The organism is Pseudonocardia nematodicida (genome assembly GCF_040105385.1).
In the GTDB taxonomy this organism is placed as follows: Bacteria; Actinomycetota; Actinomycetes; order Mycobacteriales; family Pseudonocardiaceae; genus Pseudonocardia; species Pseudonocardia nematodicida.
The window spans coordinates 339053-542193 of record NZ_JBEDNQ010000004.1 but is presented as its reverse complement, the minus strand read 5'-3'; the positions used below and the strand labels follow the sequence as shown (position 1 = coordinate 542193).

185 protein-coding genes, 3 tRNA genes and 1 pseudogene (1 of these 189 cut by a window edge) are annotated in these 203141 nt (G+C 73.5%); 97 read left to right on the top strand and 92 right to left on the bottom strand.

Annotated features, from left to right (window positions below; translation table 11 throughout):
* Positions 1 to 179: 179 nt before the first annotated feature.
* Together WIS52_RS12935 and WIS52_RS12930 are read right to left on the bottom strand one after the other, a co-directional pair.
* Complete coding sequence (locus tag WIS52_RS12935; RefSeq protein ID WP_349298435.1) at positions 180 to 776, bottom strand: YqgE/AlgH family protein; 597 nt, start codon at positions 774 to 776, stop codon at positions 180 to 182.
* 139 nt (positions 777 to 915) lie between these two features.
* A complete protein-coding gene (locus tag WIS52_RS12930; protein WP_379610481.1) occupies positions 916 to 2451 on the bottom strand; it encodes a CCA tRNA nucleotidyltransferase in 1536 nt (511 codons plus the stop codon).
* Positions 2452 to 2607: 156 nt separating this feature from the next.
* On the opposite strand from WIS52_RS12930, the gene WIS52_RS12925 reads away from it, so the two are divergent.
* From WIS52_RS12925 to WIS52_RS12890, 8 genes are all read left to right on the top strand, one after another.
* A complete protein-coding gene (locus WIS52_RS12925) occupies positions 2608 to 3141 on the top strand; it encodes an NUDIX hydrolase (RefSeq protein WP_349298434.1) in 534 nt (177 codons plus the stop codon).
* Positions 3138 to 5438, top strand: coding sequence for a DUF6049 family protein (locus tag WIS52_RS12920; RefSeq protein ID WP_349298433.1), 2301 nt, complete (start codon positions 3138 to 3140; stop codon positions 5436 to 5438). The genes WIS52_RS12925 and WIS52_RS12920 overlap by 4 nt, the downstream gene beginning before the upstream one ends.
* Before the next feature lie 306 nt (positions 5439 to 5744).
* Positions 5745 to 7364: a protein kinase family protein gene (locus WIS52_RS12915; RefSeq protein ID WP_349298432.1), complete on the top strand. Its 1620-nt coding sequence runs from the start codon at positions 5745 to 5747 to the stop codon at positions 7362 to 7364.
* Between the two features lie 90 nt (positions 7365 to 7454).
* A complete protein-coding gene (locus WIS52_RS12910) occupies positions 7455 to 7970 on the top strand; it encodes a sigma-70 family RNA polymerase sigma factor (protein WP_349298431.1) in 516 nt (171 codons plus the stop codon).
* A gap of 65 nt (positions 7971 to 8035) precedes the next feature.
* Positions 8036 to 8707 (top strand): hypothetical protein, encoded by a 672-nt coding sequence (locus tag WIS52_RS12905; RefSeq protein ID WP_349298430.1) that lies wholly within the window; start codon positions 8036 to 8038, stop codon positions 8705 to 8707.
* A 173-nt stretch (positions 8708 to 8880) separates the two neighbouring features.
* Positions 8881 to 9885 carry a thioredoxin-disulfide reductase gene (trxB, locus tag WIS52_RS12900; RefSeq protein ID WP_349298429.1) on the top strand — a complete coding sequence of 335 codons (1005 nt, stop codon included), beginning with the start codon at positions 8881 to 8883 and terminating at the stop codon, positions 9883 to 9885.
* A gap of 44 nt (positions 9886 to 9929) precedes the next feature.
* Positions 9930 to 10253, top strand: a complete 324-nt coding sequence (trxA, locus tag WIS52_RS12895) for a thioredoxin (protein ID WP_349298428.1) — start codon at positions 9930 to 9932, stop codon at positions 10251 to 10253.
* A 196-nt stretch (positions 10254 to 10449) separates the two neighbouring features.
* Positions 10450 to 11604: an N-acetylmuramoyl-L-alanine amidase gene (locus WIS52_RS12890; RefSeq protein ID WP_349298427.1), complete on the top strand. Its 1155-nt coding sequence runs from the start codon at positions 10450 to 10452 to the stop codon at positions 11602 to 11604.
* Positions 11605 to 11611: 7 nt separating this feature from the next.
* Here WIS52_RS12890 and WIS52_RS12885 read toward each other — a convergent pair whose 3' ends face one another.
* Complete coding sequence (locus WIS52_RS12885; RefSeq protein WP_349298426.1) at positions 11612 to 12304, bottom strand: GNAT family N-acetyltransferase; 693 nt, start codon at positions 12302 to 12304, stop codon at positions 11612 to 11614.
* A 268-nt stretch (positions 12305 to 12572) separates the two neighbouring features.
* Here WIS52_RS12885 and WIS52_RS12880 point away from each other — a divergent pair, with 268 nt between their 5' ends.
* Both WIS52_RS12880 and WIS52_RS12875 read left to right on the top strand, forming a co-directional pair.
* Positions 12573 to 13973, top strand: coding sequence for an aminotransferase-like domain-containing protein (locus tag WIS52_RS12880; RefSeq protein ID WP_349298425.1), 1401 nt, complete (start codon positions 12573 to 12575; stop codon positions 13971 to 13973).
* A gap of 78 nt (positions 13974 to 14051) precedes the next feature.
* A complete protein-coding gene (locus WIS52_RS12875) occupies positions 14052 to 15002 on the top strand; it encodes a D-alanine--D-alanine ligase family protein (RefSeq protein ID WP_349298424.1) in 951 nt (316 codons plus the stop codon).
* A gap of 2103 nt (positions 15003 to 17105) precedes the next feature.
* On the opposite strand, the gene WIS52_RS12870 is transcribed toward WIS52_RS12875, so the two are convergent.
* From WIS52_RS12870 to rpmH, 8 genes are all read right to left on the bottom strand, one after another.
* Entirely contained in the window at positions 17106 to 18077 is a 972-nt protein-coding gene (locus tag WIS52_RS12870; RefSeq protein ID WP_349298423.1) for a ParB/RepB/Spo0J family partition protein, read from the bottom strand.
* Position 18078: 1 nt separating this feature from the next.
* Positions 18079 to 18984, bottom strand: a complete 906-nt coding sequence (locus WIS52_RS12865; RefSeq protein WP_349298422.1) for a ParA family protein — start codon at positions 18982 to 18984, stop codon at positions 18079 to 18081.
* A gap of 86 nt (positions 18985 to 19070) precedes the next feature.
* The gene (gene rsmG, locus WIS52_RS12860) at positions 19071 to 19754 is read right to left on the bottom strand and encodes a 16S rRNA (guanine(527)-N(7))-methyltransferase RsmG (protein ID WP_349298421.1); all 684 of its coding nucleotides are present in this window, start codon (positions 19752 to 19754) and stop codon (positions 19071 to 19073) included.
* A complete protein-coding gene (locus WIS52_RS12855) occupies positions 19751 to 20281 on the bottom strand; it encodes a Jag family protein (RefSeq protein ID WP_349298420.1) in 531 nt (176 codons plus the stop codon). Before WIS52_RS12855 ends, rsmG begins: the two co-directional genes overlap by 4 nt.
* Positions 20282 to 20375: 94 nt before the next feature.
* The gene (yidC, locus tag WIS52_RS12850; protein ID WP_349298419.1) at positions 20376 to 21524 is read right to left on the bottom strand and encodes a membrane protein insertase YidC; all 1149 of its coding nucleotides are present in this window, start codon (positions 21522 to 21524) and stop codon (positions 20376 to 20378) included.
* Between the two features lie 72 nt (positions 21525 to 21596).
* On the bottom strand, positions 21597 to 21902 hold the full coding sequence (gene yidD, locus WIS52_RS12845) for a membrane protein insertion efficiency factor YidD (protein WP_379610489.1): 306 nt from the start codon (positions 21900 to 21902) through the stop codon (positions 21597 to 21599).
* 29 nt (positions 21903 to 21931) lie between these two features.
* Positions 21932 to 22318 (bottom strand): ribonuclease P protein component, encoded by a 387-nt coding sequence (rnpA, locus tag WIS52_RS12840; protein WP_349298418.1) that lies wholly within the window; start codon positions 22316 to 22318, stop codon positions 21932 to 21934.
* Positions 22319 to 22344: 26 nt separating this feature from the next.
* Positions 22345 to 22482, bottom strand: a complete 138-nt coding sequence (gene rpmH / locus WIS52_RS12835) for a 50S ribosomal protein L34 (protein ID WP_349298417.1) — start codon at positions 22480 to 22482, stop codon at positions 22345 to 22347.
* 545 nt (positions 22483 to 23027) lie between these two features.
* Here rpmH and dnaA point away from each other — a divergent pair.
* The 11 genes from dnaA (at position 23028) to WIS52_RS12780 (ending at position 38128) form a co-directional block, all read left to right on the top strand.
* Complete coding sequence (gene dnaA, locus WIS52_RS12830; RefSeq protein WP_349298416.1) at positions 23028 to 24722, top strand: chromosomal replication initiator protein DnaA; 1695 nt, start codon at positions 23028 to 23030, stop codon at positions 24720 to 24722.
* Between the two features lie 1407 nt (positions 24723 to 26129).
* Positions 26130 to 27284, top strand: a complete 1155-nt coding sequence (gene dnaN, locus WIS52_RS12825) for a DNA polymerase III subunit beta (RefSeq protein WP_349298415.1) — start codon at positions 26130 to 26132, stop codon at positions 27282 to 27284.
* 109 nt (positions 27285 to 27393) lie between these two features.
* Positions 27394 to 28344, top strand: a complete 951-nt coding sequence (gene gnd / locus WIS52_RS12820; protein WP_349298414.1) for a phosphogluconate dehydrogenase (NAD(+)-dependent, decarboxylating) — start codon at positions 27394 to 27396, stop codon at positions 28342 to 28344.
* An 8-nt stretch (positions 28345 to 28352) separates the two neighbouring features.
* On the top strand, positions 28353 to 29579 hold the full coding sequence (gene recF, locus WIS52_RS12815) for a DNA replication/repair protein RecF (protein ID WP_349298413.1): 1227 nt from the start codon (positions 28353 to 28355) through the stop codon (positions 29577 to 29579).
* 72 nt (positions 29580 to 29651) lie between these two features.
* Positions 29652 to 30371 (top strand): DciA family protein, encoded by a 720-nt coding sequence (locus WIS52_RS12810; RefSeq protein ID WP_379610493.1) that lies wholly within the window; start codon positions 29652 to 29654, stop codon positions 30369 to 30371.
* A gap of 486 nt (positions 30372 to 30857) precedes the next feature.
* Positions 30858 to 32933 (top strand): DNA topoisomerase (ATP-hydrolyzing) subunit B, encoded by a 2076-nt coding sequence (gene gyrB / locus WIS52_RS12805; protein WP_349298412.1) that lies wholly within the window; start codon positions 30858 to 30860, stop codon positions 32931 to 32933.
* Between the two features lie 55 nt (positions 32934 to 32988).
* Positions 32989 to 36759: an intein-containing DNA gyrase subunit A gene (gyrA, locus tag WIS52_RS12800; protein WP_349298411.1), complete on the top strand. Its 3771-nt coding sequence runs from the start codon at positions 32989 to 32991 to the stop codon at positions 36757 to 36759.
* Positions 36760 to 36880: 121 nt separating this feature from the next.
* Positions 36881 to 37669: a DUF3566 domain-containing protein gene (locus WIS52_RS12795; RefSeq protein ID WP_349298410.1), complete on the top strand. Its 789-nt coding sequence runs from the start codon at positions 36881 to 36883 to the stop codon at positions 37667 to 37669.
* Positions 37670 to 37796: 127 nt separating this feature from the next.
* Positions 37797 to 37870: transfer RNA gene (locus WIS52_RS12790), tRNA-Ile, on the top strand.
* Positions 37871 to 37907: 37 nt separating this feature from the next.
* Positions 37908 to 38018 (top strand): DLW-39 family protein, encoded by a 111-nt coding sequence (locus WIS52_RS12785; RefSeq protein WP_349298409.1) that lies wholly within the window; start codon positions 37908 to 37910, stop codon positions 38016 to 38018.
* A 34-nt stretch (positions 38019 to 38052) separates the two neighbouring features.
* Positions 38053 to 38128 (top strand) — tRNA-Ala (locus WIS52_RS12780).
* Positions 38129 to 38326: 198 nt separating this feature from the next.
* Here WIS52_RS12780 and WIS52_RS12775 read toward each other — a convergent pair.
* Both WIS52_RS12775 and WIS52_RS12770 read right to left on the bottom strand, forming a co-directional pair.
* Positions 38327 to 38734, bottom strand: coding sequence for a VOC family protein (locus WIS52_RS12775; protein ID WP_349298408.1), 408 nt, complete (start codon positions 38732 to 38734; stop codon positions 38327 to 38329).
* Between the two features lie 11 nt (positions 38735 to 38745).
* Entirely contained in the window at positions 38746 to 40122 is a 1377-nt protein-coding gene (locus tag WIS52_RS12770) for an NAD-dependent succinate-semialdehyde dehydrogenase (protein ID WP_349298407.1), read from the bottom strand.
* Here WIS52_RS12770 and WIS52_RS12765 point away from each other — a divergent pair.
* Both WIS52_RS12765 and WIS52_RS12760 read left to right on the top strand, forming a co-directional pair.
* Positions 40094 to 41038: an ester cyclase gene (locus tag WIS52_RS12765; protein ID WP_349298406.1), complete on the top strand. Its 945-nt coding sequence runs from the start codon at positions 40094 to 40096 to the stop codon at positions 41036 to 41038. The two genes, WIS52_RS12770 and WIS52_RS12765, sit on opposite strands and share 29 nt — an antisense overlap.
* 88 nt (positions 41039 to 41126) lie before the next feature.
* Positions 41127 to 41564, top strand: coding sequence for a TIGR03618 family F420-dependent PPOX class oxidoreductase (locus WIS52_RS12760; RefSeq protein ID WP_349298405.1), 438 nt, complete (start codon positions 41127 to 41129; stop codon positions 41562 to 41564).
* 108 nt (positions 41565 to 41672) lie between these two features.
* Here the strand turns inward: WIS52_RS12760 and WIS52_RS12755 are convergent, their stop codons facing one another.
* From WIS52_RS12755 to WIS52_RS12730, 6 genes are all read right to left on the bottom strand, one after another.
* Positions 41673 to 42398 carry a cation:proton antiporter domain-containing protein gene (locus WIS52_RS12755; protein WP_349298454.1) on the bottom strand — a complete coding sequence of 242 codons (726 nt, stop codon included), beginning with the start codon at positions 42396 to 42398 and terminating at the stop codon, positions 41673 to 41675.
* Between the two features lie 150 nt (positions 42399 to 42548).
* The gene (locus tag WIS52_RS12750; RefSeq protein WP_349298404.1) at positions 42549 to 42707 is read right to left on the bottom strand and encodes a hypothetical protein; all 159 of its coding nucleotides are present in this window, start codon (positions 42705 to 42707) and stop codon (positions 42549 to 42551) included.
* A gap of 273 nt (positions 42708 to 42980) precedes the next feature.
* The gene (locus tag WIS52_RS12745) at positions 42981 to 43574 is read right to left on the bottom strand and encodes a dihydrofolate reductase family protein (RefSeq protein ID WP_349298403.1); all 594 of its coding nucleotides are present in this window, start codon (positions 43572 to 43574) and stop codon (positions 42981 to 42983) included.
* A gap of 74 nt (positions 43575 to 43648) precedes the next feature.
* On the bottom strand, positions 43649 to 45157 hold the full coding sequence (locus WIS52_RS12740; protein ID WP_349298402.1) for a hypothetical protein: 1509 nt from the start codon (positions 45155 to 45157) through the stop codon (positions 43649 to 43651).
* Positions 45154 to 46101: a hypothetical protein gene (locus tag WIS52_RS12735; RefSeq protein WP_349298401.1), complete on the bottom strand. Its 948-nt coding sequence runs from the start codon at positions 46099 to 46101 to the stop codon at positions 45154 to 45156. The genes WIS52_RS12740 and WIS52_RS12735 overlap by 4 nt, the downstream gene beginning before the upstream one ends.
* A 465-nt stretch (positions 46102 to 46566) precedes the next feature.
* Complete coding sequence (locus WIS52_RS12730; RefSeq protein ID WP_349298400.1) at positions 46567 to 47043, bottom strand: hypothetical protein; 477 nt, start codon at positions 47041 to 47043, stop codon at positions 46567 to 46569.
* A gap of 153 nt (positions 47044 to 47196) precedes the next feature.
* Between WIS52_RS12730 and WIS52_RS12725 the strand changes: the two genes are divergently transcribed.
* Positions 47197 to 47595, top strand: a complete 399-nt coding sequence (locus WIS52_RS12725) for a cupin domain-containing protein (protein WP_349298399.1) — start codon at positions 47197 to 47199, stop codon at positions 47593 to 47595.
* Positions 47596 to 47646: 51 nt separating this feature from the next.
* Here the strand turns inward: WIS52_RS12725 and WIS52_RS12720 are convergent, their stop codons facing one another.
* On the bottom strand, positions 47647 to 48063 hold the full coding sequence (locus WIS52_RS12720; protein ID WP_349298398.1) for a (R)-mandelonitrile lyase: 417 nt from the start codon (positions 48061 to 48063) through the stop codon (positions 47647 to 47649).
* Positions 48064 to 48243: 180 nt separating this feature from the next.
* The gene (locus tag WIS52_RS12715) at positions 48244 to 48843 is read right to left on the bottom strand and encodes a superoxide dismutase (protein WP_349298397.1); all 600 of its coding nucleotides are present in this window, start codon (positions 48841 to 48843) and stop codon (positions 48244 to 48246) included.
* 352 nt (positions 48844 to 49195) lie between these two features.
* Between WIS52_RS12715 and WIS52_RS12710 the strand changes: the two genes are divergently transcribed.
* Positions 49196 to 49603 carry a YciI family protein gene (locus WIS52_RS12710; RefSeq protein WP_349298396.1) on the top strand — a complete coding sequence of 136 codons (408 nt, stop codon included), beginning with the start codon at positions 49196 to 49198 and terminating at the stop codon, positions 49601 to 49603.
* 1 nt (position 49604) lies between these two features.
* Entirely contained in the window at positions 49605 to 50750 is a 1146-nt protein-coding gene (locus WIS52_RS12705) for an RNA polymerase sigma factor (RefSeq protein ID WP_349298395.1), read from the top strand.
* A gap of 9 nt (positions 50751 to 50759) precedes the next feature.
* On the opposite strand, the gene WIS52_RS12700 is transcribed toward WIS52_RS12705, so the two are convergent.
* Positions 50760 to 51947 (bottom strand): FAD-dependent monooxygenase, encoded by a 1188-nt coding sequence (locus WIS52_RS12700; RefSeq protein WP_349298394.1) that lies wholly within the window; start codon positions 51945 to 51947, stop codon positions 50760 to 50762.
* 54 nt (positions 51948 to 52001) lie between these two features.
* Between WIS52_RS12700 and WIS52_RS12695 the strand changes: the two genes are divergently transcribed.
* Entirely contained in the window at positions 52002 to 52496 is a 495-nt protein-coding gene (locus WIS52_RS12695) for a MarR family winged helix-turn-helix transcriptional regulator (RefSeq protein WP_349298393.1), read from the top strand.
* Here the strand turns inward: WIS52_RS12695 and WIS52_RS12690 are convergent, their stop codons facing one another.
* From WIS52_RS12690 to solA, 6 genes are all read right to left on the bottom strand, one after another.
* Positions 52497 to 53723: an acyl-CoA dehydrogenase family protein gene (locus WIS52_RS12690; RefSeq protein ID WP_349298392.1), complete on the bottom strand. Its 1227-nt coding sequence runs from the start codon at positions 53721 to 53723 to the stop codon at positions 52497 to 52499.
* A 71-nt stretch (positions 53724 to 53794) separates the two neighbouring features.
* Positions 53795 to 54226: a cupin domain-containing protein gene (locus tag WIS52_RS12685; RefSeq protein ID WP_349298391.1), complete on the bottom strand. Its 432-nt coding sequence runs from the start codon at positions 54224 to 54226 to the stop codon at positions 53795 to 53797.
* Positions 54223 to 55146, bottom strand: a complete 924-nt coding sequence (locus WIS52_RS12680; protein WP_349298453.1) for a PDR/VanB family oxidoreductase — start codon at positions 55144 to 55146, stop codon at positions 54223 to 54225. The genes WIS52_RS12685 and WIS52_RS12680 overlap by 4 nt, the downstream gene beginning before the upstream one ends.
* The gene (locus tag WIS52_RS12675) at positions 55143 to 56561 is read right to left on the bottom strand and encodes an aldehyde dehydrogenase family protein (RefSeq protein ID WP_349298390.1); all 1419 of its coding nucleotides are present in this window, start codon (positions 56559 to 56561) and stop codon (positions 55143 to 55145) included. The genes WIS52_RS12680 and WIS52_RS12675 overlap by 4 nt, the downstream gene beginning before the upstream one ends.
* Complete coding sequence (locus WIS52_RS12670) at positions 56558 to 57868, bottom strand: aromatic ring-hydroxylating oxygenase subunit alpha (protein WP_349298389.1); 1311 nt, start codon at positions 57866 to 57868, stop codon at positions 56558 to 56560. Before WIS52_RS12670 ends, WIS52_RS12675 begins: the two co-directional genes overlap by 4 nt.
* 23 nt (positions 57869 to 57891) lie before the next feature.
* Positions 57892 to 59076: an N-methyl-L-tryptophan oxidase gene (gene solA / locus WIS52_RS12665; protein ID WP_349298388.1), complete on the bottom strand. Its 1185-nt coding sequence runs from the start codon at positions 59074 to 59076 to the stop codon at positions 57892 to 57894.
* A gap of 106 nt (positions 59077 to 59182) precedes the next feature.
* Between solA and WIS52_RS12660 the strand changes: the two genes are divergently transcribed.
* Positions 59183 to 60112 (top strand): LysR family transcriptional regulator, encoded by a 930-nt coding sequence (locus WIS52_RS12660; protein ID WP_349298387.1) that lies wholly within the window; start codon positions 59183 to 59185, stop codon positions 60110 to 60112.
* Between the two features lie 127 nt (positions 60113 to 60239).
* Here the strand turns inward: WIS52_RS12660 and WIS52_RS12655 are convergent, their stop codons facing one another.
* Positions 60240 to 60815, bottom strand: a complete 576-nt coding sequence (locus WIS52_RS12655) for a TetR/AcrR family transcriptional regulator (protein WP_349298386.1) — start codon at positions 60813 to 60815, stop codon at positions 60240 to 60242.
* Between the two features lie 92 nt (positions 60816 to 60907).
* Between WIS52_RS12655 and WIS52_RS12650 the strand changes: the two genes are divergently transcribed.
* Positions 60908 to 61951 carry a zinc-binding dehydrogenase gene (locus WIS52_RS12650; protein WP_349298385.1) on the top strand — a complete coding sequence of 348 codons (1044 nt, stop codon included), beginning with the start codon at positions 60908 to 60910 and terminating at the stop codon, positions 61949 to 61951.
* Here the strand turns inward: WIS52_RS12650 and WIS52_RS12645 are convergent.
* Both WIS52_RS12645 and WIS52_RS12640 read right to left on the bottom strand, forming a co-directional pair.
* A complete protein-coding gene (locus WIS52_RS12645) occupies positions 61938 to 64760 on the bottom strand; it encodes an FAD-binding and (Fe-S)-binding domain-containing protein (protein WP_349298384.1) in 2823 nt (940 codons plus the stop codon). The genes WIS52_RS12650 and WIS52_RS12645 overlap by 14 nt on opposite strands.
* On the bottom strand, positions 64757 to 66460 hold the full coding sequence (locus WIS52_RS12640; RefSeq protein ID WP_349298383.1) for an L-lactate permease: 1704 nt from the start codon (positions 66458 to 66460) through the stop codon (positions 64757 to 64759). The genes WIS52_RS12645 and WIS52_RS12640 overlap by 4 nt, the downstream gene beginning before the upstream one ends.
* Positions 66461 to 66612: 152 nt before the next feature.
* Between WIS52_RS12640 and WIS52_RS12635 the strand changes: the two genes are divergently transcribed.
* Positions 66613 to 67317 carry a GntR family transcriptional regulator gene (locus WIS52_RS12635; RefSeq protein WP_349298382.1) on the top strand — a complete coding sequence of 235 codons (705 nt, stop codon included), beginning with the start codon at positions 66613 to 66615 and terminating at the stop codon, positions 67315 to 67317.
* Positions 67318 to 67444: 127 nt separating this feature from the next.
* Positions 67445 to 68317, top strand: a complete 873-nt coding sequence (locus WIS52_RS12630; protein WP_349298381.1) for a DUF4394 domain-containing protein — start codon at positions 67445 to 67447, stop codon at positions 68315 to 68317.
* A gap of 75 nt (positions 68318 to 68392) precedes the next feature.
* Here the strand turns inward: WIS52_RS12630 and WIS52_RS12625 are convergent, their stop codons facing one another.
* A complete protein-coding gene (locus WIS52_RS12625) occupies positions 68393 to 68851 on the bottom strand; it encodes an STAS domain-containing protein (RefSeq protein WP_349298380.1) in 459 nt (152 codons plus the stop codon).
* 103 nt (positions 68852 to 68954) lie between these two features.
* Here WIS52_RS12625 and deoC point away from each other — a divergent pair, with 103 nt between their 5' ends.
* Complete coding sequence (gene deoC, locus WIS52_RS12620) at positions 68955 to 69677, top strand: deoxyribose-phosphate aldolase (protein ID WP_349298379.1); 723 nt, start codon at positions 68955 to 68957, stop codon at positions 69675 to 69677.
* A gap of 7 nt (positions 69678 to 69684) precedes the next feature.
* Here the strand turns inward: deoC and WIS52_RS12615 are convergent, their stop codons facing one another.
* From WIS52_RS12615 to WIS52_RS12605, 3 genes are all read right to left on the bottom strand, one after another.
* Entirely contained in the window at positions 69685 to 70479 is a 795-nt protein-coding gene (locus WIS52_RS12615; protein WP_349298378.1) for a hypothetical protein, read from the bottom strand.
* Positions 70480 to 70654: 175 nt separating this feature from the next.
* Positions 70655 to 71029, bottom strand: coding sequence for a hypothetical protein (locus WIS52_RS12610; protein ID WP_349298377.1), 375 nt, complete (start codon positions 71027 to 71029; stop codon positions 70655 to 70657).
* Between the two features lie 88 nt (positions 71030 to 71117).
* Positions 71118 to 71498, bottom strand: coding sequence for a hypothetical protein (locus WIS52_RS12605; protein WP_349298376.1), 381 nt, complete (start codon positions 71496 to 71498; stop codon positions 71118 to 71120).
* Between the two features lie 512 nt (positions 71499 to 72010).
* On the opposite strand from WIS52_RS12605, the gene folP reads away from it, so the two are divergent.
* The 3 genes from folP to WIS52_RS12590 all read left to right on the top strand — a co-directional run bounded on the left by folP (position 72011) and on the right by WIS52_RS12590 (position 74269).
* Positions 72011 to 72877, top strand: coding sequence for a dihydropteroate synthase (gene folP / locus WIS52_RS12600; protein ID WP_349298375.1), 867 nt, complete (start codon positions 72011 to 72013; stop codon positions 72875 to 72877).
* Positions 72874 to 73638: a dihydrofolate reductase family protein gene (locus WIS52_RS12595; protein ID WP_349298374.1), complete on the top strand. Its 765-nt coding sequence runs from the start codon at positions 72874 to 72876 to the stop codon at positions 73636 to 73638. The genes folP and WIS52_RS12595 overlap by 4 nt, the downstream gene beginning before the upstream one ends.
* A 64-nt stretch (positions 73639 to 73702) precedes the next feature.
* The gene (locus tag WIS52_RS12590) at positions 73703 to 74269 is read left to right on the top strand and encodes a GNAT family N-acetyltransferase (protein WP_349298373.1); all 567 of its coding nucleotides are present in this window, start codon (positions 73703 to 73705) and stop codon (positions 74267 to 74269) included.
* 148 nt (positions 74270 to 74417) lie between these two features.
* Here WIS52_RS12590 and WIS52_RS12585 read toward each other — a convergent pair whose 3' ends face one another.
* Complete coding sequence (locus WIS52_RS12585) at positions 74418 to 75017, bottom strand: hypothetical protein (protein WP_349298372.1); 600 nt, start codon at positions 75015 to 75017, stop codon at positions 74418 to 74420.
* A gap of 230 nt (positions 75018 to 75247) precedes the next feature.
* On the opposite strand from WIS52_RS12585, the gene WIS52_RS12580 reads away from it, so the two are divergent.
* Positions 75248 to 76390 (top strand): alpha/beta hydrolase family protein, encoded by a 1143-nt coding sequence (locus WIS52_RS12580; protein WP_349298371.1) that lies wholly within the window; start codon positions 75248 to 75250, stop codon positions 76388 to 76390.
* A 22-nt stretch (positions 76391 to 76412) separates the two neighbouring features.
* Here WIS52_RS12580 and WIS52_RS12575 read toward each other — a convergent pair whose 3' ends face one another.
* On the bottom strand, positions 76413 to 76802 hold the full coding sequence (locus WIS52_RS12575) for a hypothetical protein (protein ID WP_349298370.1): 390 nt from the start codon (positions 76800 to 76802) through the stop codon (positions 76413 to 76415).
* 44 nt (positions 76803 to 76846) lie between these two features.
* Between WIS52_RS12575 and WIS52_RS12570 the strand changes: the two genes are divergently transcribed.
* Positions 76847 to 77392, top strand: coding sequence for a peptidylprolyl isomerase (locus WIS52_RS12570; protein WP_349298369.1), 546 nt, complete (start codon positions 76847 to 76849; stop codon positions 77390 to 77392).
* A 127-nt stretch (positions 77393 to 77519) separates the two neighbouring features.
* A complete protein-coding gene (locus WIS52_RS12565) occupies positions 77520 to 78551 on the top strand; it encodes a rhomboid family intramembrane serine protease (protein WP_349298368.1) in 1032 nt (343 codons plus the stop codon).
* A 407-nt stretch (positions 78552 to 78958) separates the two neighbouring features.
* Here WIS52_RS12565 and WIS52_RS12560 read toward each other — a convergent pair whose 3' ends face one another.
* The 10 genes from WIS52_RS12560 to WIS52_RS12515 form a co-directional block, all read right to left on the bottom strand.
* Positions 78959 to 79411: a PH domain-containing protein gene (locus tag WIS52_RS12560; protein WP_349298367.1), complete on the bottom strand. Its 453-nt coding sequence runs from the start codon at positions 79409 to 79411 to the stop codon at positions 78959 to 78961.
* A gap of 71 nt (positions 79412 to 79482) precedes the next feature.
* The gene (crgA, locus tag WIS52_RS12555; protein ID WP_349298366.1) at positions 79483 to 79761 is read right to left on the bottom strand and encodes a cell division protein CrgA; all 279 of its coding nucleotides are present in this window, start codon (positions 79759 to 79761) and stop codon (positions 79483 to 79485) included.
* Positions 79762 to 79964: 203 nt separating this feature from the next.
* Positions 79965 to 80600: an aminodeoxychorismate/anthranilate synthase component II gene (locus WIS52_RS12550; protein WP_349298365.1), complete on the bottom strand. Its 636-nt coding sequence runs from the start codon at positions 80598 to 80600 to the stop codon at positions 79965 to 79967.
* Between the two features lie 16 nt (positions 80601 to 80616).
* The gene (gene pknB / locus WIS52_RS12545) at positions 80617 to 82590 is read right to left on the bottom strand and encodes a Stk1 family PASTA domain-containing Ser/Thr kinase (protein WP_349298364.1); all 1974 of its coding nucleotides are present in this window, start codon (positions 82588 to 82590) and stop codon (positions 80617 to 80619) included.
* A 103-nt stretch (positions 82591 to 82693) separates the two neighbouring features.
* Positions 82694 to 84298 (bottom strand): serine/threonine-protein kinase, encoded by a 1605-nt coding sequence (locus tag WIS52_RS31695; protein ID WP_379610508.1) that lies wholly within the window; start codon positions 84296 to 84298, stop codon positions 82694 to 82696.
* A gap of 34 nt (positions 84299 to 84332) precedes the next feature.
* Positions 84333 to 85802: a peptidoglycan D,D-transpeptidase FtsI family protein gene (locus WIS52_RS12535; protein WP_349298363.1), complete on the bottom strand. Its 1470-nt coding sequence runs from the start codon at positions 85800 to 85802 to the stop codon at positions 84333 to 84335.
* The gene (locus tag WIS52_RS12530) at positions 85799 to 87361 is read right to left on the bottom strand and encodes an FtsW/RodA/SpoVE family cell cycle protein (protein WP_349298362.1); all 1563 of its coding nucleotides are present in this window, start codon (positions 87359 to 87361) and stop codon (positions 85799 to 85801) included. The genes WIS52_RS12535 and WIS52_RS12530 overlap by 4 nt, the downstream gene beginning before the upstream one ends.
* Positions 87361 to 88707, bottom strand: a complete 1347-nt coding sequence (locus WIS52_RS12525) for a PP2C family protein-serine/threonine phosphatase (RefSeq protein ID WP_349298361.1) — start codon at positions 88705 to 88707, stop codon at positions 87361 to 87363. The genes WIS52_RS12530 and WIS52_RS12525 overlap by 1 nt, the downstream gene beginning before the upstream one ends.
* A gap of 164 nt (positions 88708 to 88871) precedes the next feature.
* Complete coding sequence (locus tag WIS52_RS12520) at positions 88872 to 89345, bottom strand: FHA domain-containing protein FhaB/FipA (RefSeq protein ID WP_349298360.1); 474 nt, start codon at positions 89343 to 89345, stop codon at positions 88872 to 88874.
* Between the two features lie 129 nt (positions 89346 to 89474).
* On the bottom strand, positions 89475 to 90764 hold the full coding sequence (locus WIS52_RS12515) for a DUF3662 and FHA domain-containing protein (protein WP_349298359.1): 1290 nt from the start codon (positions 90762 to 90764) through the stop codon (positions 89475 to 89477).
* A gap of 249 nt (positions 90765 to 91013) precedes the next feature.
* Between WIS52_RS12515 and WIS52_RS12510 the strand changes: the two genes are divergently transcribed.
* A tRNA-Leu gene (locus WIS52_RS12510) sits at positions 91014 to 91096 on the top strand.
* A gap of 142 nt (positions 91097 to 91238) precedes the next feature.
* Here the strand turns inward: WIS52_RS12510 and WIS52_RS12505 are convergent.
* The gene (locus WIS52_RS12505; protein ID WP_349298358.1) at positions 91239 to 91865 is read right to left on the bottom strand and encodes a nucleoside/nucleotide kinase family protein; all 627 of its coding nucleotides are present in this window, start codon (positions 91863 to 91865) and stop codon (positions 91239 to 91241) included.
* Positions 91866 to 91917: 52 nt separating this feature from the next.
* On the opposite strand from WIS52_RS12505, the gene WIS52_RS12500 reads away from it, so the two are divergent.
* The 5 genes from WIS52_RS12500 to WIS52_RS12480 all read left to right on the top strand — a co-directional run bounded on the left by WIS52_RS12500 (position 91918) and on the right by WIS52_RS12480 (position 95847).
* Entirely contained in the window at positions 91918 to 92709 is a 792-nt protein-coding gene (locus tag WIS52_RS12500; RefSeq protein WP_349298357.1) for an IclR family transcriptional regulator, read from the top strand.
* 31 nt (positions 92710 to 92740) lie between these two features.
* A complete protein-coding gene (locus tag WIS52_RS12495) occupies positions 92741 to 93529 on the top strand; it encodes an enoyl-CoA hydratase/isomerase family protein (protein WP_349298356.1) in 789 nt (262 codons plus the stop codon).
* A 61-nt stretch (positions 93530 to 93590) separates the two neighbouring features.
* Positions 93591 to 94730, top strand: a complete 1140-nt coding sequence (locus WIS52_RS12490; RefSeq protein ID WP_349298355.1) for a 5-methyltetrahydropteroyltriglutamate--homocysteine S-methyltransferase — start codon at positions 93591 to 93593, stop codon at positions 94728 to 94730.
* Between the two features lie 56 nt (positions 94731 to 94786).
* Complete coding sequence (locus tag WIS52_RS12485; RefSeq protein WP_349298354.1) at positions 94787 to 95131, top strand: TfoX/Sxy family protein; 345 nt, start codon at positions 94787 to 94789, stop codon at positions 95129 to 95131.
* The gene (locus WIS52_RS12480) at positions 95128 to 95847 is read left to right on the top strand and encodes a class I SAM-dependent methyltransferase (protein WP_349298353.1); all 720 of its coding nucleotides are present in this window, start codon (positions 95128 to 95130) and stop codon (positions 95845 to 95847) included. Before WIS52_RS12485 ends, WIS52_RS12480 begins: the two co-directional genes overlap by 4 nt.
* 120 nt (positions 95848 to 95967) lie before the next feature.
* On the opposite strand, the gene WIS52_RS12475 is transcribed toward WIS52_RS12480, so the two are convergent.
* From WIS52_RS12475 to WIS52_RS12465, 3 genes are all read right to left on the bottom strand, one after another.
* On the bottom strand, positions 95968 to 96699 hold the full coding sequence (locus tag WIS52_RS12475; protein ID WP_349298352.1) for an iron-sulfur cluster assembly protein: 732 nt from the start codon (positions 96697 to 96699) through the stop codon (positions 95968 to 95970).
* Positions 96696 to 97763, bottom strand: coding sequence for an amidohydrolase family protein (locus WIS52_RS12470; RefSeq protein WP_349298351.1), 1068 nt, complete (start codon positions 97761 to 97763; stop codon positions 96696 to 96698). The genes WIS52_RS12475 and WIS52_RS12470 overlap by 4 nt, the downstream gene beginning before the upstream one ends.
* An 82-nt stretch (positions 97764 to 97845) precedes the next feature.
* Positions 97846 to 98874 (bottom strand): NAD(P)-dependent alcohol dehydrogenase, encoded by a 1029-nt coding sequence (locus tag WIS52_RS12465; protein ID WP_349298350.1) that lies wholly within the window; start codon positions 98872 to 98874, stop codon positions 97846 to 97848.
* A gap of 223 nt (positions 98875 to 99097) precedes the next feature.
* Between WIS52_RS12465 and WIS52_RS12460 the strand changes: the two genes are divergently transcribed.
* Genes WIS52_RS12460 through WIS52_RS12450 form a run of 3 tightly spaced genes read left to right on the top strand, consistent with a single transcriptional unit; the run spans position 99098 to position 101698 of the window.
* A complete protein-coding gene (locus WIS52_RS12460; protein ID WP_349298349.1) occupies positions 99098 to 99571 on the top strand; it encodes a DUF4442 domain-containing protein in 474 nt (157 codons plus the stop codon).
* Positions 99572 to 99582: 11 nt separating this feature from the next.
* Positions 99583 to 100245, top strand: a complete 663-nt coding sequence (locus WIS52_RS12455; protein WP_349298348.1) for an SDR family oxidoreductase — start codon at positions 99583 to 99585, stop codon at positions 100243 to 100245.
* Between the two features lie 34 nt (positions 100246 to 100279).
* Positions 100280 to 101698: a dihydrolipoyl dehydrogenase family protein gene (locus tag WIS52_RS12450; protein ID WP_349298347.1), complete on the top strand. Its 1419-nt coding sequence runs from the start codon at positions 100280 to 100282 to the stop codon at positions 101696 to 101698.
* Positions 101699 to 101722: 24 nt separating this feature from the next.
* Here WIS52_RS12450 and WIS52_RS12445 read toward each other — a convergent pair whose 3' ends face one another.
* On the bottom strand, positions 101723 to 102610 hold the full coding sequence (locus WIS52_RS12445; protein WP_349298346.1) for a DUF6474 family protein: 888 nt from the start codon (positions 102608 to 102610) through the stop codon (positions 101723 to 101725).
* A gap of 187 nt (positions 102611 to 102797) precedes the next feature.
* Between WIS52_RS12445 and WIS52_RS12440 the strand changes: the two genes are divergently transcribed.
* Together WIS52_RS12440 and WIS52_RS12435 are read left to right on the top strand one after the other, a co-directional pair.
* Entirely contained in the window at positions 102798 to 104603 is a 1806-nt protein-coding gene (locus WIS52_RS12440; RefSeq protein ID WP_349298345.1) for a TM0106 family RecB-like putative nuclease, read from the top strand.
* A 28-nt stretch (positions 104604 to 104631) separates the two neighbouring features.
* Positions 104632 to 106446, top strand: a complete 1815-nt coding sequence (locus WIS52_RS12435; RefSeq protein WP_349298344.1) for a gamma-glutamyltransferase family protein — start codon at positions 104632 to 104634, stop codon at positions 106444 to 106446.
* 193 nt (positions 106447 to 106639) lie between these two features.
* On the opposite strand, the gene WIS52_RS12430 is transcribed toward WIS52_RS12435, so the two are convergent.
* A complete protein-coding gene (locus tag WIS52_RS12430) occupies positions 106640 to 109489 on the bottom strand; it encodes an MFS transporter (protein ID WP_349298343.1) in 2850 nt (949 codons plus the stop codon).
* 4 nt (positions 109490 to 109493) lie between these two features.
* Positions 109494 to 110036: a MarR family winged helix-turn-helix transcriptional regulator gene (locus WIS52_RS12425; RefSeq protein WP_349298342.1), complete on the bottom strand. Its 543-nt coding sequence runs from the start codon at positions 110034 to 110036 to the stop codon at positions 109494 to 109496.
* Between the two features lie 120 nt (positions 110037 to 110156).
* Between WIS52_RS12425 and WIS52_RS12420 the strand changes: the two genes are divergently transcribed.
* From WIS52_RS12420 to WIS52_RS12365, 12 genes and pseudogenes are all read left to right on the top strand, one after another.
* Positions 110157 to 110438 carry a DUF4326 domain-containing protein gene (locus WIS52_RS12420; protein ID WP_349298341.1) on the top strand — a complete coding sequence of 94 codons (282 nt, stop codon included), beginning with the start codon at positions 110157 to 110159 and terminating at the stop codon, positions 110436 to 110438.
* Positions 110439 to 110539: 101 nt separating this feature from the next.
* Positions 110540 to 110980, top strand: a complete 441-nt coding sequence (locus WIS52_RS12415) for a hypothetical protein (protein ID WP_349298340.1) — start codon at positions 110540 to 110542, stop codon at positions 110978 to 110980.
* A 10-nt stretch (positions 110981 to 110990) separates the two neighbouring features.
* Complete coding sequence (locus WIS52_RS12410) at positions 110991 to 111869, top strand: DNA-formamidopyrimidine glycosylase family protein (RefSeq protein WP_349298339.1); 879 nt, start codon at positions 110991 to 110993, stop codon at positions 111867 to 111869.
* Positions 111870 to 111878: 9 nt separating this feature from the next.
* Positions 111879 to 113117 (top strand): sensor histidine kinase, encoded by a 1239-nt coding sequence (locus WIS52_RS12405; protein WP_349298338.1) that lies wholly within the window; start codon positions 111879 to 111881, stop codon positions 113115 to 113117.
* 115 nt (positions 113118 to 113232) lie between these two features.
* Positions 113233 to 114105 carry a S49 family peptidase gene (locus WIS52_RS12400; protein WP_379610601.1) on the top strand — a complete coding sequence of 291 codons (873 nt, stop codon included), beginning with the start codon at positions 113233 to 113235 and terminating at the stop codon, positions 114103 to 114105.
* 171 nt (positions 114106 to 114276) lie between these two features.
* Positions 114277 to 115128, top strand: coding sequence for a LytR/AlgR family response regulator transcription factor (locus WIS52_RS12395; RefSeq protein WP_349298336.1), 852 nt, complete (start codon positions 114277 to 114279; stop codon positions 115126 to 115128).
* Complete coding sequence (locus WIS52_RS12390; protein ID WP_349298335.1) at positions 115125 to 117002, top strand: hypothetical protein; 1878 nt, start codon at positions 115125 to 115127, stop codon at positions 117000 to 117002. Before WIS52_RS12395 ends, WIS52_RS12390 begins: the two co-directional genes overlap by 4 nt.
* Complete coding sequence (locus WIS52_RS12385) at positions 116999 to 118756, top strand: sodium/solute symporter (protein ID WP_349298334.1); 1758 nt, start codon at positions 116999 to 117001, stop codon at positions 118754 to 118756. Before WIS52_RS12390 ends, WIS52_RS12385 begins: the two co-directional genes overlap by 4 nt.
* 127 nt (positions 118757 to 118883) lie before the next feature.
* A complete protein-coding gene (locus WIS52_RS12380) occupies positions 118884 to 119243 on the top strand; it encodes a DUF485 domain-containing protein (RefSeq protein WP_349298333.1) in 360 nt (119 codons plus the stop codon).
* A pseudogene (locus tag WIS52_RS12375) lies at positions 119240 to 120829 on the top strand (solute symporter family protein); the annotation flags it as partial. The gene WIS52_RS12380 and the pseudogene WIS52_RS12375, both read left to right, overlap by 4 nt.
* A gap of 409 nt (positions 120830 to 121238) precedes the next feature.
* On the top strand, positions 121239 to 121568 hold the full coding sequence (locus WIS52_RS12370) for a rhodanese-like domain-containing protein (RefSeq protein WP_349298332.1): 330 nt from the start codon (positions 121239 to 121241) through the stop codon (positions 121566 to 121568).
* Positions 121569 to 121571: 3 nt separating this feature from the next.
* A complete protein-coding gene (locus tag WIS52_RS12365; RefSeq protein ID WP_349298331.1) occupies positions 121572 to 122594 on the top strand; it encodes a DUF4328 domain-containing protein in 1023 nt (340 codons plus the stop codon).
* A 1017-nt stretch (positions 122595 to 123611) separates the two neighbouring features.
* Here the strand turns inward: WIS52_RS12365 and WIS52_RS12360 are convergent.
* The 3 genes from WIS52_RS12360 to WIS52_RS12350 form a co-directional block, all read right to left on the bottom strand.
* On the bottom strand, positions 123612 to 124037 hold the full coding sequence (locus WIS52_RS12360) for a hypothetical protein (protein ID WP_349298330.1): 426 nt from the start codon (positions 124035 to 124037) through the stop codon (positions 123612 to 123614).
* 167 nt (positions 124038 to 124204) lie between these two features.
* Positions 124205 to 124933, bottom strand: coding sequence for a hypothetical protein (locus tag WIS52_RS12355; protein ID WP_349298329.1), 729 nt, complete (start codon positions 124931 to 124933; stop codon positions 124205 to 124207).
* A gap of 165 nt (positions 124934 to 125098) precedes the next feature.
* Positions 125099 to 126361 (bottom strand): cytochrome P450, encoded by a 1263-nt coding sequence (locus WIS52_RS12350; RefSeq protein WP_349298328.1) that lies wholly within the window; start codon positions 126359 to 126361, stop codon positions 125099 to 125101.
* Between the two features lie 20 nt (positions 126362 to 126381).
* Between WIS52_RS12350 and WIS52_RS12345 the strand changes: the two genes are divergently transcribed.
* The gene (locus WIS52_RS12345) at positions 126382 to 127317 is read left to right on the top strand and encodes a DUF5926 family protein (RefSeq protein ID WP_349298327.1); all 936 of its coding nucleotides are present in this window, start codon (positions 126382 to 126384) and stop codon (positions 127315 to 127317) included.
* Positions 127318 to 127449: 132 nt separating this feature from the next.
* Here the strand turns inward: WIS52_RS12345 and WIS52_RS12340 are convergent, their stop codons facing one another.
* Together WIS52_RS12340 and WIS52_RS12335 are read right to left on the bottom strand one after the other, a co-directional pair.
* Positions 127450 to 127986 (bottom strand): ferritin, encoded by a 537-nt coding sequence (locus WIS52_RS12340; RefSeq protein ID WP_349298326.1) that lies wholly within the window; start codon positions 127984 to 127986, stop codon positions 127450 to 127452.
* A gap of 107 nt (positions 127987 to 128093) precedes the next feature.
* Positions 128094 to 128909 carry a CPBP family intramembrane glutamic endopeptidase gene (locus WIS52_RS12335; protein WP_349298325.1) on the bottom strand — a complete coding sequence of 272 codons (816 nt, stop codon included), beginning with the start codon at positions 128907 to 128909 and terminating at the stop codon, positions 128094 to 128096.
* A 70-nt stretch (positions 128910 to 128979) separates the two neighbouring features.
* Between WIS52_RS12335 and WIS52_RS12330 the strand changes: the two genes are divergently transcribed.
* A complete protein-coding gene (locus tag WIS52_RS12330; protein WP_349298324.1) occupies positions 128980 to 129558 on the top strand; it encodes a hypothetical protein in 579 nt (192 codons plus the stop codon).
* The gene (locus WIS52_RS12325; RefSeq protein ID WP_349298323.1) at positions 129555 to 129881 is read left to right on the top strand and encodes a DUF3817 domain-containing protein; all 327 of its coding nucleotides are present in this window, start codon (positions 129555 to 129557) and stop codon (positions 129879 to 129881) included. Before WIS52_RS12330 ends, WIS52_RS12325 begins: the two co-directional genes overlap by 4 nt.
* Here WIS52_RS12325 and WIS52_RS12320 read toward each other — a convergent pair.
* A complete protein-coding gene (locus WIS52_RS12320) occupies positions 129878 to 130690 on the bottom strand; it encodes a DUF2470 domain-containing protein (protein ID WP_349298322.1) in 813 nt (270 codons plus the stop codon). The genes WIS52_RS12325 and WIS52_RS12320 overlap by 4 nt on opposite strands.
* Before the next feature lie 137 nt (positions 130691 to 130827).
* Between WIS52_RS12320 and WIS52_RS12315 the strand changes: the two genes are divergently transcribed.
* The 4 genes from WIS52_RS12315 to WIS52_RS12300 are packed head-to-tail and all read left to right on the top strand — an operon-like array spanning position 130828 to position 134175.
* Entirely contained in the window at positions 130828 to 131736 is a 909-nt protein-coding gene (locus tag WIS52_RS12315; RefSeq protein ID WP_349298452.1) for a hypothetical protein, read from the top strand.
* A 3-nt stretch (positions 131737 to 131739) separates the two neighbouring features.
* Complete coding sequence (gene pheA, locus WIS52_RS12310) at positions 131740 to 132699, top strand: prephenate dehydratase (RefSeq protein ID WP_349298321.1); 960 nt, start codon at positions 131740 to 131742, stop codon at positions 132697 to 132699.
* Positions 132696 to 133427, top strand: a complete 732-nt coding sequence (locus WIS52_RS12305) for a histidine phosphatase family protein (protein WP_349298320.1) — start codon at positions 132696 to 132698, stop codon at positions 133425 to 133427. Before pheA ends, WIS52_RS12305 begins: the two co-directional genes overlap by 4 nt.
* A 7-nt stretch (positions 133428 to 133434) precedes the next feature.
* On the top strand, positions 133435 to 134175 hold the full coding sequence (locus tag WIS52_RS12300) for an alpha/beta fold hydrolase (protein WP_349298319.1): 741 nt from the start codon (positions 133435 to 133437) through the stop codon (positions 134173 to 134175).
* Here WIS52_RS12300 and WIS52_RS12295 read toward each other — a convergent pair.
* Positions 134172 to 134522, bottom strand: coding sequence for a metallopeptidase family protein (locus tag WIS52_RS12295; RefSeq protein ID WP_349298318.1), 351 nt, complete (start codon positions 134520 to 134522; stop codon positions 134172 to 134174). The genes WIS52_RS12300 and WIS52_RS12295 overlap by 4 nt on opposite strands.
* 8 nt (positions 134523 to 134530) lie before the next feature.
* A complete protein-coding gene (locus tag WIS52_RS12290) occupies positions 134531 to 135883 on the bottom strand; it encodes a septum formation family protein (protein WP_349298317.1) in 1353 nt (450 codons plus the stop codon).
* Between the two features lie 275 nt (positions 135884 to 136158).
* Here WIS52_RS12290 and WIS52_RS12285 point away from each other — a divergent pair, with 275 nt between their 5' ends.
* The 3 genes from WIS52_RS12285 to WIS52_RS12275 are packed head-to-tail and all read left to right on the top strand — an operon-like array spanning position 136159 to position 138446.
* The gene (locus tag WIS52_RS12285) at positions 136159 to 136788 is read left to right on the top strand and encodes a hypothetical protein (protein ID WP_349298316.1); all 630 of its coding nucleotides are present in this window, start codon (positions 136159 to 136161) and stop codon (positions 136786 to 136788) included.
* 5 nt (positions 136789 to 136793) lie between these two features.
* The gene (locus WIS52_RS12280) at positions 136794 to 137960 is read left to right on the top strand and encodes a glutathionylspermidine synthase family protein (RefSeq protein WP_349298315.1); all 1167 of its coding nucleotides are present in this window, start codon (positions 136794 to 136796) and stop codon (positions 137958 to 137960) included.
* A gap of 33 nt (positions 137961 to 137993) precedes the next feature.
* Positions 137994 to 138446: a DUF350 domain-containing protein gene (locus WIS52_RS12275; protein ID WP_349298314.1), complete on the top strand. Its 453-nt coding sequence runs from the start codon at positions 137994 to 137996 to the stop codon at positions 138444 to 138446.
* 161 nt (positions 138447 to 138607) lie between these two features.
* On the opposite strand, the gene WIS52_RS12270 is transcribed toward WIS52_RS12275, so the two are convergent.
* On the bottom strand, positions 138608 to 139714 hold the full coding sequence (locus tag WIS52_RS12270; protein ID WP_349298313.1) for a nucleotide disphospho-sugar-binding domain-containing protein: 1107 nt from the start codon (positions 139712 to 139714) through the stop codon (positions 138608 to 138610).
* A gap of 53 nt (positions 139715 to 139767) precedes the next feature.
* Between WIS52_RS12270 and WIS52_RS12265 the strand changes: the two genes are divergently transcribed.
* The 3 genes from WIS52_RS12265 to WIS52_RS12255 all read left to right on the top strand — a co-directional run bounded on the left by WIS52_RS12265 (position 139768) and on the right by WIS52_RS12255 (position 142551).
* On the top strand, positions 139768 to 140607 hold the full coding sequence (locus tag WIS52_RS12265; protein WP_349298312.1) for an HAD family hydrolase: 840 nt from the start codon (positions 139768 to 139770) through the stop codon (positions 140605 to 140607).
* Positions 140608 to 140788: 181 nt separating this feature from the next.
* Positions 140789 to 141382 carry a phosphatase PAP2 family protein gene (locus WIS52_RS12260; protein WP_379610603.1) on the top strand — a complete coding sequence of 198 codons (594 nt, stop codon included), beginning with the start codon at positions 140789 to 140791 and terminating at the stop codon, positions 141380 to 141382.
* Positions 141379 to 142551: a decaprenyl-phosphate phosphoribosyltransferase gene (locus tag WIS52_RS12255; RefSeq protein WP_349298311.1), complete on the top strand. Its 1173-nt coding sequence runs from the start codon at positions 141379 to 141381 to the stop codon at positions 142549 to 142551. The genes WIS52_RS12260 and WIS52_RS12255 overlap by 4 nt, the downstream gene beginning before the upstream one ends.
* 99 nt (positions 142552 to 142650) lie before the next feature.
* Here WIS52_RS12255 and WIS52_RS12250 read toward each other — a convergent pair whose 3' ends face one another.
* Positions 142651 to 143598 carry an NAD-dependent epimerase/dehydratase family protein gene (locus tag WIS52_RS12250; protein ID WP_349298310.1) on the bottom strand — a complete coding sequence of 316 codons (948 nt, stop codon included), beginning with the start codon at positions 143596 to 143598 and terminating at the stop codon, positions 142651 to 142653.
* A gap of 208 nt (positions 143599 to 143806) precedes the next feature.
* On the opposite strand from WIS52_RS12250, the gene WIS52_RS12245 reads away from it, so the two are divergent.
* Positions 143807 to 144043, top strand: a complete 237-nt coding sequence (locus WIS52_RS12245) for a hypothetical protein (RefSeq protein ID WP_349298309.1) — start codon at positions 143807 to 143809, stop codon at positions 144041 to 144043.
* 13 nt (positions 144044 to 144056) lie between these two features.
* Here the strand turns inward: WIS52_RS12245 and WIS52_RS12240 are convergent, their stop codons facing one another.
* Positions 144057 to 146063: a DUF6541 family protein gene (locus WIS52_RS12240; protein WP_349298308.1), complete on the bottom strand. Its 2007-nt coding sequence runs from the start codon at positions 146061 to 146063 to the stop codon at positions 144057 to 144059.
* Positions 146064 to 146246: 183 nt separating this feature from the next.
* On the opposite strand from WIS52_RS12240, the gene WIS52_RS12235 reads away from it, so the two are divergent.
* Both WIS52_RS12235 and WIS52_RS12230 read left to right on the top strand, forming a co-directional pair.
* On the top strand, positions 146247 to 147536 hold the full coding sequence (locus tag WIS52_RS12235; protein ID WP_349298307.1) for a nucleotide sugar dehydrogenase: 1290 nt from the start codon (positions 146247 to 146249) through the stop codon (positions 147534 to 147536).
* Entirely contained in the window at positions 147529 to 148137 is a 609-nt protein-coding gene (locus WIS52_RS12230) for an acyltransferase (RefSeq protein WP_349298306.1), read from the top strand. The genes WIS52_RS12235 and WIS52_RS12230 overlap by 8 nt, the downstream gene beginning before the upstream one ends.
* Here the strand turns inward: WIS52_RS12230 and WIS52_RS12225 are convergent.
* Entirely contained in the window at positions 148098 to 149294 is a 1197-nt protein-coding gene (locus WIS52_RS12225) for a glycosyltransferase (protein WP_349298305.1), read from the bottom strand. The two genes, WIS52_RS12230 and WIS52_RS12225, sit on opposite strands and share 40 nt — an antisense overlap.
* A gap of 70 nt (positions 149295 to 149364) precedes the next feature.
* On the opposite strand from WIS52_RS12225, the gene WIS52_RS12220 reads away from it, so the two are divergent.
* From WIS52_RS12220 to WIS52_RS12200, 5 genes are all read left to right on the top strand, one after another.
* Positions 149365 to 150345: a glycosyltransferase family protein gene (locus WIS52_RS12220; RefSeq protein WP_349298304.1), complete on the top strand. Its 981-nt coding sequence runs from the start codon at positions 149365 to 149367 to the stop codon at positions 150343 to 150345.
* Positions 150342 to 151820, top strand: coding sequence for a lipopolysaccharide biosynthesis protein (locus tag WIS52_RS12215; protein ID WP_349298303.1), 1479 nt, complete (start codon positions 150342 to 150344; stop codon positions 151818 to 151820). Before WIS52_RS12220 ends, WIS52_RS12215 begins: the two co-directional genes overlap by 4 nt.
* Positions 151821 to 151985: 165 nt before the next feature.
* Positions 151986 to 153077, top strand: a complete 1092-nt coding sequence (locus WIS52_RS12210; protein WP_349298302.1) for a DegT/DnrJ/EryC1/StrS family aminotransferase — start codon at positions 151986 to 151988, stop codon at positions 153075 to 153077.
* Positions 153077 to 154087, top strand: a complete 1011-nt coding sequence (locus WIS52_RS12205) for a Gfo/Idh/MocA family protein (RefSeq protein WP_349298301.1) — start codon at positions 153077 to 153079, stop codon at positions 154085 to 154087. Before WIS52_RS12210 ends, WIS52_RS12205 begins: the two co-directional genes overlap by 1 nt.
* Positions 154084 to 155307 carry a glycosyltransferase family 4 protein gene (locus WIS52_RS12200; RefSeq protein WP_349298300.1) on the top strand — a complete coding sequence of 408 codons (1224 nt, stop codon included), beginning with the start codon at positions 154084 to 154086 and terminating at the stop codon, positions 155305 to 155307. Before WIS52_RS12205 ends, WIS52_RS12200 begins: the two co-directional genes overlap by 4 nt.
* Before the next feature lie 137 nt (positions 155308 to 155444).
* On the opposite strand, the gene WIS52_RS12195 is transcribed toward WIS52_RS12200, so the two are convergent.
* Positions 155445 to 155867, bottom strand: a complete 423-nt coding sequence (locus tag WIS52_RS12195; protein ID WP_349298299.1) for a DUF2304 domain-containing protein — start codon at positions 155865 to 155867, stop codon at positions 155445 to 155447.
* Between the two features lie 4 nt (positions 155868 to 155871).
* On the bottom strand, positions 155872 to 156549 hold the full coding sequence (locus tag WIS52_RS12190; protein WP_349298298.1) for a glycosyltransferase family 2 protein: 678 nt from the start codon (positions 156547 to 156549) through the stop codon (positions 155872 to 155874).
* Between the two features lie 141 nt (positions 156550 to 156690).
* On the opposite strand from WIS52_RS12190, the gene WIS52_RS12185 reads away from it, so the two are divergent.
* Both WIS52_RS12185 and pseI read left to right on the top strand, forming a co-directional pair.
* The gene (locus WIS52_RS12185) at positions 156691 to 157695 is read left to right on the top strand and encodes a putative sugar O-methyltransferase (RefSeq protein WP_349298297.1); all 1005 of its coding nucleotides are present in this window, start codon (positions 156691 to 156693) and stop codon (positions 157693 to 157695) included.
* A gap of 28 nt (positions 157696 to 157723) precedes the next feature.
* A complete protein-coding gene (gene pseI / locus WIS52_RS12180) occupies positions 157724 to 158782 on the top strand; it encodes a pseudaminic acid synthase (protein ID WP_349298296.1) in 1059 nt (352 codons plus the stop codon).
* Here the strand turns inward: pseI and WIS52_RS12175 are convergent, their stop codons facing one another.
* The 9 genes from WIS52_RS12175 to WIS52_RS12135 all read right to left on the bottom strand — a co-directional run bounded on the left by WIS52_RS12175 (position 158783) and on the right by WIS52_RS12135 (position 167074).
* A complete protein-coding gene (locus WIS52_RS12175) occupies positions 158783 to 159637 on the bottom strand; it encodes an alpha/beta fold hydrolase (RefSeq protein ID WP_349298295.1) in 855 nt (284 codons plus the stop codon). It lies immediately after the preceding gene.
* Complete coding sequence (locus WIS52_RS12170; protein ID WP_349298294.1) at positions 159634 to 160110, bottom strand: GbsR/MarR family transcriptional regulator; 477 nt, start codon at positions 160108 to 160110, stop codon at positions 159634 to 159636. Before WIS52_RS12170 ends, WIS52_RS12175 begins: the two co-directional genes overlap by 4 nt.
* A 233-nt stretch (positions 160111 to 160343) precedes the next feature.
* Positions 160344 to 160988 (bottom strand): energy-coupling factor transporter transmembrane component T family protein, encoded by a 645-nt coding sequence (locus WIS52_RS12165; RefSeq protein ID WP_349298293.1) that lies wholly within the window; start codon positions 160986 to 160988, stop codon positions 160344 to 160346.
* Positions 160985 to 161662, bottom strand: a complete 678-nt coding sequence (locus tag WIS52_RS12160) for an energy-coupling factor ABC transporter ATP-binding protein (protein ID WP_349298292.1) — start codon at positions 161660 to 161662, stop codon at positions 160985 to 160987. Before WIS52_RS12160 ends, WIS52_RS12165 begins: the two co-directional genes overlap by 4 nt.
* Positions 161659 to 162762 carry a thiolase family protein gene (locus WIS52_RS12155; RefSeq protein ID WP_349298291.1) on the bottom strand — a complete coding sequence of 368 codons (1104 nt, stop codon included), beginning with the start codon at positions 162760 to 162762 and terminating at the stop codon, positions 161659 to 161661. The genes WIS52_RS12160 and WIS52_RS12155 overlap by 4 nt, the downstream gene beginning before the upstream one ends.
* Positions 162759 to 164135, bottom strand: coding sequence for a class I adenylate-forming enzyme family protein (locus WIS52_RS12150; protein ID WP_349298290.1), 1377 nt, complete (start codon positions 164133 to 164135; stop codon positions 162759 to 162761). The genes WIS52_RS12155 and WIS52_RS12150 overlap by 4 nt, the downstream gene beginning before the upstream one ends.
* A complete protein-coding gene (locus tag WIS52_RS12145) occupies positions 164132 to 164710 on the bottom strand; it encodes a biotin transporter BioY (RefSeq protein ID WP_349298289.1) in 579 nt (192 codons plus the stop codon). The genes WIS52_RS12150 and WIS52_RS12145 overlap by 4 nt, the downstream gene beginning before the upstream one ends.
* Before the next feature lie 121 nt (positions 164711 to 164831).
* Entirely contained in the window at positions 164832 to 166343 is a 1512-nt protein-coding gene (locus WIS52_RS12140) for a GNAT family N-acetyltransferase (RefSeq protein WP_349298288.1), read from the bottom strand.
* A gap of 5 nt (positions 166344 to 166348) precedes the next feature.
* Positions 166349 to 167074: a glycosyltransferase family protein gene (locus WIS52_RS12135; protein ID WP_349298287.1), complete on the bottom strand. Its 726-nt coding sequence runs from the start codon at positions 167072 to 167074 to the stop codon at positions 166349 to 166351.
* Between the two features lie 81 nt (positions 167075 to 167155).
* Here WIS52_RS12135 and pseB point away from each other — a divergent pair, with 81 nt between their 5' ends.
* From pseB to WIS52_RS12120, 3 genes are read left to right on the top strand one after another with little or no spacing between them, the layout of a single operon-like run.
* Positions 167156 to 168139 carry a UDP-N-acetylglucosamine 4,6-dehydratase (inverting) gene (gene pseB / locus WIS52_RS12130; RefSeq protein WP_349298286.1) on the top strand — a complete coding sequence of 328 codons (984 nt, stop codon included), beginning with the start codon at positions 167156 to 167158 and terminating at the stop codon, positions 168137 to 168139.
* Positions 168139 to 169272, top strand: coding sequence for a DegT/DnrJ/EryC1/StrS family aminotransferase (locus tag WIS52_RS12125; protein ID WP_349298285.1), 1134 nt, complete (start codon positions 168139 to 168141; stop codon positions 169270 to 169272). The genes pseB and WIS52_RS12125 overlap by 1 nt, the downstream gene beginning before the upstream one ends.
* Before the next feature lie 7 nt (positions 169273 to 169279).
* A complete protein-coding gene (locus WIS52_RS12120) occupies positions 169280 to 170686 on the top strand; it encodes a lipopolysaccharide biosynthesis protein (protein ID WP_349298284.1) in 1407 nt (468 codons plus the stop codon).
* A 51-nt stretch (positions 170687 to 170737) separates the two neighbouring features.
* Here WIS52_RS12120 and WIS52_RS12115 read toward each other — a convergent pair whose 3' ends face one another.
* The gene (locus WIS52_RS12115) at positions 170738 to 171820 is read right to left on the bottom strand and encodes a hypothetical protein (protein WP_349298283.1); all 1083 of its coding nucleotides are present in this window, start codon (positions 171818 to 171820) and stop codon (positions 170738 to 170740) included.
* Between the two features lie 73 nt (positions 171821 to 171893).
* Between WIS52_RS12115 and WIS52_RS12110 the strand changes: the two genes are divergently transcribed.
* Positions 171894 to 172784 (top strand): glycosyltransferase family 2 protein, encoded by an 891-nt coding sequence (locus WIS52_RS12110; RefSeq protein ID WP_349298282.1) that lies wholly within the window; start codon positions 171894 to 171896, stop codon positions 172782 to 172784.
* 207 nt (positions 172785 to 172991) lie between these two features.
* Here the strand turns inward: WIS52_RS12110 and WIS52_RS12105 are convergent, their stop codons facing one another.
* Positions 172992 to 174563: a hypothetical protein gene (locus tag WIS52_RS12105; protein WP_349298281.1), complete on the bottom strand. Its 1572-nt coding sequence runs from the start codon at positions 174561 to 174563 to the stop codon at positions 172992 to 172994.
* A 55-nt stretch (positions 174564 to 174618) separates the two neighbouring features.
* On the opposite strand from WIS52_RS12105, the gene WIS52_RS12100 reads away from it, so the two are divergent.
* Positions 174619 to 175005 carry a VOC family protein gene (locus WIS52_RS12100; RefSeq protein WP_349298280.1) on the top strand — a complete coding sequence of 129 codons (387 nt, stop codon included), beginning with the start codon at positions 174619 to 174621 and terminating at the stop codon, positions 175003 to 175005.
* Between the two features lie 6 nt (positions 175006 to 175011).
* Here the strand turns inward: WIS52_RS12100 and WIS52_RS12095 are convergent, their stop codons facing one another.
* The 4 genes from WIS52_RS12095 to WIS52_RS12080 all read right to left on the bottom strand — a co-directional run bounded on the left by WIS52_RS12095 (position 175012) and on the right by WIS52_RS12080 (position 182534).
* Complete coding sequence (locus WIS52_RS12095; protein WP_349298279.1) at positions 175012 to 177165, bottom strand: arabinofuranosyltransferase; 2154 nt, start codon at positions 177163 to 177165, stop codon at positions 175012 to 175014.
* 33 nt (positions 177166 to 177198) lie between these two features.
* On the bottom strand, positions 177199 to 178017 hold the full coding sequence (locus WIS52_RS12090) for a class I SAM-dependent methyltransferase (protein WP_349298278.1): 819 nt from the start codon (positions 178015 to 178017) through the stop codon (positions 177199 to 177201).
* Between the two features lie 10 nt (positions 178018 to 178027).
* Entirely contained in the window at positions 178028 to 180220 is a 2193-nt protein-coding gene (locus WIS52_RS12085) for a DUF6541 family protein (RefSeq protein ID WP_349298277.1), read from the bottom strand.
* A gap of 250 nt (positions 180221 to 180470) precedes the next feature.
* Positions 180471 to 182534, bottom strand: coding sequence for a DUF6541 family protein (locus WIS52_RS12080; protein ID WP_349298276.1), 2064 nt, complete (start codon positions 182532 to 182534; stop codon positions 180471 to 180473).
* 162 nt (positions 182535 to 182696) lie between these two features.
* Here WIS52_RS12080 and glf point away from each other — a divergent pair, with 162 nt between their 5' ends.
* Positions 182697 to 183902: a UDP-galactopyranose mutase gene (gene glf, locus WIS52_RS12075; RefSeq protein ID WP_349298275.1), complete on the top strand. Its 1206-nt coding sequence runs from the start codon at positions 182697 to 182699 to the stop codon at positions 183900 to 183902.
* Between the two features lie 46 nt (positions 183903 to 183948).
* Here the strand turns inward: glf and WIS52_RS12070 are convergent, their stop codons facing one another.
* The 5 genes from WIS52_RS12070 to WIS52_RS12050 all read right to left on the bottom strand — a co-directional run bounded on the left by WIS52_RS12070 (position 183949) and on the right by WIS52_RS12050 (position 190055).
* Entirely contained in the window at positions 183949 to 185568 is a 1620-nt protein-coding gene (locus tag WIS52_RS12070; RefSeq protein ID WP_349298274.1) for an AMP-binding protein, read from the bottom strand.
* A 40-nt stretch (positions 185569 to 185608) separates the two neighbouring features.
* Entirely contained in the window at positions 185609 to 186547 is a 939-nt protein-coding gene (locus WIS52_RS12065; protein ID WP_349298273.1) for a fumarylacetoacetate hydrolase family protein, read from the bottom strand.
* A 32-nt stretch (positions 186548 to 186579) separates the two neighbouring features.
* The gene (locus tag WIS52_RS12060; RefSeq protein ID WP_349298272.1) at positions 186580 to 187128 is read right to left on the bottom strand and encodes a cupin domain-containing protein; all 549 of its coding nucleotides are present in this window, start codon (positions 187126 to 187128) and stop codon (positions 186580 to 186582) included.
* 44 nt (positions 187129 to 187172) lie between these two features.
* Entirely contained in the window at positions 187173 to 188603 is a 1431-nt protein-coding gene (locus WIS52_RS12055; RefSeq protein ID WP_349298271.1) for an amidohydrolase family protein, read from the bottom strand.
* Between the two features lie 90 nt (positions 188604 to 188693).
* Positions 188694 to 190055, bottom strand: a complete 1362-nt coding sequence (locus WIS52_RS12050) for an MFS transporter (RefSeq protein WP_349298270.1) — start codon at positions 190053 to 190055, stop codon at positions 188694 to 188696.
* 335 nt (positions 190056 to 190390) lie between these two features.
* Here WIS52_RS12050 and WIS52_RS12045 point away from each other — a divergent pair, with 335 nt between their 5' ends.
* The gene (locus WIS52_RS12045; protein WP_349298269.1) at positions 190391 to 191305 is read left to right on the top strand and encodes a LysR family transcriptional regulator; all 915 of its coding nucleotides are present in this window, start codon (positions 190391 to 190393) and stop codon (positions 191303 to 191305) included.
* 27 nt (positions 191306 to 191332) lie between these two features.
* Here the strand turns inward: WIS52_RS12045 and WIS52_RS12040 are convergent, their stop codons facing one another.
* Both WIS52_RS12040 and WIS52_RS12035 read right to left on the bottom strand, forming a co-directional pair.
* On the bottom strand, positions 191333 to 192289 hold the full coding sequence (locus tag WIS52_RS12040) for a hypothetical protein (RefSeq protein ID WP_349298268.1): 957 nt from the start codon (positions 192287 to 192289) through the stop codon (positions 191333 to 191335).
* A gap of 22 nt (positions 192290 to 192311) precedes the next feature.
* On the bottom strand, positions 192312 to 193127 hold the full coding sequence (locus WIS52_RS12035) for an IclR family transcriptional regulator (protein WP_349298267.1): 816 nt from the start codon (positions 193125 to 193127) through the stop codon (positions 192312 to 192314).
* Between the two features lie 175 nt (positions 193128 to 193302).
* On the opposite strand from WIS52_RS12035, the gene WIS52_RS12030 reads away from it, so the two are divergent.
* The gene (locus WIS52_RS12030; RefSeq protein ID WP_349298266.1) at positions 193303 to 194415 is read left to right on the top strand and encodes a mandelate racemase/muconate lactonizing enzyme family protein; all 1113 of its coding nucleotides are present in this window, start codon (positions 193303 to 193305) and stop codon (positions 194413 to 194415) included.
* Positions 194416 to 194692: 277 nt separating this feature from the next.
* Positions 194693 to 195526 carry a hypothetical protein gene (locus WIS52_RS12025; RefSeq protein ID WP_349298265.1) on the top strand — a complete coding sequence of 278 codons (834 nt, stop codon included), beginning with the start codon at positions 194693 to 194695 and terminating at the stop codon, positions 195524 to 195526.
* A gap of 3 nt (positions 195527 to 195529) precedes the next feature.
* Here the strand turns inward: WIS52_RS12025 and hepT are convergent, their stop codons facing one another.
* Entirely contained in the window at positions 195530 to 195937 is a 408-nt protein-coding gene (gene hepT, locus WIS52_RS12020; RefSeq protein WP_349298264.1) for a type VII toxin-antitoxin system HepT family RNase toxin, read from the bottom strand.
* Positions 195927 to 196319, bottom strand: a complete 393-nt coding sequence (locus WIS52_RS12015; protein WP_349298263.1) for a nucleotidyltransferase domain-containing protein — start codon at positions 196317 to 196319, stop codon at positions 195927 to 195929. The genes hepT and WIS52_RS12015 overlap by 11 nt, the downstream gene beginning before the upstream one ends.
* 206 nt (positions 196320 to 196525) lie before the next feature.
* Here WIS52_RS12015 and WIS52_RS12010 point away from each other — a divergent pair, with 206 nt between their 5' ends.
* The 4 genes in view from WIS52_RS12010 to WIS52_RS11995 are tightly spaced (at most 26 nt apart) and all read left to right on the top strand, a layout consistent with a single transcriptional unit that may run on beyond the window.
* Positions 196526 to 198526, top strand: a complete 2001-nt coding sequence (locus WIS52_RS12010; protein ID WP_349298262.1) for a glycosyltransferase — start codon at positions 196526 to 196528, stop codon at positions 198524 to 198526.
* Positions 198523 to 201531 carry an arabinosyltransferase domain-containing protein gene (locus WIS52_RS12005; RefSeq protein WP_349298261.1) on the top strand — a complete coding sequence of 1003 codons (3009 nt, stop codon included), beginning with the start codon at positions 198523 to 198525 and terminating at the stop codon, positions 201529 to 201531. Before WIS52_RS12010 ends, WIS52_RS12005 begins: the two co-directional genes overlap by 4 nt.
* Before the next feature lie 26 nt (positions 201532 to 201557).
* Positions 201558 to 202472, top strand: a complete 915-nt coding sequence (locus tag WIS52_RS12000) for a HipA domain-containing protein (protein WP_349298260.1) — start codon at positions 201558 to 201560, stop codon at positions 202470 to 202472.
* Positions 202462 to 203141, top strand: partial view of a hypothetical protein gene (locus tag WIS52_RS11995; RefSeq protein ID WP_349298259.1) — the 5' portion only. The gene runs 136 nt beyond the window's last position; the window shows 680 of its 816 coding nt (coding positions 1-680); the start codon lies at positions 202462 to 202464; its stop codon lies beyond the right edge, outside the window. Before WIS52_RS12000 ends, WIS52_RS11995 begins: the two co-directional genes overlap by 11 nt.

The following is a 203141-nucleotide window of genomic DNA, read 5'->3' as shown; positions in this document are numbered from 1 at the left end:
AGAAGCAGCAGGTGGGCAAGTCGCTCGAAAGACACACAGGTCAGTCATGAGTCGGGCCACACCCGCCGCCTCTGTCACCAGCCCATCATCTTTGGACCGGCCCATCCACCCTCACAGTCATGAGTCGGCTTCGGGGGGGCACTGGCCCGCCGGGGCGTGGCGAGGGCTCCGGAGGGAGCTCAGTTGTGGGCCGGGTCGCGCGGGAAGGTGGCCAGCAGGGCCAGCGGGGTGCCCTGCCGCCGCAGCACCCGCTCCCAGAGCCGGTCGTGGGACGTGGTGAGCAGATCGTCCGGCAGCCCCGGCACCACGAACCAGTCACCCCGCGAGATCTCGCCGTGCAGCTGACCGGCGTCCCAGCCCGAGTACCCGGCGAAGATCCGCAGGCCACGCAGCCGCGGTCCGAGCGGTCCCGGGTCGGAGTCGAGGTCCACCAGCTGCACCGGCGGCCGGACCGGCATCAGTCCCGCGAGGCCGCGCCCGGACTCACCGGTGCGCAGCGCAGCCAGGCAGAGCGCGGTGCGGTTCTCCACCGGGCCGCCGACGAACATCGAGCCCGGGTCGCTGGTCAGCCCCGCCCAGCGCGGCAGGACGTCGCGGACCGCGGTCGCACCCGGCCGGTTCAGCACGACGCCGAGGCTGCCGTGCGGCCGGTGCTCGATCATGTAGACGACGGTGCGCGCGAAGTTCGGATCACCGAGCCCGGGGGCGGCGACCAGCAGGCTCCCCGGCGTGACCGGGGGAAGAGCGGCGCCTCGCACGGCGCGGTGTTCCCGCACGGGTCCATCGTCGCACCCGCCGCGCGGCGACGCCCCCGGCACCCGTCTGCAGTAGAGGCCGCGTTCCGCGGGAGCCGAACACCCGTCCACGTGCTGGAACGTCCGTCATAGACGTCCGTCCCAGACACACGTACACGATCTACGACAGGTGTTCCGCCGCCCAGGCCCGCAGCTCGGCCCCGGCGCGCTCCGCACCGAGCGGTCCGTGCTCCATCCGCAACGCCAGCAGGTGCTTGTACGCACGTCCGACCATCGGTCCCGCCGGGATCCCCAGCAGCTCCATGATCTGGTTGCCGTCGAGGTCGGGCCGGATCGCGTCGAGCTCCTCCTGCTCGCGCAGGTCGGTGATCCGCTGCTCCAGGCCGTCGTAGTTGCGCTGCAGCGCGGCGGCCCGGCGCCGGTTGCGGGTCGTGCAGTCCGACCGGACGAGCGCGTGCAGACGGTCGAGCAGCGGTCCGGCGTCGGTGACGTAGCGCCGGACCGCGGAGTCGGTCCACTCGCCCTTGCCGTAGCCGTGGAACCGCAGGTGCAGGTAGACGAGCTGGGAGACGTCGTCGATCAGGGCCTTCGGGTACTTCAGCGCGCGCAGCCGCTTGCGGGTCATCTTCGCGCCGACCACCTCGTGGTGGTGGAAGCTCACCCGCCCGTCCGGCTCCTTGCGCCGGGTCGCCGGCTTGCCGATGTCGTGCAACAGCGCGGCGAGGCGCAGCGTGAGGTCCGGGCCGTCGGTCTCCCGGTCGATGGCCTGCTCCAGCACGACCAGCGAGTGCGTGTAGACGTCCTTGTGCTGCATGTGCTCGTCGGTCTCGAGCTGCATCGCCGGCACCTCGGGCACGACGTACTGCGCCAGCCCGGTGTCGCACAGCAGCTCCAGCCCGCGCCGGGGGTGGGCGCCGAGGATCAGCTTGCTGAACTCGGCCTGGACCCGTTCCGCGGTGATCCGGGCGAGCTCGCCGGCCATCGCCGTCATCGCGGCGGTCACCCGCTCGGCCGGGGTGAATCCGAGCTGGGAGACGAACCGGGCGGCACGCAGCATCCGCAGCGGGTCGTCGGCGAACGAGCGCTCGGGGGCGTCGGGGGTGTCGAGCACGCCCTGCGCGAGCGCGGCCAGGCCGCCGTGCGGATCGACGAACGTGCGCCGCTCCCCGGTGAGCTCGACGGCCATCGCGTTGACGGTGAAGTCGCGGCGCACCAGGTCGCCGGTGATGTCGTCGCCGAAGCGGACCTCGGGGTTGCGGGAGGCGCCGTCGTAGGTGTCGGCCCGGAACGTCGTGACCTCGAGGGTGGCGTCCCCCCGGCGCAGTCCGACCGTGCCGAACGCGATCCCGGTGTCCCAGACCGCGTCCGCCCAGCCGCGGACGATCCCCAGGATCGCCTCCGGCCGCGCGTCGGTGGTGAAGTCGAGATCACTCCAGGGCCGGTCGGCCGCCCCGGACCCGCGCAGCAACGCGTCCCGGACGCTGCCGCCGACCAGGTACAGGCGATGGCCGCGGGCGGCGAACCGGGCGCCGAGCTCCTCGGCGACGGCCGGGATGTCGAGCATCTGCACCACGGCGTCCTCCTGGGCGCGTTGCAGCTCGTCCGGGTCCGAGCCCCTGTCGGCCGGTGGGCCCGGCGGTCGTCCCGACGAGGTCGGGCGCGGGGTCGTCTGGGAGGTCACGGACGGCGAGGACACGACCGGCCAGTGTAGGCAACGCGCCCGGGCCGGGCTCCGGTACCGGGTCCCCCGGCGATCTCCTCCGGCCTGATCACCCGCACCCGGGCGGGCGGGATCGGGCCACACACCGCTCGTCGGGAGACCGAGCGGCCGCCTCCTCGTTACCATCGCCACATGTCCCCGCACCGCGACCGCTCCGCCACGGGTCGTGCTGCCGGGAACGGCGGGCGGTCCGGCCGGGCCGGACAGACCGGGCGTTCCCCCGACCGCCGACGACGGCTGCGCACGGTGGACGAGACCTCGGCCGGCGGGCTCGTCGTCGACCCGCACAGCCACTGCGCGGCGTTGATCGGCCGTCTGGACCGGCGCGGACGGCTGCTGTGGTCGCTCCCGAAGGGGCACATCGAGAGCGGTGAGACCGCCGAGCAGGCGGCGGTGCGTGAGGTCGAGGAGGAGACCGGCATCATCGGACGCGTGCTGGCACCCCTGGGCACCATCGACTTCTGGTTCGTCGCCGAGGACCGACGCGTGCACAAGACCGTGCACCACTACCTCATGCGCGCGCTCGGCGGAGAGCTCTCCGACGCCGACATCGAGGTCTCCGAGGTGGCCTGGGTCCCGCTGGACGAGCTGGAGTCCCGGCTCGCCTACGCCGACGAGCGCCGGCTGATCCGGTACGCGTCCGACCTGCTGGAGGAAACGGCGTGAACCGGATCGCGGCCCTGGTCGCGATCGCCCTGGCAGCCCTCCTCGGAACCGTCGTCGCCGGACCGGTCGCCTCCGCGGCGCCGGCCCAGGTGCCGGACCCCGGGCCGGTCGCGCTGGCGGTGGACGCGATGTCCCCCCGCGTGGTCACCGCCGACGGCCCGGCGCAGCTGGTCGTCACCGGCTCGGTGACCAACACCGGCCCCGACCCGGTCGAGCAGCTCGCCGTCCGGGTGCAGCGCGGTGCGGCGGTCGTCGACGAGGCCGGGTTGCGCGGCGCGCTCGCCGGCGAGGACCCAGTGGACGGCGCCACCCCGCGGTTCACCGATCTCGGCCCGCTCGCACCGGGGGAGTCCCGGCCGTTCCGGTACGCGGTCGAGCTGACGGGCGCACCGGGCGAGACCCTCGCGCTGCCCGGACCGGGCACCTACCCGCTGCTGGTGAACGTCAACGGCACGATCGGCGGGACCCCGTCCCGGATCGCCTCGAGGCCCACCGTGCTGCCCGTGTCGGCGCTGCCCGGCAGCGTGCCCCCGCCCTCGCCGCCGGCGACCCCGGTCTCGATGCTGCTGCCGATCACCGACGCGCCACGGCGGATCCCGCCGGTACCCGGGCAGACGCCTGTGCTCACCGACGACGACCTGGCCACCTCGTTCGCCCCGGGTGGCCGGCTGCGCGAGCTGGTCGACGCCTACGCGACCGGTGCGCCCGCCGGCTCCCCGGTCCGTGGCGCGGTCTGCCTGGCCGTCGATCCCGAGCTGGTGGCGACCGCGGACGCGATGTCCGGCGGCTACGAGGTCGTCACCTCGGCGGACGGTACGACGGTTCCCGGCCGCGGTGCCGAGGCGGCCGGGGCATGGCTGACCGAGCTCCGGACGGCGGCCCGCGGTGCGTGCGTGGTGGCCCTGGCGCCGTCGGACGCGGACCTGGTCGCGCTGGTCCGCGGCGGCGGGTCCGACGTCGCCCGCACCGCGCTGGAGCAGGGCCGGGCGGCGCTCGCGGGCATCGGCGGCCTGGACACCCCGGTCCTCGACGACACGGTGTGGCCGGTCGACGGCGTGCTGGACGACGCCACACGGGACGCGCTCGGCGGCGGCAGCCGGCTGGTGCTGTCCGCGGACGGGGTGGACGGCACGGAGACCTCCGGCGTCGTCCGGCTCGGTGAGGCGAACGGACCGGACGCCGACCGGGCCGTCCTCGCCGACCCGCTCCTGTCCGAGGCCGTGGCCGGCCCGGCGGGGAGCGGCGGATCCCGGGAGGACGGGCTCGCGGGCCAGGACCTCGCCGGTGCGCTGGCGTTCCGCACCGAGAACGGGCCGCAGGCCGGCGGGGCACCGCTGCTCATCGCCCCACCGCACGACTGGTCGGCCGGCGGACCGGGCGCGGCGGGCACGCTGGCCACGCTCTCCGCGCTGATCGCCGAGGGCCGGGTCGCCCCCACCGGCCTGGCCGGCGTCGTCGCCTCGGAGCCGGCGGACACCGGACCGGCGGCGCTGGTCTACCCGGTGCAGGCGGGCGGCGTGGAGATCCCCGGCGCGGTGGTCGCCACGATCGGCGAGCAGGTCCGGTCGATCGAGGGCCTGCGCGGCGCGGCGGAGGGCCGCACCGGGGTGGGCACGACCCCGGCCGAGGTCTTCGACCCGCTCGTCCGCGGCACCCTGCGGGCCGCGTCGTCCTGGTGGCGCGGTGATCCCGACCGGGCCCGGCGGGAGGCCGACGTCGTCGCCGGCCGGATCGAGCAGGTCCGCGGTTCGGTGCGGGTGCTCCAGCCGCCGAGCCCGTACTCGCTGGGCACCAGCGACGCGCCGCTGCTGATCACCGTGGCGAACGGGCTGCCGGTGACCATGAACGTGCGGGTGGTCATGTCGAGCACCACCGGGCTGCGGGTCGCGCCCATCCCGGAGCAGGCGGTGCCGCCGCTGGGCCGGGTCCAGGTCCGGGTGAGCGCCCAGGTCACCCGCTCCGGCCAGTTCAGTGTCGACGCCGGTCTCCGGACACCGGACGGCGCCGCGCTCGGCCCGGACACCCGGCTGCGGGTCCGGTCCACGGTCTACGGGACGGTCACCGTCTGGCTGACCGGTGTGGCCGGCGCTGTGCTCGTGGTCCTCGTGGTGCGCCGCATCGTCCGTCGTGTCCGGTCGTCCGGGGGATACTCCGGTCCGGGTCCCGGGCGGACCGGCACCCCGGGTGACCCCGGTCCGCCGCCGTCGGACGCGGAGCCGGTGAGCGGCGGCAGCGCACCCGGAGCGGGCGGCGACGAGACCGCGCGAACGCGTCTCCCGCCTTACTCGTCATCATAACGATAATGTCGTTCGTCGCTCGAATACGACCACTCGTCCCTCCACAAGGACATGTGAGCGAATACACCCCCCTCGGGAGCCAACCGGACCCAGTCCGGTGCCGAACACATCACGGACGGGTCCCGAGAGGGGTTCTCGGCTCGTCCGCATGCGACGGAGTGACGTAGGCTGAGCGTCGACGCGACGTCGGGCGCCGGGGGGAGGGCGAAGCCGTTGAACGGGCAGACCGACCAGCGAGCTGCCCCTGACGACGTCCGGTCCGAACCGCGTCCCGAAGGACCCGGCTCGGCGGCGCGCGGGGCACCCGTGCAGCCCACCGAGGACCTTCCGACCGCGACGGTCCCGGCCCAGGCCCGCCCGACCGAGCGACTCCCGGTCTCCCGCGAGGCCCCCGCGACCGCCGCCGGATCGCAGCTCACCGATCGCTACGTCCTGCGCCAGCGCGTCGGCGTGGACCCGTCCGCCGGTGCCGAGTTCTGGCGCGCGGAGGACACCGTGCTGCGCCGGCCGGTCGGGATCACCCTGCTGCGCCGGCTGCCCGCCGACGACCGTTCCGACGACCCCGAGGGCACGGCACGCGCCGGCGAGATGATCGTGCGCGCGCTGCGCTCGGGCAGCTTCGAGCACCGTGGCAGCGCCCGGCTGCTCGACGTGCTCGCACCCGGCACCAACGGGCTGCCCGCCGACGTGCTCGGCGCGGCCGTCGCCGAGTGGGTGCCGGGACGCTCGCTGGCCGAGACGGTCGCCGACGGCCCGGTCCGCGCCGAGCGGGCCGCCCGCGCGGTCGAGGCGCTCGCCGCCGCGGCCACCGAGGCACACCAGCGGGGGCTGGTGCTCGGCTGCGACCACCCGCAACGGGTCCGGATCACCCCGGACGGCCGCGCGATGCTCGCCTTCCTGCTCCCGCGCCCGTCGGTGTCCGCCGCCGACGACGTCCGCGGGCTCGGCGGGATCCTCTACTGCCTGCTCACCCGGCGCTGGCCGCTCTCGGTCGCCGACGCCGCCCGGGCCGGGCTGGTCGCCGCGGACCGCACCCCGGCGGGGCGGCTGCGGTCGCCGGCGCAGCTGCGCCCGGGCGTCCCGCTGGAGCTCGACACCCTCTGCATGGGCGCACTCGGCCAGGCCGGCGACGGGCTCGGCCGCGTGCACACCGCCGCGGCCACCCACCGGATGCTGTCCGACGTCGTCGCCGAGGGCGCCGACCAGGCGTTCTTCCCGCCGGTGCACGACGGTGCCCCGGCCGAGGCGGACGACGTCTGGCAGAACGCCGACCGGCTCCCGGACACCCGCCGGGACCCGCAACGGCGTCGCAACCTGCGGATCGGACTGGCGGTGCTCGCCGTCGGCGTGCTGATCGTGCTCGGCTACCTGGCCGTACAGGTCGTGTCGCTGTTCGGGGCCGCGAGCGCGCCGCCGGTGGTCGTGTCGCCGCCCGTGGCGTCGGCGCCCCCGGCGGAGCCGCAGGGCCCGGCCGCGACCGCCACCGTGCAGAACGTGTCGGTGCAGGTCTTCGACCCGGAGGGCGACGGCGACAACGCCGGCACCGTGGACCGGGTCGTCGACGGCGACCCGGCGACGGCGTGGAACACCTCGCGGTACCGGCAGCCGTTCCCGGCGCTCAAGGACGGCGTGGGCATCATGGCCTCGTTCGACGCCGCGGTGCCGCTGGCCGGGGTGACCATCGACTCGAGCAGCCCGGGCACCGTCGTGGAGGTCCGCTCGGCGCCGTCCGCGGACTCCACGCTGGACGAGACCCGCAGGCTCGAGACGGTGACGCTGGACGACGGCGAGACCGTCGTGCCGCTGGACAGCTCGCAGCCGACCGAGCACGTGCTCCTGTGGATCACCACGCTCGGCGGCGGTGGCGGCTCGAACGTCAGCTCCATCGACGAGGTCTCGTTCGAGCGGGCCGCCGCCGCGGGCTGACGTCCACGAGGCCCCGGACCGGGTTCGCGATCGCGACCCGTGCTCCCCGACCGGCCCCGGGCGTGACTCCGGCGGACCTACCGTGCCGCGGTGACCACGCTCGACCCGCGGCCGACCGCCGCACCCGACCTGGACGAGGTGTTCCGGTTGCACGCCGACCGCCTCTGGTCGGTCGCGCTGCGGATGCTGGGCGACGCCGCGGAGGCCGAGGACGCCGTCCAGGAGGCGTTCCTGTCCGCCCTGCGGTCGCCGGGGTTCCGCGGTGACGCCGCGGCCGGGACCTGGCTGCACCGGATCGTCGTGAACGGGTGCGTCGACCGCATCCGCGCCACCGGACGGCGCCGCGGCGCGGTACTCCCGCCCACCGCGGTCGCGACGGCGGACCCGACCGGACCGGTGGCGACCCGGATGGCCGTCGACGATGCCCTCGCCGAGCTCCCGGTCGACCAGCGGGCCGCGGTGATCCTGGTCGATGGCCTCGGCTACCCGGTCGGGGAGGTCGCGGCGATCCTGCGAGTTCCCGTCGGAACGGTGAAAAGTCGGTGCGCGCGGGGCCGGGCCCGGCTGGCCGACCTGCTGGACCACCTGCGCGAGGGGCGACGATGAGCTCGCACGACTCCCATCATTCCCATCAGGACGACGACAACGCCTCCTCAGCTGGTGACTCCGCGGTGCGAATCGCTCTCGCGGCGGCCTGCGGGCCGGTCCGGATGCCCGACGACGTGGCCGCCCGGATCCGGGCCCGGCTCGCCCTCGCGGGCACCGCGACACCCACCGGGCCGCCGAGCCCGGCGATGCCGGCCACCGGATCCGACCGCGACGGGACCGTCCGCGGACCGGGAGCCGCACGGCGACGGACCTCCGGTGGACCTCACGGCACGAGACGGGACCGCACCTCCACCACCGGGCCCGGACGTGCGGCCCCGGAGCGCCGGGGGGCGGCCACCCCGGGACGGCAGCGGCTCCGCTCGACCCTGCGCGCCGGCGTCGCACTCGCGTCCCTGGCCGCCGCCGTCGCCCTGATCGCGCTCCCACTGCTGCTCCGCCCGCCGGCCGACCCGGTGCGGGCGGCGGCCACCGACGCGCTGCGCGCCGCGGCCGTCGGCGTCGGGAGCCCGGCCGGCGCCCTGGATCCGGCCCGGGTGCGGGCCTGTCTCGTCGCCACCGGAGTCGTCGACCCGGACGCCCCGCTGCTCGCCGCGCGCCCGCACCGGTTCGACGACGAGCCGGCGATCCTGCTGGTCCTGGGCACCCCGGAGCGTGGCCGTCACCGCATTGTCGTCGTACCGACGAGATGTGATCGGGGCGACGGCCGGGTGCTCGCGGACACCACCGTCCCCTGAACCGGCCCACCACGCGCCCCAGGTCGGGCGGGGACGTGCCGGGAATGCCCCTGTCTAGGATCGCGTTCGCAGGAGTGCGGCTTCGGCGAGGCGGGCCCGTCCCGCCGCGCAGGTTCCGCCAGAGGAATCATCGCGGGCCCACGGGGCCGCGGCACCAGGAGGGATCGGTACCGGTGACCACCGACGACACGGTGCACAACCTGATCATCATCGGGTCCGGCCCGGCCGGCTACACCGCCGCGGTGTACGCCGCGCGGGCCCAGCTCGCCCCACTCGTGTTCGAGGGCAGCCAGTTCGGCGGCGCGCTCATGACCACGACCGAGGTCGAGAACTACCCCGGCTTCACCGACGGGATCATGGGTCCCGAGCTCATGCAGCAGATGCGCGGGCAGGCCCAGCGCTTCGGCGCCGACCTGCGCCCGCAGGACGTCGACGAGGTGCACTTCGACGGTGACGTCAAGGAGGTCCGCGTCGGCAAGGAGACCTTCCGGGCCCGCGCGGTGATCCTCGCGATGGGCGCCGCGCCGCGCTACCTGCACGTCCCCGGCGAGCAGGAGCTCCTCGGCCGCGGCGTCAGCTCGTGTGCCACCTGTGACGGGTTCTTCTTCCGCGACCAGAACATCGCGGTGATCGGCGGCGGCGACTCGGCGATGGAGGAGGCCACCTTCCTCACCCGGTTCGCCGAGACCGTCACGGTGATCCACCGCCGGGACGAGTTCCGCGCCTCCAAGATCATGCTGGAGCGCGCGCAGAACGACCCGAAGATGCGCTGGCGGACCAACGCCGAGGTCACCGAGGTGACCGGCGAGGGTTCGGTGAAGCAGCTGCAGGTGCGCGACACCGTCACCGGCGAGACCGACACCCTCGACATCACCGGGATGTTCGTCGCGATCGGACACGACCCGCGCAGCGCGCTGGTCCGCGGCCAGGTCGAGCTGGACGACGAGGGCTACGTCAAGGTCGTCGACCGCAGCACCTACACCGACGTCCCCGGCGTCTTCGCCTGTGGTGACCTCGTCGACCACACCTACCGGCAGGCCATCACCGCCGCCGGCTCCGGTTGCTCGGCCGCGATCGACGCCGAGCGCTGGCTCGCCGGGCACGCCGTCACCGCCGAGATGGCGGGGGGCGGCTACGGCGACGCCCCCGCCGACGAGGTCGCCCGGGCCGCGCACTAGCGGCACCGCACCCGCCCCACAGACCCGACCTGAAGGAGAACGACATGGCCAACACGATCGACGTCACCTCCGGCTCGTTCGACAAGGACGTGCTGCAGAGCGACAAGGCCGTCCTGGTGGACTTCTGGGCCACCTGGTGCGGTCCCTGCAAGATGGTCGCCCCGGTGCTCGACGAGATCGCCGGCGAGAACTCCGAGAAGCTCACCGTCGCCAAGCTCGACATCGACGCCAACCCGGAGGTCGCCCGCGACTACCAGGTCATGTCGGTCCCGACGCTGATCCTCTTCAGCGGCGGCAAGCCGGTGAAGCAGATCGTCGGCGCCAAGCCGAAGGCGGCGCTGCTCGCCGACCTCGCCGACCACATCTGATCTCTCGCGGCACTACCGCACGAAGATCACGCTGCGTGTCCCGGTTGATCACAGCCGGGACACGCGCGTGTCCGCCCCGCTGCACTCCTTCGGGGACCGGGCAAGGCACAATGGTTCGCGGCCTGCCGCCCGGGTTACTCCGCGGCACCGACCGACCACGGCGCCACCGGCGCCCACGACTGCGAGCGAGGGGTGCATGCAGCTGCTCCGGCGCGGGGACTCGGGTCCTGCCGTGGAAGAGATCCGGACGACGCTGCGGCAACTCGGCCTTCTGTCCGACGTGCCGCCGGGGTCGCCCCAGGTTTTCGACGACCAGACCGATCACGCGGTCCGGGTGTTCCAGCAGGGGCGGGGGCTGATCACCGACGGGATCGTCGGCCCCGACACGGCCCGTGCACTGCGCGAGGCCGGCTGGGCGCTCGGGGACCGGATGCTGTCCTTCACGCTGTCCACCCCGACCACCGGCGACGACGTGTCGACGCTGCAGGAGCGGCTGCTCGAGCTCGGGTACAACCCGGGGCGGCCGAGCGGGCTGTTCGACCAGCAGACCGAGCAGGCCCTGATCCGCTTCCAGCGTGACTACGGGATGGTGCCGGACGGCGTGTGCGGCCCGGAGACGCTCCGCGCCCTGCGCCAGCTCGGCCGCAAGGTCACCGGTGGGCGCCCGCACCTGCTGCGCGAGCAGGAGCTGCTCCGGCGCGCCGGCCCGCGGATGCGGGGCAAGCGGATCGTCATCGACCCCGGCCACGGCGGACCCGACCGCGGGGTCGAGGTCGCCGGTGTCACCGAGGCCGACCTCATGTGGGACCTGGGCCGCCGCCTGGTCGGCCGGATGTCGGCCACCGGCATGGAGGCGCTGCTGTCCCGGCCGGAGAACGGCAACCCGCCGGAGGCGGAGCGCGCCGAGTTCGCCAACCGGGTCGGAGCCGACCTCGTCGTCTCACTGCACACCGACGCCAGCTTCAGCCCGCACGCCCAGGGCATGGCGACGTTCTTCTTCGGCAACGGGTCGGGCACCACGTCGAACGTGGGCGCGGAGTTCGCCGACCTGGTCCAGCGCGAGCTGCTGACCCGCACGTCCATGCTGGACTGCCGCAGCCAGCCGGTCACCTGGGAGCTGGTCCGCCGCACCCGGATGCCCGCGGTGCGGATCGAGACCGGCTACCTGACCCATCTCGGGGACCGGCGCAAGCTGCTCGACCCCGGGTTCCGGGACGTCGTCGCCGAGGGCATCCTGGTCGCCGTCAAGCGGCTCTACCTGCTCGGGCAGGACGACCAGCCGACCGGGACCTTCACCTTCAACGACGTGCTCGCCCGCGAGTACGGCCGGGACGAGATCCCGGCCGTCTGAGGCCCGTCTAGCAGCTCGCCCCGCCGGGCAGGAACGACACCTGGCACTGCCCGGCCCGGGCGGGCATCCGGGCCGGCACCGCCGGCGCGGGGGCCTGCATCGGGATCGTCACCGTGTTGAACAGCTCCGCCAGCGCGGCCTCGACATCGGACTTCCACTCCAGACCCGAGCGCAGCTCCATGCGCAGCCGCGGCCAGTGGTGGTGCGGCCGGACGGTCTTGAACCCGACGGAGCGGAGGAAGTCCGCGGGGACGACGCAGTCGGGCTCGGTCCCGGGGCGCGCGTCACCGAACGCCTCGACGGCCCGCACCCCGCGTCGGGTCAGCTCCTTGACCACGGCCTGGGCGAGCGCCCGCCCCAGTCCCTCGCCGGCGAACTCGGGGGAGACCTGCATCGTCGTCAGCAGGACCGCGTCCGCGCTGACCGGTCCGGTCGGCATGTCCGCGGCGCGGGGTACCGACGCCGGCGGGGCGAACAGCACGTACCCGGCGGGCACACCACCGACGTAGACGACCCGGCCGCAGGAGCCCCACTCGAGGAGCACCTCGGAGAGCCAGGCCTCCTTCTCCAGGTCGGTCGTGCCGTAGCCGTCGGCCTGCTCGGCGAGCTTCGGGGAGAGCTCCCAGTAGACGCAGTTCCGACAGCGCTTGGGCAGATCGCCCAGATTGTCCAGATTGAGCGCGGCCACGTGCCAGGACACGGAACAACCTCCGGCTGTCGTCGTCGCGCGGGTGCCGCGCTCGTCCGCGGAGCAGCCGGGCCTCGGGCGCCTCCGCAGGCCCGGCGTCGGGCTGCGCGGCGCTGCTCGGAGGTCCGGCAGACCGCCTGGACCGAGGGTAGGCGGATCCGGGCGTCCCCGTCACGTCGAACCGGCCCACCGGTACGTGTGTGACGACGAAGGGCAGGCCGATCACCCGTCGCGGTTACACTCGACCGACCATTTCAGCTCGTCGAAGGGGAGCACGCCGATGGCCTCGCCCGATCGCCCGCAGCAGCCCGACACCCGCCCGACGGCGGCTGCGGCAGCAGCGGCGGCAGGGGAGGACGCTCCTCCGGAGCAGGCCGTCTCCCGGTCGAGTGCGCCCACCTTCCCGGCGCAGCCACCCACGGAGCGCTTCGCGGCCCGGACGGCCGGGATGACCGCGTCGGAGATCCGGGCGCTGTTCGCGGTCGCGAGCCGGCCGGAGGTCGTCTCGCTGGCCGGCGGGATGCCGAACCTGGCCGCGCTGCCGCTGCAGTCGCTGGCGTCCGAGGTGGCCGACCTGGTCGACACCGACGGCCTGACGGCGCTGCAGTACGGCTCCGCCCAGGGCGTGCCGGTGCTGCGCGAGCAGATCTGCGAGGTGATGCGGGAGGAGGGGATCTCCGGCGACCCGAACGACGTCGTGGTGACGGTCGGCTCGCAGATGGCCCTCGACCTGCTCACCCGGATCTTCGTGGACCCCGGCGACGTCGTCCTCGCCGAGGGACCGTCCTATGTGGGCGCTCTGGGGAGCTTCGCGGCCTACCAGGCGCGCGTCGTGCACGTCGCGATGGACGACCACGGGCTGGTCCCCGAGCTGCTCCACTCCGCGCTCGACTCGCTGGCGAACGAGGGGATCACCCCCAAGTTCCTCTACACGATCCCGAACTTCCACAACCCCGCCGGTGTGACGCTCGCGGTCGAGCGGCGGCCGCAGATCCTCGACCTGTGCCGCCGGTACGGGGTGATGGTCATCGAGGACAACCCGTACGGGCTGCTCGGTTTCACCGGGGAGCAGTACCCGGCGCTGCGGTCCCTCGACCCGGACGTCATCTACCTCGGGTCGTTCTCGAAGACGTTCGCGTCCGGGCTGCGGGTGGGCTGGGCGCTCGTGCCGCCGCTGGTGCGGGACCGGCTCGTCCTGGCCGCCGAGTCGGCGACGCTGTGCCCGCCGAGCTTCACGCAGATGCTGGTGTCGCGATACCTGTCGCACCACGACTGGCGCTCGCAGGTGAAGACCTTCACGGAGAACTACCGGGAGCGGCGCGACGCGATGCTCTCCGCGCTGGAGACCTACCTGCCGGAGGGCTGCACCTGGAACGTCCCGGACGGCGGCTTCTTCGTCTGGCTGACGGTGCCCGACGGCGTCGACACCAAGGCGATGCTGCCGCGGGCGGTCACGGCCCGGGTGGCGTACGCGTCCGGGACCGGGTTCTACGCCGACGGGTTCGGCAGCCGGCAGCTGCGGCTGTCGTTCTGCTACCCGACGCCGGAGCGGATCACCGAGGGCGTGCGCCGGCTGGCCGCGGTGCTGGAGGCCGAGCTGGACGTCGTCCGGACGTTCGGGACGTCGGCCCGTACCGAGCTGTCCCGCGGGCCGCAGAGCCCGTCGCCGGACACGACCTGATCGGATGTTTCACGTGGAACGCCCCGGGCCGGACGGTCCGGGGCGTTCTGCGTATCCGGCATGGCGCAGAATGCCCGGGTGAGCGATCGAACGGTGGCCGTGCTGGCCGGAGGTTTGTCCCACGAGCGCGAGGTGTCCCTGCGGTCCGGGCGGCGGCTCGCCGGCGCGCTGCGGGCGAACCGCGTCGACGTCCGGGAGTGGGATGTCGACAGCGCGCTGCTGGAGCGGCTGCGGACCGACCGCCCCGACGTCGTCGCCGTCGCCCTGCACGGTGGGGAAGGGGAGAACGGCGCGGTCCAGCAGGTGCTGGAACTGCTCGACATCCCGTTCGTCGGCACGCCGTCCGGAGCGTGCCGGACCGCGTGGGACAAGCCGAGTGTGAAGGCCGAACTGGTGCGCGCCGGGCTGACGACGCCGGAGTGGGTGGCGCTGCCGCACTCCACGTTCCGCGAGCTGGGCGCGCAGGGTGTGCTGGACGCGATCGTGCGACGCCTGGGCCTGCCGCTGGTGCTGAAGCCGGATCAGGGCGGCTCGGCGCTGGGCGTCCAGGTGGTGCGCGCCGCCGAGGACCTCCCGGCCGCGATGGTGAGCTGCTTCGCCTACGCCGACACCGTGCTCGCCGAGCGCCACGTGGACGGCACCGAGGTCGCCGTCTCGGTGGTGCACGACGGCGAGGAGCCGCGCGCGCTGCCGCCGGTCGAGGTCGAGGTGCCGTCCGGGTTCTACGACTACACCTCCCGCTACACCCCCGGTGCCGCCGCCTTCCACTGCCCGGCCCGGTTGCCGGAGGACGTCCTCGCGACGCTCGCCGAGACCGCACTGGCAGCCCACCGTCTGCTCGGTCTGCGGGACGTGTCCCGGATGGACGCGATCGTCGACGCCGACGGTCGGGTGCACGTGCTCGAGATGAACGTGTCGCCGGGGCTGACCGACACCTCGCTCCTGCCGACCGCCGCCGCCGCGGCCGGCACGGATCTGGCCACCGTGTACGAGGCGCTCGTCGAGCGCGCGGCGACCCGGAAAGCCTGACCGCACGTTCCACGTGAAACCCGGCAGGCTCCACGCGGAACGGTGTCGCTACCGGATCGTCGGGACAGCAGTCCGGTGACGGACGGGCCCCGGCGCCCGCCGTGCCGATCACGTTCCGCGGGACGCGGTGCGAGACGGCGCCGCCCGCCGGCCGGTGACGTTGTGCGGCCCCACAGACGCCCGGGAAGGGCGACTGCGTTCCGTGGAGCGTGCGAACGACCGCGAGCACCGGATGTTGCGTCGCCGGAGAGGCCCCGCGGTGTCCGCGGGGCTCCGGCGGCGTCCGGCAGCAGTGCGCGCATCGCCGGTCGATCTCCAGAGCAGTCGGCCGGGCATCCCGCCGCAGGAGATGGCCACCGGCCCACCGGCGTTCCCTCCACCGAGCGCCGAGGCGGCGCTCCGGCAACCACGCGCTCCGGCGGCACCCTGGGCGCTCCACGACGGCCGACCGGGCGTCGTGCTCCGCGCAGCCGTGCCGCCGGAAGCCCCACACCCGACACAACGGCTGCGGAACACCGGCGTGGACGATCTGGCGGACGTTCCGGGCCGGGTTCCGCGGAACGCGACAGCGCACCCCGGACCGGTCGTCTCGGGTGCGTTGAGAGCCCGGGAAGGCACCGGCACCCGAACGCCGGGCCCGGAACGCGACGACCCGCGGAGCCAGGTTTCGGCGTACCGAGCCGGGACGCCCGGCGTGCGGAGCTCCCGGCCACGGCGACGGCGATCCGCGGAAGGCCGGCAGGGCGATCGCGGTCTACGGGCGCAGGTCTCGCGCACGACCCGTTCCGCCTCTCTTCGGCTGCGATCTCCGGTACCGCGTCGTGTGCCCGGCCGGCCGAACGACAGCGGAGGCGCGGACGACCGAGGAGTCCGTCGGGCCCGGATGTCGACGTCGCGCAGTCGACCGTCGGTCCCCTCTCGAGACGGCGCACACTCCGTGTGTTCGACCCGTGCTCACTCCGTGGCTGTCCATCGGCCGCGAGCAGGGTCGCCGTCTCCGGGACCGGAACGGAGGCATCAATAGACAGGATCCGTTCCGGTCGGCCGATCGCGCGGCGCGGAACACCGGGCCCCGAGGGCGACCACCGTCGCCCGCCCAGCCGGTCGCGGCGCCGCCCACTCCGCGCCCCTCGCTCGGCTCGACGATCGGCGAAGTCGGAGGAGTCGCCCCGGCCCCCGAGAGGAGAGCCGACTGCTCCTCGGTCGAGCACGTGGTGAGCGTCGTTGTTTCCCGTGAAACCTTCGGCGCGATCGGGCGCGGACATCGCGGCACCGTCCCGGCGACACGGTCATGGGCGACGCCGCGCACCCGATTTCTCCGACCGATCGAACGATGCCGGCCAGAGGATCATCGACGCGCACTTCCACCCCCGAGCGCCGAAGGAGCAGCGGCCCGCCCGTGGTGTTCGGGGGCGGACGGCGCGGACAACCCGCAAGCCGGGCCGACCTCGGCGACTGATCGGCCGGGCACGCGTCCACGTCGCGATCACCCGGATCATTGTGCGCTCGGTTCCAGGTTCCACGTGGAACACTCGCGCTGGAGCCTGGGGGCGGCACGTTCACAGGATCACGACGGCGAACGACGACCTCGCCGACCCGGGCACGGGAACGGCACAGCCACCTGACGCGCACCGAGCCGATGTCCGCCCCGACGCGCATCGGACAGCACGCACGGGCAGGCTCCACCGACACCGACACCGACACCGACACCTGCCGCACCACGATCCGGATCCGCCCCTCGGGCGCGACGCCACGGCGCCGGTCGAGCGGACTCGTGGCCCTCCGTCCCTTGACGAGACCCCGTCGGCAGCCGTCCGTCTCTTTGCGGACATCACGAGCAACCCGAACGAGCCTGAAGTGCCCTCCGTGGGCCGACTCAGATGTCCACACGGGGCTTTTGAGCCTTGAATCGTCCGCTGAGGGCTACGGAAGCGTGCCCGGCCTGGTCACCCGCACCGACCGGTGCGAGCGGCTCAGCGGCCAGATCAGGACGCCCTGAGATCGCCTCTACGGGCCGGGCCCCACAGGAGCGTTCCGATCCACACCGGACCCGAACCACATCGTTACGCGACACAGCACCAGAGTCGGGCCGGACTGCGCCGGTCAGTCCTGCTCGCGGATGCCCATCATCCCGGTGATCCGCTCGAGGTCCTCGACGGAACCGAACTCGACGACGATCCGGCCCTTCCGCTGTCCCATCTCGACCTTCACGCGGGTGTCGAAGGTGTCGGACAGCCGGTCCGCCATGTCGGTGAACTCCGGGCGCTGCGCGGTCCGGCGCCGGGTCGCCCGCTCCTTCGCCGGCCCCTCCTGCCGAGCGAGCACCACGGCCTCCTCGGTGGCCCGCACCGACATCCCCTCGGCGACGATCCGGGTCGCGAGATCCTCCTGCTGTCCCGCGTCCTCCAGACCGAGCAGGGCACGCGCGTGCCCCGCGGACAGCACGCCGGCGGCGACCCGCCGCTGCACCGTCACCGGCAGCTTCAGCAGCCGGATCATGTTGGTGATCACCGGGCGGCTGCGGCCGAGCCGGTCGGCGAGCTCGCCGTGGGTGACGCCGAACTCGGCGAGCAGCTGCTCGTAGGCGGCCGCCTCCTCCAGCGGGTTGAGCTGGACGCGGTGGATGTTCTCCAGCAGCGCGTCGCGCAGCATCACGTCGTCGGCCGTGTGCCGGACGATCGCGGGCAGGGTCTCCAGGCCGGCTCGCTGGGCCGCGCGCCAGCGGCGCTCTCCCATGATCAGCTCGTAGTCACGCCCGGCGCGCCGGACGACGACCGGCTGGAGCAGGCCGAACTCGCGGATCGAGTGCTCCAGCTCGGCGAGGTGCTCCTCGTCGAACTGGGTACGCGGCTGCTTCGGGTTGGGCACGATCCGGGCGAGCGGGATCTCGCGGTACTCCGCGCCACCGTCGACGACGGACGTGTCGTCCCGGGTGGACTCCGGGGAGCCGGCGGGGGAGTGCGGCCGGCGCAGCGGAGAACCCGCCGACGACGGCGAGGGTCCGCCCTGCTCGACGGGTGCCGTGGGGATCAGCGCGGCCAGACCGCGTCCGAGACCGCCCTTGCGCTCAGCCATCTCAGCGACCGCCCGCGGCGGCGTCACCACGGTAGGAGCCGCTCGCGCCGTGCTCGGCGATCTCCCGTGCCGCGTCCACATAGCTCAGGGCGCCGCGGGAACCGGGGTCGTAGGCCAGGACTGTCTGGCTGTATCCGGGGGCTTCGGAGACCTTCACGCTGCGCGGGATCACGGTCCGCAGCACGGTGGGGCCGAAGTGCTGACGCACCTCGGAGGTGACCTGGTCGGCCAGCTTGGTGCGGCCGTCGTACATGGTCAGCAGGATCGTCGACACGTGCAGCGACGTGTTCAGGTGCGACCGCACGAGGTCGATGTTGGACAGCAGCTGGCCCAGTCCCTCGAGCGCGTAGTACTCGCACTGGATCGGGATCAGCACCTCCGACGCCGCGACGAGCGCGTTCACCGTCAGCAGGCCCAGCGAGGGCGGGCAGTCGATGAGGACGTAGTCGACGTCGAGCCGGGACAGCGACTCCTCGTTCAGCGCCTGGGAGAGCCGGGACTCCCGGGCCACCATGCTGACGAGCTCGATCTCGGCGCCGGCGAGGTCGATCGTCGCCGGGACGCACAACAGGTTCGGCGACGCCGTGCTGACCACCGCCGCCTCTTCGAGGGGGATCTCACCGAGCATGACCTCGTACACCGACGGCGTGCCGGTGCGGTGCTCGACGCCCAGCGCGGTGCTGGCGTTGCCCTGCGGGTCGAGGTCGACGACCAGGACCCGGACACCGTGCACGGCCAGCGCCGCGGCGACGTTCACCGTGCTGGTCGTCTTCCCGACGCCGCCCTTCTGATTGGCCACGCCCATGACGCGACGTCCGACCGGCCGGGGCATGCCGTGCTTGTCCGGATGCAGGACACGGGCAGCACGCTCGGCCTCGTCCGCGATGGGGGTCCAACCCAGGCTCACGCGCGAACCTCTCTCCCTCGGTTCTCCCGACGACGTCTCCCGTGCGGATGTTTCACGTGGAACGGCCGAGGACGGTGTCCTCCTCATCATCGCCGTTCCTTCCTCCGGTTGCGTCGGGGCGCGCCGATGCGGGGGATCTCGACCACCGTGGTCAGCGGATCGACGACTCCGGCGCCGCACTCGTGGATCCGGGCGTCACCTCCGCCGAGGGCCCGGACGTCGTCGACGTCCCGGGCGATCTCGTCGGGAGCCGAGGCACCCTTCAGCACCAGCATCGCACCGCCGGGCCGGAGCAGGGGAAGGCAGAGTCCTGCGAGCCGGGCGAGTGGCCCGACGGCTCGTGCGGTGACCACGTCGGCGCCCTCCCATCGTCGCAGAACACCGCGCTCCTCGGCACGCCCCCGCTGGACCGCGATGTCCAGGCCCAGGTCCGGGATCACCTCGTTCAGCCAGTCGACCCGCCGGGCGAGCGGTTCCACCAGCACGATCTGCAGATCCGGCCGGGCCAGCGCCAACGGTATCCCGGGCAGACCCGCCCCGGATCCGACATCGACGACCTTCGCGTCGGGCGGTACCACCTCGGCGAGGACCGCACAGTTGAGCACGTGCCGGTCCCACAGACGGTCGAGCTCCCGCGGGCCGATCAGCCCACGCTCGATCCCCGAGGTCGCCAGGTGTGCGACGTACCGGGCGGCAGCCGGCAGCCGGTCACCGAACACGCGCGCCGCGACCTCCGGCGCCGGCGGGACTGCCTGCTGGATGTCACTCACTTCTTGTGCACGACCACCTGGCGACGCGGCTCCTCGCCCTCGCTCTCGGAGACGACGCCCTTGACGGTCGCGACGGCGTCGTGCACGACCTTGCGCTCGAAGGGGGTCATCGGGCGCAGCCGCGCGGGCTGCCCGGACTCCTTGACCTCCTTCGCGGTCTCCAGCCCCAGGTCGGTGAGCTCGTCCCGGCGACGCCGACGCCAGCCGGCGACGTCGAGCATCAGTCTGCTGCGGCTACCGATCTGCTGCTGCACCGCGAGACGGGCGAGCTCCTGGAGGCTCTCCAGCACGGCGCCCTTGTCCCCGACGAGCTTCTCGAGGTCGTTGTCGCCCTCGCCGCCGTCGATGCTGACGACGGCGCGTCCGCCCTCGACGTCGAGGTCGATGTCGCCGTCGAAGTCCAGGATGTCGAGCAGGCGCTCCAGGTAGTCGCCTGCGACGTCGCCCTCCTGGATCAGCAGGTCGTCGCCCGAGGGCTTGTCCTGCACGTTCGAGCCTTCGGCCGGTTCCTGTGCGGTGGTGGGCACGGGGTTCTCCTCTCGGAAAGGGTTCGCGGGGGCGCGGCGCCCGGGCCCACGCGGCGGTCGGGCACCGCCGGGGCCGTCGGGCACGCGGGGGTGGTCAACGGCGCTTGCCACGCTTGGACTTGGCGCCCCGGTTGACCGGCTTCGAGCCGGGCTTCTTCGTTCCGCCGCCGGAGCTCTTCTTGCCCGAGCCGTTGCTGCCGTTGCCGTTCGTCGCGGACGACGACGATCCGTTGGTCCCGGTCGCCGTGCCTTCGGCGGAGGCGCCGTCGGACCCCTTCGGGCTCGCGTCGGCGGCGTCGGCGGCCGCGACGTCCTCGGCGGACGGCGGCTCGTCGGCGATCTCCCGGATCTCCTCGGCGGCGGACCGGCCGTTGCGGCGGACCGGCTTCTGGCCGGGACGCGGGGCGAGCGCCTTCGCGCTCTCGGCGGCCTTCTCCTGCTTCACCGACTCCTCGGCGTCGATCTTCTTGTAGACCAGCCACTGCTGGCCGAGGGTCCACAGGTTGTTGGCGACCCAGTAGAAGAGGACCGCCAGCGGCAGGAACGGCGCACCGACCACGACGCCGATCGGGAACACGTAGAGCATCAGCTTCTGCATGATCTCGGCCTGCGGGTTCGCCGGCGCGGTCCCGGCGGCGATCTGCGCCTGCTGGCGGGCGACCGAGTGGCGGGCCGTGATGTGCGTGAAGACGCCGGCCATGATCATCAGCGGGACCATGACGATCCACTGGGAGACGTAGTTGCCGCCGATCTCCTCGACACCGGAGGTGTTCTGCAGCGGCCAGATCGCGGCACCGAGCTTGGACCCGAAGAAGTTGGACTCGACGAACGAGGCGTTCCCGGCGGCGTCGAAGAAGTAGTTCTCGGTCTTGCCGGGCTTGAACTCCCGCAGCACGTGGAACAGGCCGATGAACACCGGGATCTGCACCAGGATCGGCAGGCACCCCATGAGCGGGTTGGCGCCGTTCTGCTGCTGGAGCTTCTGCATCTCCGTCGCGAGCTTCTGCCGGTCGTTGGCGTACTTCTTCCGGAGCTTCTGCATCTCCGGCGCCATCTCCTGCATCTTGCGCATGGAGCGGACCTGCACGACGAACGGCTTGTAGAGGATCAACCGCAGCGTGAAGACCAGGAAGACCACCGAGAGCGCCCAGCCGATGCCGCTCGTATCGCCCAGCAGGAAGCCGAACACCTGGTGCCAGACCCACATGATGAAGCTGACGGGGTAGTAGATGAAGTCCAGCACGGGTGTGTTGCTCCTCGGGGTCTCGGGTCCGGCCGCTGCTCAGCGGTCCGCACCGCGTATGAGGCCTTCGGTTCAGGGCAGGTCGGTGGATGCCGGGTCCGCACCGGTGGATGCGGACCCGCGCCCTCGTCGCGGCGGCACCGGGTCCCACCCGCCAGGGTGCCACGGCGCGCAGCGCAGGAGTCGCCAGACGGTGAGCCCGAATCCGCGGATCAGGCCGTGCACCGAGAAGGCCTCGACGGCGTAGGCGCTGCAGCTGGGCTGGAACCGGCAGCTGGGCGGGAGAGCGGGGGAGATCCAGACCTGGTACCAGCGCACCGCCGCGACGGCGGCGCGCGCGCCCAGCGAGCCGCGTGTGCGTTCCGGCTGGTCGGTCACGACGTCCTCCTCGACCGCTCCGCGGACACTCACCCCGCACCACCCGTCGGGGCGCGGGGCCGGCGCGGACGGCGCGCCGACCGCAACGCCGAGTCCAGGTCGGCACCGAGCTCCGCCGACGACGCCCGCCCCGCCGGCGGCAGCGCCCGGACGACGAGTGCGGCTCCGGACGGCAGCCCGTCCAGCCGGTCGGCGACGAGGTGCCGCAGGCGCCGGGTCACCCGGTGCCGGACGACGGCGTTGCCGACGGCCTTGCTCACGACGAAACCCGCCCTCGGCGGGACGTGCTCGGGCACGCCGCCGGGGCGGGTCAGGTCGAGATGCACCACGAGGCTCGATCGACCGGCGCGGCGTCCGCGCCGGATCGTCGAGGCGAACTCGGGCCGGCGGGTGAGCCGGGCGTGTGCCGGCAGCACGGCGCGGGCCGGTCGGGTGCCGGCCGTCAGGCCGAGAGCTTGCCGCGCCCCTTGCGGCGGCGCCCGGCGAGGATCGCGCGGCCGGCGCGGGTGCGCATGCGGAGGCGGAAACCGTGCGTGCGGGCCCGGCGGCGGTTGTTCGGCTGGAAAGTACGCTTGCTCACGGGTCGGCTCTCCTGATCGGCTCGCAGGCGTCTGCGACGCCGATGTCTCTACGGTCACGGGGTACGCGGGTCACCGGCCGTCCTCGGGGTTCCGCGGAGGCCTCCTCGGCGGGTCGGCCCCACAGATCCGGTGGCGGACGGGCGCGAGACGCCCCTCCTGACCAGTGTCCGGTGGTCAAGGGTACGCAGCGCTTTTCAGGACGGTCAAACCGCCCCCGGGCGCCCCACGGGCAGGTCCGCGTCGGCCCTGCTGCTAGCGTCCGCAGCTCCCCGCCTGATGACCGGCGGGAGTCACGAAGGTCCGCACCTCGACCGCGCCCGTGTCGCAGCCCCGCTGCGTGACGGGCGCAGACGCCTGCGTACCTTTACGCACAAGTGTGGACAACTCTGGGGATGCGCCACAGGGGGATCCGTGGCGGAACGTCCACGCCGACGCTCGTGCGCGCGGCACGACCTCCTCGGGAACGTGACAGAGTGACCCGGGCACCAGGGGGTATCACCGAGCCGGACACCACGGACGTCGGCCGAAGCGAGGGGGAGACGCGATGACCGACCAGCCGGGCGATCTCGGCCGGGTCTGGAACCGGGTCATCGCCGACCTGTCGGGTTCCTCGGCCGAGTCCGGGGCCCCCGCCCTCTCCCCGCAGCAGCGCGCCTTCCTCCGGCTGACCCGTCCGCTCGGGCTGCTGGACGGCACCGCCCTGCTGGCCGCGCCGAGCGAGTTCGCCAAGGACGCCATCGAGCGCATCCTGCGGCGGCCGATCAGTGAGGCGCTCGGCCGGCACCTTGGTGTCTCGGTGAACCTCGCGGTCGTCGTCGACGCCTCCGCGGCGTCCGGCGGGACCGAGGTCCCGGACCCGCCCGGCTTCGGGCTGTCCCGCGGCCTGTCGGCCGGCGACAGCGCCCGCGACACCGGGACCGCCGAGGCGGACGTCGTGACGGTCACCCCGGCACCGGCCGTCGACGGGGTCGACGCGGACGGCGCCGCCGACGGTGCGGAGCCCCCCGGGAACGCCGCGGGTGCGGGAACCGACGCGGCGTCCGCCGCGGACGTCGAGCCCGCACACGCCGCCCCGCCGCCGTCGAGCGCCGGAGGCTGGGCCCCGCTGCCGGAGTCGCCGTCGCGCGAGTCGCGGGACGGCGGCGGCACGGCCTGGCCCGCCTACACCGCCCCGCAGGCCGGCGACCCGGTCGCGCCACGGTCGCAGACCCGGCTCAACGAGCGCTACACCTTCGACACCTTCGTCATCGGGGCGTCGAACCGGTTCAGCCACGCCGCCGCCGTCGCCGTGTCCGAGGCACCGGCGCGGGCCTACAACCCGCTGTTCATCTGGGGCGAGTCCGGGCTGGGCAAGACCCACCTGCTGCACGCCGTCGGGCACTACGCGCAGCGGCTGTTCCCCGGGATGCGGGTCCGGTACGTCAGTACCGAGGAGTTCACGAACGACTTCATCAACTCCCTGCGCGACGACCGCAAGGTCGCCTTCCAGCGCCGCTACCGGGACGTCGACGTGCTGCTGGTCGACGACATCCAGTTCCTGGAGGGCAAGGAGGGGACCCAGGAGGAGTTCTTCCACACCTTCAACACCCTCCACAACGCGAACAAGCAGATCGTCGTCTCCTCCGACCGGCCGCCGAAGCGCCTCGAGACCCTCGAGGACCGGATGCGCACCCGGTTCGAGTGGGGCCTGATCACCGACATCCAGCCGCCCGAGCTCGAGACCCGGATCGCGATCCTGCGGAAGAAGGCCGCGCAGGACCGGCTCGCCGTCCCCGGTGAGGTCCTGGAGTTCATCGCGGAGCGGATCGAGCGCAACATCCGCGAGCTGGAGGGCGCGCTGATCCGGGTCACCGCGTTCGCGTCGCTGAACCGGCAGGCCGTCGACACCCAGCTCGCCGAGATCGTGCTGCGCGACCTCATCCCGGACTCGGCCGCGTCCGAGATCACCGCCCCGACGATCATGGCGGTGACCGCCGAGTTCTTCGGCGTGACGCTCGAGGACCTGTCCGGGCCCGGCAAGACCAAGGCGCTCGCCCAGGCCCGGCAGATCTCCATGTATCTGTGCCGCGAGCTGACCGACCTCTCGCTGCCGCGGATCGGGCAGACCTTCGGCGGGCGCGACCACACCACGGTCATGCACGCCGACAAGAAGATCCGCAACGAGATCTCGCTCCGTCGGAAGACCTTCGAGCAGGTGCAGGAGCTGACCGCGCGGATCAAGCTGCGCGCCCGCCACTGACCGCGCCGCCGGCACCGGATCAGCGAACGTTCGCCACGTCGTCCGAGACACACCACGCGGCCGGCGGGATAGCCAGCCGCACGCCGCTCGAGCCCCCGGACGCCGGGCACGGGCGCGGATCCCGCGCAGGCGACGTGCGCCATGGGGCATCGAGACCGTCGGCGGATCCTCGCGCGCGGGCCCACGGCCCGCAAGCAACGAGCCGTCCCCCTCCCGCCACCACCGCTCGGCACCTCACCGCCGAGGGGTACAGGAGGGCTGTCGACGACGCCCGAGACGGCCCTGACGTACCCCTCGAACCGGCGCCTCCCGGGTGGGATCCGGCCGCAGAACCCGGCTGCGGGCGTCGGCGTCGACCCACAGCGGCGCGCCCGCCGGGCCGACACGCAGCCCCCGGGCGCCACCGGCCCGCCGCCCGGCGCCGGATCCGGGCGTCGTCCCGGTGTGCCCCGACGACCGGGCGCCGGCCCGCTCACGGCCCGCACCGGTACCGATCCCGCAGCACCCACACGGGCAACGGCGCTGAGAGCGATTCTCCGGGCCGATCCGGCCGATCCCGGAGTGATCGATACCCCGGAGAAGGGCCCTCCGGCCCCGCGACGCCCGTCGGCACGCGATCCCGATCGGGTCCGGCCCGCGGATCTCCGCGTGTCGCTCCCACACCGTCCGTTCGGCGTCGGGTAATGGGCGCTCGGCGCAACGCCGCTCGCCGAGGTGATCAAGTCCGGCCGGGCGCCGGTCACTCTCCGTCGAGCTCGGTGTGACGTGTGAGACGTATGTGGGGTTCGGACGCCCTGGCGAGGGGGCATCGCCCGCTGGTCGCACATCACCCTGGGTCCACGATCCACCACGTTTCCACCCACATCTGGGGACAACTCTGTGGATGGATCGCGCGGAGCCCGTGGACGGATCGCCGGAGATCGGTGGACAACTCCCGTCCGAACCCGGGATGGACGGGGGACGAACGGGGTCCGACGACGTCCGTCCACCGCCCGGCGAAGCTGTCAACGGGTGCCCCCACCGCCACGTCCCCACCTGACGCGGCCTGCTGACCAGCACGGACGTCGTCCATCCACACCGTGCACAGGACCTATGACTACTGGTGTTTGTCTCTCTCTAGAAGTTCTTCCTCAAAACACCTGTGTGGAAGGGACCCGGACGGGGTGCCTCGAACCGGGCACACCGCGTCGACCCCACCGACCCGGCGGTGGTCCGGGGCGGCGTGGAAACTGTCGGTCGGAGGCTCTACCGTGAGCGTCCCGGCGAACCCGGATCCCGACCTCGTCCCGGCCGCCGCCCCCAGGGCGGTGCCACGACAGGTCGGGCCCCGGGCCGCCGGATCCACCGCCGTCCCGCCGGCGGACCGGCCGACCGGCCGGGCACCGGCGCTACCGGGGAAGGTCCTTGATGAAGTTCCGGGTCGAACGCGACGTCCTCGCGGACGCGGCCGCCTGGGTGGCGCGCAGCCTTCCGGCGCGCCCGCCGGTGCCCGTGCTCGGCGGTGTGCTCATCCAGTCCGACAGCGACTCGGGGGAGCGGCTGACCGTCTCCGGTTTCGACTACGAGACCTCGGCCCGGGTCGAGCTGGACGCGACGGTGGGGGAGCCCGGCCGCACGCTGGTGTCCGGGCGGCTGCTGGCCGACATCACCCGGGCGCTGCCGTCCAAGCCGGTCGACCTCGTCGTCGACGGCTCGCGGGCCACGATCAACTGCGGGAACAGCCGGTTCAGCCTCCCGACGATGCCGGTCGAGGACTACCCCCAGCTGCCCGACATGCCGCAGAAGGCCGGCTCGGTCGCGGCGGACGCGCTGGCCGGTGCGGTCGCCCAGGTGGCGGTCGCCTCCGGCCGGGACGACACGCTGCCGATGCTCACCGGCATCCGGCTGGAGATCGAGGGCTCGCAGCTCACGCTCGCGGCGACCGACCGGTTCCGGCTCGCCGTCCGGGAGATCGAGTGGGTGCCGGAGGACCCGTCGATCTCGACCGCGGTGCTGATCCCGGCCAAGACCCTCGCCGAGGTCGCCAAGACGCTCTCCGGTGCCGGCACCGTCGAGATCGCGCTGTCCGCCGGGGACGGGATGCTCGGCCTGACCGGTGGCGGCCGGCGCTCCACCAGCCGCCTGCTCGACGCCGAGTTCCCCCGGTTCCGCCAGCTGATCCCGGCCGAGCACACGACCGCGGTCGAGCTCGACGTGGCGATGCTGGTCGAGGCGATCAAGCGGGTGTCCCTGGTGGCCGACCGGGTCGCCCAGATCCGGCTGGAGTTCGGTGAGGACGGTCTGCGCCTGGCCGCCGGCGGCGACGACGTCGGGTCCGCCGAGGAGGAGCTGCCCTGCGCGCTGGACGGCAACCCGCTGACCATCGCGTTCAACCCCGGCTACCTTCTCGACGCGCTCGGTGCGCTGCACACCGACCGCGCGCAGCTGACCTTCACCACCCCGAACCGGCCCGCACTGGTCCGTCCGGTGCCGAAGCCGGCGACCGACGACGAGACCGACGCGCCGTCGCCGGAGAAGTCCGGCTACCTGCACCTGCTGATGCCGGTCCGCCTGCCCGGCTGAGCCGACCCCGCCGCGCGTAGGGCGGCGGCGGGTACCAGACTCCCGGGTGGACTGATCGACGAGTTCCGCGCCACCGCGATCGCCGGCGTCGGACGAAGGGGGCTTCGCTGTGCAGATCGGCCTGATCGGGCTCGGCCGAATGGGCGGGAACATGCGGGAACGCTTGCGTGCCGCGGGCCACGAGGTGGTCGGCTACGACCCCCGGCCCGACGTCAGCGACGTCGGCTCGCTGGACGAGCTGGCCGGTGCGCTGCAGGCGCCGCGCACCGTGTGGGTCATGGTCCCTTCCGGTGAGCCGACCCGGAGCACGATCTCCGGGCTCGCCGGCGCCCTGGAGGCGGGCGACCTGGTGATCGAGGGCGGGAACTCGCGCTACACCGACGACGGCCCGAACGCCGAGCTGCTCGAGACGCACGGCATCGGCTACGTCGACTGCGGTGTCTCCGGTGGCGTCTGGGGCAAGGACAACGGCTACGGCCTCATGGCGGGCGGCTCGGACGAGCACATCGCCCGCGCCATGCCGATCTTCGACGCGCTCCGCCCGGAGGGCCCCCGCGAGGAGGGCTTCGCGCACGCGGGCCCGGTCGGCGCCGGCCACTTCTCGAAGATGGTCCACAACGGCATCGAGTACGGGCTGATGCAGGCCTACGCCGAGGGCTTCGAGCTGATGCAGGCCAGCGAGCTCGTGACCGACGTGCCGGCGGTGGTCCAGGCCTGGTCGCGGGGCACCGTCGTCCGTTCGTGGCTGCTGGACCTGCTGGTCAACGCGCTGCGCGAGGACCCGGACCTGGCCGAGCTCGAGGGCTGGGTCGACGACTCGGGCGAGGGGCGGTGGACCATCGAGGAGGCGATCAGCCACGCGGTGCCGTTGCCGGTGATCTCCGCGGCGCTGTTCGCCCGGTTCTCCTCGCGACAGGACGAGTCGCCGGCGATGAAGGCGGTCGCCGCGCTGCGCCAGCAGTTCGGCGGGCACGCGGTGAAGGCCGCCGGGCCCGCCGGGGCGCCGGGCGACAAGGCGGGACCGACCTCGGGCACCGGGGCGGCCCGGCCGGGAGGCTGACTCAGACGGTGTACCTGCGGCGGTTCTCGGTCACCGACTTCCGTTCCTGGCCGGAGGCCGAGCTCGAACTCGATCCCGGGGTCACGGTGCTCGTCGGGTCCAACGGGGCCGGGAAGACGAACCTCGTGGAGGGGATCGGCTATCTCGCGACCCTCGGCTCGCACCGGGTGTCGTCGGACGCCCCGCTGATCCGGCGCGGTGCGGAGCAGGCACTGCTGCGCGGCGAGGTCCACCATCAGGGCCGCAAGCTCGGCGTCGAACTGGAGATCAACTCGGGCCGGCCGAACCGCGCCCGGGTGAACCGGTCGCCGGTGTCCCGGCCGCGCGACGTGCTCGGGATCCTGCGGAGCGTGCTGTTCGCCCCCGAGGACCTGTCGCTGGTCCGGGGTGACCCCTCCGAACGACGGCGGTTCCTCGACGAGCTGCTGGTCGCCCGCTTCCCCCGGTTCGCCGGGGTGCGGGCGGACTACGACAAGGTGCTCCGCCAGCGGTCGGCGCTGCTCAAGTCGGCGAAGCCCGCCCTGCGGGCCGGTTCGCGGGGGCGTGTCCGGCGGGCCGAGCCGGCCACGTCCTCCTCGGACGACCTGCCCGACGACCTGACCACCCTGGAGATCTGGGACGGCCACCTCGCCCGTACCGGTGCCGCGTTGCTGGCCGGCCGGCGCGAGCTGGTCGTCGCGCTCGCCCCGTACGCGCGCGAGGCGTTCGCCGAGATCGCGCCGTCGTCGGACGAGATCGGGCTGGACTACCGGTCCAGCCTCGGTACCGCGGGGGTGGCGGAGCTGCCGGCGACCACGGCCGAGCTGGAGGAGCGGCTGCTGACCCGGCTCGCCGAGGTCCGCGGCCAGGAGATCGAGCGCGGTGTCTGCCTGGTCGGGCCACATCGCGACGAGCTCGACCTCGCGCTCGGCGAGGGTCCCGCCAAGGGCTACGCCAGCCACGGCGAGTCGTGGGCGTTCGCGCTGGCGCTGCGGCTGGCGTCCTACCGTCTGCTGCACGCCGACGACGTCGAGCCGGTCCTGGTGCTCGACGACGTGTTCGCCGAGCTGGACGCGGCCCGGCGGCGCGCGCTCGCCGGGCTGGTCGCCGGGGCCGAGCAGGTCCTGGTCACCGCGGCGGTGGCCGAGGACGTGCCGCGCGAACTGGACGGGGTCCGGTTCGACGTCGCGGACCGCACCGTCCGGCGCGCCGGACGGGTCGCCGAGCCCGTGCCGGGCTCGGAGGAGGCACGATGAGCGATCGGACCGTCGGGACCGAGGTGGTGCCGGCGGGTATCGCGCGCATCACGGACACCTGGGGACAAGCCTGTGGATTCTGTGGATAACCCGGCATCGTCGGGGAACGGCCGCTCCCGCGCGACCGGTAACCGCCGGACAGGGCGCCGGGGCGCTGCGCAGGGGCGACCGGCGCCTGGGGACAGCCGGGCAGGCGACCGCGACGGGCCCGATCACGACCCGATCACGACGGGGGGAACGGCCGGCGGTCAGGGAGACCTCCTGGACGGTGAGCGCGCCGGCCTGCGTGGTGCCGACCTCGCCCGGGACGCGCTGAAGGCGGCCCGGGAGAAGACCGCGCGCCGGGCCGAGGAGCAGTCCCGGCAGGACCGCCCGAAGCTGCGGGTGGTGTCCGGGAAGGGCCGACGCCGGCGCTGGTCGGGGGCCGGGCCGGACGACCGCGACCCGCAGCCGTTCGGCCGAGTGGTGTCCCGGGTGTCGATGGACCGTGGCTGGTCGTCCCGGCTGACCGACGCGACGGTGCTGGGCCGGTGGCCGCAGCTCGTCGGGCCGGACGTCGCCGATCACTGCACCCCGGTGTCGCTGCGGGACGGCGAGCTGACACTGCAGGCCGAGTCGACGGCGTGGGCCACCCAGTTGCGTACCCTGCAACGCCAGCTGCTCACCCGGCTGGCCGCCGCAGTTGGCCCGGACGTGGTACGCCGCATCCGGGTGGTCGGGCCGAGCGGACCCAGCTGGCGGCACGGCCCGCGGCACGTCCGCGGACGCGGACCGCGCGACACCTACGGCTGAGCACGTCCCGCGTCCCGGCTCGTCCCACGAGCGGACCCTTCGTAGCAGCACGTGCCACGAAAGGTCCGTTCGTGACACGGGGAGGCGCGCCATGCGCTAGTCCGAACGGAGCAACTGGGTAGGAAATGGCGTGCTGCGACGTCGTGCCGCGCAGGAGGGCGCCGATCGGGTGGAGAGCCGAGCCTGGTGGCCCGGACGGCTCTACGTGGCGGTGAGCGCCGGATGACACGGCCATCGGACCGTTCGACCCCGCCGCCGCACGTTCGGTCCCACCTGGGAGGCCGTTCGCCCGTCTCCGACGATCCTGGGCGGGTCCTGACCGGCTTTCTGTCGGTGCCGCCAGGTAGAATCGTGGAGTGTTCCCGGGTGGCTCCCCCGCAATGACTGAGCCCCCGGTCGGTGGAACCGGATCCGTGTCCGCCGCGCTACTACGAGGCGCGCGCGTGAACGGGGTCCGGTTCACGTGGCGAGGAGAACCAGCAACCCGTGGCTCAGGACAAGGCAGCGCAGAAGAACGCCTACGGCGCGTCCTCCATCACGGTCCTCAAGGGCCTGGAGGCGGTCCGCAAGCGGCCCGGTATGTACATCGGTTCGACCGGTGAGCGAGGGCTGCACCACCTGATCTGGGAGGTGGTGGACAACGCCGTCGACGAGGCCATGGCCGGTCACGCGACCCGGGTCGAGGTGACCCTGCAGGCCGACGGCGGCATCCGGGTCGTCGACGACGGCCGCGGCATCCCGGTCGAGATGCACCCGGTGGAGAAGAAGCCGACCCTCGAGGTCGTCCTCACCAGCCTGCACGCCGGCGGCAAGTTCGACGACAAGTCGTACGCGGTCTCCGGTGGTCTGCACGGCGTCGGCGTCTCGGTGGTCAACGCGCTGTCCACCGCGCTCGAGGTCGAGGTGCACCGGGACGGCAAGGTCTGGCAGCAGCGCTACGAGTACGCCAAGCCCGGCGAGCTCGTCGAGGCCGGCTCCTCCAAGAAGCGCGGCACCACGATCACCTACTGGGCCGACCCGTCGATCTTCGAGACGACCAGCTACACGCTGGAGACGATCCGGCGCCGGCTGCAGGAGCAGACGTTCCTGAACAAGGGCCTGACCATGGTCCTGCGCGACGAGCGCCGGCCCGAGCGGCCGGCCGAGCTCCCGGCCACGGACGGGATCGACGCCGACGCCGACGAGGTGGACGGCGAGCAGATCGCGGCGGCCCCGGTCGCCGACGCCGACGAGGAGCCGGACGCCGAGGGCTTCGTCGGGAAGGTCAAGGAGTACGTCTTCCACTACCCGAACGGGCTGGAGGACTTCGTCGCGCACCTGAACAAGTCCAAGGACCCGATCCACCGCAAGATCGTCAGCTACGGGGGCGAGGGCCCCGGCCACCAGCTCGAGGTGGCGATGCAGTGGAACTCCGGCTACTCCGAGTCGGTCTACACCTTCGCGAACACGATCAACACGCACGAGGGCGGCACCCACGAGGAGGGCTTCCGGCACGCGCTGACCGCCACGGTCAACCGGTACGCCCGCGACAAGAAGCTGATCAAGGAGAAGGACCCGGCGCTGTCCGGGGACGACATCCGCGAGGGCCTGGCCGCGATCGTCTCGGTGAAGATCGCGGAGCCGCAGTTCGAGGGCCAGACCAAGACCAAGCTCGGCAACACCGAGGTCAAGTCGTTCGTCCAGCGCGTCTCCAACGAGTGGCTGGCCGACTGGTTCGAGCGCAACCCCACCGAGGCCAAGACGATCGTCAACAAGGCGGTCTCGTCGGCCCAGGCCCGGCTCGCCGCGCGTCGCGCCCGTGAGCTGGTCCGGCGCAAGAGCGCCGGTGACATCGGTGGCCTGCCCGGCAAGCTCTCGGACTGCCGGTCGCGCGACCCGGAGAGCTGCGAGCTCTACATCGTCGAGGGCGACTCGGCCGGCGGCTCGGCGAAGGCCGGCCGTGACTCGATGCACCAGGCGATCCTGCCGATCCGCGGCAAGATCATCAACGTCGAGAAGGCCCGGATCGACCGCGTCCTCAAGAACACCGAGGTCCAGTCGATCATCACCGCGATGGGCACCGGCATCCACGACGACTTCGACCTGGCCAAGCTGCGCTACCACAAGCTGGTGCTGATGGCCGACGCGGACGTCGACGGCCAGCACATCCGCACGCTGCTGCTCACGCTGCTGTTCCGGTTCATGCGCCCGCTGATCGAGCACGGGCACGTGTTCCTCGCCGCGCCGCCGCTCTACAAGCTCAAGTGGGGCGGCCGCGGGGCCGAGCCGGAGTACGCCTACTCCGACCGCGAGCGGGACGGCCTGATCGAGGCCGGCCGCGCGGCGGGCAAGAAGCTGCCCAAGGAAGAGGGCGTGCAGCGCTACAAGGGTCTCGGCGAGATGAACGCCAAGGAACTGTGGGAGACCACGATGGACCCGTCGCACCGGCTGCTCTACCAGGTGACCCTGGACGACGCGGCCACCGCCGACGAGCTGTTCTCCGTGCTCATGGGCGAGGACGTCGAGTCCCGCCGGTCCTTCATCACCCGCAACGCCAAGGACGTGCGTTTCCTGGACGTGTGATCCACACATCTGATCCAGACGGACGTATGACTGTGCTAGCGCACGAGGAGATTTCGTGACGGACACGATCGACCCGGCCGTCCCCACGGCCGGTGGCGGAGAGGGTGGCGGCCGGGTCGAACCGGTCGACATCCAGCAGGAGATGCAGCGCTCCTACATCGACTACGCGATGAGCGTCATCGTCGGGCGGGCGCTGCCGCTGGTGGAGGACGGTCTCAAGCCGGTCCACCGGCGCGTCCTGCACTCGATGGGGGAGAACGGCTTCCGGCCGGACCGGTCGTACGTGAAGTGCGCCCGCGTCGTCGGCGACGTGATGGGTAACTACCACCCGCACGGCGACTCGGCGATCTACGACGCCCTGGTCCGGCTCGCCCAGCCCTGGTCGATGCGCTACCCGCTGATCGACGGGCAGGGCAACTTCGGCTCGCGCGGCAACGACCCGGCCGCCGCGATGCGGTACTGCGTCACCGGGGACACCCGGATCCGGCTGTCCGACGGTGCGTCGCCGCGGATCGACGCGATCGTCCCGGACGCGCGTCCGCACTCGGACAACCCGATCGATCTCAAGGTCGCCGACCGCAGCGGTGACCCGGTGCGTGCGGAGATGTTGTTCCATTCGGGTACGCACCCGACACTGAAGGCGCGCACCGCCGAGGGCTTCGAACTGACCGGGACGCACAACCACCCGGTTCTCTGCCTCGTCGACGTCGCCGGAATCCCCACCCTGCTGTGGAAGCTCCTCGACGAGGTCCGGCCGGGTGACCGGGTCGCGCTGCAGCGCGTGCCCCACACCGAGACCGGCTGCTGGGACACCACCGAGGCGATGGAGTCCTTCCTGCTCGGGGCCTTCGTCAGCGAAGGGTTCGTCTCGGGGAGCCGCGCCGGCTTCAACAACATCGACCGCGAGTTCTTCGACCTGGTCGTGGACGCGTTCGACCACGTCGTCGGCGGACCGCGGTACGTCTCGTCGCGGACCATCGCGTCCGGGTCGGAGCTGCACGAGCTGGACATCCACGACCTGTCCGCGCTGCGGGCGAGTGCCCTGGGACAGGTGACGGGGCGCTCCGCGGCGAAGCACGTGCCGGAGAAGATCTGGTCGGGGAACCCGGCGGCCAAGCGCTTTTTCCTGCAGGCGCTGTTCGCCGGCGACGGATCGTGCTCGGCGCTACCGCGCAGCACGGTCCAGCTGTCCTACTCGACCCGCAGTGACCGGCTCGCCCGCGAGGTCCAGCAGCTGCTGCTGGAGTTCGGCGTGATCTCCCGGCGCTACCGGCACGCCACCGGTGAGCACAAGGTCGTCGTCACCAACCGGCGGGACGCCCGGCTGTTCCGGGACCGGATCGGCTTCCTCGGCGCCAAGCAGCAGAAGCTGGCCGCGATCCTCGGCGACGACGATGCGCGCAGCTCCGCGATGAGCAGCGACCACGTGCCCGGCCTCGCCGCCTTCCTGCGAACCCACGGCGCCACCTCTGCGGCCGACCGGGACTGGCTGAAGCGGCACAACATCGACCGGATCGAGCGATGGGAGCAGCGGGCCGAGGAGATCCTGGCCCACGTCGCCGATCCGGACGCGCGTGCGATCGCCGCCGAGCTGGCCGGCGGCCGCTTCTACTTCGCTCCGGTCGAGTCGGTCGTCGATGCCGGCGAGCAGGACGTCTACAGCGTGCGGGTCGACACGCTCGACCACTCGTTCATCACCGACGGCTTCGTCAGCCACAACACCGAATGCCGGCTCTCGCCGCTCGCCATGGCGATGCTGCAGGAGATCGACGAAGACACCGTCGACATGATCGACAACTACGACGGCAAGACCACCGAGCCGGTGGTCCTGCCGTCGCGGGTGCCGAACCTGCTGATCAACGGCAGCTCCGGCATCGCGGTCGGCATGGCGACGAACATCCCGCCGCACAACCTGCGGGAGGTCGGCGCCGGCATCGCCTGGGCCCTGGACAACCACGAGGCGACCGACGACGAGCTCCTCGACGCGCTCATGGAGCGCATCAAGGGCCCGGACTTCCCGACCAGCGGCCTGATCGTCGGCCGGGACGGCATCGAGTCCGCCTACCGGACCGGGCGCGGCTCGATCCGGATGCGTTCGGTCGTCGAGGTCGAGGACGACGCCAAGGGCCGGACCACCCTGGTGGTCACCGAGCTGCCCTACCTGGTCAACCCGGACAACCTCATCGAGTCGATCGCGGCCATGGTGCGCGACGGCAAGCTCGCCGGGATCTCCGAGATCGTCGACGAGTCGAGCGACCGGATCGGCATGCGGATCGTCGTCACGCTGAAGCGGGACGCGGTCGCCAAGGTCGTGCTGAACAACCTGTACAAGCACACCCAGCTGCAGCACAGCTTCGGCGTGAACATGCTGTCGATCGTCGACGGCGTGCCGCGCACGCTGCGCCTCGACCAGGTCGTGCGGCACTACGTCCGCCACCAGATCGAGGTCATCGTCCGGCGGACCCGCTACCGGCTGCGCAAGGCCGAGGAGCGGGCCCACATCCTGCGTGGTCTGGTCAAGGCGCTCGACGCGCTCGACGAGGTCATCGCCCTGATCCGGGGGTCGCAGACCGTCGAGATCGCCCGCACCGGCCTGATCCAGCTGCTCGACGTCGACGAGGAGCAGGCCCAGGCGATCCTGGACATGCAGCTCCGGCGGCTCGCCGCGCTGGAGCGGCAGAAGATCGTCGACCAGCTGGCCGAGATCGAGCTCGAGATCGCCGACTACCAGGACATCCTGGCCAAGCCCGAGCGGCAGCGGGCGATCGTCCGCGACGAGCTCGCCGAGATCGTCGAGCAGCACGGCGACGACCGTCGCACCCGGATCGTCGGCTACGACGGTGACGTCACCGACGAGGACCTCATCGCGGTCGAGGACGTCGTCGTCACGATCACCCGCACCGGCTACGCGAAGCGCACGAAGACCGACCTGTACCGGGCGCAGAAGCGCGGCGGGAAGGGCGTGCAGGGCGCGCAGCTGAAGCAGGACGACATCGTCAACCACTTCTTCGTGTGCTCCACGCACGACTGGATGCTGTTCTTCACCAACCGCGGGCGGGTCTACCGGCTCAAGGCCTACGAGCTGCCCGAGGCGAACCGGACGGCCCGGGGGCAGCACCTGGCGAACCTCCTGGCGCTGCAGCCGGACGAGGAGATCGCCCAGGTCATGCAGATCAAGGACTACCAGGCGCGGCCCTATCTCGTCCTCGCGACGCAGAAGGGGCTGGTGAAGAAGTCGCGGCTGTCGGACTTCGACTCCAACCGCTCCGGTGGCCTGATCGGCATCAACCTGCGGGACGACGACGAGCTCGTCGGCGCCGTCCTCTGCTCGGGCGACGACGACCTGCTGCTGGTCTCGGCCGAGGGACAGTCGATCCGGTTCACCGCGACCGACGACGCGCTGCGCCCGATGGGCCGCGCCACCTCGGGTGTGCTGGGGATGCGGTTCAACGAGGGCGACAAGCTGCTCGCGCTCGGTGTCATCCGGCCGGACACCTTCCTGCTCGTGGCGACCGCCGGGGGCTACGCGAAGCGCACCCCGATCGAGGACTACCCGGTCCAGGGTCGTGGCGGCAAGGGAGTGTTGACCCTCCAGTACGACCGCCGGCGTGGCACGCTGGTCGGTGCACTCATCGTCGGGATCGACGACGAGCTGTACGCGATCACCTCCAACGGCGGGGTCATCCGGACCTCGGCCCGCGAGGTGCGGAAGGCCGGCCGGCAGACGAAGGGGGTCCGCCTGATGAACCTGGGCGAGAACTCCACGCTGCTGGCGGTCGCCCGCAACGCGGAGGAGACCGAGGAGGACCCGGGCCAGCAGGCGTAGGTCGTCACCGGGCGGCCGGCCCTCATGGGCCGGCCGCCCGTGGCACACCTCGCGGCCCGGATCGTCCGCAGCCACAGGGTCAGGGTCCACACAGCGTCGAGAAGCGAGGAGAGCTCCGCCCGTGAGCACCGACGACCGCACCCCGTCGCCGGGCGACGGCCGCACCGTCGCCACCGATGCCGACCAGCCGGACGCCCCACCGGCCGCGCCGTCGTCGCCCGAGGTTCCGCCCAGCCCGACGCCCCGGAACTCCGAGCCGGCCACCGAGTTCGTGACCGCCCCCGTCGCCGAGGAGCCGGTCGCGGACCCGGCAGGGGCCTCTCCGCCGCCGTGGCGCCGGGTCCCGGAGGGTCGTGACGAGCTCGCCGACGAGCCGCCGGTGGACCACGACCCCCGCCCCACGGTCGCGGACTCGCTGCTGAGCGAGGCCCCGACGGCGTTCCTCACCGCCCCCGGCGCCGGTGCCGCGGCGTCCGCGACGGCGGTGCGCGAGCCCGAGCAGCGCGGGGGCGCCGCCGAGACCCCACGGGCCTCGGTCCGCAACCGCCCGCCCCGCCAGGCGCTGCTGCAGCTCAAGCGGCTGGACCCCTGGTCGGTGCTGAAGATGGCGCTGGCCCTGGCGGTCGTGCTCTGGCTGGTCTGGATGGTCGCGGCCGGCGTGCTGTACGGCGTGCTCGGCGGTATGGGCGTCTGGGACCGGCTGAACGGCACCTACGCCGACCTGGTCACCGGCCAGCAGGAGGGCGGCGGTGCGCTGATCAGCGCCGGCCGGGTCTTCGGCCTGGCCGCGGTCGTCGGCGCGGTCAACAGCCTGCTGTTCGCCGTCGCCATCACGATCGTCGCCTTCGTCTACAACGTCGCCGCGGACCTCGTCGGCGGCGTCGAGGTGACCCTCTCCGAGCGCGACTAGGCGCTGCGCACCCGTGAGTACTTTTCGTGGTCCTGACCCCGAAAACCACTCACGGGTGGCGCAGCCGCCGGGACCCCCCCCGGGGTCGGGGCCGCCGACCCGTGGGGTAGTGTTCTCCCTGTTGCCCGGGCCTATAGCTCAGTTGGTTAGAGCGCATCGCTGATAACGATGAGGTCGCTGGTTCAAATCCAGCTAGGCCCACCCTTCCCCCTCCGAAGTCCTCGTGAGGAGATCATTCGTGAAGAAGCTGTTCGTCCTGGCGCTCGTGGCCGGTGCCGCTTACGTCGGCTGGTCGCGACTGCGTGGCGTCGGCTCCGACGACCTCTGGCACGAGGCCACCACCCGCTGACGCCGTTCGCCCGGGTACCGTGACCGGTGCCGACGGGGACGTAGCTCAATTGGCAGAGCACCGCCTTTGCAAGGCGGGGGTTAGGGGTTCGATTCCCCTCGTCTCCACCATCGCTGACGTGTACGGCCGAACAGCGGCGAGCCGAGACTCGAGTTGATCGGCTGCTCGGTCATGGCTCGTCGACTACCCGGGTCGGGCCGGCCCAACCGCGCCGACCACGCCGCCGGGCGGCCGTGAGGAGACGCGGCCGTGAGGAGACATCGACGTCGAGCTGACTGCCGCGCTGGGCCGACCCGGCGCCGGATGGCTCATGGTGTGGGCAGCCAGATCTCCCACGCGATGTCGTCCGGGTCGCCGAACGACACGAACTCGGCGTATCCCGCGTCGCGCACCGGGGAGTGCTCGACGCCATGCGCGTCGAGGTGGGTCACCCACGCGTCCAGCATCGCCCGGTCGACCACCGCGACCGCGAGGTGGTCGAGCCCGGTGCGCTGCGGGTCGAACCGGTCGTTCGAGCGCTCGTAGGGCTCGTGGATCCCGAGAACGAGTCCGGAGTCCGGGTGGCGGATGAGCTGGCGCGGGTGCCGTGCCTCGGGCGGCCCCTCGTGTCGCTCGCTCGCCTGCTCGAACCCCAGGACACGCTCGTAGAACGCCACGCTCGCCGCCATGTCGCGCACGACGAGCGCGACGTGGGCGACCTGCGTGAAGGTGGGCATACCGATCCCGGTCACTGGATCCACACCGTCTTGGCGTTCACGAACGTCCGCGTGCCGAAGCTCGCGAGCTCGCGGCCATAGCCCGAGTTCTTGGCCCCGCCGAAGGGGACCTCGGGTGTCGAGGCGGTGATCTTGTTGATGTTCATCATGCCGGTCTCGACCTCGTCGACCAGGCGCTCCGCCTCGCTCGCGTCCTGGGTCCAGGCGCTCCCGCCGAGGCCGAAGCTCGAGTCGTTGGCGATCGCGATCGCCTCGTCGATGTCCGTCGCCCGGAACAGGAGCGCGACTGGGCCGAAGAGCTCCTCGTAGTAGGCCGGCGCCTCCTTCGGGATGTCCGCGAGCACCGATGGCGGGTAGAAGTTGCCTGTGCCGCCCAGGGGCGTGCCTCCGGTCAGCAGCGTCGCGCCCGCGGCCACCGATTCCCTTACCTGCCGATCGAGCTCGTCGAGGCCCTGCGGTCCCGACAGCGGCCCGAGATCGGTGTCCTCGGCCATCGGGTCGCCGACCTTCAGCGCCTCCATCTTCTCCACGAGGAGTCGCTGGAACTCGTCGGCGACCTGTTCGTGGACGATGATCCGCTTGGCGTTGATGCAGGACTGGCCGTTGTTGAGGGTGCGCGACGCGACGGCCTGGTCGGCGGTGGCGTCCAGGTCGGCCGAGGGCATCACGATGAAGGCGTCGCTCCCGCCGAGCTCGAGCACGCTCGTCTTGACGTTCTTCCCGGCGCGGGCGCCGACCTCGCGTCCGGCGGGCTCGCTGCCGGTGAGGGTGACGGCACGCACGCGGTCGTCGTCGACCATGGACTCGATCATCGAGGAACCGATGAGCAGCGTCTGGAACACGTCGCGCGGGAAACCGGCACGCATCAGCACCTCCTCGATGGCCAGCCCGACCTGGGGCACGTTCGAGGCGTGCTTGAGCAGGCCGACGTTGCCGGCCATCAGGGCCGGGCACAGGAAGCGGAACACCTGCCAGTAGGGGAAGTTCCACGGCATGATCGCCAGAACCGGACCCAGCGGCTGGTACCGGGTGAAGACCCGGGCGTTCGACGGCGCGTCCGCGGGATCCCACGGGTGGTCGGCGAGGTGCTCGGCGGCGTGGTCGGCGTACCAGCGGCACCCGAGCGCGCACTTGGCGACCTCCGCCTTCGCCGCGGCAAGGGTCTTGCCCATCTCCAGGGTCGCGAGCTCGGCCAGGCGGTCGGTCTCGGCGTCGAGGATGTCGGCGGCGGTGCGCATCCACCCGGACCGCTGCTCGAACGTCGTGGCACGGTAGTTCTGGAACGCGTCCCAGGACCGCTGCATCCTGTCCTCCAGCTCCTGCCGGGTGAGGGAGTCGAACTCCTGGACGGTCTCCCCGGTGGCGGGATTCGTCGTCGCGATGGCCATACCGCCCGGCCTACCCTCCCCACCGAACCGCACACGCCAACGACAGCTGGACGGGCCTCGCGACCATCCCGTCGAGGTCATCACCACCCTGCAGTGCGCGGGCAACCGCCGCGCCGGGCTGATGGCCCACCGCGACATCCCCGGCCAGCACCCCTGGGGGCCGGGCGCAACCTCCACCGCCCGCCGGCGCGGGGTGCGTCCGGCCGACGTCCTCGCCGCCGTCGGGATCGCCCTCGGCGCTGTTGCGCTCACGCCCGGACGGATCCACATCACCGCTCGCGCCTGGGACAACACCGCCGCCGTGCAACCCGAGTACCCCGCCACCGTGTGGAACCCCAAGGGCTACGTCAAGAACTCCTGGCCGACGATCACCGTCACCGCAGGCCACGACCCCGAGCTCCCCGAAACGGCCATGTTTCACGACGTGCGCTGCGGGCATTCGCCGATCATGTCCAAAGAACAGAACATCGCCACGCAGGAAAGGGCCGCAGCCCATATCAACGCCGGAGAGATCGATGCCGCCATGGATACGCTGTTCGCCGTCGACGCGGTGGACCATGACCCGGCCCCCGGCCAGGGCCCGGGCCGGGAGGGCTTCCGTGGCTTCTTCCGGACACTGACGACGGCGTTCCCGGACGCGCACCTCGAGCCGCAGACGATGGTCGTCGACGACGAGAACGTCGCTTTCGCCTACACCCTCACGGGCACCCACAACGGTGAGTTCAACGGGGTGTCGGCCACAGGCAGACGCATCGAGGTACGCGGTCTGCAGATCGGCCGCTTCGAGAACGGGCAGATCGTCGAGCGTTGGGTCGCCACCGACGAAGCCACCATCATGTCGCAGATCGGAGCGGGCCCCGACGACCAGCGCCGTGAGCCCGGCCCGGTCGACAAGGTGAAGAACGCCCTGAGCTGATCGCCCGAATCGTCCGGCGACCCCACGGCGAGCCTGTCGCGGGGTCGTCGTCATCACACGGTTCCCACCACCTGCCGAAGGAGACTTCATGCCGGCCGAGACGACCGACGGGCCCGACCTCCACCCGATGACCGAGAAGCTGGCGACGGCTGCGAACTTCGCCTCGGTCGCCACGGTGCTGCCGAGCGGCCGTATCCAGAACCAGACCATCTGGGTACACGTGCAGGACGGCAAGATCGTCCTGAACACCGAGACGCACCGCGTGAAGCACCACAACATCACCCGCGACCAGCGGGTCACGGTGCTGATCCGCGACGAGGCCGACCCCTACCGCTATGCGGAGGTCCGGGGACGGATCACCGACACGACGACCGGGCAGCGGGCCCGCGACCACGTGGACCAGCTCGCGCAGAAGTACACCGGGAAGGACTACCCGCCGGAGGCGATCAAGTCCGAGCGTGTGATCTGGTGGATCACGCCGGAGCGCCAGACCGTGATCGACCAGACCAACGGTGTCGCCGACTGATCCGAGGTTCAGCGACATCAGGCCGGTGCGGCGCCCGCGAACTCGGTCCAGCAGAGGCGGTGGGGTCGGGGTACGACAGCCGGGGCAGTGGCTTGGTCAGTCGTTACTTCACCGTTCCGGTTCATCCGGCAGGCTCGGCCATCGGGCCGCGATGTAGCCCGCGGTCAACCCGTGCAGGACGACGCTCAAGCTCACGGTCACCACGACGACCTCACCGACGAGGTCGGCGGCCTCGGTCAGCCCGTGCGCGTGCAGTTCCTCGATAGCGATCAGTCCGAACAGGATCGAGGCCAGGCCACGCGGTCCGATCCAGCCCAGGAACAGCACTTCGCGGGTGCCGAGTCCGGAGCCTGCCAGTGCCAGCACCACCGGGACAACGCGGACGACCGTCAGCGCGAGCACCCCGTACGCCGGAACGCTCCAGGACATCCCCCGCTCGACGACGGCCGGGACCAGCGATCCGAACACGAACCACACCGCGGCGGACACCACCGTGCCGACGTCGTTCGTCAGCTGCAGCCGTTCTTCGGCGACCTCCTCCCGACCCATCGTGCCCGCGGCGATACCTGCCACGAATGCGGCGATGAACCCGTTGCCGCCCAGCGCCGTCGCGGTCAGGTAGGTGAGCACCGGCAGGACCAGGACGGCGAGCCGTTCGCCCGCGGCGCCACTCCATCGGGTGCGCCTCGCAAGTACGAGCAGCAGTGCTCCGTCGCCGCCGAGCACCACGCGCACAGCCACGCCGACGGCAATCTCGACCAGTGCATGGACCAGCGGTGCCCCGTAGCCGGTCGGCGCCCCGCCGGCCACCGCGCCGACGATGAAGAAGAGCACCAACTGGCGGCCACTGACGCAAGCAAAGGTGTGGGTGGTCAGCGAACGGGAGCACGAATCGTGACTGACGCGGTCAGTGCAGATGTCGCGATCAAGAGCATCCCGTGTGTGAGGCCGCCCACCCGCATGCGCGCGGCTCTCTGAACCTGGCTACGCGCGGACCGCGCTGGTCATGTGGCATCTGGCCGCGAGCATGGGACCGCAGAGGAAGCCGTCGGTCCGATCGGCGGCGGACAGTACCGGAGCGCCGTGGCGCAGCAGCCGGTGCAGAAGGTCGTTGTGCACCGTGCTGGACGCGACGCTGCTCACCTGTGCCTACTGCTGCCCGTAGCGGTCGTGCTGTTCGGCCTCGCGCTGCCCCGCGACCTGAGTCCCGTGCTGCTGCGCCGGGGCGTCGTCACCGTCGGCAGTGCGGGCATCGCCGGTGCCGGTGTCGCCGCGACAACGGTGCCGTCCGCCCTCGTCGCGGTCGGCATCCTCGGCACGCTGCCTTTCACCTGGTTACCGGGGTCCGCTGGTTCCGACTGTCTCGAAGCAGAACACCGTCGTCGGGGCCGCGACGGGCCGCCGGGGTATACCGCCTCAGTGCCGGCTGACGTGCCGCGTGGGGCGGTAGACCAGCTCCTGGATGTCGCGGTCGAGCGTCCGGTGCTCGAGCAGTTCGAGGTCGAAGTCGTCCGCGCCGCCGAGGACCCGGTCCGTCCCGGTCTTTCCGGTGATCACCGGGAAGACCGTCATCTGGATGCGGTCGACGAGGCCGGCCGCCATGAGCGCCCAGTTCAGCGACAGGCTGCCGTGCGAGCGCAGCGGCACCGGGGACTCCTCCTTGAGCCGGGCGACGATCTCCACGGCGTCGCCGGTCACGACGGTCGCGTCCGGCCAGTCGAGCGGACCCTCCAACGTGGACGACACCACCGTCGCGGGCATGGAGCGCATCCGGGTCACCCAGGGATCGCGGACGTCGGAGTCCTCGGTGCTCGCGGCGAGCATGTCCACGAACTGGCGGAACGTGGTGGCTCCGAAGACCATCCGGTGCTCGGTGTCGAACGAGGCGAGGCGATGGTCGAGGAGCTCGGGCCCCTGTTTGCCCCAGTAGCCACCCCAGTCCCCGGGCTCGTCGTAGGAGCCGTAGCCGTCGAGGCTGGCGAAGACGTCGAAGGTGTACGTGGCGGTCATGGCGACCTCCCGGTGCTGGCCGACCGGCCCGATGCCGGTCTCGTGGCCAGGAAGACCCGGTCAGCCGCGGGGACTCATCGGTCCGGCGCCGGTCCGGAGTTCACCGGGCGCGCCTTCACCGGGGAGAGCGGGACCCAGTTCGCCGACAGGGACAGCGACGTCAGGGGATCCGCCATCCAGGCGTCGAACTCGTCGACGCGGACGAACAGCGGCATGCCGTCGGTCTGCCTGGCGAGGTTCACGAGCTCGGCGAGTCCCGTCGCCGGGTCGTCGACGATGCCGGTCCAGAGCGCGTGGTCGACCAGGGGGACGACGGTCGTGCCCACAGAGGCGTCGATCTGTTCGCTGAGTTCCGCTCCTGTCGCGCTCAGGAGCAGCGCCGTCTCCAGGGCTGCGCCGGCCTCGGCCTCCAGCAGTTCGAGTGCGACGCCGTCCGAGTCGTCCGAGCGCAGCGCCTCGATGGCGAGCTGGAGCCCCTGCACGATCAGCGTGGCGGAGAGCTGCCCGACGAAGCCGCCGACGAGGGCTCCGAGCGCCGGGACCGGGAGAACGGTCTGTCCGACCGCCCCGCCGGCCCAGGCCATGCCTGCCTGGAACGTGACCTCGCCGCCGGCCGCGGCGAACTCCGCGGAGTCGATGTCGCCGCGGGCCAGGGAGATCGCGGCCTCGGACACACCGAGGACCGCGGAGGCGACCGCGCCGGGAAGGCCCCCGCCGGTGAGCGGGGCGGGAACCCTCGCCGTTCGCAGCGCGACCCGCGCCGCGGTTCCCAGGCCCGCGAGGGTTCCGGAACGTACGGCGCTGCGCGCGGCGGCGCCGGCGGCCGTACACGCGGCTTCCGCCGCCGTCGTCTCGCCGGCGCGCACGCGCGCGGTCTCCCGGACGAGAGCCACGGCGCCGGTCAGCCCGCCGCCCAGCGCGGCGCCGGTGGCCGCGGCGGCGAGGATCTCCCCGCCGGCCGCGCGGGCCGCCAGTCGGTCGCCCCACCGTGCGACGTCCCCGGCCGCCCGGTGGACCTCACTCGTCGAGACCCGGGCGCTGCGGACGTCACCGTGCGAGACGGTGTCCGAGAGATGGGTCCGGACGTCGGCGTAGTCGGCCTGGTAGATGCCGTCGGGATCACGAGGCAGTGCCTTGTCCAGGACCCGCTCGATCTGCTCGCGCCGGTCCTCGGCGACCAGCCGTCCCATGCCGCGGTACTTCGGCCGCGCCAGTGCGCGTGTGGCGGCGACCGCGCAGCCGTAGAGCTTGGCCTGGACCTCGTCCAGGACACGACCCTGATCGACGATGCGCAGGTCCGCGGCCGCGGTCGGCTCACCGCACGCCGCGGTGACCTCGACGCGGACGGACGCGCCCTTGCGGATGGCGTCGACGTTGAAGGAGTGCTTGTGCCACAGCTCGAAGAGGTGCCCGGCCCGGTGCTCGAGACGATGACGCCCGAACCTCGTGGCGATCGCCGCCGCGAGGTCACGGGTGTCGAAGGCCTCGGTCGTCCGGGCCGCCAGCGGACGTGTGACGGCGTCGACGACGACCCGAACGGCTGCGTCCGAGCCCGCCCGTGACCGCCGGCCCCGCGTACTCATGCCGCGGATCCCACGCCATCGGTCTCGTAGGTGACGGTGAGATCGGCGATCACCTGACGAGCCTCGTCGACGGTGCGACGAGAGCAGGTGCTGACGGAACCGGACCCGTCCGCGGGGGAAGTGGCCATGACGGTCGTCGCGGTCGACACGAGCCGGACGAGCTCCATCACGGACTCCCGGTCCGTGCTCGGGTAGGTGGCGAAGTCCCGGTCGCGGGCGACGAGCGCGGCGAAGCCGTCGAGTCTGCGCGTGACGTGGTCCTGGAGCTCGGCCAGCACCGTCCGCAGGAGCATGCTGCGCTCCACGACGGCCTCGCACCGCTGTTCCTCACGGGACAGCTCCGACTCCTGCTCGGTGAGTCGCGCGGCGGCGGCGCGTTGGTCGCGGACGTCGCGCCGGCCCTTCCACGCCACGTATCCCGTCCCGGCGAGGACGGCGGGCGCGGCGACCAGTCCGGTGAGGACCATCGTGCCGGCCGCGATCCCGCCGCCACCGGCGGCGAGCGTTCCGCCACCGAGCCAGGCGAGCGTCGCGTTCGACGCGGCCGCGCCGGACAACGAGGCGATCGGGGTACCCGTCGAAGCGGCGGCGAAGGCCCCGACGCCGGCGTAGGCGGCGGACCCCGCACCGGCTCCGAAGGCTGCCCCACTCGCGGTCGCCGCCAGTCCGTGGAGTCCGGAGACACGGGCGCCGGGCGAGCCCGCCACCGCAGTGGTCCGGACCGGGCCCGGCAGGCTGATCCGATCGAGGTCGCTCAGCTCGACGTTCTTGAGCTGGAGGAAGACCTCGCAGAACGGCACGAGAGCGGAGTAGTAGATGTTCATCCGCCGGAGGTCGTGCGCGTCGGTCTCGAGATCGACCCGTGCAGCGAGAGCCGTGTAGCGTGCGTCGAGCCGCAGCGCCCGGGCCCGGTTCTCCCTGCTCAACCGGGCCGCTTCGATCATCGATATCCGCACCGCTCATGCCTCCGCTCGACCTACTGATCACCAGATCGTGGGTACGAACGGGGGTGTTGCAGACACTCGCCGGTCGTACCCAGGAGTGATGAGGTGGCGCGTCACGACACCGTGAGCGCCGCCAGGTCGAACGCGCGGGGCGGACCGGTGAGGGCGGTCTTCGCCGCTCTGCCGGTCGAGGATCTCGACCTCCCCGGCCTCGATGCCGTCCAGCGCGAGCCGTGTGAGCTCGGTGGCCGGCCAGCTCCAGCCGGACGCCGTTCGTCAGGCCCCATTCGGCGGACTTGGCCGCGGCCAGCGCAGTGTCGGACTCGATGCTGGTCCACGCCGTGAGCGACAGGACCCTCTCACACGGCGCAGCCAGGATCGGCTGCGAATCGGTCCACCACTTCGAGAGAAGCGATCCGGCGAGGTCCCGGATGCGATCAATCGCGGGCCCGGCCCGCGGTTCGCTCAGTGCGAGTGAACGGTGAGGTCGACGACCTTCTCGCGGCGCACGATCTCCTTGAGGACGGCCTTCTCGTACTTCGCCTCGGCGACCGCGGCGGCGCGGCGCGCGTCGTCGAGTGCGGTCCGAGCCTGCGTCTGCGCGGACCGCAGTTGCTTGTGCTGCTTGCTGCTGGTCTTCAGCGCCTTCTCCACGCCGGCCACCCGCTCCAACGCCGCGTCGAGGGCCTGCTCCTGCTGGCGCGACGCGATCGCGTTGTTGTGCAGGTCCTCCTGGGCCCGCTGGAGATCGCGCTCCGCATCCTCCACCGCGTGCGAGCGGGTCTGCAGTTCGTCGCGGCGCCGTTCCAGGACCGAGCGGCGGTCCTCGCCCGGCGGGACTGCCGGTTGTTCGTCCGGGGAGCCGGCCGACGTCGTCGCCGTGACAGCTCGTCCGGAATCGTTCCTGTTCTTCTTGTCTCGCTTGTCTTTCTTCTTCCCCATGCCGTGTCTCCGAAGAATGTCGACCCTTCAATCGCCTGACAATTCAGAGTGACCTCTGCCCGGAGGCGCGTCAATTGGCACACGGAGGTCGACCACGAGCTGTATCGGGAGTCGGCACAGCACACGAGCCGACAGCCGGAGCACTCTGGAGCCATGAAAGAGGAGCCTGTCGAGCCGACCACCGCAGCGTGGCCGCACGTCATCACCGATCCCGAGGGCATGGGCGTCGAGGAGATGTGGTCGACCTCGGCGGAGGGGCGTGACCACGGCGTCACGCTCTCCACCATCCACCTGGACACCGACAGGGTCGACGTCGGTCCGCCCCTGCATCAGCACCCCTACACCGAGGTGATCAAGGTGCTTCGGGGCCGTGCGACCTTCACGCTGGGCGCGGAGCGGGTCCCGATGCGGGCCGGGCAGACCGTGGTGATCCCGCCGCGGACCCCGCACGCGTTCCGCACCCTGGGCCCGGAGCGTTTCGAGAGCCTTGCGCTGCACCTGAGCGCGGCTTTCGTCACCGAGACGCTCGACCCCGACAGCGGGTCGGGGTGAGCTGCGGCCGGGCGCCTCCGGACGCCCGTTCGTCGAGCCGGACGACCGTCGTCATTCGACCGCAGCCGGCGAGGCGCTGTACTCCTCGTCGGTGACGTGCCGGCCCCAGGTGACGGGGTTGCCGTGCTCGTCGTTCTGCTGCATCGCGATGTGGACCATGAAGCGGTCCGGGGCCGCGCCGTGCCAGTGGTGTTCGCCGGGTTCGAAGAAGACCCGGTCACCGGCCCGGATGACCTCGACCGGCCCGCCGTCGCGCTGGCACAGGCCGACGCCTTCGGTCACGAAGATCGTCTGGCCGTGCGGGTGGGTGTGCCAGGCGGTGCGCGCACCGGGGGTGAAGTGCACCGCGGCCGCGGCGAAGGTCGAGCTGCCCGCGGGGACGGCGACGGGGTCGAGGTAGACGTCGCCGGTGAACGAGTCGGCAGGCCCCTTCCGGGTCTCGAGGCTCGTACTACGCGTGATCTGCACAGGTGTCCGCCCTTCGCCGGTTCTCCGCGGCCACCGTGGCACGCCGGTGCCTGGACGGCCAGGCGCCTGGACGGCGGGCGAATCTGCGCGGTCGTGGACCACACCATCGGCGTGTCGCGCCGACCGGTGGGCGCAGAACGCCCCGACGGCTGAACCGCCGGGGCGTTCGGGAGCGGGCGGTCAGGCGCGCGCGGCCGCGAAGCGCTCGGAGGCGTCGGCCCAGTTGACGACGTTCCACCAGGCCTTGACGTAGTCCGGCTTCACGTTCTTGTACTGCAGGTAGAAGGCGTGCTCCCACATGTCGAGCAGCACGATCGGGGTCTGGCCGGCGGGGAGCTGGGACTGCTGGTCGTAGAGCTGGTGGACCAGGAGCTTTCCGCCGAGCTGGTCCCATCCGAGGATCGCCCAGCCGGAGCCCTGGATGGTGGTGGCGGCGGCGGTGAAGTGGGCCCGGAAGGCGTCGAAGGAGCCGAAGTCGGCGTCGATGGCGGCGGCGAGCTCGCCGGTGGGCTCGTTGCCGCCGTCGGGGGAGAGGTTGGTCCAGAACGCGGAGTGGTTGACGTGGCCGCCGAGGTTGAACGCGAGGGTCTTCTCGAGTCCGACGATGGCGCCGAAGTCGTTCTTGTCGCGGGCCTCGGCGAGCTTGTCGAGGGTGGCGTTGAGGCCCTGGACGTAGGTGTTGTGGTGCTTGGAGTGGTGCAGCTCCATGATCTCGGGCGCGATGTGCGGAGCGAGTGCGCCGTAGTCGTAGGGCAGGTCGGGAAGGGTGTAGTCGGCCATCTCGCAGCCTCCAGCTCGTACGGGATCGACACGTTGCCATCTGGTCGCAACAACCAGACGTCGGTACTGGTTCGACCCTAGCTGTGGACGGGTGGCACCGCTCAGCCGTAGGCTGTCGCCAGTGTCTTGCAACAGTCGGATGGGTCCGCCTGTTGCGGCACGGTGGGACGATCGTTCTGGCAGCTCGACGTCCTGACGAAGGGGGCTGGCCCGTGGTCGGCCCCCTTCGTCGTCATCGGCGCGCGGCACGGCGGGAAGAATTCTCCGGCGGGGTTGTCGAGAACGGGTGAGTGGCTCCGTCCCCGGGGTGAGAGCGGCCAGAATGGGCCGCCCCGCACCGAGGAGACCAACCATGGCCAAGTACCTGCTGCTCAAGCACTACCGCGGCGCCCCGGCGGCGGTGAACGACGTCCCGATGGACCGGTGGACGCCCGAGGAGATCTCGGACCACGTGAAGTACATGCACGACTTCGCGGCCCGGCTGGAGGGCACCGGTGAGTTCGTCGACGGCCAGGGCCTCGCGCCGGAGGGGACCTGGGTCCGGTATGACGGCGAGGGCCGCCCGCCGGTCACCGACGGCCCGTTCGCCGAGACCAAGGACCTCATCGCGGGCTGGATGGTGATCGACGTGGACAGCTACGACCGCGCGCTCGAACTCGCGGGGGAGCTCTCGGCCGCACCCGGCGCCGGCGGGAAGCCGATCCACGAGTGGCTGGAGCTGCGCCCGTTCATGGCGCCGCCGCCGACCGTCACCGACTGAGGTGGACGAGCAGCTGCTCCGGCGCCTCGTGCCGGAGGTGCTCGGGGTCCTCGTCCGCCGCGGAGCCGGCTTCGCGGCGGGCGAGGACGCCGTCCAGGACGCCCTGGTCGAGGCGCTGCGGGTGTGGCCGGCCGACCCGCCGCGGGACCCGAAGGGCTGGCTGGTCACCGTGTCCTGGCGCCGGTTCCTCGACGCGACCCGGGCCGACGACGCGCGACGCCGTCGGGAGGAGGTCGTCGACACCGAGCCGGAGCCCGGGCCGGCGTCCGGTGTGGACGACTCACTCCGGCTCTACTTCCTGTGCGCCCACCCGTCGTTGTCGCCGTCGTCGGCGGTCGCGCTCACGCTGCGCGCGGTCGGCGGGCTCACCACCCGCCAGATCGCGCAGGCCTACCTGGTGCCCGAGGCGACCATGGCGCAGCGGATCAGCCGGGCCAAGCGCACCGTGTCGGGCGTACGGCTCGACCGGCCCGGCGACGTCGGCACCGTGCTGCGCGTGCTCTACCTGGTCTTCAACGAGGGCTACTCCGGCGACGTCGACCTGGTCGCCGAGGCGATCCGGCTAACCCGCCGGCTCGCGGCCGCGATCGACCATCCGGAGGTGGCGGGGCTGCTCGCGCTGATGCTGCTGCACCACGCCCGGCGCCACGCCCGGACCGCACCCGACGGTGCCCTGGTGCCGCTCGACGAGCAGGACCGGAGCCGGTGGGACACCGCGGCGATCGCCGAGGGCGTCGCGATCCTGCAGGCGGCGCTGGCCCGGGACCGGCTGGGGGAGTACCAGGCTCAGGCCGCCGTCGCGGCCCTGCACGCCGACGCGCGGACGGCGGAGGAGACCGACTGGCCGCAGATCGTGGAGTGGTACGACGAGCTGGTGCGCCTGACCGGCAGCCCGGTCGTGCGGCTCAACCGCGCGGTCGCGGTCGGTGAGGCCGATGGGCCGCGGACCGGCCTGGCCGCGCTCGCCGAGCTGGACGACTCGCTTCCCCGGTACGCCGCGGTGGCGGCCCACCTGCACGAACGCGACGGGGACCCGGACACCGCGGCCCGGCTGTACGCCGAAGCCGCCCGCGTGGCGTCCGACCCGGCCGAGCGTGATCACTTGACACGGCGGGCCGCCCGGCTCAACACCCGGGCACGCCCGTGAGCCGGGGCGCTACGTCCGGGCTCCGGCGAGGGTGGGCAGGGGGCGCTCGGTGCCGGCGACCGCCGTCATCCGGGAGACGAGACCGCGCAACGGCGGCACCGTGATCGCGCGGTCCAGCAGCCGGCGGGTGCCGAGGCCGGCCCGGGTCCGGGGGAAGGCGATGCGGGTGAAGGCGCGTGGCAGGCGTGCGACACCGTCGACGAGGGGGCGCATCCAGTCCTCGTAGGCGACGAGCCCGGTCTCGATCCGGCCCTGCGACAGGGTGGCGGCCAGCACGTAGCCACCGGTGAGGGCGAACGAGGCACCGCCGCCACCGAGCGGGGTGACGCACCAGGCCGCGTCTCCGATGAGGCAGACCCGCCCCCGGTGCCAGGTCGGCACGTGGATCCGGGTGAGCTGGTCGATGTAGAGGTCGTCGGTGTCGGCGAAGCCGTCGAGGATGCGGGGCGTCTCCCAGCCGGCGTCGGCGTAGTGCGCGCGCAGCCGGGCCAGCACGTCGGCGCGGTCGAGCGTGGCCAGGTCGTCGGTCCCGGCGTGGGCCAGGATCGCGCGGGTGGTGCCGTGGTTGTCCGGCCGGAGGTGGGCCTGGCGGCCGCCGACGGTGTAGTACCACCGCCACCGGTCGTCGTCGCCGGCCGTGCGGGGGATCGTGCCGAACGCCATCGCGATGCCGAGCTGGTGGTGTTCGACCAGGTCGCCGAACAGGAGGTCGCGGGTGCGTGAACGGACTCCCTCCGCGACGACGAGCAGGTCGACGTGCAGCACACGCCCGGAGCGGGTGGTCGCCGTGACGCCGCCCTCGTCCTGGGTGACGTCGGCGATCGGGTCGCCGTAGCCGATCTCGACGCCCTCGGGCAGGTGGTCGAGGATCGTGCGGGCGAGATCGCCGCGCAGCACCTCGAGTTCCGCGGTCGCCCCGTCCGGGCCGTCCGAGGGCAGCTCGGCGATCACCGCCCCCGTCCGGTCGACGATCACCGTGCCGGTCTCGGTGGTGTTCTGCTCGCGCACCGCCGCGGTCAGGCCCATCTCCTCGAGTACCTCGCGGGCGACCCCCCGGACGTCGACGTTCTGGCCGCCGTCGCGGAACTCCGGCGCCCGCTCGAGGACGGTGACCTCCCACCCGGTACGGCGCAGCCAGTAGGCGGCCGACAGCCCGGCGATGCTGGCGCCGGAGATCAGCGCGCGACGTGTGACCATGGGGTGCCCCCTAGTAGCTTTGCAGCAAAGCTAACCCGGCGTCGTGGAGGTCGCATGTCGGATCCGTGGACGACGGACTGGTCGCCGGAGCAGGAGCAGGTCATGCACCGGCTGCGGGGCTGGGCCGTCGGCTACGCCGAGCTGAACCGGAACCTCGCCGACCACCTGGCTCTCCCGGGCTCGGACGCCGACGCGCTGGGGCACATCACCTGGGCCGCGGAGGCGGGTACCCCGCTCTCGCCGGCCCGGCTCTCCCGGCGGATTGGCATGACGAGCGGGGCCACCAGCATCCTGCTGAACAGGCTGGCGTCGGCCGGGTACGTCGAACGCGTCCGGCACGACACCGACCGTCGCCGCGTCGTCCTGTACCCGACCCCGCGGGCCCGGGAGCGCCACCGCGAGTTCCTCGCGCTCGCCGGGCAGGAGATCGCGGACACCCTGCTCGGCGCCTGCCACGACGAGCTGCGGACCGTGATCACCTTCCTGGAGCGAATGACCGCCGCGGCCGGGGCGGGAAACCGGCGCCTCGACGCGCGGCGCGGGCGCTGATCAGCGGACGAACGCGCTGCGCCCCGTCACGGCCTTCCCGACGATCAGGGTGTTCATCTCCCGGGTGCCCTCGAACGAGAACAGCGCCTCGGCGTCGGCGAAGTAGCGGGCGATGCCGTTGCCCAGCAGGATCCCGTTCCCGCCCACGAGCTGGCGGGCCAGCGCCACGGTCTCGCGCATCCGGCTCGCGCAGAACTCCTTGGCCAGCGCGGAGTGCGCGTCCGAGCCCTGCCCGTCGTCGATCAGCTGCGCGCAGCGCACGGCCATCCCGAGCGAGGCGGTGACGTTGCCGAGCATCTGCACGATCAGGTCCTGCATCATCTGGAACCCGGCGATCGGGCGCCCGAACTGCTCGCGCTGCGTCGCGTAGGACAGCGCCAGCTCGTAGGCCGCCATCTGGGTGCCGACCGCGCCCCAGCACGCGTTGGCGCGGGTCCGCTGCAGGACCGCGCCGGCGTCGGCGAACGTGCCGTGACCGCCGGACAGCCGGTGCGACTCCGGGACCCGGACGCCGTCGAGCACGATGTCGGCGTTCTGCACGATCCGCAGCGCCTGCTTGCCCTCGATCTTCTCCACGGTCATGCCGGGGGTCCCGCCCGGGACGACGAAGCCGCGGACCGCGCCGCCGGCGTCCGGGTCGGTGTCCCGGGCCCAGATCACGATCAGGTCGGCGAACGTGGCGTTGCCGATCCAGCGCTTCTCGCCGTCCAGCACCCACTTCGCGCCGTCGCGGGTCGCGGTCGTCTCCATCCCGCCCGCGACGTCGGACCCGCCGTGCGGCTCGGTCAGCCCGAACGCGCCGATCTGTTCCATCCGGGCCATCGCCGGCAGCCAGCGCTCCCGCTGCTCCGCGGTGCCGCAGGCCGAGATCGAGCCCATCGCCAGTCCGGTGTGGACACCGAAGAAGCTGTTCACCGACGGGTCGATGCGGGCGATCTCGGCGTGGGAGAAGCCGAGGAACACCCGGCGCGCCGGCGGGTCGGCATAGGCCGCTCCCGCCAGGTCCAGCCCGGCGAAGCCCTTGACCAGCTGCATCGGGAACTCGGCGGTCTCCCACGCCCGCTCGACGACCGGGGCGACCTCGGCCGCCAGGAACGCGCGCAGCCGGCGCAGGGCCGCGCTCTCGTCGTCGGTGAGGAGGTCGCCGTAGCGGTAGAAGTCGGCGACGTGCGGGGTGTCGGGATCCAGGTCGAGCGTCGGGACGGGCAGCTCGGAACGCAGCGGCATCGGATGCTCCAGTTCGGTCGCCGTCGCACCTGACGCTAGCGGCGATCCCCGGGACCGGCACGTCGGCTCCGCTACTCGTCCCAGACGATGCCCACCGCGTCCAGACGGGGCTTGTCGAACCCCCACAGGAACTCCAGCGGCTCCGACCCGTCGTTGTGGATGCGGTGCGGCACCGATCTCGGGATCCACAGCGTCGAGCCAGGCTCGCCCCGGACGATCTCGTCGCCGACCGTGAACTCCGCCGCCCCGCCGATGACGTAGTACCACTCGTCGGCGTGCGGGTGGTGGTGCAGCAGATGCACCTCACCGGGGCTGAGCCAGGCCAGCCCGACCATCAGTCGCTCCGACCCCACGAGCTGCTCGGAGACGAGCTCGACCAGGCGCCCCCGGTCCCGCGGATCCCCGCCGGCGTCGCGCCAGGCCTCGTTCCCGGCGTCGCTCTGGTCGACGACCGGCTGGTCCTGCGCGCGGACGTGGAACCTGCTCGTCCGGTGCGGCGTCACAGGTCGAGTTCCAGCAGCGGGCAGCCGCGCTCGGCGCGGGACACGCAGATCATCAGGCAGTCCTGGGCCGCCTGCTCCTCGCCCGACAGCACCGAGTCCCGGTGCTCGGCGCGCCCGCCGACCAGCGGGGTCTCGCACGACCCGCAGGTGCCCTCCCGGCAGGACCAGTCCGCGACGACGCCGGCCTCCTCGGCGACGTCGAGGATGCTGCGGTCCGGCGGCACCGTCGCGGTCACGCCGCTGGCCCGGAACATGACGGAGAACGAGGCGGAGTCCGATGTGGTCTCGCGGGGGGTGAAGCGCTCGACGTGCAGGCTGCCCGCCGGCCGGTCGCCCATCCGGTCGGCGACGGCGTCGAGCAGCGGCTCCGGGCCGCAGGCGTAGACACCGGTGTCCGGTTCGAGGTCGTCGAGGACCGAGGCGAGGTCCAGCAGCCCGGCCTCGTCCTGCGGTACGACCGTGACCCGGTCGCCGTACCGGGCGAGCTCGTCGAGGAAGGCCATCGAGGACCGGCTGCGCCCGCCGTAGAGCAGCGTCCACTGTGCACCGGAGCGCGACGCGTGCGCGATCATCGGCAGGATCGGAGTGATCCCGATGCCGCCGGCGACGAACACGTAGCGCGCCGCGGGCTGCAGTCCGAAGTGGTTGCGCGGCTCGCCGACCTCGACGATGTCGCTTCCGTGCAGCTTGTCGAACACCCATTCCGACCCGCCACGTCCGTCCGGTACGCGCAGGATCCCGAGCCGCCACCGGCGGTCGTCGTCCGGGTCGGAACACAGCGAGTACTGCCGGACGAGCCCCTCGTCGAGGACGACGTCGACGTGCGCCCCCGGTTCCCAGGCCGGCAACGCGCCGCCGTCGGGCCGTTCCAGCACCAGGGACAGCACGCCGTCGGACTCGTCGCGGCGTTCGGTGATCATGAGTTCCACTGCTGGCCTCCGGCGATCCGGGTGACGACGGTCTTGAGCGTCAGGTAGGAGTCGAGGGCGACGAGGCCCCGCTCGCGGCCGGTGCCGCTGAGCTTGGTCCCGCCGAACGGGACCGCGGTCGTGCCGCCGAAGTATTCGTTGATCATCACGTAGCCGGCGTCGACCCGGTCCGCCACGCGCAGCGCGCGGTCGATGTCGCGGGTGTGGATGCCGGTGCCGAGGCCGTAGTCGGTGGCGTCGGCGAGCCGGACGGCCTCGTCCTCGTCGTCGAACCCGAGCACCGCGAGAACCGGTCCGAAGATCTCCTCGGTCGCGATCCGCATCTCCGGGCGCACGCCGGTGAATATCGTCGGAGCGACGAAGTATCCGCGTTCGGGCAGCTCACGAGGGGTGCCGACCGGGACCGCCCCCTCGGCCGTCCCGATCGAGGTGTAGTCGAGCACGCGGGCGCGGTGCTCGGCAGACACCAGCGGACCGAGGTCGGGGTCGTCGGTCCCCGGGCCGAGGGTGAGCGCGTCGGTCCGGGCCACGATCCGGGCCACGAGCTCGTCGGCGACCGACCGCTCGACGAGCAGCCGGGAGCCGGCGTCGCAGTACTGGCCGGTGTTGGCGGTGAACCCGGTGACCACCTGGGCGGCGACGTCGTCCAGGTCGGCGTCGGCGAACACGATCTGCGGGGACTTCCCGCCGAGCTCGGTGACCACCGGGGTGATGTGCTCGGCTGCCGCGCGCAGCACCGCCCGCCCGGTGGCCACCGACCCGGTGAAGGTCAGCGACCCGATACCGGGGTGCGACGCCAGCGCGTGGCCGGCCTCGGCGCCCAGCCCGGTGACGACCTCGACCGTCCCGTCCGGGAACCCCGCGGCCGCGACGAGCTCGGCGAACCGCAGGGCGGTCAGCGGGGTCTGCTCGGCCGGCTTGACCACCGCGGCGTTCCCGGCGGCCAGGGCCGGGGCGACGCTGCGGCACAGCATCGACAGCGGCGCGTTCCACGGCACGATGTGCGCGGTCACCCCGACCGGCACGCGCTGCGTGTACGCCAGCGAGCCGGGTCCGACCGGGATGGTCTCGCCGTGCACCTTGTCCGCCGCGCCGGCGTAGTACTCCAGGTAGTCGACGCAGCCGCCGATCTCGGCGCGGGACAGCGAGAGCGGCTTGCCGGTGTCGGTGGTCTCCAGCCGGGCGAGCTCCTCGCGCGCCCCGTCGAGCTCTGTGGCGAGTGTCCGCAGGGCCCGTCCGCGGTCGGCCGGGGCGACGGCGCGCAGCCGCGGGGCGACGGCGGCCGCCGCCCGGACGGCGCGGTCCACATCGGACGCATCTCCGCGGGGGACGTGCGCGACGGTCTCCCCGGTGGAGGGGTCCTCCACCGCCAGACCGCGGTCCGTCGCCACCTCGAGCGTGGTCACGGGTCCGGGAACATCCGGGTCATGGTGTCCTCGTCACCCCCCGGCACCCGGTCGACGCCCACCATCTTGTCGATCACCATGTTCTGGAACCGGTGCAGCGGCTCCTCGAAGCGGAAGCACATCCGCCCGCCCCGGTAGGCGGGGTTCGCGATGCCCTCCTGGACCCGCTCGACGATCTCGATGTCCTGCCGGTTGACCAGGTCCCAGAACTTCGCCAGCTGCTCGGTCCCCGCCTCGGCGTCCGGGTCGTCGAGCGACTCGGGATGGGTCAGCAGCACCGCCGTCTCCACCGTGCGGTCCGCCGCGACCGGCCGGTTGAGCAGCACGAACGTGTGGTTCGGCAGCACGACCAGCGCGGTGTTCGGGAACAGCCACACGAACCGGCCGGCGTCGGCGTCCTGCGGACCCAGCGAGCTCAGCGGCGCCAGACCGTCCCAGCCGCCGGCCTCGGTGTTGCGCGACACCGGCGTGGTGCACATGCCCGTGTACTTCCCCGGTCCCTGCCAGCGGTAGTGGTCGGAGAACTTCGAGACCTGGTTCAGCTCCGGGTGCACCCAGGGCAGGTGGTAGTACTCCATGAAGTTCTCGCCGACGAGCTTGTAGTTCGCGGCGACGTCGTAGGTGCTGCGCCGCTGCGGCACCCACCCTTCCAGGCGGTAGTCGGCGAACCGTGCCGGAAGGTCGCCGAGGTCGGCGGCCAGCGGCGCCGGGTCGGGCGCGAGGTTCACGAACAGCAGGAAACCCCAGGTGTCGACGGCGACCGTGAGCAGCCCGTAGTCGGCCCGGTCGAAGCCGCGGGCCACCGACGTGTCGAAGATCGTCTCCTCGCCCGCGGGGACGTCGGAGTCCTCGAACAGCGGCGTACCCAGGCACGTTCCGTCGGTGTCGTAGGTCCAGTTGTGGTACGGGCAGCGGATCCGGCCGCGCTTGCCGACCTCGCGGGCGTCGGCGTCGAGCAGCTTCGTGGCGCGGTGCCGGCACAGGTTGTGGAAGCCGCGCAGCTCACCGTGCCGGTTCCGGGTGACGATGATCGACCGACCGGCCACCTCGACGACGGCGCAGGCGCCGGGACGGTCCACATCGGAGGCGAACCCGACCGCGACCCAGCCGCCGGCGAAGACCTTCTCCTGCTCCAGGGCGAAGAACTCCGGCGACGAGTAGGCGTCGGGCAGCAGCGTCGAGGCGAGGTCCACCGGAAGCCGGGTCGCGGCGTAGAGCGACTCGTCGGTGAAGCGGGCGGGATCGACGGGACGGGCCGGCAGCAGGGCGTGCGGATCGGTGCCGGTGTTCGTGAGCTCGGCGGTCATCGCGGTACTCCTCTCGGGCCTTCTCAGACGTGGAAGCTGCGCGGGAACGACGGGTCGGTCAGCGCCGGCCGGTCGATCGAGAACGCGTCGATCGGGTGCGCGGGCTCGCGGTCCAGCGCGAGGTCGGTGAGCAGCCCGCCGATCAGCGCGGCGAACTTGTAGGCGTGCCCGGCCCCGATGCCGACGACGATCTGCGGGTGCCCGGGCAGCCGGTCGAGGACGAAACCCTGGTCCGGCGGCACCGTGTAGAGGCAGGTCTTCGAGTAGAGCTCCGGCCCGCCGAAGCGGGGCAGGTGCGCCTTCACGAACGCGGAGTAGCGCTCGCGGCGCACCGGGTCCGGCTCGAACGACCGGTCGTCGGCGGTGGTCTCGTCGCCGCCCATGTGCTGGCCGATCTTCGTGGCGACCTCGCCGTAGACCGGGAAGCCGTAGAAGTTGTGGTGGCCGTGCCACATGAACACCGGGAACCGGGCCGGTGAGAACTCCGCGAGGTGCGGGGTGGAGTAGTAGGTGACCTGCTCGCGCAGCACCGTCAGCGGCAGCGACAGACCGGCCCCGGCGAGCACCTGGTTGGTCCAGGCGTCGGCGGTGACGACGACCCGGTCGGCCAGCACCGTGCCGGAGTCGGTGACCACCGCGACGCCCGCGCCGTCCGGCCGGATGTCCCGCACCGGGGTGTGTGTGCGGATCTCGGCGCCGTGCGCGCGGGCCAGCGCGATGTGCACGGCGTTGGCCCGCCCGGCGTCGACGATCCCGGATTCGGCCTGGTAAAGCGCCTGCTCGCTGCCGCCGACCCGGAACTGGGGCCACCGGGAGGTCAGCTCCTGGGCGTCGAGGAGCTCGTAGGCGACGCCGTACCGGTCGAACACCGCGGTGTAGCCCTCGATGTTGCGGCTGCCGGTGGCGATCGTGCGGCGCGCGTCCCGGTCCTCGATCACCAGGCCCCCGGTGCGGGTGACCAGCCGCTGCCCGGACTCGGCCTCCACCTCGTCCCACGCCTTGTAGGCCGGCGCGGCGATCGCGGCGTACGCGTCCTCGTGCTGGGCGAGCCGGATGATCCGGGAGTGGTCCTGCGAGGCACCCCGGTGGTGGCCGAGCTCGAACTGCTCGATACCGAGCACGTCCGGGCCGAGCTCGGTCGCCAGCCGGTGCAGCGCGGCGGATCCGAGACCCCCGAGCCCGACGACGACCGCGCGATACCTGGACATCTCTCCTCCTGCGTGGCTTCGGGTTCGGAGTGCACGCGCAGTGTGGGAGCCGGGAAACGTTCGCGTCCATCGAAGAATCAGACGCGTGATCTTGTACGCTGATTGCATGATCGATCGGCGGCTGCGGGTGCTGCGGGCCATCGAGCAGCACCGGACGGTGACGGCGGCCGCGGAGGTGTGCCGGCTGACCCCGTCCGCGGTCTCGCACCAGATGCAGGCGCTGAGCCGCGAGCTCGGCGTCGTCCTGCTCGAGCCGGTCGGCCGGGGGGTGCGGCTCACCGCGGCCGCGCGCTCGCTGCTCGAGCACGGCGACGTGCTCGCCGCCCAGTGGGAGCGCGCGCGGGCCGACCTGGCCGCGCACCGCAGCGGCGAGGTGCGCGGCACCCTGCGGTTCTGCGCGTTCTCCACCGCCGCCGCGGCCGTCGTCCCGCAGGCCCTGCAACGGCTGCGGCGCGAGCACCCGGCGCTGCGCCTGCACCTGCGCGAGAACGAGCCGGCCCGCTCGTTCGACCTGCTCGCCGCCGAGGACACCGACATCGCCGTGGTCGTCGCGACCCCGAGCATCCCGCCGGTGTCCGACGAGGCGTTCGAGCAGGAGGAGCTCTACTCCGAGCCGCTGGACCTGCTGGTGGGGCCGGAGCATCCGGCGGTCGGCCGGGACGACGTCGCGCTGAGCGAGCTGGCCGGGGAGCCCTGGATCGGCAGCACGCCCGGACGCGCCTACCACCAGCTCGTCGTGCTGGCCTGTACCAGCGCCGGCTTCGCGCCCCAGGTCGCGCACTACGCCGACGAGTGGGACACCGGAGCCGCGCTGGTCGCCCGGGGGTTCGGGGTGGCGCTGGTCCCGCGCCTGGCCGAGCTGCCGGCCCGCCACGACACCCGCCGGGTGCCGGTCGGCGCCCCGCCGGTGCCGATCCGCCGGGTCATCGCCGCGGTTCGGGCGGGCTCCCGGGAACAGCCCGCGATCGCGGCCGGCCTCGCCGCGGTGCGGGAGGTCTGCGCCGCGTTGTCGACGACGCTCGAGGGCCCCGGATAGCCGCCGGCGGGGCCTCGTGATCACGAACTCGGTCCCGGTCGGTGCCACATGTGGCACCGACCGGAACGGGACAGCGATCGCCCTACGCCCGCCCCGGACCATCGCCCGGATCCGGACCGGCGTCCCGTCAGCCCGGGGATCCGACGGCCTGGGCGCACACGGTGCCGGCCGCCCGTCGCGCGGCCCCGGGGGCGTCGTCCATCCCCGCCGCTCCGGCGGCGGCCAGCGCGCCCTCGTGCAGCAGCAGGAGGGTCAGTGCCGCCGGCCCGGGGTCCGGGGCGCCGGCCGCGGCGAGCTCGGTGCGGAAGAGCTCGCGCAGCCACTCCTTCTCTCCGACGACCACCGCGCGGGCCGGGTGCCCGGCGTCCGGGAGCTCGGCGGAGGCGTTCACGAACGCGCACCCCCGCGGGTTGTCCGGGACCCAGGTGACCAGCACGTCGAACGGCGCCAGTACCCGACGGGCCGGCTCGTCGAGCTCGTCCAGCCGGGCTCGCACGCGGTCCCGCCAGCGCTCGTCGCGCTCCTCCAGATAGGCCGTGACCAGGGCGTTCTTCGAGCCGAACCGGTCGTAGAGGGTGCGCTTGGTGACCCCGGACTCGGCCGCGATCAGGTCGACCCCGACCGCGTGCAGCCCGCGCTCGTAGAACAGCCGCGCGGCGACGTCGAGGACCCGGCGGGCGCCGGGGGTCAGCGATCGGGGCACGGTGTCTCCTCGGGCGGACTTCACAGATCTGTGTAGTATCGCACGGACTCGACTTCACAGATCGGTGAAGTCCTCGCGAGGAGGGTGACGACGTGGCGGAGACGATGCGGGCGTGGGTGCTCACCGGGCACGGCGGGCCGGAGGTGCTCGAGTACCGGGAGGTGCCGGTGCCCGAGCCCGGTCCGGGGCAGGTCCGGGTGCGGGTCACGGCGGCCGCGCTCAACAACACCGACGTGTGGACGCGCACCGGCGCCTACGGCCGTCCCGGCGACCCGGACGCACTCTCGGGCTGGCGCGGTCCGATCGACTTCCCGCGGATCCAGGGCGGCGACGCGGCCGGGGTCGTCGAGGCGACCGGGTCCGGTGTGGATGCAGGCCTGGCCGGGCGCCGGGTGCTCGTCGAACCGGCCCTCTACGACGGCGACGGGCCGGACGCCGGTCCGGTGGGGCTGCTGGGCAGTGAGGCCGACGGCGGGTTCGCCGGCTACGTCCTGGTCGACGCCCGGCGGGTGCACGACGTGACGACGTCGCCGCTGAGCGACGAGGAGCTGGCCGCGCTCCCGGTCGCCTACGGCACCGCGGCCGGGATGCTCGAACGCGCCGCGATCGGCGCGGGGGAGACGGTGCTGGTCACCGGAGCGTCCGGCGGCGTCGGTCTCGCCCTGGTGCAGCTCGCCGCCGCCCGCGGCGCGCAGGTGACCGCGGTGACCTCGGCGTCCAAGGCGGACGCGGTCCGTGCGGCCGGGGCGGAGCGGATCGTGGACCGCGCCGGCGGGCCGGACGCCGTCGCCGCGGCCGCGCCGGACGGGCTCGACGCCGTCGCCGACGTCGCCGGGGGCGAGCTCGTCGCGGCGCTGCTGCCCTCGATCCGCGACGGCGGCCGGTGGGTGATCGCGGGCGCGGTGGCCGGCCCGGTCGTGCCGTTCGACCTGCGCCGGCTCTACCTGCACAACGTGTCGCTGATCGGGTCCTCGATGCACACCCCGGCGCACTTCGACCGGTTGCTGGCCGACGCCCGCTCCGGCGCCGTGCGCCCGCGGATCGCCGCCCGGTACCCGCTCGCCGAGCTCCCGGCCGCGCAGGAGGAGTTCCTGCGCGGCGCGCACACCGGGAAGATCGTGCTCACCGCCCAGTAGCGCTGCCCACCAGGTCGGCCAGCAGCTCGAGCACGTGCTGATAGGACTTCCCGGTCGCCCGGGTCATCCCCAGCTCGCAGGTGCGGTTGCAGGACACGTGCGCCGCCGCGTCCCGCTCCCGCACCTCGGCCGCTTCGGCGGCGGTCGCCGACGCGGTGAGCTCGGGGTGCAGCATCCCCCGGTCGCCGGCGAACGCGCAGCAGCCCCAGGAGTCGGGGACGTGCACGTCGTCGGCCACCTCGGCGGCCAGCGCGAGAAGCGCCGGGTCCAGCCCGAGCTTCGCCGACGAGCAGGTCGGGTGCACCGACACCGACGCCACCTTCGCGTGCTCGCCGAGCCGGGGCAGCACCTCGTCGACGACGAAGGTCATCGCGTCCAGCACCCGGACACCCGAGTCGGCGAGCAGCGTGTGGAACCCCTCGGTGCACGACGACGCGTCGGTCACCACCGGCAGCTCGCCGCCGAGGGTGGCGGCCAGCACGGCCGGGACCACCCGGTCGCGCATCGTGTCGTAGCCGCCGGGCAGCCCCTTCGACGACCACGGCGTCCCGCAGCAGAACGAGTCGATCCCCTCCGGCACGACCAGCGTGATGCCGGCCTCCGCGCACAGTGCCTCGACGCTCGCCTGGGTGCCCGGTCCGCCGTCGGCCGCGCCGAACATGGTGTTCACGCAGGCCGGCAGGTAGACCGCCGCGGGGGCGCCGTCCGGCGCCGGACGGCGCCGTCGCGGACCGCCGCCGGGCAGGTCCCTGGTCCACAGGGGAACACGGTCCTCGCCGGCCACCGACCGGGCGCCGCGGGTCGCCGCGGTGACGGCCGGGGCGACCGCGGACGGGGCCTTCGACAGCGCGGTGAGCCCCAGCGACGCGCCCCGGGTGACCGTGCTCCAGTGCTTCGCGGCGGTCTTCCAGACCTTCGCGTCGGCCTTCGGCGCGTCGGCGCGGCGCAGCTTCTTGACCAGGTCCCCGGTGTTGATCAGGACCGGGCACGCGGTCTGGCACATGCCGTCGACCGCGCAGGTCTGCACCGACCGGTACTCCTGCGCCTCCTCCAGGCGCCCGGCCAGCGCGGTGTCCCCGGCGAGCTCGGCGTCGGCGATCGCCCGCCGGGCCGCGATCCGCTGCCGCGGGGTCAGGGTGAGGTCCTTGCTCGGGCAGACCGGCTCGCAGAAGCCGCAGGAGGTGCAGCGGTCCACCTCCTCGTCGACCACCGGTGAGAGCTTGATGTGCTTGAGGTGCAGGTCCGGATCCTCGCTGAGGATCACACCCGGGTTCAGTACCCCGTGCGGGTCGAACAGGCCCTTGATCTCCTGCATCACCTCGTAGAGCTCGTCGCCGTACTGGCGGCGTACGTAGGGCGCCATCACCCGGCCGGTGCCGTGCTCGGCCTTCAGCGAGCCGCCGTGGCCGAGGACCAGCTCGACCATGTCCTCGGTGAAGGCGTGGTAGCGGCCCAGCTGCTCGTCGGTCTCGAACCGGTCGGTCAGCATGAAGTGGATGTTGCCGTCCTTTGCGTGCCCGAACACCACGCTGTCGGTGTAGGCGTAGCGGTCGAACAGCACCGCCAGCTCCCGGCAGGTCCCGGCCAGCGCCGGGACCGGGACGACCACGTCCTCCAGCAGCGCGGTGCTGCCCTGCGGGCGCGCCCCGGCCACCGACGAGTACAGACCCTTGCGCAGCTTCCACAGTGGAGCCCGCACCGCCGGGTCGGTGCTCAGTGCCACCGGCTCGGAGGTGGGCAGGCCGGCCAGCACCGGCTCCGCGCCGGCGACGAGCCCGGCGAGCTCGTCCTCGGCCAGCCCCTGGTACTCGACCAGCAGCGCGGCGTGCTCGCGCACCGCGATCCGGGCCACCTCGGGCGGGCAGTCCGCGAAGGACTGCCCGACCCGCAGTGATGTCGCGTCCATCAGCTCCAGCGTTGCCGCCCCGGTGCCGACCAGCTCGGGCAGTGCCGCGCTGGCCGCGTAGAGGTCGTCGAACACCAGCAGCGCCGAGGAGATCCGGGTCCGCAGCGGGACGGTCCGGAACACGGCCGAGGCGACGAAGGCGAGCGTGCCCTCGCTGCCGACCAGCAGGTGGGTGAGGATCTCCGACGGGGTGTCGTGGTCGAGCAGCGCGTTCAGCCCGTAGCCCATGGTGTTCTTCATGGCGAACTGCGCGGTGATCGTCCCGACCGACGCCGCGTTCCCGGTGACCCGGTCCCGCAGCTCCAGGAGTCCCTTGTAGATGTCCGGTTCGAGTGCCCGCAGGCGCTCGTCGGCGTCCGGGGCGCCGGTGTCGACGACCGTGCCCGAGGGCAGGACGGCGACCACCGACTCCAGGGTGCGGTAGCTGTTCTCGGTCGTCCCGCAGACCATCCCGCTGGCGTTGTTGGCCAGCACCCCGCCGACGGTGCAGGCCGCCTCGCTCGCCGGGTCCGGCCCGAACCGGCGGCCGTACCGGGCCAGACGGGCGTTGAGCTGGCGCACGGTGACCCCCGGCTGGACGCGCACCCGCAGGCCGTCGTCGAGGATCTCGACGTCCCGGAAGTGCCGCCGGGTGTCGACGAGCAGCTGGTCGGTCACGCCCTGCCCGGACAGGCCGGTCCCACCGGAACGGAACGTCAGCGGGACGCCGCTGCGGTGGCTGAGCGCGAGCAGCCGGCCGACCTCCGCCGCACCCCGGGGGGTGACGACGGCGGTCGGGAGCAGCTGGAAGTGCGAGGCGTCGTGCGCCTGCGTGTACCGGGAGAACTCGTCCCCACGGACCTGGTCGGCGTGCGGCAGGCAGGCCCCCAGATCGGTCAGGAGCTCGCCGCGGGAATCCGTCATGCGGGCACCATCCACGACAACACGCTCGCCTGCAGCACGACGAGCAGGGTGAACAGGGCCAGCAGGCCCAGGCTCCACCAGATCAGCCGCCGGAAGATCTCGCCCTCCTGGCCGGCCATGCCGACCGCCGCCGCGGCGACCGCGAGGTTCTGCGGCGAGAGCATCTTGCCCATCACGCCGGCCGAGGAGTTGGTGGCCGCCATCAGGACCGGCGAGAGCCCGGTCTGGTTCGCCGCGGTGACCTGCAGCAGGCCGAACAGCGAGTTGGACGAGGTGTCCGAGCCGGTGATCGCCACGCCGATCCAGCCGATGACCGGGGAGAGCAGGACGAACAGCCCGCCGGTGGAGGCGAGGGCGAAGCCGAGGCTGGCGGTCTGGCCGGACAGGTTCATCACGAACGCCAGGGCGAGCACGGCGAGCACGGTGACGATCGTGAACTTCAGCTGGACCAGCGTGTCCTTGTAGGCCTTCACGGCCTTCGCGGGGCTGATCCGGTAGGCGGCCATGGTGATCAGGCCGGACAGCAGGAGCAGGGTGCCGGTGGCCTTGAGGTGGTCGAGCTTGAAGGTGGTGGCCGCGACCTCGTCGCCGGAGGCGTTGACGATGTCCAGGCCGGGCCATCCGAAGCTGACCGAGCCGTACTCGGTCAGCCACGCCTTCACGGCCGGGATCTGGCTGAGCGAGAAGATCGCGATGATGATCGCGTACGGGGCGACCGCGTTCCAGGTGCTGCCGGTGCGCGCCGGGGTCGTCTTCTCCGGCGCCGCGACGCCGGAGCCGCCGGTCGGGCCGGCCGGGCCGGCGGGGGTCCCGCCCTCGGTGCCGCCGGCGCCGTCGGTGTCGATCCCGTCGGACGCGGAGTCGGCCGGGGCCGGGGTCAGCGGGTTGGCCGGCTTCCAGATCCGGACCATGGCGAGCACGACCACGACGGTGGCGATCGCGGCGATGATGTCGGTGATCTCCACCGTCAGGTAGTTCGCGGTGACGAACTGGGCGAGGCCGAAGGTGGCACCGGCGACGAGCGCGACCGGCCAGGTCTGCCGGACTCCGCGGCGGCCGTCGACCATGAAGACCAGGATCAGGGGCACGACCAGGGCGATGAACGGGGTCTGCCGGCCGGTCATCTGCGACAGCAGGTGCAGGTCGATGTCGGTGACCCCGGCCAGGGTGATGACCGGGGTGCCCATCGCGCCGAACGCCACCGGCGCGGTGTTGGCCAGCAGGGACACGGTGGCGGCCTTGAGCGGCTTCATGCCCGCGGCCATCAGCATCGCGGCCGAGATCGCGACGGGGGCGCCGAACCCGGCGAGCGACTCCAGCAGCGCACCGAAGCAGAACGCGATCAGGATCGCCAGCACGCGCTGGTCGTCGGAGATCGCCCTGATCTTGTCGCCGAGCACGTCGAACCAGCCGGTCACCACGGACAACCGGTAGATCCACAGGGCGTTGACCAGGATCCAGAGGATGGGGAACGCGCCGTAGAAGGCGCCCTCGGCGGTGGCGCTCAGCGCCTGGCCGACCGGCATCCCCCAGCCGACCACGGCGAGCAGCACCGAGGCCGCCAGCCCGATCAGCGAGGCCCGGTAGGCCTTGAACCTGAAGATGCCGAGCAGCACGAACAGCAACACGAGCGGAGTGGCCGCGAGCAGCGCCGAGAGGGCGAGCGATCCACCGATCGGATCGAGCGTCTGTGGGAACACCGGAGGTCTCCTCGTCGAGAAGGTGTGTCAGTCCGACGGATTGTTCAGCAAGTTGACCAGATCGACAAGACTGCTGGCTCGACGAGATCGCTGGATCAACAACATTGCTGAATGAACCTTCGGAGTAAGCTGACCCTTATGGAGCTCACGCCGTGGTAGCCCGGATCACGGTCGCCTCCGTCGTGGACGCGATCGCCGACGATCTGCGCAGCGGCGTGCTGTCCGGTGAGCTGGGCCCCGGCGAGTCGCTGACCGAGGCCGAGGTCGCCGGCCGCTACGAGGTGGCCCGGGCGACGGCGAAGGCGGCCATCGAGCGGCTGGTCGCCGAGTCACTGCTGGAGCGCAGCACACACAAGACCGCCCGGGTCGTCCGGCTGGGGCCGGACGACGTGCGCGACATCTACCTGTCCCGCTCCCACCTCGAGGCCGAGGTGCTGCGCCGGCTGGCCCGGGCGCGCGTCGTCGTCCCCGAGGAGGCGCGGGAGGCGAACGCGGAGATCCGGCGGCGCTGGGACGGCTCGAGCTTCGACATCATCGAGCCGGACATGCGGTTCCACACCACGATGGTCGACGCCGCCGGGAACGCCCGGACCAGCCGGATGTACCGCTCGCTCGCCTCCGAGGTGAAGCTGTGCATGGCCCAGGTCCAGGGCCGCCAGCTGCTGAGCCCGGCGATCATCGCCGCCGAGCACGAGCGGCTGGTCGAGCTGGTCGAGTCCGGCGAGGGGGACGCCGCGGCCGTACTCCTGGAGGAACACCTCGCCCGGGCCCGGGAGCGGCTGGTGGGTGCGCTCGGGGGGACTCCGGGACCGGAGGCGGACCTGCCCTGCTCGGTGCTGGCCCTGAGTGATGACTGAGAGCGTCCGGGTGATGTCGAGATAGTCCGAACGGTGCAATGCACAACCGTATGTCCGGTTCGTAACTTCACCGCGTGACAGCCGTTGAGCCCGGAGAGATCGTTCCCCCGACATCCGAGGACTCCCCATGGCGCTCACTGTCCGACGCACTCTCATCACCGTCGCCGCGCTCACCGCGGCGGCCGCACTCGCTGCTCCGGCCGCGATGGCCGGCACCGACCACGGCGCCACCAAGGACTCCGGTCTCGGCGTGACCGGCCTGGCCGGTGACAAGCTCGTGTCCTTCGGTACCTCCGCTCCGGGTTCCGTCGACGTGATCGGCGCCGTCTCGGGCCTCGAGGGCGACAAGTACCTGGTCGGCATCGACTACCGGGTGCAGGACGGCCTGCTCTACGGCGTCGGCGACGGCGGCGGGATCTACGAGGTCGACGACTCCGACGCGTCCGCGAGCAAGATCGGCCGGTTGAGCGTCGACCTGGACGGCGAGTACTTCGGCGTCGACTTCAACCCGGCCGCGAACGCCCTGCGCGTGATCAGCGACAGCGGGCAGAACCTGCGCCAGCCGTTCGCGACCATGCCGCTGGCGGACACCGTGGAGGACACCGCGCTCACCAACCCGGCGACGGCCCCGGCCACCGGCACCGTCCCGGCGACCGGTGTCTCCGCGGCCGGCTACACGAACAACGACCTCGACGACTCCACCGCGACGACGCTGTTCGTGCTCGACACCGAGCTGGACCGGGTCTCGGTCCAGTCCCCGGCCAACGACGGCACCCTCGCCCCGACCGGCTCGCTGCCCGCCGAGATCGGTCCGGAGGCCGGTCTCGACGTCTACAGCACCGTGGTCGACGGCGTGACCGTGGCCAACGACGCCTTCGCCGCCGTCGAGGTGAACGGTGAGAAGCGGCTGTGGGCGGTCGACCTGCTCACCGGTGACGCCGACGACCTGGGCGGCCTGGGGGCGCCGGTCCGCGCGATCGCGGTCGGCCTCGACCAGTAACCGGTCGGCCCGTTCCCTCGACCGCCAGTGGGCCCCGTCCTTTCCGGACGGGGCCCACTGCTGCGCAGGTCGCTCTCAGTCGCGCGGACGGCCGTCCAGCCGCACGTCCGGGTCGGGCACCGCGAACACGGTGTTCGCGGACGGCCCCGGGTTCTCCGGGACCCGGTCGACGACGTCGAACATCTCCATCGCCCCGGTGACCTGCAACGCGCGGCGCGCGGCGCGGCTGCTGCCGCACATCACCCGCAGCCGCCCGCCCTCGGCGCCGATGACGTCGCGGGCCTCCAGCAGCGAGGTCAGCCCGGCGGTGCCGAGGAAGTCCACACCGGACAGGTCGAGGACCAGGTCGCGGTGGTCCTCCGACCACATCCCCAGCTCGACCCACAGGTCCGGGGACGTCTCGTCGTCCACGGCACCGATCGCGTGCACGACCATCGCGCCCGACGGGTGCCGGGACCGCTCGAACCGCAGCGCGGGCCCGAGCGCGGTGTCCCGGGTCTCGTACGCCGGGGCCGGCCGCTCGTCCTCCGGCATGATCGCCTCCTCGCGGTCACCGGTGTCTCCGGCAACGACGCGGCCAGCATCGCAGCGTGCGGGCCGCCCCGCATGTGCTGGCCGCGGCGTAACCTTCCCCGACGTGAACGCCCCGACCCTCACCGCGACCGAGATCGCCGGCATGATCGACCACGCGATCCTGAAGCCGGAGCTCACCCGCTCCGATGTGGACGCCCAGCTGGACGTCGCCGCCCGCTACCGGATCTTCAGCGTGTGCGTGCGGCCGAGCGACGTCGGCTACGCCGCGGCGCGGCTGGCCGGCACCGGGGTCGCGGTCGGCACCGTGATCGGCTTCCCGCACGGGACCACCAGCACGGCGGCGAAGGCCGCCGAGGCCGGGCAGGCGATCGCCGACGGCGCCGCCGAGCTGGACATGGTGATCAACGTCGGCCGGCTGCGCAGCGGGCTGCTCGACGACGTCGAGGCAGACGTCCGGGCCGTCGTCGAGGCGGCCGACGGCCGCGTGGTCAAGGTGATCCTGGAGACCGCGCTGCTCTCCGACGACGACATCGAGGCCGGCTGCCGGGCCGCCGAGCGGGCGGGCGCGGCGTTCGTGAAGACCTCCACCGGTTTCGCCGGCGGTGGCGCGACGCCGGAGCACATCGCGCTGATGCGCCGCACCGTCGGACCGTCGGTGCAGGTGAAGGCCTCCGGCGGGGTCCGGGACCTGGACACCGTCCTCGCCTTCCACGCCGCCGGGGTGACCCGGTTCGGCACCAGCGGGACGGCCACGATCCTGGACGACGCGGCCGCGCGCGAGACCGGTGGCGGTGCGGCGGCCCGGGTCGACGAGTCGTCCTACTGAGAAAGGGTCAGAGGAGGTCGCGCAGGGTGCGGGCGTGGCCCAGGATCGCGTCCGACCCGGCTGCGGCCAGTCCCGCGTCGGGGGCCGGCGGCATGGTCGCGACCGCGCGCTCCGGAGCGGCCGCGCGGGCGTCGAGCTCGCGGGCCAGCGCGGCGATCTCCCGGAGGTTGGTCTCGACCCGGTCCAGCTCGTCGCGGGCGGCGTCCAGGTCGGCGACGGTCGGGGCGAGGACACGCTCGTCGAGACCGCCCGCGCGGTCACCGGCGACCCGCTGCTCCTGGTCGTCCACGTGCCGGGCGAGCCGGACCGCGTGCCAGAGCGTCGCGGGCAGCAGCCGGTCGGGGTCCACCCGCCCGTCGCGCCAGGCGGTGGAGCCGGCGACCGCCGTCGCGAGATCGCAGAGCCGGCCGCCCCGCGAACCCTCCTCGACGTCCACGAACGGCTCGGTTCCCCGCTCCTTGCGGTAGGTACGGGCCGGGTCGGGGACCAGCGCGGCGTAGAGGATCATGCCGACGACGAACGCGACGGCCGCCCCGCCGAGGCCCCAGAGCAGCACGGACCAGAAGCCGTCGGCGTAGACGAGCGGGGTGGCGACACCGGCCGCCACGACGGCCAGCAGCACCAGCCCGATCGCGAGCCCGGATCCGGGCGCGTTGACGGTCGCGTACTCGTTGATCGTGTTGCGGTTCCCGTCGAGGACGGCGCCGTCGAAGACCCGCCGGGTGCTCCCCCGCTCGAGCAGCGTGGGCACGGCCGACCGCTGCCACCGGGAACCGGTCGAGGTGGGGGGTGTGGGGGACATCGGGTCCTTCCGCTGCCGGGCTGCCCGGCGGACACCGCGCCGGTCGTCGTCGCTCTGGTTATCGCCCGTCCGGCCGTTCCGTTATCGGCCGTGGACAGACGAACGGGCCGGCCCGCAGGTCGCGGACCGGCCCGTTCGCCGGAGAAACCGGGCTGTGCACCCCGGTGTCGTGGAATCAGCCCAGGCCGGTGACCTGGTCGAGCACGGTCCGCTGGGACTGCGCGATCTCGGCGGCGTTGGCCTGCTCGTTCGAGGAGTCGATCGAGTTGTCCTGGACGATCTCCTGGCTCGAGCCGTCGACGACGCCCTCGTTGGCGAAGTCGCTCAGGCCGGCGATGTCGCTGGCGTTCGCGGCCGGGTTCGCCTGGGTGACCGGGGCGACGGAGCCGTTGGCCTGACCGGTGGCGGCGTTCTGCAGGCCGGAGGCGGCACCGACGACGCCCTGGGTCTGGGTCTCGGTGACGTCGTCGGCGAACGCGACGCCCGCGGCACCGAGGGTCAGCGGCAGGGCCAGCGCGGAGGCGGCGGCGATGCGGAGGGTCTTGCGCATGGGGAGGGGTCCTCTCTGAGGGTCCGCGCCACCGGTGTCGTCATCGGACCGGCGCGGGGCTGGGGAGCGTGTCGGGGGAGGGGCTGGGTCAGCCCGCGAGGTCGGCGATCTGGTCGACGATCGTCTTCTGGGCCTGGTCGGTCGCGGCCGCGTTGCCCTGCTCGTTCGCCGAGTCGATCGAGTTGTCCTGGACGATCGACTGCCCGGAGCCGGAGCCCTCGTAGAAGTCCTCGTTGGCGAAGTTGCTGAAGCCCAGCACGTCGCTGACGTTGAGGGCCGGGTTCGCCTGGGTCACCGGGGCTCCGGAGACGTTGCCCTGGACCGTCTCCGCGGCCTGGGCGGCCGTCGCGGCGGCGCCCGTACCCTGGGTCTGGGTGGTCGTGTCGTCGGCGAAGGCCATCCCGGCGGCGCCGAGGCTCATCGGGACGGCGAGGGCCGCGGCGGCCACGGTGCGCACGGACTTACGCATCGAAACGCGTTCCTTTCCATCGTTCCTGCTCACGTGCGCGTGCCGGAATGGGGAGGGACACGCGCTGACGAAAAGGTAGCGGTAATGCGCCAGAAATGCGCTACTGAGTCGAGTGAAAGATCGACATCTCGCCCCGTCGAATGGTTGCGGAGCGTGAGGGGAACCGGGCCACATCTCGTGCGATCTGCCGACCAGCCGCTGCTCAGGAGGTGTTCGTGCCGCAACATCACAGATCAGCACGGGTGAAGGGCATGATCACCTTGTCGTGTGACATCCGCCGATGCTGTCACCGCCGAATGTTCCGGCTCGCCCGCCCGGCCCCCCACGACAATGGCGTGTGGATGCAGGAAATGGGTCGAGAAATTCTTCGTCCGGCTGACGAGAAAGACGTGGAACCGGTGGTCACGACGGGGGAGACGAGGTCCGGGTGGCCGCCGCCGCGGCCGGGCGGAGAGGATGGGAGCCGAGTCGGGGCCCACCAGCGGGTCCGGCCGCCCGCAGGAGGAGGCCCCGTGCCGAGGCTGTCGTTCCGCGACCGCACCTGGAACCGGGACCGGGCGATGGTCATGGCGATCGTCAACCGGACTCCCGACTCGTTCTACGACCACGGGGTCACCTTCGCCGAGCAGGCCGCCCGGGACCGGATCGCCGAGGTCGTGCGCGAGGGTGCCGACGTGATCGACATCGGCGGTGTCCCGGCCAGTCCCGGGGCCGAGGTCACCGAGCAGGAGGAGATCGACCGCGTCGTCCCCACCGTGGAGTGGGCGCGCCGGGAGTTCCCGGACGTCGTGATCAGCGTGGACACCTTCCGCGCCGGACCGGCGGAGGCCGTCTGCGCCGCCGGCGCCGACCTGGTCAACGACAACTGGTCGGCGGCCGACGCGGAGATCCTCGACGTCGCCGCCCGCTACCGGGCCGGCTACGTCAGCGCGCACACCGACCACGTCGACCCGCGGACCGAACCGCACCGCCCCCGCTACGCCGACGTCCTCGGCACGGTCGTCTCCCAGACCGTCGCCCTGGCCGAGAAGGCGGTCGCCGCCGGGGTCCCGCCGGAGGGGATCCTGATCGACCCGGCGATCGACTTCTCCAAGAACACCCTGCACAGCCTCGCGGTGCTGCGCGGCGTGGACGTGATGGTCGCGACCGGCTGGCCGGTGCTGCTGGCGATGTCGAACAAGACGGTCGTCGGTGAGTCGCTCGGCGTCCCGCTGGACGAGCGGCTCACCGGCACCCTGGCCGCCACCGCTCTCGCGGCCGACCGCGGGGTGGCGATGGTGCGGGCGCACCAGGTGCGGGCCACCCGGGAGACCTGCGAGATGGTCGCCACCGTGCGCGGCGAGCGGAATCCGACGCGCGCGGTGAGACTGCTCGCGTGAGCGAGATCCACCAGATCCTCCCCGCCGCGCACGCCGGACCGCTGTCGGACGCCGACCTCGAGACCCTCTACGCCTACCCCGACCCGGGCACCGCGCCGTACGTCGCGGTGAACTTCGTGTCCAGTGCGGACGGTGCGGTGGAGGTCGAGGGCCGCTCCGCCGGGCTGTCGACGGCCCCGGACCGCACGGTGCTCCGGCTCGGGACCGACCTCGCCGACGTCGTACTGGTCGCGGCCGGTACCGCGACCGCGGAGGGCTTCACCGGGGTGCACCCGGACGAGCGGATGGCCGACCGCCGGCGCCGGTCCGGCCTGGCCGAGGTGCCGGTGACGGCGGTCGTCACCTCGTCGGGGCGGTCGCTGGACCCCTCGTCACCGGTGCTGACCGACACGCTCGTGCCGACCGTCGTGCTCACCTGCGCCGCGGTCGACGACGACCTGCAGAAGCGGTGGACCGACGCCGGCGCGGACGTCGTGCTGACCGGCGACGCCGCCGTGGACCTGGACGCGGCGGTCGCCGAGCTCGGTCGCCGCGGGCTGCACCGGGTCAACTGCATGGGCGGGCCGGCTCTGTTCGGCGGTCTCGCCGGGGCCGGGCTCGTCGACGAGCTGCGGCTGACCGTCGCCCCGTTCCTGGTGTCCGGCGAGGCCGGCCGGATCGCCCGTGGCGCGACCCTCGACCCCGCCCGGCTGGAGCTGCTCAGCGTGGTCACCGGGGACGACACGCTGCTCGTCCGCTACCGGGTCGCCGCCGCGTCCTGAGCGATCTCCTGGCTCCCCCGCCCGGCGGACCGGTGTGGTTGGCCCGTGCTGCAAGATGGCTCCCGTGCCGCTGCCCTCCCACACCCTGGTGGACGGCGTGGTCGTACTCAGCCCGCTCGGCTGGGACGACGTGGGGCCCTATCTGGCGGGCGAGGACGGCGAGATCGTCCGGTGGCTGAGCGGCGGCCGCGGCACTCCGGCCACGGTCCGGGCGCACGTGCGCCGGGCGATCGAGCGCTGGGCCGACGGGGGGCCGAAGCTCTCGTTCGGGATCAGGGTGGACGGCGGCGCGGTGCTCGCCGGGACCATCGACGCGGACCTCGACCCGGCGGCGGGCGCGCGGCGGGCCGGGCTGTCCTACGGCATCTATCCCGCGTTCCGGCGCCGTGGCCTGGCCACCCGGGCGGTGCGGCTCGCGGCCCGCTACCTGGGCGAGCGCGGGGACGTCGACCGGATCTCGATCGACGTGCACCCGGCCAACCGGGCCTCGATCGGCGTCGCCCGCCGGGCCGGGTTCCGGTTCCTCCGGCACGTCGTCGACGCCGAGGGTGACTTCGACCGCTACGAACTGATCGTCCGGGCGCCGGTCGTGCCGGCGCCGCCGCCGCAGCCGCGGCACGGCCTGCGCTGACCGACCCGCTCCGAGAGCCCGGGAGCGGGTCGGGGCCTCCGACGACGACGGCCGCCCGCGCCGCACCCGGTCCACTCCACGCCGAGCGGGGCCGGGGGCGGCCACGGACGGCCGTGTCGGCGCAGAGGTCTGCGTCAGAGACGCTGCGTCAGAGGGAGAGCTCCGGCAGCTCGACGAACATGACGTCCGGGATCTCCAGCGTCGGGAGCGCGTCGGTGTCCAGCGCGTCGGTGTCGAGCGCGTCGGTGTCGAGCGCGTCCGCCGACGGCAGCGAGTCCAGCGACGGCAGCGCGTCGGTGGAGGGCAGGCCGTCGGTGGAGGGCAGCGCGGGGAGGCCGTCGGTCGGCAGCGCGTCCGCGGAGGGGAGTTCCAGGGCGTCGGTGGACACCCCGTCGAGCGGCAGCGCGTCGGTGGAGGGGAGCTCCGGCAGGCCGTCGGTCGACGGCAGCTCGAGGCCGTCCACGCCCGGCAGGCCCGGGAGCGCGTCGGTGTCGAGCAGGTCCGGCAGCCCGTCGGAGGAGGGCAGCTCGGGGGTCTCCAGGCCACCGAAGGTCACCGTGGCGTCGGCGTCCACGGTGGTCTCGTCCGAGAGGTCCGGCACCGCGTCGGTGAGGGCCGACGTGTCGGGCGCGCCGGGGATGTCCGGGAGCTCGACGGCGGAGGCCTGTCCGGCCACACCGGTACCGAGCACGGCGATTCCGGCGCCGGCCAGGGAGAACCGGAGCGCGTTACGGGCGAGCGAGTTCATCGCACGTCCTTTCGACTGATCGTGTGCGGGGAGCAGGAGGGGCCGGACCCCTCCGATGGGGCAACGATGCCCCTCGCAACCGGTTTCGCTCCGGAGTCGGATTGTCTCGATCTTCACCCGATCGGGTGGCAACCTCGGACGGACATAGCGCCATAGGTACGAGCCGGTCACTAACCGTGCACGTGACGGGGCCCGTGCGGGCACGGCCGTCCGGGGAGCAGGATGATCCGGTGTCCGCCGTGAGCCAGCCCGCCCGTCCGGTCCCCGGGATCGCCGCCGGAGTGCTCGCCGGGGCGCTCGGGGGTGCCGGGGGAGCGGTGGCCGTCTGCTGGCACTACTCGACGGTGCTGCTGCATCCCTCGGTCGACCCCGGTCTGCCCGAGCGGGTCCTCGGCACCGGCGACGGCACCGTCGAGCTGGCGCGTACCCGCCTGGCGGGTCAGCCCGGGGTCTGGGGGCTGCGTGGGCCGGCCGGTCTGTCCGTGGTCGGCCCGGTGCGGCACCGGGACCGCCGGCGGGTGGTGCGGGAGCTCCGTGCCGGGCCGTTCCCGGAGGACGGACCGGCCGTCCTCGACGCCGGGCCGTTCGACCCGGACCCGGGTGCGCGCGGCCTGCGGTTCGACGACGTGGTCGTCCCGACCGAGCTCGGCCCCGCGCCGGCGTGGCGGGTGCACCCCCCGGCGCCCGTGGCCGAGGGCCGTACCTGGGCGCTGTGCGTGCACGGTCGCGGCGGTACGCGGCGGGAGGCGCTGCGGATCCTGCCCGCGCTGCACGCCGCCGGGCTGACCTCGCTCGTCGTCAGCTATCGCGGGGACGGGGCCGCGCCGCCGTCGCCCGACGGCCGGTCCCACCTGGGGGACACCGAGTGGCGCGACGTCGAGGCCGCCGCGGCGTACGCCGCCGTGCACGGGGCGGAGCGGCTGGTCCTCGTCGGCTGGTCGATGGGGGCGGCCGTCGGCGGGGCCTTCCTCGACCGCTCGGCGCACGCCGGAGCGGTCGCCGCCGTGGTCTGGGACGCACCGTTGCTCGACTGGCGTCGCACCCTGCGGCGGCAGGCCCGCAACCGCGCGCTGCCGCCGTCGCTCGCCGGACTGGCCGGCCGGGTCACCGAGCGGCGGATCGGGATCGACCTCGAACGGTTCGACCTGCTGCGCAACCCGCCCGCGCACCGTCCGCCCACCCTGCTGCTGCACAGCGACGGCGACACGGCGGTCCCGGTCTCGCTCAGCCGGGACCTGGCGACGACGGCGCCCGGCGCGGGCTGGCCCGTCACCTACCGCGAGTTCGCCGGCACCGAGCACACCGGGAGCTGGAACGCCGATCCGGAGGGCTACGAGGCCGCGGTCACCGGGTTCCTGCGCGCTGCCCTGTGAGGCGGCCGGCCTGCTGACGGGCTCAGCGGTCGGCGTCGGCCGCCCCGCCCCCGACCGGCTTGCCGTGGATCTGCGACTCCGACGGCGGCGTCGTGGACACCGGGGTCCCCGGGTCGGCCGGCTTCTCCCGGCGCAGCAGCGACGACCAGGCGAACGCCGCGATCCCGGTCAGCACCAGCACGGCGATGATCCACGGCGCGCGGCGGACCGGCAGCGGGTCCGGGTCGATCGCCGACGCCAGGGCGCGGCGGGCGTCCGTGACCCCGCTCGCGACCGATCCGGACAGGTCGGACACCGTCTCGGACACCGACGTCACGGCCGTGCCGCCCGCGATGCGCCCGGCGTCGGCGAGGGTGTGGACGGCCTCGGCGGCGTCCTTGCGGGCGCGGGCCCGCTTCCGGTCGGCTCTCATCTTCGATGACCTGCTTCCCACGGATGCGGCTGCGTACTGGCACGATGGTAGCCGTGACGGAACCAGGAAACGCCAAGACGACGGCCGTCCTGCACACCTCGGAGGGGGACATCCGGGTCGAGCTGTTCGGCGACCAGGCCCCCAAGACGGTCGCGAACTTCGTCGGTCTCGCCGAGGGCAGCAAGGACTACCAGGGGCCGAACGCCAGCGGTGGCGACTCCGGGCCGTTCTACGACGGCTCGATCTTCCACCGGGTGATCAGCGGCTTCATGATCCAGGGCGGCGACCCGACCGGTACCGGTCGCGGTGGCCCGGGCTACCAGTTCGGCGACGAGTTCCACCCGGACCTCAAGTTCGACCGGCCCTACCTGCTGGCCATGGCCAACGCCGGCCCCGGCACCAACGGCTCGCAGTTCTTCATCACGGTGGGCCCGACCCCGCACCTGAACCGGCGGCACACCATCTTCGGTGAGGTGGCCGACGCCGAGTCCCGGGCCGTCGTCGACGCGGTCGCGCAGACGACCACCGGGCAGGCCGACCGCCCGCTGACCGACGTGGTCGTCGAGAAGGTCGAGATCGAGCGGAGCTGAGCCCCGCCCCGGGCGGAGCTCGTCGAGTGAACGGGTAGCGGTGACCGAACGACCTGAGTCCACGGGGACCGGCGGCTCCCCGGAACCGCGGTGGTCGCCCGGTCCGGACGGCACCGGTGGCCATCCCGTGTACCCGCCGACCGGTGGGTCGGCACCGCACGCCGGCGGGCCGGCGTCTCCGGACGGGGGTCCCGGATCCCCGTCCGGTGGACCGGGCCCGCAGTGGCCGGGCCCGTACCCGGGAGCCTCCGGCCAGGGCCCGCCGCCCCGGTACGGCGCTCCCGGCTCGGCGCCCCCACCCGGTGCGGCGCCGCCCGCCGGGCACGGTGGTGAGCAGGTCTGCGTCCGGCACCCGGACCGTGCGACGCGGCTGCAGTGCACCCGCTGCGACCGTCCGGCCTGCCCGGAGTGCCTGCAGCCGGCCTCGGTCGGCCAGCACTGCGTGGACTGCGTCGGCGCGGCGGCCCGGTCGGCCCCGCGCTGGCGCAACGTCGCCGGGGCCAGCAGCACCGGGAAGCCGGTGATCGTCCCGGCGTTGCTCGCCGTCAACGTCGCGATCTTCGTGCTCACGGTGGTGACCGCGGGCTCCCTGTTCGGGAACTTCGGCTCGCCGCTGTTCGCCGAGGGCGCGCTGGTCCCGGCGTTCGTCGCGCAGGGCGAGGTCTGGCGGATCGTCACCTCCGGCTTCCTGCACATCGGCCCGCTGCACCTGGCGTTCAACATGTTCGCCCTGTGGATCATCGGGCGCGAGGTCGAGATGGTGCTCGGACGGGCCCGCTTCTGCGCGGTCTACGGTGTCGCGCTGCTCGGCGGCTCCGCGGCGGTGATGCTGCTCAGCAACCCGCTCGGGCCCACGGCCGGCGCCTCCGGGGCGGTGTTCGGGCTGATGGGCGCGCTGTTCGTGTTGCTGCGCCGGCTCAGGCTGCCGGTGGGCAGCGTGATCGGCGTGATCGCGGTCAACGTCGTCATCAGCTTCAGCATCTCCGGGATCTCCTGGCAGGGGCACCTCGGTGGGCTGGTCTTCGGCGCCGCCACGACCGCCGCCCTGGTCTACCTCGGTGCCGGGTCCCGCAACCGTCGGCAGATCCAGATCGGTGCCGTCTCCGGCCTCGCGGTGCTGGGCCTCGCCCTCATCGGGGCCGGCGCCGTGATCCTCTGACCGTCCCCCCCCCGGACCGCGCACCCCGAAGAGGGGCGGCGCACCGGCTGCAGTCGGTGCGGGACCGGCGCCGGGGTGCGAGGTCGGCTCGAGGGTGCGAGATCGGCCGGCAGGTGCGACGGGACGCGATGTCGCTCCCGGCCCGTCCGGCGAGGTCGGACACGTCGCTCCCGGTGCCAAGCAGCGGCGCGAGCGGCCCGCCCGGTTTCTCGAGAGGTACAGGAGTGCTCTCGCGCGGCCCGTGGACAGCGCTGAGGTACCCCTCGCGGTCCAGGGCGTGCCCGCGCCGCGCCGCCCGGTGCCCCCCGGGGCTTGAGGGGTACGTCAGTGCTGTGGAGAGGCCGGTGCACAGCGCTCAGGTACTTCTCGCGCGGTGACGTGTGCGGCTGCATCCGGACCGCGTGAGCTCACGGGGTGTGGGGTGGGCGGAGGCCGGCGAGTGCGTCGGCGACGTCGTCGGGGTCCGCGCCCAGTTCCGGGCGGCCCAGGACGACCAGGCGCTCCGTGCCGTCGGCGTCGCGCAGGTCCAGTTCGAGCAGCGCCTGCTCCCGGCCGAGCCGCCGGGTGCGCAGCACCCGCACGTCGTCGACCCGGCTCCAGGGAACCTGCCGGGTCCAGGTCAGGCGGCGCACGGTGAGCCCGTCCGGCCCGGCCGCCAGCCGGGGACGCGCGCGGGTGCCCGAGGCGGCGGCCAGCCCGAGCCCGGCGGCAGCGACGCCCGCGATCAGCCGTCCGGCCGGGTCCGCCCCGGTGAGGACGAGCGCGACCAGCCAGCCGGCGGCGGCACCGGCGAGCACCCAGAGCAGCACGACGATCCCGGGCGGCGTGGCCCAGGAGTAGCTCCGCTGTTGATCACTCACCGTGCACGGGTGAAGTTGTCCACAGCGTCCATCCACAGTGAGGATAACTTACGCCGGTGTGTTTTCGCTGGTCAGCGCCACCGCATGGTCATCAACAGGCCGATTACGATGAGTGAGAACCCGACGAGGAAGTTCAGATTGCCCAGCTCGGCCATGAACGGGATGGACGGCCCGGCGAGGTAGTTCACGACCAGCCAGGCGAGTCCGAGCACCCACATCGCGATCATCACCGCGATGTACGCGGGGTGCGTCGGGCCGGCCACCTTCTGCGGTGTGCGACCGGCGGGGCTGCCGCCGCTCACCGGCGGAGGCGTGTACGCCGCCTTCTTGCGGACCTTCGACTTCGGCATTGTCGGACCTCATCGCCTACGGGGTCGGGCAGGTGGGACCCGCGCGACGACGGCGCACCCGGGGAGCGACCGGCGTGGTGCCCGCTGCGCGGGCTCCGGCGTGCGGATCCGCCGACCACGGTAGCGCGAACGACCGCGGAACTGCGTCACACGGGCGAAACGAACGGCTCACGTGCCACCCGGCACGTGCCGCCGGGGTGCGGTCAGACGCCGGCGACCAGCTCGGCCATCTCGTCGGTGAGCCGGCGGACGACCTCGTCGGGGACGGTGTGGCCGGCCTGGCCCAGCCAGTTGGCCAGCATCCGGTGCCCGGCCTCGGTGAGGACCGACTCGGGGTGGAACTGCACACCCTCGACGGGGAGCTCCCGGTGCCGAACGGCCATGATCAGGCCGGTCTCGGTGCGCCCGGTGACCTCCAGCTCGGCCGGCAGCCCGGACGGCGGGATGGTCAGCGAGTGGTAGCGGGTGGCGGTGAAGGGCGATGGCAGCCCGCTCAGCACGCCGACGCCGTCGTGGAAGACCTGCGAGGTCTTGCCGTGCAGCAGCTCCGGCGCCCGCTCGACGGTGCCGTTCCAGGCCGTCGACAGCGCCTGGTGACCGAGGCAGACCCCGAGCAGCGGAGTGCCGCCCCTCGCTGCCCGCCGGATCACCTCGACACTGCGGCCGGCGTGCTCCGGGCTGCCCGGGCCCGGGCTGACGAGGACCGCGCCGACCTCGTCGAGCTCGTCGAGCTCGACCTCGTCGTTGCGCCGGACCACCGGGTCCGCGCCGAGCTGGGCCAGGTACTGGACCAGGTTGTAGACGAAGCTGTCGTAGTTGTCGACGACCAGGACGCGCACGGCCCCTCCTCGCGGGTCAGTTGTTGCCGAACGGGAAGCCGCTTCCGGTGCCGCTCGGACTGTCGGTCTCGTCCTCACTGTCGGAGGACTGCCCCACGGTCAGGACGACCTGCTGGCCCGGAGATGCCTGCGAGCCCCCGGACGGGCTCTGCTGCAGCACGATGCCGTTCTGCGAGGAGTCCGACACGCTGGTGAGCCGGATGTCGAAGCCCAGACCGGCTTCCTGCAGCGTCTGCGCCGCGCTGTCGACCGGCTGGCCGACCACGTCCGGCACCTGGCTCTGGTTGCCCCGGCTGATCTGGATCGTGATCGTCTGGGTGCGGGCCACCTGCGTCCCGGCGGACGGGTCGGTGCCCACCACCGTTCCGGCATCGGCGTCGGCGTCGACCTGGCTGGTGTCCACCGCGCTGAACCCGGCCTGGTTCAGCGTGCTCCGCGCCTCCTCGGCGCTCCGCCCGGACACGTCCGGGACCGCGATCGTGGTCTGCTCGCGGCCGACCACGAGCGCGACCGACGTGTTCCCGGGCACGGTCTCCCCGGGGCCCGGGTCCGAGGAGATGACCCGGCCGATCTGGCTGGTGTCGGTGGTCTCCTGCTCGGTGGTCTCGCCGACCTGCAGGCCGGCCTCGCGCAGCAGGCCCTCGGCCTCCTGCGGGCTGCGGCCGGTCAGCGACGGCACGGTCACCTCCGCCGGGCCGGTCCCGACGAACACCGTCACCCGGCTGTTCTCGTCGACCAGGTTCCCGCCACCGGGGTCGGTGCGGACCACCTGACCGACCTGCTCGACGTCGGAGGGCTGGTTCTCCTGCGCGAACAGCAGGTTGGCGTCGGTGATGGTCTGCCGCGCCTGGTCGGGGGTCTGGCCGAGGACGTCCGGCACCGAGACCTGGTCCGGCGCGTTGCTGGAGAACATCTGGTAGCCGACGAATCCCAGCAGGCCGAGCACGGCGAGTAGCGCGACCCACAACGCGATCTTCCGGCCGCGGCCGCCGCGTGGCTCGTCGTCGTAGTCGCCGGGCGGCATCGTGTGCCGTCCGGTCGGCGAGCCGGCACCCATCCGGCGGGTCGCGATCGCCTGGGTGGCGCCGCCGTCGTCGTGCGCCATCATCTGGGTGCGCTCGTACTCGCTCATCACGAGCGGGGCGTGCACCGGCTCGCCGTTGCGCACCCGCACCAGGTCGGCCCGCATCTCGGCGGACGACTGGTAGCGGTTGGCGGGGTTCTTGCTCAGCGCCTTGAGGACCACGGCGTCCAGCGCCGGCGGCACCGAGGGGTTGACCTCCGACGGGGACTTCGGGTCCTCCCGGACGTGCTGGTAGGCGACCGCGACCGGGGTGTCCCCGGTGAACGGCGGCTCGCCGGTCAGCAGCTCGAAGAGCACGCAGCCGGCGGCGTAGACGTCGGAGCGGGCGTCCACGGACTCGCCGCGCGCCTGCTCCGGCGACAGGTACTGCGCGGTGCCGATCACCGCGGCGGTCTGCGTGACGTTCTGGCCCTCGCCCAGCGCCCGGGCGATGCCGAAGTCCATGACCTTCACGGCGCCGGCGCCGTTGATCATCACGTTCGCCGGTTTGACGTCCCGGTGGATGATGCCGTGCCGGTGCGAGAAGTCGAGCGCCGCGCAGACGTCGGCCATCACCTCGACGACCCGCTGCTGCGACAGCGGCCCCTGGGTCTTGACGATCTCGCGCAGGGTCTGCCCGTCGACGAACTCCATGACGATGTAGGGCAGCGGGCCGAAGTCGGACTCGATCTCGCCGGTGTCGTACACGGCGACGATCGCGGGGTGGTTCAGCGACGCCGAGTTCTGCGCCTCGCGGCGGAAGCGCAGCTGGAACTGCGGATCCCGGGCCAGGTCGGCGCGCAGCACCTTCACCGCCACGTCCCGGCCGAGCCGGGTGTCGAGGCCGTGGTGGACCTCGGACATGCCGCCGTAGCCGAGCGGGTCGCCCAGCTCGTAGCGCTCGGAGAGCAGTCGCGGTGTCGTCATCGGTTCAGGTTCCCGGGGTCGGAGGCGTACTCATCATGCCGGTCGGCGCAGACGATCATGCTTCGGAGGTCGTCGCGTGCGCCGGACCGCCGCTTCGGTGGGTTCACCGGACGACTTCCGGTCCGCCACGTGGCCAGGTCGCGGCGAGCGGCCGAAGATCGGCCGCCGGTCCCGTGACGTGAGCCTCCCACCCGGTGGCCACGGCCCCGGGCGTTCGAAGATCGGTACCCGCCCCGAGGAAGCCACCGTCCGACGACGCGTCCCGCAGGATCAGGACGGCGAGCACGATCGCCGCGACGGTCAGCAGCACGAACAGCACCGCCAGCCACGCCTTCGCCCGGCCGGACCGGCGCGGGGTCAGGTCCAGCGGGCCGGACGGGTGCTGCTCGGGCATCCGGTCGGCGGAGGCGTTCCGGCGGACCGGCGGACGGGGCGGTGCCGACGGGGCGCGCCCGGCCCCCGGATGTCCGGATGCCGGATGCGCGGCCCCGGGCGATCCGGCACGTCCGGGGTCGGCTCCACCGGGCCCGGCACCGTACGGCCGGTCGGGCGCGCCGTGCGGCGGCGGACCGGCCGGGTGCGCAGGGACCGGACCGGACACGGGGCGCGCGCCCGGGCCGGTCCACGGCCGGGCCACGGGGTCCCCGGTCGCGGGCATCCGGCCGGACGGCGGGCCCGCACCGGGCTCCGGGCGTGACCGGACGTCCGGGACGCGGCGGCTGCCGCCGGTACCGGGATACGGGTCGTCGGAGCGGTCCAGGCCGTGCCGCGGGGACCGTGGTCCGGGGTCGTGGCGCGGGGCTCCCGGACCGGGGTCGCGGAAACCGGGGGCGTCGCCGCCGGGGGCGGGTATCCCGGCGGGCGGCGGCCGGTGCCCGCGCCGGACGGCCGCGACGGCTTCGGCGAACTCGGCACCGTCGGCGTAGCGCTGGTCCGGGTCCTTGACCAGCACCGACGCGATCAGCTCGCGCACCCGCTCCGGGATCTCCCCGGGCAGCGACGGCGGCTCGTCGCGGACCTGCATCATCGCCACCGCGACCGCGCTCTCGGCGCGGAACGGGCGCACCCCGGCGAGGCACTCGTAGCCGACGATGCCCAGCGAGTAGACGTCGCCGGACGGGCCGGCCTCCTCGCCGGAGGCCTGCTCCGGCGCGATGTAGTGGGCCGTCCCCATGACCATGCCGGACCGGGTGACCGGGACCGCGTCGGCGGCCTTGGCGATGCCGAAGTCGGTCAGCTTCACGACGCCGTCGTTGCGCAGCAGGATGTTGCCCGGCTTGACGTCGCGGTGCACGAACCCGCGCTCGTGCGCGGCCTGCAGCGCGCGGCCGGCCTGCTCGAGGATGTCCAGCGCCTCGTCGGCCGGGATCGGCCCGCGACCGATCCGCGACGACAGCGGCTCGCCCCGGACCAGCTCCATCACCAGGTAGGCGGTCCGCCCGCCGCCGGCCGGGCCGTCGTCCTCGCCGTAGTCGTGCACCGAGGCGATGCCCGAGTGGTCCAGCGAGGCCACCGTGCGGGCCTCGATCCGGAACCGGTGCAGGAACTCCGGGTCGTCGGACAGATCGGCCTTGAGGACCTTGACCGCCACGCTGCGGCCCAGCCGGGTGTCGGAGGCCTCCCAGACCTCGCCCATCCCGCCGACCGCGATCCGCCGGTCCAGCTGGTAGCGCTCGGAGATCAGCTGCCCGGCCGCGAGGGTGCTCATGACACCGCCGGCGGGATGCGTGTCCGCGCCCGTGTCACGGGGCGTCCCGCAGCGCCTCGGCGATCACCGCGCGCCCGATCGGCGCCGCGACCGAGCCGCCGGTGGCCTCCAGGGCCCGGTTACCGCCGTCCTCGACCAGGACCGCGACCGCGACCTGCGGGTTCTCGGCCGGCGCGAACGCCACATACCAGGCGTGCGGCGGGGTGTTCTTCGGGTCGGTGCCGTGCTCGGCGGTACCGGTCTTCGACGCGATCTGGACGCCGGTGATCTTGCCGCCGCCCTGGGTGCGGTCCTCGGAGGCGATCATCATGTCGGTCAGCGTCGAGGCGACCGGGGCCGGCATCGAGCGGGTCAGCCGGTCCGGCTCGGTGGTGTCGACGACGTCCAGCGTCGGGCTCTGGATCTCCCGGACCAGGTGCGGGGCCATCGTCTGGCCGCCGTTGGCGATCGAGCCACCGATCATCGCCAGCTGCATCGGGGTCAGCCGGACGTCGCGCTGACCGATCGCGGACTGCTGGGTGGACGGGGTGTCGGCCATCGGGCCGACCTGCGAGGCGGTGACCGGCATCGGGATCTGCAGGTCGGTGCGCCCGATCCCGAACGACTCGGCCTGGGCCCGCAGCGTGTCGGGGCCCAGCTCCTCGCCGAGCTGGGCGAACGCGGTGTTGCAGGAGCGGGCCAGCGCCTCGGCCAGCGACGCCGTCGCCCCGCCGCCGCACGACGAGCCGTTGAAGTTCTCCAGCGTGGTGGTGGAGTCGGCGAGCTGGATGTTCCGCTCCGCGGTCAGCCGGCTGTCCGGGGTGTAGCCGTTCTGCAGCGCGGCCGCGGTGGTGACCAGCTTGAACGTCGACCCGGGCGGCTCGATCTCGTTGATCGCGCGGTTGACCAGCGGGTTCGGCTCGGCGTTGTTGTAGTCGCGCCAGGCGTCCTGCTGCTCCTGGGCGTCCGGGGACGCGAGCGGGCTCGGGTCGTAGGCCGGGGTGGACGCCATCGCGAGGATGTCGCCGGTCTGCGGCTCCAGCGCGACGACCGCGCCGGTGTAGCCCTCCTGGTTCATCCGGTCGTAGGCGACCTGCTGGACGTCCGGGTCGATCGTGGTCACCACGTTGCCGCCGGAGGGATCCCGGCCGGTGATCAGGTCCGACATCCGCCGGACGAAGAGCCGGTCGTCGGTGCCGTTGAGCACCTCGTTGGTCGAGCGCTCCAGCGCGCCGGTGCCGTACACGGTCGACAGGAAGCCGGTGATCGGCGCGAACGCCGGCCCGCCCGGGTACTCGCGGGCGTAGCGGAGCCGGCCGTCGGTCTCCACGCTCTGCGCCAGCACCTGCCCGCCCGCGACGATCTGTCCCCGCTGCCGCGAGTACTCGTCGATCTGCGAGCGCTGGTTGCGCGGGTCGTCGCGGTACTGGCCGGCCATCACGACCTGGACGTAGGTGAGGTTCCCGAGCAGCGCGACAACCATGATCATCACGGCGAGGGCGACGCGGCGTACCGGACGGTTCACGAGTCACTCCTCTCCGGGGTCGACCGCTGGTGGTTCGAGGACTGCTGCTGGTTCGACGGCTGCTGGTTCGACGGCTGCTGGTTCGACGGCTGCGGGCTCGACGGGGTGGGCGTGGTGCCACCCTTCGGGCGCTGGACGAGCTCGGTGCTCGCGTCGGCGATGGGCGCACGCTGCTGGGCCGGCTTGCGCGGCAACGGTGCGCGGGCGACGTGCGAGATCCGCAGCAGGATCGCCACGAGTGCGTAGTTGGCCAGCAGCGACGAACCACCGTACGACAGGAACGGCAACGTCAGCCCGGTCAGCGGGATCAGCTTCGTCACTCCACCGATGACGACGAAGATCTGCAGTGCCAGCGAGAACGACAGCCCGGTCGCGAGCAGCTTGCCGTAGGAGTCCCGGACCGCGAGTGCGGAGCGCAGCCCCCGGGTGATCAGCACCAGGTAGACGAGCAGGATGGCGGCCATCCCGATCAGCCCGAGCTCCTCGCCGAGCGAGGAGAAGATGAAGTCGGACTCCGCGAACGGCACCAGGTCCGGCCGGCCCGCGCCCAGACCGGTGCCGCCGACCCCGCCGGTGCCCAGCCCGAACAGCGCCTGGGCGAGCTGGAAGCCGCCGGCCTCGTAGTCCGCGAACGGATCGAGCCAGATCTGCACGCGGACCCGGACGTGGTTGAACAGCTCGTAGGCGACGACCGCGCCGACCGCGAAGGCGGACAGCCCGATCACCATCCAGGAGATCCGCTCGGTGGCCGTGTAGAGCAGGACCAGGACCAGGCCGAAGATCAGCAGTGAGCTGCCGAGGTCGCGCTGGAAGACCAGCACGCCGATCGACAGGCCCCAGGCCGCGAGCAGCGGGGCCAGGTCCCGGGCCCGGGGGAGCTCCATCCCCAGGAACCGGCGACCGGCCGTCGAGAGCAGGTTGCGCTTCTGGACCAGGTACGCCGCGAAGAAGATGATCAGCAGGATCTTGGAGAACTCGCCGGGCTGGATGCCCGGGCCGCCCGGGATGCGGATCCACAGCTTCGCGCCGTTGACCTCGGAGATCGACGACGGCAGGAAGCCCGGCAGCGCGAGGAACACCAGCCCGACGAAACCGGCGGTGTAGCCGTAGCGGGCCAGGGTCCGGTGGTCGCGCAGGAAGTACAGGACCAGCGCGAAGAAGCTCAGCCCGACCACGGTCCACAGGACCTGCATGTTCACCAGGTCCGACGGCGCGTCCCGGCCGAGCAGCGCGGCGCGCGCGGCCCGCGCCAGGTCCAGGCGGTGGATCATCACCAGCCCGATCCCGTTCAGCAGCGCGACGCACGGGAGGATCAGCGGGTCGGCGTACGGCGCGAGGCGGCGCACCGCGAGGTGCGCGAGCGCGAACAGCACCAGGTAGGCGAGCCCGAGGAACAGCAGGTCCGTGGTGAGGGTCTGCTCCTGGTTGGCCTCGACCAGCACCAGCGCCCCGGTCGTCAGGACCGCGGCGAGGCCCAGCATGACCAGCTCGATCCCACGGCCCGTGGGGGTCGTCGGCTCCGCCGTGCCGCTCGGTGCGGCGCCGCTGGGGGCAGCCATCAGCCGTCCTGCCGGCAGTTCCGGCCCGGGTCGGGGGTCACGGTCGGCAGCGGGGTGGTGGTCACCGGCGGCTGGCCCGGTTCGACCGGCGGGATCACGACCGGCTCGGCGGGCGGCGGGTTCAGCGTCGAGCACAGCGGCAGCATCTGCTCGCGCAGCCGTTCGACCGTGCCGCGGGCACCGGCCTCGCCGTCGTCGGAGACGATCCCGTCGACGACCTGGGTCCGCGCGCCCTCCGGCAGCGACTCGAGGTCGATGTCGGACCGTTCGGCCACCCGCTGCAGCGGCACGCCCAGCACGTTCCCGCGCACGCCCTGGTAGATCGTGACCCGCTCCTGGTCGGCGCCCACGAAGTACTGCTGGAGCACCAGCGCACGGGCGATGAAGATCCCGGCGACCAGCAGGACGAGCACGGTCAGGACGGCGAGCACCGAGCGCAGGCCGCGACGGCGGCGCGGCGGCTCGGGGCGCTCGGGCTCGACCCGGACCGGTTCGGTCCGGGGCAGCGTGGTGGCCGCCGCGCGCTGCGCCGATCCCGGCGCCCGGTCGTCGTGCCGGTAGTCGCCGTCGTCGCTGCGCGGGTTGCGCCCCGCGGAGCCGCCGATGATCGGGGCGTCGTCGGCGTAGTCGACGTCCACCACGTCGGCCACGATGCATGTGATGTTGTCCGGGCCGCCACCGCGCAGCGCGAGCTCGATCATGCGGTCGGCGCACTCGCGGGGGTCGAGGTAGTCCTCCAGCGTCTGCTGCAGGGTCTCGTCGCTGACCGGGCCGGACAGCCCGTCCGAACACAGCAGGAACCGGTCGCCGGCCCGGGCCTCGCGGATGGACAGCGAGGGGTCGACGTCCTGGCCGGTGATGGCGCGCAGCAGCAGCGAGCGCTGCGGGTGGGTGTGCGCCTCCTCCTCGGTGATCCGGCCCTCGTCGATCAGCGACTGGACGAACGTGTCGTCCTTGGTGATCTGGTGGAACTCGCCGCCGCGCAGCAGGTAGCAACGCGAGTCGCCGACGTGCACCATGCCCAGCCGCGACCCGGCGAACAGGATCGCGGTCAGCGTGGTGCCCATGCCCTCCAGGTCGGGGGCGTCGGCGACGTGCCGGCTGATCGCGTCGTTGCCCTCGTGGGTCGCGTCGCGCAGGTCGGCGAGCAGGTCGTCGCCGGGTACGTCGTCGTCGAGCGGGGCCAGTGCGGAGATCACCAGCGACGAGGCGACCTCGCCGGCGGCGTGGCCGCCCATGCCGTCGGCGAGGGCGAGCAGGCGGGGGCCCGCGTAGACGGCGTCCTGGTTGTTCTGCCGGACCAGTCCGCGGTCGCTGCGGGCCGAATAGCGCAGCACCAGTGTCACGGGGCGGCTCCGGCTTCGGTCGGGGCACGTCGGGGTGATCCCGCGCCGTGGGGCCGGTCGAGCGGCCGCGGCCTCGGGGGAGCGGGCGGTCGCGGCGGGTTCTTCATCGTCGTTCGCTCATGATCGTCGTTCGCTCATGCTTCGTACGACACCGTCCGAGCCCGTCACGATCGCAGCTCGATCACCGTCTTGCCGATGCGGACCGGCGTCCCCAGCGGGACCCGGGTGGGTCCGGAGACCTTAGCCCGTTCCAGATAGGTGCCGTTCGTCGACCCGAGATCCTCGACGTACCACTCGTCGCCCTGCTGGGAGATGCGGGCGTGACGGGTGGACGCGTAGTCGTCGTCGAGCTTGAGGGTCGAGTCGTCCGCACGGCCGATGAGGATCGGTCGCGAGTCCAGGGTGATCCGGCTGCCGGCCAGTGGTCCCTGGGTGACGAGAAGCTGGCGGGCGACCTTGCCACGGCCACCGCCGCGCGCACGGGACTGCCTCCCGCCGCCGGCCCGGCCCGTCACGGCGGCCCGGAGACCGGACGCCGCGTACAGGTCGGAGCGCACCACCTGCAGGGCGAGCAGGACGAACAGCCAGAGCAGGGCCAGTAAGCCACCTCTGGTCAGCTGGAGCACCAGTTCCGGCACTTCGCCCGTACGCCCTTCTCGTCATGTCCTTGCGCACCGTCCGCCCGGTGGCACCGGGCGGACGGGCCAGTGCTCGGCGAGCACCGTCACGTCTCTAGTCGATCAGTGTGACGGTGCCCGGCGGGCGCCTCAGCCCTGGGTCCGGAAGACCAGGCTGGAGTGACCCACGCGGATCACGTCGCCGTCGGTCAGCTGGCAGGACTGCACCGGGCTGTTGTTCACCGTGGTGCCGTTGGTGGAGCCGAGGTCGTTCAGCGTGCCGACCTGACCGTCCCAGGTCACCTCGAGGTGCCGGCGGGAGACGCCGGTGTCGGGCAGCCGGAAGTTCGAGTCCTGGCCGCGGCCGATGACGTGGGTGCCCTCGGAGAGCTGGTAGTTCCGGTTCGACCCGTCGTCGAGGATGAGCATCGCGGTCAGCTGCTGCGGAGCGCCCCAGCCGCCCTGGCCGCCGTAACCCTGGCCGTCGTAGCCCTGGTCGTAGCCGCCCTGCTGCTGGCCGTACCCCTGGGGCTGGCCGTACTGGTCGTACCCGCCCTGGTCGTAGCCCTGCTGGTAGCCCTGCTGGCCGTAGCCCTGCTGGGGCTGGCCGTAACCCTGCTGCGGCTGCCCGTAGCCCTGCGGCTGGCCGTAGCCGTCGTAGCCGCCCTGCTCGTAACCGCCCTGCTGGGGGTGACCGGGCTGCTGGCCGTAGCCACCCTGCTGGCCGTACCCGGGCTGCCCGTACTGGTCGTACCCGCCCTGCGGCTGGCCGTAGCCGCCCTGCTGGCCGTACTGGTCGTAGCCACCCTGCTGGTAGCCGCCCTGCTGGCCGTACTGGTCGTAGCCGCCCTGGGGCTGGCCGTAGCCGCCCTGCTGCTGGCCGTACTGGTCGTAGCCGCCCTGCTGGCCGCCGTAACCCTGCTCCGGGGCGTAGGTCTGCTGCTGGCCGTACCCGCCGGGTGCGCCCCGGTCGTATCCGTACTGCCCGTTCTCCTCGGGGTGGCCCGGTTGCTGGCTCATGGGTGCTTCTCCTGCGGTGCGTGCTCTGGTGGCGTCCCGACGGGAAGCATCGGGGTCGACAGCCGAGCGGGTGCGGAACTGTCCCGTGTGCAGCGCCTCGGAGCGCTCCAGGAAGACTACGACCTCACCGTAGGTATCCCATCCCTGGTCGGTGAGTTCTTTCGCCACGTGCGACGAGAGGGATCGGACGACCCCGTCCTCGTCACCCGCCATGCGGTCGGAATCGCTCGGGCTGAGCAGCACGGTGAACCGGTTGGGCGCCAGGAGGCGACCACCGGCGAGCTGCTCCACGTTGTCCTCGGCTTCCCTCAGCAGTGCCTGTGCGACTTCCTGTGGGACGACACTGCCTCCGAAGACCCGCGCGAACGCGTCGCCCACGAACCCCTGTAGACGGCGCTCGAAGCGATCCACGCGGCCCAAATGATCTCCTCCGTCCGCATCGGCGTGTCGATGACTTCGCCGATCGTATCTGTGCTAACCGCCGGGCCCGGCGGCGCCCGACCGATCGTTCCCCGGTGCGCCGCTGGGCGCCGCCCGGTCTCCTTCCGATGTACCCGTGCGTGCCCGTCCGCGCATCCCGTCGTTGTGCACTCCACGTCGGTCTTCCCGCCGACGGGTACCCCCCCGCCGGAGGCCGGCGGGCGGGGTGCTAACTTTCTCCCGTCGCTCGGGCGAGTGGCGGAATGGCAGACGCGCACGGTTCAGGTCCGTGTGTCCGAAAGGACGTGAGGGTTCAACTCCCTCCTCGCCCACACACTCTCTCACCTCCTGGTGAGGATCTTCCCTCCTCCAGGGACACCCCCGCCACACCGATCCGGGGTACTGATCATCACCCGATGTGGTCGCCGCACCGGGAACTCATACCGTCGGTGGTCGTCCCGCTGCGGCGCGTGGTCACCGATCACGCAGTGCCGGGCGGTCCGGGTGGTCCGCCATCACCAGCACGTCCGCGTGGGCGCCCGGGTCCCCCTCCGCCTCGTACCGGGCGAAGGCCACCGCCGTCCAGGCCTGGTCGGGGGCGAGCCGTCGCTCGAGTGCCGCACGGCCCATCCGCAGGTGCACGGTCAGCTCGGCGGGCAGGCCACGGCCGAGCAGCCGCCCACCCGCGAGCAGGACCACACCCTCCGGGCCGAGCGGCACCGGGCCGTCGCGGAAGGCGCGGTCCCGCACCGCGTCCCGCAGCCGCGGCAGCACCGAGCCGGATCCGTCCGGGCCGGCGGGCCCCAGCACCTCGCGGCGCAGCGCGGGCTCGTCCAGCCAGCCGTCGAGGAACATGCCGGCATCGGTGTGCCCGAACTCGAGCCGGACCGAGGCCGGGCGCAGGAAGTCGTCCGCGTCCACGGCGAGCGACCCGCGCCCGCGGTCACGCAGCAGCTCGGCCACCGAGCGGGCGAGCGTGACCGGCCCGGCCGGCGGGGCGCCGTCGACGAGCACCCGCACCCGTCCGGATCGGCCGGTGATCCGCTCCGTGAGATGAGCGGCGAGGCCCTCCCGGTCGATCGGCCGGAAACCACCCGCCACCCGCACTCGCCTCCTCTGGTGCGCCGCCCGGTACCGCCCCGACACTAGGAGCGTGCCGACGGCTGCCGCATCCGAGGGTTCCCCGAGCGCGCTGCGCCGCGCGCTCCGGGTCCTGGAGGCCGTCTCGGACGCCGGGGACGGGGTCACCGCCAAGGCGCTGGCCCGCCGGCTCGAGCTGCCCCTGCCGACCACCTACCGGATGCTGGGCACCCTGGTCGAGGAGGGCTACCTGGTCCGGCTGCACGCCGCGCGCGGGTACGGCCTGGGGTACCGGGTGGTCGACCTCTACCGCGGGATGACCGACCCCATCACGCCGCCGGCGCCCGCCCGCGAGCTGCTGGCCGAGCTGCACGTCCGGGTGGGGGCGGCCGCGGTGCTCGCGGTGCTGCGGTCCGACGACGTCGTCGTCGCCCACACCGACACCTGCGCCGCACACCCCGGCCCGGACGAGGCGGTGGGCGAGCCGCTGCCCGCGCACGCGACGGCGCCGGGGAAGGCGCTGCTGGCCGGCCTGGACGCGGGCCGGCTGGCGGGGGTCCTCGGCGTCGGCACCGGGGCGCTGCACCCGCTGACCCCGCACACCCTCACCGACCGCCGGCTGCTCGACCGCGACCTGCTGCGGGTCCGCTCGGCCGGGGTCGCGGTGGAGGTCGAGGAGCACGCCCGCGGCCGGGCCGGGCTGGCCGTCGCCGTGCCGGGCGGGGAGCGGGCGTCCGCGCTGGCCGTCGTCGTCAGCCGGGCGGACTTCGCCGAGCGGCGCTGGGAGCTGGAACGGGCGGTGCGGGAGACCGCCGGGTCGCTCGCCCGGCACCTCGGCGGCCCGGGCGTCGCGGCGTCCGGCTGACGGGGCCGGGAGATCCGGCCAGGATGGACGGATGGGCTCAGCAGGCACCGGCGTCCGCTACGAGCGGGACGGCCACGTCGTGACGATCACCTACGACCGCCCGGAGAAGCGCAACGCGATCGACGGCGACATGCGTCGCGCGATCAACGCAGCCTGGGACCGGTTCCGCGCCGACGACGAGGCCTGGGTGGCGATCGTGACCGGCGCCGGGTCGGCGTTCTGCGCGGGGGCCGACCTGCGGTCGGAGACCGGGAACCCGGCGGGCGACTTCCCCGGCAGCTTCTGGGAGAAGCCGACCGTGAACTCGCTGGAGAGCGGCTGGGAGATCTTCAAGCCGATCGTCGCCGCGGTGAACGGCCCGGCCGTCGGGTACGGCGTCACGCTGCTGACCTGGTGCGACTTCGTGATCGCCTCCGAGCGGGCGACGTTCACCTTCCCCGAGGTGCGCCTGGGCATGCCGACGATCGTCGGTGCGCTGCGGCTGCCCCGGATGATCGACCGCCAGCACGCGATGGAGCTGCTGATGACCGGGGACACGATCGACGCGCACCGGGCCCGCGAGATCGGGCTGGCCGGGTGGGTGGTCCCGCCGGAGTCGCTGATGGACACCGCGCGGTCGCTGGCGACCCGGCTCACCGCGGGCGCGCCGCTGGCCCAGCGGGCGATCAAGGAGATGGCCGTGCGCGGGCCGGAGATGGGCACGACCGAGGCGATCCGCTTCGGCGAGACGATGCGCAAGGTCGTCGGGGCGACCGACGACGCCGCGGAGGGCGTGGCCGCCGCCCGGGAGCGGCGTACCCCGGTCTGGCGGGCCCGCTGACCTTTCCGTTGGACGGGAAACGACCTGGGCGGCGCAGGGTCGTCGCCGCTACGTTCGCGCCATGACCGAGACGACGCAGTCCCGTGTCCGCACCGAGCCGCCGTTCCGCGCCGACCACGTCGGCAGCCTGCTCCGGCCGCCGGAGCTGCTCGCCGCCCGCGAGCGGCACGCGTCGGGAGCGCTGGACGATGCCGGCCTGCGCGCGGCCGAGGACGCGGCGATCGCCGACGTCGTCGCGCTGCAGGAGTCGGTCGGCCTGCGCTCGGCCACCGACGGCGAGTTCCGGCGCACGTCGTGGCACATGGACTTCATCTACCGGCTCGGCGGGGTCTCGAAGACCTCCGGGAAGGTCGAGGTGAAGATGCACAACGCGGCCGGCGAGAACAACTTCACCTCCGCCGGGATGGCGGTCGACGGCCCGGTCCGGCTCGACGAGCCGATCTTCGGCGAGGCGTTCGACTTCCTGGCCGCGCAGGTCGGCACCGCCATCCCGAAGCTGACGATCCCTTCGCCGAGCATGGTCTACGCCCGCGGCGGCCGCGCCGTCATCTCCACCGACGTGTACCCCGACATCGAGGAGTTCTGGACCGACCTCTCCGCCGCCTACGCCGACCAGCTCTCCGCGGTGTACGACCGCGGCTGCCGCTACCTGCAGCTCGACGACACCGCGCTGGCCTACCTCAACGACCCCGCGCACCGAGCGGAACTCGCGGAGAAGGGCGACGACCCGGACACCCAGCACCTGCGCTACATCCGCCAGATCAACGCGGCGATCTCCGGCCGCCCGGGGGACATGCGGGTCACCACGCACATGTGCCGCGGGAACTACCGGTCGTCCTGGGCCGCGGAGGGCGGCTACGACCACGTCGCCGAGGCGCTGTTCTCCGAGCTCGCCGTGGACGGGTTCTTCTGCGAGTTCGACGACGAGCGCTCCGGCACCTTCGCACCGCTGCGCTTCGTGCCACCGGGCAGGCAGGTCGTCCTGGGGCTGGTCACCACCAAGACCGGCGAGCTGGAGGACGCCGGCGCGCTGAAGCGGCGGATCGACGAGGCCGCGGCGTACGTGCCCTACGACCAGCTCTGCCTGTCCCCGCAGTGCGGATTCTCCTCGACCGTCGAGGGCAACGAGCTCACCGCCGACGACCAGCGGCGCAAGCTGGAGCTGATCGTGTCGGTCGCCGAGGACGTCTGGGGTCGGTGAGATCCGCCGCTCACCGGTGCCGCACCGGGTGAGCGGCGTGGGGCCATACTCGGCGCGTGGGGTACGACGAGGGGCTGGTCGCCCGGATCCGGAGCCTGCTGACCGGTGAGCCCGGGCTCACCGAGAAGCGGATGTTCGGCGGTCTGGCGTTCCTGCTCGACGGGCACATGGCCCTCGCCGCGAGCGGCAGCGGTGGGCTGATGGTGCGGGTCCCGCCGGACCGCGTCCCGGAGCTGCTCACCCGGCCCGGGGCCTCGCCGATGGTGATGCGGGGCCGCGAGCTGGCGGGCTGGCTGCGGGTGACCGGGGAGCCGGACGTCGACGATCTCGACGGGCCGGACCTGGCCGGCTGGGTGGCCGAGGGCGTCGCGTTCGTACACACGCTCCCACCGAAGAAGTGACCTCGCCGCTGCACGAGCGCGTGCTCGCCGGGGCCAGGCCGGGGGCGCGGCTGCTCGACGTCGGGTGCGGAGCCGGCGAGCTCCTGGCCCGCGCCGCCGCGGACGGCCTGGTGGTGTCCGGTGTGGACGTCGACCGTCGCGCCCTGGCGGCCGCGGAGCGGACCGTCCCCGGCGCCGTGCTGCGGGTCGCCGACGCCCACGAGCTGCCGTTCGACGACGACGCGTTCGACCTGGTCGACCTGGTCCAGGTGCTCGAGCACCTGACGAACCCGGTCGTCGCGCTGCGGGAGGCCGGCCGGGTCTGCTCCCCGGGCGGAGCGGTGCGCGCCACGGTCTGGGGCCGGCCCGACGAGTGCGACGCCTCGGTGATCGGCGCGGCGCTGCTCCCGCTGACCGGGGCCGCCCGGGCACCCGGGTCCGACCGCAGTGGCACGGGTGCGCCCCCGCTGACCGACCCGGACCGGCTGGCCCGGATCGCCGGGCTCGCCGGTCTCGAGGTGCGGGAGATCGCCGTCGTCCGGGTGCCGGTCGACCATCCCGATCCGGACGACCTCGTCGCCGGGGTGCTGGCGTCGGCCCCCGGCCGGCACGCGGCTCGCGCGGTCGGCCCCGCCGCCGTCCGGACAGCCCTGCTCGACGCCTTGGAGCCCTACCGCGACGGCCCCGGCCACCGCCTGACCGACACCGTCCGCGTCCTCGACGCCACCCCGGCCTGACCGCGCGCCGATCAGCAGGACGCGCGCCGGTCCGGCGTCCGCGCGCGGTAGGACACGCGCGAACGCCGGGTCGGCGCGCGAACAGTGGATCTGCGCGCGGACACGCGCCCGCCGGGCGGGTCAGGTGGCGGTGGCGGCGGGCGTCCGGTCGTAGCGGATCTTCAACAGGGACTTGCAGTACTCGCCGTTGGTCTCGATCCCGACCCGCTGCAGCCGGGCCCGGCGCAGGTGCAGCGGGACCTGCTCGACCGTCACCGGTGACCCGTCCGGGTGCACCAGCAGCGGCGCGTCGTCCCCGGCCGGCAGGCCGATCGCCTCCCGGCGGCGGCGCATCCGGACCAGCTCCTCGGTGTCGGCCGCGGTCCCGGTGAGCTCCCCGAGCGTGAGCGCGGCGAGCTCGTCCGGGCCGGTCCCGGCGTCGACCAGCGGTCGGGCCACCCGGTCCTGCCCGGCCAGCGCGGCCTTGGCCAGGAACGTGCGGCGCAGCTCGTCCAGCTCGGCCGCGGCCTCGCCGTTGATCGAGCCCTCGAACGAGCGCACGAACCCCGACTGCGCCGCGACCCCGCCGTTGATCTCGTCGGAGGCGTGGTGGTCGGCCAGCGTCACCTGCGCCCGGCTCACCCCGTCGACCGCCGACACCGCGTCGTAGGCGTCGGCGACCATCAGGAACGAGAAGTTCGGCGCGCAGAAGAACGTCGGCAGGCGCAGCCCTACCGTGACCTCACCGGCGGGGGAGACGGTGCACGTCTCGACGAAGTCGAGCTCGGTGATCGGCTCGTCCAGCTCGGGATCGAGCACCGTCCCCAACGCGGACCACACGGCCTGCCGCAGCTCGACAGGCCCGGCCGTCACGCCTTCGCCCCCGCGGTGTTGTCCACCAGCTCCTCACCCGGCGCCATCTCCTCGCCGGCCGTGGTGTCGGGCAGCCGCATCTCGGACGGCACCTCGATGTCGTAGAGCTTGGCGGCGTTCAGGCCGAGGATCTTCTTCTTCGACGCGGTGGTGAGCCGCGGGTAGTCGGCGAACTGGTCGTCGTCCGGCATCTGCCAGTCGACCAGGCCCTCGACCTGCCACTTCGGCGTCCAGATGTTGTAGTCGCCGCCGTAGAGCATCTTGTCCTCGCCGACCCAGAACAGCAGCTCGCCCATGACCTTCGCGAAGAACTTCGGGCGGGCGTGCATCAGGCCGCCGACGACCACCGACAGCCCGGCGTAGACGTTCGGCTCCTGCACCGCCATGAAGCAGAAGTCCTCGATCCGCGGCAGGCCGACGTGCTCGACGATGAAGTTGAGGCCCTGGAAGTCGGTGGCCGCGTGGTCGACGTCGGCGACGTCGAACGCGTCCTTGTCCAGCGGCCAGATCGTCGGGCCCTTGTGCACGTGGACGTTCTTGATGCCGAGGTCCTGGGCCTTCTGCAGGAAGTGGTAGGCCTCGGGGTCGGTGAGCTTGTAGCCGCGGGACTCGCCGTTCCACTCCGCGGTGTAGAGCTTCACGCCCTTGTGGTGGTACTTCTCGACGTCGGCCTCGAGCTGCTCCAGCCCGGCCTGCCCGTCGCGCGGGTCGAACCGCCCGTTGACGATCAGCCGGTCACCGAAGCGCTCCAGCAGCTCGGCGTTCTGGTCGACGGTGTTGAAGCCGTTCTTGTACCACTCCTTGAGGTACGTCGACTGGAAGATCGCGTGGTCGACGTGGCCCTCGATGAACATGTCCCGCTCGAAGTCGTCCGCCGAGACCTTGAGGTAGTGCTCCCAGTCCCAGTGGGTCTCGGGCGGGCCGAGCTGGTGGTAGCCGTAGAAGCAGTCGATCCAGCCCTTGGCGTACTGCTCGCGGCCCTCGACCCAGTTCTCCCGGGACGCGTCCCAGAAGTGACAGTGGGAGTCGACCACGAAGTACTTCTCGCCGTCCTTCTCGTACATGCGATTCCTCCTGCGCCGGCGTCGTCGCCGATCGGTGGTGGTCAGGAAAGACGTTCGTGTCAGACGTACGTATGAATTGCCTTCACGGGACGAGGATCGCCCGGCCGCGGACCTTGCCGGCGTCGAGGTCGTGCAGGGCGTCGAGCGCGCGGTCGAGCGGGTACTGGGCGGTGTGCAGGGTGACCTTGCCGTCCTGGGCGAGCACCATGAGCTCGGCGAGGTCGTTGTAGGTGCCGACGATGTTGCCGATGACGTTCTTCTCGCCCGCGACGAAGTCGAGCGTCGGCGCCCGGAACTCGCCGCCGTAGCCGAGGGTGAACAGGTAGCCGGCCGGGCCGACCATCTGCCAGGCCTCGAGCTCGACGCCCTGCTCGGCGACGAAGTCGAACACCACGGTGGCGCCGCCGCCGGTGATGTCCTGCACGGCCTGGATCTGCCGGCCGTCGGCCAGGACCGTCTCGTCCGCGCCGATCTGCTTGGCCAGGTCGAGGGCGGCCGGGTTCTTGTCGACGACGATGATCTTCGTGGCGGTCAGCGCGGACAGGCACTGGATCGCGATGTGGCCGAGCCCGCCGGCGCCGATCACGACGGCCGACGTGCCCGGGTAGAGCAGCGGGATCGACTTGCGCACCGCGTGGTAGGCGGTGATGCCGGCGTCGGCGAGTGCCGCGACGTCGGCCGGGTTGGTGTCCGGGTTCAGCTTCACGCAGGCCCGCGCGGTGGTGCGCAGGTACTCGGCCATGCCGCCGTCGTTGTTCGACAGGCCGGGGAAGAACGCGTCGCCGGTGCACTGCATGTCACGCCCGGACCGGCAGGACAGGCACAGCCCGCAGGACGGCTGCGGGTGCAGGATCACCGTGTCGCCGACGGCCACGTTCGTCACGGCGTCGCCGACCGCGTGCACCCAGCCCGCGTTCTCGTGGCCGATCACGTACGGCAGGTCGGGGTTCTGGATGTCGGCCCAGTCGCCGTTCACGATGTGCAGGTCGGTGCGGCACACCCCGGCGCCGCCGATCTTGACGATGACGTCGAGGGGACCCCGCAGCTCGGGCTCGGGGATGTCGTCGATCGTGGGATCCTGCTGGTACGCATGCACCCGCACGGCCTTCACGTCATGACCTCCTGGCGTCGGACGCGCCTCGCTGCGCGTCGGTCGTGGTGGGGACTCGCGGCGTTCGCGACAGCCGCACGGCCCCGCTGAGCTGTGCTACCCGTCACATCCGATCACAACCCCGTTGTGCACGACGGACAAGACGACAACTTCTCGCTGACCGAGAATCAGGATGAATCGGACACGGGTGTCGGATCGGGTTACCGGCCAGTAGCCTGCGGGCATGGCGGACGACGCGAGCTGGGTGGCCGGGGCGATGGCGCAGGCCGTGCCGTGGGTGGGCACGGCCGGGATCACCTTCGGTGAGATCACCACCGAACGTGCGGAGGCGTTCCTGCCCGACCGCGCGGACCAGCACAACCACGTCGGCGGCCCGCACGCCGCGGTGATGTTCGGTCTCGGTGAGACGGCGTCCGGCGCGGTCGGGCTGGCGGCCTTCGCCGCGACCGGGGACCGGGCGGTCCCGCTCGTCGTCCGCTCCGAGATCGGGTACCTGAAGCTCGCCCGCGGGGACCTGCGGGCCGAGGCGGTACTGACCCGTCCGGCCGGGGAGGTCATCGCCGCGCTCGACGCGGGGGAGCGCCCCGAGTTCACCGTCGACGTCGCGCTCGTCGACACCGCCGGGGTGCAGACGGGTGCGATGACCGTCGTGTGGACGCTCAAGCCACACCGCGCGCCGGAGCCGGCGTCGGCCTAGCGTCGCGTCCCATGGACGTGGTGATCGCCGGAGGCCACGGACAGATCGCGTTGCGACTGTCCACCCTGCTCGTCGGGCGGGGACACACCGTGCGATCGATCGTGCGCAACCCCGACCACACCGACGACGTGCGCGCGACCGGTGCGAGTGTGGTCGTCGCCGACCTCGAGTCGACGTCGGCCGCGGACCTCGCCGGGCACCTGACCGGCGCCGACGCGGTCGTGTTCGCGGCCGGTGCCGGTCCGGGCAGCGGGGTCGCCCGCAAGGAGACGGTCGACCGGGACGGCGCGACGCTGCTCGCCGACGCCGCCGCGCAGGCCGGGGTCCGCCGGTACCTGCTGGTCTCCTCGACCGGGGTGGATGCCGAGCCCGATCCGGAGCGCGGGGAGGTCTGGGCCGCCTACATCCGGGCGAAGAGGGCCGCCGAGGAGGCGATCCGCGACGACGACCGGCTCGACGCCACCATCCTGCGGCCCGGCCGGCTGACCGACGACCCCGGGACCGGGAAGGTCACCCTCGCGCCACCCCCGGTCGACCGCACCGACGTGACCCGGGACGACACCGCCGCGGTCCTCGCCGCCTTGCTCACCGCCCCGCACACGATCGGGGCGACGCTGGAGCTCCGGGAGGGTGACGTCGCACTACCCGAGGCGGTGGCGGCGCTCGACGGATAGGTGTGCCGTGCGCGGCACACGGTAAGACTGACCCATGACGGACCACGAGTACGACGTCGTCGTGATCGGCGGCGGCCCGGCCGGGGAGAACGCCGCCGGCTACGCGGTGCAGGCCGGGCTCTCCACGGCCCTGGTCGAGGACGAGCTGATCGGTGGCGAGTGCTCGTACTGGGCGTGCATCCCGTCCAAGGCGCTGCTGCGGACCCCGCAGGCGGTCGCCGACGCCCGGCGCCTGCCCGGTGTCACCGCCGACTTCGATCCGGGGGCGGTGCTGGAACGCCGGACCTCGTTCGTCTCGAACTGGGACGACTCCGGGCAGGTGGACTGGGCCGAGGGCGCCGGCGTGAGCGTGCTGCGCGGCCGCGGCCGGCTGACCGGTGAACGGACCGTGCAGGTGACCGGCGCCGACGACGCCCCGGTCACCGTGACCGCCCGGCGCGCGGTGGTGCTCGCGACCGGATCGGTGCCGCTCACCCCGCCGGTCCCGGGGATCGACTCGGTCTCGGTGTGGGGCTCGCGCGAGGCGACGTCGGCGAAGGAGATCCCGCGCCGGCTCGGGGTGCTCGGCGGCGGGGTCGTGGGCTGCGAGATGGCCCTGGCCTTCGCCCGGCTCGGGTCGGCGGTGACCCTGATCCACCGTGGTCCGCGGGTGCTGCCGCGGGCCGAGCCGGTGGCCTCCGAACGTGTCGCCGACGGGCTGCGCGGGGCCGGGGTCGACGTGCGGCTGGACACCGGGCTGGACGCCGTCGAGCCGGTCGACGGTGACGGCGCCGCCCGGCTGACGCTCGGGGGCGGGACGATCGAGGTCGACCGCCTGCTGGTCGCGACCGGCCGGCGCCCGGGCACCGACGGGCTCGGCCTGGACTCGGTCGGGGTGACCACGACCGGGCGGGGTGCCGTGCCGGTCGACGACACCGGGCTGGTCGAGGGCGGCGGGGACTGGCTCTACGCCGTCGGGGACGTCAACGGGCGCACCCCGATGACCCACCAGGGCAAGTACCAGGCCCGGATCGCCGCGCACGCGATCGCGGCGCGCGCCGCCGGACGCCCGCTCGACACCGCCCCGTGGGGCGAGGACGCGGCCACCGCCGACCACCTCGCCGTCCCCCAGGTGGTGTTCACCGACCCGGAGGCCGCGTGGGTGGGCCGCACCGCCGAGGCCGCGCGAGCCGCCGGCGTCGCGGTCCGGGTGGTCGAGATGGACATCGCCGTCGCCGGTTCCGGGCTCACCGCGGACGGCTGGTCGGGCCGGGTCGTCGCCGTCGTCGACACCGACCGGGAGGTACTCGTCGGCGTCACCTTCGTCGGGCCCGGCGTGGCCGAGCTGCTGCACGCGGCGACGATCGCGGTCGTCGGCGAGGTGCCGCTGCACCGGCTGTGGCACGCCGTCCCGGCGTTCCCGACGATCAGCGAGGTGTGGCTGCGCCTGCTGGAGGCCTACCGCCAGGAGTGAGACCCCGCCGGGCGTACGGCCTCCTCAGGACTGCACGCCCAGGTGGTCGAGCAGCTCGACCTCGATCCGGTCGAGGTCGCGGGAGACCGTCCGGAACGCGGACTTGCGCCGCGCGGCCGGCATGTTCTCCGCGGCCCGGACCGCCGCCGCCAGGTCGTGCAGGCGCGGCTCGGTCTCGTCGGCGAACCGCTTCGCCCGCGGGTCCCGGTCGGTGGTCCCGTCCTCGCGCAGCTCGGTGATCGTCCGCGCGATCCGGGACAGCCGGGCGTGCAGCCTGCCACCGGGGCCGGAGTAGCCGCCGAGCTCGTCCGGGGACACACCGAGCCGGCGGGACCGGTGGTCGTCCAGGCGGTGCCGCAGCGACCCGGCGGCGGCCATCGCGTACGGCGCCAGCAGCGGGGCCAGCAGCTTCAGGATCCCGAGGTAGCGCTGGACCCGCTTGGCGTTCCACTCGTGGGCCGCGCGCTCCCGCTCGGCCTCCTTGATCGCCAGGGCCTCGGTCTTCTGCCGCCCCTTCTCGGTGGCGCGGACCGTCTTGGCCTCGGCCTTGCGGGCGCCGGCGTCGGCACGGGCCGAGATCTTCGCGATCCTGCGGTCGGCGGAGCGGGCCTTGAGGTCCGCCTCGCTCATCAGGCTGTGCGCGGCGGCGGTCACCCGTTCGCCGCCGTCGCCGACGGCCTTGCGGGTGCGGCGGGCCGCCCGCAGTCCGGCCCTCTCGGCCCGGCGGCTCGCCGCCTCGGCCCGCTTGCGGGCCTTCACCGCACGGCGGTGCAGCTTCTCCGACGCCCGGTCGGCCGAGTCACGGGCGGACTCGGCCGCCCCCTGCACCCACTCCGACGCGTCGACCGCCGCCTCCCTGGTCGCCGTGGCGGCGCGCTCGGCCGCACTCGGCTTCCTGCGCAGCAGTCCCATGTCGTGTCCTCCCGGGCTCGGCTCGGCATGAGTTGATCGCTTGTATGGTCGCCGCAGCCTACGGGCGGCGCCACCGGACGCGCAGGTCCGACACCGGGGAGTGACCGGACGGGTGCGGGGTCGGTACCGGGCCGTGCCCGGGCCGCGTCGTCGGAACCGTCGGGGGTGGTCTCTACCCTCGGTTCCCGTGAGCACCTCGACCGGGCACCGGACCGCGCCGCGCGTCCTGCTGGACGCCGCCGCGCTGAGCGGGTGCCGCCGCCGGGTGCACCTCGACCACGACCCGGCCGCCACCGGGCGTCCGCGCGCGCTGCCCGACCCGGCGATCGAGCAGCGCCGGTCCGACGCGGCGGCGCACCGGCAGCGGATCGGCGAGCTGCTGGCCGGGACCGCCGGGGCGGACTGGGCGAGCACCTGGCCGGACGGCGCGGCCGGGCCGGTCGGGGACGTGCCGGCGTCCGACCCGCCGGAGGCGGTCGCAACCCCGCCGGAGGCGGCGGCCGCCGACGGTGAGGCCACCGGGCCGCCCGCCGGGTCCCGCGCGGAACGGGCCGCCCGCACCGCGGAGCTCGTCGCCGCCGGCGCCCCGATGATCTGGGGCGCGGTCCTCCCGCTCGACGGCGACCGCCGCGGCACCGCCGAGCTGCTGGTCCGGGCCCCGGGTGGTGGCTACGTGCCGCTGCTGGTGGTGCGCCGCCGGATCACCGACCCGGGCGAGGGGGCCCGGACCACCGCCGTCACCGATCCGTGGCCGCAGCGCGCCCGGCACGACCCGGACCGCAAGGTCCGCTCCCAGCCCCGGGACCTGCTCGCACTGGCCCAGCTCACCCGGCTGCTGGAGGCCGCGGGCTGGGCACCGCCGGAGGGCACCCCGCGGCGCGGTGGGGTGATCGGGCTGGACGCCGACGTCGTGGTCTGGCACGACCTGCACGCCGGGCACTGGCCGGGCGGCCGCACGACCCTGGAGGAGTACGACGCCCGGTTCGCCGACCGGTCCGCCGTCGCCCGGGCCGCGGCGACCGGCGGGCCCGCGCTCGCCGCACCCTCGCGGATCACCGAGTGCCGGCGCTGCCCGTGGTGGCCGACCTGCGAGGCGGAGCTCGAGCGGGCCGACGACGTCAGCCTGGTCGCGCACGGTGAGACGGCCCGGCTGCTGCGCGAGGCCGGTGTCGGCACGGTCGCCGCGCTCGCCGCCCTGGACCCGGCGACCCCGCCGGCCGCGCTGGAGGGGCCGATGCCCGGCCCGCCGTTCTCCGACGTCGTCGCGCTCGCCCGGGCCCGCCGGCACGGGCTGGCCGTCGCCCGCCGGGTGCCGCGGGTGCCGGTGCCGCGGGCCGACGTCGAGGTCGACGTCGACATGGAGAGCTTCGGCGAGTCCGGCGCCTACCTCTGGGGCGTGCTGCTGACGTTCCCGGGCGGGCGACGCGGCGGCGACCCGGAACCGGGCTACCGCGCGTTCGCGACCTGGGAGCCGCTGCCCACCCCGGACGAGGGCCGCTCGTTCGGCGAGTTCTGGACCTGGCTGTCCGGCGTCCGGGCCGCGGCGGCGCGCTCGGGCCGGACCTTCGCCGCCTACTGCTACAACGAGCAGGCGGAGAACCGCTGGATGCTGTCGTCGGCGCAGCGGTTCGCCGGGGTGCCCGGCGTCCCGACCGAGGAGCAGGTCCGCGAGTTCATCGACGACCCGGGCTGGGTCGACCTCTACGGCGTCGTCTCGACCTGGTTCCTGTGCGCGCACGGCAAGGGACTCAAGAAGATCGCTCCCGCCGCCGGGTTCGCCTGGCGGGACCCGGAGGCCGGCGGGGAGAACTCGATGCGCTGGTACCGCGACGCCGTCGCGCTCGAGGGCGGCGACCCCGACCCAGGCCAGCGCGAGCGGCTGCTCGGCTACAACACCGACGACGTGCTGGCCACCCATGCCCTGCGGGAGTGGATGTCGTCGGACCGGATCCTGGAGGTGCCCTTGGTGAGCGAGCTGCGCGACACCCCCTGATCGCGGGCGGCATGTGACGATGCCGGGCGTGGCTCCCCGTGGATACGACCGGATCGGACCGCGTGGCGCGGTCTCCAGCACCCATCACCTCGGCACCGCCGCCGCGGCGGCCGTGCTCGCCGACGGCGGCAACGCGTTCGACGCGGCGGTCGCCTGCGGGTTCGTCCTGCAGGTCGTCGAGCCGCACCTGTGCGGGCCCGGTGGCGAGCTTCCCGCGGTGTTCGTCACGGCCGGTGACCCGACCCCGAAGGTCCTCTGCGCCCAGGGCACCGCCCCGGCCGCGGCCACGATCGAGCGGCTGCGCGGCGAGGGATGCGAGATCGTGCCCGGCACCGGGCTGCTGCCCGCCACCGTCCCGGGTGCCTGGGACGGCTGGCTGACGCTGCTGCGCGACCACGGCACCCGCGAGCTCGCCGACGTCCTGGCCCCCGCGCTCGGCTACGCGGCCGGCGGGTTCCCGCTAGTGCCGCGTGTCCCGCTCGCGCTGGGCCAGGTCGCCGACCACTTCCGCACGCACTGGACGAGCTCGGCCGCGACCTGGCTGCCCGGCGGCCGGGTGCCCGCGCCGGGCGAGATCGTGCGGCTGCCGGCGCTGGCCGCGACCTGGCAGCGGCTGCTCGACGCCGCGACCGGCCCCACCCGCGAGGCGCGGATCGACGCCGCCCGCGACGCCTGGTACCGCGGCTTCGTCGCCGAGGAGATCGGGCGCTTCGCCGCGACCCCGGTCCGCGACGAGACCGGCCACGACCACGCCGGTCTGCTGACCGCCGACGACCTGGCCGGCTGGTCGGCGCACTACGAGGACGCGCTGGTCGCCGACGCGGGCGACGGCTGGAGCGTCGCCAAGTGCGGCCCGTGGTCGCAGGGCCCGGTGCTGCTGCAGCAGCTGCGGCTGCTGTCCGGTGTGGACGTCGAGATGCCCGGTGGGGTGGCGACCGCGGACACCGTGCACGCCGCCGCCGAGGCCGCGAAGCTGGCCTTCGCCGACCGGGAGGCCTGGTACGGCGATCCCTTCCCGGGTGAGCCCGTCCCGATGGCCGCGCTGCTCGCCGACGGCTACACCGACGCCCGGCGCGCGCTGATCGGGCCCACATCGGACGGCACGCTGCGGCCCGGATCGCCGGGCGGTGTGGCGCCCCGGCTCGGTGCGTACGCCTCGACCCCCGGCGCGGCCCGGAGCGGCGGGACGAGCGGGCCGGGCACGGGGGAGCCCACCGTCGGCCGGGACGGTGTCGTGCGGGGCGACACCGTGCACGTCGACGTCGTGGACGCGGCCGGGAACATGGTGTCGGTGACCCCGTCGGGCGGCTGGCTGCAGTCCTCGCCGACGATCCCGTCGCTCGGGTTCTGCCTGGGCACCCGCGGGCAGATGTTCTGGCTGGAGGCGGGACTGCCGTCGTCGCTCGCCCCGGGCCGGATGCCGCGGACGACGCTGAGCCCGTCGCTGGCGCTGCGCGACGGCGAACCGGCGGTCGCGTTCGGCACCCCCGGCGGCGACCAGCAGGACCAGTGGCAGCTGTGCTTCCTGCTGGCGATGATGCACGCCGGGCTGGACCTGCAGTCCGCGATCGACGCGCCGACCTGGCACTCGACCGCGTTCCCGGGGTCGTTCGCGCCGCGCGGCTGGGAGCCGCACGGCCTGGTCGTCGAGTCCCGGCTCGGCGCGGACACGCTCGCCGAGCTGGCCCGGCGCGGGCACGAGATCGACGACGCCGGCGCCTGGGCACTGGGCCGGATGTGCGCCGTCGGCAACGGTGTCGCGGTCCCCGGCGGTGGCGGGCCGGGTGCGTTCCACGCCGCCGCCGACCCGCGTTCGGGCGTCGCCGCGGCCGTCGCGCTCTAGCCGCCGGCCCGGGTTCCACGTGGAACGGGTGACGTGGAACGGGTGACGTGCACTGTGCCCGGAGGTACGGCATGGAGTTCAGGCTCGAGACGATCGGGGTCCCCGTCCCCGCCCTGGACGCCGCGCCGGCCTTCTACGGCTGAACGCCGACCGGCGGCCCGACACCCCCCAGGGCCGGGTCACCGGTCGGCCGTCATCGGGGGCGGGAGCCGTGCTCGTCGTCCCGCACGTGCCGTCCGTTGCCGGGCCGCGCGTCGTGCAACGGGTGCGGGAACTCGACGTCGGAGTGGGTCACCCGGCCCGCCTCCAGCTCCACCACGTCCGCGACGGGCGGGTAGCCGCTGGTCGCCAGCGTGTAGGTCCCGGCGGGCAGCTCGTCGAAGCTGAAGGTCCCGTCCGCCCCGGACACCCGCGTCCCGACGACCTCGCCGTCGGCGTCGATCAGGGTGGCCACCGCCTGCGCGACCGGGCCGCCGTCCGGGGCCGCGGTGACCCGCCCGGTGAGCCGGGACCGCTGCGGCAGCTGCAGGTCCTGCTCCACGGACCCGGTCGCGGGCACCCGCACGCCGACCGCCACCGGGTCCACGTCCTCGCCCGCGGCGGTGAGCGTGTAGTGGCCCGGCGGGACGCCGGGCAGGTCGTAGCGGCCGTCGGCACCGGAGCGGCCGGTCCCGGCGACCTCGCCCCGCCCGTCGATCAGGGCGACGGTCACGCCGGACGCGGGCCGTCCGGCGGCGTCGAGCACGGTGCCGCGGACGGCGCTGCCGTCACCGAGACGCACCTCGTGGGCGACCGGTCCGGCACCGATCGACACGGTGGCCGCGTGCGGTGGCCGCGCCCCGGCGGCGACGACGACCAGGTACCTGCCCGGCTCGTCGAGCGCGATCCGGTAGTGGCCGTCGTCGCCGGTCGTGACGTGGCCGGCCGGAACACCGGACAGCCGGGTGACGGTCACCGTCGCGCCGGACAGTCCGGCACCCGAACCCGAACGCACCCGGCCGAGCACCGCCCGGTCCCCGACGTGCGGCCGGGCGATCTCCGCCGGACCCGGGCCGTCGGGCAGCACGCCGTCGGACGCCGGCGACGGGACGGGGCCGCCCGTGGGCGCGGCCGGTGCGGGCACCGCCGGGCCGGGCCGTCCGGTGTCACCGGACGGGGACCCGGCGGCGTGCGCCGTCGCAGCGCCGGCGCGGCCGATCACCGGGATCGGCGTCGTCGCGGGCGCGGTGTGCCCCTCCGCGGTCCGGTCCCCGGCCGGGGCCGGGGCCACCGTGGCGGTCCCGACGTCACCGGTCGGCACGGGCGAGGCCGAGGCGCCGACGGCCGGCTCCGCCGCGACACCGGTGATCGGCTCGGCACCCGCCTCCGCACGCCGCCGGGCCTCCTCCTCGGCCCGCGCCGCCTGCGCTCCCGACATCGACCGCAGCGGCAGCTCCTTGACGAACAGCACCAGCACGAACGCCAGCGCGATCACGCAGGCGGCGATGAGGAACGCCAGTGCCATCGAGCTGGTGAACCCGGCCTGGAAGGGTGCGGCCAGCCGCGCGTCGATCCGCTGCAGGAACGACGAGTCGGTCAGCACCGAGGCGCTCAGCCCGCCGGCCTGGCCCGACTGCAGGGCCTCGACGACCGCCCGGTTCGCCGGGTCGGCGGCGACGGCCGGGTCGGCCAGCGCGGACCGGAACGACTCCGTGCCCAGCGCGCCGCGGATCGCACCGGAGATCCGGTCACCCGCGGTGGAGAACACCACCGAGAGGAACACCGCGGTCCCGATGGTTCCGCCCATCTGCCGGAAGAACGTCACGGTCGAGGTGGTGACGCCCATGTCCCGGGCCGGCATCGCGTTCTGGACGGCCAGCACCAGGGTCTGCATGCACAGCCCCAGCCCGAGGCCCAGCAGGAACATGGTCAGGTCCAGCTGCAGGATCGGGATCTCCGGGGTGAGCGTGCGCCAGAGCAGCAGCATCGCGACCGTGATGAACGCGGTCCCCAGCACCGGGAAGATCTTGTAGCGGCCGGTGCGCGAGGTCAGCTGGCCCGAGGTGATCGACGAGATCATGATCCCGCCGACCAGCGGCAGCATCATGAAGCCGGCCTCGATCGGCGTCGCGCCGTGCACGATCTGCAGGAACTGCGGCAGCAGCGCGATCGCGCCGAACATCGACATGCCGATCAGCAGGTTGATCACGCTGGAGAGCGAGAAGATGCCGGTCCGGAACAGCCGCAGCGGGAGCAGGGCGTCGTCGCCGTAGGCCCGCTCGGCGGTCAGGAACAGCACCAGACCGACCGCGCCGACGGCGTAGCAGACGATCGCGTTCGTCGAGGCCCAGCCCCACTCGCGGCCCTGCTCGGCGACGATCAGCAGCGGCACCAGGCCCAGCGCGAGCGCCAGCGCGCCCGGCCAGTCGATCCGGGCCCTGCGCGGGAGGTGCGGGATGTTCAGGACCCGGTACACCACGACCAGCGCGACCAGTCCGATCGGGACGTTCACCAGGAAGATCCAGCGCCAGCCGTCGATCCCCGCGATCGTGTCCACACCGGACAGCAGGCCGCCGATGACCGGGCCGATCACGCTGGACGTGCCGAACACGGCCAGGAAGAAGCCCTGGTACCGGGCCCGTTCCCGGGGCGGGACGATGTCACCGAGGATGGTCAGGGCCAGCGACATCAGCCCGCCGGCGCCGAGCCCCTGCAGGGCCCGGAACGCGGCCAGCGAGTACATCGACCAGGCCAGCGTGCAGGCGACCGAGCCGATCAGGAAGATCGAGATCGCGGTCATGAACAGCGGCTTGCGGCCGAAGATGTCGGAGAGCTTGCCGTAGAGCGGCGTGGTGATCGTGCTGGTGATGAGGAACGCCGTGGTCGCCCAGGCCTGCAGGGACAGGCCCTGCAGGTCGTCGGCGATGGTGCGGATGGCGGTCGAGACGACCGTCTGGTCCAGCGCGGCCAGGAACATGCCCAGCATCAGCCCGCCGAGGACGGTGAGGATCTGACGATGGGTCAGCTCACCGTCCTCGCGTGTGGCCGTGGTTGCGATGGCCATCTCGTCAGGACTCCCGTGCGTCGTAGGTCTGGTAGTCGGTGAGGAAGCGGCCGAGCAGGCCGGTGAGTGCGGCGCGGTCGTCGGCGTCCCACTCGGCGAGGACCTCGGCGATCGCCCTGGCCCGTCGCCGGCGTTCGGCCTCGATCACCCGGATGCCCGGGCCGGTGGCGGCCAGCAGCGAGGCGCGGCCGTCGCCGGGGTCGGCGCGCCGTTCCACGAGCCCGGCCCGGACCAGCGCCCCGACCTGCCTGCTGACCGTGGACGGGTCGGTCTGGAACGCCGCCGCGACCGCCGTCGCCCGTTGCGGGCCGCCGAAGTGCAGGTGGGCCAGCAGGTGGTAGCCGGCCATGTCCACGATCATGTCCGGGCGGTGCCGCTCCGCCGAGCGCTTGACCTGCCGGACCAGCTGGAACAGTTCCCGGACGACGGTGTCGGCCAGCTCCACGTCGGCCTCGTCCGGTTCGGCGGGGCCACCGGTCGGAGCCGGTGCGGTGCCGGTCCCCCGATTCGGCGGGAACCTGCCCGGCGGCTTCTGCGTGGCGTTCACGCGACCCTCCAGCGGTGCATGTATCACGCAACTAGTTGCTGAACGCAAGGATGCGCCGATGCATTGCGCAACGCAATCCGACGGCGCATGACGCCCGCCACAGCACTACCGTCGGCCGGCGTGGCACTCCCGAGGCGGATCCGGTTGCGCCGCTCGAAGGGCTGGCGCAAGCCCGACGGCGCGGTCGTCGTCACCCGGCCCGGGCCCTGGGGCAACCCGTTCGACGTCCGGGAGCTGGGACGGGAACGGGCGATCGCCGCCCACCGGGACTGGCTGCTCGCCGACCGGCCCGACCTCGTCGCGCGGGCCCGGGCCGAGCTCGCGGGCCGGGACCTGTGCTGCTGGTGCCCCGAGGACGTCCCGTGCCACGCGGACACGCTGCTCGAGGTCGCGAACTCCTGACCCGGGCGGGTGAGCCGCGGCCCCGCCGCCCCGCGCGGACACTCGGTTCCGTCGCCTCCCTGTGGGAACATCGACACCGGTACGGGCCAGGGGAGCAGCCGATGGGTACGAAGACGGTCATGGCGGCCGACCACCGCGAGTGGCAGGTGCAGCGGCACATCGAGTGGACCACGCCCGCGGTGGGGGACGAGTTCGAGCACGACGTCGACGGTGGCCGCGGCGCCGTCGTCCTGATCCTGTCCATGCTCGCGTTCTTCTGGCTGGTGCTCATCGTCTGGGCCCCGTCCGACGTGCACTTCCCGTGGTTCTACTGGATCATCGCGCTGGCCGGCATCGGGTTCTTCCCGACCCGCTGGCTGCTGCGGCGGCCCTTCACGATCGTCGCCCGGACCCAGGGCGGGTACGACCTGCCCGCCGAGCACTGGAGCGGCATGGTGCGCGGGCTCGCCGCCGCCCGCGAGGAGACCCGGGTGGTCGTCCGGAGCCTGCGGAACCGGTCGACGCCGGGCCACGCGGACAGCCCGCTGCAGCCCGTCAACTAGGGGGGTCGCGGTGCCGGAACTGCCCGAGGTGGAGGCGCTGGCCCACCACCTGCGCGAGCACGCGGTGTACCGCCCGGTGGCCCGGGTGGACCTGGCCTCGATGAGCGCGCTGAAGACCTTCGACCCACCGGTCTCCGCGCTCGCCGGGCGGGTGGTGACGGGCGCGTCCCGCTTCGGGAAGTTCCTGTCCGTGGACTTCGCCGACCGGCCGGACTCCGGCGAGCTGCACCTGATCACCCACCTCTCCCGGGCCGGCTGGCTGCGGTGGCACGCCTCCGCGGGGACCGCGCCGCCCAAGCCGGGGCGGGGTCCGCTACAGCTGCGCGTGCACCTCGACGAGGTGGGCGGGCCCGGGTTCGACCTCACCGAGGCCGGTACCCAGAAGCGGCTGGCGGTCTACCTGGTCGGCGACCCCGCGCAGGTCCCCGGGATCGCCCGGCTCGGGCCGGACGCCCTCGAGCTGTCCCGCGCCGGGTTCGGCGCGCTGCTCGACGGCGACACCCGCCGGCTCAAGACGGTGCTCACCGACCAGCCCACGATCGCCGGCATCGGCAACGCCTACTCCGACGAGATCCTGCACACCGCGAAGCTGTCCCCGTACGCCACCGCGGCCCGGCTCGGCGAGGCCGGCCGGGACGCGCTGTTCGAGGCGGTGCACGGCGTGCTGACCGACGCCGTCACCCGGTCGGTGGGGCAGGGCGCGGCCGAGCTGAAGGGCGAGAAGCGCTCCGGCCTGCGGGTGCACGCGCGCACCGGGCTGCCGTGTCCGGTCTGTGGCGACACCGTCCGGGAGGTCTCTTTCGCGGACCGGTCGTTCCAGTACTGTCCGACCTGCCAGACCGGTGGCAAGCCGCTCGCCGACCGGCGGCTGTCCCGGTTGGTGAGGTAGGTGCGCGCGGTGTCGGGTCCGGCTCTCCAGGCGGTCACGGACGGGACCGGGGTGCTCACGCCGTCGGTGGTGCTGCTGATCGTGGTCGCCGTCGTCGTGCTCGCCGTCGCGGTCCTCGTGTTCGGATGGCAGCGCAACCGGCGCAACAACATGGTCTCCCCGCTCGCCAAGGCCACCTTCTCGGCCCTGCACACGGTGGCGCTGGCCGCGCCGGTCCTGCGCGAGGGGCTGTCGTCGCGCTCCGCGTCGCAGGCCCTGCCCTACCTGCGGCAGCTGCTGGAGACCACGGCCATGGCGATGACCGACTCCCGCGGCACGGTGCTCGGCTGGGACGGCAGCGCCGACCAGCACCAGCAGGACGTGCAGACGCTCGCCGACCGGGTGATCGCCACCGGCCGGATGGAGCTGATGAGCCACACCTCGATCAAGTGCAACCAGCCCGGGTGCGAGGTGCGCGGGATCGTCGTGGTGCCCCTGGAGAGCGACGGGAGCATCATCGGCACGCTCGCCGCGCTCACCCCGGCCACCGCGGGTCCGCCCGTGCTGCGGGCCACCGGTGAGGTCGCCCGCTACGTGTCCAGCCAGCTCGAGCTGGCGGAGCTGGACGACTCGCGGGCCCGGCTCAACCGGGCCGAGGTCCGGGCGCTGCGGGCGCAGATCTCGCCGCACTTCGTCTACAACGCCCTGACCACGATCGCGTCGTTCATCCGGACCGACCCGGCCCGGGCCCGCGAGCTGCTGATCGAGTTCGCGGACTTCACCCGGTACTCGTTCCGCTCCGCCGGCGAGTACACGACGCTGACCGACGAGCTCGACAACATCGAGCGCTACGTGCGGCTGGAGAAGGCCCGCTTCGGCAACCGGCTCAACATCCAGCTGCAGATCGACCCCGAGGTGCAGAACGTCGTCCTGCCGTTCCTGGCGCTGCAGCCGCTGGTGGAGAACGCGGTCCGGCACGGCCTGTCCGGCAAGCCGAACGGCGGCACGGTCACGATCAGGGCGGAGAACGCGGGCTCGGAGTGCGTGATCGTCGTCGAGGACGACGGCGTCGGCATGGACCCGGCCCGGCTCAACGAGGATCTCGACGACGCCCACCTGTCCGGGGCGCACGTCGGGCTGGGCAACGTCGACGACCGGATGCGCTCGGCGTTCGGGGACAACTTCGGGCTCGTGGTCGACACCAACGTCGGGGCCGGAATGAAGATCACTCTCCGGGTCCCCAAGTTCCGGGCCGGCATCCGAGCCTGACCAGCGTAGGAGGGGCGCTGCTCCTCCCGGGTGATCCACATCGAGGCGGGTTGTGCCGATCCGGTCACCCCACGTCACACAGCGCTCCCGCGTACCGTGGATCGGCATGGACGTCCTGCGTATCCCCGCTGCGGTGACCTCTCGACTGCCCGGCCGCCTCGGCGACACCGTGGGCGCGACCGGCCGGCCCGTGGTGTCGGTGGTGCGTCTGCACGGGGTGATCAGCGCGCAGGCCGCGCCGGTGCCCCGGCAGGTGATCAACGCCCACTCGGTGGAGAAGCTTCTGGAGCGGGCCTTCGCTCCGGAGCCGCTCGCCGCGGTGGCGCTGGTGATCAACTCGCCGGGCGGGTCGCCGACCCAGTCGCAGCTCATCGGCGACCGGATCCGTGCACTCGCCGCCGAGAAGGACGTCCCGGTGCTGGCGTTCTGCGAGGACGTCGCCGCTTCCGGGGGGTACTGGCTCGCCTGCGCCGCCGACGAGATCTACGCCTGCTCCACCTCGATCGTCGGCTCGATCGGCGTGATCAGCTCCGGGTTCGGGCTCGACGGGCTGATCGAGAAGTGGGGCGTGAGCCGGCGGCTGCACACCGCGGGCGGCTCGAAGTCGCGTCTGGACCCGTTCCTGCCGGAGAAGGCGGAGGACGTCGCCTGGCTGACCGGCCTGCAGGAGCAGCTGCACGACCGCTTCGCCGACTGGGTCCGCGAGCGCCGGGGCGACCGTCTCGCGACCGGCACCGAGCTGTTCGACGGCGAGGTGTGGCTCGGCGAGCGCGCCCGCGAGCTGGGACTGGTCGACGGGATCGGCACCGCGCACGAGGTGCTCACCGCGCGGTTCGGTGACGCCGAGCAGCGACCGGTCGAGCAACGCAGGCCACTGCTCGCCCGGCTCGGGGCCGGTGGCCCATCGTCGGCGGGTCCGGCCGAGCTCGGGTTCGAGCTGCTCGCGGCGCTGGAGACGAAAGCGACATGGGCTCGGTACGGGCTGTGACCGCCCGGCCCTCCGGTTCGACCGGATGTCGCCCCGTGTGCCCGGTCGGTCACCGATCCGGTTCGTGCCCTGGCACTCCGCGCGTTCGCGCGTCACCATGGTCGCGGCGTCGAACGATGATCGACGCCGGAGGGCCGCCCGGCCCCGGCCCGGAAGCAGGATGAGGAGATCGTGGACAGCAACGAGACCACCCCCCGCGGACTGGTCGTGCTCGCGGTGGACGACGAGCAGCCCGCGCTCGAGGAGATGGCCTTCCTGCTGAACGAGGACCCGCGTGTCGCGACCGTCCTGACGGCCTCGGAGTCGACCGAGGCGCTGCGCATCCTCAACGGCCGTCGCGCGGGCGCACCGGCGGGCGGACCGTCCGGCGGCGGTACCGACGTCGCCGAGCAGACCGACATCGACGTCGTCTTCCTCGACATCCGGATGCCCGGCCTCGACGGCCTCGAGCTCGCCCGGGTGCTCACCGGCATGGCCGTCCAGCCCGCGATCGTGTTCGTGACCGCGCACGACGACCGCGCCGTCGACGCCTACGACGTCGGCGCCATCGACTACCTGCTCAAGCCGCTGCGCACCGAGCGGCTCTCGGCCGCGCTGGACCGGATCCTCGCCACCCAGCGTCCGGGGCCGTCCGCGCCGGTCCGCGAGGAGAGCGGCGGCGACGACGAGGTCATCCCGGTCGAGCTGGCCGGCACGACCAAGCTGGTGCCCCGCTCGGCGGTGCGGTACGTCGAGGCCCAGGGCGACTACGCCCGGCTGCACACCACCGAGGGCAGCCACCTGGTCCGGATCCCGCTGTCGGTCCTCGAGGACCGCTGGCGGGACGCCGGTTTCGTCCGCATCCACCGGTCCTTCCTGGTCGCCTTGCCGCTGGTCACCGAGCTGCGGCTGGCCGGGTCCGGGTACGTCGTCCGGATCGGCTCCGGCTCGGAGACCGCCGAGCTGCCGGTCAGCCGCCGGCACACCCGTGAACTGAAGGACCGGCTCGTCCGCGCGACCAAGCAGGCGTGGAGCCAGAGGTGAGCAGACCCACCGGCGGCGTCCAGCCGTCGGTGCGTCCGTTGCCCGAGGAGGCGGTCGACGACGACCGCTCCGGGCCCGCGGACACCTACCGGGACCCGGGACCGGCCACCGGTCCCGGTCCCCGGACCGCCGGCCCGTCCGGGACGACCGGAGCGGCCGTTCCCGGGGCCGCCACGCCGCGGCCCCGCGTCCCGTGGATCTCGGGCGCCGTACGCCGCCCGGACGCACGCCCGGCGCCGCACGGCGAGGACGGCGGTGACGCCGGCAGCGGGAACGGCAGCGCCTCCGGTGGCGCGAACGGCAGTGACTCCGGCGACCGGAACGGGGCTCCGCCGGAGGGCCGAGCGGTCCGCCGGTCCCGGCGCGCGGACGAGACCGACGGTGGCTCGACGTGGCTGCAGCAGGAGATCGCGCGCCGGGTCGCCGACCGCGCGGGCGAGTCCGGCCGGCACGCCCGGGTGGAGCCCGCCCAGGGTGGTGAGCGGCCCCCGGCGTCGCCCGCCGGGGTGCCGTCGGAGGCCGACGCCGCTCCGGGCCCGGGTGACCCGGACACCGCCACCCCCGTAGCGCCCCACGACCCGGCACCCCACGACCCGGCGCCCGATGGCACCGCCGCTCCGGCGCCCGACGGCACCGCCGCTCCGGCGCCCGACGGCAGCGCCGCGGACGGCGACGCGTGGCGCCGGCACCGCCCGCGGCTCCGCGCGGCCGGGCCGCGCCCCCGGTCGACCCTCCTCCCGGACCCCTACGCCCCCGACGGGGTGCGCCCGACCGACGACACCGGAGGCTGGCCCGCCGGGCAGGGCAAGCAGTGGCCACCGGCCGCGGGCTCCTCGGGGCTGCCGCGCCGGGTCCCCGGCGCCACCTCGTCCTGGTCACAGGGGTGGGCGCCGAACCGCACCGCCCTGTTCGCCGGGCGGGCCGAGGCGCCCGCGGAGGCGCCGGTCGCGCCGGAGCACACCCCCGAGCCCCCTCCCGAGACGGCGCCCGTCCGCACCGGCCGGCCGGGCGGCGAGGACCTGGGTACCGCCGGGGCAGGCGAGCCCCCGGCCGGGGTGGCGACCCCCGCGGCACCGTCGCCCGGGAGCCTCCCCGCCGCGGCCCCGGCGCCCGGCACCGGCACCGACCGCGGGCAGCGGGAACACGCGGGTTTCCCCGGCATCTCCGACCCCGACGGCATCCTCGACGACCTCGATGACCTCGACGAGGACCTCGACGGGCGCGACGATCTCGACGAGCGCGACGACTTCGAGGACCTCGACTCCGACGACCTCGATCCGGACGACCTCCGCGGACCCGCCGTCGAGCGCACCGAGGTCATCTGGCGGGCGCCCGGCCTGGACGTCCCGGTCGCGCCGGCGCCCACCCCGGATCCGGCCGCGGACCCGACCGCCTCGTCCCCGGAACTGGTCGTCCCCGGCCCGGAGCCCTACACCGGTGCCCGGCCCCGCCGGTTCGCCGCGGCCGCGACGGACGCGCCGGCGCCCGACCCGGGGACCGCCGGGGAGGACGAGGCCGGCGGCCGGGTCCGGATCGTGCTCTCGGAGCGGCGGTCCACCGCGCACTCGTCGCGCGGGCTCTCCGACGTCCAGGACCCCGGCACCGTCGGGACGGTCCTGCGGAACTCGCTCGTCCGCAGCCAGCTGCTGCTCTCGCTGCGGGTCGGCATGGTCGCGCTGATCGGGCTGGGCCTGCTCCCGGCGCTGTTCATGGCGTTCCCGGTGCTCGGCGGGATCGCCGTGCTCGGGATCCGCCTGCCCTGGCTGCTGCTGGGGCTGCTCGTCTACCCGTTCCTGCTCGGCCTCGGCTGGTGGTTCGTCACCTCGGCCGAGAGCGTCGAGCAGGAGTTCGCCGACGATGTGGCGGACCGGTGAGCGCAGGCGCCATCGTCTCGCTCGTCGCGATCGTCCTGGTCGCCGTGGTGTCCGCGGTGATCGGCTCGGTCGGCCACCGGACCCGGCTGACGTCGGACTTCCTCGTCGCCTCCCGGTCGGTCCCGTCCCGGCTCAACGCCAGCGCCATCTCCGGCGAGTACCTGTCGGCGGCGTCCTTCCTGGGCATCGCCGGGCTGATCCTGATCGACGGCGTCGACGCGCTCTGGTACGCCGTCGGCTACACCGCGGGCTACCTCGCGCTGCTGCTGTTCGTCGCCGCGCCGCTGCGCCGCTCCGGCGCCTACACCGTCCCCGACTTCGCCGACGCCCGGCTGGCCTCCCCGGCGCTGCGCCGGGTGTGCGCCGGCGTCGTCATCCTGATCTGCTGGCTCTACCTGCTGCCGCAGCTGCAGGGCGCCGGGCTCACGGTCGGCGTCGTGACCGGGATGCCCGACTGGGTCGGGTCCGCGGCCGCCGGCGCGATCGTGCTGGCGACCGTCGCCGGCGGCGGGATGCGCTCGGTGACGTTCGTGCAGGCCTTCCAGTACTGGTTCAAGCTCACCGCGCTCGCCGTCCCGGTCGTCGTCGGCGCGCTGATCTGGCTGGGCGACGGCCACACCTTCGGCCGCGGTGAGCCACCCGAGTTCCGCGAGCCGACCACGGTCTCGGTCACCACGCCGGTGACCCTCGACGTCCGGCTCTCGGTCGACGTCACCGCGCGCGGCACCGTCGACGGGCAGCCGGTCGACGGCCCGGTGCGCTGGGTCGCGGGCTCCTCGCACGACGTCGGCGAGGGCACCGAGCTGGAGTTCGCCGCCGGTGAGCCGGTGCCCGTGACCAGCGGCGCGCCGGCCGACGACGAGACCTGGCTGCGTCCGTTCGCCACCGCCGGGGAGCATCAGCTCCTGGCCACCTACTCGCTGATCCTGGCGACCTTCCTCGGCACCATGGGCCTGCCGCACGTGCTGGGCCGCTTCTACACCAACTCCGACGGGCGGGCGGCCCGGCGCAGCGCCGTCCTCGTGCTCGCGATGCTCGGCGGGTTCTACGTCATGGTGACGATGATGGGCGTGCTGTCGCGGGTCTACACCCCGCAGCTGCTGGTCACCGGCCGCAGCGACGCCGCGGTGCTGCTCCTCCCGACGGCGATGCTGGGCAGCGACGTGCTGGGTGTGGTGATCGGCGGGCTGGTCGCCGCCGGGGCGTGGGCGGCGTTCCTGTCCACCGCGTCCGGCCTGCTCGTCAGCCTGGCCAGCGTCGTCTCCACCGACGTGCTGCCCCGCCGGGGCAGCATGACCGCCCGGTTCCCGCTGGCCACCGTGCTGGCCGGGGTCCCGCCGACGATCGTCGCGCTGGTGCCGACCGGGCTGAACTTCGCCGAGGCCGTCGCGCTGGTCTTCGCGGTGGCCGCGTCGACCTTCTGCCCGCTGCTGATCCTGGGCATCTGGTGGCGCGGCTTGACCGACGTCGGCGCGATCGCCGGTGTGCTCGTCGGCGGCGTGGTCTCGACGACCGCCGTCGTCGCCGCGCTGGCCGGCCTGGACCCGCTGGTGGCCGGGGTCGGCGGCAGCTGGGCGGAGGTCCTGCTGCACCGGCCCGCGATCGTCAGCGTCCCGCTGGCGTTCCTCACGATGATCGTGCTGAGCCGGCTCACCCGGCCCCGGCGGCCGATCGACGTCGACCAGGTGCTGCTGCGGCTGCACGCGCCGGAGCGCTTGGGCCTCATGCGCGACCGATTGGATGACCGCTCGTGAGAATGATGTCCGGTTCCGCCCACGACGGGTAACCGGAACGGAGTAGTGATTGGTCCGGTTCGGGAAAAATCACCACTATCAGTAGCGATCATCGTCGCCAAGCCGACACGCTGTCGTTGATGCGAACATGAGCAGCCCCTCCCCGCGCTCGACCGGCAGCATCGACTACGAGCAGGTCCAGGCGAGCCCGGAGTTCCAGGAGCTCCGTGGCCGGCTGCGCCGTTTCGTCTTCCCGATGACGGCGATCTTCCTGACCTGGTACCTGGTCTACGTCGGTCTGGCGAGCTACGCGCCCGGGTTCATGTCGTTCCAGGTGTTCGGGACCATCACCGTCGGCCTGCTGGTCGGGCTCGGCCAGTTCGTCAGCACGTTCGTGATCACCACGCTCTACGTGCGGTTCGCCGAGCGGGAGATCGACGGCCCGGCGGCCGAGCTGCGGGAGAGGGTCGAAGCCGGCATGGCGGGGAACGGGGAGGTACGGGCATGACTGCCGACGTCGTGCTGGCCCGGGCCGACGAGGTCGGCAGCGTGGCCGCCAACCTGGGCTTCTTCCTGCTGTTCGTGATCGTGACGCTGATGATCGTGCTCCGGGTCAGCCGCACCAACGCGACCCGGGCCGACTACTACACCGGCGGGCACGCCTTCACCGGGCCGCAGAACGGCACCGCGATCGCCGGGGACTTCCTGTCGGCCGCGTCGTTCCTGGGCATCGCCGGCGCCATCGCGCTCTACGGCTACGACGGGTTCCTCTACTCGATCGGCTTCCTGGTCGGCTGGCTGATGGCGCTGCTGCTCGTCGCCGAGCTGTTGCGCAACACCGGCCGCTTCACGATGGGCGACGTGCTGGCGTTCCGGATGCGGCAGCGCCCGGTCCGCGCGGCGGCCGCGACCTCCACCCTGATCGTGTCGCTCTTCTACCTGATCGCCCAGATGGCCGGTGCCGGCGGGCTGATCTCGCTGTTGCTGCAGATCCCGGCCGACGACCGGTTCGGGCAGGCGATGGTGATCGTCGTCGTCGGCGGGCTGATGGTGGTCTACGTGCTGTTCGGCGGCATGAAGGGCACCACCTGGGTGCAGATCATCAAGGCCGGTCTGCTGCTGACCGGCTCGGCGGTGCTGACCGCCTGGGTGCTGGGCCGGTTCGGGTTCGACCTGTCCGCGGTGATGGCGCGGGCCACCGAGAACTCCGAGCACGGCGAGGCGGTGCTCGGGCCGGGGCTGCAGTACGTCAACAAGGTCGACTTCATCTCGCTGGGCCTGGCCCTGGTGCTCGGGACGGCGGGGCTGCCGCACATCCTGATGCGCTTCTACACCGTGCCCTCGGCCAAGGAGGCCCGCCGCTCGGTGGTCTGGGCGATCTGGCTGATCGGCACGTTCTACCTGTTCACCCTGGTGCTGGGCTACGGCGCGATGGCGCTGCTGCCGCCCGGGACGATCACCCGGGAGAACCAGAACGACGCGGCGCCGCTGCTCGCCTACGAACTCGGCGGCGAGATCATGCTCGGCCTGATCGCCGCGGTGGCGTTCGCGACGATCCTCGCGGTCGTCGCCGGGTTGACGATCACCGCGTCGGCCTCGTTCGCGCACGACGTCTACGCCGGGATCCTGCGCCGCGGGAAGGCCTCGCCGGACTCCGAGGTGCGGGTGGCCCGGGCGACCGCGCTCGGGATCGGACTGATCGCGATCGCCGGCGGGATCATCGCGAACGGCCAGAACGTGGCGTTCCTGGTGGCGCTCGCCTTCGCCGTCGCGGCCTCGGCGAACCTGCCGACGATCCTGTTCTCGCTGTTCTGGAAGCGGTTCAACACCACCGGCGCGCTGTGCAGCATCTACGGCGGCGTGCTGATCTGCGTCTCGCTGATCGTCGTGTCGCCGGCCGTCTCCGGCTCGCCGACCTCGATGCTCCCCGACTCCGACTTCGCGGTCTTCCCGCTGTCCAACCCGGGCCTGGTGTCGATTCCGGCGTCGTTCCTGCTCGGGATCGTCGGGACCCTGCTCGGCGGGCGGTCCGACGCCGCCCGCTACGCCGAGATGGAGGTCCGCTCGCTGACCGGGGCCGGCGCCGTCCGGGCGACCACCGCGCCCGCGCCGCCGCCGCGCCCGCGGGCGGTCAGCGCGACCTCGGTCGGGGCCATCCCGACCTACAACGGCTCCGACGACGCCCGCCCGCGGCACACGTCCGCGGCCGCCGGCCCCACCGCAGGCGCCGGTTCGGGCCCGGCCCGGTCGACCCGGCGGGCGGGTGACCTGTTCGGCGGCTCCGGTGCGGCGGGCGCCGGCCCACTGCCGGACGCCCCGGAGCCCGTCGCACAGGACACGCACCGTCCGGCGAACGGGGCGGGCCGGCACCGGCCCGTGGCGCCGCCGGAGAACCCCAACGAGCTGACGATCCCGCACGGTTCGCTGTTCGACCCCGGTCCGGACCGGTAGGCGTCGCACGCGCTCACCGGGGGTTGACCCCGCCGCGTGGCAGGATGGCCCCATGTCCGACCCGGTACCCACGGTGAGCATGTCCGACCTGTCCGCCGACGCCCTGATGCTCGACGTCCGCGAGCTCGACGAGTGGACCGCCGGCCACGCCCCGACCGCACGCCACCTGCCGATGTCCGAGCTGGCGGGCCGGATGGGCGAGGTCCCGGCCGACGACCCGCTGTACGTGGTGTGCCGCTCCGGCGGCCGGTCCGCGCGGGTGGTCGCCTACCTGGCCCAGCAGGGCTACCCCGCGGTGAACGTGGCCGGCGGGATGCAGGACTGGGCGGCGTCCGGCCGGGCCGTGGTGACCGACGACGGCAGCGCGCCCCGGATCGCCTGACCCGTGACCGCGCCGACCGGGCCGCCCGGCCGCCCCGCGGAGCTGCCGCCGTGCACCCGCTGCGGCCGGCAGGCACCGCCCGGCAGCGGCGCGTTCTGCCCGTGGTGCGGCCGGTACCTGGCGGCACTGGAGTGGGTGGCGTCGCCGCCGCCCCCGGAGACCCTCCCGGGGGCCGTCCGTCCGGCCGAACCCGCGGCCCCGGCCGCCGCGTACACCGGCCCGCCCCGGTACCGGGCGGTGCCGCGGTGGGGCCTGCCGCTGGGGCCGTGGCGGACCCCGGCCGGTGCGGCCGGCGGCGGTCTCGGGAACGTCGACCGGGCCCGGGCGATGGCCGGGCAGCTGATCCCGGTGCTGTGGGTCACGGCCGGGATGAGCGCGCTGGCCGCGGTGGCCGAGGCCTGGCGGTACGCGTTGCTGCTGGCCAGCCGGTCCGACGCGCTCTCGCCGGTCGCGGTCGGCTGGTCCGACGCGCTGGTCTGGTTCGCCGGCTGGTCGTCGGTCGTGGCGGCGGTGGCCGCCGGTGGCCTGACGGTCGCCTGGAGCCTCGCGGCGCACCGCGCGGCGGCCGAGCGGGCGGGGATCCGGCCGTGGCGGACCCGTCGGCGGATCGTGCTCGGGTGGCTGGTCCCGGGCTGGAACCTGACCGCGCCCGGCTCGATGCTGGCCGAGACCGAGCACGCGGCGCTGGAGCTGCCGCCGGGCGACCGGCCGTCGCCGTCGCGGGAGCTGCGGGTGTGGTGGGCGCTCTGGGCGGCCTGCGTGGTGCTCGCCGCGGTGACGCTGGTCTGGCGGTTCCGCTCCGGTACCCAGGCGCTGGCCGACGGCGTCGTGCTGCACGCCTGGGCCGATCTGCTCGTCGCCGTGACCGCCTACCGGACGATCCGGATGGTCCGGTGGATCACCGGTCTGCTGGAGCCGGGTCCGCGTGGTCCGCGGGAGCTGCTGGTGCGGACGTCCCGTTCGTCCGCGGCGCCGGCAGCATCGCCGCCGGCGGAGCCGGACGGAGCGGCTGTCCGGGCGGGCTGACCGGCACCGGGGACTCCGGGGCAGCCGGTGACCCCGGGTACGGCGACGACGAGACCGCCGGGGACGGGGTCACCGAGGACGGGTACGGGCCCGCGGGCGACGGCGAGGCCGACGGATGCGGCGACGCGGGCGGCGCCGAGGGGTACGGCGCGGTCGCGTCGATGCCGCTGCCGGTGACCTCGTCGGGATCCCGCGGGCGGCCGAGCGGGAGGACCAGGTGCGGCACCGCCGTCGTCACCGGGCGGAACAGGGCCCCCGGCTCCTCGCCCGGGCGGGGCGGGGTGGACGGCCCGGACTGCCGGGCCGCCCCCGGACGCGCGGTCGTGTGCGGCCCCGGTGGAACGGTCGCGTGCGGCCCCGGTGGAACGGTCGCGTGCGGCCCCGGTGGAACGGTCGCGTGCGGCCCCGGTGGAACGGTCGCGTGCGGCCCGGCCTGCGCCGTCGTGTGCGGTCCCGGTCGCCCGGTCGTGTGCGGCCCGGGGCGGCCGTTCGTGGACGGGTCCGGCTGCGGTGCCGTGCCGGGCACCGTCCAGCCGGCGGAGCCGGGCCGGACCGCGACGGACGGACCGGCCGTCAGCGCCGACTCGGAGATCGCGCGCAGCCGTCGTCGCACCTTGGCGACCACCCGGTCCGGACCGCGGACGACGACGGACAGCGCGAGCTTCCCGCCGTGCGGGTCCGGGACGGTGTGCAGGACGTGCCGGTCCGGCCCGGCCTCCAGGACCAGGCCGACGAGGCCGCCGGAGGCGGGCGCGAGGGCGAGCCCGATCCGGACCAGCTCGGCGTGCGCGGCCCCGCGTACCTCGTCGCGATGGTCGTGGTCCCCGGCCCGGCCCGTGCCGGTGCGTCCGGCCGCGGTGTCCGGGCCGCAGGCGTCGAGCACCATCCCGCTGTCGACGTCGACCAGGGCCGCCGACCGGACCCTGGGGTCGTCGAGCAGCGGTCCGAGCACCGCGGCGAGGCCGTCGGTGCGGACCGCGACCGCGTGCCGGTGACGTCCCACGCGGAAGAGCCGGATCAGCGCTGCTGGGCGGGGAAGTACGCCTGCCCCTGCTGCGGGGCGGCCTGCGGTGCGGCCATGGCGAACTGCTGCTCGATCACCCGGAGGTCGCGCCGGGCCATGGCCAGGTTGGCCTGGGCGCGGTTGAGCACCAGGTAGAAGAACATCTGCTCGTCGGTGCCGCGGATGATCCGGATCAGGTGGTACTGGGTGTCCAGCGTGATCAGGATGTCCTCGATGGTCTCCCGGAGCCCGAGCTTCTGCATCACCTCGAGCTTGGTGCGGACCACCTCGGAGTTGCCGGGCGCGGCGACGTCGAGGTCGAACTCCGGGCTGCCGCCCCGGGAGCCCAGAGTCATGCCGCTCTCGAAGTCGACGATCGCGACCGCGAACGCGCCCTTGATGTTGGCGGCCATGTCCAGCGAACGATCGATGTTGTTCATCACGCATTCCTCCGCACGGCGCGCCAGCGTCGTGTCTCGAGATTCAGGGAAGCTGCCCGGGTGTCGCTCTCGGTGCGGGGTTTCGGAAAGAAGATCGACGATTCGACCCGGGAGCCGTAACGATAACGCGAAAACTGTGCGCGTCAACTTCCGTCGTGCGCGACCGTTCACAGGCGTCGGAGGCCGGCGAGCACCCGGGCCAACGTCGAGAGATCGTCCGCCCACCGCCCGCCCGGTGGGCCGGGGGGTGCGACCGGTGGGCCGCCGACGGCCGGTCCGGGGGCGTCCGCACCGTCGTCGCCGGGGTGGTCGTGGCCCCGGCGGGGCAGCGGGACCGGCAACGGCGGGTGCCGCTCGACGACGGGTGCCCGGGACTGGACCGGGATCGGGATCGGCGGCGCCGGGATGCCGGTACGGGAGGGCTGCGGGTGGACCGGCCGGGACCGGGTCGCGCCGGCGGGCCCTCGGCGCGCGGTGTCCGGGACCGGCGGCGCGAGCATCTGCGCAGGTGGGGAAGGGTTTCCGGGGAGTGCCTGCAGCGCCCGCCTGGCGAGTGCGAGGTTGCCCCGGGACCGGTCCACCCGCAGGTAGGCCAGCAGCGCGTCGCCACCCCGGGGCAGCGTGCGCACCAGGTGATAGGCCTGGCCGGTCGTGACCACGACGTCCTCCAGCGCGGCCTGTCCGCGGCCCCAGCCGAGCAGGGTCGTCGCCTGGTCGGGCGGCGGTGCGGCCGCCGCCGCGGTGCCGGCCGGGTCCGGTGCGGGCACCTCGCCGCCGCCACTGCCACCGCCGTCGCCGCGCGCGGCGAGCACCGCACCGGCCAGGTCGGTGATGCAGGCGTAGCGAGCTCCGGGAACGTCCATCACGTCCCGGAGCGCCTCGGACCACGATTCCATCGGTGTGATTCCACCATGCACGCCGACCGTGGTCGACGGCGGACCCCGGCGATTCGTCCTCAATTCTGGCGAGCCCGGTCACGTTTCGCGGACGTGAATTCGGCGAACGGGGAAAACTGCAGAACCGTTCGGTGCAACGCAATTGCGGCCGTTCGGCTCATTCGCTCAGTCCGTGCTCAGCCGGAGCTCCGTCCAGCCGCGCATCACGAACCGCGGACGGCGGGTCGGCGAGCCGTGCACCGCGGCGTCCGGCAGGGCCCGGAGCAGGGCGCGCAGCACCTCGGAGATCTCCAGCCGGGCGAGCGGCGCGCCCAGGCAGTAGTGCACCCCGGCGCCGAAGCCCAGGTGCGGGTTGGGGGAGCGGCCGACGTCGGGGGTGTCGGCGTCGTCGAACACCGCGGGGTCCCGGCCCGCCGCGCCGAGCAGCGCACCGATCCGGGTCCCGGCGGGCACCGGGTGGCCGGCGACGGCGGTGTCGGCCAGCGCGGTGCGTTCGAACAGCTGCAGCGGCGCGTCGAACCGGATCAGCTCCTCGACCGCGGTCGGGAGCAGGCTCTCGTCGTCCCGCAGCCGTCGCCACTGGGCGGGGTGGCGCAGCAGGGTGTGCACCCCGTTGCCGATGACGTTGACCGTCGCCTCGTGCCCGGCCATCAGCAGCAGCGCGGCGGTGCCGACGAGCTCGTCGGCGGAGATCCGGGCGCCGGCGGCCTCGTCGTCCCGCACGGCGACGAGATCCCGGATGAGGTCCGGCCCGGTTCCCGTGGGAGAGCCGGTGCGGTCGGCGGCGAGCTCGCGCAGCATCGCCACGAACTCGGCGGAGGCGTCCTCGGCGGCGCGGCGGCGGACCGCGCCGCGGGTTCCGCTCTCCGGCGGCTCGTACATCCGGACGATCGCGTCCGACCAGGCCCGCAGCGGCTCCCGCCGGTCGTCGGGCACGCCGAGCAGGTCGGCGATCACCGCCACCGGCAGCGGTTCGGCCACCAGCTCGATCAGGTCGGTGGGCTCGCCGTCGCGGACCCGGGCGGCCAGCCGCCCGACCAGGCCCTCGGCCCGGGCGCGGACCAGCGGTGCCAGCCGCTCGGTGTGCCCGCGGGCGAACGCGGACGCGACCAGCCGGCGCAGCCGGGTGTGCGGCTCGCCCTCGCGCTCCAGCAGCGAGTTGCGGTGCAGCAGGTTGAAGGTCGCCAGCTCGGTCTCGGGCCGGGCGTCGGACCAGATCCGGCCCAGCCCGCGGTCGCGCAGCACCGCCGAGCAGGCGGCGTGGGTGACCGCGACCGGCAGCCCGAGGGCGGGGTGGGGGTGCACCGGGCCGGCGTCGCGCAGCGCGGCGTAGACGGGGTAGGGGTCGGCGAGGAAGGCCGGATCGCCCGGGTCGAACGGCGGCGGGGCCGGACGGGAGCGGGGGTCGGCCGGGTCACACGTATGCATCACCCGCTACCTTGCCCGGGATGGGCAAGAAGACGCGTAACCGTGCCACCCGTTCCGAGGGCTCCGAGGGCGGCAACCCCCGCCGGCCGTGCCCGTGCGGGTCGGGCAAGCGGTACAAGGCCTGCCACGGCGCCGGCGACGACGTGATCGTCGTCCGGCCCTTCGAGGGGCTGGCCGCCGAGCCGGACCTGGTCGCGATGCGGGAGTTCCTGCCGTCCGCGACGGCGGCGCTGCCGCTGCGCGAGGGCGGGCCGGTGACGCTGGCGTCGGTGCTGCCCGGCGCGTCCGCGGCGTTGGTCCGCGACAGCGGCGAGATCCTGCTCGGGATGCAGGTGCAGACCCGCTCGGGCGACCTGTCCGCCGACCTCGCCGGGGCGCTGGCCTGGGCCCGCTCGGCCGAGCCGGGGTCGTCGCTGCCGGTGGTGGGCCCGGAGCGTCGCACCGGCGAGCGGCTGCAGGACGTGCTGGAGCCGGAGGTCCCGCTGGAGCCGTCGGTGCACGCCGACTTCGCCTGGTGGCTGCCCGGCGGCGAGCCGGACCCCGAGGCCGCGGCGATGCTGGAGCGGGCCAACTCGGTGATCATGCCGACCGAAGCGGTCGCCGCACCCGGCGTGCGCGGCGCGTATTGGGTGGACACCGGGTCGAAGGGGCACATCCGCTGGGTGCGGACCGAGGACGAGGTCACCCTGATGGCCGCGCTGGCCCGGCTGTCCGGCCGGGGCGAGCTGGAGCTGGGCGAGGGGTCCCACTACGCCGGGTCCTTCCGCGCGCACGGCCTGCTGGTGCCGGTGTGGGACGTGGACCGGGAGATGCACTCGTCGGAGTGGGCCGGGCCCGCCGCCGAGTTCGCGAAGCGCCTCGACGAGGTGCTGGCCGGGCTGGACTCCGAACCGCTGACCGACGCCGAGCACCGGGCCCGCGAGGTGCTGGCCGGCAAGCAGATCACCCTGCGCTGACCCCTGCGCTCCGGCCGCCCCTCCCGCACACCCTCCCGAAACGCGACTCATGACGCTTTAGTTCGGCTATGCCGAACTAAAGCGTCATGAGTGGGGCCCGGGGAGGGGTGCTGAGACCGACGGGAGCGGGGCTCAGACGCGGCCGCCGGCGACCGGCGGCGCGGTCGGGTCGGCGCCGTCGCCCTTGGCGAGCTCGCGGGCCACGAAGTCCTCGATGTGGAACAGGTTGTCGCCGGCGCGGCGGACCACGGTGAGCAGGGTCGTCATCGAGGCGACTTCCTCGACCTGCTCCTTGAGGTACCACTGCATGAACTGCTCGCCGAGGTAGTCGCCCTCGTCGCGGGCGGTGCGGGCGAGCGTGGTGATCTGCTCGGTGACCTGCTTCTCCTGGGCCAGCGCGAGCTCGACGACCTCCTCGACCGAGCGGAAGCCGTTCTGGATCTCGCCGATCGACGGGATGGCCGGCGGCAGGTCGTTGTCCAGCTGGTACTGGACCATGCCCATCGCGTGGTTGCGCTCCTCGATCGCCTGCGCGTAGAAGAGCGCGGCCAGCTGGGGGAGGTCCTCGCCGTCCAGCCACACGGCGACGGCGATGTACTGCTGGCTCGCGGTGAACTCGCTGCGGACCTGCTCGCGCAGCAGGGCGTGGAACTTCGTCTCGTCGGTCATGGGACCAGGTTAGCGCCGCCCGCCATTTTCTTGAACTGCTCCAGAGTTGGTGTCGGTCTCAGTTGGAGAGGGTCACCTTTCCCCTGGTGAGGGGCGCTTCGGGGCGATCAGAACGGCAGCACGTCGACCAGCAGCGCGTAGCCCACGAACGCCACGATGTCGATCAACAGGTGCGCCCCGACGAGCGGCCAGAGGCGGTTGGTCCGCTGCCAGTACCGGGCGAAGACCAGCCCCATCACGAGGTTGCCGACGAACGCCCCGATCCCCTGGTAGAGGTGGTAGCAGCCACGCAGGACGGCGGCGACGAGGGCGGAGCGGTTCTCCGACCAGCCCAGCTGCCGGAACCGGGTCAGCAGGTAGCCGATCATCACCACCTCCTCCGCCCAGGAGTTCGCCGCGGCGGAGAGCAGCAGGACCGGGATGCGCCACCAGACGTCGGTCAGCGTGCTCGGCGCGACGTCCGGGGTGATCCCGGCGAGCCGCCCGATCAGGTAGAGCCCGAGTCCGGGGATGCCGATCAGCGCGGCCAGCCCGGCCGAGTGCAGCGCGTCCCGGCCGGGACGGCGGCCGTCGAGCCCGACCGTGCGCAGCGCGAACCCCGCGCGCAGCAGCAGGTACGCGGCCAGCGCGCCCCAGCCGGCCAGCTGCAGCGCCCGGACCAGCTGGAACGCCAGGTCGATCCAGGTGTCGGTGGAGGCCGGCGCGTTCAGCGTCACCTGCTGGGCCGCCAGCGGCGCCGGGTTCAGCAGCGCCTCGAGCAGCGAGAGCGCGCTGCGCAGGGCGGACAGCCCGAGCGTCACGGTCAGCACGACCGCGATCTCCAGGCCGATCAGCCGGCGTTCCCGGCGGTCGGTGACCACGGCCGGGGACGCCGGGGCGACCGGGGCGAGCCAGTCCCGCAGCCGGGCCGGGGGCGTCGTCACGACCGGAGATCATGGCACCCCGCGCCGGGCGGCGGTCCGGGAGCCGGTCACGGGGCCGTACCCTGATGGCGTGTTGCGGTTGCTGGTGTCCCCGAGGTGGATCGCCTGGCACGTCCTCACGCTCGGCGCGATGGTCACCTGCGGATTCCTGGCCGCCTGGCAGTGGGGCCGTGCGGGCTCGGCGATGGGGTCGGCGGTGAACATCGGATACGGCCTGCAGTGGCCGGCGTTCGCGGTGTTCTTCGGCTACATGTGGTGGCGCTTCCTGCGGATGGAGGTGGCCGACCTGGAGGCCGCCGCGGCCGCGGGGGAGCCGTCCGACGCCGGGCAGTCGTCCGTCGCGCCCTCGGCCGGCGTGACCCCCGGATCCGGCGAGCCGGGGCCCGCCGGCGCGGTGACCGCGACCGCCGGGCCGTCCCGGAACGGTTCCGCACCGGCCGCCGTGACGCCGGGTGCCGCCGAGCCGACCGGGGCCGAGCCGACCGGGGCCACGTCGCCGGACGGCACCGTGCCGCCCCCGCGCCGCTCGCCCTTCACACCCCGCCCGGCCGGCGTGACGATGGCCCGGCACACCGACCCGCAGCTGCGGGCCTACAACGCGGAGCTGGCCCGCCTGGCGGACCGGCACCGAGAGGAGACGACGACGTGACCGTTCCAGGCGCACTCAAGGCGTTCCGGATCTCGGCCTGGATCACCGGTGTCGGCCTGCTGCTGCTGACCTTCTACGCGATGCCGGCGAAGTACATCTTCGGCGACCCGCGTCCGGTCGCGCTGATCGGCATGGTGCACGGCTTCCTGTACATGATCTACATCGTGTGCACCCTGATCCTGGCCGAGCGGTGCCGCTGGAAGCCGCTGTACGCCCTGGTCATCCTCGCGGCCGGCACGATCCCGGTGGCGTCGTTCGTCGCCGAGCGCAAGGTGACCCAGAAGGTGCAGGACGAGCACCTGGTCGGGTCGCAGACCGCCTAGGACTCCGAACTCTCCCGGGCCTCCTGGGCCGGCCGCAGCACCGGGCAGCCGACCAGCTCGGCGAAGCGGGCCTGCAGCTCCGCCGGCGTCCGCGCCTCGGCGGAGAACGCCAGCCGGACGTCCTGGGTGCCGCCCGGCGCGGGCACCCGCACCCGCAGCCCGCAGCGGTCCACCCCGATCGGCCGGATCCGGCCGGGCGTGGTCGTGGCGCTGCGCAGCGCGTGCGGCAGGTGCCGGCGCAGCGCGCACAGCATCTCCGGGTGGGCGCGGTCGAGGTGCTCCAGCCACTGCTGCTCCACCCGGCAGAACGGGTCGGGCAGGGCCGTGGCGAGCTCGGTGGGCGACACCGGGGCGCACCCCTCGGCGTCGGAGTACACCGCCGAGGACGGGTACAGGCGCAGCAGCGTCGCGCCGCGGCCGGCGTCGAGCAGGTTCGGGTGCGGCGCCGTCTCGGCGAGGCGCAGCGCGCGCTCCCGGGCCGTCGCCGGGTCGGGCTCGTGCAGCCGGCCGAGCAGCCAGAGCAGCTCGCGCACCGGCTCGGGCAGCGGTACCGGGGTGCTCCCGGTCAGCTCGAGCATGACCGGCAGGCCGTCGTCGCCGGCGTCGCGGGCGTGCGCGCGCAGCGGGTGGTCGTCGGTCAGCAGCAGGTCGGTCGTGCCGTCCGGCCACGTGTGGTGCATCAGCGGCGCGACCGGTTCGGGCTCCCCGGTCCCGACAATGGCGCTGCGAGCGGCGCCTCCGGCGACCAGGCTGCGTGCGCGCTCGGCGACGGCGGGCGTCGGGGGGCGGCGTATCCGGGTGGTTCCCACTCTCACCTCCGTTTAGGTAAGACTTACCTAAACAGCAATGAGTGTGCCCTGTCCAGTGCCGGTGACCTCCGCACGGCGCCGGGGGAGAACCCCCGTTGTCGGTTCGCCGTGACCCGACCGTTAGCGTCGACGGCGTGATGACCGTGCCCTCGGGTTCCGCTGCCGACCCGTGGCCGATCCGTCCGCTGCTGGCCGCGCTGGTCGACGACACCAGCCTGCTGCAGCCCAGGACCGTCGCACCGGGCGTCGACGCCGTGGTCTCGCGCTACCTCGCCGCCCGTGACGGTCACTACGGAGGCCTGGTCGGCCGGCTGGTCTGCCCCGCGTCCCAGTTGCCCGCAGTGGTCACCGAGCTGGCCCGCTCCGCGCCGAGCCGCCCGGCCGACCTCGGCCTGGTGGTGGACACCGGTCTCGGTGCCGTGCCCAAGGCGCTCTCCACCGTGTTCTCCCGCTCGAGCCTGCTCACCCCGAGCACCGTCGAGTGCGCCGCGCCGCCGGACGTCGACGGCATCTGGCTGGAGCGGGTCTCGGAGTTCGTGCCGGACGAGGTGACGCCGGTCGTCGAGCCCCGCCGCCCGGTCGAGGGCGACGCCGAGGCGCACGAGGCCTGGCTCGCCGCCATCCGCAAGGTCGCCGAGCACGGCTGCACCCCGAAGATCCGGATGGGCGGGCCGCGCCCGTCCGACGTGCCGACCGTCGACGACGTCCACAGCTTCCTGCAGGCCGGCCTGGAGAGCGGCGCCGGCGGGATCTCGGCACAGGGGCTGGACCGCATCGTGCGCGAGGAGCCGAACGGCTCGGGCGGACGCGGCCGGCACGGGCTGCTCAACCTGATCGTCGCCGTGGCCCGGATGACCGGCGTCAGCGCGAGCCCCGACCCGGTGGCGGACGCGCTGGAGAGCACCGACGGCGAGGGGCTGGCCCGCGAGCTCGACGAGCTGCCCGACAAGGCCGTCGAGCAGGTCCGGACCGTCCTGCCGCGCTGCGGGGTCGACCCGGACCCGGTGCCGATCGCCGACCTGGTGGCCCTCGGCCTGCTGGACTGACCCGTGCGGAAGATCGGTTTCCTGGGACCGCGCGCGACCTTCACCGAACAGGCGCTGCGCACGCTGCCGGAGTCCCGGGACGCCGAGCTGATCCCGTTGCCCGGCGCGCCCGCGGTGCTGGCCGCGGTCCGCGACGGCTCCGTCGACGCCGGGTGCGTCCCGATCGAGAACAGCGTCGAGGGCGCGGTCCCGCCGGTGCTCGACGGCCTCGTCGAGGACCCGCCGCTGATCATCGCGCGGGAGGCCCGGATCCCCGTCCGGTTCTGCCTGCTCGGTGCCGCGGGTACCACGTTCCCGCAGGTCCGGACCGTCGCCTCGCACGGGCACGGCATCGCGCAGACCCGGGGCTGGCTCGCCACCCACCTGCCCGACGCCGAGGTGCGGGTCAGCTCCTCGACCGCCGAGGCCGCCGCGCAGGCCGCCCGCGGTGAGGTCGACGCCGCGGTCGCCGCACCGCTGGCGGCCACCGAGCACGGCCTCGCGGTGCTGGCCGACGACATCGCCGACAACCCCGGCGCCGTCACCCGGTTCGTGCTGCTCACCCGGCCCGGCCCGCCGCCGGAGCGGACCGGCCGGGACCGCACCACCCTGGCCGCGACGACCACCAACCGGCCGGGCACGCTGCTCGGCCTGCTCACCGAGCTGGCCGTGCGCGGCATCGATCTCACCCGGATCGAGTCCCGTCCGGTGAAGGACCGGCACGCCGAGTACTGGTTCCACCTGGACTGCTCGGGGCACGTGAACGAGCCCGCGATGGGCGAGGCACTCGCCGCGCTGTACCGGCGCTGCGACCGGCTGATCTATCTCGGATCGTTCCCGCGCGCCGAGGACGGCACCGCCGTGGACGAGACCCCGGCCGACGGCGTCGGGAGTCCCGTGGTGCCGCAGGCCGTCGTGCACGACGACGCCCACGCCGAGTCCGCGCGTTGGCTGACCGCGATTCGTGAAGGAGTGGGCCGATGAGCGGCCGAGACCCGCACCCGGACGCCGAGCACGACGGGGCCGCGTCCTTCGCCGCCACGGGCAGTGCTCCCCGCTCGGCGCAGGTGCCCCCGGACGACGGCGCGGTCCGCCTGGTGCTGGTCCGGCACGGGCGCACGCCGTCGAACGTCCGGCACGCGCTGGACACGAAGGTGCCCGGCCCGCCGCTGGACGAGCTCGGGCGGGAGCAGGCGCGCGAGGTGGCCGGGCTGCTCGCGGACTGGCCGGTGCGCGCCCTGTACGCCTCGCGGGCCACCCGGGCGCAGGAGACGGCCGCGCCGATCGGTGCGGCCCTCGGGACGAGGGTGCAGGAGCTGCCCGGCACGCACGAGGTGTTCGTCGGCGATCTGGACAACCGGGACGACGACGCGGCCCGTGCGATCTTCGACGAGGTCTTCGAGTCCTGGTGGGACGGCGACCCCGGCCGCCCGATGCCCGGCGGGGAGTCCGCCGAGGATGTCTGGGCGCGGTTCCTGCCCGACGTCGAGCGGGTGCTGGACGGCGTGACCTCCGGTGCGGTCGTCCTGGTCAGTCACGGGGCGGTCATCCGGGTGGTGACGCAGGCGCTGCTCGGCGCGTCCGCGGACTCCGGCCTCGGCCGGGACAACCCGGTCCCGAACACCGGCCGCGTCGTGCTGCGTCGCGACCCCGGCGGCTGGGCGCTGGAGCTGTGGGACCCGATGCCGCAGCACTCGCGCTCGGCCCACTGAGGCCCCGGTGAACCGCTCGGAGCCGTCGGGACGGCCGTTCGTCCTCGTCCACGGCATGTTCCACGGCGGCTGGTGCTGGACGTTCGTGGCCGAGCGGCTCCGTGCCCTCGGACACCGGGTGACCACCCCGACCCAGACCGGGCTCGGTGAACGTGCCCACCTGATGAGCGGGGACATCACGCTCGGCACCTTCGTCACCGACGTCGAGTCGCACGTGGTCGCCGAGGACCTCACCGACGTCGTGCTGGTGGGCCACAGCTTCGGCGGCGCCGCGGTCACCGGGGTCGTCGACCGGATCCCGGACCGCATCGCGCACGTCGTCTACCTCGACGCCCTCGTCCCGGAGAGCGGCCGGTCCGTGTTCGACACCATGGATCCCGCGATCGTGGCCGGCCGGCGTGCGAAGGCCGTCGACCACGGGTCGGGGCCGGTCTGGGAACCGTTCGACGTCACGGCGTTCGGCATCCCGGCCGACCACCCCCGTGCCGGGTGGGTCCGGCGCCGCCTGACCCCGCACCCCGTCGCGACCTACGAGACGGCGATCGAGCTGGCGAACCCGGTCGGCAACGGCCTGCCGGCGACCTACGTCTGCACGACCGAGCCGCTCTACACGCCCCTGGCACCGTCCCGGGCCTGGGTACGCGAGCACCGGCCGCAGTGGCGGTGGGTCGAGCTGGCGACCGGCCACGACAGCATGATCCTCGAACCGGAGCTGGTGGCGACGACGTTGCACGCCGTGGCGTCCTAGCCCCATCCGAGTTCGTGCAGCCGCTCCTCCTCGATCCCGAAGTGGTGCGCGATCTCGTGCACCACGGTGATCGCGACCTCGTCGACGACCTGCTCGTCGTCCTCGCAGAACTCCAGCACCGCGTCCCGGTAGATCGTGATCCGGTCCGGTAGCTCACCCGCGTAGTCGGCGCTGCGCTCGGTCAGCGCGACGCCCTCGTAGAGCCCGAGCAGGTCGGGCTCCTCGGCGTTGCGCGGCTCGACGAGCACCACCACGTTGTCCATCGCCGCGGCGAGCCCGGCCGGGACGAGGTCCAGCGCGGCGGCGACGAGCTCGTCGAACCGGTCGGGCGGCATCGTGACCGGCACGGGTCGCGTCAGTTCTCGGGCAGGTCGGTGGGCAGGTCCAGGTCCGGCGGACCGTCGGTGGCCTCGGCCGGGAGCGGGACGTCCGGAGCGCCGGGCTGCTCGCGGTCGGGCTGCTCGACCGGGGGCGCGGAGCTGCCCGGCGCGGGCGGCTGCGAGGGCCCGCCGGACTGGCCGGGCGTCGCCGGGACACCGGGTGTGGTCGCGGCCGGCGGCGCGGGCTGGTCGGCGACGCTCACGTCGCCCCGGACCGAGCCGGTGATCGCCGCGAACCCGCTGCCGTCGGGCAGCAGGGTGCCCACGTTGCAGTTCACCTTGCGGCTGCCGGCCGCCCAGGACGCCTCGGACAGGTTGCCCCAGTAGACGGTCAGGCCCTTGTCGGCGATCGCGGTGTCGTTGCCGGCGTAGGCGTTCGCCGCCTCCTGGCAGGCGGGCTGCAGGAAGCCGTCCTGGTCCTCGACCGAGGGGTGGCCCTCGGGGAACTCGGTGCCCAGGTCGATGACGCCGACGGCCTCGACCGAGTGCGGGGCGCCGCAGTCGGCCGGGTCGCCGACGGTGCGCCCGTCGATGGCCAGGCAGGTGCCCTCCGGGTGGATCGCGGACTGGTCCTGGTCGGCCACCCGGCCGGTGATCGGGAACATCGCCCCGCTGCGCGACGCCGTCTGCAGGCCGCAGCGCATCCCCCGGTCGCCCTCGTCCCAGCGTTGCTGGGACGGCTTGAGCGCGCCGACCCGGAACTTGCCGTCCGGGTCGAACCGGTCGTCCAGATAGGACGTGACCAGCGGGGTGCAGCGCTCGGAGACCAGGGTCTGCCACGCCTCGTCGGCCGGGAAGACGGCCTGGTCGTCGAGCCCGACCCGGCCCACCTGCTCGAACAGGTGCGGCTGCGCGCAGTCCACGGCGGCCGTGTCGGTTGCGTCCGCCCGGGTCCAGTTCAGACAGGTGCCCGGGGTGTCCGGCGGGGGCGGGGGCGGCGGGACCTCCTCGACCCGGGGCGGCACCCCGGACGAGGCGAACGACCCGAGCACCGGCACCTCGGCGCCGAGCAGTGAGTCCAGCGAGGCGACGGTGAGCATGAGGAACGCGCCGATCAGGATCCCGACACCGACCCGGCGCGTCCCGGACAACGTGCGCCCGGTCCGCACCTCGGCGTCCACGTCCTCGGTGGCCGGGGCGACGAGGGCGGTGGCGTCGTCGTCATCGCGCCCGTCGTCGTACTCGGCGCGCCGGCCCGCGGGTCGCGACAGGACCGACGTGGTCCCGAAACGGTCGTGACGGGGCTCCCCGGCGTGGTCCGGGCCGGGCGAGGGCGCGGTGTGGCGCCGGTGCGGGGGAGCGGCGCCGTAGGGGGAGCTGGGATCCATGGCACGTCCATGATGCAGCGCGGCCGGGGCGATCTTCATCCGGCCGGTACCGCGGCGCGGCGGTCGGTCGCCGGTGTGCTGCGAACGAGCAGGTGACAGCGCCGTCGGGCAGCGACCGGGACCGTTCGTCCCGCCCGGTGGCGCCGACGGGCGCGTGCTGGTGAGGGGAAGCCGGAACGCTGCCGAATCGTCATCCGGTGTCCGCTCTCCGGCGGGGTGGACGCCCGGTACGGTGAGCTGCGGGGGAACGGCAGGGCAGTGATGGGTGAGCAGCGATGACCGACGGACCAGGCGACGACCGCGCCGGGCGAGGTGGCGAGGCGTGGCCGGGGGGCACCGGCGGACCGCAACGCGGCCGGATGCGCCGGCAGGACGGCAGCACCACCCCGCGCGAGCCCACGCTGGCCGAGAAGCGGGCCCGTGAGCAGAAGCTCCGCGCCGACCGCGAGGCCGTCCGGCTGGCCGAGGCCCGGTCGAAGAAGACCAAGCGGGTGCTGATCGGTACCGGTGCGACGGTCGGTGTCGTCGCGCTGATCGCCGCCGTCTACGCGGGGTCGGGCGGCTCGGAGGCCGTCGAGGCGCGCTGCGTCGACGAGAACAACGTCGTCGTCCCGGACGACAACTGCGAGAGCGGTACCGAGAGCCAGGGCCAGGTCGCGTCCGGCGGGGGCGGGTTCGCCTTCGTCCCGATCTTCCTCGGCGGCGGTGGGCGGCAGTACCACTACAACTACGGCGGCGCCGGCAACGTCGGGCAGGTCGCGACCGGCGGGAACGTGGCACCGCCGCCGTCCGGCACGACCGTCCGCAGCGCCAACACCGGCAGCACCATCTCCCGGGGCGGGCTCGGCGTCGGCGGGAACTCGTCCTACGGCAGCCGCGGCGGCGGCTCCTCCAGCGGGAGCTGAGCCGGGTGCGACGCGAGCGCGGCACCCCGCGCCCGGACTGGCAGCGCACCGTCGCCGACCAGGGCCTGGTCTTCGACACCCCGGGCCGGGACGGCGCCGGCGGCGAGCGGCCGTACTGGGACGAGTCGGTGCACTACGTCCTGGAGATGGACGAGGTCCTCTCCCTGGAGGCCGACGTCGAGGTCCTGCACTCGATGTGTCTGTCCGCTGTGGACCACGTGGTGACCACCGAGCGGTTCCGCGACTTCGGGCTGCCCGAGTGGAGCTGGGAGGCGATCGCGGCCTCCTGGAAGCGCTCGGACCCCTACGTCTACGGGCGGTTCGACCTGCGCTACGACGGCTCCGGCCCGGGCAAGCTGCTCGAGTACAACGCGGACACCCCGACGTCGCTGCTGGAGGCCTCGATCCTGCAGTGGTACTGGCTGCAGGACGTCCACCCCGGCGACGACCAGTGGAACTCCTTGCACGAGAAGCTCGTCGAGCGCTGGGGTGAGATCCGGTCCGCGCTGCCGTCGGCCGAGGTGCACTTCACCTGGTCCGGCGCCGAGTCGACCGGCGAGGACCACATCACCGTCGGGTACCTGCAGGAGACCGCGGCCGAGGCCGGCATCGACACCGTCGGACTGTCCATCGAGGACATCGGTTGGGACTCCGCGCTGGACCGCTTCGTGGACCTCGAGGAGGTCTCGATGTCCGCGGTCTTCAAGCTCTACCCGTGGGAGTGGATCCTCGGCGACGGTTTCGGCAAGCACGTCTCCCGCAGCCTGCCCGAGACGCTCTGGCTCGAGCCGCTGTGGAAGACGCTGCTGTCGAACAAGGCGCTGCTCGCCGTGCTCTGGGAGATGTACCCGGGGCACCCGAACCTGCTCCCCGCCTCACTCGGTGACCCCGGGATGCTCACCGAGTACGTCCGCAAGCCGCTGCTGGGGCGTGAGGGCGCGAACATCCAGGTCGTCGCACCCGGCTACGAGGTAGCCACCGGCGGCGTCTACGGCGACGAGGGCTTCGTCTACCAGATGTTCGACCCGCTGCCCGAGTTCGACGGCTTCCGTCCGGTGATCGGCGCCTGGCTGGTCGGCGACACCGCCGCCGGGATGGGCATCCGGGAGTCACCCGGCCTGATCACCGACGACGGCGCGGCCTTCGTGCCGCACCGCATCCCCGGTTCCTGACCTTTCCCGCTCCCCTTCTCGGAGGTACCTCCCGTGATCCTCGCCCAGGCGCTCGACGCCACGTACTGGGGCTTCCTCGGCCGTGGCATCGGCGCGATCCTGATCTACGCCGTGATCGGCACCCTGCTGATGCTGATCGGCTTCTGGGCGATCGACCTCACCACGCCGGGCAAGCTTCCGCAGATGGTCCGCGCCGGGCTGCCGAACGCGGTGACGATCACCGCGGCCGGGATGCTCTCGATGGCGTTCATCATCGTCATCGCGATCTACGTGTCCTACGGGTCGCTGCTGCAGGGCATCATCTCGTCGCTGGTGTTCGGGCTGCTCGGGATCCTCGCCCAGGTCGGCGCGGTGCGGCTGCTGGAGTGGGTGACCGGTATCGACATCGGCGACGTCATCCAGTCCGAGGAGCCGCAGCCGGCGGCGAAGGTCGTCGCGGCCGCGCACGTCGCGCTGGGTCTGATCGTCGCCGTCGCGGTCTTCTAGCCTCGGGCTGTCGCCGCGCGCCGCACCCCGTCGTCGCCTGCCGCACCCGCCGCGAAGGCCGTGGCGACCGGTGACGGGTCGCGCCGCCGCCGACTTCACACCCCTTCGCCGCGCCTCACACCCGCCGCTGCCGGTGTGAAGCGCGGTCCAGGGGTGTGAAGTCAGGCCAGGGCGGTGATCAGGTCGACGCGGGCCTGGGGCGGGGGCATCGCGGTGATCTCGCTGCGGACCTCGCGGGAGGCGGCGGCGAGCTCGCCGTCGTGCACCAGCCGGCGGAGTGCGTCGGTGGTGACGCCGCCGCCGATGCCGCCCCCCCGGGCCTCGACGAGGTCCGCGTTGCGCCGGCGGTCGCCCGGGCCGGGCAGCGCGAGCTGCGGGATCCCGGCGGCGAGCGCCGCGAGGACGCGGTGCGCGCTCGCGTCGTGCAGCACGGCCGCGCAGTGCGGCAGCACCTCGGCCAGCGGGACCCGGCCCACCGAGCGGACGCGTCCCCGTCGTCGGGCCAGCCGCCCGGGCGGGCGGACCAGCACCACCTCGCAGTCGAGCTCCGCGGCGGCCCGCACCGCGGACGCCTGCAGGTCGCCCCGCACCGGCCCGCCACCCCGCAGCACCAGCACCCGGGGTCGCTCCGAGGGCGCCCGCAGCCAGGCCGGCAGCCCACCGGCGGCAGGCCCGGCGTCGTGCACCGGCCGGACCGGGAGCGCGTCCCGGGCGCCGACGAGGCTGGCCGGCGCGATCGTCAGGGCGATGGCCGGGGCGGGGACCGCGGCGACCCGGTGCCGGACCAGCGCCCGACGTAGCGGCCGGGTGTCCACCAGCGCGCGGGCCAGCGCCAGCCCGTCGTACAGGGCGGTCTCGTGCAGCACCGCGGGCACGTCGTGCCGTGCGGCGGCCAGGGCGCCGGCGACCGCCAGCGGCTCGTACAGCACGACGTCGGGACGCCACTGCTCGGCGACGGTCACCAGCGCGTCGGTCAGCTCCTCGTTCACCGGCCCGAACAGCGACCGCACCCCGCTGTCCCCGCCGCGGCCGGCCAGCTCCGCGCGGGCGGCGACCGGGTGCGTGACCAGCGAACGTGCCGCGAGCCGGCCGACGCGCACGTTGCGGGCGACGTCGATCCACGGCAGCGGACCGGTCCCGCCCGGGGGCAGCGCCTCGCCGCCGGTCGCCAGCAGCACCTCGTGCCCGGAGTCCCAGAGCGCGTGCGCGAACGGCAACAGTGGCGCCAGGTGCCCCGGCAGCGGGGCCGCGACCACCAGAACGCGCACCCGTCGAGACTAGCCGCCCGGTGGCCGGTCGCGGGTTACGTAGGCTCGACGGTGTGATCGCCGAGAAGCAGCCACGCCTCGTCGCGACCGACGTCGACGGCACCCTGCTCGACGACCGCGACGCCGTGTCCCCGCGCACCGCCGCCGTGATCTCCCGGGCGGTCGCCGCCGGAGCCGAGTTCGTGCTCGTCACCGGGCGGCCCCCGCGCTGGATCCCGCCGGTGGTGGCCAGGCTGCCCGAGGGGCACGTCCGGTGGTGCGTGTGCGCGAACGGGGCCGTCGTCTACGACGCCGCCGCCGACGTCGTGCTGAGTGCGCGCACCCTGGAACCGGAGGCGGTCCGGAAGATCGCCGCGCTGTGCGGGGAGCTGTTCCCGGGCGTCGGCCTCGGTGTCGAGCGGGTCGGCACCGCCGAGACCGGCGGCGTGGCGCACGGGACCGTCGACGAGTTCCTCGCCGAGCCGGGCTACGTGCACGCCTGGGGCGCCAACGACGCCGGACCGGCCACCCGCGACGAGCTGCTCGCCCGGCCCGTCACGAAGCTGCTGATCCGGTCGCCGGAGCTGACCAGCGAGCAGATGCTGGAGCGTCTGGCGCCCGAGGTGGACGGCCTGGCCGACCTCACCTTCTCGCACCCGTCCGGACTGATCGAGGCCTCCGCCCCGGGGGTGACCAAGGCGACCGGGCTCGCCGACGTGGCGCAGCGGCTCGGTGTGGACGCGGCCGAGACCGTCGCGTTCGGCGACATGCCCAACGACCGCGAGATGCTGCGCTGGGCCGGCGTCGGTGTCGCGATGGGCAATGCCCACCCGGACCTGATCGGCGTCGCCGACGAGGTCACCGCGCCGAACACCGCCGACGGGCTGGCCGAGGTGCTCGAGCGCTGGTTCTGAGGGCTTCCGCTGCTGGTCGGGACCGGTTCGGACGCTGTTCACCCGCTGCCCGTCGTTCCCCCGATCGCGGGCCCCGGCCCGGAGCCCGAGGCCGGTCCGGCGTACCATTTCCGGCTGTCATCGCCCGGGCGAGCCGGGTGCCTGCGGCACGCCTGGAGGGCCCCACCCCGTGGCCGAGACCCTGGACCGTTCCGGTCCGCATCAGCCGGTCGGCGCCGACGCCGGTCCCGTCCCCGCTCCTCCCGCCGACGGCGAGCTCGCCGTCCTGGCCACCGTGCAGGACGCGGTCGCGTCACCAGCGACGATCCGCGTCGCCCGCGGGATGTCGCTGTTCGGGGAGCACGCGGCCGGCTGGCTCGCGCTCGGCCTCGCCGGAGCGGCGCTGGACCGTCCGCGCCGGCGGGAGTGGCTCGGTTCGGCGGCCGCGGTGGCGCTGGCGCACGGTGCCTCGATCGGCGTGAAGCGCGTGGTGCGCCGCCGCCGTCCGGAACACCCGTCCGTGCGGGTGCTCGTCGGCACCCCGAGCCGGCTGAGCTTCCCGTCCTCGCACGCCACCTCGACCACCGCCGCCGCCGTGCTCTACGGCGGACTGCTCGGCCGTCGCGCGCGGCCGGTCGCGGCGCTCACGGTCGGCGCCATGGCGCTGTCCCGCCTGGTCCTGGGTGTGCACTACCCGACCGACGTCGCGACCGGTACCGCGCTCGGAGCGGCCGTGGCCGCCGGCGCGCGCCGTCGCATCCGCTCCCGACCCGACCACCGGAGGGTGAGCGCATGACCAGCTCCGACCGCACGAAGGTCGACGACCCGGCCGACGACGCCGCGGCCCCGTCCGGCGCGGCCGCCCAGGCCCCGTCGAACGGAGCCCCGTCGAACGGAGCGTCCTCGAACGGTGCCGCCGCGTCCGGCGACGCCGGTACGCCGTCGAAGGCCGCCGTCGCCGAGGCCGCCGACCCGCGCACCCCGGTCGAGCCGGACGCGCCGGACGACGCCGGCGCCCCCGAGGGCCACGAGGCGGACGCCGCCGGGGCGACGCTCGCGCCGGCCACCCCGCTGGACCCGTCCGAGCGGACCCCGACGCTCGTCGCCCGCGGTCTGCTCAAGACGATGCGCCCGCGTCAGTGGGTGAAGAACGTCCTGGTCTTCGCCGCGCCGTTCGTCGGCGGTGGACTCTTCGACGGCTCGGTGCTGGTCGACTGCCTGATCGCGTTCGCCGCGTTCTCGCTGGCCGCGTCCGGTGTGTACCTCGTCAACGACGCGCTCGACGTCGACGCCGACCGGGCCCACCCGACCAAGCGTCGTCGCCCGATCGCGGCCGGGATCGTGCCGGTGCCGCTGGCCTACATCTGGGCGGGCGTGCTGTTCGCGGCGGCGATCGGGCTGTCGTTCCTGCTCACCTGGCAGCTGATCGTGGTGCTCGCGGTGTACGTCGCGGTGCAGCTGTCGTACTGCCTGTGGCTCAAGCACCAGCCGGTGCTCGACATCTGCATCGTGGCGTCGGGCTTCCTGATGCGCGCCATCGCCGGTGGTGTCGCGACCGGGATCACGCTGTCCCAGTGGTTCCTGCTGGTCGCCGGGTTCGGCTCGCTGTTCATGGTGGCCGGCAAGCGCTATGCGGAGATGATGCTCGCCGAGAAGACCGGCGCGAAGATCCGCAAGTCGCTGGAGAGCTACTCGGCGTCCTACCTGCGCTACGTCTGGTCGCTGTCCGCCACGGTCATGATCATGACCTACGGCCTGTGGGCGTTCGAGATCCGCGAGGCGCACCACAACTCGGTGTGGTCGGTGCTGTCGATCGTGCCGTTCGTGATCGCCGTGCTGCGCTACTCGGTGGACGTCGACCGGGGCACCGGTGGCGAGCCCGAGGAGATCGCGCTCGGCGACCGGGTCCTCCAGGTCCTGGCGCTGGCCTGGATCGCGATGCTGACGATGGCCGTCTACAGCTGACCCGCTCGCCTCGCCCCCTTTTCGGACTCATGACGCTTTGGTTCGGCCATGCCGAACCAAAGCGTCATGAGTCGGGCTACGGATGGGGCGCGCGGGGCGTCAGAGGCGGGTGTTGTGCCAGGCCCAGGTCTCGGCGAGGCCGTCGGCCAGGGTCGTGGGGGCCGGGAGGTCGAGGGCGGCCAGGCCGCGGGACGGGTCCAGGCAGCTGCGGCGCAGCTCGCCCTGGCGGGCCGGCTGGTGCTCCGGGGTGAAGGCGCCGGCGTCGAGGCCCGCGATCCGCCCGATCGTGGCCGCGAGCTCGACGATGGTCGACTCGGTGCCGGTGCCCACGTTGAACACCTCGCCGGCCAGGCGGCCGTCGGCGAGGCGGTCGGCGGAGGCGAGCGCGGCGCGGGCGACGTCGCCGACGTAGAGGAAGTCGCGGGTCTGCCCGCCGTCGCCGAAGACCGTGGGCCGGCCCCCGGAGCGTGCGCGGTCGCAGAACAGCGACACCACCCCGGCGCCGCCGGCCGGGTGCTGGCGCGGGCCGTAGACGTTCGCGAAGCGCAGCACCAGCGCGGGCAGGCCGTGCGCGCGGACGAAGAACCGGGTGTAGCGCTCGGCGGCGAGCTTGCTCATCCCGTACGGCGACTCGGGCTCGGCGGGCTCGTCCTCCGTCGTCGGCAGCGGCGCCCCGTCGCCGTAGATCGCGCCGCCGGTGGAGCAGACGACGACCGCCCGCGCCCCGGCGTCCCGCGCGGCTCCCAGCACGCTGAGCGTCCCCAGTACGTTCACCGAGGCGTCGTGCACGGGGTCGGCCATCGAGGTGCGGACGTCGATCTGCGCGGCCAGGTGGTGCACCGCGTCCGGCCGGAACTCGGCCGCGAGCTTCGCCATGCCGGCGGTGTCCCGGATGTCGAGCTCGACGAGATCCACGCCGGCCGGGAGGTTCTCCCGCTTCCCGGCCGACAGGTCGTCGACGACCAGGATCTCGGCGTCGCGGGCGACCAGGGCGTCGACCAGGGTGGAACCGATGAAACCGGCTCCGCCGGTGACGAGCGCGCGCATGCTTCCTCCGGGCCGGTTGCGGACGGTCGTCGGGTTCACCGCCGCCCGACACGGTAGCCGTCCGGCATTCCGGGTCGGTGCAAGGATCGCCGCCGGGCAGCCGGGGCGATCCGGAGGTGTTCACCGCGGCGTCACCCGACCGTCGACCCGTGAACGTTGTGGTTCGTCGCCCGGTCTGTCCTGATTATCGGACCAGGGTGACGCGAACTTGGGGGATCCGTTGAGCGGTGGGCAGGGCATGTGGTTCTGGGTGGTTCTAGGCGGTGTGGCGGGGGGCGTCGTCGGATTGCTCCTCGGCCAGTGGTGGGTGGTCGTGGCCGGGATCGCGCTCGGTGTTGCGGGGTACTACCTCGGGCAGCAGTTCGCTCCGAAGCATCCGGACGGTCCGGCTGGGGCCGAGCCGGACGCCGAGTCCGGTTCGCCGGGGCCCTCGGTCCGCGACTGAGTCGTCCGGACGCTCATGGCGAAGGGGGCTCCGTTGCGCCCAGGTCCAGCCGGTACACGGTGACCGTCCCGCTCCGGAACGCCGGCGTGAGGCCGGGGAGATCCTTGCCGTCGAGCTCGGCGAATCCGGACGGAGTGGTGAACATGTCCGAACCAGTCCATCCGTCCGGCGCGCCCGCCGCTCCGATGGGGGGTGCCTCGGCGTCGACATACACCCAGCCGACGTCCAGGTCCTGCAGGATCCGCCGGAGGTCCGGATCGTCCGGGTAGCGGTCGAAGGAGCGCAGCAGTTCGTAGGTGTACGGCATCGCACCGGTCCCGAGCGTGGTCGAGTTGACGACCGGGATCCCAGCCGCGACATAGAGGTACGTCGACCCGTCGTTCGCGGAGTTCAGGACGCGCTCGCCGGGGGCCACACGTCCGTCCAGGAAGTCGACCGCGGCCAGGTCGTCCGGTCCGACGCGGACGAAGTCCGGGGTCGCGTACCGGGCCGCCACAGTGGTCGTGTTCGTGCTGACGGCACGGTCGACCGGGACGGCGAGGAGGGCGGCCATCGCGGTGAGCACCGCGACCGCGGCAACCGGCCGGCTCCGTACCGGAGCGGGCAGCGGTCGCCGCACCCGGCGGCGGAGGGCGTGCACCACCCCGAGCATCGTGAGGACGACCCCGAGCGCTGCCAGCGTCGGTACGAACAGCGAGACGTGCGACCAGATCCGCGGCACCGAGTTGTAGAACAGCCCGGTCACCAGGCGAAGCGGTCCGGTCCCCGGCGCGAACATCGACGACGCCGTCACCAGCACCCACACCGCCCACGCGGCCACGACACCGAGGCCGGCTCCGGCACGTACCACCACGAGCACTCCGAACAGGTACAGCGCGGTGAGCCCGGCGAGGCCGATTCCCCGCGGTGGGTCGAGGTACCCGCCGTAGATCAGGGCGACAGCGCTGCCGAGCGAGTCGCCAAGGGGGTATCCCTGTGGTGCGACCGCGAACGATCCGGTCGCACCTGTCGACTCTCCGCCCTGAAGCACGACCGGTGCGGCGAGCAGCGCGCCGACGCCTCCGGCGCCCAGCAGAACCGGGACCGAGCGGCGCAGCCGCGTTCGGCCTTGCCGGGTCACCAGGTCACCGGCGAGCCAGGCGATCACCGAGATCCCGACGGTGACCGCCGCGCTCGGGTGAACCGCGACGATCCCGGCCGCACCCGCGCCGAGCCCTACCGCCGTGCGCCCGGCGCGCTCTTCGGAGGCGAGCAGCAGCGCCGCGATCAGCCCCGGAGCCAGGCACAGGGCGACCGCCGCGGAGTAGATGCCCCCGTCGTGCATGAGCTGTACGGCGGGTCGGTACAACGCCGGCGCGAGGACCGCGGCGGTGCCGGCCGTGAGCCATGCGGTGGACGTGCCGGCACATAGCCTCAGCGCCGCGACGGCGGTCAGTACCGCCACCGACAACACCCAGCAGACGGCCAGGTAGATCACGGTCATCGCGTTGAGAGAGGCGGCCGGGTCGACGCCGGTCCCGGCGAGCAGGGCCGGTGCCAGGTGCGCGCCCGCCGGGTAGAAGCGCACCGGGCCCTCGGTGAGCAGGTCGAGCGGGCGGACCTGCCACGGCGCGGCGTTGCCCGACCGCTCGATATAGCTGACGAGCAGCAGGTGGGTGATCATGTCGTGTTCCTGCGCGATCCGGTCGAGGCCACCCAGGCCGCGCAACCACATCCGGGTTGCGACGGCGGTGCCCGCCACCACCCCGAACACACCGACGACCGCGGGCGCGGTGGGACGTCGCAGCCCGACCCGCCATCGCGCCCCTGACCGCCACAATCGCACCGCGCCGACCAGCAGCAGTGCCACGACCACCGTGACGACGAGGCCGGGAGAGAACGACACCCCTGCCGGCGCGGCGACGGTCGCGACGATCAGCAGGATGGCGACCGACGCGGTAGGTACCAGCGCGGCGATCAGCAGCAGGGAACGGATCCGCAACGCGAGCAGTAGCGCGGCACCGGGGAGCAGGGCGATCACCGCAGCGGCGATCAGGATCAGGCGGTCCAGCGTGCTCTCCTCCGCTCCGCCGCGCCTCGTCGCGCGGAGGCGGCACCGTATCGCCTTGCCGAGCCGACACCCGGTCGGGGCATACGGTCGGCCCGAGGTGACCCGCCCGTAGGCTCGCCGCACGTTCCCGCAGTACTAACGGAGGTCCTGCGCGTGGAGATCGCAGTCATCGGCCTGGGCAAGATCGGGCTCCCGCTCGCCGCCCAGTTCGCGTCCAAGGGCCACCGCGTGACCGGGGTGGACATCGCCCCGGACGTCGTGCGGCTGGTCAACGAGGCCACCGAGCCGTTCCCCGGCGAGGCCGGCCTGGCCGACGCGCTCGCCGAGCTCGTCCCCTCCGGCGCACTGCGCGCCACCACCGACTACGCCGACGCCGTCCCCGGCGCGGACGCCATCGTGCTGGTGGTCCCGCTCTTCGTCGACGACGACGCCCGTCCCGACTTCCGCTCGCTGGACGCGTCGACCGAGGAGCTCGCCGCGCACCTGACGCCGGGCACCCTGGTCTCCTACGAGACGACGCTGCCGGTCGGCACGACCCGGGACCGGTGGATGCCGATGCTGGAGAAGGGCTCGGGCCTGGCCGAGGGCATCGACTTCCACGTCGTGTTCTCCCCGGAGCGGGTGCTGACCGGGCGCGTGTTCGCCGACCTGCGCAAGTACCCCAAGCTCATCGGCGGACTCTCCGCCGAGGGGGCGCAGCGGGCCACCTCGTTCTACGCCGATGTCCTGGACTTCGACGAGCGCACCGACCTGCCCCGGCCGAACGGCGTCTGGGACCTCGGATCGGCCGAGGCGAGCGAGCTGGCCAAGCTCGCCGAGACCACCTACCGCGACGTCAACATCGGGCTGGCGAACCAGTTCGCCCGCTTCGCCGACTCGGCGGGGATCGACATCGCCCGGGTCATCGAGGCCGCCAACTCGCAGCCCTACAGCCACATCCACCAGCCCGGCATCGCCGTCGGTGGGCACTGCATCCCGGTCTACCCGCGTCTCTACCTGTGGAACGACCCGGACGCGACGGTCGTCCGTGCCGCCCGCGAGGCGAACGCGGCCATGCCGTCGTACACGATCGGGTTGCTGGAGGGCGCATTCGGCGACCTGCGTGGCGCCCGCGTCGCGGTGCTCGGCGCCGCCTACCGGGGCGGGGTCAAGGAGACCGCGTTCTCCGGGGTGTTCCCGACGGTCGCGGCGCTGGCCGGGCGCGGCGCGGTCCCCCTGGTGCACGACCCGCTCTACGCCGACGACGAGCTCGCCGGCCTCGGTTTCACCCCCTACCACCTCGACGAGCCGGTGGACGCCGCCGTCGTCCAGGCCGACCACCGCGAGTACGCGGAGCTGGGGCCGGACCGGTTGCCCGGTGTGCGGGTACTCGTCGACGGCCGTCGCACGAGCTCCGCTGACCGCTGGCCCGGCGTGACCTACCGGGTGATCGGCCGTGGCTGAGCGGTTCGTGAAGCAGCCGTTCGTGGCACCGGGCGCCGACGTCGCCGGGTCGGCCAGGCTCGGTGACGGGGTCAAGGTCTGGCACCTCGCCCAGATCCGGGAGGACGCCGACCTCGGCGCGAACTCGATCGTCGGGCGCGGCGCGTACGTCGGCATCGGCGTCCGGGTCGGGGAGAACTCGAAGATCCAGAACCACGCTCTGGTCTACGAGCCCGCAGAGCTCGCCGCGGGAGTCTTCATCGGACCCGCGGTCGTGCTGACCAACGACACCTTCCCGCGCGCGGTCAACCCGGACGGGACGCCGAAGGGCACGGCCGACTGGGAGCCCGTCGGCGTCACGATCGGTGAGGGCGCCTCGATCGGTGCCCGCGCGGTGTGCATCGCCCCGGTGACCGTCGGCGCCTGGGCCACGGTGGCGGCCGGTGCGGTCGTGACCCGGGACGTGCCGGCGCACGCGCTCGTCGCCGGGGTTCCGGCCCGCCGGATCGGCTGGGTCGGACGCGCGGGTGTGCCGCTGGCGGAGAAGGACGGGCAGTGGGTCTGCCCGTCCACCGGCACGACCTACACCGAGGACGGAGGCTCGCTGCGCGAGGTCGGCTGAGCCGCGTCGCCCAGCAGCTCGGCGACGGCGTCCCGGGTCACCGCCGAGTCCTCGGTGGAGTTGAGCACCGCGGCGGCACGGTGCGCGTTCTGCTTGTACTCGGCGACCTGCGCCGGAGAGAGGGCGGCGAGGGTGTCGCGCATCGCGGCCGCCGTGTGGTCGGGCGCGATCGTGCCGAAGCCGTGCTCGGTGATCAGCCGGTCGGTCTCGGGTGCGGAGTTGAACACCACCGCGAGCCGCGCCTGCACGAAGTCGAAGATCTTGTTCGGCAGCATCAGGCGGTGGTTCGGGGTGAGCGGCGGGAGACTGAAGACGCCGACGTCGTAGGCGTTGAGTGTGGGTGCGAGCTCGTGCGGCCGGACCGGGTCGTGCAGCGTGATCCGAGGGTCGCCGCCGATGAGCGCGCGCAGCCGGCCCAGGTAGCGGCCCCCGTCCCGGCTGGGGACCAGGTACAGGTCGAGTGAGTACTCGGGGCCGAGCCCCCGCACGGCCTCGATCAGCGCCTCGAGGTTGCGACCCGGCACAGCACCTCCACTGTGGACGAGCCGGATCCGGCCGTGCTCTACCGGCCGCGGCTCGAGGTCGTGCAGCGGTCCCGCGTTGCGGACGACCCGGCACGGCACGCCGAAGCGTTCCCGGTACATCTCGCCGATGGACCCGTTCACGACGGTGACGGCCGACATCCGGGGCAGATACTTCGCGCACTGGTGGAACATGAACGGCCGCACCAGCAGCCGCCACGAGGTCACGTGGGCACGCTCCTCCGGGGCCCACTCGTGGAGGTCCGCCAGCACCGGGGCGCCGTCCGCCACGCGGTGTGCGAGCGCCATCGCCCGGGCCTCGTTGGCGACCACGACGTCGAACCGGCGGCCGGCGAGCAGCGAGAGCGCGGACCGCACCGCCGGACCCTCGAACTCGACCCGGTCGTACCGGCGGGCGGCGAGCAGCAGGACGCCGGCCGGGGTCTGCGGCAGCGACGGCAGCGACGGATCGAGCGGCAGGTGCTCGGCCGCGGCGTCGGGGCGCTCGCCGTACCCGATCGTCGTGACGTGGCCGAGCTCGGCGAGGACGTCGAGCTGACGCAACACCCGCGCGTCGGCGGTGATCTCCGAGAACGAGATGCAGAGGATCTTCCGCCCGGGCGCTCCGTCGACCATGACGCGCGAGTCTAGTGAGCGCGTGTCACCGGCCGGGGGCCGCGTCACACCGGTCTCTACGATCGCGCGCATGTCGTCGCCGACCGTGCTGCACGTCAACGACGCCGCGTTCACGGCCGAGCGGATGATCACCGAGGCGCGGCGGCGCGGTCTGGAATGGGACCTGCTGCCGAAGGCCGCGCCCGACCGGTCCTGGCCGGGTATCTCCGGGCGGGCGAGGCGGGCGCTCATCGGCGGACGCTGGGTCGCCCGGCTCGCGGTCCAGGCCCGGCGACACGACGTCGTGCACGTCCACTCGGCTTCGACACTCGCGCACTCGCGGTTCGGCGCGCCCCGCTACGTCCTCCACTGCCACGGCACCGACGTCCGCACCACCCAGTACGACCCCGCCCGCACGGCGTCCATCGTGGATGGTCTGCGGCGGGCGGAAGCGGTGCTGTACTCGACGCCGGACCTCGCCGAGCACGTCCTGGGCCATCGGCCGGACGCCGTGTACCTGCCGGTCCCGATCGACGTGGACGCCGTGCCCGAGTGGTCACCGGTGCCGGGCCGGCCGCAGGTGGTGTTCGCGTCGCGGTGGAGCCCGGACAAGGGGGTGGACACCCAGCTCGCCGTCGCCCGGGAGCTCCGCACCCGGTTCGGCGGCGAGGTCGACGTCGTCGGGCTGGACTGGGGCCCGTGCAGCGCCGAGGCCGCCCGGGTCGGTGTCCGGCTGGTGCCGCGTTCCGGGCACGCGGACTACCTCGCGCTGCTCGCCGGCGCCGCGGTCGTCGTGGGGCAGTCCGCGGGCATCCTCGCCGCGAGCGAGCTCGAGGCGCTCGCCGCCGGGGCGCCGGTCGTCGTCCCCGTTCCGCTGCCGCTCTACGGTGACCTGCCATTGTCCGCTGTGGACGCACCTGAGGTCGCGGACGCCGTCGCCGCGGCCCTCGAACGGGGTGAACGGCACGACCGGGACGCCGTGCGCCGGTGGACGCGCGACGAGCACGGCGTCGCGCGCGCGGTGGACGTCGTCACCGACGTCCACCGGGGTGTCCTGGCGGCGCGCAGATGAGCGGGCTGCGGCCGCTGCTGGGCCGGATGTTCACCCCGGTCCGGCTGGACGACCCGACACCCACGTCGCTGACCCGTGGCAGCGCGCTCGCGATCACCGGTCTCGTCGCCCAGGGACTGCTGCGGTTCGCGACGGCGTGGCTGGTCGGGCGCCTCGCCGGTCAGGCCGAGCTCGGGATCGTGGCCTCCGCGATCGCCGCGGCCACCATCCTCGCGCTGTTGTGGCCCACGTCGACCGGTAGTGCCGCCTCGAAGTACCTGGCGCGGGCGCGCGGGGCGGGATCCGTCGAGCAGGCCCGCGCGACAGCCGGTCACCTCCGGCGGCGGATGCTCGTCGTGGTGCTGGTCCTCGCCGCGGCGGCGGTCCCGGTGTGGGTCCTGCTGGACGGTGGCAGTCCGGTCGGCGCGCTCGCCGTCGCCCTGCTGACGGTCGGCTACTCCGGCTACAGCTTCACCCGGGGAGTCCAGTTCGGCACCGGGCAGTCGGCGCGGGCGACCGGCTGGGACGTCGTGTGTGTCGCGTTCGGACTCCTCGCGCTCACGCTGCTGCTCGTCGCCGGTGTTCGCGGAATCGCCCTGGTCCTGCCGCTCGCGATCGCCTACGGCGTCTACACCCTCGCGGGGTGGCCGTTCGGGCCGAGCAGTCGCCCGGATCGGGCACATCGCCGCGAGCTGGACGGTTTCGTCGCACTCGGTGCGGCGGGCACTCTCGCCAGCTCGGGGTTCCTGCAGCTCTCCCAGATCGTCGCCAGGCTGGTCACGGGGGACGCCGGGGCCGGTGAGTACGCGGCGGCGCTCGCCCTCGCGACGCCGGCGTCGATGCTGGCCGTCTCGCTGACGCTGGTCCTGCTCCCGGCACTGTCCGAGCTCCTGGGCCGGTCCGACGACGAGGCCTTCCGGGCCCGCACCGACGAGGCGACCCGGTCGCTCGCGGTCGTCGTGGTCCTGATGTTCGGCTCGATCGTGCTGTGCAGCCGGCTGCTGATCGCGGTGATCTGGGGGGACCGGTACGCCGGGGCCGCGCCGATCCTGGCGATCCTGGCCGTCGCCGTGATGTGCACCAACCTCGGTGTCGTCGCGGTGAACGCGATGACTGCCCGCTCGCGGCGCGGGATGGCGATCAACGTGGCGGCGAGCATCACCGGGATGCTCGCCGGGATCGCGGTCTGGGTGGTCGCGGCTCCGGTGCACGGCGGGGTCGGCGTGGCGATCGGCTACCTCGCGGGAACGGTCGTGATCGCGGCCGTCCCGGTCTCCGTCACCTGGTACCAGGGGCGGCACCGGTGGGGCACGCTCTACCTGAGGATCGCGTGCGCGGTCGTCCTGCTCGTGCTGCTCCACGGGATCCAGGTGTCGTTCGACCTCCCGGCGTGGAGCGACCCGGGTCTCGCCGCGTTGTTCGTCCTGGTGTGGCTCGTCGCGAGCCGGGCCGACGCGGCCCGGCTGCCACTCCCCAGCTGGGCTCACCGAACGTGACTTCGTCATCACATTCCGGTAACCCGTCGCGTGTTAACGGCGTTTGACCTCGTATGACGCCCGGATGAACGCGCTCCGCCCGTTATGTAGCGGGCCGCATCGAAACACCTGGTAGAGCCCTGGATATGGTCTTCGTGTCGCACTGTCGCGAGCGAAGGTGATCGCGTGAGCAGAGATTTCATCCCGGCGGCCCGTCCGCTGATCGGGAGCGCCGAGCGGGCCGCGGTCGACGCGGTGCTGCGGTCCGGCCTGCTGGCCCAGGGCGCCGAGGTCGCCGCGTTCGAGGACGAGTTCGCCCGGGACCTGGTCGACGGGCGCACGACGGTCGCCGTCAACTCCGGGACCTCCGCGCTGCATCTCGGCCTGCTCGCGGCCGGGGTCGGACCCGGCGACGAGGTCATCGTTCCGTCCTTCACCTTCGCCGCGACGGCCAACGCGGTCGCGCTCACCGGCGCCACCCCGGTGTTCGCCGACATCCGGCGCGACGACTACACCCTCGACCCGGGCCATGTCGCGAGCCTGGTCGGCGAGCGCACCCGCGGGATCATGGCGGTGCACCTCTACGGTCACCCGACCGACATGGCGGCTCTGGGCCGGCTCGCCGAGGATCACGGCATCGATCTCTACGAGGACGCGGCCCAGGCGCACGGAGCGCGTCTCGACGATCGGCCCGTCGGGTCCTTCGGCCGGTTCGCCGCCTTCAGCCTCTACCCCACGAAGAACATGACCTCCGGCGAGGGCGGCATGGTCACCACCGGTGACGCCGGCCTCGCGCGCACGGTGCGGCTCCTGCGAAACCAGGGGATGGAGGCGCGGTACGCCAACGAGATCGTCGGGTTCAACGCGCGGATGACCGACGTGCACGCGGCCATCGGCCGGGTCCAGCTCGCGGACCTCCCCGAGCGGACCAAGGCCCGCCGCGCGACCGCCCAGTTCTTCGACGCCAGCCTCACCGGCGTCGGCCGGCCGACGGTCGCGGACAACGTCCTGCACGTCTACCACCAGTACACGGTCACGATCGACGACGACCGGGACGGCTTCGCCGCCGCACTGCGCGACGAGTACGGCGTCGGTTCCGGCGTGTACTACCCGACGCCGGTGCACCGCCTCCCGGCCTTCGCCAGGTCCGAGCAGTTGCCGAACACCGAATGGGCCGCGCGCCGGGTGCTGTCCCTGCCGGTGCACCCGGCCCTGGACGACGAGGACCGGGAACGGATCGTGACGGCAGTCAACAGCCTCGCCCGGGCAGGTGCCTGATGGCCGATCTGCGGGTCGGACTCATCGGACTCGGCATGATGGGCCGGCACCACGCCCGAGTCGTCCGGGAGACCAGTGGGGTCGAGCTCGTCGCGGTCGCCGATCCGGTCGGGGACGCGCACGGCGTCGCCGGGCCGCTTCCCCTGCTGGGTGGCGTCGACCAGCTCGTCGCTGCCGGGATCGACATGGCGGTCTGCGCCGTCCCGACCGCGCTGCACGAGGAGGTCGGCCTCGCGCTGGCCGAAGCGGGAGTGCACACCCTGATCGAGAAGCCGATCGCGCACAGCGTCGAGGCCGGCGAGCGGCTGGTCGAGGCCTTCACCTCGCGCGGGCTGGTCGGCGCGGTCGGGCACGTCGAGCGGTACAACCCGGCGCTCCAGTCGCTGCGGGTCCGGATGGCGAACGGCGACCTCGGCGAGATCTACCAGATCGCGACCCGGCGGCAGGGTCCCTTTCCCGCTCGGATCGCCGACGTCGGTGTCGTCAAGGACCTCGCCACGCACGACATCGACCTGACCGCCTGGCTGGCGCAGTCGCACTACGTCGGGCTCAACGCGCAGACCACGACCCGTTCCGGACGTGAGCACGAGGACATGATCGCCGTCACCGGTCGGCTGGCCGACGGGACGATCACCAACCACCTGGTCAACTGGCTGTCGCCGATGAAGGAACGGGTCACCGTCGTCACCGGCGAACGCGGGGCGTTCGTGGCCGACACCCTGACCGCGGACCTCACGTTCCACGGCAACGGCGTGATCGACACCGAGTGGGAGTCGGTCGCAAACTTCCGCGGGGTCAGCGAGGGCGACGTCGTCCGGTACGCGATCCCGAAGCCCGAACCGCTGCGCACCGAGCACGAGTGCTTCCGGGACGCCGTACTGGGTCTGGCCGACCGGATCGTGAGCCTGGAACAGGGACTGGCGACGCTCCGCACGGCGGAGTGGGCGCTGGCCTCCGCGCGAGAGGCCGGAACGCCGGGGGTCGACGCCCGGGAGCTGGTGACGCGATGACGGCGCGGGTCGCGATCGCGTCGAGGATCTTCAGGCCGGAAGCCGGGGCCGCGGCCTTCCGCCTGGGGGCGCTCGCCGACGAGCTGGTCGAGCGCGGGCACCGGGTCACGGTCGTGACCACCACAGCGCCGGGTGGACAACGGCACGACGAGGGCCCGATCACGGTCCGCCGGTGGCCGGTCCTGCGTGATCGGAGCGGGAGCGTCCGGGGGTATGTCCAGTACCTGTCCTACGACCTCCCGCTGTTCTTCCGGTTGCTCCTGACCCGCAGCGATGCGGTGGTGGTCGAGCCGCCCCCGACGACCGGGGTCGTCGTGCGGACGGTGTGCGCCCTCACCGGCACCCCGTACTACTACTTCGCCGCCGACGTCATGTCGGCCGCCGCCGCCGGGGTGGGGGTCAACCCGTCGGTCGTCCGGCTGCTGACCCGCCTCGAGCGATGGGTCCTCAACGGCTCGCGCGGGGTGCTCGCGGTCTCCGACGGCGTGCGCGAGACGCTCCGGGGAATCGGTGTGCGGGACGAGCTGATCCACGTCGTCGGGATGGGCATCGACACGGTCCGGTTCGCCCACCGGCCCGGACTGCCCGTGCCGGCGATGAAGACCCTGGTGTACGCGGGCACCATGTCGGAGATCCACGGCGCCGACGTCTTCGTGCGGGCGTTCGCCGAGATCGCCGGGGCTCATCCGGACGCCCGGCTGCTCATGATCGGTCGGGGGGTCGACGTCCCGGCGCTGCAACGACTCGCCGACGAGATTGCGCCGGGGCGGGTCGAGTTCCGGTCCCCGGAGTCGCCCGAGCGTCTCAGCGCGGAGTTCTCGGTCGCGCACGCGGCGCTGGCGTCGGTCAAGCCCGGCGTCGGCTACGACTTCGCGTTCGCCACCAAGGCGCTGTCCGGCCTCTCCGCGGGTGCGCCGGTCGTGTACGCCGGGGTGGGTCCGTTGGGGCCGATCGTCCGGGAGCACGGTCTCGGCTGGGCCGTGGACTGGGACCCGGCCGCCGTCGCGTCCGCGATGGCGGAGGCGCTGTCCGCGCGGCCGGACGACCAGCACCGGCTCGCGCTGTCGCGCTGGGTGCGTGACCGGCACAGCCTGCGCGCGGTGGCGGCCGCGGCCGCGGACGTCGCCGTCGGGCCGACCGGCGGAGGAGTGGACGGACCGCGCCTCCCGGCCGGCGAGTCGGCGGATCCGGGCCGCTCCGACGAGACGTCCTCGGCCTGACCGGGGTCGCGGGACACCACCCACGGCCCCAGGTGGTGCGAGGTCATCCCGGGGTGACCGCCATTTTCGGTGTACCGGTTTCGGGGACGCCCTGCAGCCGGACGCGCGGAGCAGCCCGCAATGCGGCCTGGACGGGTTCAGCGCGGCAGGGAGCCGCCGGCTTCCTCGTGCCGCTCCTCGGCCGCCGTCGCCCGGGTGCTGCGCAGCAGCTCCGTCAGCTCCTTCTCCCGCCGCTCCAGCTCCGCGTCCCGCACCGCGATCTGCCGGGCGAGGTTGGTCAGGTGCTGGCTGATCTCCCGGTCCCGCAGGTAGGTGTTCAGCATCCCGAACACGAACCCGACGACCAGCAGGTAGACGATCAGGTCGGTACCGCGGCCGATGCCGATCGCGTTGGCGACGAGCGTGACGTCGTTGGGCCGCAGCACCGCGTAGATGTTCACGAGCACGAAGGCCCCGAACGCGAGCCGCTTGCTGGCCCGGATCCCGACATTCTGTCCACTGCGGACGAAGTAGACGAGCGCGGCCAGCGCCGCGCCCACGAGAACGACCTGGACGATCACGGCGTCACCTCTGTCGGACCGAGAGGTCGAACAGGATGTTGACCCCGTTGAACAACGACTGGCCCTTGGACCGGGAGTACTCGGTGTAGCGGATGGTGACGGGCTCCTCGCGGATCCGCCAGGTGGAGTGGGCGAGCGTCGCCACGATCTCGGACGCGTGCGCCATCCCGTTCATCGAGATGTGCAGGTCCTGGGCGACCGGGCGGGCCAGTACCCGCAGCCCGTTGTGCGCGTCGGTGAGCTTGAGCTTGCGGCTGGCCGGCGACAGCGCCGCGACCGTACGCAGCACGATCCGCTTGAGCAGCGGGATCGGCTCGGTGGAGGTGAGGAACCGGGAACCGAGGACGACGTCGGCCTCGCCGTCGCGGACGATCGCGGCCATCCGCTCGGCGTCCTCGATGTCGTGCTGGCCGTCGGCATCGAAGGTGACGATCCGCTGGGCGCCGCGGCGCAGCGCGTACTCGATACCGGTCTGCAGGGACGCGCCCTGGCCGAGGTTGATCGGGTGCTTCACGAGGTGCGCCGGCGTGCCGGCGATGCGCTCGGCCGAGGCGTCCCGGCTGCCGTCGTCGACGCAGACCACGTTCGGGAACCGGGTCCGGATCTCGGTGACGACGTCGGCGATGACGGTCTCCTCGTTGTACACGGGGACCACCACCCAGGTGCCGCTGTCGGCGCCCACACCCACTCCTCGCCGTCGTCGCTCGTGAGCGGACGGCGGTCGCATGCCGTCCGCGGCAAGGCTATCGTCCGCCCGGGTGCACCCGTCGTGGGTGGGGGGCCTATGAACAGGGCAATCCGGACTTTCCGTACATTCGGTCCGGTGGATTCGCGGACTCTGCTGGAGTTGATGCTGTCCGACCTGGAGGGAGCGCCGGAGCTCTACCGGCCGACGAACTTCTGGCGGACGGGCCTGGAGAAGGTGGTCGCCGACCTGCGCGACCGGGGATTCACCGAGTTCCGACGGCATCCGAGCGCGACGTTCTTCTACGCGCCGCGCTACGCGCCGGTGTCCCGTCCCGCCGCGGCGCTGTCCTCGCTGTTCGGCCGCGCCGGGTCACCCGGCAGGCTGATCCGGGACCGCATCGACCAGGTCCCGGTGGCCCGTGCCCACCACGCGTGCGTGCAGGCGCTCGACCCGGCCGACCGGGCGCCGCGGCTCGACGGGTTCTCCGAGTCCGCCGAGGGGGCCCCGACCGAGCAGCTGGTGTTCGACGGCCGCCGGTACAGCCGCTCCTCGCTCAACTACCTGCGCGGGCTCGTCATGCTCAAGCGCGCGGCGCCGGACCTGGACGTCTCCACCGTTCTCGAGATCGGCGGCGGGTTCGGCACCCTCGGCGAGATCCTGCTGACCGACGACCGCAACCCCGGTCTGCGCTATGTCGACGTCGACATCCCGCCGGTCGCCGCCGTCGCCACGCACTACCTGAAGCGGGTGCTCGGCGAGGACCGGGTGCTCGACTACGCCGCCACCCGCGAGCAGGAGAAGATCGCGGTCGACGAGCTGGAGCACCCGGCGACGGTGCTCTGCTCGTGGCAGCTGCCCCGGCTCACCGGCACCGTCGACCTGTTCGCGAACTTCATCTCGTTCCAGGAGATGGAGCCCGAGGTCGTCGAGAACTACGCGTCCCTGGTCGCCGGACTCGGAGCCCGCTGGCTGCTGCTGCGCAACTCGCCGACCGGTAAGCCGAACGTGCGCGAGCCGATGCTGCGGGACCGCTACCTGGAGTTCTTCTCCGGCTACGAGCTCGTCGACTCCGACGCCGGGCTCTACGGCCAGGACTCCGAGGGCACGGTGTCCGAGGTGATGGTGCTCGCCCGGCGCTAGGGATCCGGTGCTGACTACCCTCGGGCGCATGCGCACTCCCGACGCGATCGAGATCGGCGGCCACCGTGTGGGGCCCGGCGAGCGGCCGTTCGTCATCGCCGAGGTCTCCGGCAACCACAACGGGTCGCTGGACCGCGCGCTCGAGATCGTCGACGCGATCGCCGGCAGCGGCGCGCAGGCGGTGAAGTTCCAGACCTACCGGGCCGACACCATCACCATCGACGCCGACGGCCCGGCCTTCCGGATCCGCGACGACCACGGGCTGTGGGGCGGCCGGAACCTCTACCAGCTCTACGAGCAGGCGCACACGCCGTGGGAGTGGCACGAGCCGCTGTTCGCCCGTGCCCGCTCGCACGGCCTGGTGCCGTTCTCGAGCCCGTTCGACCCCACCGCGATCGACCTGCTCGAGTCGCTCGACGCGCCCGCCTACAAGGTCGCCTCGGCCGAGCTGGTCGACCTGCCGCTGATCCGCCGGATGGCCGCCACCGGCAAGCCGCTGGTCATCTCGACCGGGATGGCGACGCTGGCCGAGATCGACGCGGCGGTGTCCGCCGCCCACGAGGGCGGGGCGACCGAACTGGTGGTGCTGGCCTGCACCGCGTCCTACCCGGCCGACCCGAACGACGCGAACCTCCAGACGATCCCCGCGCTGCGCGAGGCGTTCGGCGTCCCGATCGGGCTGTCCGACCACACGCCGGGGATCGGCGTCCCGGTCGCGGCGGTCGCGCTCGGCGCCGTCGCGATCGAGAAGCACGTGACCCTGAAGCGGGCCGACGGCGGCGTCGACTCCGACTTCTCCCTGGAGCCGCACGAGCTGGCGTCGCTGGTCACCGAGACCGACGTCGCCCGTCGCGCGCTCGGGCCGGCCCGGTTCGGGCCGCGGGAGTCCGAGCGCGACACCCTGGCGCTGCGCCGCTCGCTCTACGTCGTGGCCGACGTGCGGGCGGGGGAGAAGGTGACCGAGGCGAACGTGCGCTCGATCCGGCCGGCCGGCGGGCTACCGACCGACACGATCGGGACCGTCGTCGGGCGGGAGTTCACCCGCGACGTCGCCCGCGGGACGCCGCTGACCTGGGACCTGATCTGATCAGTGGTCCCCGGTCAGGAACTTCCTGATCAACGCGTTCACCTCGTCCGGGGACTCCCGGTTCGACCAGTGCCCACGCCCCGGGAGCACCTCCAGCCGGGCCCCCGGGACCAGGCGCGCCGCCTCCGCCGTGCGTGCGACGGGCACGCCGGCGTCCCGGTCGCCCTGGACGAACAGCGCGGGGCAGCGGATCTCGTGCAGCCGCGGCCGCAGGTCGATCCGCATCCGCCGGAACCCGATCGAGTCGTTCTGCCAGTCCGAGCTGCCCGCGTTGCCCGAGCGGGCCTCGGCCAGCACCGCGTCGACGATCGCGTCGAGGTCGTCGACCTGCGACGCGTCGCCGAACAGCGCGCGCCGGACGAAGGCCGCGGTCATCGACCGGTTCCGGAAGACCAGGTTCGGCAGCGTGTCGTGGAGCAGGCGCACCTTCGCCATCAGCCAGAGCAGCTGGTGCACGAACGGCGGGAAGGACAGGGTCCCGCCCGGAGCCAGCGCGACCAGCCGCTCGACGCGCTCCGGGTGCTCGATCGCGTAGGCCAGCGTCATCGCGCCGCCCTGGGACAGCCCGACGACGGCCGCCTTCTCGACCCCGAGGTCGTCGAGCACGTCGGAGATGCTGCGCAGCAGGATCTGGTGGGTCGCGCGCCCGTCCCACGGCCGGCTCCGGCCCTGCTTCGGCCAGTCCAGCGCGATCACCCGGTGGTCGCGGGCCAGGTCCGGGATCAGCCGGGACCAGCTGAGCATCGCGTTGTCCAGCCCGGCGCCGGACAGCAGCACCACCGGCGGGCCGGTGTCGCCGGCGAGGTGGGCGTGCAGCAGGCCCTCGGGGCGCTCGACCACGTGCTCGCGGATCATCGGTCTCCCCCTGCTCGATGGGTCTCCCAGCGCTCGAACAGCGCGGGCAGCTCGGACTCCAGGAAGCGGTAGAGCTCGTGGACGTGGCTCAGCCGCTCGCGGCGGGCGTCGGAGGCGCCGTCCAGTGCGGTGAACCCCTGCTCCAGGACCGCCCGGAACTCGGTGGCGCGGGCGTAGCGGGCGGCGAGCATCCGGCTCCAGCCGTCCGGGGCGATCCGGAAGAGCTCGACGCGCTCTCCTCGCCGTCGCACGCGCTCGACCAGCCCGCCCGGGGTGAGCATCCGGGTCGCGGTGCTGATCGAGCTGCGGCTGACGCCGAGCACCTCGGCCAGGTCGGCGGCGGACTGCTCGGGCGGGTCGCTGATCAGCAGCCACCCGACCACCCGGCCGGTGATCAGGGGCATGCCCTCGCGTTCGAACGACGCCGCCACCTCGTCGACGAAGTCCAGCTCGCTCTCGGTGGGTGGTGCCATGAGCCGGACCCTACAGTCTTTGCAGTATTTACTGCATAGACTGGATCGGTGATGGAGGTGTGATCGTTTCGGGTGGGTGGTACCCGGTGCGATGCACCAGATCAGTCGTCCCGAACCCGATGAGGACCAGCCGTCGGAGGAGCCGCCGGCGCCGGCGAACACTGCGGAGTACCCCGACTCCGAACCGGCGGCGCCGCCGGACGGCCGGACGACCATCGACTGACGAACCGGTCTCAGCGGGGCGGCGTCTCCCGGCCGGCCTCCGCGTCGTCGTCCCGGTCCCCCCAGCCGCGCGCGGCCATCGCCTCCCCGAGCGCGTCCGCGTGCCGCAGTGTCCGGATCATGAACGGCACCGCGAACGCGGTCACCGATCCACCCGCCCCGCGGGCCTTGGCGGCCGCCCGGACCTGACCGGCGATCCCGGCCAGCGTCCCCACCGACTGGATCGTCAGGCCGACGAGAAGCCCGGTGCGCTCGGGGTCCAGGCCGAACCGGCGCAGCGGACCGAGCCCGCGCTCGACGGCGCTGACCAGGTCGTCCACCCGCGTCGTGAGGGTGAACAGGGTCGCCGCGCCGATCGCCGCGACCAGCCGCAGCATGATCACCGCTGCCCGGTCGGCGCCGAGCAGCCACCACTGGAGCCCGCCGACCAGCACCGCCAGCAGCGCCAGTGTCCGCAGCAGCGGGCGGACCCGCCGCCACGGGATCCGGGCGACGGCGAACCCGAGCGCGACCAGCCCGCACGCCGCGGCGAGCCACCACGGATCGGCGACGGCCACGGTGCCGGAGGCGAACACCAGTACCGCCAGCAGCGACGGCCCGGCGGGTGCCCGGTGCACCAGGCTGCTCCCGGGCTCGTAGAGGCCGAGCGGGGTCACGTCGTACAGAGCTTCCGGTAGTACTCGATCGCCGGGCCCGGCTCGTCGTCGCAGACCACCCGGCCGCCGTCGAGCACGACGACCCGGTCGAACCCGTCCAGCAGTTCCAGGTCGTGGGTCGCGAGCAGCACCTGCTGGCGCAGCCCGGCCAGCCGCTCGGCGAACGCGCGCTTGTTCCGCAGGTCCAGCAGGGTGGTCGGCTCGTCGCAGACCAGCACGTCCGGGTCGAGCACCAGCACCGCGCACAGCGCCAGGAGCTGCTTCTGCCCGCCGGACAGCTGGTGCGCCGGGTGCTCGACGTGGTCGCCGAGGCCGAAGTCGGCCAGCGCCTCGGCCGCCCGGGTGGCCCGCTCGCGCCGGTCGCGGACGGTGCGGCGCAGCGAGAACGCGACGTCCTCGCCGGCGGTCGGCATGACGATCTGCGAGTCGGGGTCGCTGAACACGAACCCGACCCGGCGCCGGACCGCGGATCCCTGCCGGGCCGGGTCGCGACCGTCGACGGTGACCGTGCCGCGGTCCGGGACGACGAGGCCGTTCACCGTCCGGGCCAGCGTCGACTTGCCCGACCCGTTGGCCCCGATCAGCGCGACCCGGCGCTCGGGCAGGGTCAGGTCGACGCCGTCGAGCACGCTCCGCTCGCCGTAGGCGTGCCCGACACCGGAGAACTCGATCATCGGATCACCCGCCACCGGGTCGCGACGCCCAGCCCGCCGCCGGACGACAGCGCCGCCAGCCCGGTCTCCCCGCGGGCCTGGACCACCAGCCGGTGGAACAGCCGCACCACCAGCACCGCGCCGGAGGCGCCCCACGGGTGCCCGAGCGCGATCGCGCCGCCGTCCGGGCTCACGGTCTCCTCGTCGATCCCGGTGGCGTCGAGGCAGGCCAGCACCTGACCGGCGAACGCCTCGGTGAACTCGACCGCGTCCGGGGCGCCGTCCAGCACGGCGCCGATCGCGGGCACCGCACCCAGCCCGAGCAGCGCGGGGTCGCAGCCACGTGTGGCCGCGGCCTCCAGTGCGAGCCCGGGCACGCCGAACTCGCGCCGTCGCGTCTCGGACACCAGCAGGACGGCCGCGGCGCCGTCGTTCACCCCGCACGAGTTGGCGGCGGTGGCGGTGCCGCCGTCGGTGAACGACGGCCGGAACCGGGCCAGGCGTTCCGGGGTGAACCGGTCCCGCGGCCGCTCGTCGGCGGTGACCCCGGCGATCGGGACGAGCTCGCCGTCGAACCGTCCCTCCCGCTGCGCGGCGACCGCGCGGGCGTGGCTGCGGGCGGCGAAGGTGTCCTGCCGTGCGCGGGAGACGCCCGCCCGCGTGGCGACGGCGTCGGCGGCGGGTCCCATCTCCGGGTCCGGGCAGCCGGCGGGGGCGAACGGCGCGCGGGTGTAGCGCGTGCCGTCCGGCCAGGTCCGGGTGGGCGCGGTGGACGCCGACTCGACACCGCCGGCGAGCAGGGCGGCACCGTCGCCGCCCCGGACGGCGGCGGCCGCGGTGACGATCGCGGCCAGCCCGCTCGCGCACTGCCGGTCCAGGGTCAGCCCGGGCACGGCCTCGCCGAGCCCGGCCCGCAGCGCGGCGACCCGCGCGGGGTTGCCGCCGGGGCCGAAGACGTTGCCGAGCAGCACGTCGTCGATGGTGGAACGGGACTCGCCGGCGAGCGCGGCGAGGACCGGGGCCGCGAGCGCGTCCACGGTGTGCTCGCGCAGCGCGCCGCCCGCGGTGCCGATCGGGGTCCGGCGCGCGGCGATCACGACCGGGGTGCGGTCGGTGATCACCGGTCGGCGCTCCGGTCCGATGTCCCGTGCTCCGACGTCCCGTGCTCCGGTGCGCCGGGATCGGGTGGATCGGGCCGGGCGGGCGTCCGGCCGGCGCCGAGCGGACGGACGTCGAACGGGCGGGCGTCGAGCGTGCCGTCCCTCAGGCCCGCGTCGACCCGCGCGCGGGCCGGCTTCCCGGAGCCGAGCCGCGGCAGTGCGGTGGTGCGGAGCCAGCGGCGGGGCCGCTTCGCCGGGGCCAGCCCGTCGCGGGCGGCCGCGCGCAGGTCGCGCAGCGCGGTGCCGTCGCCGGCCTCGACGACGGCGGTCACCAGCGACCCCAGGGACGGGTGCGGCATCCCGGCCACGACGACGTCGGCGACGCCCGGCACCGCGCGCAGCACCTGCTCGACCTCCTCGGCGGCGACCTGCGTCCCGCCGGAGGTGATCGTCGCGCCGGCGCGGCCGAGGACGGACAGCGAGCCGTCCCCGGCGAGCTCGCCGCGGTCGCCGACCGTCGTGGGACCCGGTGTCGCGCGTTCCAGGACGCCGCCCCGGAGCCGGCCGAGCACCGCCTGCGGGCTGTCCACCCACAGCACCCCGTCGCGCACCGTCACCTCGACCCCGGGGACCGGGCGCAGCGCTCCGCCGCCGCGGCGGATCGCGATCAGCGAGTGCTCGGCCGAGCCGTAGTACTCGACGAGCTCGGCGCCCGGCAGCAGCCGCGCGCACCGCTCGCGGACCGCCGCCCCGACGTGCGCGCCCCCGCAGACGACGACCCGCGGGGCGGGCGCACCCGAGTGGTGGTCGTGATGGTCGAGCAGGGCCGAGAGCTGCGCCGGGACCAGGTGCACCGCGCCGCCGTCGGGGACCTCCGCGGGGTCGAACCGGTCACGCAGCACCGGGTCGAGGCCGTGGTGCAGGGCGTGCAGCGCCCCGAACAGGTAGAGCGTCGACGACGGCGGGCCCGGCACCAGGACGGGACCCGGCAGCGGGCCCAGCGTCTCGAACCCGATCCGCCAGGACTCCGCGGTACGGGCGAGCACGGACGGGGTGCCGGTGCTGCCGGAGGTCGTCGCGAGCAGGAACACGCCGTGATCGGCGCCGGTACCGGCGGCGACGGTGACCTCGGACGGCCGGACGACGACGTCCGGCGCGGCGTCGGCCAGCACCGCTTCCCGATCACGCACCGACCAGCCGGGGTCGGCGACCAGGCTCGCGGCACCGAGCTCGCGGGCGGCGAGCAGGAACGGCCACACCGACCAGCGGTCCGACGCCGGGGCGTCGAGCAGCACCCGGTGCCCCGCGCCGGCCCCGGCCGCGCGCAACGTCTCCGCGGCCCGCGCCGCATCCCCGATCAGCGGGCGGCCGGCGTCCGGGGCCGCGCGCGTCACCGGACGCGTTCCCGGGCCGCCGGTGGTGGCAGCAGGTCGGGCAGCGCGCGGTGCACCAGCCCGGCGATCACCGCGGCCAGCACGACCTTGATCAGATCGCCCGGGACGAACACCAGCGACTGCACCGCCCCGGCGGCGAGGTCACCGACGACGAGCCCGAGCACCGGCACCCCGAGCGCGTAGGAGGCGGTCATCCCGGCCAGGCAGGCGACCAGCAGCACCGGCAGCGTCCGTCGCCGGGCGCGCGCCACGATCAGGCCGGTGACCAGCGCGGACAGCAGCCAGCCGAACAGGAAGCCGGCGCTCGGGCCGACGAACACCGCGATCCCGCCGCGCCCGCCGGACAGCAGCGGCAGGCCCAGCGCGACGACGGCGAGCAGCAGCGCCACCGCCGCCGTGCCACGCCTCGGGCCGAGGATGGCGCCGGCCAGGACCGGGCCGGCGTTCTGCACGACGATCGGGACACCCGCGACGCCACCGATCCCGGGGAACAGACCCAGGATCGCGATGAAGGCGGCGAACACGACGACCCGCGCGAGATCAGCGGTGGGCAGCGCGGAACGGGGACCGGACACGCGCGAAGATTAGGCCACGTCAGCGGGTGTCCGGTGGGTTGCGATCACCGCGGTGCTGTTGTCATGACCACAGTGGTGCGCCACGGCGACCGAATTGCGACGATGTGCCCGGATGGCCCGCTCACAGCGTCCGGTGCAGGGTGCGGAAGCCGTCGTCGTCCGGTCCGGCGCCGTCGTCGAGGTAGCCCGCCCGGGCGAACAGCCGCGCCGAGGCCGCGTTGTCCCGGTGCACGCACGCGATCGCGGGCGTCCCGGCTCCGGTGACCGCCCGCAGCGCGTCCTCCCCGGCGCGCAGCAGCGGCACCGCCAGCCCGGCGCCCCGCCGGTCCGGTGCGACCGTGATCGACACCTCCCAGCCGGAGCACTCGCGGTCCCAGCGCACGGTGCCGACCGGGCCGCCGGCGTCGGAGACCACCAGCAGCATCCGGTCGTCGCGGGCCAGCGACCCGGCGAGCCAGCGCCGGTGGTCGGCGAGGTCGATCTCGCCGGTCGAGCGGGACCAGCGGCGGGTCTCGGCGTCGTTGCGCCAGGCGAGCAGCATCTCGGCGTCGTCGAGAGTCGCCCGCCGGGCCCGCACGGCGCCGGCTCGCGGCACGGACGTCGCGACGGGCGCGGTGTCGACGGCCGTGGCGATCGCGGTGACGATCCGGGCCGCGCCCTCCCCGTCGACGACCGTGCGGGCCGTCGCCGCCAGCTCGGCCCGGCGAGCCGGGTCGGTGAGCAGGTCGCGCAGCAGGGCCGCCGCGGGTGCCGGATCGGTCAGGTCCGCGGCGTCACCGAGACCGGCCGCGGCGCCGGCCGCGACGACCGTCCGGTAGCCCTCGGTCTGGTTGTCCGCCACCCGGACCAGTGCCATGCCGACGCCGACGCAGCACAGCTCCCACACCGTCGTGCCGGCCGCGCTGACCACCAGGTCCGCCTCGGCCATCGCGGCCGGCAGGTCCGGCAACGTCCCGGTCGCCCGGAACCGGGCGGGACCGCCGGTGGGCAGGTCGAGCGCGCGCCCGCCGGGGACGACGACGTCGACCTCGGCCGGGACGCCGGCCGCGGCCAGCGCGGCGACGACGCGGGGGAGGAGCCCGGCCGCGTCGGTGCCGCCCATGACCACGAGCACCCGGGGGACACCGGCACCGTCCGCATCGGACGCCGCGCGCGTCGCCCTGGCCCGCCGGGCCGCCGCGCGCAGCGGCGCGAACGCGGGGCCGCGCAGCAGCGTCGGCGACCCGTCGTCGGGACGGGGATGCTCGTCGGCACCCAGGTTCGGGTCGACGACGACGTCGCCCGGCCGCCGCCCGGTCGTGAAGTCCTCCACTGTGGACAGCACGATCCCGGCCGCGTTCAGCGTCGCCCGCAGGTCGTCAGCGAGCAGGTAGTGGTCCGCGTGCACGGCGTCGATCCGGTGCTCCGCGCACAGCGCGACGAGGTCGTCGGTCACCGGCAGCACCGTTCCGGGCGGACCCGCCCCGGGGGTCCCGCCGTCCAGCCCGGCCCACAGCCAGCCGAGGCCGTCGAGGTGCCCGGACCAGAACACCTCGTGCCCGGCCGCGCGGGCGGCCTCGGCGACGGCAGCGCACCGGACGGCGTGCCCGACGCCGGTCGTCGCACCGGCGTCGCAGCGCAGCAGCAGGCGCACCTGTCTCAGCCTTCCGCGAGGGTCTTCTGCCGGACGTGCGCGTTGCGCGCCACCAGGTCCGGGCGCGAGCGCAGCACCGAGACCACCGACCGCCAGTCGCGACGGCCGTCGAGGGCCTCCACGAGGCCGTCGAGCAGGTCGGCGTCCTCGGCGGTGTCCAGGGTGACCCGCAGGTCGTCCGCGGCCGGGGCGACGACGATCCCGAGGCAGCGGAACCGGTCCGGGTCGCCGTAGAGGCCGGTCATCACGTGGATCCGGTCGTGCCCGGTCGCGGTCCCGGCGAGCGCCTGCAGGGCGTCGGTGCGGGCCAGCTCGACGTCGAGACCGCGCGGCAGCGTCCGGACCAGTGTGGTCGCGACGTAGTCGTGCCCGGGGGCGTTCCGCCAGGTGGCGGCGACCAGGCCGACCAGCTCCGGGTCGAGCAGCGGGCAGTCGGCGGTGAGCCTGACCACGGCGTCGCACGGGTACTCGTCGGCGGCCTGGACGAACCGGGCCAGCACGTCGTCCTCGGAGCCGCGCACCACGTCGACGCCCAGCGCCGCGGACTGCTCGGCCACGGCGTCGTCGCCGGGGGCCGTCGACGTCGCGACCAGCACCCGGTCGATCCCGGGGGCGTCCCGGGCGGCGTCGACCACCCGGTCCAGCACCGCGCGGCCGCCGAGCGTCCGCAGCACCTTCCCCGGGAGCCGCGAGGACCCCGTCCGTGCCTGGATGACCGCGTTGATCCGCACTGCGCGCTACCTGCTTCGATTCCGCCGATTCGCCGCGTGCCATCATGCCCGGCGGGAGAAACCCGCGGATGTGGAGGCGTGATGTCGGTACTCGAGGGCTCGTCGGTCCTGGTCACGGGCGGGACGGGGTCCTTCGGCAAGGCGTTCGTGCGCACCTTGCTGGACCGCTACGACCCGCGTCGCCTGGTGATCCTGTCCCGGGACGAGCTGAAGCAGTACGAGTGCCGCCAGATGTTCGGCGACGACCCGCGGCTGCGCTGGTTCCTCGGTGACATCCGGGACCGCGACCGCCTCAAGCGCGCCATGCACGGCGTCGACTACGTCGTGCACGCCGCCGCGCTCAAGCAGGTCGACACCGCCGAGTACAACCCGTTCGAGTTCATCCGGACCAATGTCGAGGGCTCGCAGAACGTCGTCGAGGCCGCGATCGACTCCGGCGTGAAGAAGGTCGTCGCGCTCTCGACGGACAAGGCGTCGAGCCCGATCAACCTCTACGGCGCCACCAAGCTCTGCGCCGACCGGCTGTTCGTCTCCGCCAACCACTACGCGGCCGCCTACGAGACCCGGTTCGCCGTGGTCCGCTACGGCAACGTGCTCGGCAGCCGCGGCTCGGTCGTGCCGCTGTTCAAGAAGCTGGCCGCCGAGGGGCAGTCGCTGCCGATCACCGACAAGCGGATGACCCGGTTCTGGATCACGTTGCCGGACGCGGTCAAGTTCGTGATCGACTCGTTCGACATGATGCAGGGCGGCGAGCTGTACGTGCCGCGCATCCCGTCGATGCGGATGACCGACCTCGCCGAGGCCATCGCCCCCGGCGCCGCGACCCACGAGATCGGGATCCGGCCGGGCGAGAAGCTGCACGAGGAGATGATCGCCGGCGACGACTCGCGGCGGACCCGCAAGCTGGCCGACCGCTACGTCGTCGAGCCCTACATCGCCGGCTGGGGCTACACCTCGCCCACCGACGGCGAGCCGGTACCGGACGGGCAGGCCTACCGGTCGGACACCAACGACCTGTGGCTGTCCCCGGCGCAGCTGCGCGACATGGTCGAGGCGCTCGACTGATGCTCCCCTACGGCCGGCAGTCGATCTCGTCCGCCGACGTCGAGGCGGTCACCGCGGTCCTGGGGACCGACTGGCTGACCACCGGCCCGGCCGTGTCCCGGTTCGAGGAGGACCTGTCCGCGGTCTGCGGCGGGCACCGCGCCGTGGCCGTGACCAGCGGGACCGCGGCGCTGCACGTCGCCTACGCCGCGGCCGGTGTCGGGCCGGGACAGGACGTCGTCGTCGCGCCGTTGACGTTCGTCGCCACCGCGTCCGCGGCGGCGCTGCTGGGCGCGAACGTGATCTTCGCGGACGTCAGCGAGGACACCGGGAACCTGGACCCGGACGCGGCGAAGGCCGCGCTGACGTCCTCCACGACGGTCGTCGCGGGCGTCGACTACGCGGGGCACCCGATCGACGCCGACCCGCTCCGTGCTCTCGCGCAGGAGGCCGGCGCGCTGCTCCTGGAGGACGCCGCGCACTCGGTCGGCGGCACCTGGCACGGCCGCCCGGTCGGCGACCTGGCCGATCTCACGACGCTGAGCTTCTTCCCGACCAAGAACCTCACCACCGCCGAGGGCGGCGCGGTCGTGTCGACGCGCGCCGACCTCGACGCCGGCGCCCGCTCGTTCCGCAACCACGGCCTGGTGCGGGACAAGGCCGTACAACGGTTCCCGGACGAGGGCCCGTGGCACCAGGAGGTGCACGCGTTCGGCCTGAACTACCGGCTGCCCGACCTGCTCGCCGCCCTCGGGTCGTCGCAGCTCACGAGGCTTGCCGCGTTCACGGCGCGCCGCGCGGAGATCCACGCCCGCTACGACGCCGCGCTGGCCGACGTGTCCGAGGTCCGCACCCCGTCGCGGCGCGAGGGCGCCGAGCCGGCCTGGCACCTCTACCCGCTGCGGGTGCTCGACGGGCGTCGCCGGGAGCTGTTCGAGTTCCTGCGCTCGCGGGAGATCGGCGTGCAGGTCAACTACATCCCGGCCTACTGGCACCCGGTGTTCGCCGACCTCGGCTACCGCCGCGGCCTGTGCCCGAACGCCGAGGAGTACTACTCCCAGCAGCTCTCGCTGCCGCTGTTCCCGGACCTGACCGACGCCGACGTCGACCGGGTCGCCGCGCTGGTGCGGGAGTTCTTCGGGCACGGGGAATGAGCGGGGTGTGAGCACCACGAACGCCAGCAGGGACGTCCTCGGTCGCGGTTCGCTCTACACCCTCGGCACGGTCGCGCCGATCCTGGCGAACGTGCTGGTCACCCCGATCGTGACCCGCGTGCTCGGCCGCGAGGAGTACGGCATCGTCGCGATCGGGCTGATCCTGGTCCAGGTCGGCGCGATGGTCGTCGGTCTCGGGCTCGGGTCCTCGATCACCCGGCAGGGGATCATGGGCCGCTCCGGTGTGGACGGAGCCAGGGCGCTGGTGCTGCAGGGCAGCGTGCTGTCGGCGCTGCTGGTCGTCGCGGCGGTGCTCGCCGGTCCGCTGTGGAGCGAGCCGGTGCTGTCGGTGCCGTGGCAGTCCGGGCTGGCGTTCGCCGCGCTCGCCGCCGCCGGGTTCGCCGCGGTGCTCAACGCCCAGGCGTTCCTGCGGGTGCAGGACCGCCCGGTCCCGTTCGTGGTGATGTCCGGCGTGGCCACGCTCGGCGGGCCGCTGCTCGGCCTCGCGCTGGTGCTCTGGCACGACAGCGACGCCGACGACTACCTGTTCGGCCTGCTGCTCGGCTACCTCGCCGCCGGACTGGCCGGGCTCGTGCTGGCGCTGCGCGGCGGCCGCCCCCGTACCGCACGCGGCGACTTCGGCCGCGCGTTGAGGATCGGGCTGCCGGCCGTCCCGCACCTGGTCGCCCTGCTGCTCGTGCAGAACGCGCTGGTGATCATCGCGACCCGTTACTTCGGCGTCGAGAACGGCGGCCGGATGCAGATCGCGCTGCTGCTCGGCGCCGCACCCGCGCTGATCGTCTCGGCGCTGAACAACGCCTGGGCGCCGGTGGTCTACCGCACCCCGGAGGCCGAGCGCGGCGCCGCGCTGGAACGCACCGCCCGCGACGTCGCGATGGTGACCGTCGCGCTCTCCGGCGGGGTCGCGCTGCTCGCGCCGTTCCTGCTGCGGTTCCTCGCCCCGGTCCAGTTCGCGCCCGCCGAGCTCGTGCCGGTCGTCGGGGTGACCGCCGCCGGCGCGGTGGTCAGCGTCGCCTACCTGGCCAACGTGCACCTGGTGTTCGCCTCCGGGCGCAGCACCGGGCTGGCCTTCGCGAGCCCGGTCAGCCTGGTCGCCGGTCTGGCCGTCGCGGTGCTGCTGGCCCGCAGCGGGTCGATGACGGCGATGGCCGTCGGGTTCCCGCTGATCTACCTCGCGCTGGCGATCGGCACCTCGCTGCTGCGCCGCCGGGTGTCCCCGACCGGCTGGCGGGAGACGGTGCTGCTCCTGCCGATCCTGGCCGGGGTCGCCGTCTGCACGCTGGGGGCGTTGCTGCCGGCCGAGGGGGTCGGGTGGCTCGTCGCGCGGTTCGGGCTGGCCGTGGGGCTCGGCGTCGTGTTGCTGTGGCTGGTGCGGCGGATCTTCCGCCGGTAGGCGCTGCCGCGCCCTGTGAGTACTTTTCGGGGTCCTGACCCCGAAAAGTACTCACAGGGCGCGGAGCGCCTCCTGTGTCCTCACCGGCGTCGGCAGCCCCTCGGGCAGCGGCCTCGGCAGGGCCGCGAGGGGGTTGCGCAGCCACAGCAGGGGGTTCGAGCTCCCGGCCGACATCGCCTGGGTGCTCGCCGTGGACCGCTTGGTCAGCCCCAGCACCATCGCGACCTTGGCCAGCGGCGACCCCGCGTAGTACTGCAGCGCCGGGACCGGGTTCGCCCGGCCGTTCCAGCCCAGCACCTCGCGCAGCGCCTCGGGCTCGAGCAGGTGGTCGGCGCCCAGCTCCCGGCGGGCCAGCGCGGTGGCGGCGGCGTCCGCCTCGGCGGCGCCGGTGGCGGGCCGCGACCCGTCGTCCGGATCGGCGGTGTGGAACTCCGGCCAGGTCGCCCGCAGCTCCTCGACCGCCGACGACGACTGCGCCCCGAACGTCAGCGGGTCGCCCCACACCGCGGCCGGGGTGCCGAGCGCGGCCGCGTACAGCACCGCGGTGGACAGCCGGTTCGACGACAGCCGGCTCGCGTTCCCGGCCAGGTGCATGATCCGCAGCAGGAACCGCGGGTCGTCCCGGCGACCGGCGGTGACCAGCCGGTGCCCGGCGTCCGCCCAGGCCGAGGTGATCTCCGGGTCGGTCATGTCCTCGTGGTGCAGGCACACGGTGGAGGGGCCGTCGACCTTCGCCACCTGCCGCGCCAGCTCGGCGTGCGCGCCGGTCACCCGGACCAGCCGGGTGCCGTGGAACGGGACGAACACCGGACCGAGCGAGCCCGACCGGGACCAGCCCTGCGCCTGCAGCAGGCGCTCGAGGTAGAGCACCGGCGCGCCGACCGGGGTGGTGGGGCGGGACTCGTCGGCCGGGGACCAGCCGCGACAGTGGTGCGACCAGACCAGCAGCCTGCGCGACGGCGTGCCCGACCGGCCCGGGACGCCGACGTTCGGGAAGTCCGCGAAGTGCGCGGCGACCGGCGAGACGGCCGTCCAGCCGTGCTGCAGCAGCCCGGAGACGTGCCGCGGCCGGGGCAGCCCGGCGTAGGCGGCGAGCACGGCCGAGTGGCCGTAATAGTGGTTCTGGATGTCCAAGACCGTGGCTCCGGGGCGCGAGGGGAGAGGCCGGACGATCGTAACGATGGGCCCGGCGGCTACCGTCGGGCACGTGCGCCCGGCAACAGTCGACGTGATGCTCCCCTTCTACGGGGACCCGGACCTGCTGCGCCGCGCGGTGCGCAGCGTGCTGGACCAGCACCGCACCGACTGGCGGCTGACCGTCGTCGACGACGGCTACCCCGACGACACGATCGAGCCCTGGTTCGCCGCGCTGGACGACGACCGCGTCCGCTACCGCCGCAACCCGCGCCGGCTCGGCGCCCAGCCGAACAACCGCTTCTGCATCGAGGCGGTCGAGCTCCCGTACTTCGTGATGATGGGCGCCGACGACCTGATGCGCACCGACTACCTCGACACCGTCCTCGCGCTGCACGAGCAGCACCCGGAGGCCGCCGTCGTCCAGCCAGGGGTGGAGATCATGGACGAGGCGGACCGGCCGGTGCGCCCGCTCGCCGACCGGGTCAAGGCCGTGCTGGCTCCGTCCGGGACGGGTCCGCGCGAGCTGTCCGGGGAGCCGCTCGCGGTGAGCCTGCTGCGCGGGAACTGGCTCTACAACCCGTCGCTGTGCTGGCGGACCGACGCGCTCAAGGCCGGCGGGATCCCGGAGTCGGCGGACGTGTTCGATCTCGCGCTGCCGATCGAGGTGATCGCGAGCGGCGGCTCGATCGTGGTCGACGACCACGTCTGCTTCCGCTACCGGCGGCACCGCTCCAGCGACTCCGGGTCCGGTGCGACGGCGGGCAACCGGTTCGCCGAGGAGCGGCGCTACTTCGCGGCCGAGGCGGCCCGGATGGCGGCGCGCGGCTGGCCGAGGGCGGCCCGGGCGGCCCGCCGGCACGTGTCGTCGCGGCTCAACGCGGCGGTGCAACTTCCGGGCGCCGCCCTGCGCCGGGACACCGCGGCGCTGCGTGCCCTGGCACACCACCTCCTGACCCGCTGACGCCGGCCGCGCCGCCGTCGCCACCCCTCGCCGGGCCGCTGCTGACGCGACCCGCGGGCGGTCGCCGCGACCTGTGGGCCCGCGCCGCGACGTCCGGGGTACCGCGGCGACCTCGGCGGGGGTCGCGGCAGGCGTCGACGGGTCGCGGCGGCCGCCGACTGGTCGCGAGCGGCGCAGACGGGTCTCGAGCGGGCGCGGGCGAGCGGGTCAGCTGCGGCCCAGCAGCCGGTCGGTCCAGCGGGACCAGGTCGGCTCGAGCGTGCTGTCGGTCTCCGCGCGGGCCCGGGCGAGCTGCCGGTCCAGCGCCGCGCGCACCCGCGGCGCGACGTCCGGGTCCGCGTAGACCAGCTGGAAGTACGCCGGACGCATCTGCGCCACCCCGACGAGCTCGCGGTCACCCACCACCCGCGGGATGTCCGTCCGCCAGGACCCCGGTGGCAGCTCGGGCGACGCGCTGGTCACCACGACGACGGTCGGGTCGTCGGCGAGCACCACGTCGGTCGGGTTCGCGCCGTGCGCGATCCGCTCGTCGTTCAGTCCGATGTAGTCGGTGGAGCGCCAGCCCGAGTAGTACGGGATCGCGCCGGCGTCGGAGACCGCGAGCGAGCGCCGGTCGGCCGGCACGTCGGCCTCGGCCAGAGCGAGCCCGACCGCGACGTGTGCGCGTCGCAGGTCGTCGCCGTAGTGCACCAGCGTCCGCGCGTCCGGGGCGAGGAACCCGGCGGCCGTCGTCCACGCCACGGCGACGGCGGCCGCGCCGGCCGCCACCCGCCGGAGCTCGACGGTGTCCAGGGCCCAGGCCGCGGCCAGGCACAGCACCGGGAAGCCGTGCCAGGCGAACCGGGACAGGTAGTCCATGGCCGGCGCGGACAGCGCCGGGATGATCCACAGGGCGGTGCAGCTCGCCAGCGCCAGCGCGGCCGGGAGCGCCGTGCGGGCCCGGAACAGCGCGGCGACGGCGAAGGCCAGCAGCGGCAGGAAGGTCGCCGCCGTCATCTGGATCCACCGGCCGTCGGTCGCGGCCTCGACGCCGACCTTCACGTAGAAGGTGTTGGGCAGCGGGTGGCCGTAGTAGGCCCAGCGGGCGGCCATGTAGCCGGCCCCGGCGGCGCCGATGACGGCCGTCCACAGCCACGTCGCGCGGTCCCGGCGGCGCACCCACAGCCACACCAGCAACGGCGGCGTGACGCCCAGCACGCCGTCCGGACGCAGCATCCCGGCGAGCAGCAGCAGCGCGGGGATCTCCCACGGGCGCACGCGCGCGTCCGGGTCGCGCAGCAGCCGGGCCGCGAGCACCACGGCCCGCAGCACGACGAGCGCGAACGGCGCCGTCTCGAGCCCGGAGTCGACGTGGATCCAGGTGGGCAGGAACAGCGCGAAGCTGCCGGCCGCGACGAGCGCGCCCGTCCGGCTGCGCGGCTCGGTCACCAGGATCCACACGATCGCCCCCGCGCACGCCGCCGCGGTCAGCTTGGAGACGACCGGGAGCGGCACCCCGAGCCACACCCAGGGGGCGTGCCAGGCCATCCAGGCGAAGTTCGTGAAGCCCTCGACGGGGTCGCCGCCGGGGTTCCAGGTCGGGCCGAAGCCGTCCGCCAGGTTCGCCGAGTACCGGTAGGTGATGTAGGCGTCGTCGACCGTCACCGACCAGCACACGACGATCCCGGCGGCCAGCGCGGCCAGTGCCGCGACCAGCAGGACGGCCCGTCCGGCCAGGCGGGGAGGCCGGTCCGGGTCGCGCGACTCGGTCTCGGTCGCACGGCGGGGCGCGGTCAACATGCCCCGGAGTCTGGCGCACCGATGAGTTGTGACCTGCATCGCGGTCGTAGGAAGTATGAGTACACCCACCACCGTCAGCAACATCGGCGTCGTGATGTTCACCGTCGCCGACCAGGACGCCGCCTGCGCGTTCTACACCGAGAAGCTCGGCTACGAGGTCCGCGGTGACTCCCGTTTCGGGGAGAACGGCGAGTACCGCTGGCTCGAGGTCGCCCCGCCCGGGTCCACCGCGCGGATCGCGCTCAACCCGCCGATGTTCGGTGACCCGGGTGGCAGCGCGATCGGCGTCGAGACCCCGGACCTGAAGGCCGAGCACGCCCGGCTGTCCGCCATCGGCGGGGTCGACATGGACGACCTGCCCGAGCAGCCGGAGCCGGGCGCGCCGGCGCTGTTCATGGTGAAGGACCCGGACGGGAACGTGATCACCATCGTCGAGATGTGATCGCGGTCAGGGGACGGGTGGCACGTCCGCGCGGACCAGCACCGCGTACGGCCCCACGTCCCGGCGCTGCCAGGCCGGGTCGTCGAACAGCTGCGGGTCGAAGGTGGCCGGCGGCGCACCGGAGTCGGGGTTCGGGAACCGGTCCTCGGCCGTCGGGAGCTGCAGGTCGCCCGCTTCCGTGCGGCTGAACACGAACACCGACGGCGCCCGGTAGGGCGAGGCGTCCAGCGCGGCGAGCAGGGCGCGCGGGTCCGCCGCGGCCGCCCACCGGCGCAGCTCGTCGGTGCGGGCCGGGAAGTCGGCCAGCGGGTTCGCGTACTGCGGGATCGAGACCTGGAACGAGAAGTACGGCGTGTAGGTGAGCAGCTTCTGGTTCGCGCTCGCCAGCACGACCGCGCGCGGCGCCCGGCCGGTCAGACCGTCCACCGTGGACCGCAGCTCGCCGAGCCGGGCGTCCGGCTCGGCGTCGTCGCGGGCGCCGTCGGGGGCGCGGCCGTCGGGCAGGACGTCCTGCGCCGGGCCGGCCCAGGCGTAGGTCTCGGGCACCGTCTGCACCTGCGCCAGGACGGCGACGGCGGCGAGCACGGCGAGCACCGCGGCGGCCGGCCGCCCGCGGTCCCGGGCCGATACCGCCCGGGCGGTCCGGCGCGAGGAGGCCCGTTCTCCGCGGCCGGCGGGCCCGGTGGGGGCGCTCGGCTCCGCCGCCTGGTGCGAACGGGGCCGCTCCTCGGGATCGGCACGGGCGGTCGTCTCGGCCACGCGGCCGATCGGAGCCGTCAGCCACTCGGCGTCCGTCCCGGCCGTCACGCCGGGAGCGTCGGCCGGCGACCCCGCCGGTCCACCGGAGGCCGCGCCGGCCGGCTCCGAGGCTTCGCCCGGAGCGGCACGGGCCGCCGCCCGCGCCCGGACGGCCGCCAGCACCTCGCCCGCCCCCCACACCGCACCACAGGCCAGGGCCGCGGTGAGGATCGGCTCGATCCGGAACGCCAGCAACGTCGTCCCCGCCGCGAGCACGACCGTCGACAGCAGGTACCACGCGTACCCGCAGGCCACCGTCACCGCGAGCGCGCGAGCCACCTCCGACCGGCCGGACCGCAGGACGATCCACACCGTCCCGGCGAGGCAGAGCGCCCCGAGCGCGGTCGGCTCCAGCATCGGCAGCGGCCAGCGCGACCCGGACTCGGCGAGGAAGTGCTGACCCGCGCTGTAGGTGGGTTCACCGGCCGAGGCCAGCAGGTAGGGCAGCCAGTGCACCAGCGCGATCGGCACCGACACCGCCACCACGACACCGACGGTGACCGCGAGCCGGGCCGGTGGGACCCGGCGGACCAGCAGCCCGTCGGCGGCGATCACCACCAGCACGAACGAGGCGAACACCAGGATCTGGGTGTGCGTCACCGCGGCGCAGCCGAGCACCAGCCCGGCCGTCAGAGCGGTGCGCAGCCACGGCCCCCGCGGACCCCGCCGGACCAGCCGCAGGCCCAGCACCGCCAGCGGCGGGACCAGTGCCGCGGTCAGCCACGAGTACGGCGTGTACGCGGCCAGCGTCGCCAGCCCGGCCAGGGTCGTCGCCACCGCCGCCCCCAGCGCCCGGCGCCGCGTGGTGACCAGCGTCCACAGCCCGTAGGCGAGTACCGCGGTCACCGCGATCGTCGCGATCGAGAACGCCTTGTGGAACGCCCACGCCTCCACGCCGAGCAGCGCCGCCGCGCGGCCGCCGACCCAGAACCAGGCCGCCGGGTAGTACGGCGGGAGGTCGGCGTAGGCGAAGTCCGCGAGCCGCGCCGAGTCGGCGAACCGGGTCAGGAACTCCACCCGGAACTGCTGGTCCCCGGACACCCCGAACAGGTAGTGCGGTGTGTGCGCCAGGAACAGCGCGAGCGGCCAGGCCGGCAGCGCGGCCAGCCCGATCCAGGCCAGGGGAGCACCGAACCGGCTGGACCACCCCGCCGCGGCCAGCAGGATCGCGATCAGCGCGCCACCGGTCGCGGTCAGCGCCAGCCCGACGTTCGAGTCCGCCGGGAACTCGATGCCGTCCACCGCGAACAGCACGGCCCCGGCCACCCCGACGGCGACGACCGGGCCGAGGAGCAGATCGACGAGCGCGGCGCGGCGGCGCCGGAGCGGGTCCGGCCCGGCTGCGTCCGGTCCGGGGCGCACGGCCCCGCGATCGCGCTCCCCTCGCACGTCGCCTCAGGCCGGCTTCTTCACCGCGACGACGAGGAACGCCTTGGAGATCGCCCACAGCGCCGGGAACCGGCGCAGCGCCGCGACCCCGGTCGAGTAGAGCCGTGACCCGCCGCCCTCGGCGAGGCTGACGTCGCCGGGGACGGTGAACCGGGCGTCGAGCTCGGGGTGGCGCGCGAGGAGCTTCCGCATCCGCAGCCAGCTCGGGGCGTAGGAGGCGTCGGTGTAGTCCGAGCCGCGGCCGGAGGCCCGCAGGTAGCGGTTCGCCAGCGGCAGCGGCAGCCAGGCCAGGAACGGCAGCGAGTAGTGCGCCTCGATCGGCCACCACCGGTTCGGCACCAGGATGTAGGCGACCCCGCCCGGGCGCAGGCAGGACGAGATCCGCTCCAGGGCGTCCGGCTGGTCGTCGAGGTGTTCGAGCACGTTGTCCAGCACGGCGACGTCGAACGCACCCGCGTCGGCGCCGTGCCCGAACTCGCCGATGCCCTGCACCCGGAACGTGAAGTTGTCCGCGCCGCCCTCGGCCGCGAGCCGGTTGGCCTGCGCGGCCAGCGCCGCGTTCGGCTCGATCCCGACGACGTCGCGGCACATCCCGGCCAGCTCCAGCGCCGTGTAGCCGTAGCCGCACCCGATGTCGACCACCCGGCACTCGGCGAACGGCTTGTCCAGGAACGGCTCGGTGGTGATCGCGATCTGGCGGGCGAACCCGGTCGCGAGCCGGCGGCGCTCGACCATCCGCAGGGAGCGCTCGTACTGCGGGAGATCGGACTGCTCGTTCGCGTTCACGTCGGGGGCTCCCGGTTCGGCGGTCGGGGGATCACTCACCGTATCGGGGTCACTGCTGCGGACCGGGGCCGGGCACGTCGTCGTCCGGGCCGTCCGCGACGGACGGGCCGGCATCGCAGGCCGTGATCCGCCACAGCTCGCTCCCGCCGCCCGCGCCGAGGAACTCGAAGCCCTCGACGGCGCCGAGGTCCTGCAGTCCCGGGTAGTTGCCGGAGCGGCCGTCCCACGGCCAGAACGTCACGTCCCCGGTCAGGACGTGGGTCGTGCCGGTGGTGGCGACGGCGTCGCACACCGTGGGGTCGACGGCCGCGTCCCGCAGTCGTTGCGCGATCACCAGCTGGTCCGGGCTCCAGCTCCCGTTCATGTGCGGGAAGAGCACCTGCCGGCCGGTGAGCGGGTACAGCAGCACGTTGCCGGTGTAGGGGTTCTCGGCGACGACGGCGTCCGGCGGCAGCAGGGTGCCCGCCTCGACCAGGAACTGCCGCTGGCCCGGCTCGAGGAGCTGCTCGGCGGTGTAGCGGTACGGCCCGGCCAGCGCGTCCGCGTGCACCGACACGTTCAGCCCGCCCGAGGCCACGACCAGGACGGTCAGGACCGCCGCCGCGACGGCCGCGGTGAACCCACGGCGCCGCGCGACCGGCCGCCCGGCCGGCACCAGCCCGAAGACCCCGCGGGCCAGCTCGGCCACGCTCAGCAGGCCGACCACCGCCAGCGCGACGCCGGTGACCGGCACCATCGCGGCCAGCCGGTACGAGTCGTTGTACCAGGCACCGGTCAGCGCGGCGGTCAGCTCGTCCTCCCGGGACGCGGCCAGTACGTACAGGTACCCGGACGCCAGGTGCGCCGGGACCAGCCAGGACGTCGTGAACCGCCGCAGCGCGCCCACCATCCCGACCAGCACGAGCGCGGACAGCACGGCGAGCTCCGGGGTCCGGTTCATGCTGTTGGTCGCGACCTGCGCGATCGCGCCCGGGGTGTCGGTGAAGGCCGGCCAGTCGAAGCTGCGCACCCCCGCCAGCAGCGGGGACTCGATCATCATCCAGAGCGTGCCGGCCACCAGGGTCGCGAGCAGCGCGGCGGCGAGCACCGGCTGCCAGAACCGCCGGGTCGCGAGCCGCCGGCGGGCCAGCCGCCCGACGCCCCACAGCACCGGGAACAGCCCGATCACAGCCAGGCTGAACACCGAGTTCGGGTGCGAGAGCGCCAGCCCGGGCACCGTCGCGACGAAGAGCAGCAGCGCACCGGACGGCCGCAGCACCGCATCGCGGGCCACGTGGCAGGCTCCTCCCAGCGCGGCCACCGCCGCCGGGAGCAGCGCGATCCCCAGCAGGTTCGGCCACAGCACCCCGAACGACATCAGCATCCAGGGCACCGCGGTGAACCCGGTGGCCAGCACCGGTGCCCCGAGTGCCGCCCCCGTCGAGCGGCCCAGCACCTGGCGGGCCAGCAGCAGCGCGGACAGCGGGAACACCAGCGTCGCCACGGCCCAGGCGGTCAGGTTGGTGGCCACCGGGATCCCGGCCCCGGAGCTCATCGCGACCAGCGAGACGGTGTCGTGCCACGCCCCCGGGTACAGCGCGGTCGACGCCGTCGGGCTGTTGAGCGTGCCCAGGGTCAGCGACGACGCGTCCCCGGTCCCGAGGATGTGCGCGACGGCGCTGTAGTGGAACACCGCGTCGTAGGTCGACGACAGCGCGTCCACCGGCCCGAACCCGCGCACGACCGTGACCCAGCCGAGAACCGCGCCGACGCCGATCCCGGCGAGCGCCGCGATCCCGGCGAACCGGCCGTCGGGCCCGTCGCGCTCGGCCGAGGTCCGCCAGACCTGCGGCATCGCCTCGGTCACCGGCTCCGGACCGGCGGCGAACATCCCGCGCGGGGTCCGCAGGCGCACCACCGTCGCCCGGACCCGCCGGACCGGCCCCGAGGTCCGCACCGCGGTCCGCCACCCGCGGTGCGGCAGGCTCTCGGCCGGCCGGTGTCTCAGGAGCCGGACGAGCGTCCAGGGCAGCGCGACCAGCAGTGCCGCACCGAGGGGGACCCAGGGACCCCAACCGATGCTCAGCGGCGTACCGAGCACGGCCGAGACCGCGATCAGCGTGACCGACACCAGCGGCGCCGCGCCCCAGGCGGTCAGCCCGCGGACGCCCGCCGCGCGGAGCACCAGCAGCCCCGGCGCGACCACCCAGAACGCCGCGACGACCGCGACCGGCACGGCGGACAGCCAGGTCGGTGAGCCCATCGGGGGCGGCCTCCTTCCCCGGCGGCCGTGCCCCGGATGCGTGCGGTTCTGCTCACCACGCGCGGGCCGGGGCGTCGCCGCGGCACCGATGCCGACGCCGTACCGACACCGGACGGGGTGGCGTCACGGCGTCGTCGACGGGCTGCGCTGCCACCGCCACACGAGGCTCCGCAGAGTATCGCCGGGGGCGCGACCGGCCGCCCACCGCGACCCACCGCGCCACGCGGGAGTGTGACCGGAAACCGGACGATCAGGACCCGACGACCCGGCCCGAGTCGCAGGCGGTGATCCGGTACAGCGCGCTCTCCCCGTCGTCGGCGAGCAGTTCGAAGCCGTCGGCGTCGGCGAGGTCGTCGAGCCCCGGCCAGTTGCGGGCCAGCGGGTCGGCCGCCCAGAAGGTCGGCGGCGAGGTCAGCACGTACCCCGCTCCGGTGTCCGCGACCGCGGCGCACACGACCGGGTCCGACGACGCGTCCCGCAGCCGTTCGGCGATCACCAGCTGTTCCGCCGACCAGATCCCGGTCAGGTGCGGGAACAGCACCTCCCGGTCGGTCATCGGCCACAGCATCGCGGTCCCCGCCCACGGGTTCTGCACGACGACCGCGTCGGCCGGCAGCAGGTCGCCCGCCTGCCGGAGGAACTCGGCCTGCTCCGGCCCGACCAGTACCTCCTCCGGGGTCTGGTAGAAGCCGGCGAGCTGGTCGATGTGCACCCGCTGGGACATCCCGCCGGAGGCGACGACGACGGCCAGCAGGCCCACTGCGACCAGCACCGCGGCCCGCGGCCGGGTCCGTACGCCGGGGGCGCCGCGGCCCAGCCGCTCGGCCGCCGCGACCACGACCCGGCGGGCCAGCGCGCACAGTCCGAGCAGGCCCAGCGCCGCCAGCGGGGCGGCCGTCACCGGGACCAGGGCGGCGATCCGGGGCGCGTCGTTGTACCAGACACCGGTCCACACCGAGGACCACGTCGCGGCCCCCACGACGTAGAACGCGCAGACGACGAGGTGCGCCGGGACCAGCCACGCGGTCCGGGCCCGGCGCAGCGCCACGACCGCCCCGGCGACGGTCAGCAGCGCCATCACCCAGGCCGGGCCGTGCCGGTCCGGGCTGTGCAGCAGCGCGTTGAGGATCGCCCCGGCGCGGCCGGTCTGCGGCTCCCAGTAGTAGCCGCGCAGGCCGTCGAACAGCGGGGCGAAGAACATCAGCCAGGCCAGGCCGGAGAACACCGCGACCGACACCGTCGCTGCGGCCACCGCCCGTGCCGTCGCCGCGCGGCCGGTCCGCAGGCCCCGCCGGACCGCGCTCACCAGCCCCCACAGCACCGGTGCGACGGCGAGCACGACCAGCCCGAACAGGGCGTTGGGGTGCGCGAAGCCCAGTGCGACGACGCCGGCGACCGGCGGGAACCAGCGCGCCACCCGGCCGGTACCCGCATCGCCGACCGGTGCGCCGTCGGTGCCGGGCCGGGCCGCGGCCGCCACCGCCCCGAGCGCCGCGGGGACCAGCGCGACCCCCAGCAGGTTCGGCCACAGCGCCCCGTAGGTCACCAGCGTCCAGGGGAACGCCACGAACCCGAGCGACAGGACCGGTGCGGCCAGCATCGCCCCGGCCGAACGGCCGACCAGCGTCCGCACCAGCAGCAGCACCGACAGCGGCCAGACCAGCAGCGTCGTCACCAGCGCGACCACGTTCGAGGCGATCACGATCTCGGCCGGGCCGGGCACCAGCGGGACGACCAGTGAGACGAGCCCGTGCCACGCCGAGGGGTAGAAGCCGGGCGAGTTGACCAGGCCGCCGACGGTCAGCGACGACGCGTCGGACGTCGCCAGGATCCGGGCGACGGCGTTGTAGTGGAAGCTCGCGTCGAAGGTCTGGGACAGCGCGTCCGGGGTGTCCATGCCCCGCATCGCGGTGCGCAGACCGAGGACCCAGGCCACCGCCAGACCGCTCAGGGCGGCCAGGCCGGTCCAGCGGGCGCCGGGTCCGCCGGAGCGCAGCGTGGCCCACGCCTGCGCCAGATGCCCGCGCGCCTGCGCGGGCCGCGGGATGAGCGGGCGCCGCAGCACCAGCCGCCGGACACCCACCACGACGACCGCGAACAGCAGCGCGGTGGCGATCGGGACGGTGCCGCTCCACGGGACCCCGAGCAGCCCGCCGGCCACGGCGGATCCGGCGATCAGCCCGACCGACAGCATCGGGGCGGCGCCCCAGGCGGCGACGCCGCGCAGTCCGGCCGCGAGGCCCACGAGCAGGCCGGGCAGGGTCACCCAGGCTGCGGCGAGCAGCACGACGGGTACGGCAGACAGCCAGCTCACGGCGCGGCCGCCTCCCTTCCCCGGACGCCCGGCGGCACGGGACCCGGGCGTCGGCACCCGTTGCCGGATACGTCCGCTTCACGCGACCCCGCAGAAGCGTACCGATACGACAGTCACGGGTGGTCACCGCCGTCGATCACGGCTGGCCTACGCTCGACCGCCGTGAACCTCGACGGATACGACCTCGGCGGCTACGACCTGATCGTCGTCGGGTCCGGATTCTTCGGCCTGACCATCGCGGAGCGGGTCGCCGACGGTCTGGGCAAGCGGGTGCTCGTCCTGGAGCGCCGCGACCACCTCGGCGGCAACGCCTACTCCGAGGCCGAGCCCGAGACCGGCATCGAGATCCACCGGTACGGCGCGCACCTGTTCCACACCTCCAACGAGCGGGTGTGGAACTACGTCAACCGGTTCACGAGCTTCACGAACTACCAGCACCGGGTGTTCGCCCGGGTCGGTGAGCAGGTCTACGCGTTCCCGATGAACCTGGCGCTGATCAACCAGTTCTTCGGGAAGGCGCACACCCCGGACCAGGCCCGCGAGCTGATCGCGGAGCAGTCCTCCGAGGTGGAGACCGGCCGGGCCACGAACCTCGAGGAGAAGGCGATCTCGCTCGTCGGGCGCCCGCTCTACGAGGCGTTCGTCAAGGGCTACACGGCCAAGCAGTGGCAGACCGACCCGACCGAGCTGGACGCGTCGATCATCACCCGGCTCCCGGTCCGCTACACCTACGACAACCGCTACTTCAACGACACCCACGAGGGCCTGCCGACCGACGGCTACACCGCGTGGCTCGAGCGGATGGCCGACCACAGAGGCATCGACGTGGTGACCGACGTCGACTACTTCGAGGTCCGCGACGCGCTCCCGGCCGACGTCCCGGTCGTCTACACCGGACCGCTGGACCGCTACTTCGACCACTCCGAGGGCGAGCTCGGCTGGCGCACCCTGGACTTCGAGATGTCGGTCGAGCCGACCGGCGACTTCCAGGGCACCTCGGTGATCAACTACAACGACGCCGACGTCCCCTTCACCCGGATCCTCGAGTTCCGGCACATGCACCCCGAGCGGGACTACCCGAAGGACAAGACGGTCATCGTGCGCGAGTACTCGCGCTTCGCCGAGGCCGGCGACGAGCCGTACTACCCGATCAACACCCCGGACGACCGGGCGAAGCTGGAGCGCTACCGCGAGCTGGCCCGCAAGGAGACCGCCAACAAGGGCGTGCTGTTCGGCGGGCGGCTGGGCACCTACAAGTACCTCGACATGCACATGGCCATCGGGTCGGCGCTGACGATGTACGAGAACCGGCTGGTCCCGCACTTCACCGACGGCAAGCCGCTGGCCGGGACCGAGTCGGAGGACTGACTGCTCTGACCGTGGCTCCCGCGGCACCGTCTGCGGTTCCCGGATCTCAGCCCTGGATCCGCACGGTGCACGTGCCCCATGCCGTCTCGCGGAGCTCGTTCTTGCGGACCTTTCCCGTCGAGGTCCTCGGCAGGTGTTCCACGATGTCGATCTCTCGCGGAGCCTTGTAGTGCGCGATGCGGTCGCGAACGTGCGCCATCAGCGCCTCCGCCGTGAGCTGGGCGCCCGGTGTCGTGACGGCGAACGCCTTCGGGCGTTCGCCCCACCGGTCGTCCGGCACACCGATCACGGCGACGTCGGCGACCTCGGGATGACTGAGGACGGCCTGCTCGACCTCGATGGTCGAGATGTTCTCGCCGCCGCTGATCACGATGTCCTTGGCCCGGTCGTGGAGCTTCACGTAGCCGTCGGGGTGCATGACGCCCAGGTCCCCGGAGTGGAACCAGCCACCGGCGAAGGCGGTCGCTGTGGCCTCGGGGTCGCGGTGATAGCCCTTCATGACCGAGTTGCCCCGCATCACGATCTCGCCGAGCTCGCGGCCGTCGGGGGTCACGTCGACGAGGTGGCCGGCGACGTCGGGCTCCCGGCGGACGACGCGGACCCGGTCCGCGGTGAGCATGCCGACCCCCTGGCGGGCGAGGAGTTCGGCCTGTTCGCCGGCGGGGAGCCTCGACCACGTGTCGCCGGCCTCGCAGACGGCGTAGGGCCCGTAGGTCTCGGTGAGCCCGTAGACGTGGACGACCTCGGCGCCGAGCTCGCGCATCCGACCGATCAGCCTCGGGCTCGGCGGCGCGCCGGCGGTCGTCACCGTGAACGGACGGTCGAGCGCGTGCGCCTCGGCGGCCGTTGCGAGCGTAGTGAGCACGACGGGCGCGCCGGCGAGATGGGTGATCCCCTCCGTGTCGATCAATGACCACATCCGGTCGCCGCGCACCGCGCGGAGACAGACATGGGTACCGGCGGCGGCGGTGAGCGCCCAGGTGGTGCACCAGCCGTTGCAGTGGAACATCGGCAGCGTCCACAGGTACCGGCTGTCGTTGCCGAAGCCTTGGTGGTGGAGCTCGCCCAGGGCGTTGAGGTACGCACCCCGGTGGGAGTACTCGACCCCCTTGGGTTCGCCCGTCGTCCCGGAGGTGTAGTTGACGGCGATGGTCCGGGTCTCGTCGTCGACCTCCCACGGGATCGGCTCGTCGGTGCCTCGTGCGAGCAGCTCGGCGTACCGGATCGACCCTGGAACCGAACAGTAGGCGCCGTCCTGCCCGGGGAGCTCGACGACCTCTCGGACGGCGGGGTACGCGCCGCCCGGACCCGCGGCAGCGAGGAGGTCGCCGTCGCCGAGCAGGATTGCGGCGTCGGAGTGTCGGCAGATGTAGGCGATCTCCGCCGGGCTCAGTCTGGTGTTGATCGCGACGAGCACACCACGCACCAGCGGGACGGCGAAGTGCGCAGCCAGCAGTTCCGCGGAGTTGGTCCCCAGGTACGCGACCCGGTCACCGGCTGCGATCCGGCTGCGGCGCAGAGCCTGCGCCAGCCTGGTCACATCCCGTGCGAACTCGGACCAGGTCCAGCTCCGGACGCCGTCGAGGACCGCCGTGCGGTCGGGGTGCACCTCGGCGGCGCGGGCGAGGAAGTGAAGGGGGGTGAGTGGGGTGTCCAGCCCGGACATCGGATCTCCTCGACGGCGTGCTTCCGGAACGATCGGGCGGTCAGCCTGCGGGGCGGAGTGGTGCGACATCGAGCCCCTTCTGCACGGTCTGCCGGGTCTCGCCGAGGCCCTCGCCGCGCAGGCTCACGACGTCGCCGGGCCGGAGCCACCGCGCGAAGTCGGACAGCTCCGCGGTGTCGACGTGTTCGAGCAGGCATCCCGCAGGCACCGTTCCGGACCCGATCACCGAACCGGGTGGGAGATCGGTGCCACGCGACACGTAGGAGATGAGCTCGCTGAAGGTCCAGTCCATCTGGTCGAGGGTGCCGCGGGTCAGCTCCTCGCCATTGATCGTCGCGGACAGTTCCATGGCGAGGCGTCCGTCGCGGCGGTAGGGCTCCAACTCGTCGACGGTGACCAGGGCGGGGCCGAGCGTGATGGCACTGTCCTTGCTCTTCGCCATGCCGATGCCCTGGGCCATGTCCCGTAGCTGGTGGTCCCGGGCGGTCCAGTCGTTGTAGAGGGTGTATCCGACGACGTGACTCTCGGCCCGGTCCGGCGGGATGTCCCGGCCGCCGCGTCCGATCACGGCGCCGACCTCCAGTTCGAGATCGAACATCGAGGAGCCGGGGGAGATCGGTACCTCCTCGTACGGGCCGACGATCGCGTCCGCGTTGGCGAAGTAGAACGCCGGCGCTTCCGACCAGGCCGGGTGCAGCTCCTCCGGGCGACCGAGCGCGCGGTAGCACCCGCGGAGATGGTCGAGGAAGCACAGCCCGTCCCGGATCGAGGCCGGTCGCGGGAGCGGCGCCAGCAGCCGGACGTCTTCGAGGCCGCGTACCTCGGCCGGGGTACGGAGTGCATCCGCCCCCGCTTCGGCGAGATGGCCGGAACTCAGCAGATCCAGCAGGGTGGTGCCCGCGGCGAGACCCCGGACCACGTCCCCGTCGATCACGCCCGTTCGGATGTCATCGCCGCCGTCGTAGGTAACCCACTTCACGGTTCTCTCCTTGCGATTCGGGACATCGATGATCAGCGGGTCGGCGGAGCCGGTGACGGGCCGCTCGTGAGCATGGGGTGCAATCGGCCGTCGAACACGGAGACGTCCTCGCTCAGTTCCGTGTCGCCGACACGCAGAGGCTGGGCGTCCATCAGGACGAAGACCACCCGGACGGGTTCGTCGCCGCGGACGGCCCAGGAGTGCATCGTTCCGCGCTGGACCACGACGTCGCCGGATCCGAGACTCTCGACGACCTCGCCGCTGTCCAGCACCATGTCCAGCCGGCCGGAGACGACGACGGCGACGTCCTGGGTCTCCGTCCGGTGCATGTTCGACGGGACCACATCTCCCGGCTGGAACTCGCCGATGCGGAACAGCACCCTGCCGCCCCTGGTGGACGGGCCGTCCTCGGCCACGGCGAACATCGCCTCGTTGCTCGGCGGGAAGCTGCTCGTGCACCAGGCCACCCGGGCGTCGTAGCCCGCGAACCGCGGTCGCGAGTGGACGATCTCGTCGGACTCGACGACGGCCGACCCTGCGGCGTCGTGGCCGGTGACCACTCGCCGGAACGTGAAACTCATCGGTGAATTCCTCCTGTCTCGGATACTGCCGAGTTGCGGTTACGTCAGTCGTCGAAATCGATCGGTGGGTGTGGCCAGCCGACCTCCGAAAGGAGGTACTCGTGGGACTCCTCGACCTGGCGGCGGACCGCCGCGAGATCCGTTCCGATGAGCCGGCCACCCCATTTCACGACGCGGCCGTCCACGAGGACGGCGTCCACGCTCCCGATGTCGGAGGCCTGTACGACCGAGCAGAGGACGTTGTTCAGCGGGAACAGTCGGGTCCGGGCGTCCAGGAGGACGATGTCGGCCCGCTTCCCCGGTGTGAGCGATCCTGCGACGTCACCGACCCCGCAGTTGTCCGCTCCCCGCTGCGTAGCCGATTCCAGGATCTCCCGCAATGACGCGGAGGCGGCCCCGTCCCGATGCTCGTCGACCCGTTGCAGCAGATAGAGCGCGCGCATTTCGCTGAACATGTCGATGCCGTAGGTCATCGGGTTGTCGTTGCTCAAGCCGGGGCGCAGTCCCTGTGCGACCCATTCGCCGTACGGGATCCGGCCGTACCGGAACTGCGACTCGATGCGCGGGCAGACGTTCACCTGGGCTCCGTGTTCGATGATCACTTGCCGTTGCCCGGACGTGCAGAAGTTCCCGTGGTTGATCGTTTCCCGCCCGTCGAACTCACCTTCGGCGTACAGCCGTTCGAGTGGCTGGCGGTGGATACCGGTGTCGAAGGAGAACCAGAGGCCGAGCTCCTTGCGGATCGGGAGCAGGTCGGTGAGGTCGTCGTCCCCCGCGGCGAACAGACGCATGGTGTGCAACCGGTCGTCGCCCCGGAAGTACTTGTCGTGCAGCCGGTACACGTCCGCCGGGTAGGTCCCCGCCCACGCCCCGGCGCGGGGCGCCCCGACGGCGTGGATGCCGCGCAGGCCGGCCGCGAACATGGCCTCGACCCCGGCGTCGGAGTGTTCGGGGGACCGGGCGTTGTGCATGTTGTCGACTACGGTGGTGATGCCGCCGTCCAGCGCGTTGAGCAGGCTCAGGAGGGTCCCGGCGTAGATGTCCTCGGGTCGGCAGGCCGGCCCGAAGAGCCGGTGCGCGGTGTGCATGTAGCTGCGGCTGGAGGGGGGAGCCCCACCCACCGGGTCCTCGGCGGACGACTGCGGGACGTTCTCCGGGATGATCCGCCCCAGCACGCCTTCCCAGCAGTGGATGTGCGGATCGCAGAAGCCCGGCATGACGATGCGGTCCCGAGCGTCGATCACGGTGGCTGCCGGGGCGGAGACCGACTCTCCGACCTCGGCGATCCGGTTCCCCACGACGAGGACGTCGCCGGTCGCGAAGTCGCCGACCGAGCGGTCCATCGAGAGGACGGTGCCGCCTCGGAGCAGGATCTGCTCGTCGTCACCTGCTCTGCCGTTGGCGTGCTGTTCGAGGAGGTTCTGCAGCGCGACGTCCGGGTGGGAGACGTGGCCGGTTCTCGGTTCGGTGTCCACAAGGGCCTCTCATCGGTGAGCCGGGTGCCCCGTCGCGTCGTATGTGTCCATCGCGACGGGACGTCGGTGTTCGAGCGGAACGGTGCCGTGTCAGGCGCCGCCGGTAGACGTCGAGCGGGGTCCACCGGCCGCGACGCGGCCCGGCTCCGATGGGGTCGTAGCCCAGTTCCCGAGGAAGAAGGTCATCCGCGACACGAAGAACGCGGCCACCCCGGCGGCGAGCGCGCCGAGCAGCACGACGTACAGCGGCGCGACCGGGCCGCCCGTGGCGATCGCCCACACCAGGATCAGCGGCAGCGGTCCACCGAACACCACGACCCCGATGTTGTAGGGCATCGCGTATGCGGACTGGCGGACCTCGGTGCGGAACAGCGAGGCGACGAGACCGGGCGTCGCCGAGACGATCGAGCCGGTGGCGAAGGCCGCCGGGAGCGCGATGAGCAGGATCCATCCGGAGTCCGCCGGAAGGAGCGGAGCCACCACGAAGATAGGTACCGACGAGATCGCGAGCAGACCCGCCCCGATCCCGAGGGAGGACCGCCATCCGTGCCGGTCCGCGACGAGGCCCCACAGCGGCATCGAGACCATCGCCCCGACGATCGTGATCAGGCTGGCGGCGATGGCGAGCGTCGCGGAGTGACCCAGGTCGACCTGCAGGTAGGTCGGCCAGTACTGGAAGAAGACCGTATTGAGCATTGACATCGCAAACACCATGAGAAAGGCGAACGCGACGGGCCGGCGATCCCGCCGGAGGACCGTGGCGAGCGGCGTCTGGCGGCCGGCCTGCCCCCGTTCCTGCAGTTCCGCGAACAGCGGAGTCTCCTCCAGGACCCGGCGGAGGTAGATCGCCACGAGGCCAAGTACGCCGCCGAGGAGGAAGGGAAGGCGCCACGCGAGCGACGGCATGTCGGGAGTCAGGTACTCGACGACGAGGCTCGCCCCGAACGCGGCTCCGGCGCCGAGCAGGAACCCGCCGTAGGACATCGACTGGAGCACGGCGGCGGACCGCGCCACCCGCTCGGTGCGCGAGTGCTCGGCGACCAGCACTGCCGCCCCCGGCAGCTCGCCCCCCACCGCGCACCCCTGGATGACCCGCATCGTGAGCAGCAGCGCGGGCGCGAGCCACCCGATCGACTCGTAGGTCGGTAGCAGCCCGATCGCGAGCGTCGATCCGGACATCATCACGATCGTCAGCATGAAGATCCGTTTGCGACCGATCCGGTCGGCGATGTGCGCCATGACGATGCCGGCGACCGGCCGTACGACGAACCCGATCGAGTAGATGGCGAGCGTCTGTGCGAGCCGGACGGCCGGCGAGGCCTCGGCCGGGAAGAACGCCGCGCTGATCAGGGCCGCGACGTAGATGTAGGCGACGAAGTCGTAGTACTCGAGTGCGGCGCCGAGCGACGCCAGGCGGACGTTCCGCGCTTCCTTGCGCGACGCAGTCTGCATCGTGGTCCTTCTTCGGGGATGGGACGGGAACGGTGGTCCGGGACGGAGTCCCTGGTCCGGCCGCTCCCGCAGCGGCATCGGCGACCGGGATCGCGTTCGACGAGGGTGGAGGGAATTGCTCACCGCTGCGCCGACATCCTTGTCGATCATCCGGCGCCGCAGGGTTCCTGCCGGCTCGTCAGACGCTAGTTCTCCGGTCACTCCGGTGGCCAAGACCTGCTCGGGATACCTGCTATGCCGGCACGGGATCGCCGTCCCCCGCGCGACGAGGAGGCGTCGGCGGATCGGTCGCGCCGCTAGGCTGCTCCGGTCCGGACGGCAGGGTGGAGCCACACATGGAGTTGCGACAGCTCCGCTACTTCGCGGGCGTGGCGATCGCCCGCAACTTCAGTCGCGCCGCCGAGGATTTGCACGTCGCGCAACCGGCGCTCAGCCGTCAGGTGCGCGCGCTGGAGGTCGAACTCGGAGCGGACCTGCTCGTCCGGACGCCGAGGGGGGTGGAGCTGACCGAGGCCGGGCGGCGCCTGCTGGGCGCGGTCGAGCAGATCCTCGGGCTCGTCGACGGGCTCGGGGCCTTGGTCGCCGAGACCGCGCGGAGCCCGTCCGGGCGTGTCGTGGTGGGGATGTCGCCGAGCCTGGTGCCGGTGCTGGCCGACGAGATGACGAAGTCGGTCCACTCCCGGTACCCGGAGGTCGAGGTCGAGCTCGTCGAGGGCCTCAGCATGTTCCTGAGTGAGTGGGTCGTCCGGGGGCGGCTCGACGTGGCCGTGTTCACCGACGTCGGCCCGATGCCACGCCTCGACCGGACGGTCGTCGGCGAGGACGAGGTCGTTCTCGTCGGTGCCGCGGAGACGATCACCGGTACGGGGCCGCTCGCCGACGGCCAGGGTCTCACCGCGGCGGCTGGGTCACCGCTGGTCGTGACACCCGGATTCTGGAAGATGATCACCGATCGACTCGGCGGCATCGACGTCGTCGCGGACCACCAGATCGATTCCATCGTCGCGGTCAAGAAGATGGTTCTCCGAGGCGAGTGCTGCTCGGTCATGCCGTCGTCCTTCGTGCACGACGAGGTCGGCGACGAAAGTCTGCGGACACGGGCCTTCACGCCCTCGATCCGGCGGCAGATCGTCGCGGTGACGCGCACGGGCCGCGCATGGCGGCCGGCCACGGAGGTGGTGGTGGCCATGACCTCGGCCGTGCTGGCAGAGATCCGTACGCCGGAGCCGGGTGGGGGTGGCACGTCCTGACGTGGGAGCGGTAGCGATCAGCCCGGCTCACCGGTCGGTGCGCCGCCCCGATCGCTTCCCCTCCGAAGCCAGACGGCGGATGCGCCGGAACATGGTCATCGCCACCGCGACCACGCCGACGAGGGCTCCCAGGATCGCGCCGCCGAAGGCGGGCAGCAGGTAGGCGTCGGCGGGCTCGATCCCGGCCAGGTCGAGCACCAGCATCAACACGACGCCACCGGCCGCCGCCCCGCCGGCCGAGGCGGCGACGGCGACCCGGCCGGGGACCCCACGGCGCATCGCGACGGCGACGACCGCCCAGGTCCCGGCCGCCACGACCGCGAACCGCAGCGCCGACGGCAGGTCGGGGCCGGCGACAGCGAGCAGCTTCGCGGCGAGGGTGACGACGAACCACAGGCCGGCGATCGCGGCCGCGAGGACGAGACCGCGACGCCACAGCTCAGGCGTGGCCACCACGGGCGTCCGGTCGCCCTCCGCCGGGGCCCGGGCCTTCATGGCGCCGAACCCCGTGCGGAGCAAGCCCACCGTCCCGTAGGGGTAGGTCCAGGGCCATCCGGGATCCTCGATCAACCGCCAGGTGCCCAGCACGCGGACCAGACAGAACATCGCGCTCGCGGTGAGGAGCAGGCTGAACGCGGCGATCGCGATGACCGCACCGAGCGTCGGTCCGCCCGGATCGGCCGCCAGCAGCACGCCGACCGACGCGGCGGAGGCGTAGGAGACCGTCCACATCACCCGGCCCGGCGGGTCGCCCCGGCGCAGTGCCGGAACGCCGATCGCGGTCAGACCGATCCCGACGAGCAGCAGCAGGGTCATGACCACCGGCTCCTCGGCCGGATCGACGCCGGGTCTGTCCACATAGGTCCCGGCGATCGCGCCGCTCCACCACCGCTCGATCAGGGCCAGGGTGAACCACCAGAGCACCGTCGGAAGCGCGAGACGGGCGTAGGGGCGCCAGGTCGATGTCGGGGACGGATCGAGCACGGAGTGAGTCTGCACCCTCGGGTCACGAAGATCGGGCCGGTCCGGGTGGCCACCCCAGCTCCGCCGACACCGCACGGGCCGCGCCGGCGGTCTCCCGGCCCAGCGAGCCGAGCCGGTCCCCGATCCGGCTCGTCGGTCCGGAGATCGTGAGGGCGGCCATCACCCGGCCGCGGTAGTCGCGGACCGGCGCGGCCAGCCCGGACAGGTCCGGCTCCAGCTCGTCGCGGGTCTCCGCCCAGCCGCGTTCGGCGGCCTCGCGGACGGCCTGCCAGAGCTGGGGCACGGTCCGGACCCGGCTGCCGGGGTGGTCGGGGACGAGGTTCTCGACCGTGCCGAACCGGACGTAGAGCTCGTCCGGCGTCGCGTCGGCGAGCAGGACGCGACCGGCCGAGGTGCACGCCAGTGGCGCCCGGCGACCCTCCCAGCCCGAGGTGCGGAACGAGTGGCCGGAGACCGTCCGCACGGTGAGCACCGCGTCGTCGCGCAGCACGCACAGGTGCACGGTCTCCTCGGTCTGCACCGCCAGCCGTCGCATCACCGGCTCGGCGGTCGTCGTCAGCCGGGTGTCCAGGCCGCGGGCCACGAGCGAGAACAGCCGCCAGCCGAGCCGGTACAGCAGGCTGTCGGCGTCCCGCTCGACGAGCTGCTCCTCGGCGAGCGCGCGCAGCGAGCGGGACACCTGGCTCTTCTCCCGGCCGGTCATCCGGGCGATCCGGGCGACGCCCAGCCCGCCCGAGCGGCGGGCCTCGTCGGAGGCCAGCGCCTCCAGCAGCTCGACGTCCCGGCGCAACCCACGACCCCGGCGTCCCGGTTCATCGTTGCGCAGTGCATCGTTCACCTCGTCACAGTAATCGCCCGGAGAGGTGGCAGGAGCGCAACTCAGGTCTCGATCTTCCGCGGGCGCTGGGCTGCCGGGAGTTCCGCCCCGTAATGTCGGGTTCCTACCGGCCCGGGGCGCGGGCGCCCCCGATCGTGCCCCGGGCCGGTGCTCGCCTCCCCGACGACCGGAACAGATGAAGATCACCGACATCACGCTCGACCGGTTACGGCTGCCGCTGGACCCGCCGCTGCGGGCCGCCTGGGACCCCCGGCCACGCGGCCGGTTCGACGCGACGATCGTCCGGGTCCACACCGACGACGGTCTCGTCGGGATCGGGTCGGGCGACACCATGGCCGGGTTCTCCGGGTTCCGCGAGCTCTTCATCGGGACCGACCCGCTCGCCATCGCCCGGCAGGTCCGGGTCATCGAGTCCTGCAACCTCCACGGCGGCAGCTACTGGCCGCTCGAGGCCGCGCTCTGGGACCTGGCCGGGAAGGCGGCCGGGCTGCCGGTCGCGACCCTGTTCGGCGGCACGCTCGACAGGGTCCCCGCCTACGCGTCGTTCTGCGTGCTGCGGCCGCCGTCCGAGCGGCTCGAGGTCGCGCAGCGGGTCGTCGAGGAGGGCTTCCGCGCCGTCAAGATCAGGATCGACCCGGAGCAGGTGAACGACGGCATCGCGACCGTCGCCGCGGTGCGCGCCGGTCTCGGTGACGACGTCACGATCCTGGTCGACCTCAACCAGTCCTGGCGGATGGCCGGCGACGTCGCGCCCGCGACCGACCTGGCCGCGACCCAGCGGATCGTGCGCCGGCTGGCCGACCTCGACGTCGCCTGGGTCGAGGAACCGCTGCCCTACGCCGACGCCGACGGGTTCCGCGCGCTGCGCGCCGCGCACCCGGGCCTGCGGATCGCGGCGGGGGAGATGCAGCGGTCGGTGCCGGAGATCCTGCGCTGGATCTCCGACGACGTTCTGGACGTCTACCAGCCCGACGTCGTGCTCTCGGTCGGGATGAGCCGGGCCCGCACGCTCGCGGAGCTGGCGATGCTGCGGCACCGCTCGTTCACCCCGCACAGCTGGACCAACGGGATCGGCGTGCTGGCGAACCTGCACGTCGCGGCCGGGGTCGGGGGCGGGCCGTGGTTCGAGGTCCCCTACGACCCACCGGACTGGACCCCGTCGCGCCGGGACTTCCCGCTCGCCACCCCGATCACCGTCGACGCCGACGGTCACCTCGCCGTCCCGACCGCCCCCGGCCTGGGCATCGCCCTGGACGAGGACGCCGTCGACCGCTGGCGCATCACCTGACCGACGTCGCCCGATCGACCTCGCGACGCCGGACCGGCACTGCACCCCCGGTTGACCTCGCCGAGGGGTACGTCAGTGCTGTTTCCCGCCCCCGCGACGACTCTCCTGTACCTCTCGCGGGGGCAGGAGCCCCCGCCTCGGGAGTGACGCGGCACCGGGACGATCTAGGCTCGCCGGTGTGACCGGCCCTGATGCCCGCTCATCCGTCCCCGGCGTGCCTCTCGCGAGCCGGTCGGCACGGATCCGGTCGGGCGGGAGCGGATGGCGCCGGTCGCGGGTGGCGGTCCCGCTCGTCGCGATGCTGCTCGTCGCGTCCCTCGCCGGATGCACCGGTCCGGCCGCCACTCCGCCGGAGCCGGAACCGGCGTCGTCGTCCACATCGGACCCGGCCACCCCGGTGACTGCGCCGGACGGCGTCGCCACCACCGACTCGACCGGCGCGCCGCTCCCGGAGACCGTCCTCGACACCGCCCGGCGCATCGACGACGCGCTCGCCTCCGGCGATCCCACACCGATCCGGGACCTCTACTCCCCGGCCGGGGGTGCCGCGACCTGGCGGGTCGTCGCGGACCGGCTCAGCGACCCGACCAACCGCGAGAAGCTCTCGGACGCACTGCGCAATCCGCCCGAATCCCGGCCGGAGATCGCCTACCTGTTCGCCGACGGCGACCACGGCCTCGGGGTCTCCGAGGTCGGTCGGCTGGCGTTCGTCGGCGTCGGGCAGGGCGGGTCGTCCTCCCCGGCTCCGGTGCCCGACGCCGGGACGTTCTGGGTGGGGGAGTTCCTCGGCCACGGCCGCTCGCTCGCCGTGGACGGGTCGGGCCGCGGCACCCTGACCTTCCGCACCTACGAGACGTGCCCGTCGAGCCGTCCCGGCGTGCCGTGCGAGTCCCAGGGGCCCGAGGACGTGGGCCGGGTGGAGCTGCAGATCACCGGGTCCGGGCGGTCCGCGTCGGCCCGGGTGCTGGACAGCAACGACGAGCCGGAGGTCCCCACCGGCGACGTGCTGCCGGTCGAGACGCCGGCGCCCGGCGTGGTCTCGCTGGGCAGCGGCGACCGGACCTTCGTCCTCTGCGCCGACGGCGTCACGCACCTCGACTGCGGCGCCTGAGCGCTACAGCCGGCCGGCCACCGCGCGCACGAAGAGCTCGAGATCCGACGGGTCCTCGAGCCGAGCCAGCACGATCCCGTCGTCGACGTCGATGTAGTCGTGTACGAGCACGTTGCGGAACCCGACGGCGCGTGCGACCCGCTCGGCGACGTCGGCGGGCAGCACACCGTGCGCGCCGAGCAGCCGGATCGCGTGACCGTTGTCGTTCGGAGGCCCCCAGCCCTCGGACGAGCAGAAGTGCTGGGCCACGTCGACGCAGCCCTCGATCGCGGTCACGAAGACGTACTTGATCCCGCGGAGCCAGAGCGGATCGGCGCGTCGCTGCGGCGGCGCATCCTTCTCCGTCCGCAGGACCGCGAGGTCGTCGGCGACACCCCGCAGCAGCCGGGCCACCCGTGCCTCATCGACCATTCCCGCTCCGCATCGTCTCCAGGAACTCGCGGTGGGCGCGGGTGATCCTCGGCAGCTCGTCGGAGTAGATCTTGCGCGTGGTGGCGACCCACCGGACACGGGCGGGCGGGTCGTCGTCGAACAGCAGGTCTCCGTGCATCGCGACCCGGCCGGCCAGCTCCAGCGGCGCCCCGTTGAGCACCAGCAGGTCCACCCCGGGGCCGAGGTCCACCTCGAACGATGCCGGAGCCTCGCCCGGCCACCAGGCCGCGACGTCGAGATCGGAGTCCGGTCGGGGCGAGCCGCCGCTCGCCCGGCTGCCGTGCACGAACGCGAACCGGGCCCCGGCCGCGCGCAGCGCCGGGACGGCGGCCTCGCGCCGGGACTGCTCGGGGTCGCTCACGCCGATCAGTGTGGCAGCAGCCACCGACCGGATCGACCCGGCGAACCCGACCTTCCGGGCGTCCTTCGCGGCACGCCCCACCGCCTCCCGGCGCACCGGCGACCCGCGGCTACGCTCGCCGGACGTCCCCGGGCCCGGGACAGGCGACGCCGCCGGCCAGGCGCGGGACACCGACCGTCACCCGCGACCCCGAGGCCGTCTCTGCGATGACCACCGCCCCCACCGACAAGCCGGCCGTCTCCTACGGCGACCCGACCACCGGCGAGACGCTGCTGCAGCGGGTGATCCTGCCGCGCCCGGCCGACCCGGTCGCGGTGCGGGCGCTGTACCTCGACGAGCGGCCCGGAACCGCGCTCGCCCCGGTCGAGCCGCTGCCGGGCGAGCAGGACCGGCCGCTGTCGCTGACGGTGTCGACGGCCGGTGGGCGACGCACCCGGATCACCGGCCGGACCGGCGCGACCGTCCCGGCCGCGACCGAGGTCTCCTTCGGGGCCTACTTCAACGCCTTCGCCGCCGGCTACTGGCGGGCCTGGTCCACGCTGACCGCGATCGAGCTGCGGCTGGACCTCGAGGGCACCGGGCGGGTCGACGTCTACCGCACCAAGGCCGACGGGTCGCAGATCTTCGTGGCCGGCGAGGTCGTCGAGGGCCGGCGCCGGGTCACGATGGAGCTGGACCTGCGCCCGTTCGAGGACGGCGGCTGGTACTGGTTCGACCTGTCGACCGACGAGGGCGACCTGACGCTGCACGGCGGCGGCTGGCACGCGCCGCAGGACGCGCCCGGCCGGGCCGCCGTCGTCGTCGGGATGCCGACGTTCAACCGGCCGGGAGACTGCGTCGCCACGCTGACCGCGCTCGCGTCCGACCCGCAGGTGCTCGGCACGATCACTGCGATCATCCTGCCCGACCAGGGCACGCGGAAGGTCCGCGACGAGGCCGGCTACAGCCACGTCGCCGCCACCCTGGGCGACCGGCTGCGGATCGTCGACCAGCCCAACCTCGGCGGCTCCGGCGGCTATGCCCGGATCATGTACGAGGTCCTGCACGGGACGGGCCCGCACGCCGGGGGCATCGACTGCGAGCAGATCCTCTACATGGACGACGACATCCTGCTCGAGCCCGACTCGGTGCTGCGCGCGGTCGCGTTCTCCCGCTTCGCCCGCGAGCCGATGCTCGTCGGCGGGCAGATGCTGTCGCTGCAGGCCCGCTCGCAGCTGTCCACGATGGGTGAGGTCGTCGACCGCAACCAGTTCATGTGGAGGCCGGCACCGCGCACGGAAGCACACCACGACCTCGCCGAGCGGACGCTCCGCCAGACGCCGTGGCTGCACCGCCGCGTCGACGTGGACTACAACGCGTGGTGGATGTGCCTGATCCCGCGCCGGGTCGCGGAGGAGCTCGGGCTGCCGCTGCCGCTGTTCATCAAGTGGGACGACGCCGAGTACGGCCTGCGTGCCCGCGCCGCCGGCTACCGCACGGCGACCGTCCCGGGTATCGCGATCTGGCACATGTCCTTCATCGAGAAGGACGACTCGTCGGACTGGCAGGCCTACTTCCACTACCGCAACCGGCTCGTCGCGGCGGCCATGCACGGCCCGGACGACCCGACGGCGATGTTGCGCGAGACCTTCAAGCGGACGCTGCGGCACCTGATGCTCATGGAGTACTCGGCGGTCGCACTGCAGATCAAGGCCTTCACCGATTTCCTGGCCGGGCCGGAGGCGCTGTTCCCGAAGCTGCCGATCGTGCTCGACGAGATCCGCGAACTGCGCTCCCAGTACGACGACGGCCGCCCGCTCGACTCCGCGACCGAGGTGCCGGCGTCCGAACTGGACGCGCTCGGCGCCCAGCTGTTCCCGGAGCCGCCGATCGGGCGGGCGAAGGCCGCGATCGGGCTGGCCCGCGGGGTGCTGCGGAACCTGCGCACCCCCGACCCGGCGCTGCGCGAGCGCCCGCAGCGCAACGTCCCGTGGGCGAACGCCCAGTGGTTCGTGCTCGCCGGGCTGGACTCCGCGACGGTGTCCACACCGGATGGTCGCGGGGTGACGTTCCGGCGTCGTGACCCGCGGATGTTCACGCAGATGGTGCGCGAGTCGGCGAAGCTGCACCGCGCCGTCCGCGGCGAATGGGCCGGGCTGCAGGGCCGGTACCGGGCAGCGCGGCCGACGCTGACCGGCAGGGACGGTTGGAAGCAGATCTTCGAGTGAGTCCCGCCCCGGCCCGCCGGGGTCGGCTGCTCCTCTGGCTCGGCGCGCTGACCTGCCTGCTCGGGCTCGCGGCCGCGCTCGCCCCGGTGAACGCCGACTCCCCGCGTGTCAGCTGGCCGCGGGCCGAGGCCGATCCGGCCGCCGATCCGTCCACGGTGCTGCCGCTGTCGCCGTACCGGCCGCTGCAGCTCACCGTGACGCTGACCTGCGCCACGGTGGGCGCCCTCGGCGAGGGCGACGTGCTGCGCACGATGCCCGCGGCCGTCGAGGATCCGGTCACCGCACCCGGGTTGTCGATCACCGTCTCGGGTGGGGAGATGACGATCCGTTCCGGCCCGGACGAGCTGTACCGCGGCCCGTACGACGACGGCTGTGCGTGGATCCTCCACTCCGGTCCCGGGGGCACCGAGCTGAGCCGGGACGGGACCGTCGTCGCCGACCGGCCGGACCTGGCCCCGCCGCAGGTCGCCGAGCTCTCCACCGCACTCACCGGGCCCGCGCTCGACGGGATCAGCGTGCGGGTGGACACCGACGCCCGCTACGAGTCGTCGCCGACCCCGCTCAAGGTCTCACTGCTCGTCGCGCACCTGCTGGCGCTGGCCGCCACCCTCGCGGTCGCCGTCCGGACCTGGACCGGGCTGCGGCCGATCCTGCCCGCGCGTCCGCGGCCGGGGATCGCCGACGCCGTCGTCCTGGTCGTGACGCTCGCCTGGGCGGTGCTCGGGCCGGTCAACATCGACGACTCCTGGTACGCGCTGATGGCCCGCCAGGGTGCGGAGACCGGCACGATCGGCAACGCGGTCTACCAGTTCAACGTGACCGAGGCGCCGTTCACCAGCAGCCAGTACCTGATGCAGTTCTGGGGGACGCTCGGCGGCGACGCCGGTTGGGGACTGCTCTGGCAGCGTGCGCTGCCCGTCCTGTTCGGACTCGGGACCTGGGTGCTGCTGCGCTACACCCTCGCGGTGCTGGCCGGTCGTGCCGGGACGCTGCCCGGGGTGCTCGCGGCGCTCGCCGTCGCGCACCTGGCCTGGTTCCTTCCCTACGGGATCAGCCTGCGCCCCGAGCCGCTCGGCACGCTCGCCGCCGCCGGGGTGCTGCTGCTGGTCGCCGCCGCGCTGCGGACCGGTGCGGTCGGGCTGCTCGGCCCGGCGGTCGTCGTCGCCGTGCTGGGGGTGACGGCCGCGCCCGCGTCGCTGGTCGCCGCCGTCCCGCTGCTGCTCGCGCTGCCGCTGGTGTGGCGGCACCTGGTCGCAGCGGGCTGGACCGGCCGGGTCGGGACGGTCGCGGTGGCCTTCGCCGCGGCGAGCGTCGTCGTCCCGCTGGGGATGGCCGACCAGACCCTCGCCGACGTGCGCGAGTCGATCGCGGTGCACCGCTGGTACTACTTCCAGTACTCGTGGTGGCAGGAGATCGTCCACTACGCGAACCTGCTCGGACCCGACGACCAGGGCACCTGGGGACGACGCCTGCCGGTCCTGCTCACCGTCGCCGTCCTGGTGCTCGGGGTGGTCCGGCTCGCGACCCGGCGCGGCACCGGGGGACCGCTGGGCCGCGCGCTCGGTTTCGCGCTCGCCGCCACGGCGCTCGGGCTGGTCGCCGTCGCGCTGAGCCCGACCAAGTGGGTCAACCACTTCGGCGCCGTCGCCGCGCCGGCGACGCTGCTGCTCGGCCTCGCCCTGGCCCGCGGGCCGCTGCCCCGCCGGGCACCGCTCCGGCTGGTCGCGGTCGGCACGGCCGTCCTGGTGATCGTCGCCGCGGTGATCTACGCGGGGCCGAACCTGTGGCGCCCGTTCGGGGACTGGGGGCAGCCCTTCGGGGACCACACGGTGATCGACGCCCCGGTGCACCAGCAGTTCCTCGCCCCGCACCTCGGGCCGCTGTACCTGCGCAGCCCGCTGGTGTGGCTGGCCGTCGCCGCGGCCGCGCTCTGGTGGGCGCACCGGCGCCGGCGTGCCGGGCGGTCGTCCGGACCGGGTCCGGCGTCGGCCGTGTTGCGCACCGCCACGGCCGGTGGTGTCGCGTTGATGCTGGTGGTGTTCACGGTCGCGCCGCTGCAGCAGGCCCCCGGCGCGTCGGTCGCGTCGATGAACCTCGCCGCGCTCGGCGGGCAGCCGTGCGGGCTCGCCGACGCCGTCACGGTCCTGACCCCCGACGGCGGACCCGTCCCCGTCCCGAGCGCGCCGCCGGAGCTCACCGGGGTGATGCGCGACGGGCCGGCGCCGGACCGTGTGCCGCTGCCGGGGCCGTCCTGGCACACCGAGGACGCCGGCACCGGGGAGCTGCGTACCGGCTGGTTCGGCGTCCCGGCGGGGGCGGCGGCGGTGCTCGTGCCCGCCACCGGCGACCTGCGCGACGACCAGACGGTCACCGTCGAGGCGGGCACCGGCGCCGTCGGCGCCCCGGCGGCCACGGCCACGATCGAGCTCGACCTGCCCGGCGAGAAGGTGGCCGAGTGGACCGACCTGCAGGCCGACCTGGCCGCCGCCGGGCTGTCCGAGCCGGTCACCCAGGTGCGGCTGGACGTCGCCGACCGGATCGACGGCCCGGACACCTGGCTGGCCGTCGGCGCCCCGCAGCCCGCCCGGGAGCGGCCCGCGGCCGAGGTCATCGCCGACGCCCCGGTGTTCGCCGACCAGGCCTCGGCGCTGCTGTGGCCGTGCGTGGACCAGATCGCGATCCGGCACGGGATCGCCGAGCCGCCGCAGTGGCGGGTCCGCACCGGCGACGACCTGGAGGGCGCGACCTCCGACACCGCCTACTTCACCGACAACGGCGGCGCGCTCGCCGGGATCGACCGGACGGCGACGTTCGACGAGCTGCCGACCCGCCTCGATCCGCCCGCCGGCCGCGCGATGTTCGGCTGGGGGCACCTGGAGCGCGTGGTCTACGACCATCCTGTCGGCGGCTACGACCTGGAGGTCGGCACGGAGCGGCGGTGGGGATGGGAGCGGCTGCCGACCCTGGCCGACGTCGGGTACACGGGGCGGGACTTCCTGGGGTAGGCGCCTCCGGCCTATACGGTGCGAGCGTGCGGTTCTCCGTCGTCGACGTGTCCGACTGGGAGCCCGCACGCCCGGAAGCGGTCGGCCGGGAGGCGAAGGAGTGGATCCGGCCGCCGGGAACGCCGGAGAGCACCCGTGAGCACGACTGGCTGTTCAAACCGGTCGTCAAGCCGGCCAACGGGAACAGGCAGGGCGAGGACTGGGCGGAGAAGCTCGTTTCCGAGCTGGGGGCTCTCCTCGGCGTCCCCTGCGCTCACGTCGAGATGGCGGCTCGGGACGGACGCGCCGGATCGATCTCGCGCAACGTCGCTCCGGACGGCTGGAACCTTCTCCTGGGCTCCGTGCTGCTCGGTGCGGTCGATCCGGATTACGTCGAGGGCGAGCTCCGGCCTCCGGGCCGCCCCGGGCACAGTCCGGAGGTGATCCTGCGGGCGGCGGGGGACTGGGACCCACCGGCCGGTGTTCACGGTGTCGATGCGGAGACGGTGTTCGTCGGGTTCCTCGTGCTCGATGCCTGGGTCGGGAACCAGGACCGGCACGACCAGAACTGGGCGGTACTGCGCGAGACCACGCATCCCGGTCGCTTACGCCTCGCGCCCTCCTTCGATCACGCGAGCTCGCTGGGCTTCAACCTCCTGGACAGCAGGCGCACGGCGCTGCTCCGGAACGGGGTCGGCGGATTCGCCGCGGCCGCCAGGGCCCACCGCTTCGAACACGACCCGGGGGCGACGCGTTCGGAAATCCCGAGCCTGGTGGCGGTCGCCCGTGCGAGCCTGGAGCTCGAGCCTGCCGGGCGCCTCTGGCTGGAGAGACTCGAGGCCGTGTCCATGACACAGGTCGCCGACCTCGTCGCAGACATCCCGGGACTGTCGGACCCGGCCGCTACATTCGCGCTCGAGATGTTGCGGATCAACAGGGAGAGGTTGCTCGATGTCGGCTGACGTCCATTCCGTGCCATCGAGTGTCCCGGTGCGGCCTGCCCCTGAAGCCGGTCGCTCCTCGGGCTCCCTGATCGTGGCCTGGCAGCATCCCGATAGCCGTCTGATCAGTCCGGTGGGGCGGCTGGACCACGGACCGGGGGTTCGTTACCGCTTCCGGTACCTGCGCACGGCATCGGAGGTGACGGGTTTCCAGCCGTTCCTGAGCTTTCCGGAGTGGTCCGGGGACTACCGTTCGGAGCGGCTGTTCCCGCTGTTCTCGCAGCGGATCATGAGCCCTCGCCGGTCGGACTTCGCCGAGTACCTCCGGCAGCTCCACCTGGACAGCAACGCCACCCCGTGGGAACAGCTCTCCCGTTCCGAGGGGCGGCGCACCGGAGACACTGTGCAGGTGTTCCCCATACCCTCGATCGAGGCCGATGGCTCGAGCACCTGCTGCTTCCTCGCCCACGGAATCAGACATGTCACGGGCGGAGTCCTGCCTCCGCTCGAGCAGGGGGACCGGCTCGGGCTTCGCACGGACCCCGAGAACCCGGTCAACCCGATTGCGCAGGTGATCCTCAGCCCGAGCGGCGAGGATCTCGGGTTCGTCCCCGACCTCCTGCTGGAGCATCTCGCCGCGCTCGGGGACACCGGTCCGGTGACGCTGACGGTGGAACACGTCAACGGCCC

Bases quoted from the DNA above. Each gene is read 5' to 3' on its own strand.
- WIS52_RS12715 (WP_349298397.1), bottom strand. From the start codon at position 48,843: ATGGCCGACTACACCCTTCCCGACCTGCCCTACGACTACGGCGCACTC.
- WIS52_RS12775 (WP_349298408.1), bottom strand. From the start codon at position 38,734: ATGCCCACCTTCACGCAGGTCGCCCACGTCGCGCTCGTCGTGCGCGAC.
- WIS52_RS12370 (WP_349298332.1), top strand. From the start codon at position 121,239: ATGTCCGACCCGGTACCCACGGTGAGCATGTCCGACCTGTCCGCCGAC.
- WIS52_RS12050 (WP_349298270.1), bottom strand. From the start codon at position 190,055: ATGCAGACTGCGTCGCGCAAGGAAGCGCGGAACGTCCGCCTGGCGTCG.
- trxA (WP_349298428.1), top strand. From the start codon at position 9,930: ATGGCCAACACGATCGACGTCACCTCCGGCTCGTTCGACAAGGACGTG.
- WIS52_RS12680 (WP_349298453.1), bottom strand. From the start codon at position 55,146: ATGATCACCGAACGCCGCGACGAGTCCGACGGCGTGCTGTCCCTGGTG.
- WIS52_RS12415 (WP_349298340.1), top strand. From the start codon at position 110,540: ATGGGTACGAAGACGGTCATGGCGGCCGACCACCGCGAGTGGCAGGTG.
- WIS52_RS12030 (WP_349298266.1), top strand. From the start codon at position 193,303: ATGAAGATCACCGACATCACGCTCGACCGGTTACGGCTGCCGCTGGAC.
- WIS52_RS12725 (WP_349298399.1), top strand. From the start codon at position 47,197: ATGAAAGAGGAGCCTGTCGAGCCGACCACCGCAGCGTGGCCGCACGTC.
- WIS52_RS12125 (WP_349298285.1), top strand. From the start codon at position 168,139: ATGCTCCCCTACGGCCGGCAGTCGATCTCGTCCGCCGACGTCGAGGCG.
- WIS52_RS12870 (WP_349298423.1), bottom strand. From the start codon at position 18,077: ATGGCTGAGCGCAAGGGCGGTCTCGGACGCGGTCTGGCCGCGCTGATC.
- WIS52_RS12690 (WP_349298392.1), bottom strand. From the start codon at position 53,723: ATGCCGCTGCGTTCCGAGCTGCCCGTCCCGACGCTCGACCTGGATCCC.
- WIS52_RS12925 (WP_349298434.1), top strand. From the start codon at position 2,608: ATGTCCCCGCACCGCGACCGCTCCGCCACGGGTCGTGCTGCCGGGAAC.
- solA (WP_349298388.1), bottom strand. From the start codon at position 59,076: ATGTCCAGGTATCGCGCGGTCGTCGTCGGGCTCGGGGGTCTCGGATCC.
- WIS52_RS12355 (WP_349298329.1), bottom strand. From the start codon at position 124,933: ATGGAATCGTGGTCCGAGGCGCTCCGGGACGTGATGGACGTTCCCGGA.
- WIS52_RS12345 (WP_349298327.1), top strand. From the start codon at position 126,382: ATGGGCAAGAAGACGCGTAACCGTGCCACCCGTTCCGAGGGCTCCGAG.
- WIS52_RS12660 (WP_349298387.1), top strand. From the start codon at position 59,183: ATGATCGATCGGCGGCTGCGGGTGCTGCGGGCCATCGAGCAGCACCGG.
- WIS52_RS12490 (WP_349298355.1), top strand. From the start codon at position 93,591: ATGACCGAGACGACGCAGTCCCGTGTCCGCACCGAGCCGCCGTTCCGC.
- WIS52_RS12740 (WP_349298402.1), bottom strand. From the start codon at position 45,157: ATGAGTACGCGGGGCCGGCGGTCACGGGCGGGCTCGGACGCAGCCGTT.
- WIS52_RS12695 (WP_349298393.1), top strand. From the start codon at position 52,002: ATGTCGGATCCGTGGACGACGGACTGGTCGCCGGAGCAGGAGCAGGTC.
- WIS52_RS12380 (WP_349298333.1), top strand. From the start codon at position 118,884: ATGAGCAGCCCCTCCCCGCGCTCGACCGGCAGCATCGACTACGAGCAG.
- WIS52_RS12745 (WP_349298403.1), bottom strand. From the start codon at position 43,574: ATGACCGCCACGTACACCTTCGACGTCTTCGCCAGCCTCGACGGCTAC.
- WIS52_RS12175 (WP_349298295.1), bottom strand. From the start codon at position 159,637: ATGATCCGCGAGCACGTGGTCGAGCGCCCCGAGGGCCTGCTGCACGCC.
- WIS52_RS12205 (WP_349298301.1), top strand. From the start codon at position 153,077: ATGGCCGATCTGCGGGTCGGACTCATCGGACTCGGCATGATGGGCCGG.
- WIS52_RS12615 (WP_349298378.1), bottom strand. From the start codon at position 70,479: ATGTCCCCCACACCCCCCACCTCGACCGGTTCCCGGTGGCAGCGGTCG.
- WIS52_RS12085 (WP_349298277.1), bottom strand. From the start codon at position 180,220: ATGGGCTCACCGACCTGGCTGTCCGCCGTGCCGGTCGCGGTCGTCGCG.
- WIS52_RS12735 (WP_349298401.1), bottom strand. From the start codon at position 46,101: ATGATCGAAGCGGCCCGGTTGAGCAGGGAGAACCGGGCCCGGGCGCTG.
- WIS52_RS12570 (WP_349298369.1), top strand. From the start codon at position 76,847: ATGGTAGCCGTGACGGAACCAGGAAACGCCAAGACGACGGCCGTCCTG.
- WIS52_RS31695 (WP_379610508.1), bottom strand. From the start codon at position 84,298: ATGAGCACCCTCGCGGCCGGGCAGCTGATCTCCGAGCGCTACCAGCTG.
- WIS52_RS12305 (WP_349298320.1), top strand. From the start codon at position 132,696: ATGAGCGGCCGAGACCCGCACCCGGACGCCGAGCACGACGGGGCCGCG.
- WIS52_RS12670 (WP_349298389.1), bottom strand. From the start codon at position 57,868: ATGACCGCCGAGCTCACGAACACCGGCACCGATCCGCACGCCCTGCTG.
- WIS52_RS12350 (WP_349298328.1), bottom strand. From the start codon at position 126,361: ATGCATACGTGTGACCCGGCCGACCCCCGCTCCCGTCCGGCCCCGCCG.
- WIS52_RS12880 (WP_349298425.1), top strand. From the start codon at position 12,573: ATGGCCTCGCCCGATCGCCCGCAGCAGCCCGACACCCGCCCGACGGCG.
- WIS52_RS12645 (WP_349298384.1), bottom strand. From the start codon at position 64,760: ATGACGGATTCCCGCGGCGAGCTCCTGACCGATCTGGGGGCCTGCCTG.
- WIS52_RS12010 (WP_349298262.1), top strand. From the start codon at position 196,526: ATGACCACCGCCCCCACCGACAAGCCGGCCGTCTCCTACGGCGACCCG.
- WIS52_RS12760 (WP_349298405.1), top strand. From the start codon at position 41,127: ATGCCGGCCGAGACGACCGACGGGCCCGACCTCCACCCGATGACCGAG.
- WIS52_RS12215 (WP_349298303.1), top strand. From the start codon at position 150,342: ATGAGCGGGCTGCGGCCGCTGCTGGGCCGGATGTTCACCCCGGTCCGG.
- dnaA (WP_349298416.1), top strand. From the start codon at position 23,028: ATGACCGACCAGCCGGGCGATCTCGGCCGGGTCTGGAACCGGGTCATC.
- hepT (WP_349298264.1), bottom strand. From the start codon at position 195,937: ATGGTCGATGAGGCACGGGTGGCCCGGCTGCTGCGGGGTGTCGCCGAC.
- WIS52_RS12770 (WP_349298407.1), bottom strand. From the start codon at position 40,122: ATGGCCATCGCGACGACGAATCCCGCCACCGGGGAGACCGTCCAGGAG.
- WIS52_RS12585 (WP_349298372.1), bottom strand. From the start codon at position 75,017: ATGAACTCGCTCGCCCGTAACGCGCTCCGGTTCTCCCTGGCCGGCGCC.
- WIS52_RS12470 (WP_349298351.1), bottom strand. From the start codon at position 97,763: ATGTACGAGAAGGACGGCGAGAAGTACTTCGTGGTCGACTCCCACTGT.
- WIS52_RS12730 (WP_349298400.1), bottom strand. From the start codon at position 47,043: ATGGGGAAGAAGAAAGACAAGCGAGACAAGAAGAACAGGAACGATTCC.
- WIS52_RS12060 (WP_349298272.1), bottom strand. From the start codon at position 187,128: ATGAGTTTCACGTTCCGGCGAGTGGTCACCGGCCACGACGCCGCAGGG.
- WIS52_RS12340 (WP_349298326.1), bottom strand. From the start codon at position 127,986: ATGACCGACGAGACGAAGTTCCACGCCCTGCTGCGCGAGCAGGTCCGC.
- WIS52_RS12710 (WP_349298396.1), top strand. From the start codon at position 49,196: ATGGCCAAGTACCTGCTGCTCAAGCACTACCGCGGCGCCCCGGCGGCG.
- WIS52_RS12605 (WP_349298376.1), bottom strand. From the start codon at position 71,498: ATGCGTAAGTCCGTGCGCACCGTGGCCGCCGCGGCCCTCGCCGTCCCG.
- WIS52_RS12890 (WP_349298427.1), top strand. From the start codon at position 10,450: ATGCAGCTGCTCCGGCGCGGGGACTCGGGTCCTGCCGTGGAAGAGATC.
- WIS52_RS12430 (WP_349298343.1), bottom strand. From the start codon at position 109,489: ATGGCCATCGCAACCACGGCCACACGCGAGGACGGTGAGCTGACCCAT.
- WIS52_RS12700 (WP_349298394.1), bottom strand. From the start codon at position 51,947: ATGGTCACACGTCGCGCGCTGATCTCCGGCGCCAGCATCGCCGGGCTG.
- dnaN (WP_349298415.1), top strand. From the start codon at position 26,130: ATGAAGTTCCGGGTCGAACGCGACGTCCTCGCGGACGCGGCCGCCTGG.
- WIS52_RS12290 (WP_349298317.1), bottom strand. From the start codon at position 135,883: ATGGATCCCAGCTCCCCCTACGGCGCCGCTCCCCCGCACCGGCGCCAC.
- WIS52_RS12070 (WP_349298274.1), bottom strand. From the start codon at position 185,568: ATGTCCGGGCTGGACACCCCACTCACCCCCCTTCACTTCCTCGCCCGC.
- WIS52_RS12285 (WP_349298316.1), top strand. From the start codon at position 136,159: ATGACCGACGGACCAGGCGACGACCGCGCCGGGCGAGGTGGCGAGGCG.
- WIS52_RS12460 (WP_349298349.1), top strand. From the start codon at position 99,098: ATGGCGGACGACGCGAGCTGGGTGGCCGGGGCGATGGCGCAGGCCGTG.
- crgA (WP_349298366.1), bottom strand. From the start codon at position 79,761: ATGCCGAAGTCGAAGGTCCGCAAGAAGGCGGCGTACACGCCTCCGCCG.
- pknB (WP_349298364.1), bottom strand. From the start codon at position 82,590: ATGACGACACCGCGACTGCTCTCCGAGCGCTACGAGCTGGGCGACCCG.
- WIS52_RS12495 (WP_349298356.1), top strand. From the start codon at position 92,741: ATGGGCTCAGCAGGCACCGGCGTCCGCTACGAGCGGGACGGCCACGTC.
- WIS52_RS12255 (WP_349298311.1), top strand. From the start codon at position 141,379: ATGACCAGCTCCGACCGCACGAAGGTCGACGACCCGGCCGACGACGCC.
- WIS52_RS12530 (WP_349298362.1), bottom strand. From the start codon at position 87,361: ATGGCTGCCCCCAGCGGCGCCGCACCGAGCGGCACGGCGGAGCCGACG.
- pseB (WP_349298286.1), top strand. From the start codon at position 167,156: ATGTCGGTACTCGAGGGCTCGTCGGTCCTGGTCACGGGCGGGACGGGG.
- WIS52_RS12455 (WP_349298348.1), top strand. From the start codon at position 99,583: ATGGACGTGGTGATCGCCGGAGGCCACGGACAGATCGCGTTGCGACTG.
- WIS52_RS12225 (WP_349298305.1), bottom strand. From the start codon at position 149,294: ATGGTCGACGGAGCGCCCGGGCGGAAGATCCTCTGCATCTCGTTCTCG.
- WIS52_RS12315 (WP_349298452.1), top strand. From the start codon at position 130,828: ATGACCGTGCCCTCGGGTTCCGCTGCCGACCCGTGGCCGATCCGTCCG.
- WIS52_RS12100 (WP_349298280.1), top strand. From the start codon at position 174,619: ATGAGTACACCCACCACCGTCAGCAACATCGGCGTCGTGATGTTCACC.
- WIS52_RS12630 (WP_349298381.1), top strand. From the start codon at position 67,445: ATGGCGCTCACTGTCCGACGCACTCTCATCACCGTCGCCGCGCTCACC.
- WIS52_RS12360 (WP_349298330.1), bottom strand. From the start codon at position 124,037: ATGAACAACATCGATCGTTCGCTGGACATGGCCGCCAACATCAAGGGC.
- WIS52_RS12575 (WP_349298370.1), bottom strand. From the start codon at position 76,802: ATGAGAGCCGACCGGAAGCGGGCCCGCGCCCGCAAGGACGCCGCCGAG.
- WIS52_RS12610 (WP_349298377.1), bottom strand. From the start codon at position 71,029: ATGCGCAAGACCCTCCGCATCGCCGCCGCCTCCGCGCTGGCCCTGCCG.
- WIS52_RS12450 (WP_349298347.1), top strand. From the start codon at position 100,280: ATGACGGACCACGAGTACGACGTCGTCGTGATCGGCGGCGGCCCGGCC.
- WIS52_RS12200 (WP_349298300.1), top strand. From the start codon at position 154,084: ATGACGGCGCGGGTCGCGATCGCGTCGAGGATCTTCAGGCCGGAAGCC.
- WIS52_RS12220 (WP_349298304.1), top strand. From the start codon at position 149,365: ATGTCGTCGCCGACCGTGCTGCACGTCAACGACGCCGCGTTCACGGCC.
- WIS52_RS12160 (WP_349298292.1), bottom strand. From the start codon at position 161,662: ATGATCGAGTTCTCCGGTGTCGGGCACGCCTACGGCGAGCGGAGCGTG.
- WIS52_RS12105 (WP_349298281.1), bottom strand. From the start codon at position 174,563: ATGTTGACCGCGCCCCGCCGTGCGACCGAGACCGAGTCGCGCGACCCG.
- WIS52_RS12045 (WP_349298269.1), top strand. From the start codon at position 190,391: ATGGAGTTGCGACAGCTCCGCTACTTCGCGGGCGTGGCGATCGCCCGC.
- WIS52_RS12625 (WP_349298380.1), bottom strand. From the start codon at position 68,851: ATGCCGGAGGACGAGCGGCCGGCCCCGGCGTACGAGACCCGGGACACC.
- pseI (WP_349298296.1), top strand. From the start codon at position 157,724: ATGCGCACTCCCGACGCGATCGAGATCGGCGGCCACCGTGTGGGGCCC.
- WIS52_RS12170 (WP_349298294.1), bottom strand. From the start codon at position 160,110: ATGGCACCACCCACCGAGAGCGAGCTGGACTTCGTCGACGAGGTGGCG.
- WIS52_RS12250 (WP_349298310.1), bottom strand. From the start codon at position 143,598: ATGCGCGCGCTCGTCACCGGCGGAGCCGGTTTCATCGGTTCCACCCTG.
- WIS52_RS12445 (WP_349298346.1), bottom strand. From the start codon at position 102,610: ATGGGACTGCTGCGCAGGAAGCCGAGTGCGGCCGAGCGCGCCGCCACG.